Genomic DNA, 230686 nt, shown 5'->3' on the forward strand with positions numbered 1-230686 from the left:
TGGTCATATTTTGCTGGTGTTAAACGAGTACGAGATACAAAAGAGCGTCCAGCTTCACGCTGGCGCTTTTGCATACTTGCAGTGAAGCGATTCAACGAAGCGTAAATATCTAATTTAGTTTCTTCGTTAGCACCTTTGAGCTTAGCTTGAATTTCTTTTGGAACGTAACGATATGTTAATAGGCACAGCTCAGGTTCAGAGATTAACTCAAAATCTTCATCTTGTTTGATCATTTCGGCAAAAGTGCGCGCTTTAACAATACTACGGTCAATCAACATCTCGTAGCCTTTACGGCCAATAACACGTAAGCAAGCATGCACTAACATTGCCATACCTGGGCGGCTTCCCTCTAATGTATGACTACCTAAATCTTTAGAGCCTTTACGAAGAATATATTCAGCATGATGCTCAATAGCATCTGTCGCAGCGGGGTCTTTAAATAACACAAGACCCGCGCCCATTGGCACATACATTTGTTTATGCGCATCAATAGTAATTGAGTCAGCACGTTCAATACCGCTTAAAAGATGGCGATAGTTTGAAGAAAGTAAGGTTGACCCACCCCATGCGGCGTCCACATGAAAATGACAGCCAAGCTCTTCGCTTAAATCAGCCATTTCATTTAGCGGGTCTATGCTGCCAGTTTCTGTCGTCCCAGCAACACCAACGAGTGCCATTACCTTTATACCAGACGCTTCCAGTTCATGGGCTTTTTTGCGCATAGCATCGACATCAACTTTATTATTTTCGCCTGTCGCAATTGCGACAATGTTATCGCGACCAATACCTAGCAAATCAACAGTCTTGCCTAATGAATAGTGACCTCGCTCAGAAACCAGTACCGCTAAGCCTTTGTAACCATAGTGCAGCATCCCAGCGATTAATCCCTGTGCTGCAATACCTTTATAATCGCCATCGGCTTTCAATAAGCGGTTGCGAGCAATCCATAACGCAGTAATGTTAGCTACGGTTCCGCCTGAGCAAAATGCGCCTAAAGAGGTTTTTGCACTGTGCATCCACTTGCTATAAAAACTCTCAGCTTCGCCATAAGCTAGGTGATGCATCATCCCTAAGACTTGTCTTTCAAGTGGGGTGAATGCCTTTGAGGTTTCAATTTTTACTAAATTTTGGTTAAGACCTACCATTAACTTAGAAAGCGGTAATACAAAATGCGGTAACGCTGAGGTCATATGACCAATGAAGCTTGGTGCAGCTGTATGAACAGAATGAGCAACTAACTGCTCCATAATGTCTTGAGCATAATCAGAAACAAAAGTTGGCTCTTCTGGAATAGTGGCCGTTTGAAAGTCTTTTTCAATTTCGTGCAAAGGCTTTTCAATTGCAGCTATGTTCTCATTCAAGAACCCAGCTAAATTACTAGAAATTTCAGATTCGATTTTACTTAATGTCGAGTCTGGTGCTTCTGGCACCGTAAAAATACGAATCAAGCTTTCTTTAGAGGCGACGGCACAACGCTTTTGATCCATCCTAATACCCATAATTAGCAGCTAAAAATGCACCCGATGATGGAACACCTAAGAGAGCACTTTTGCGGCACTGTTTCTACGAAATTGGCTAACTTTACTGGAATATCACGAAAATGTCTCGTATAAAGCAAAAAAGCCCTAATTTCGATGACAAAAAAGTGAACCGTTAATGAAATTTACGGTTATTTTCTACTATCAGACAAATGTTTTTTTAGTATAATCAAGTGATAACTGCTAAGGGAACGTCTATGCCCAAAGGATTGCAAAAAACCAGTTGGCTACTATATGGCTTCGCCGCATTTTTTATTAGCTTATTTGGCTATATCTATTACACCTATGAAACTTCGCGTAGCGAGATCATGGCGAATATCGATAGTAAATTGTTCAATGCCGCGGTCAGTGTCAGACATATCCTCGGTGATGACTACCACAATATAGTCAATGCAGGTTTACCTATCTCCGCATCAATGTATAAAGAAAAAAGTCGTGCCCTTTCTGAATATGCAAAACAAATGCAACTTGCCTATGTTTACGCCATGGTACTTCGTGATGACAAAGTGTACTTTAGTGCATCTAGTTACACACAAAAAGATCAAAATAATGGTCGTGTTACACAATTTTTAGATGCCTATCCTGAAGCGACTGAACTTAACAAAGAGGCATTTTTTTCTACTGAGCCTGTATTCGAAATTTCAAAAGATCAATGGGGCTATTTTAAAAGCATCTTTGTGACTTTTGTCGATGATAATGGTCACACTTACATCACTGGTGCCGACATAACCATTAGTGACTTAAATCAGCAACTGCAACACAGTGTTTCACGAGCGATGATTACCGGCTGCTTTTTTTTCTTTATTGCAGCATTAATTGCAGGGCTCTATTTTTTACAGTTAAAACGCTCGCTCTCAACTGATGCGCGTACAGGTTTTGCAAATCATGTAGCACTTGAATACTACATAAAAAGAACCACCAAGCATCGCATGGAGCTGGCAGTAATTGTTATTAACGAACTAGAAGATATTAGCAGCTTTTATGGCAGTGAAGTTAGCGACAAAGTGATGGCTAACTTGCTTGGCTATTTTCAATTAAGGATACCTAGCGAAGGACTTGTCTATCGTTTAGCAACCAATAAAATTGCGTTATTGCAAACTCATAGTGATGAACGCAATATAGATGATGTAATTAATGCCTTTAACTATGCAATTCCAGCGTTAAAAGAGCCTTATATCTACGTGAGCTTGTATGCGGGAATTGCCACAGGTAATAAATCAATGCTTATAGAGAACGCCCACGTTGCATTACAGCAAGCAAAACTAAATAATCAACGTATTGTGCGTTATGAAAATATCTTTAAACAAGTTGAAGAGCAATTTAGAAATAACGTTACGCTTGCCAAAGAAGTGAAAGAAGCCTTCGATAACAATCGCATCGTGCCTTATTTTCAAGCAGTCTATGACAGCCAAAGGAAACATATTAATCATTACCAGTGCCTAGCCAGAATGGCCAGTGCTACAGGTCGTATCCATACACCTGATTACTTTATGATGGTGCTGAAACGCTCACGTATGGATGGTCTTTTAAGGCGTACTATGTTTACCCGATGCATTGAGCAGTTTAGAAAAACCAATGTGTGTTGGAGTATCAATATTACCGCACAAGATATTCTTGATCCAAGTTTAAGCGAGTTTTTAGAACTTCAGCTAAGGCGCTACCCGCAGCCCCACAATATTATTTTTCAGTTTTATGAGCGTGATGCCATTGCTTACTTTAGTGAAGTAAAAACCTTTATTAATATTCTAAAAAATAAAGGGGCTCAGGTTATTATCAATGAATTCGGCACGGGCTTTTCAAGCTTGCCACACATCAGAAAGCTCGAAATTGATGGTTTAAAACTTGATAAAGGGTTAGTGAGCCAAATTCATACTAATACAGATAACTATCTGTTTATTGAGAACTTGGTAAAATATGCTCAGCAACTAAAGTTAGATGTGATTGCTGAGCAAGTTGATAACGAGCAAATAGCACAGGCACTTGCTCGAGCAGGTGTTACTTTAATGCAAGGGAGCCACTTTGCACCGCCGACTCCTTACATTCATTAAAGATTAATCACTAAACGATGACTTTGTTGACCACTAGCCCAATATTTACGTTCAAACGGAGTAATTGCAGTATCGCTTTCATACTGCTGGACATCGCACTTATGCCCTGCAAGTTCAAGTGAGCGAGCAAACTCCTTTACGTAAATATCCCAGTTACTCCTAAGCTCTAAACGACCACCTAGTTTAATGATAAATGGGAAGATAGCAGCGCCGTGCCATCTTCTTTGCAAGTGTTTTGCTTTCGGCCATGGATTTGGATACAGCAGGTAATGATGGCTTGGTTGCCAGTTTGCAGCGACCGCTAAACGCCAAAAGTCGTTTAAGTCAGCTTGCACTAAAATATACTGCCCTGCATCAGTTTGCTTATATTCGATATCATGTTTATCTAAACGATGTGATGATTTATCAATTCCAATCACTAACGCATCAGGGTGATGTTTTGCTAAATTAGCGGTACTTTCACCAACACCACAACACGAGTCAAGAATGATAGGTCCGCTAAACGCTTGCACCTTTTCATTGACCTGATCAAAAGCCGCTTGCGTATGCCCTGCAATCGGCTTTTTAAATTCAGCACTTAAGTGCTTTAAAACTATTTCGTCTAGCTTTTCATGTAAGCCAGGTTGATTCGATACAATACTTCTCGAATTTGCATCCGTCATTAGTGTCTAAGCCCCACACCACGTTTAATAAGGGTTAATGCTAAAGTAAATAAACCCACAATAAATAAAGCAAGTACACCAAATGCTACCGATAAGTCGACATCCGACACACCTAAGAAGCCATATCTAAATGCATTTACCATGTAAATAATTGGGTTTACTTGCGATACACCTTGCCAAAATTCTGGCAACAGGCTGATAGAGTAAAACACCCCACCTAGATAGGTCAGCGGCGTTAAAATGAAGGTCGGGATAATACTAATATCATCGAAGCTATTAGCATAAATTGCGTTAATAAGTCCACCTAACGCAAACACAGCCGACGTTAAAATAACCGTAGCCATAATCACAAAAATATTATGAATTTGAATATCAACAAATAGCAAAGAGACACAGCTAACAATTAAACCAACCAGCATGCCACGCGTCATACCACCACCCATGTAGCCTAGTACGATAATGTAATTCGGCACTGGCGCAACTAATAGCTCTTCAATGCTTTTTTGGAATTTAGTAGAATAAAAACTCGAGGCAACATTTGAGTACGAATTGGTGATCACCGACATCATTATCAGACCCGGTACAATAAACTCCATATAAGTAAAGCCACCCATATCACCAATACGAGAACCGATCAGATTACCAAAAATCACAAAATACAGGCTCATCGTGATTGCAGGCGGAACTAAGGTTTGCACCCAAATACGTAAAAAGCGAATACACTCTTTGATCCAAATACTTTTTAGCGCTACTCCATATTTAAACATTATTCGCCTCGCCCTTGTTCTAATAATCCTACAAACAACTCTTCTAAACGGTTTGCTTTATTTCGCATACTAAGCACTGTGTTACCTTGCTCACTCAGTGCACTAAATACATGGTTTAAGCCCTGAGACTTCGCCACTTCAACTTCTAAAGTGTGGTCATCAGTCAGTGTATATTTGTAACCTGCAATGCTAATAGGCTGCACAGGCTGCTTTAAGTCAAGTACAAAGGTTTCTTTATCAAGCTTGGCAAGTAAGGCTTTAATGGTGGTGTTTTCAACAATCACGCCGCTGTCGATAATCGCGATGTTTCTACATAACAGCTCAGCTTCTTCTAGATAGTGGGTAGTCAAGATGATGGTGACACCTTGCTTATTAATCTCGCGAAGAAAATCCCACATAGAGCGGCGTAGCTCAATATCAACACCTGCTGTTGGTTCATCTAAAATAAGCAATTTAGGTTCATGCATCAGTGCACGAGCAATCATTAAACGGCGTTTCATACCACCTGAAAGGGTGCGCGCTTGCTTATCTTTTTTCTCAAATAAACCTAGCTGCTTTAAGTACTTTTCAGCTCGCTCATGGGCCAGCTTTCTTGGTACACCGTAATAACCTGCTTGGTTAACCAAAATTTGGTTAAGTGTTTCAAATTGACTAAAGTTAAACTCTTGCGGCACTAAGCCAAGTTCAGACTTAGCGGCTTCCAAATCTTTATCAATGTCGTGACCAAACACCTGTACACGACCGGCACTTTTGTTCACTAAAGATGAGATAACACCAATGGTGGTTGATTTACCGGCACCGTTTGGGCCAAGTAAGGCAAAGAAATCACCTTGCTGAACTTGTAAATCAATACCTTTTACAGCTTCAACACCATTTTTATAAACCTTTTTTAGGCCTTCAATATTTAATGCGATCGTTTTTTCGCTCACTGTTTGCCCTCTCCATAACCCCAACGCTTCGTCAAAGTATGTTCAATGTTTAAATGATCTAAAATTCGCGCCACCATAAAATCGACCAAATCTGAAATCTGCTCAGGTTGGTGATAAAAACCAGGTGCCGCCGGCATAATCGTTACGCCTAGTCGCGCTAGCTTCAACATATTTTCAAGATGAATTTCGCTAAATGGTGTTTCGCGCGGGACTAAAATTAGCTGACCACGCTCTTTAATAACTACATCTGCCGCACGTTCAAGTAAGTTATCTGATGCTCCCACTGCAATTGCAGAGACAGACCCTGCGCTACAAGGGCAAACCACCATTTTTTTCGGCGCTGCTGAGCCAGACGCAACAGGACTAAACCAATTATCTTTGCCAAATACTTTAAGTTGCTCAGGGGCTGCATTAAAAAGCGTGCTGAGTTGTTCTGTCGCTTTCTCTTCGTTACCCGAAAGTTTGATATTTGACTCTGTATCAAGCACTACTCGTGCTGCACTTGAGATCAGTACATATACCTGAAACTGCTGTTCAAGTAATACTTCTAACAACCTTAAGCCATAGGGAGCACCTGAAGCACCACTAAAAGCTAATGTTATTTTATCTTTAAATTGCATACAGTTAAGCTCCTGATACTGATTAGTTTTGTTCAAGTGCTGTGATTAAACGCTGATGAATACCTTCAAAACCACCATTACTCATAATTAACACATGTTGTGAAGGCGCGATACTAGCGATGACTTGAGCAATTATATCCTCAGTGCTTGAGCTACAATGCATCCCAGCTTTATCTGCGTATTCTTTTAGCGACCAGCTTAAATTTTCTGGCTCAAATAAATACACTTCATCGGCCGCTTTCAGTGAATCAATCAAGGTTTGTTGATGCACGCCCATTTTCATGGTGTTTGAGCGAGGCTCTAAAATAGCAATGATCTTCTCTGTGCCCACTTTTGCACGAAGCCCTGCTAAGGTTGTTTCAATTGCCGTTGGGTGATGGGCAAAATCGTCGTACACTTTAATCGAGTTGATGTCAGCTTTGAGCTCCATGCGGCGCTTAGGAGAAATGAACTCAGCTAGGCCTGCAATGCTGACAGATACGGCAATGCCTACATGCCTTGCAGCCGCTATCGCCATAATGGCATTTTTCACATTGTGCTCACCCATGGCTTGCCAGCTGACAACGCCTTGAACTTGTGAATTTAATAACACTTCAAATTCACTACCATCTGCTTTAAGTAAACGGTAATCCCAATCGCCAAAGAGTGTTTCACTCTCGCTCCAAAGGCCTCGTTCAATCACATCTTGTAGAGCTTCGTCTTGGCTAGGCCAAATAACTTTGCCACTACTAGGTAGTGTACGCATCAAGTGGTGAAATTGTTTTTTAATCGCGTTTAAATCTTCAAAAATATCAGCATGATCAAATTCGAGATTATTTAGAATTAATGTGCGCGGTAAGTAGTGCACAAACTTACTACGTTTATCGAAAAAAGCAGTGTCGTATTCGTCGGCTTCAATAACAAAAAATGGTGTTTCGCCAATACGAGCAGACACACCAAAGTTTTGAACGATACCACCAATCAAAAATCCCGGCTTCATTCCCGCATATTCTAATAACCATGCCAGCATACTGGCTGTGGTTGTTTTGCCATGGGTACCCGCTACGGCTAAGACCCAGGAGTTTTGCAATAAATTATGTTTTAACCATTCAGGGCCTGACGTGTAAGGCAAGCCTTTATCAAGCACGTATTCAACACAAGGGTTGCCACGGCTCATAGCATTACCAATTACTACCATATCGGGCGCGGGATCTAGTTGGCTAATGTCATAACCTTGGGTTAGGGTGATACCTAGCTCTTCTAATTGTGTACTCATCGGTGGGTACACATTTTGATCAGAGCCTGTCACGGTATGACCTAACGATTTAGCGATTGCGGCAATACCACCCATAAAGGTGCCACAAATTCCAAGAATATGAATATGCATCTACTGTCCTGAGCAAAATGAATGAGAGTTTAAATAAAGCGTTATAATGCCAAATATAAGCTTTACTTACCATTACTACACGGCAATAGACTTTTGCCAAATAGCCAACATAAAAAACACCTCAATTTGAGGTGTTTTTTAATTGAAGTGAGCGCCTATTTTACAGCATTAAGAATGCAAACAAACCAACGCCTAATAGTAAGCGGTAGATAACAAATGGCATCATGCCCATGCGCTCAATTACTTTTAAGAAAAAGAAAATACATGCATACGCTGATACAAATGATAATGCAGCGCCTAATAAAATAGCATGCCAATCAATCGCTTCACCCGCTGTTGCCAATTGATACACATAATATGAACCTGCAGCTGCAATAACCGGAATCGACATTAAAAACGAGAAACGCGCAGCACTTTGCTTGTTAAGACCCAGCATTAAACCCACTGTAATGGTAATACCAGAACGCGATGTCCCCGGAAATACCATCGCTAGCACTTGCGAAAAACCCAGTAATAACGCACTAAAAAAGTTTACTTGGTAAATATTCTTAACTTGTTTTGCTTTAGCATCGGCATACCAAAGCAGTAAACCAAATACGATAGTCGAGGTTGCAATAACCCAGGCATTACGTGAGTAGCTTTCTACAAAGTCTTTAAATAGATAACCGATTAATAATGCAGGAATAGTCGCAACAATAATCCACCAACCTAAACGGCTGTCATCAGTCGCGCCTTGTGATCCAAACGATTTAAACCAAGCGCCAAGAATATCCACTACTTCTTTACGGAAATACAGTACCACGGCACCTAAAGTACCAACGTGAACCGCCACATCAAATGCTAAGCCTTGGTCGTGCCAGCCAAAAACTTGTGAGGGTAAAATTAAATGTGCTGAGCTCGAAATAGGTAAAAACTCAGTCAATCCTTGAATTAAGGCTAGAACAATTATCTCAATAATACTCATGGGTTAGAAAACTCCACCTTCCATAGTTTTTGTTGCGGATTGTTATAATTTTTCCATAGTTCAGCTAAAGTTAGCTTAGCTACGGGATGAAAAAAGTTAGGGGCTACTTCAGCTAATGGCTGTAGTACAAACGCATTTTTGGTAATTTCGTCACGAGGTAACTGCGCAGGCGAATCGCAGATAATGTCATCATAAAACAATAAATCTAGATCTAAAGTGCGCGGGCTAAATTTTTTATCCTCGCGGGTGCGACCGTTATCAAGTTCAATCTTCTTCAGAAGTTTACACAGTTCGGTTAATGGCATATCGGTTTGAGCAGCAATCACAGAGTTATAAAAATTGTTCCCTGCAAAGCCAACTGCCTCACTCTCATAAACTGACGAGTGTTTATAGTCAGGAAAGTAAGGCTTTAGGGCAATAAGCGCCTGTCTCAGGTAGTGCTCTTTATTAACATTAGAGCCAAGACTTATAAAAATTTGCGCCATAATCAGTTAGCCTTACGACGGGTGATTTCGACTCCCACCGTTTTAGCTTGTGGTACCGCAGCCGGCTTACTCACACGAATAGTCACTTGACTGGTCGCAAACTCACTAAGGATCAATGCAGCCAATTGCTCAACTAAGGTCTCAAGTAACTCAACAGGCTTTGCCGTAGTATGCTCAATAACTCGCTCGCTCACTTTGGCATAATCAAGTGCTAAATTTATATCATCCGTCGCCGCAGCGGCTGAAATATCACATAACATTTCGATATCAAAATACAGGCTTTGTTTACTTTCTTTTTCAAAATCATACACGCCAATGATGGTGTCTACATGTAGTTGTGATATATATACCTTGTCCATTGATACTCCAAGTGACATAAATATTTTAAAACAATACTCATCCTAAACGCTTATTGATTTCAATAATGCGCTATATAAGCTGTCATACTGTTTTAATATATAAAAATTACCCCTACAATAACGGATAGATGCATTGCAATATGGTGCGTACATTCTACTCGATGAGAGCGGCAGATGGTTTTGCCGCCAATGATAGCCCAAAAGTGCAGATTAAAAAATAAGGAAGCGCGTGTTAGAAGTTTTAATGTTAGTTTTAGCTTACATACTGGGATCGGTCTCTTCCGCTATCCTTGTATCACGGCTGTTTAAACTACCAGACCCACGCAGTCATGGATCGAATAACCCTGGTGCAACAAATGTTTATCGCCTAGGCGGAAAAGTCCCCGCTGTTTTAGTTCTTGTCTTTGATATTTTAAAAGGGACGATCCCAGTTTGGGGTGCCTACTTTTTAAAAATAGATCCTCTAATGTTAGGTCTAATTGGTGTAGCAGCCTGTCTAGGGCATATGTACCCACTGTTTTTTAGTTTTAAAGGCGGTAAAGCCGTTGCAACTGCCTTTGGTACTTTATTACCTATTGGTTTATCGCTAGGTGGGATGTTAATTGCAACCTGGATCTTAATTGTTGCTATCACGCGTTATTCATCACTTGCGGCACTGGTAACAGTTTCATTAGCGCCTCTTTATACCTGGTGGATAAAGCCCTTGTATACTTTGCCTGTTACCTTTCTAACCGTACTGATAATTTTCCGCCACAGAGCAAATATTACTCGCTTGATGGCTGGGGAAGAACCTAAAATAGGGGCTAAGAAAAAAGCCCCTGAACAAGAGTAGTGCTATAAATTAAAGCGCTTCGAGTGAATCAATAGGCCAGCGTGGCTTAGTTTTCATATCGAGGCTCGCGAATTGACCTGCTTTCAAACGCTGCATACCTGCATAAGCAATCATTGCACCGTTATCTGTACAAAACTCTGTGCGCGGGTAATACACTCGCCCTTTCATACCTTGCATAACTCGTTCTAGTTGAGCACGTAATTGCACGTTAGCACTCACGCCACCAGCAATAACTAAACGTTTGATACCTGTTTGTTTTAAAGCTCGTTTACATTTAATAATTAGGGTATCAATAACAGCTGTTTGAAATGCATGGGCAATATCTGCTTTAGTTTGCTCATCGTCATCGCTATCACGAATAGCGAGCGACGCTGCTGTTTTTAAACCACTAAAACTAAAATCTAAGCCAGGTTTATCGGTCATCGGACGCGGGAACACAAAACGCTCTGGTGTGCCTTGCTCAGCAAGCTTTGCTAAACGTGGACCACCTGGATAATCAAGGCCTAACAACTTCGCTGTTTTATCGAATGCTTCACCTGCAGCGTCATCAACTGACTCACCTAATACTTCATACTCACCAATACCAGATACTTTAACCATCATGGTATGACCACCAGACACTAAGAGCGCGATAAACGGAAACTCTGGTTTGTCTTCTTCTAGCATTGGCGCAAGTAGGTGGCCTTCCATATGATGCACAGCGACTGCTGGAATATTCCAGCCATAGGCCAGTGAGCGACCAATTGAGGTTCCCACCAAGAGTGCACCAACAAGTCCGGGCCCTGCGGTGTAAGCAATACCATCTAAGTCTTCTGGACCACAGCCAGCTTGCGCAAATGCCGCATCAATTAAAGGTAAGGTTTTACGTACGTGATCGCGTGAAGCTAGTTCAGGGACCACGCCGCCGTAATCGGCATGCACTTTTACTTGGCTATACAGTTGATGTGCTAATAAGCCTTGTTCATCATCATAAATGGCAATACCCGTTTCATCACATGATGATTCAATACCTAAAATTCGCATCAATTACTCCGCCAAGAAAAAACAAATGCGCATTTTACAGTGAAAATACGCATTACTGAATATTAAATTGCAATACCAATGTTGGTTTGGCCATCAGAAACCGCTAGTTGTTTAAGCTCTTTTACGTTCTCTGAAGTAATTCGGCCCATTTGCTCTACAAAATCAATAAGCTCTGCAAGCACATCAATTTCATATTGCATTAAAGGGTGTTCACGGACAGCTTTGTTGTCTGCCACTTCACCATCTACTGTTAGTTGGTACTCAATAAAGCGAGCCACTGAAGCCTGTGAAATTTTACTAATATTCAAAAACTCTTGTTCATCTTTAGCTATTAAACCGTGCAGCATACCAAGCAGAGCTGTAGCAGTATCAATTGCCGGATAAGCCCCAAACATATCAAAGTCAGTGAGCTCTGGCACATTCGGTTCTATTTTTTCAATTTGCTTTTCAAGGCTGATTTTACTTTTTGGCAGTAATATTTTTTCCCAGCAGACACTAAGTGCGCTTCGAAAAACCGCTGCATCACCAAACCCTGTTGCTTCACTAAATAAGCTGTAATTAGGCAGCATACGCTCAAGTAAAGCTCCACCTAACACTGCTTTTTGCAAATAGTTTAATTCTCTAATACGTTGAAAATTATTCGCTTTCGTCATTCTTTACAGTCCCACAAGACCAACATATTTCAAATGTTGCTCCGTTAAGCTCAAGACACTTAGGGCATACCCAGTCAGGAGCCGATTGTTTTAATTGTCGGTAGTTTAGCAATATTTCTTGCGCCTGGCGCTCTTTTAATGCGTAAACAAGTATATCAACCCCCGTTTGTTCAAATGGGATCTCCCCAAGCGCTCCTTGTAAAAGCTCACCTTGTAATTGAGATTCTATCCCCTTACTTTGTAAAAGCCCTTTAATAATATTTGCTTCTAAGCCATTTTCAGCTTGAAATACTTTCACCCAAGAAAATGGGTCCGGCTTGTTTGGTTGATTTAAATTCTTGTTTTGCAAATCACTTCTCTTTTACTTTTTTATCTTTAAATCCTAAACTACGCTAGCAATTGACTTCGCTGCAACGCTTATTTCAAGGTAACCACATGACTTTAACAACACCGGGATTGTTATTCCCTGCAATTTCTTTACTGTTACTTGCTTATACCAACCGCTTTTTGGTGCTTGCTCAGCTTATTCGAGAACTCAATGCACGTGAAGGGGAAAGTATCCGCCCACTGGTTGTTGCACAAATTACCAACTTAAGAAAACGTATCAAACTCATTCGGGTGATGCAGGTCTATGGCGTTGCCTCTTTTCTCATGTGTACTTTATCGATGTTTGCATTATTTATAGAGTTTAATACCACTGGAATCATTTTATTTGGGAGCAGCCTCGCTTGCTTAGCCTTGTCTCTTCTAACCTCTTTGTATGAGATCCACATCTCCTGCCACGCTATCGAAATCGAATTGAAGAATATCGAAAAAAAACCAGTTTCAGATAAGGCAGAGTAAATTTCTGCCTCTATACTTATTGTATGAGATACAACAATAAGTGGTGTTTTTGTGGATGATTTCTTATTTTCTGAAGAACAGTTAGAAGAAAATAATATAGAAACTGAAGAACCTGAATACTGGCATATTCTTGTTGTTGATGATGAAGAAGATATTCACCAAGTTACGAAACTAGTATTAGCTGGGTTCAGTTTTGAAAATAAAGGTCTGCGCTTTTATGACGCCTATTCTGCGGCCGAAGCAAAAGAGTTTTTAAATAAAGATATTCCCTTTTCTGTTGCCCTAGTTGATGTGGTAATGGAAACCAACCATGCTGGTCTTGAGCTTATTCAATTCATTCGCGATGAAATAGAAAACCACGATATTCGTTTAATACTGCGCACAGGCCAGCCCGGTGAAGCTCCTGAAGAAGCCATTATCCGCGATTACGACATCAACGATTACAAAAATAAAACAGAGCTCACCGCGATTAAAATTAAAACCCTGCTCTACTCAGCCTTAAGGGCACATCGTGATATTCAAATTATTGACCGCCATAAGCATGGTCTTGAACAAATAATTAATGCTTCAGCAAATTTTTTAAAATGTGACAGTGTTCATGAGTTCGCCTCAACAATTTTAAGCCATGTCACTAACGTGATGGGAATTAATGATGCGCAAATCTATTGTGCTGCGGCTGTTAACTTACAATCGTCTCCAGCAAAAGATTTCCAGCTTCTTGCTGCCTCAGGCGTAGGTCCTACACCACAGCAAAATACCATTCCAGATGAGGTAAAAAACTTATTTATAGATGCACATGAGCGTAAGTCATCACTAAAAACAAGCAATGATTACATTGGTTACTTTCCTACCAAAGCTGGCCTAGAAACCATGCTTTATGTACATAAAGGTAGTAAGTTGCAAGCAACAGAGCATCAACTGCTAGAGTTTTATGCCAATAACATCGCGCTTGCTTACGATAATTTAAAACTCAGAGAAATGGTAAAAGAATCACAAAAAGAATTGTCGTACATTCTCGGTGAGGCTGTAGAAAAACGCTCTAAAGAAACTGGTTCCCACGTTAAACGTGTTGCTTTATATAGTGAACTGCTTGCTCAGCTTTCAGAACTAAACCCATTTCAATGCGAAATCATTAAACTTGCCTCACCTTTACATGACATAGGTAAGATCAGCATTCCCGATAACATTTTAAACAAGCCTGGCAAACTCACTGATGATGAGTGGGAAGTAATGAAAACCCATGCAGAAATCGGCTACGAAATATTAAAAAATTCAAGTAACGAGATATTGACATGTGGTGCTTTAATTTCCTACCAGCATCATGAAAAGTGGGATGGTTCAGGATATCCGCAAGGTTTAATAGCAGACGATATCAATATAGTTGGCCGTATCACCGCCCTAGCAGATGTATTTGACGCGCTTTGCAGCGACCGTTGTTATAAGAAAGCATGGCCATTGGATGAGGCTTTAACGCTTATAAAAGATCAACGCGGGAAACATTTTGATCCAATTCTTGTCGACTTATTACTTGAAAATTTACCACTTTTCTTAGAGATTAAAGATCGTTACCCTGATTAGATGTAACTTTTCTGTAAAACACTTCCCAAAAAAGGTACAATAATTTACTATGCCTTCCGTGAAGTATAATAATACCGCCTATATGTAAAAAGGCTTACTTATAACAAGGGACTATTAAAGTGAGATTTGAACAACTTGAACAATTTGTGGCACTAGGCGTGCTGAGGCATTTTCGCCAAGCTGCAGAAAAAACCCAAATCAGCACTTCAGCGTTAACTCGCAGTATTCAGACGCTTGAAGATGAAATTGGCTATGAGCTAGTTACCCGCTCTACACGCTCAGTTAAGCTAACCAAAGAAGGTGAACTTTTCCTTGAGTACGCTAAACAAACCCTCGACAACCTTGAAGAGACCAAAAAACGTTTATTCGAATCTTTAAACGGTTGCACTAACGAAAAATTAGTTATCGGTTATACCAATAAAGCTAGCACGGTTGTTCCTGTTTCTTGCGGCCAATTTTTAGCGCAGTATCCACATGTAAAAATCGAGATGCAGTTACAAGAACAAAGCGAGCTTGTACGTAAACTGCAGTTAGGTGAAATTGATATCAGCGTATGCTCGCAAGCAATGAACAGCATTGGCAGCGATATTCATTTACCCGATCAACTCATTATTTTTGTGGCTAAGAACCACCCACTTGCCAATAAAAGCGATATCAGTAAACGCGACTTTGCTGACTACCCAATGTACAGCTGCTTTTCTCAATCAAAACAGGTTCAATCTATGCTGAATGATGCAATTGAATCTTTTGATAAAACATCAAGTATAAAAGTAGGTAGCATTGAGCAAGTAATGGATGGCCTTAAAAAGTCAAACCACATCGCAATAGCCAGTATTGAACACACAAGTATTGTCTCTTCAGACCCAGATTTACTGTTATTGAAAACCAATAAAGGTATCGCACACGAGCAGCTTGTGATCCAAACTAACCAACAAATCAATGAAAATTCTCATGTTAGTCATTTACTTGACCTCATTGAAAAAACGGCGTTAGCAAGCCAAAGCTAAAAGCTATTTTATATGCTGTTAGCCTGTAATGAATCAGGCTAGCCCCCCCCCTTTTTTTTATTGCATAAAAAGCGTGCATCGCACATTTTTTCATATACACTTACTCACCTTTTTTTGATTGTGCATATGAATGACCGCACCACTAATTTCCGACTCTTATTTAGATGCCATCGAACAGGCTGGCTATGCTGTTGTTGAAAACGCCATTGATGAAAACCTAATCGCTGATTTAATTGCTGATTGCTATCGAATTAACCCACATTTTCATACTGCTGGTATTGGCCGTTTAACCGACCAACAAATAGATAAAACCGTGCGAAAAGATAAAACTTTTTGGTTCGATAGTTCAAGCCAAGCACAAATTACCTATCTGGCGACCATGGAAGCGATAAAAACACAGTTAAACCGTAACTTTTATTTAGGGTTATTCGACTATGAATGCCACTATGCAAAGTATCAGCAAGGTGACTTTTATAAAAAGCATTTTGATGCTTTCAAAGGCCGTTCGAATCGAATTTTCACAACGGTTTGTTACTTGAACACGCCAGAATCAGGTGGTGAATTGGTAATTTACAAGCCAAAAAGTAAAGACATTGAAATTGTCATAAAGCCTCAAGCTGGTTTGCTGGTTATGTTTGAAAGTGAGCGCTTTATGCATGAAGTATTACCGGCACACGATGTTCGCTATTCCATTGCTGGTTGGTTCAGGAAAAATGCCTCAATCAGCGGTATTATCGACCCACCAAGGTAATTAAAATGGCAGTGGCAAGGATGCTGCTAAACCAATAAAAACCACCAACCCGACATAGTGGTTATTCAAAAATGCTTTAAAGCAAGGGTCTCTCTCTCGATTATGAATAAGCGTTTGTTGATAGAGTAAAAAACCAATCGCTGCAATTAACCCTAGCCAATAAGGCAAAGCAAGGTTGTTACTCTTACCAATGTAAGCAAGAATCATAATAAACAAAACATTGAGTAAAAAGATGATATGTCTGTCATAGCTGGCAAACAATATTGCCGTTGATTTAACACCAATTTTTAAATCATCATCTCTATCAACCATGGCATACATGGTGTCATAAGCCACAGTCCATACAAGATTAGCTGTAAATAATAACCAAGCTTCTAATGGTACAGAGCCAATTGATGCCATATAGGCCATTGGAATAGCCCAGCTGAATGCAGCACCAAGCACAACTTGCGGTAATTGGGTGTAACGCTTCATAAATGGATAACAAAACGCCAGAGCTAAAGCACCAAACGACAGTAAAATGGTTGGCAATCCGAGTGTTAACACTAAACCAAACGCTACCACGATAAGCAATACAAACAAGCTCAAAGCTTCACCACTTGATACCAAACCTGCTGCCAGCGGTCGCTGGGCTGTGCGCTTAACTGAGCCATCTATTTTACGATCGGCAAAGTCATTAATTACACAGCCGGCACTGCGCATCACAAAGACACCCAAACTAAATACCACAAAATTTAATAAGCTCGGCGTGCCAAGCTCAGCAAGCCACAGCGCCCAATAAGTTGGCCACAACAATAGTAAAGTGCCAATTGGCTTATCGGTACGCATTAACTGTTTATAGTAAGGTATATGTGCGACCTTAAGTGCAGCTAGCTTCATAGGTAAATATACGCTCCAGGTAAGAATACTTCAGCCACGAGAAAATGAGCATTAGATAAGCTAAATACACTGCGTCTTCCCCACAATGGTTGTGAAGAGTAGCCGATTTCAGCTGTTAAAGCTTGAATAGCGTGCTGCTGTGAAAACTCAGCAACTTCGATTTCAGTTCGCGATAAGCTTGGGTCTTGAAAAATAACATCGCCAAGCGGTCTTGTTCCCATACTTAGCAACTGTTGCTTTTTTAATGTATCATCCGCTGGCAACCAGCTTTGAGCATAAACCATTGGTTTACCATCACACAGAAGTAAAACTTCACGGTTTAATGCCTGACTTAAAGAAGTATTTAATAACGCTTGTTGCTCGCAGGTTAAGTCAAAAGGTGCTTCGTTTAAAACTTCAACTGAAAAAGCCTGACAATGACTTTTAAGCTTAGCCGTTAATGACCCGGCTTCAAGCAGCCAACCTTGCTGTTGTTGCGTCAAATCTGGAAATGCTGAAGCAGGCTGCCAATTTGCAGCTAGTGAAACTGGGAATGTGATCACAACGACTCATTATTTAAAAAAAACATGCAAATGATATCATCGCTGCACGTTTCGAAAAAGTCATGATTTAATCTCAAGCAAGGTTAAAAAACACAGAACAGCCTGTATCTTAGGTGAATTTGGGTATAGACTAAAAGTCATTGAAAGGGTGGAATATTCTTAACTATGAAAAAGTCATTGTTATCAATTTACTTGATAAGCATTCTGCTTGTTAGTGCAATAACAAGTTGCTCTGTGCGGGCTGAATCAAATGTTGGCTACTTTGGTTTTGAGCCTGACATCATCACCAACTACATAGGCCAAGGTAATAAAAAGCTTGGATATGTACGTATTACGGTGGATCTGATGCTTAATGATATGTCAGATATTGCTGTGGTAGAACACCACACTCCGCTATTGCGTGATGCGATTGTTGAAATACTCTCTAAAGAGCCAGAAGAAAATATTAAATCGCTTACCGGCCGCGAAGAAATCAGAAAGCGCTGTACCGAGAAGCTAAAATCACTACTAAAACAAGAAACAGGACAAGAGATTGTCCGAGAAGTGTTATTTACTAAGTATTTATATCATTAATTGTAAAATGGCGGCATTAGCCGCCATTTTTATACCAATCCGCTTAATTAAGTAGTCTATTTTGAGGCAATAAAACCTCGTTGATAACAAGGCAAAAATTTCGTTATTTAGTTGTTCTAAATGAGAAATTTTTAACGCAGTTAGCGACAGGTTTAATCCCTCAAAATGATTAAGTATTATTGCGGGTTGGTATTATTTACGCGATAGCAGCTTGTCAGACACAGCGTAAGCCATTCCAGCTAATAACCCCGCCAAATGTGCCCAATTAGCCATACTCACGGGCAACAATTCAACAAAGCCTAAAATAAGCCAAACCAGCATAAAACCGACGATGCTATTACTTACTAATGACGGCTCTGATGGCCTCATTACGCTGTAAATCCAACAAAAACCCAGTAAGCCATAAACAACGCCACTTAAACCACCAAAGTTCGGCCCTACAACTAAAAACTGTGCCCAGTTACTAATGAATGCAGTAACTAAAAATAAACCAACTAAAGTTAACTTACCGCTACGTTTTTCTATATCGTTACCCAGTGTCATCCACCAGATCAAATTAAAAATAAGATGGATAGCGCTAAAATGCACAATGGCAGGTGTAAACCAAGTTAGAGGCTGTGCAGGATTAAACTGCAACATACTATAAATAGTTTCAAAACCACCTAATAAGAAGGCTACAAATATAACAATCGACACTAATGTAACAGTACGATTTAGCCAACTTAATGCTTTAAAGCGAGCTTTTAAGTTAAGTGACTGACCTTGATATAATAGTGGCGATTGAGTGCTTCCTACCTGCCATGAAGCTTGCTGGTATTTTTCGTCATGTGGATTAGCAGCAAAATCCTGCCAAAGTGGTTGAGCTTGATGAAAGTGCTCTGGGGCAACACAAATAATCACTGTTTGTCCATCTTGTGAGCGCAACTCGCCATGTAACCCCTTACTTTTGATGTAATCTATAAAGCCTTGTGCGGCGCGAGGATTATTTATGCTGCCCAACTCAATCATCGTTCAATATGCTCCGGAAGTTGTGTCTGCCAAGCAGTAAAACCACCATCCATACTGTAAACGTCTTCAAACCCCTGCTCTACTAAGTAGCTCGCAGCACCTTGAGAGCTCACACCATGATAACAAACGATGATAATTGGCTGATCAAACTCTTTATGCATCATAAAATCACTGATGTTGGCATTTGATAAATGCTCAGCGCCTGGAATATGCCCAGTTTGAAATGAGTTAGGATCGCGAATATCAGCAATCACAACATCTTCTTTATCTAACAGGGCAAAAGTTTCGCTCACTGAAATATGTTTATACGACATAGTACTCTCTAAACTAAAAAGGCGGCCAAAGCCGCCTTATCAAACAACTTGGTATTAATCCCAGTTAAGGATCACTTTACCTGATTGGCCTGAAATCATTGTATCAAAGCCAGCTTGGAAGTCATCCACAGAGAACTGGTGAGTGATAATTGGCTTCAGATCAAGACCTGATTGGATTAAGCTCGCCATCTTGTACCAAGTTTCAAACATTTCACGGCCGTAAATACCTTTAATGATTAGACCTTTGAAAATAACTTGGTTCCAATCAACCGCCATATCTGAAGGTGGAATACCTAGCATGGCGATTTTACCACCGTGATTCATGTTGTTTAACATGCTGTTAAATGCAACTGGCACACCCGACATTTCAAGGCCAATATCAAAGCCTTCTGTCATTCCGAGCTCTTTCATAACATCTTCAAGGTTATCAGTAGCCACGTTTACAGCACGGGTAGCACCCATTTTACGCGCTAAATCTAGGCGGTATTCATTTACATCAGTGATAACCACATGACGCGCACCAACATGTTTAGCAACAGCTGCAGCCATGATGCCAATTGGGCCTGCACCTGTGATTAATACGTCTTCACCCACTAAATCAAACGACAGCGCAGTGTGTACAGCATTACCGAATGGGTCAAAGATAGATGCTAACTCATCAGAAATGTTATCTGGAATTTTAAATGCGTTGAAAGCTGGGATCACAAGGTATTCAGCAAATGCGCCTTCGCGGTTAACACCCACACCAGTTGTGTTACGACATAAATGTACGCGTCCGGCACGACAGTTACGACAGTGACCACATGTGATATGTCCTTCACCAGAAACACGGTCACCTACTTGGAAACCACGTACCTCCTGGCCCATATCAACCACTTCACCTACATATTCGTGGCCAACAACCATTGGCGTAGGAATTGTATTTTGTGCCCACTCATCCCATTTATAAATATGGACATCAGTTCCACAAATTGCTGTTTTGCGGATTTTAATAAGCAGATCGTTATGGCCAACTTCAGGCTTTGGCGCATCAGTCATCCAGATCCCTGGTTCTGCTTTTAATTTAGATAATGCTTTCATGATTCACACTCAATTAAACAAAACCGAAGCAATAGCTTCGGTTTAAGAAATAAAATTAGATAACACCCATTTCTTTACCAATACGGGTAAAGGCAGCAATAGCGGTATCTAATTGCTCTTTTGTATGCGCCGCAGAAATTTGCGTACGGATACGTGCTTGGCCTTTAGGTACTACAGGGAATGAGAAACCTGTTACGTAAATACCTTCAGCAAGTAATTTGTCAGCCATGGCTGAGGCAACTTTAGCATCGCCTAACATAACAGGGATAATGGCATGGTCTTTACCTGCACAAGTAAATCCAGCTGCTTCCATTTGTTCGCGGAAATATTTTGCGTTATCCCATAGTTTTGCGCGTAACTCGCCACCATTGCTAAGCATTTCAAGTACTTTAATTGATGCTGTAACAATTGATGGTGCAAGTGAGTTTGAGAAAAGATAAGGACGAGAACGTTGACGTAACCACTCTACAATCTCTTTTTTACCTGATGTGTAACCCCCCGATGCGCCACCAAGTGCTTTACCGAGCGTACCTGTAATGATATCAACGCGATCTAGTACACCACAGTACTCAGGCGTACCTTTACCATTTTCACCAACAAAACCAACAGCGTGTGAGTCATCAACCATTACTAATGCATCATATTTATCTGCAAGGTCACAAACCGCTTCAAGATTACAAATAACACCGTCCATTGAGAAAACGCCATCAGTTGCGATTAGTTTTGTTTTAGCACCCGCTTCATCAGCAGCAATAAGTTGCTTTTCAAGGTCGCTCATGTCGTTATTTGCGTAGCGGAAACGTTTTGCTTTACAAAGGCGCACACCATCAATAATCGAAGCATGGTTTAGAGCGTCAGAGATAATTGCATCATCTGGGCCTAAGATTGTTTCGAATAAACCCGCGTTTGCATCAAAACATGATGAGTAAAGAATAGTATCTTCTGTTTCTAAGAACTCAGAGATCTTTTGCTCTAAGGTTTTATGAATATCTTGAGTACCACAAATAAAGCGTACAGAAGCAACACCAAAACCGTGGTCGTCAAGGCCTTGTTGAGCTGCTTTAATTAACTCTGGGCTATTTGCTAAGCCAAGGTAGTTATTAGCACAAAAGTTAATGACCTTATCACCAGAAGCAACCTCAATTTGAGCCTGTTGCTGTGACGTGATAACACGCTCGCTTTTGTATAAGCCTTCAGCTTTCACTTCATCAATTTGCTGCTGCAACTGATTAAAAAACGCAGATGCTCTCATCTGTAATCTCCACATATTCTTGTACCTAACCAGGAATGATTAGCATGACTTTAAATTTTGCGCCTATTGTAAAAGCTTAGGCGAACAATTGCACTGTTTGCAGTTCGTCGCACACCTTGAGGCGTGCGAAATAAAACTGGTCTTACCTGCTAAGATTGTAAAATCAAAGTAGGTAAATCAGCTAAAGACTCACAGACAATATCGGCATGTTGCTCTGTTGATTCTGCATAACTTTGCCCTGAACGAACTAAAACACGCGTAGCGATATTGGCTCTCTCAGCGGCAATAAGGTCGCCAAGCTTATCACCCACCATTATACTTTGTGATGGGTCGATTTGATGTTCTTTGATAGCTTGTAAAAGCATACCCGGAGCAGGCTTGCGACAGTTACATTCTTGCAAATAGGCAGGTTCCGCTTTGGTTGGGTGATGCGGGCAAAAATACACATCAAGAATAGCAACGCCATGACGTAAAAATTCACCTTTCATCCACTCAGTGAGCTTAGAAAAATCTTGTTCTGAATAATAACCGCGACCAATACCCGACTGGTTAGTAACTATCACAATTTTATAACCCGCATCCGCAAAGGCTTTGCACGCCTCAAATACACCGGGTACAAATTCAAATTCTTGTGGTTTGTATACATAACCATGATCAATATTGACCACACCATCTCGGTCTAAAAATAAAACGTTGCTCATTACAGTTGCTCTTTGTGTATCACGTAGTCAAACATCGAAATTACCTTTTCGACACTTATTTGCGCCATTAAATCAGCCCCTTTAACGCGTACTCCCCAAGGTAGCTCTTGCGCCGTTTTGCCAGTTTGTTCAAGTAAATTTTGGTGATAAACCTCAACAACATAATCTTGATACAAATAAGGTCCTGTGCGTTTTGGGTTTGAATGGGCATACAAACCTATAACAGGTGTTCCTACCGTTACAGCCATATGCGCAGGCCCAGTATCAGGAGCTAACACTAACGCCGAACGTTTCAAAACACATAGCAGTTCTTTTAGTTGGGTTTTCCCTACTAAGTTAAGCACAGGAGCAGAACTATGTGCGATAATTTGATCTGCTAGTTCGTTCTCTAAAGGCGTTGGACCGCCGGTGATAACCACCGAAAAGCCTTGTTGATAAGCATGTTCAGCAAGTGCAGCATAACGTTCGGGTAACCAGTTACGCTCTTTTTTACTTGCCGCAGGTGAGATAACAAAAATACGCCCGGTTAAACGCTCTTCACCTAATAGCGCATCGGCTGCTTGTTGGTGCTGCTCGGTAATTGGCATTTGCCATTGAGGTTTGTAATCAGGCGTACCAATAGCTTGAGCAAAGCCTTTAAAGCCTTCTAATACATGAGCCTCTGATTGCGGGGCAATACGTTTATTAATAAACAAGCTATGTAACTCTTTTGAACGAGCCCAATCAAACCCCACTTTGACTTTTGCTGGAATACAACGGGCTGCTAAATTCGCTCTTAGTGCTACCTGCATATGTAATAGCACATCAAATTTACGACCTTTGAAAGTCTCTTTTAGTTGCTGATAAGCCTGTTTACCCTGCTTTTTATCGAATACAACAAACTCAACACCAGGTAAATCGGCCAATAACATAGCCTCAACTTTACCTATCACCCAGGTAATTTTTGCCTTCGGGTGTGCCTTTTGAATTGCTTGCACTGCTGATACGGCATGACATACATCACCAATAGCCGAAAGCCTTAAAATACAAATATCTGAATAGGAGGTTGATTGAGTCACGTGCGCCCTTAGCTACAGCAAATAATATGCGATCTTAAATTAACTTGATGCTAATGCAAGCACTTATGCGAAAAGCTAAAAATACGGTAAGATAGGGCTAATTTTATTTAATCTTGAAGTTGTTATGTTCGAAACTCAGCATCTACAAAACACCACACTTTTGTGTCACCCAGCCTATAAAGATGAGCTCACGCAACAGTGGTTTGATGCCAGTTATTGGCAACAACAAGAGAAAATAGTCGGAGCTAAAAAAGGCCGCGCAACAGCGTGGTTTTTTAAGCATCAACAGCTTACAGGTGTTCTGCGCCACTATTGGCGTGGTGGTTTAGTAGGTAAGTTGCTGAGCGACCAGTATTTATATTTTGGTTTAGAGCAAACCCGTGTCTATAAAGAATTCGCGCTGATGATGCGTTTGCGTGAGCTTGGTCTAAATGTGCCAAACCCTATTGCGGCAAAAATTACCACCAGTGGCTTTATCTATCGCGGCGATATCATCACCGAGGCGGTGACAGGGGCAAAAAGTGTGTTAGATATTTTAATCAGTCGCTCTCTCAGCCAACCTGAACTCAAAGCGATTGCTGTGACTCTCAGCGAGTTTCATAATCACGGGGTATATCACGCAGACTTAAACATCAATAACATCTTATTCGATGATACAGGAAAGGTGTTTATCATCGACTTTGACCGGGGCGAAATAAAACAGCCGCACGCCAGTTGGCAAAAAGAAAACATTAAACGCCTTGCCCGTTCATTTGCAAAAGAGCAAGGCCGTAACGAAGTGATGCATTGGCATCAAAGTGATTGGCAATCACTGCTGTGTGACTACCAAGCTTTGCTTAAGACTTAATTTTGCTGATAACGTTAGATGTTGAGCACCCATTAAGAAACTCAAGTACTTCGACTTTTCCGCCATGGCGTAGAACATGATCAGCACCTGCAATTTGATCTACGGTGTAATCGCCGCCTTTGACTAGCACATCAGGGCTAATTTGCTCGATTAGCTTTGCTGGTGTGTCATTTTCTTCAATGCTGCCAAACGGAATAACCCAATCAACTGATGCTAGCGCACTTAATACCATGGCACGTTCATCCAGTGGATTAATTGGTCTTTCTGGGCCTTTTAAGCGAGAGATTGATTCGTCATTATTTAAGCCAACAACAAGCCTATCACCACGTGCTTTAGCCTGAGCAAGGTAACGCACATGACCAGCGTGAAGAATATCAAAGCAACCATTAGTGAAAACTATTTTTTCACCATTTTGTTTTGCAAACTCAATGTGCTGAAGCACATCTTCAAATGGTGTTTGATAATGCTCACCGGTTTGCTGTAAATATTGACCAAGCTTACGACTCAACTCTTCTGGCGATACTGTTGCTGCGCCAAGTTTACTTACCGCAATACCTGCAGCAAGATTGGCAATTTCAACCGCATCTTTTGCTGCCATACCCGCACCAAGCATCACTGCAAGCGTCGCGATTACGGTATCACCAGCGCCGGTTACATCACTGACTTCAAGCTGCTGGGCCGCAAAGTCGAATTTATCTGTCTGACTGATTAACGACATACCATGCTCTGAACGAGTTAATAGCATAGCGGCAATACCCGCTTCACTAATTAGCGCACGAGCACTATCAGTTAAGCTTTGCTCTGAATCAGTTTTACCACCAGCAAGCTTAAACTCATTTAAGTTAGGGGTAATGTAATCAGCACCGCAATATAAGCTTAAGTCGGATGATTTAGGGTCGATAAGTACCGTTTTACCTGCTTTCTTTGCAACCTGAACCATTTGTTGAATTAAGCTAAGAGAGCCTTTGTTATAATCAGAAAACAACACAAAATCGTAGTCATCTAACACCAGCTCTAAACGGTTTAGTAACAATTGGCTGTGTTGCTCAGTAAAGGTCTCTTCAAGATCAAGACGTACAACTTGTTGATGACGGCTAATAACACGCATTTTGGAAATAGTTGGTAAATCGCAAACACTGACTAATTGCGAATCAATTTTTTCTGAACTTAAAATTGTTTCAAGAATTTGCCCGCTTTCGTCTTCACCAACTAAGCCTAACAAGCCCACTTTACCATCTAAACGTGCAATATTTTTTGCTACGTTGGCTGCGCCACCTGCTTTGTCTTCAAACTTACTGACTTTTACAACAGGTACTGGAGCTTCAGGCGAAATACGTCCTGAGTCGCCATGCCAGTATCTATCTAGCATGACATCACCAACGACTAAAATACGTGCCTTTGAAAGGTTTTTTAGTAACGCTAAATCCATTACTTTTGCTCCGCTACAACCATATCGATGGCTTCGCATAACCAATGACCGATGAACATATGCGCTTCTTGAATACGCGCTGTTTCATCATTTTTAATGATAATTGGTAACTTAGCGATGTCTTTTACCTTACCACCATCTCGGCCTGTTAATGCGACTGTAAAAGCGCCGATTTCATTTGCAGCTGCCAGGGCGAGGTTGATGTTAGGGCTAGTACCAGAGGTAGTTAAACCAATCACTAAATCTTCTGGCTTACATAACGCCTGCACTTGACGCTCAAATACAGTATCAAAATGATAGTCATTACTGTGAGCGGTTAAAATTGAGGTGTCCGTTGTCAATGCAATAGAAGCTAATGGACCTCGTTCCAATTTATAACGCACAACAAACTCAGCAGCTAAGTGCTGAGCATCTGCCGCGCTACCACCATTACCAAACCAAATCACCTTACCACCCGCTTGCAAAGCACTGTGGCATGCTTCAAGTAATTGCATCACTTCAGGGTGGTAGGTTTCCATCGTCTCAAACAACATTTGATGACGATTTAAACTTTCGAGGTAGCTTGCCGCTACTGAATCAAGATTTGACATAGATATTCCTTAAAAAGTATTAACGGCTTTGCTTACCAAAAATATGCAACAGATAACCAAGTATAGTTATCTCCAAATACATCTTCACCATAAGTAAGAGTTGTCTCTAATGTATGCTCATTTAATTGGCGTGTGTTACTTAGTTGAAGCTCAACGGCGCGTTCATAATCGCCAGTCGTTTGACCCCACTCATTTAGATAGTTACTTTCATTTTCTATCAATGTTAGCTTACTGCGCCAGAATGAGCGGTAGCTTTCACTATAAGTTAACTCCATGCTGTGCACCTGTGTAGGAGGTGCATCAGCGTAAACTCTCGCAACGCCATTGGCATGCAAGTCAGTATATCGCTGATCAGCCGCATAATGTCCCGTTACAAAACCACTAACCGTATTACCATATACTGGGTATATCTCATTGACGTACCACAGACTATGCATATTGGTATATTCGTACCTAAGCGACATTTTATTACTCAGCTTTGGTAAGAAGAAGCCAAAATTACTAACAGTATTACCAAATTGGTAGTTCTTATGATTTTTTGTATCTTCACCACCATATTCAAAGTAAAGTTCAACGGGCATTCCCCAATTAAAATTTACAGTGCTGGTAATTGTTACGTATTGGTCACCTAACTCATTATCTTTACTACCAGTGAGGCCTGAGTTGTCATTACCTGCGGGATCAAAAAATGCGTCAACCACATCACCAGCATCTACTTTACGGGGCCCACCGCCAAACTGCATCATTCTATTAAGGCCAATCTTCCAACCATCAAGCGGCTCAATACTAAAATGCGTTCCAGCAAGCTTTGGTGTGCCACTATGAAGCTCATTTTGATAAAGAATGCCATTATCGACATGTTCAAGTTCAGAATAATAAAGCTCAAAGTCAAAATTCCACCAGTTATGAGCTGGTTTTACCATTCCCAAAGAAATCGAAGGTGCAGTTTTAGCATTGGTAGAAATAATTTGTGCAGAGTGCTTAAAAGGTGAAAACCAGTGCTCTTTATAGCCAAGGTTTAACTGTAAATCTCTCCCTGCGAAGCTGATAAAGGAATTGTAATTTACAAACTTATTTGCTTTGGCTCGATAATCAACACCAACTTGTACTAAAGTGTAATCATTGGCACGCCAAATACCTTCGAAGAAGCCTTGCCCCCATTCATCAGAACTAAGTCCGCGTTGATTAGCTATTTTCTTGGTATTATCTGTATCTACTTGTAATTTTACACCGACACGAGTGATTGCATCATCACTTTGATACGGCTTTATTTTTGAACGAATAACAGCAGCTAACCCCGGCTCGTCCTTTGCTAGTAAAAGAAGTGCTTTTTCGACTTCTGCTAAACGATATGGCTTAGCCATAGGAGTGCCAATTGTTAGTGCAAACAAAGTATCTAATTGATGATCAAGCTGTGCATCCATACCAATAGGTAAATAAGCAGTTGGCGTTGCTAATAAAGGCATTGAGCAACTTAGTAAGGCACCTATTACCGAGGCTTTTATCATTTTAAATTTCATAATTGCTTCGTTGATTTGTTAAGTAACCGAAATACTACCAAATAAGCCAATAGTAAACACTTAAAACTCTCATTGATAACCGTTTTTAACATTTTATATTTAGATCGCGTAGGTTCCACGCTATCATAACGTTTTATCCATATAGGCTAGGCAATGGCGCGCATTTTATACTCTTTACTTTTATACCTACTAAGCCCACTGGTTATTTTCTACCTGTATGTTTTACGTGGTAAAAAGAATAAGGGTTACCGTGAGCACTTTGCTGAGCGCTTTGGCTTTTCGAATTTATCGCATCACGATGTTGTTTTTCATTGTGCCTCTGTAGGTGAAGTGCTAGCGGCAACCCCGCTTATCAAGGCCGTTCAATCAGAAAATCCAGTGCTTACTATTTTAGTAACCTGTAACACCCCTACAGGCCGCGAACAAATAAAAAATAACTTTAAAGACTCTGTTAGCAGCTGTTATTTACCGATTGATTTTTTCTTTGCTACGCGTCGATTTTTAAAACGTATCAAGCCAAAGGTACTGTGTATTTTAGAAACTGAACTTTGGCCTAACCTTATGGCTCAAAGCAACAGCTACGGCACAAAAGTTCTTGTGTTAAATGCCAGACTTTCAGCCAAATCACAGCAAGGCTACCAAAAGGTAATACCTTTAACTAAAGTGATCATGCAGTCTATTAGCGACCTTGCCAGTCATAATCAAGATGATGCCAAACGTTTTATTGAGCTTGGTTTAAAGCCTGAAAAGGCACGCGTATTTGGCTCAATTAAATTTGATATTACGCCAACAAATGAGCAATTAAATAAAGTCGCAGCACTTAAAAACAAATATAACAACGAGCGATTTATCTGGGTTGCAGGCTCCACTCACCCTGTTGAACATGAGCTTATTTTAAGTGCTCATGAAAAGCTGTTAAAAGCCTTACCCAATGCTCTTTTGATTATTGCTCCGCGTCACCCAGAGCAATTTGATAAAGTCGCAGAGATATTAAAAAGCTCAACGATGAACTTTAGTCGTCGTAGTGAAGATAACTATGACAACCAACAAGTTGTGCTAGCTGATACTTTAGGCGAGTTACAATGCTTATATGGTGTGGCAAACATCAGTTATGTTGGCGGAAGCTTAATAGAGCGAGGCGGCCATAATCCATTAGAGTCAGCTGCGTTTTCTGTTGGGGTATTAGCAGGTCCTCATACCTATAACTTTGACCATATTTATCCTGAGCTGATTAGTGCTCAAGGAGCTAAAATTGTCATCGATGAAAACCAACTAGCTGACACACTTATCTCTTTGAGTGCTAATCCACAGGAGACGATTAAGCTTGGTCAACAAGCTGCGAAATGCGTTGCTAATAATCAAGGTGCTATCAGTAAAACGGTCAATTTAATTGAGCTTTACTTAGAAAAGTAATATAGAGAAATAGAATAGAGAAAGAATGTGGCTGCAAAACAAGCGATGAATCGCCCAGAAAAACAAATGCGCGAATGGGTATCAAGCGTAATCGTAAAATACAATTTCTGCCCCTTTGCCCGTAAAGAAGTTGAAAGCAATTGCATTCATTATCAAATCAGTCAGTCTATTACACTTGATGATGCAGTAATGGATATGCTTGAGCAGTGTAGCGAGTTAGATCAGCAAGCACAGCGCGAAACAACCCTTTTGATGTTTGAACAAGGCTTTAAGGACTTTGAAGAGTTCTTAGATTTAGTCGATTTAGCCAATGCGCTTTTAGCTGCGCAAGGTTATGAAGGTAAATATCAAATAGCCAACTTTCACCCTGACTATGTCTTTGCTGACAGTGATGACAGCGATGCTGCAAATTATACCAACCGTGCACCTTACCCGACACTGCATTTGATTCGTGAAGCCAGTATGAGCGAAGCGTTAGATAACTACAATGAACCAGAGTCTATTCCGGAGCACAATATTAAACTTGCAAGGCGCAAAGGCATCGACTTTTGGCAGCAATTGTTACAAAACTGCATCGATAAACGCTAATGTTTACCAATCGTGTAAATGTAAAAAAGCCAGCAGTGCTGGCTTTTTCTGTTTTGTACTGATTCGTTTAATAAAGTGAGTTATTTTTTTACCCACTGACCGTTCACTTCAATGTAGTGACCCGGCTTAGTTTTCTCGATAGTTTTAGCGGCTGCAAGTGCTTCAACTTGCGCTAAAGAGAGGTTGTTCTTTTTCGCCAGTTTTAAATATTGCTCTTTGCGCTTTGCATTTATTTCTTCAACCACCGCTTTTGCTTCACTGTTATTAACCACTAAACCCAAATAGCCTGAGCTGTTTTCACCCACTAGCCCTTGGCTCTTTGCATCATCAAGGCTGATAGCCCATACAGAGAAAGATAAACAAACAGCACTGATCATGGTGATCACATTTAGTTTTTTAAGTTGTAATTTACGCATGTTTGCTCCTTAGAATAATTCACTATCATCACTGAATAAGGTATCAAGTTCTTTATCCACTTTTACGCGGATCTCATGATCAACTTTTACATTTAAGTTGATTGTAATCGGCTCTTTTGCTGCCACCTCTACACGGTGAGTACAGGCACTCAGCATGCCTACAGCCGTCAGCATTACTAACCACTTAGCCATCATTGCTTCCTTTTTTTGCATACTCTTTCTCAACTCTTTGAGTAATTTCATCACTTAAACGCAGTGCCCGAAGTAAAGTAAATACATTCTCTTCATGATTATAATTAAAGTTCACCGCTTGCTGCTGCGCTTCATTATAACCCTCTAAATTGACACCTAAATGTAACCAACCATCTGGTTTGAGATTAACACTACTACGTAGTTTTTTAATATCTAAATTTTCAAGTAAACTCAGTGTTGTGCTCAGTTCCTGCTGCTGCGCCTTTACAGCTTCAAAACCTGCATTATTGGTGATCAGTAATTTACCGTCACCTTGATTAACCAGCTGCCCTTGCTTTACTTCTACCCCCTGTTTGCTTATTACAACAGGTAAGGTGCCCGCTAAGCGGCCACTTAAACTAATTCCAGACTCAGCATCAAGGGTGACCAGTTTGCTGGCATCAATATTTTCAAACTTAACAGTCGCGGTTTGGTTATCACTCAGTGGACAGTAGCTATTCACCACAAATTCCCCTCCCATAACCTGACCGGTTAGATTAGCTGCGCAAGGCTGGTTAGCCGTTACCTGCAACTGACCCTGTATATTTTTCACCACTGCACCTGCACGCAGTTCATTAAGTGTAAATTTAGTCGCTGCAATATTAAGCTGCCCTGAATTAAACTTCCCGTTTAGATCCACAGCAAAATCGTTCGCGAGGTAATCGTTATAAAGCGCACTGAATTTATCTATGTGCAAACTACCCTGTGCTTGTTGAAGATTTACATCACCTTTAATAATGCCCGAAACAACCCCATCAGTGACGGTAGCAAGGGGCTCAAACTGATAAATTATAGGGTTAAGCTTAGCAATTGTCTGCTCTGGTATCACGAGTTCAAATGGGTGCGCAACCTCAGACATATGGTGGCTAATTAGCACTTCAAAGCCATCTGCAAACACATGATGCGTTGCCTGTAAGGCGCGACTTTGTAGTGCCTTTGTAACGACGGACAACTTATTTAAGGTAAGCTCCGGAGTTGTTAATTTGGCGGCAGAGGTTTTGGCATCAATATCAGCAAATAACTCCCCCACACTTAGGTCTGTTCTGAGAGTTAGCTCATTACTGATTTTTGCTGCGTTAATATCATTATAATTTAATGATTTAACCTTGCTGTTAGCTTTAACAATTAAGTGCTGCTGGGCATTATGCTCAGCGTCAATAGTGCTAGTAAAGTCAGCTATCGTTGCATCCGATATAAGCGCGTTTTTAACACTTACATTTGCATTCAGTTGAGCAACTATTGGACTCGCAAATAACTCATCAATGTTTAGCTTTCCTTTAGCCTGAATCCCGTCAGCCTGTAAATCTAAAAATGCTGGTAATGAATTCAATGACAGCTGAAAACCTGATTTAACAGTTCCATCATTTAAATGAGCATCAAGCTTAAATTCACTTATATCTTCACTATTAAAATGAATGCCAACTTGGCTTTTAAGTGATGTGAGCGGGTTCTGTAAAGAAAGTGACGTATTACTTACTTTTATCTCGCTTTGCCCCTCATTTGCTTGCAGCTTAACTATAGGGACTGATAGCAACTCACCATCAACACTTAACGGTTCTGCAATTTGCAACTGCCAAGCAAGCGGCAGCTGCGCTCTAATAAATGATTGGTACTGTTGGTTTGCTATAGAGATAAAACAATCTTGGTGTGCACTAAATTGATTCCGTAAAGCTGATAAATCCGCGTTTAGATGCTGTTGATTTAGTTGGTACTTTGCACTCAGGCTCCCTTCAGTAGCAAAACTTAAGTCACATTGCTCTAAAGCGTGCTGATAATTTACATTTACCACGCTTTTAATAGCAACCGTAATACCATCAAAATTAACCTGTGACTGAGTAGTAAAATGGCTGTTTTTGGGCAGTTTGATGAATCGTTCAAGCACTTTCTCATCAAGGGTGAGATTGGCTTTCACTTCATAATTTGATATTTCAACGTCTGCACTGATATCACGTGAAATCGTAAAATGATTTAAGCGTTTTTCCCGTATCGCCAACCTAACAGGATTGTCGGTAAACGGTGAGACTACATCAAGCTGCTGAATGCTAATTAGCGGTCTTTGCTCTGGTAATACTAAAGCAAGCTTTTTGAATTCTGTTTGTGAAGAGTCAGGTTGTTTACTTACCTGATTGCTAAGAGTGAGATTAGCGCGAGAAACTGTTACCTGCTGCTTATTAGCAATAATACCAGCCAACTCAATTTGCTGTCCTTGGTAGGTTAAACATAATTTCTCGATATTTAAATCAAGCTTGCTGGTTAATGACCAATCAATACAATGAAGCGCAACGCCATTTTTACTGAGCATAGGTGTTAAGTACCACGATGTCAGTGGCAATCTGAACAGATACGCCAAAAGCACCATGCTTAGCACGATACCTAGCAACCCTACGCTTATCCGTTTAAAACTCAAAAAACTCTCCTTGCTTCTCGCTTCTCGCTTCTCGCTTCTCGCTTCTCGCTTCTCGCTTCTCAGATCATTATAAACAAAAAGGCCACACATGATAGTGCAGCCTTTTTAGTTTAAACGGTTTGTATGAACCTAGCTTGTATAGCTAGGCACATAGCTAACTTCTAGCCAACGTTTTTGCGTGCGTTGCGGAACATACGCATCCACGGGCTATCTTCACGCCATTCATCTGGGTGCCATGAGTTAGCAACCGTACGGAATACACGCTCTGGGTGCGGCATCATAACCGTTGCACGACCATCTGTAGAAGTAATACCTGTGATACCCTCTGGTGAACCGTTCGGGTTAGCTGGGTATTGCGTAGTTGGGTTACCGTAGTTATCAACAAACTTCACTGCCACAGTACCTGACTCAAGCGCTGCTTTAACTGCATCAGCGTTTGCGAACTCAGCATGGCCTTCACCGTGAGAAACAGCGATAGGCATACGTGAACCTGCCATACCATTAAAGAATACTGATGGGTTTTCTTGCACTTCTACAAGGCTAAAGCGAGCTTCAAAGCGCTCTGACTTATTCGTCACGAAACGTGGCCAGTGCTCAGTACCAGGGATCAATTCTTTCAATGTTGAAAGCATTTGACAGCCATTACACACACCTAAGCTGAATGTATCTTCGCGGTGGAAGAAGCTTTGGAACTGCTCACGAGCCATCTCATTAAATAAGATTGACTTAGCCCAGCCTTCACCTGCACCTAGTACGTCACCGTAAGAGAAGCCACCACATGCCACTAAGCCTTTAAATTGCTCAAGTGTTAAACGACCTTCAAGGATATCGCTCATGTGAACGTCAACCGCAGCAAAGCCTGCACGATTAAATGCAGCAGCCATTTCTAAGTGAGAGTTAACACCTTGCTCACGAAGTATCGCCATTTTCGGCTTCGCACCTGTAGCAATGTAAGGCGCTGCAACATCTTCGTTTAGGTCAAAGTTTAGTTTTACGTTAAGACCTGGGTCTTTTGCATCAAACTTAGCATCAAACTCTTGCTTAGCACATTCTGGGTTGTCACGACGTGCTTGCATTTGGTAAGTTGTTTCAGCCCAAATAGTACGAAGCTCAGTACGCGTGTGGTTAAGTACTACATCATCACCACGAGTGAATACCACGCGGTCATCAGCGTTTAATGTACCAATTTCATGACTGATAGCAGCTAGACCGTGGTCGGCAAGAACCGCTTTAACTGCGTCTAAATCGTCATTAGCTACTTGAATCACTGCACCTAACTCTTCATTATAAAGCGCTTCGATGTCTGAACCTGTTAAGCCTGCAAGGTCAACAGTTACACCCGTGTGGCCAGCAAATGCCATTTCAGCAACCGTAGTGAATAAGCCACCGTCTGAACGGTCATGGTAAGCAAGTAACTTATTATCCGCTACAAGTGCTTGCATTGCGTCATAGAAACCTTTTAATAATGCTGGGTTATCAACATCAGGTGTCACATCACCTAGTTGCTTATAAACCTGTGCAAGGCTTGATGCACCCATACGGTTTTGACCAGCACCTAAATCAACTAATAATAATGATGAGTCACCTTTATCAGTGCGTAGTTGTGGGGTTACTGTTTTACGAACATCTTCAACACGACCAAATGCAGTGATGATCAGCGATAATGGTGCAGTAACAGATTTTTGTTCACCGTCTTCATCCCATTGAGTTTTCATAGACATTGAGTCTTTACCCACAGGGATTGTTAAACCAAGTGCAGGACAAAGCTCTTCACCTACAGCTTTAACTGCTTCATAAAGACCCGCATCTTCGCCAGGGTGACCAGCTGCAGCCATCCAGTTTGCAGATAGCTTGATATTTTCAAGGCCACCGATGTTAGCACAAGCGATGTTAGTTAGAGACTCAGCCACAGCTAAGCGAGCAGAGGCACCGTAGTTTAAAAGTGCAGCTGGTGTACGTTCACCTAATGACATTGCTTCACCGTGGTAAGTATCAAACGCAGCAGCGGTTACCGCACAGTTTGCTACTGGCACCTGCCAAGGACCTACCATTTGGTCACGAGCAACTAAACCCGTTACCGTACGGTCACCAATAGTGATTAAGAATGTTTTCTCAGCAATCGTTGGTAAGCGTAATAAACGCTGTGCAGCATCAGCAGCATCAATGTGAGCAATGTCTAATGGTTGCGATTGTGCTTTTTTCGATTCAACTTCGCGGTGCATTTTTGGTGCTTTACCAAGTAATACATCAAGCGGAAGATCTACTGGACTGTTACCGAAGTGGCTATCTTCAACCGTTAAGTGACGCTCTTCTGTTGCTTCACCAATAACAGCGTATTCTGCACGCTCACGTTTACAGATTGCTTCAAAGCGCGCGAAGTCTTCTGCCGCAACTGCTAATACGTAACGCTCTTGAGATTCGTTACACCAAATTTCGTGTGGTGCCATACCCGGCTCATCGTTTGGAATGTCACGAAGTTGGAATTTACCACCACGACCACCGTCGTCTACAAGCTCAGGGAATGCGTTTGAAAGACCACCTGCACCCACATCGTGGATGAAAGCGATTGGGTTTGCATCACCTAGCTGCCAACATTTGTCGATAACTTCCTGACAACGACGTTCCATTTCTGGGTTTTCACGCTGTACCGATGCAAAGTCTAAATCTTCGTTTGATTGACCAGATGTCATACTAGACGCAGCACCACCACCAAGACCGATGTTCATTGCCGGACCACCTAGTGCAATTAGCTTAGCACCTACAGGGATTTCACCTTTTTGAACATGTTCAGAACGAATGTTACCTAAACCACCTGCAAGCATGATTGGCTTGTGGTAACCACGTACTTCTTCACCGTTATGGCTTGATACTTTCTCTTCGTATGTACGGAAGTAACCAAGTAAGTTAGGGCGACCAAACTCGTTATTGAATGCCGCACCACCTAATGGACCTTCTGTCATAATATCAAGTGCATTAACGATACGACCAGGCTTACCGAAGTCAGTTTCCCAAGGTTGCTCGTAGCCAGGAATACGTAGGTTAGATACCGTGAAACCAACTAAACCAGCTTTAGGCTTAGAACCACGGCCTGTAGCACCTTCATCACGAATTTCACCACCAGACCCAGTCGATGCACCTGAGAATGGCGCAATCGCAGTTGGGTGGTTATGAGTTTCAACTTTCATCAAGATTTCGATGTTTTCTTGATGGTACGCGTACTCACCCTCAAGATTAGGGAAGAAACGACCCGCTACCGAACCTTTCATTACCGCTGCGTTATCTTTATATGCCGATAACACGTTTTCAGGGTTCTGCTCGTAAGTATTTTTGATCATTTTGAACAAAGATTTTGGCTGCTCGATGCCATCAATTGTCCAATCAGCGTTAAAGATTTTGTGACGACAATGCTCAGAGTTTGCTTGTGCAAACATGAATAATTCGATGTCGTTCGGGTTACGCCCTAACTTTTGGAAGTTTTCTACTAAGTAATCGATTTCGTCATCTGCAAGCGCAAAACCTTGCTCAACGTTTGCTTTAGCAAGTGCTTCACGGCCACCACCTAAAATGTCAACTGATGACATTGGACGCGGGTCATCGTGGCGGAATAATTTAGCTGCATCAGCCATATCTGCGTGAGTTGCTTCAGTCATACGATCATGTAACAACGCTGCAACTTCAGCTGTTTGATCAGCTGATAGATTACCTTCAACGTAGTATGCAATACCACGCTCAACACGGTGAACTTGGCTTAAGCCACAGTTATGTGCGATGTCAGTTGCTTTTGATGCCCAAGGCGAGATAGTACCTGGACGCGGCGTTACAAGAATTAACGTGCCTGCTGGCGTGTGCTCAGCAATCGTTGGACCATAAGTAAGCAGTTTTTCCAGCTTTGTTTGCTCATCAGCTGAAAGTTCAGCAGTGAGATCTGCAAAATGCATGAACTCAGCATAAACGTCAGTGACTGGAAGTTGTGCCTGTTGGCAACGCGCTAAAATTTTCTGAACTCTAAAATCGGAAAGTGCTGGTGCACCACGAAGGATCAACATAGGTATTTTCATCCGGGGTTAGGGATTGAACGATATTTTAGGCGCATATTATAGTGCAAATAACGTCTAGATTTAACTCAAAATTACGCTTTTATTTAAATAATCTCGATAACCGCTATTATGGTCACAACAATTAACTATCTTAGTACTCATTATTTTTCTGCAGGTTCTTGTTCTGTATGACTTATCTATCTTCACCCTGTTACGATTATTAATTTTTAAATAGATATATAAAACTATTCGCCAAGTGACGTGGCTTTGAAGTTTTGTTATAACGGTAACGTAATGGTTTAAGGGGCATTTATAATCTATGCAAAAGTTACTCGCTATTTTTAGTTTAGTGCTCATGTTATGTGCGTGCGATATGCAACAGCAACCCTCGCAACTCGCTCATATCAAGGCACAGAACAAAATTAGAGTCGGCACTTTAGCTGGTGCGAGTAATTACTATCAAGCACCGCAAGGTGTGCAAGGCTTTGAATATGAACTCGCTCAAGAGTTTGCTGACTATGTTGGTGTTGAGCTTGAAATGGTGCCCTTTTTTAATCTATCCGATATGTTCGCACGCTTAGAAAGTGGCGATTTAGATATAATAGCTTCAGGTCTTACATATAATACGATTCGAGCTGAACATTATCGCTTCGGCCCAACCTATCGCACAATTAGCCAAAAGCTGGTCTATAAACAAGGCCGCACTCGTCCTCGTGAGTTTTCAGATTTAACCGGTAACCTAACTGTTCTAGCAAAAAGCAGCCATTCGTTGGCGCTACAGCAATTAAAACAGCTGAATCCAGAGCTTAGCTGGAACGAAACTGAAGACATGGATGAAGAAGAGCTTCTGCAAGCTGTTATCGACGGTGAAATTGATTATACCCTAGCTGATTCACACACCTTGTCGTTGTTTCGCCGCTACCACCCAAATTTAAGCATAGGTTTCTCGGTTACGCGTAATGACCCTATCGCTTGGCTACTAAGAAAAGATGGTGACGATTCTTTATATGCCTTGATGGTGCCATTTTTTGGTGACGTAAAACAAAGCAACCAGCTTTATGTTCTAGAAGAAAAATACTTCGGCCATGTTCGCCAGTTTAATTATGTGAACACCCTAGCTTATATCGAAGCAATAAAAGAGACCTTACCTAAATACCAACCTTGGTTTGAGCAATACGCTGGCAACATAGATTGGCGATTACTGGCAGCCTTGAGTTATCAAGAATCAATGTGGAACCCAAGAGCTAAGTCACCAACGGGTGTGCGTGGTATTATGATGCTCACTCAAGCAACTGCAAAACAGGTAGGCGTAACTAATCGATTAGAACCAGAGCAAAATATTAAAGGCGGTGCAGAGTACCTTGCCAAAGTGATCTCTTGGATCCCTGAACGCATCCCACAGCCTGACAGAACTTGGTTTGCCTTAGCCTCTTACAATGTTGGCTGGGGACACGTAAACGACGCTCGTATCATCACTGAGCAAGAAGGTGCAAGCCCTGACAAATGGGCTGATGTTAAAAAGCGCTTACCTCTTTTAATTAAAAAGCGTTACTATCGTAAAACCAAATATGGTTATGCGCGGGGCGATGTCGCTGTGCAATATGTTGATAATATTCGTCGTTATTACGATGCGTTAGTTTGGCTTGACGAAAATGATGCTATTGCTAATCCCGAGAGCGAGCAACAAACAGCTGAAGAAGCAAAACCTGCAACAGAGGCAAGCGAAATAAAACCAAGCGACAACACTCAACAAACTAACTCAGAGCAGCAGAAGTCAGAAAACAACTAACTTCAAGCACCGAAATCTGTTTACTTGTCATCAAATGATCATTATCTTCCTGTAGAGATCAATATAATGCTTTACTCTCACTTAAGGAGCACACATGTTAAAAAGAAGACGCAAGACACATAAGTTCAAGCGAAATGTTATTTACTCAACGGCTACACGTCGTCGTATCATGCTACGCAATACACACAAAAAAGTTATCTGGCGTCGTCGCCTATTTGCGATGCAGTTAATGGAAGCACAAGTTCCTGCAACGCCGGTTGTCTAACTAGGCGTTGCGAGCAGCCAGCTTTGCCGCCTTTTTCTCTTCTCTACGACGCTTAAAAAACTTAGAAATCACCGCTCCACACTGCTCACTCATAAAATCACTAGTTACTTCAACTTGATGATTAAGCCTAGGTTCTTGTAGAAGATTCATAATTGAGCCTGCCGATCCTGTTTTTGCATCCTTAGCGCCAAATACAAGTCGCTTAATACGGCTATGAACCAAAAGGCCTGCGCACATCGAACAAGGTTCTAAAGTTACATACAGAGTGCAATCTATTAGGCGATAGTTGTTAAGTACTTTTCCTGCTTCACGGATTGCCATCATTTCTGCATGAGCTGATGGATCGTTATCAATAATTGAGCGGTTATAGCCATAAGAGATCTGTTGATTGTCTTTTACGAGTACTGCACCAACTGGAATTTCATTAATCGCAGCCGCTTCATTGGCGTAGCTCAATGCTTTCTCCATCCAATACTCGTCGCTAAATTGTTCGCTCATATATCACACAAATCTTGTAAAACTGTGAGTAATTATACCTAGTTAGTGAAAAATGTCGGCAATAAATGCTGCTACAATTAAAAATTAACGCAAAATTTAGTGGCTTTTTCATGGCTCAATGGACCCATATTGCGCTATAATCTCGCGCTTTTTTTATTTAGCTTACAACACGGGTAGCAAATGAAATTTCCTGGACGCCGCAGGCATAAACATTATTTTCCGGTGGAAGCCAAAGATCCACTGACGAATCAACTTAACTCAACCGACCGACTACAACGTAGTTATATTACGGGTATCGACCAAATTGTGGTGGATATTGAAGCGAAAGTTGATCAAGCTTTCCTAGATGAATTTCAATTGCGCCGTGGCATGTCGCAAGTGATCGAAAACGATATTACCAATGCGTTATACGACAGACTGAAACTCGATAACATGATCGATTATGAGTTTGCCGGTGGTACGGTGGGTAATACCATGCACAACTATTCAACACTTGCTGACGACCGCTCTGTGTTGTTAGGAGTAATGAGTGAAAATATCAAAATCGGCAGCTATGCATACCGTTTTTTATGTAACACCTCTAGCCGCGTCGACCTTGACTATCTTCAGCCTGTAGATGGCCCAATTGGTCGCTGTTTTACCTTAATTGACGAGACAGGTGAACGCACCTTCGCAATTAGTGCAGGGCTTATGAATCACCTTCGCCCTGAATCAATCGATCAAGCTCTTATTGAAAATTCATCAGCATTAGTGATCAGCGCATATCTGATGCGTACTCAAGGTGATGAAACCATGACAGAAGCCACTATGCAGGCAGTAAAATATGCCAATGATGCAGGTGTTCCTGTGGTTTTAACCCTTGGTACTAAGTTCTTAATTGAACAAGATCCAGCTTGGTGGGCTGATTTTGTTAAAGAACATGTTGATATTCTTGCTATGAACGAAGAAGAAGGTCTTGCTATTACAGGTTTTGAGGATCCGCTTCTGGCTGCCGACAAAGCGCTAGACTGGACTGATTTAGTTATTTGTACTGCCGGCGAAAAAGGCTTATTTATGGCAGGTTACGTAGACGATTCATTCAAGCGTGAAACAGAATACCCATTATTACCAGGTGCAATTGCTGACTTTAACCGTTATGAATTTTCGCGCGCAATGCGTAAAGAGGACTGCCAAAACCCTATCCGTGCATACAGCCACACAGCACCGTTTATGGGCGGCCCTGATAGTATTAAAAACACTAATGGCGCAGGCGATTGCGCTCTTGCTGCGGTCCTACATGACTTGTCAGCCAATGTTTACCACAAACTAAATGTGGCAAACTCAGCGAAGCATCAACAACCTGCAATAACTTACTCATCACTTGCACAAATCAGTAAATACGCTAACCGTGCGAGTTATGAAGTACTGGTTCAGCACTCACCACGTTTATCTCGTGGCTTACCAGAACGTGAAGATTGTTTAGAGCAAGTTTACTGGGATCAGTAACCGCAACTAAAAAATAGAAATATCCAGTTTCTGGGATAAACGCTCAAGAGCCGCTATCCCAGCAACTGAATTCCCATATGAGTTAAGTCTTGGCGCCCAAACAGCCACTGTAAATTGATTCGGTAACACAGCTAAAATAGTGCCCGAAACCCCTGATTTACCCGGCATACCCACACGGTAGCCAAAATCCCCCGCAGCATCGTATAAACCACTAGTAAACAGTAACGAGTTTAACTGCTTGTTTTGTCTAGCACTAAGTACTTCTTGCCCATTGGCATCTTTACCTTGGTTCGCTAAGTAGCTGTAAGCTTTTGCTAATTCTACGCAGTTCAGCTCTATGGCACAGAAGTTAAAGTAAGCCCATAAAACATCATCAACTTCATTATTAAAGTTGCCAAAAGACTTCATTAGATGCGCCATCGCGGCATTGCGGTGACGAAACTCATATTCAGAATTAGCCACTTTCTTATCAATAACAACCTGAGCATTACCTGATAACTGGCGAAATGATTCAAGCATAGAGTGCATCGGTGCAGATAAACGACTGTATAAAGCGTCACAGGTGACAATAGCACCGGCGTTAATAAATGGGTTGCGTGGTATGCCCTGCTCAAACTCAAGCTGTGTGAGTGAGTTAAAAGCAGTGCCTGAAGGTTCTTTTCCGACTCGCTGCCATAATTCATCGCCATAACGCTGAAGCGCTAAGGTTAAGGTCATTACTTTTGAGACAGATTGAATCGTGAAACGCGTACTGCAGTCACCAGCGCAATAGGTTTGCCCATCCACGGTATGAATTGCAATTGCGAATTGGTTTGGTTCAACCTCTGCTAGCGCAGGAATATAATCAGCAACCCTCCCTTGGCTCAGTAATGGCTGAACTTCTTTTGTTATTTCATCTAATACGTGTTGATAATCAATCTGTGACATACCGCGTCCTTTAAAACAAAAAGCCCCGCATTTGCGAGGCTTTGTAGTCTACTAAAGATGGTTTGCTATAGCGATTGCTATTAGCTCATAGCTGATTGCAGTTTTTTCATCGCTGTTTTTTCTAGCTGGCGAACACGCTCTGCTGAAACATTGTATTTCTCAGCAAGTTCTTGCAGTGTTGCTTTATCGTCAGCTAACCAACGCGCACTTACGATGTCTTGTGAACGCTCATCAAGCGTTTTTAACGCACTGAATAAGCGTGCATGAGACTGTTCTTGCCATTGCTGCTCTTCGATATCATCAGCAAGATCTGCACTGCCATCAGTTAAATATTGTACTGGCGAGTATGTACTTGTCGGTGCATCGTCATTGTCATCGCCCGTTAAGTCAAAGCCCATATCTTGGCCACTCATACGTGATTCCATCTCACGTACTTCTTTTTCACTTACACCTAGCTCATTAGCAACTGTGCTAACTTCAGCTTGGTTAAACCAACCTAAACGCTTTTTATTTTTACGTAGGTTGAAGAATAATTTACGTTGCGCTTTTGTTGTAGCAACTTTCACGATACGCCAGTTTTTCAGTACGTACTCATGAATTTCGGCTTTAATCCAATGTACTGCGAATGAGACTAAGCGGACACCTACACTTGGGTCGAAACGTTTTACCGCTTTCATCAGACCTATGTTACCTTCCTGAATTAAATCAGCTTGCGGTAAGCCATAACCTGAATAGCTTTTCGCAATATGAGCAACAAAGCGCAGGTGCGACATAATGAGTTGCTTCGCAGCTTCAAGATCACCTTCTTCCTGAAGACGAGTCGCCAACTGCTTTTCTTTCTCTGCATCAAGCATAGGAATAGTGCTAACCGCTTGAAGGTAGCCGTCCATACTTGCGCTCTGTTGACCTGCAGTAAGTGCCATTGCGTATAAATCTTTACTCATTTTTCACCTCAGTGATAAACATTTGAAACCATCTTAGCACTCTTTAAGCGAGAGTGCTAACTTCAATTAAAAACTTTTTTAAAGTTCAAATCAAGTGGTTTTTGTATCTATTTTTAGTCTACGCTAACACGCTGAATAAGCGATGAATTCTAGCTTGGAGTGATATTTTTAAAAATTTACGCGAATACTATTTATCGCTAAAAACGAAGTGTAACAACGAATTGTTACACTTTATCGGGTTCAATTTCTTTTATGTAGCGGTTAACTGATAGGTAAGAACCAACAAATCCTAACCCTGTTGCAAGGGCAACCAAAATGCCAAACTCTTTCAGTGTTAAGCCAATTAAGTCAAAGTTGGTTTCATATACGCCAGCAACATCACTCACCGCAGCGCCAAGCCACCACATCATTAAAGCAACGCAAATAAAAGAGAACAAACCACCAATAATGCCGTACCAAATACCCGTCCATAAAAATGGCGCATGAATAAAGGTATTTGTCGCCCCTACTAACTTCATCACTTGAATTTCATCTTTCTTATCCATGATCGATAAACGGATCGTATTACCAATGATCAGGGTAACGGAGGTTAATAATAGTAGAGCGATGGTAATCACGCTTTCTTTTAATAAACTTAAAAGTGCGTTTAAGCGTTCAAGCCAAGCAATATCGAGCTTACCAAAGTCAACTTCTCTTTCGGCTTCCAGCTTTTGTAATAATTGCTTTGCCGTATTAGGCTGACGGTATCGTGCTGTGGGTGTGACAATAACAACATCAGGTAACGGGTTAGCATCTAAATACTCAAGTGCTTGACCAAATCCTGATACTTGTTTGAATTCAGTGAGGGCATCGCCTTTTGATATAAACTCCACTTTATCTACTTCAGGGTAGAGTGCTAAACGCTTAACTAAAGTCTGCGTTTGTTGTTCAGTCATGGTTTCTTTTACGAACAACGAAATCTCTGCAGCATCTTCAAAGCCACTGCTTACTTGAGAGACATTTTTAACTACTAAATAAAGTGTCGCAGGGAGCGTTAAGCTTAAACCTAATACCGCAATGGTCATCAATGAAGCAAGAGGCGTTCGCCACATTTCACCTAGGCTGTGCACTCCTTGACGAATAAGGTTAATAAAGAAGAAATAAGGCGCAGCTAAAAATGACTTTTTCTGACGTTCGTTTTGGCTATTACGACTTTTAAATAATAAACTCATAGCGTCCCCTCAGCTAAAGGGTCCTCAATCATGCGACCATCTTTAAGCGTTAGACTGCGATAACGCATACGCGCAATTAAGCCGATATCGTGAGTTGCAATGAGCACAGTTGTACCATGATTATTAAAGTCTTCAAATAAACGTAATATGTCCATTGAAAGCTCAGGATCTAAGTTACCTGTTGGCTCATCGGCTAGTAAAATAGGTGGTGAATTTACGATAGCTCGGGCAATACCAACCCGCTGCTGCTCACCACCCGATAACGTTGCAGGATTACACTTTGCTTTATCAAGTAACCCAACTTTATCAAGCGCACCATGAACACGCTTAGCTATTTGCTTATGGTGTGTACCTTCTATGATTAAAGGCAAAGCAACATTATCAAACACTGAGTAACGTTCTAGCAAACGATGATTCTGGAAGATGATACCTATATCGCGACGAACATAAGGGATCTGACGGGATTTAACTGCATTTAAATCAACACCATTAATAAGCACCTGCCCCGCCGATGGACGCTCCATCAAGCTAATGAGCTTCAATAAGGTACTTTTACCTGCACCACTGTGCCCTGTTAAAAAGGCCAATTCGCCAGGTTTAATATGAAAGCTGACTTTTTCAAGGGCACGATGGCCACCTGGATATGTTTTACTGACTTGCTGAAAATTTATCATTTTAGTTATCAATCATCTTGCAGCGAAAAAAGGGAGCAAGCTCCCTCTAATTAATTATGCGTCATCCTCGTCTTGGCTAAATAGCGCATCAATAAAGTCACTACTATTAAAGGTACGTAAATCATCAATACCTTCACCAACACCAATGTAACGAATTGGGATGTTAAATTTATCTGCAACGGCGAAAATCACACCGCCTTTTGCGGTACCATCTAATTTAGATAAAGTGATACCTGTTAAACCAACACATTCATTAAATAGTTTAACTTGGCTAATTGCATTTTGACCCGTACCAGCATCGATAGTTAGCATCACTTCATGCGGTGCATCTGGGTCAATTTTCTTCATTACACGAGCTATTTTCTCAAGCTCCTGCATTAAGTTGTCTTTATTTTGCAAGCGACCTGCTGTATCAGCGATTAACACATCAACATTACGCGCTTTTGCTGCCTGAAAAGCATCAAAAACTACTGAAGCACTGTCTGCACCTGTATGTTGAGCAATAACAGGTATGCTATTACGCTCTCCCCAAACTTGAAGCTGCTCAACCGCTGCAGCACGGAAAGTGTCACCTGCAGCAAGCATCACCGACTTACCTTCACTTTGGAATTGCTTAGCTAATTTACCAATTGTAGTGGTTTTACCAACACCATTTACACCCACCATTAAGATAACAAATGGTTTTTTATCACCACTTACAACCAGCGGTTGCTCCGCAGTTTTGAGCATGCTTGCCATTTCTTGCTTCATTAGCTCGTATAAAGCATCACCATCTTTTAACTGCTTACGATCCGCTGCATCTGTTAGGTTATCAATCAACTTCATAGTTGTATCAACACCTAAGTCCGCTGTCAGTAACTGTGTCTCTAGCTCTTCGAATAACTCATCGTCTATTTTCTTACCACTAAAGATAGAGGCAAATCCTGAGCCGATATTAACGCGAGTTTTTAATAAGCCCTTTTTAAGGCGCGCGAAGAAGCCTTCTTTCTTCGGTTTTTCAGCGGCTTGAGCTGCTTTTTCTTGCTCTAAACGTTCAGCTTGTGCTTTTTCTGCAGCAATGCGCTCTTGTTCTAAACGCTCCGCTTCCGCCTTTTCTGCCGCAATACGTTCTTGCTCTAAACGTTCAAGTTGTGCTTTCTCTGCCGCGATGTGTTCTTGTTCTACACGTTCAGCTTCTGCTTTTTCTGCAGCAATGCGCTCTTGCTCTAAACGCTCAGCTTCTGCTTTTTCTGCAGCAATGCGCTCTTGCTCTAAACGTTCCGCTTCCGCCTTTTCTGCCGCAATACGTTCTTGCTCTAAACGTTCAGCTTGTGCTTTCTCTGCCGCGATGCGTTCTTGTTCTACACGCTCCGCTTGTGCTTTTTCTGCAGCAATGCGTTCTTGTTCTAAACGCTCAGCTTCTGCATTTTCTGCCGCGATACGTTCTTGTTCTAAACGTTCAGCTTGTGCTTTCTCTGCCGCGATACGTTCTTGTTCTAAACGCTCAGCTTCTGCATTTTCTGCCGCGATACGTTCTTGTTCTAAACGTTCAGCTTGTGCTTTCTCTGCCGCGATGCGTTCTTGCTCTAAACGCTCAGCATCGCGTCTTTCTGCAGCAATGCGTTCTTGTTCTAAACGTTCAGCTTGTGCTTTCTCTGCAGCAATGCGTTCTTGTTCTAAACGCTCAGCATCGCGCCTTTCTGCAGCAATGCGTTCTTGCTCTAAACGCTCAGCATCGGCTTTTTCTGCAGCAATGCGTTCTTGCTCTAAGCGCTCAGCATCGGCTTTTTCTGCCGCGATACGTTCTTGTTCTAAACGCTCAGCTTCTGCTTTCTCTGCCGCGATACGTTCTTGCTCTAAGCGCTCAGCATCACGTCTTTCAGCTGCAATACGCTCTTGCTCTAAACGTTCTGCTTCCGCCTTTTTGGCTGCAATAAGCTCAGCTTCGCGTTGCGCTTGTTCAGCGGCAACACGTTCTTGCTCTAATTTCATAGCCGCTTCTTGCTCTGCAAGACGGGCTTGTTGTTCTTGGCGTTGCTGCTCTGCTGCTTGTTGCTCTTGAGCTAAGCGATCCGCTTCGGCTTTTTCTGCTGCAATGCGCTCTTGCTCTAAACGCTCCGCTTCCGCCTTTTCGGCTTCAATACGCTGCTGTTCTTCTATTTGCTTCTGGTTATCAGCCTCTTTTGCTGCTTGTTCTGCTTGTTGCTTATCTGATTTGCCAAAACCAAACCAAGACAGGAATTTACTTTTTTTTGCCATACTTGCTAATAACCACTTATAAAAATCTGATAAACTTATATGAATAATAGTTTGGTGACAGTTCAGCTTTTTAGCCAAACATAAACAGGTACCATCTATCGCTAAGATCGCAATACTATCACTTTTAGCGCTGTAGAAAAATGACACGCTAGCTATTGCATACAATATTATCTGAGCTAGGGGTCAGTTACCAATAATTAGTGAATTAAATGAGAAAAAAATCAACAGCTAACCGCCAAACAAAAGCAGCGAATAATAAATCATCAAATGGCTTTATTCGTATCATTAGTGGGCAATTTCGCGGTAGAAAATTACCAGTAAAAGATGTGCAAGGCTTGCGCCCAACCACAGATCGTATAAAAGAAACGGTATTCAACTGGCTAATGCAAGATACACGTGGCGCAGCTGTACTCGATTGCTTTGCCGGTTCTGGCGGTTTAGGTTTTGAAGCTTTATCTCGCTTTGCAGAACGTGCTGTCTTTTTCGAGCTAGATAAAGGTGCCGCTAACCAATTACAAGAAAACATTAGCACTCTTAAATTGGATAATGCCGCAATAAAACAAGGTAATAGCCTTTCATTATTGGACCAAAACACGCAAAACGAGCAATTTGATCTAATTTTTGTTGACCCACCATTTCGACAAAATTTGGCTGAAAAAAGTTGTTTTTTACTCGAAAAAAATAACTGGTTATCTGCCCAAGCCCTTATTTATGTTGAGGTTGAAAGTGAGCTCAGTGATTTAGACACCCCAGATAACTGGATGCTTTTAAAAGAAAAAACTGCTGGGCAAGTGATTTGTCGTTTGTATCAACGCGAGACAAATTAACACTATTTTGCAAACCTAGTTTCTGTTAATATTATTCTTTACATGTGGTGTTGCTTCGGATTACAATACCGCACCATTTTTGAACCACTTGATCGTTATTCGATCAACTTGAGCAACGCTCATTATTTAGGTAGGTGAATTTTTAATGCCAGTAATTAAAGTAAGAGAGAACGAACCGTTTGACGTAGCACTTCGTCGCTTCAAGCGTTCATGTGAAAAAGCAGGTATCCTTTCAGAAGTTCGTCGTCGCGAGCACTATGAAAAACCAACAGCTGAGCGCAAGCGTAAAAAAGCTGCAGCAGTAAAGCGTCACATGAAGAAGCTTTCTCGCGATAACGCACGTCGCGTTAAATTATACTAATCAGTATTTGGTCTTGTATAAATGAGCCTTTTATTAACGCTAAAAGATGCGCAAAAAGATGCGATGAAGGCAAAAGACAAAGAACGTCTTAAGCCTATCCGCATGGTACTTGCTGCAATCAAGCAACGTGAAATTGACGAGCAAATTACGCTTGACGACGACGGTATTACCGCTGTTTTAGTAAAGCTTGTTAAGCAACGTCGCGATTCTTACACCCAGTACATTGATGCGGGTCGTGAAGATTTAGCTGAAATTGAAGCCAGTGAGATTAAAGCACTTGAAGAATTCTTACCTCAACAATTGAGTGAAGAAGAAATCATTGCTCTTATTGACTCGGCTATAGCTGATACAAACGCAGCGGGTATGCAAGACATGGGTAAGGTAATGGGAGTTATCAAAAGCAAAGCTGAAGGTCGTGCCGATTTAGGTAAGATTTCTGGCTTAATCAAGCAACGATTAACTGCCTAACCCCCACATACAGATGTATGATTCAAGCAAACCGAGCCTAGTGCTCGGTTTCTTGCTTTTAGCCTTTCATAAACACAGTAATTGTGTTCAAATCTTATTTTAGAACGCATAGATAGTGCAGGAAAAACAACAGCTATGGCCGGAAAGATCCCTCGACAATTTATAGATGATTTACTCGCTCGCACCGATATTGTTGAGTTAATTGATTCGAGAGTTGGCCTCAAAAAAGCGGGTAAAGACTACCAAGCCTGTTGCCCTTTCCATAACGAAAAGTCACCTTCTTTTACCGTTTCTCAAGATAAACAGTTTTACCACTGCTTTGGTTGTGGTGCGAATGGCAATGCAATTTCGTTTGTTATGGAATACGACAAATTAGAGTTTGTTGATGCTATTGAAGAATTAGCGAGTATGCTCAATTTAGACGTACCTCGCGAACAAGGCACAAGCTCAGGCCCGCAACGCACCGCAGAACAAAAGCGCTCTGATTACGATTTAATGTTGCATGCTGCTCGCTTTTATCAACATCAATTAAAGCATCATGCCAACTCAAAAATGGTTATCGACTATATTAAAGGTCGTGGTTTAAGCGGTGAAACAGCGAAAAAGTTTATGATTGGTTATGCGCCTAGTGAATGGGAAGCACTCTGCCAACAACTTGGCCGCAACAAAGAACAAAAAGAACAACTTGTTGAGTTAAAGCTTGCCTCTGAAAAGTCGCCTGGTCGCCAATTTGACTTCTTCCGTGACCGACTCATGTTCCCTATTCGCGATAAACGCGGTCGGGTGATTGCGTTTGGTGGCCGTGTTATGCAAGCGGATCAAGGTCCAAAATACCTCAACTCACCAGAAACGCGTATTTTCCATAAAGGCTTTGAACTTTATGGTTTATACGAAGCAAAGCAAGCACATAAAAAACTTGAACATATTTTAATTGTTGAAGGTTATATGGATGTTGTTGCTTTAGCTGAGCAAGGCATCGAGTATGCCGTTGCAGCCCTTGGCACTGCAACTACCGCAGAGCATATGCACACTTTATTTAGAACTACAGATAAAGTAGTTTGCTGCTACGATGGTGACCGTGCTGGCCGCGATGCTGCTTGGCGTGCTCTGGAGAATGCGCTTCCTTATCTTGCAGATGGCAAATCATTAAAGTTTGTGTTTTTACCAGACGGTGAAGACCCCGATTCGCTGGTACAAAAAGAAGGTAAAGACGCTTTTGAAGCAAGGTTAAAGGAAGCCGATGATTTTACCAAGGTGCTGTTTAATAAGCTCAGCCAAGAGATTGACCTTACACAAGATGCAGGTAAAGCAAAGCTACTTAGTGATGCCCTACCGTTGATTGAAAAAATTCCCAGTGATTTTTACCAAGAAAATATATTGGAACATCTTGGCCGCTTAATAGGTCGAACAAGAGAGCAATTAAATAATCGCGTTAAATCACCAAAGCAACAGCACGCTATTGAACGTAAATTTAAAATAACGCCGATGCGCCAAGCGATTGGTATTTTATTGCAACACCCAAACTTGGCGACCAGCATAGCTTATATGCCGGAATTGGCAGAAATGAAAATAGCTGGTATTGAGCTGTTTTTGCGGATACAGCACTTAGCGCTAGAGCGTGAAGGCATAACGACAGCACAAATTTTAGAGTCATTTCGCGATACCGCCGAATATGACGCGCTGGTTAAATTAGCAACTTGGCAGCACCAAATAAATGACGATCGTTTAGAGACTGTTTTTAAAAATACTTTTAAATTTATTGAAGACCAGTGTTTAAATTATCGACTAGAGACCCTATTAATAAAAGACAAGACCCAAGGCTTAAGCAGTGAAGAAAGGCTAGAATGCCACTTACTGACGCAAGCGTTAAAAGGCAGCAACAGCTAGTCAGAATTGAATAATGCTGTTATACTGTGCTATTCACTGCGTCTAGTTAGTTTTCGTGTCGCTTAATTAATAAGCGAGCTGGCGCCTGTTGTATCAACTTTCAGAGTGGAAGAATAAATCTCTATGGATCCAACTCCTCAGTCACAATTAAAGCTTCTGATTCAAAAAGGTAAAGAGCAAGGTTATTTAACTTTTGCAGAAGTTAATGATCACCTTCCACAAGACATTATCGACTCAGATCAGGTAGAAGATATCATTAGCATGATTAATGATATGGGTATCAAGGTAAGTGAAAACGCGCCTGATGCCGATGAATTAATGATGCAAGAAACAACGACAGACGAAGACGCAGCAGAAGCCGCGGCAGCTGCACTTGCGACTGTAGAAAAAGAGATCGGTCGAACAACTGACCCTGTACGTATGTATATGCGTGAAATGGGTACTGTTGAACTTCTTACGCGTGAGGGCGAAATCGTAATCGCTAAGCGTATTGAGGAAGGTATTAACCAAGTACAGATTTCAGTTGCTGAATACCCAGAAGCAATTACCTATCTACTAGAGCAATGGGACAAGTTTGAAGCAGAAGAAATGCGCTTAAGCGACATTATTTCTGGTTTCTTTGACCCTAACAATGAAGATGAATCACAAATCTCTGCAACACACATCGGTTCTGAGTTAAACGAAGAGCAACTCGACGACGAAGACGACGAAGAGGATGATGATGAAGACAGTGATGACGATGACGATAGTGATGGCGATACAGGCCCTGATCCTGAAGAAGCGCGTATTCACTTCGAAAATTTACGTGAGCTTTATAACAAAGCACGCGATACGTTCGAAGAAAAAGGTCGCTCACATCCTGATTCACAGGAAGCTATTACAGAAATCGGCGAACTATTTAAAACATTTAAATTAGTGCCAAAACAGTTTGACCGCATGGTTAATAACATGCGTGAAATGATGGACCGCGTTCGTGTACAAGAGCGTATTATCATGAAGCAAGCTGTACAAATTGCTAAGTTACCGAAAAAGAACTTCATCAAGCACTTTGCAAACAACGAAACAGATGCTAGCTGGATTGACCTTGAGATTGCTGCAAATGAGAAATACTCTGTAGCTCTTGAAGAAGTTAAACCAGAAATCATTCGTTGCATCAGCAAACTAAGTGCAATTGAAGAAAGCACGGGTCTTAGCATCGAACGAATTAAAGACATCAACCGTCGTATGAGTATTGGTGAGGCGAAAGCTCGCCGTGCGAAGAAAGAAATGGTTGAAGCGAACTTACGTCTTGTAATTTCAATTGCGAAAAAATACACCAACCGTGGTTTACAGTTCTTAGACCTTATCCAAGAAGGTAATATTGGTCTAATGAAAGCGGTTGATAAGTTCGAATACCGCCGTGGTTATAAGTTCTCAACTTATGCAACATGGTGGATCCGTCAAGCAATTACGCGTTCGATTGCTGACCAAGCACGTACCATCCGTATTCCTGTACACATGATTGAGACGATCAACAAGTTAAACCGTATCTCTCGTCAAATGCTACAAGAGATGGGGCGTGAGCCGAGCCCAGAAGAATTAGCTGAGCGTATGTTAATGCCTGAAGACAAGATCCGTAAGGTACTTAAAATCGCTAAAGAGCCAATTTCAATGGAAACGCCAATCGGTGATGATGAAGATTCGCACTTAGGTGACTTCATTGAAGATACCACTATAGATTCACCTATTGATTCTGCAACAATGGAATCATTACGTGGCGCTACAAACGACGTATTAGCAGGCTTAACAGCACGTGAAGCTAAAGTACTGCGTATGCGCTTTGGTATCGACATGAACACTGATCATACATTAGAGGAAGTTGGTAAGCAGTTTGACGTAACACGTGAGCGTATTCGTCAAATCGAAGCGAAAGCGTTACGTAAATTACGTCACCCTTCTCGCTCTGACTTACTGAAAAGCTTCTTAGATGCTAAGTAATTTAGTATCGCATTTTTAACTAAAAGGCCGCTGTTGCGGCCTTTTTTCTATTCGAGAGATATTCATGGCTTGGATCCAAATTCGTATCAATGCAAACGCTGACAACGCAGAATTAATCAGCGACTTATTAATGGACACTGGCAGTGCCTCAGTGACCTATGTTGACGCCAAAGATACCCCTATTTATGAGCCAAAGCTTGGCACAGTTCAACTATGGGCTGATACCACTGTCATTGGCCTTTATGACGCAAACCACGATATGGACAGCGTTGTAGAGACTCTAAAAGCTGAAGCAACACTCGCCGATAAACTTGTTTATAAGATTGAACAGCTTGAAGATAAGGATTGGGAACGAGAGTGGATGGATAACTTCCACCCAATTCAATTTGGTGAACGCTTATGGATCTGTCCAAGCTGGCGTGATATTCCAGATCCTAATGCTGTTAATGTATTACTCGATCCTGGTCTTGCTTTTGGTACGGGTACCCATGCAACCACGGCGCTTTGTTTAAAATGGCTAGAAAGCCAAGATTTAACAGGTAAAACCGTTGTCGATTTTGGTTGTGGCTCGGGTATTTTAGGAATAGCGGCAATCAAATTAGGTGCTGAGCGCATGATTGGTATCGATATTGATCCACAAGCCCTTGAGGCAAGCCGCGATAATGCAAAACGTAATGGTGTTGCAGATAAACTTGAAGTGTATTTACCTGAAGATCAGCCAGAGTTCACAGCCGATATTGTGGTTGCAAACATTCTAGCTCAACCACTTCGCGAACTACATGAAGTGATCTTAGGCCTTTTAAAACCTAATGGTAAAATTGCTATGTCAGGTATTTTAGAAGAGCAAGCTCAGTCTGTTGCCGACGTTTATGCCCCATTTTTAGTCCTTGATGAAGTGGCTGCTGAGGGGGAATGGACCCGAGTAAGCGGCATAAAGAAAGCCTAAACAGCCCTAGAGCATTTACTCAAACATAATAGGTAAAGCCAGTATTTAACAGGCTTTACCTTATTTTTACAGTTAGTAGTTTCTCACTTTTTAGTGAGTAAAAATTTTTCTGTTCAAATAACAAACAAATCAACCTACCCGTCAAACTGTTATCAAAAGTCAATACGAAAAGGGCAAAAAAAAGTCACTTTTGTTCAATTTATAGCCTTTGATTTTTGCTAAAAAAGCCGTAAACTTAGCGCCCCTTGAAAAGAGGCCAATTGAATAACAGTGCGTATCGGTTCATACCAACTTGAGAACAACGTAATTGTCGCGCCAATGGCAGGCATTACAGACAGACCATTTAGACAACTTTGCCGTCGCTTAGGTGCTGGCCTTGCTGTTTCTGAAATGCTCTCGTCAAACCCGAAAGTATGGAAAACCGAAAAATCGATGAACCGTATGGATCACAGCGGTGAGTCGGGAATTCGCTCGGTGCAAATCGCCGGTGCCGATCCTGAGCTTATGGCGCAGGCAGCACAATTCAATGTCAGCAATGGTGCACAGATCATAGATATCAATATGGGGTGCCCGGCTAAAAAAGTGAATAAGAAACTCGCAGGCTCTGCCTTATTACAGTTTCCTGAATTAGTACAAGAGATACTCGATGCCGTTGTTAATGCTGTCGATGTCCCTGTCACTTTAAAAATCCGTACCGGATGGGATCAGGATAACCGTAATGGTGTCGAGATTGCGAGAATAGCTGAACGTTATGGCATTGCCTCACTTGCAGTACATGGACGAACACGTGCATGTATGTATAAAGGTGAAGCAGAGTACGCCACAATTAGGGATATTAAACGTTCAGTGTCTATCCCTGTCGTTGCCAATGGTGATATTACTTCACCAGAAAAAGCAAAGCAGGTTTTGGATTATACGGGTGCAGATGCCATTATGATTGGTCGAGCCGCCCAAGGTCGCCCTTGGATTTTTAGGGAGATAGACCACTATTTGCGAACTGGAGAACATTTGCCAGCACCTGAAATTTCAGAAGTGCGTAGCATTTTGATGGAGCATTTAGACAATCTTCATCAGTTTTACGGGGAGCCAATGGGAGCGCGTATCGCTCGAAAGCATGTATCTTGGTATTTGCAAACCCATGACAGTGACGGTCAGTTTAGGCGAGTATTTAATGCGTTAGATAACCCACAGGCACAAGTCGACGCATTAGAAGAATACTTTAAAACACTAGCAGCTAACTAAGAAAGAAAGAGACATATAACGATGTTCGAACAAAACGTGACTTCTCCATTTATCACAAACCCTCATGTACAGTCACACGAGAAACCACAGCCGTTGCGTGATGCAGTGAAAAAAGCTGTTCATCACTACTTAAAGCAACTTAATGGTCAAGACGTACAAGACGTATACGACCTTGTTCTTTCTGAGCTAGAAGCACCATTACTTGAAGAAGTAATGACGTACACGCGTGGTAACCAAACTCGTGCTGCAATCTTACTAGGTATCAACCGTGGTACTTTACGTAAGAAGCTTAAAAAATACGGCATGAACTAATACTGGTTATTGAAACCGTAATCATTCTAACGAGCTATCGTTATAATTGCTTACAGCTTCATAGTAACTGGTAATAAGTTATTTGAAAAAAGCACCTTAGGGTGCTTTTTTTATAGCTGTTAAAAACTATGCAAAATCCTCACGCTTTAAACGTCGTTTTTTAAAGCAGATTCAGTTAAAATACCGCCTTTCTAAGCTAGCTCAAACATTGAGGTAATCAAAACTACAATGGATACACATCGTCCAATTCGTCGCGCACTATTAAGTGTGTCAGATAAAACCGGTATCGTTGAATTTGCTCGCGCTCTTGAAGCACAAGGCGTGGATATTTTATCAACTGGCGGTACTTGCAAATTACTTGCTGATAACGGCATCAAAGTCACTGAAGTATCTGACCATACTGGTCACCCTGAGATCATGGATGGTCGCGTAAAAACACTTCATCCAAAAATTCACGGCGGCATCCTAGCGCGTCGCGGTCAAGATGAAGACGTAATGAACGAGAATAACATCTCTGCTATCGATATCGTTGTAGTTAACTTATACCCCTTCGCAAACACTGTTGCGAAAGAAGACTGCAGCCTAGAAGATGCAATTGAAAACATTGATATCGGTGGTCCAACTATGGTTCGCGCTGCGGCGAAAAACCATAAAGACGTGACTATTGTTGTAAATGCAAAAGATTACGACCGTGTAATCAGCGAAATGCAAAACAACAATGGTTCAACAACCTATAAAACGCGTTTTGATCTAGCTATTGCCGCTTATGAGCACACAGCTCAGTACGATGGCATGATTGCAAACTACTTCGGCAAAATGGTTCCTGACTACACTGAGGAAGCTGCTGAAGAGACTAAGTTCCCACGCACTATCAACATGCAGTTCACTAAGAAGCAAGATATGCGCTACGGTGAAAACTCACACCAAGACGCTGCTTTTTATGTTGAAAACGACTTAACTGAAGCATCTGTTGCAACTGCGGTTCAACTGCAAGGTAAAGCACTTTCTTATAACAATATTGCTGATACTGACGCAGCATTAGAGTGTGTAAAAGAATTCGACGTACCAGCGTGTGTTATCGTAAAACATGCGAACCCTTGTGGTGTGTCAATTGGTGACAACATTCTTGAAGCCTATGATCGCGCATTCAAAACTGACCCTACATCAGCATTTGGTGGCATCATCGCGTTCAACAAAGAACTTGATGCAGACACTGCTGAAGCGATTGTTTCTCGTCAATTCGTTGAAGTTATCATTGCACCTAAAGTATCTGAAGCAGCTGCACAAATCGTATCTGCTAAGCAAAACGTACGCTTATTAGAATGTGGTGAATGGTCTGGTAATGCAACGGGTCACGATATCAAGCGCGTTAATGGCGGTATTTTAGTTCAAGACCGTGATCTAGGCATGGTAACGCAAGGCGACCTTAAAGTTGTATCTAAGCGTCAACCAACTGAGCAAGAATTAAAAGATCTATTATTCTGCTGGAAAGTAGCTAAATTCGTTAAGTCTAACGCGATTGTTTATGCTCGTGACGGTATGACTATCGGTGTAGGCGCAGGCCAAATGAGCCGTGTTTACTCAGCGAAAATTGCAGGCATCAAAGCAGCTGACGAAAACCTTGAAGTTAAAGGTTCTGTTATGGCATCTGATGCATTCTTCCCATTCCGTGACGGTATTGATGCAGCTGCAGAGGCTGGCATCACTGCTGTTATCCAACCAGGTGGTTCAATGCGCGATGAAGAAGTTATCGCTGCAGCTGACGAAGCTGGTATGGCAATGGTATTTACAGGTATGCGCCATTTCCGCCACTAATCACATAAAGGGTTAAGCAAATAGCTTAACCCTTTTTGTTTGCCACAAATTCACGTATTCTGATTAATAATAATAATTACCCATATAATGAAGGAACAGATGATGAAATTTGCCGTAAAATCGTTACTCGTTGCCAGCCTTGCGCTAACATCAGCACAGGCACTAAGCCACGCCCATGAATCAGCGCTTACAAATGCTGTGCAATCAAGCGAACGTGATGCTAAAAATAGCGCACGTGATAAATATCGCCATCCAGTTGAAACACTTGAGTTCTTTGGCTTTAAGCCAAACATGACAGTTGTTGAAATTGCTCCAGGCGGTGGATGGTATAGCGAAATCCTTGCACCAGCCGTAAAAGGTCATGGTGTTTACTACGCGGCACATTTCCCAGCAGATTCTGAAGTGGGTTATTACCAACGTTCATTAGCTGGTTTCAAGAAAAAGATGAGCGATGACGCGCGCTTCAGTGAAGTTAAACTGACTGAATTTGCGCCAGTGACACATCTTGATATTGCACCAGCGGGTAGCGCTGATCTTGTCTTAACATTCAGAAATGTCCACAACTGGTACATGGGTAAAGACCAAGAAGGCGCGTTAAGTGCATTTAAAGCATTTTATAAAGCACTTAAACCAGGCGGCACTTTAGGTGTAGTTGAGCACCGCCTTCCTGAATCGCGCAGCGATGAAGATCAGAAATCATCAGGTTATATGAAACAAAGCTATGTAATTGAAATTGCAAAACAAGCTGGCTTTGAACTGGTGGCAAGCAGTGACATTAATGCAAACCCTCTTGATACAGCTGATCACCCTAAAGGGGTATGGACACTACCACCACGTTTAGCACTTGACGAAAAAGACGCTGCTAAATATAAAGCGATTGGTGAAAGTGACCGTATGACGCTGAAGTTTAAAAAACCGCTATAAATAGGATTATACGCCATGAATGTACTTGTCATCGGCAGTGGCGGCCGCGAACACGCTCTTGCGTTTAAGGCTGCACAAAATACTAAAGTAAACACCGTTTTCGTCGCTCCAGGTAACGCAGGTACTGCACTTGAGCCAAAACTTGAAAACGTTGCTATTAATGTTGAAGACTTAGCAGGTTTAGTTACTTTTGCTAAAGAAAACAACGTTGAGTTAACCATTGTTGGCCCTGAAGTACCTCTTGTTTTAGGTGTGGTTGATACATTCCGTGAAAACGGTTTGGCTATCTTCGGCCCAACAGCAGGTGCTGCACAATTAGAAGGCTCTAAGTCGTTCACTAAAGACTTCTTAGCACGTCACGACATTCCAACAGCGGATTATCAAACATTTGAACAAATCGAACCTGCGCTTGCATACCTAAAAGAAAAAGGTGCGCCAATTGTTGTTAAAGCTGATGGCTTAGCAGCGGGTAAAGGCGTTATCGTTGCGATGACTGAACTTGAAGCTGAAGAAGCTATTCGCGATATGCTTGCAGGCAACAGCTTTGGTGAAGCTGGTAGCCGTGTGGTTATCGAAGAGTTCTTAGAAGGCGAAGAAGCATCTTTCATCGTGATGGTTGATGGCAAAAACGTGTTGCCATTTGCAACTAGCCAAGACCACAAACGTGCTTACAATGGTGACCAAGGTCCAAACACTGGCGGCATGGGTGCATACTCACCTGCACCAGTGGTTACAGATGAAATTCACCAGCGCATTATGAACGAAGTGATCAACCCGACAGTTGAAGGCATGGCAAAAGAAGGCCACCCTTACACTGGCTTCTTATACGCTGGTTTAATGATCACCGCTGATGGCACACCAAAAGTGATTGAATACAACTGTCGTTTTGGCGATCCAGAAACACAACCTATGATGCTTCGTCTTAAGTCTGACCTTGTTGAGCTTATCGAAGCGGCTAACCGTGAAGAACTTGATAAAACCGATATCGAGTTCGATCCGCGCGCAGCTGTAGGTATTGTACTAGCAGCAAAAGGCTACCCAGATAGCTACCCGAAAGGTGACACTATCAACGGCTTACAAGTTACTTATCCTGAAGGTGAGAAAGTATTCCACGCAGGCACTAAGCAAGACGGCGAAAATGTTGTTACGGCTGGCGGTCGTGTGCTTTGTGCTACAGCGCTTGGCAACACAGTTACTGAAGCGCAACAACGAGCTTATAAACTAGTTGATGAAATCAGCTGGGAAGGCATGGAATATCGTACAGATATCGCTTACCGTGCAATTGCTCGCGAACAGAATTAAGGTCAAACCAGTCTAATTCTAATAAAGCGCAGTTTATCTGCGCTTTTTTAATGCTACACTAATAAGAATATTTACCTAGATAAAGAACTAATTTTGAATAATAAAGCACTGAAATATAACTTTGTTTCATTTCTTATTTTAACAATTTTGTTTTTTATCATTGCCACCCTAGCGGCTCATTTAGCCAGCCCTACCCGCTACACCATTGACAAAACGGCGCCTATTTACAGTAAAACGGCGTATCGAATCGACTATAGCAAATCACTAACTCTGGAGCAGTTTTTAGCAGAACCAGAAAAGCTCAAGCAACGCCCTTTTAAAGATATTGAGTGGGATTTAGCCGAGCAAGATTATTGGCTAAAGCTTGATTTAGAAAACCGTCAAACAAAGCCAGTAGAGCTGTCTATTCACTTTGACAACCCAATGGTTGATTACCTCACTGTCTATCATGTTGATGATAAGGGGCTGCTTATAGATACAACCGAGCTAGGAGATAAAGTAGCTGGGCTCAGTTTGTTCCAATACAGCACACCGCACAGCATTTTAACAATGCAGGGCAACGAGCAAACAACCCTCATTATTAAGATAGATACTGTTGGTATTAGTAAGACACCTATCAATATTTATGGTGAAAAAGAGTTCCAAGATTTACTTCGTTCACAGTCGGGTATTTGGGGGATCTTTATTGGCGTGCTGATAATGGCAGCCCTCTATAACTTGGTATTATTTTTAGGGATTCGTGACCGTGTCTACCTTATTTACATAGGTTATATAATCTCAGCATTGCTACTTATGGGCTCAGTGCTTGGTTTTGGTTTTTATCTATGGCCTTTGTCATGGCAAATGTTTTTTAATGAGCAAGTGGTCTTCAGTAACTATGCAATAGCCTTTTTCACTGTAGCATTTTGCACTATGTTCTTACGCTACCATAAAGACAATTGCCGCCTTTATAAACTCAGTATTAGCTTTTTAGCCCTGCTCTTCAGTCTCAGCCTGATCAGTTTTTTCATGCTGGAATATCATTCTTCAAAAATCTTTTTTGCCATCATGGTACCGCTTTATATTTTATGTATTTGCATGATATACAAAAAGTTAGTGAGTGGCTTTAGATGGGCAAAGTTTTATGTAATGTCTTGGGTGCCACTGATAGTAGGCGCTGCAATTCAACCTTTAGAGCTTACTGGATTTATTCAGTATAGCTTTGCAGTTAGACATATTTTTTTAGTCGCTATTCTGTGTGAAATTGTGCTCATGGCAATGGCGCTGGCTGATCGAGTCCGGTATCAACGTGAAAAAGCGCTGTATCATGCAACTCATACTCAACAAACAGAGTTACTCAATCAAGCTATGCTCAAACAAGCCTATATGGCGATCACTTCAGAGCACAGGCTCGCTAATCTTTGTTTAGTGAAAATAGAGCAATTTAATGCCCTAATGAGCATCCTTAAGCCAAGTCAGAGTAGCCAAATAATTATCACAGTTGCTCAATCCCTAGAGCATCAAATCAATAAAAAGAGACAATTTATTAATTTAGAGTCGGCTTTAGATAATAGCCCAAAAGTAGCTGATTTAGGGAATGGTATACTCGCCTTTATTTCTACCAAAATTCAATCTCAAGTAGAGCTTTATCAAGAGCTTAACAACCTTTGTAAACAGCTCCCTAAACAATATAAAGTGGCAGGCTTAGACCTACAGCTTTACTATCGCTTTAGCATTACCGAGCCGGTTAGTGATGATGGCTTTGATATTTGGCTGCAGCGTGGCTACTTGGGTTTATCACAAAAACAACAAAATATTGACTTTAACGCACCACATATTGATATGGATGTCAGCCTTGCTGCAGAATTACAGCAAGCAATACGAAGCAATACATTAGCCATTTACTTACAGCCAATTATCAATTTACACAGCGGCACTATCTGTGGTGCTGAGGCGCTATTACGCTGGCCTACAGCTGGTAAGTATCTCGATATTGAGCAACTGATTTTATTGGCTGAACGAACAGGTTTAATCAATGAACTAAGCTTATGGGTAATTGATCAGGCTTGCCTTGCTGCTGCACAGCTTAATCGACAAGGTTACCGCGAGCATACTATTAGCGTTAATTTAAGTGCGAAAAATCTCGCTATCCCTAAACTCGTCGAAAAAGTCGAAAACACTATCTTAAAACATGGTATTACCGCGGATCAGTTAAAGTTTGAATTAACCGAGTTTGCGCTTATTAAAAACCATGATGAAATGGTCAGCTTTATCAGCGAGCTCAATAAACTCGGGAGTAAGGTAGTACTCGATGACTTTGGTACTGGCTACTCTTCGTTGAACTACTTGGTGAATTATTCATTTAGCACTATAAAAGTAGATAAGTGCTTTATTCTGGATTTAGTGGATAACACAACTAATCAAGTGGTTGTAAAAACCGCCATTGATATGGCCCATAACCTTGATATGAATATCACCATCGAAGGTGTTGAAAACCAAGCTACAGAGAAAATGCTGATCAAAATGGGGGCTGATCAAGGCCAAGGCTATTATTACAGCAAAGCACTGCCGATTAATGAGTATCTAAGCTTTATTGCCTCACAATTTAAATAGGGCGTGTTACACTGCTCTTTTTAACATCTTTAGGGGCCATGTAAAGATGCAAGGTACGATCAGAAAATTAAAGTCGACACTTACCTCTCCTGTCGAATATCAATTACCTATTGGTGATGAGCTAGTTTCGTTAAATGACTATATTGGTAAACCGCTAACACTCACTTTTACTGGCAATATTTTTTGCTGTAACTGCGGTAAAAAAACCAAGAAAAGCTACTCTCAAGGCCACTGTTTCGTGTGTATGCGCAAACTGGCTAGCTGTGACATGTGTATCATGAAGCCTGAAACGTGCCACTTTGATAAAGGTACCTGTCGTGAGCCGCAGTGGGGTGAAGAAAACTGCATGATCCCGCATTACGTGTATTTAGCAAACACCTCAGGCCTAAAAGTAGGTATTACCCGCCATACTCAAATTCCTACACGCTGGATTGACCAAGGTGCGACGCAAGCTTTACCTATCTTCAAAGTACAAACCCGCCTTCAATCTGGTTTAGTTGAGGTTGCCTTAGCCAAGTTTATTGCTGATAAAACCAATTGGCGAAACATGCTAAAAGGCCAATCTGAAGCAATTGATTTAAAAGCCGCTGCCAGTGAGCTGATCCCACAAATTGATGCTAAGCTGAGTGAACTTGCTGAACTGTTTGGCTCAACGGCAATTGAAAAGCTCGATGAAGATGTGGTTGAGCTAGACTACCCTGTGAGTGAATACCCAAGCAAAATCAGCTCTTTCAATTTTGATAAAGCACCAGAAGTATCGGGGATTTTAAAAGGCATTAAAGGCCAGTACCTAATTTTTGATACTGGCGTAATTAATATTCGTAAGTTTACTTCTTATGAGATAAGCCTTAATTAATCGCTTTTTTCTGTATTAAGGTAAAAGTCATACCATTGCTGTTTCGCTACGGGACGGCAAAAATAATAGCCTTGAATGATATCGCAGTTAAGTGAACGTAAGTAATTTAACTGCTCTACCTTCTCAACCCCTTCGGCGACAACATGAATACTTAAACTTTTCGCAAGACTAATAATCGCCGTTACTATTTCACTATTACCATATTCATCAGGTACTTTTGCTATAAAGCTGGCATCTATTTTTAACGTATCAATAGGCAGTTTTGTTAAATAACTTAAAGCCGAATACCCCGTACCAAAGTCATCCAAAGTAATATGCACACCTAGTTTTTTCAGCGCCAACAACTCTTGCTTGGCCTCACTAAAGTGGCTTATAAAACAGCTTTCCGTCAGCTCAACTTCAAGCTTGTGTGGGTCAACATCATAACGCTCAAGTAAACGCTCAACATTCGATGCTAATTGCCCCTGACGTAAGTGATTCGCCGATATATTAATTGCTAAGCGCCCTGCTTCAATCCCTTGTTGCTGCCACTTTTCTAACTCTTTACAAGCCTGCTCGATTACCCATAAATCGAGTTTTACAATTAGACCAAGCTCTTCAGCAAGGGGGATAAATTTAGCCGGTGAGATCACGCCAAGATTCGGCTCATGCCAACGCAAAAGCGCTTCAACACCTAAAATTTTACCCGAGTTTAACTCTTGCTTCGGTTGGAAATAAAGCTCAAATTCGTCACATTCAATGGCATTTTGCAAACGGCTCATCATTGCCAGACGTTCTAAAGAGCGCGCATTCATAGCTGGTTTAAATAATTGAAATGAATTACGACCGACTTCTTTGGCGCGGTACATAGCAATATCAGCATGCTTAAGTAATGTGGCGCTATCTACGCCATCATCTGGATAAACTGCTGCGCCAATAGAGGCTGTAATTGCAACTACATGCTCGTTAATAGCAAGCGGCATACTCACTTGCTGTAATACTTGTTCTGCAAAGTTTAATAACGTTTCAACACGATTTACTTCGCATAGTAAAACAAATTCATCACCACCTAAGCGTGCTAGGGTATCCCCTTCAGGTAAGATTGATAAAATTCGTTCAGCAACTTGTTCAAGCAAATTATCACCTGCGTCATGTCCTAAGCTGTCGTTGACCTCTTTAAAGCGATCTAAGTCGATAAACATTACAGCTAAAAGATCATGGTTACGCTTGGCGGTGCTTAGTGCAATGGAGAGCCTGTCATGAAATAAGCGCCGATTTGGCAGGCCGGTCAATTCATCGTAATAGGCAAGCTGGGCAATTTTTTCTTCAGCACGTTTACGCTCAGTAATATCGCTAAAAATAGCTGCATACAGCACCTCATCAAAGTTAGGGTCTTTAATTTGAATGATGGTTAGCCACTCAACAAACTCTTCGCCGCCTTTCTTACAATTACAGATCTCCCCTTGCCACACTCCTTCATATTCAATGGCATGCCACATTTTTTGATAAAAAGAACGACTATGTTTTGTTGAGCTTAGAATATTTGGCCGCTTACCTATTACTTCATGTTCAGCAAAACCTGTCAGCTCAGTAAAAGCTGGGTTAACTTGAATAATGGTGCCGTCTTTGCGAGTTAACATGATGCCATCAAGTGAGGCATCAATAATTTTATTTGCAAGAAATAGGTTACGTTGTGACTTTTGCAAAGCAAGATCACGCTGCTCAATAGCACGCTCAAGCTCGCAACAATAAGCCGATTCAATCTCTGTGATCAAATCAGCAAATGAAATCACCCCACAGATCTCATCATCTTTGACCACCAAATGGCGAACATTATGCTCTGTCATAGTGCGATAAGCATCAAATAAACTACTTTCACAATCAATTTCAATTAACGGATAACTGGCATACTGCCAACAGGGATTTAGCCACTCAGTTTGGATTATCAATTCAACAATGTCGCGCTGAGTAATAATACCGTGTACTTCAAGCTCTCGGTTATAAACCAGCACACTATCAAGCCTGCCAGTTCGCATCAGCTGCACAACCTCTTCAATCGGTGTCTGCGCATCAACGACCTCAAGGTCGGTGCGGTATTGCTCATGAATAGGCCTAAACTGTAGGTAGTGGTCCAGACCTTGGTTATGAACGATATCAGAAAGGTTCAGCATACCAGCAGGTTGGTTCTCACTATCCATTACTAATAAATGGCGAATACCATGTTGTTGAAAACGCAGCGTTGCATCACTGACTGAACATTGGTTAGGCACCGTAATAACAGGTGCTGACATCACCTCATGAATGGCAAGATTCTTGTAGGCTGGGCTGCTGATATCAATTTTCAAACAATCGGCTTCAGTCCAAATCCCAACCACGCACTGTTCATGTTGGATAAAAATAGCCGTTACATTGTGAACATGCATCAACCTTACCGCATCGACCAAAGGCGTATGCGCAGGACATGATACCAATTTATGCGAAAAGACATCACTGACCTTTTGATGTCGTCTTGGTTGATTCATAAGTCGACTTTCCTAGTTCTTGCATGAATTGACAATTATAATCATTTCAATATTGGCAACTTTGACACAGGACAATAAATGCACTCATCATTTCCTAAGATTATTTTTTCAGCTAATGAATTAGCATTAGTAGAAGGTGAAGCCGATATTGAAAGCTTTGTTTATGGTTTGAGTGAGGAGCAGCAACTCGCAGTTATTATGCTTTTAGCTACAGGGCAGTATGTTAATTTGCAGGGTGAGAGCGTTAAAGCCTTAACTGACGCTGAGCTTGCGACTAAAGTGACTGAGCATCTAGCACAAGAAGGAGTGTGCTGTTTAAGTAAGGTTTCTCGGCTTACACCATCGCAAGCCTTTGCTATGCTGGCAGATTAAGGTGCATCCACCAGCGCTTTAATATGCGCCACAGCACTTCGACCAAGGGCTGATAAGGCATAACCTCCTTCGAGGTAAGAGACAATCCCTTTACAATCTTGCTGTTGGCAAAACTCAGCTAGTTGTGTAGTGAGCCATGCGTAATCATCTTCAACAAACTTCAGGCTTGCCATGTCATCTTCAAGGTGAGCATCAAACCCAGCACTAATAAACAATAGTTCAGGCTTAAATTCATTGAGTTTTGGCAGCCATTGCTCAAGGTACACAGCTTTCAAGTCATTACCATCACTGGCAATTGGCAGCGGTGAGTTCACTAAAGTCGCGTTATTTTCAACCGCAGTATTAGGATAAAATGGGTGTTGAAACAAAGAGCAAAACAACACATTATCATCTTCTAAAAAGATATCTTGAGTGCCGTTTCCATGGTGAACATCGAAGTCTAGAATAGCGATGCGTTTTACACCTTTGCTTTGCGCATATTTCACGGCAATGGCTAGATTATTAAAAACGCAAAACCCTGCAGAGGAGCTGCGGTTTGCATGATGACCCGGCGGTCTAACCGAGCAAAAAGCTGCATCTAGCTTATCAGCAAGGATCTCATCAACAGCTAATAACCCGGCGCCAACGGCGCGCTCAATCGCTTTCATTGAGTCCGGACACAGCCAGGTGTCGCCGTCTAATTCAGCAAGCCCGTCATTAGGAATTGTTTGTTCTACATGGCTGACCAAAGACTCATCATGAGCACGTAAAAAATCGTCGCGGCTAGCTTTTGGAGCTTGTAAATGAGTAATTGCAATATCAACACCGCTTGCTAGCAAACGGTCGGTGATCACATCTAAACGCGCGGGACATTCTGGGTGATCCTCAATCATTTTATGTTTACGACAAAATGGATGTGAGATAACTGCCGTTCTCATAATACGCTCCTTGGATTATTTTCCCCCAGTATAACAAAGCCACCGAATGGTGGCTTTGCGACTTTGGTTTACTTTTTAGCGCGTAAATCTAAATTTCTAAAGTCAAAACTAAAGTCAGTGACCGCCGTTGATACAGCGCGCATTTTCGCACCACTCACTCTGTTTTCTGGGCTCATTTGAAACTCTATGTAAGCATCCGCTTCAAGTAACTTTTCATCCCACTTAACAATAAAGGTATTGCCAGTGTAATGCTCTAGTTGACCTTTTAAGCGCTTTGTATGAGTAAAATCAATACGTAGCTGACCATTTAACTCTTCGATGACCACATCACCATACCAGTTATCATGCAGTGTACCTGTGTAGTTGATGTTTGGTAGTTTCGGTTGATAATCGGCCGGTGTTTCTGGTTTTGCATTTGCGTAAGCTTCTTTTTTACCTTCAAAATGCTTTTTCGCAAGATCTTCAACCCAGTCTTTATCTTCAAGATCTAATGCATCTTCTAACACTTCATAAGTTACTGCAGATAACGCACTAAATGCTTGCTGGTTACTAAGAATCACAATACCGAGGTTTTTCTCTGGTAATAATGTCACTTGAGACACCATACCTAAGATACCACCACCATGGCCTAACTTTTTAATGCCGTGGAAGTCTTCAATACTCCAGCCTAAACCATAGCCTCTAAATTGCTGATGGTAAGCTTCATAAGCTCTTTTTGAGGCCATTGACGTAATATGTGGATGCCACATTTGTTGCTGCTGCTTTTCAGTGAATAACTGATCGCCATTTGGCATTTTGCCATGTGCAAGCTGCGTGCGTAGCCATTGGCTCATATCACTCACGCTTGATGCAATCGCACCTGCACCACGGAAGTCTTCAAGGTAGTTAACAAAAAATGGATGTAGTTGCCCATCCATTGGGATATGACCCGTAGCCCAGTTTTTATTACTACTAGGGATACGTGAAAAACCAGCTCGCGAGTTTTTCATATCGAGAGGCTCAAGAATATTTTTCTCAATATAATCATTCCAGCTCATGCCAGAGACACGCGCAACCACCTCACCTGCTGTCACAAACATTAGGTTGTTATACGCGTATTTACTGCGAAAACTACTTGCCGGTTTCAAATATTTTAGGCCTGCGATGATCTCATCAATCGATTTGTCGGTATCTGGCCAAATCATTAAATCACCTTGCCCTAAACCCAAACCGCTACGGTGGCTTAATAAATCGCGAATGGTCATTTCGCGCGTGACATAAGGGTCATACAAGCGAAACTCAGGTAGATGTTCAATGACTTTGTCATCCCAGCTTAGCTTGCCTTCATCAATCAATTTAGCTAACGCTGCTGCGGTAAATGCTTTGGTGTTTGAGGCTATACCGAATAATGTGTCTTTATTTACTTTTTTACCGGTATCAAGGTGAGATACACCAAAACCTTTTGCTAACACGACTTTATCATTTTCAACAATCGCCACAGCCATACCCGGTACATCAAAACGTGCCATCGACGTTTCGATCACTTTTTCGATTTTCTTAGTATCAATATCAGCATAGCTGTAAAACGAACAGCTTGATAACAATGCCGCTGCAACGGCTAATTTACGGAGTTTCATAATATCCCTTGGTGATTTTTATTGTTGTGAATAGCGAACTCTTTCGCTGCTCGGGTTTTATCTGGATCATCGCAACTTTGTCTTGCGAGTATTGCTTCACTGTAATGATTTGGTACACCTGCTTCAAGCGCTCCGCGATGAACATGCTGAAGATACCAGTCGAATGGAAGTAAAGACTCATCAAGGGTGTTAGCAATATAACAATGCGCAGCGAGTTGCTCGCCATCAATTAGCTCAACGGTGATATCTACACAGTCATAACGTGGCCCTTCGATATCATCAAGAATCGACTTTTCCGCTTCGTTAAGCTGATAAACAACGCCATATACCAAGGTATCTGCTTGCGCTGTTTTACGCACGCTGCATTTTGCAGAACCATCGGTACTCACCATATCAAAAGTCAGCTCATAACCCTTTAAAATGGCTGTGCCCACCCGTTTTGCTCCAGGTAGCCTTGCCAGCAATCGACTCGATGACATATTTGAACCAAATGAAAAGTTATACAGCGCCATACTCACCTCACACAACAACGCGAATAGCTAAGGCAATTAAGATCACCCCAATGCCTCTATCAAACCAATATCCGCTTTTTAAGAAAAATGCTCTCACCGATGTTTTTGATAACACCAATGATAAAAATGAAAACCACAACCAAGTTGCCATTGCCATATATACACCATATCCAGCTTGCACTAAAACGGGTGTTTCAGGACTAATCACAAGAGTAAACAGCGACATAAAAAACAGCGTTGCTTTGGGATTAAGGGCATTAGTAAAAAAGCCGCGTCGAAATGCTTTATACACAGATTCAGGCTCAGCAGGTGCAAGAGTTTGCTGCTTACTATCGTTGGGTTTTGCACTGCGTAAGGCTTGTACACCTAAGTAAGCCAGATAGGCCCCCGCAACGTATTTTAAAGCCATAAATAAGCTTGGTGACTGCGATAATATTAACGCCACACCTAATACACAATAAGCAATATGTAACAGAATTGCCGCCCCCACACCGGCACTTGTCCAGAGCGCATTTTTACGACCTTGTTGAATACTTTGTTTTAGTACGATCGCAAAGTCAGGGCCTGGGCTTGCCACTGCAAAAAAATGAGCAATAGCAATCAATAAAAACTCATCTAAATACTGCACGAAAAATTACCCTACGGCTTGTTCATCTAGAGCCAACAGCAAAGGATTTGCACTATTACTAATCAAAGCGTTAATTTGCTTTTGCGCTTTTTTATATTGGCTGCGTAAATGGGGCTTTAAAAACTTTTTCGACTGACTGTCCCCTTTAAAGTGCGTAACCAGCGCATGCATAAACAGGGTCTGTGGTTCAGTCAGCGCCGCTTGGCGATTGGCATAGGGGTTATAACCGCAGCCACAGCCACCTTTAAATTGATATACCGTATTGCTCATCATTACCCCAAAACCTAAATAGCATGCTAACGCATCACTTGCTTGTGGTAAGTACTCTTTACCGCCAGGAGGTAATACACCCACATGGTGAATCAAAATAGTCGCTAAGGTTCCTGCAAAACTTGCGACTAAATCTTGTGGTTGATTTATTTGGTTTGGGTTAAACGAGATATTCACCGGGTGATTTGCCGGTACGATTAAACTTGCCTCGCTACCGCGTAAATTGTCTTGAAATTCAAAGTGCGGAAACACCTGTGGAGTCAGCCCTGATGGCGCAACTAAGTTAATTGGCCACGCCTTCATACCCGCATAATCAACAACTCGACTAAATACCTTTTCAGCCATTTCACTGACGCTCGACACCCTATCTGGAAAAAATTGTCCGTTGGGTAAAATAACTTGGGTATGCTTTAAAAAATAATCACTATCAAAATGCTCAACCGCCCATAAAAAGGTATCAATTAACCATTGCTGCTCTTGCTCATCAATTAACGGGGCTGATTTAAATAACGCTAACATAAATTACTCTTGTGTTTGTGCCCATTGCCATGCACCCGTGTTGTAAAGGGGCACGGTAGATAAAGCGTGATGATGGCTGCCACTTGACTCTTTGGTTGAATAAGACAAATACAAAAGAGTGCGTGTAGGTGCATCATAAATTCGACGCACTTTTAACGATTTAAACAAAATACTTTTCGATGACTTAAATACCACTTCACCCGATTTACTGCGGTCAATTTGCTTTAATTGTTCAGCCGTAATCGGCCCTGTTTGACGACAGGCAATAGACATATCTGAAGGATCAGCAAAATCAAGATTCGCTTCAATATGACTAATGTGGCAAGTAACACCGCTGATCAGCGGATCTTGTTGTGATACCACTTTAATATCTTTGGTAGTGAATAACCCTAAACTTACCGAAGCAGCATCATCCGAGCAACCGCTCAACAAAACTAGTGGCGCAGTCAAAGCAGCTAATTTTAGTAACTTCATCCTAGTGTTCCTTATTAAAAAGCGATAGTTGTCCGTTTACAACGATTTGCTTGCTATGTTTCAATACTATCTCAAAATATCTTCAACAACGAGCATCTAAACAATGAAAAAATCGTTTGGTTTACTGTGTTTCATGTTCTTAAGTAGTACAGCTCATGCTGGCTACTCTATTAGCGCTGGTTTTGGCAAAAACTTTACTAACTCGGTGCAAACCGAAGAAGACCTTAAAATTGAGCTTGAGGATGACAGCCATTTTACTGTCAGTCTCGATAGAACCATTGATAATGCTCGTTACGGGTTCTTTTATTCAGCAACCGAACTTGATATGAAAGACCAAACCAACAAGCAAGTCGAGATGCAATATCTGCTATTTCAAAGTGCCGTAGAAGTGCCATTGGCTGACCGTGTGGTTGGTTTTGTTGGCGCCCAAATTGGCGCAAACTACGTCAGCACTGACTTTGCCGATTCTGATACATTTTTTACCTCGGGCCTTTATGCTGGCGCTGATTATTTATTTACTGAACAAGCTCGGGTTTATGTTGAAACTCGCTGGCTGGCAACTATTGTAAATAATGCAAGCAATGTATCGTGCACATTGCCAACATCAGAAGACAATCAATGTCTATGGCACTTTGATGGTGATGTGTTAAACCAATTTCAGACAAACATCGGTTTTAGTTACCGCTTTTAAGGAAAACCCTATGCCGCACATTGTTATAGAACACTCAGAAGACTTGCCAATTCTGCCACAAGTGTTAGTTGAAAAAGTTCACCAAGCCGTTTTTGACTCTGGCTTATTTGAGCTTTCGACCATAAAGACTCGTGCTATTGCTTATCAGCATTACGAATTAGGTGAAGGCAAAGATGGCTTTATTCACATCGGCGCATCAATCATGGCAGGCAGAACCATAGAGCAAAAGCAAATGCTCAGTGAGCAATTGCTAAGTTGCTTAAAAACATACTGCCGCCGCTCGTATAGTTTAAGCGTTAATATTTACGATATGGATGCTGATATCTATCGTAAGTGTTAACTCACTTAGGTAAATAGGCTGCAGGTAAGCGCTTGATTTCTGTCTCTGGCGATAGGTATGCGGTGTAAACCAACCAACGCTCATTGGGTATGTAGGTCAGACCCGATGAGCGGCTATAAGCTCGCTCAGGTAAAGCAATTAAATCATGGTGCTGCTTACTCGCTAAGTCATAGTAGCTTATGCGGTAATCACCTAAGCGTTCTTTATAATAATAAATACGCCCATCATGGTAAGCATTTTTTGCCACCAGCAACCATGCATAATTGCGCGCCAATTTAATATCATTCACAAGCATTTCTTCAACACCCGTCTCATGGTGTTTAATCCAAATAGCATGGCGTGAATTAGTAAATAAAATATCACCCGCTTGTGTTTCAACGCCGAACTGCGCTGGTACATCAACGGCTTTGCCTAGGCTTTTTGCTGTTAAGTCATAACGGTATAGGTAGTCACCATCAGAGACTAAAATATGCTGGCTATCAGCGCTAAACTTGGGTTTAACTGCATGACTAAATGGCAGCTTGATTTGTTGGCTTTGCTCTACTTTGAAATCATAAAAGTATAAGCGGGTACTGCCATTGTCGTACCAAGAAAACAAAATATAGCGCCCATCAGCTGACCAAGTTGGGTCACGAATTTCCCCCGTGTTATGTGCAAAATGGGTAAGTTGCTTTCGCGAGCTGCTATCGGGGTTTACAATCCAAAGCTGCGAACTGCCCGATTCATTCGACACATACAGCAGTTTATCTTGCTGCTGATTATATTCAGGAAATAGCGAACTAAAGTTGGTCGACAGCATAGAAAACGGTGAGCTGGCTACTTGCTCGTCTATTTTCAAACGCGTGATCACTTTATCTAAATCCCATTGATGATAATAAACACTGCCATCGCTACTGTAATTAGGCGAGCTCATACCAGCGATTTGCGTGTTAATTAGGGTTTGATCATTAATATCGTAAAAATAGCCATAACGTTTGCCGCCTTCAACTGCGCTAAACGCCAATTGCTCTTTAGATGGATGCCAATCCACACCATGAATATCAACAAAGTCATGAGTTAAGCGTTGGCTTTGCCCTGTCTTTACATCAATTAAAAACAGCGCTTTTTGGTTGTTTTTAACAGTACGAGTAACCACAACTCGCTGAGCACTTGGCGAAAACGATACCGACTCATACACAGTTTCGCAGTCATTATTGCAAGGAATAACCGTTTCACTTGTTTGTTTTGCCTGTAAATCGAGCAGCTTAATACGAGTTACATAATCACCTGACTTACTGGTGTGATCAGCAATGTAAGCCAAGGTTTTACCATCACTACTGATATCAAGATCTGGGGCATATTTATTACTGCACTCCCCTAATACAACACTGGTAGCATTAACCAAAGACAGCTTTACAATTTCACAGACATCTGACGCCATTCGGTAATAGTACAACGTGTTTGCATCTGGGCTAAACACAGAGCGGCCTTCAGTATAGGGTGAGTCTGTTAATTGCTTAGCAGGATGCTCAGGAAAATGTAAATCGCGTAAATATAGGTTATTTGGTTTACCAAGCTGACGCCACGAATACACTAAATAATGCTGATCATCTGAAATTGAAGGGTAAATCTCACGACCAGGGCTTGCCGTAACACTTTCGATGCTATTGAGCGGTAGCACAAAGCTTGAATTTGTTTGTTCTGAAGGCGAAGAAAACAGCCAATACATCACTGCTAGGCTAATTACACATAAAGCTACGAACAGCTGGCGAATCTGCGCAGCAGTGATACTTAAGGGACCAGGTTTATCTTTATCAGCTGTATCTATTGGCTGAGGCTTTAACAAAACGCGATAGCCAGTTTTTCGTAATGTCTCTATGTAAGTTTGTTCTGGGTCGAGCTCTTTAAATGCTTTTCGTAAATGCCAAATAGCATTCGTTAAGGCTTTTTCACCGACATAAAAATTGCCTTCCCATACATGATTGATGAGCTCTTCACGCGTGATTGGTTCGGGGTAACGCGCCACTAAGCAGGCTAACAACTCAATAAACTTAGGCTGCAAAAGTTGTTCACTACCATTGCAGATCAGTTTATTTTCGAGTGGGTTAACAATACATGAGCCCAGCTGATAAACGCGATTAGATGTTTCCATTTACTCTAAATAAAACCCCATTTTAGAAGTACAGCAGTATAAAGCCCTATCAATTTATCGTAAAAGTGGTTCTTTCACCAGCTTTAACGTTGCAAAACAGTTAACAATGACCACTTCTTAAGCCACTGATTTTAAATAAATAGATATTCAATAGATGTAAAATAGAGACATAAACGAGCCACCTAAGATTGTAGTTAAGTTCACATTCCTATAAAAATTTTTACGTCAATACCGACCAACCAGAGTGTTGCTCACTGTAAATTTTAACTGCCCTTAAAAAGAGCATCACTCTGGTTCTAAAAACTAAAAATAAAACAACTAGGAACGCCTGTGAGAAATCTACTAACCAAACCTTGTGCTATTGCACTTGCTGTTGCCAGTGGTTTTAGCCAGCATGCATTTGCCAATGAGGCTGAGATTGCCCGCCCTGCCAACACCACTCCAGCAGCTAATGAACAAACTGAAGAACCTGAAAAAATTGTTGTAACAGGTTCACGTATTAAACGCGATAGTTTTTCAATTCCAACACCACTGGTCACAATGGACCGTGAAGCCATTGCCGATACAGGTTTAACCAACTTATCAGATATTCTTGTTGATAATATGCCTGCTCTTAGTGAGAGCATAGGTAACACCACCAGCCAATCAAGTGTATCAGCAACAGGGTTATCTACAGTACAACTACGAGATTTAGGTGCTAATCGTACACTAACACTGATTGATGGTCGCCGTGTTGTTTCAAATAGCTACAGCGGCAACTATGTAAGCTTAAATACCATTCCGAGCGGCATGGTTGAGCGTGTTGAAATAATCAGTGGCGGTGCATCTGCAACCTATGGTGCCGATGCTGTAGCGGGTGTGGTGAATATTATCACCCAATCAAAAAAAGAAGGCTTTGATTTTAAAGCGAACACAGGTGAAACCACCGATGGCGGCGGTAAAGAATTTACCCTTGATTTAAACTACGGTACCTCATTTGCTGAAGATCGCGGTTACGCCTATTTCAGTGCCAACTGGGACCGTGATTTCGGTATGACTTTTTACGATCGTAAACGCGCACAAATTGAAGATAGTTACGATTACGATCCAGATCGCATGTGTAATGTAATGCAAACAGCAGATGGCGATCAATGTATGCGCGACATCACGCAAGCTGACTGGGTAAGCAAGAGCGACGGCATTCCGGGCGGTGTGTTCTTAGAACACAGTCGCAACGACACACAGTTTTGGTATGACGGTCAAACATTACGTGATGACTGGAAAGGCAACGAAGAAATTTACGGTGTGAATTCAAATCAATACGTGATGCTTGATGTACCAAGCGATAACGTATCTGCAGCAGTTAAAATTGATTATGACTTAACTGACGATGTGATGTTTTACGCGCAAGTTCAATACAGTGAAAGTGGCTCATTTAACAATAAGTCGCCTGAAGATGAATACGAAGGTGCGTATGTACCACGTTACGACCCTACCACTGGCGAGCCACTTGCAGATGTGGCACCGGGTTATATTCCAATCGACAACCCATATGTGCCGCAAGAAATTCTCGATGCCAACCCATATAAAGATCGCATTTATTGGGATCGCCGCTTTAGCGAAGTCGGTAATATCAGCACAGATAATACCCGTAAAACTATTCGTAGTTGGGCAGGTCTTCAAGGCACGTTATTTAACGACGAGTGGGACTGGGATCTATCAGCAAGTTATGGTCGTTTTACCCAGCACCAAATCCGCAGTAATGAATTAAATACCGTAAAACTTAATCAAGCCTTGCAAGCTGAACAGTTAGCAGATGGCACCATTCAATGTATTGATGAAGCAGCTCGCGCTGAAGGCTGTGTGCCAATTAACTTATTTGGTGAAGGCTCTATCACCGAAGAGATGGCTGCTTGGATCCGTACCAACCCAATTATTGATACCGAAATAAAGCAATACGGTGTGGTTGGCTACGTAGCGGGTGATTTATTTGAATTACCAGCAGGCTCCGTATCTGCTGTATTTGGTGGTGAATACCGTAAAGATAGCCAAGACCTATCAACCAGTGACGACATGAAAGCTGGCGGTATTACCTTTAACTATGTACCAAATTTTTATGGTGAAGTTGAGGTCTATGAAGCCTTTGCAGAACTTGCAATCCCGCTGTTAAAAGATGCTCCTTTAGCAAAAAATTTAAGCGCAGAAACTTCATTACGTTTAGCTAACTACAGCATGGAAAACGTCAACACCGTTGCCAGCTACAAACTAGGTGTATTTTGGGAACCAATCGAAGGCTATGCATTTAGAGCAAATTACGCTCGCGCTCAACGTGCACCAACAATCACAGAGCTTATGTCACCACCGCGTGGCGATTACGACAGCTATGATGATATTTGTGACGGTTTAACGGCAACATCAACTAAACCAGGTCACGATAACTGCCGCAAAGAGCCTACGTTAGCTGCCCAACTTGCCGCTGATCCTGACTTTAAATTTAGCGATGAGAACAACAGATACTCACCGGGGACTGGTAACGAAAATCTAAAAGAAGAAACCGCTGATACTTACACCTTTGGGGTTACAGTGGCTCCAGCATTTTTAGAAAACTTTAACCTTGCCGTTGATTACTACGATATTGCCATTGTTGATGCGATTTCGCAGATCAGTAATGAAAACATCATGCGTGAGTGCTACAACTCAGAAGCTGCATGGGGTGAAGACAACGTATTTTGTAATGACATTACCCGCAATAGCGAAGGTAATATTATCAAAATTCTACAGCGTCAATATAACCTCGATGAGCTAACTGCTCGTGGTTACGATGTGGTTGCACAGTACAAACTAGACTTAGATAACCTAGGTCAGTTGTCGTTTAAACTAGATTACAACCATGTAATTGAAAACTCGCAAACTTATCAAGGCCTTGATGGCAGCTTAGTGACTAGCCATTACGCAGGTTACGGCAGCAGCAAAGATAAAGCATCAATGTCACTTACATGGCGTAACGATAACTTGCGTATTCGTTGGCGTACAAATTACCTAGGCTCGTTTAAAGCAAGCCAGAGTCTTGAAGAAGATTACAATGAGTATCTTACTGAAAACGATGCCCGCTGTGAGGCTGGTGAAGATACCTGTATCAGTAACCCAGAAAAACTTGCCTACCAAGATTATGGTTCGTTCTTAAAACACAGCCTTTCAGCGTCTTACACTCTATCACTTGGTAAACAGAGCCAACTGCGCGTATTCGGTGGTGTGAATAACGTGTTCGATAATAAAGGTGATTTTTATCCATATGGCCGTGGTAACTACTATAGCGCATACGGCGGTGGTGCAGGTCGCTACGTGTATGTAGGTGCTCAATATAGCTTTTAACCGTTTCATATGAAGATCCCCAGCTAGGCTGAAATCAAAGGCGCATTTTTATTGCGCCTTTTATCTTTTCCAGCTTTGCATCTCAACTAATCGAGATTCAGTTCGCGCATATTCAAATGCCAGTTTTTGCCCTTGATATAAATCGCTAATACCCGCCTGTGCTGAGATCACCAGTAATCGACTACGATCATAAAACTCATCAACTAAAGCAATAAAGCGCCGTGCTTCATCATCTAAGAAGTGTTCTTGTAAGTCTTGCTTTTCTCGCTGATAGCTATCTTCAATGCCATGCACAATTTGTTTGCCCGTTGCCCCGCGCCCCATTACTGGCACATTGACTAAATAAACTCGCTGAAACTGCTCTGCCAAATAAATATAATCCGCCGTGCTTCTGGGTCCTGAGCAAAGCGTCATAAAATCAAACATAATGGCGTCTTGAGCTTGCATTACACAGCTAAGATGGCGATGGCAAATCTCTATCATTGATTGCCTTTGTATTACTTGCTCTTGTTTTAAAAAGCGCTCTGTTAGGGCATCTTTGTTATTAATAAAATAATGTTCGGTTTGTTTACCAAAGCGAAAGCGATGATCTGTGTCGCCTTCAACACTGAAAATATGGCAATGCTCATTTAATAAATCGATAGTGGGTAAAAATCGTGCTCGCTGTAAACCGTTGCGATATAACTGCTCAGGTTGGCAGTTTGAGGTCGCGACTAACACGACTTGCTGCTCAAACAGGGCTTTGAATAAACCACCCAAGATCATAGCATCACCAATATCAGAGACAAAAAACTCATCGAAACAAATCAAGCGAATGTGCTCTGCCCACTCTTTAGCAATCACCTTTAGAGGATTTTTTTGCCCTTGCAGCTGGGTTAGTCGCTCATGCACTTGCTTCATAAAATGATGAAAGTGCAAACGCTGCTTAGCTTCAATATTGACCAACTTGAAAAACACGTCCATCAACATGGATTTACCACGTCCTACAGGGCCATATAAATAGACCCCTTTTATTGGCTTTGCGCTTTGCCACCAATGTCTTGGCGCAGCCAGTTCTGTGGCTAGATTATCAAGAGCATTAATCGCTGTGCGCTGGGCACGGTCTTCTTGCAAATCACCTTTGGCTATTTGCGCTTGGTAATACTGTAATATTTGTCCTTGCTGTACTGTCATAGGTAACTAGTATCCGCTATACTCGCCGCCATTGTAGCCGACTAAAAATGTGATCCCAATGAAATTTCCATGCCGTTTAGATAAATTTATCAGCCATATTGCCGAGTTACCTCGCAGCAAGACCAGAGCAGGTATTAAACGCAAATACGCCACTGTTAATGGTGAGGTGATCACCTCATTCGATTTGTCTGTAACACAAGATGATGATATTCGCTGGCAAGGCGAGCCGCTGGTCTTTTTAGGCAAGCGCTACTACATGCTTAATAAGCCAGCGGGCTATGTGTGTGCTAATAAAGATGACCTTCACCCGACTGTATTCAATTTACTTGATGAACCAAACATGAGCGACTTTCATGTTGCAGGTCGGTTAGATATCGATACTACAGGTTTAGTGATCATTACTAATGACGGCGACTGGTCACACAAAATTACAGCTCCAAAGCATAACAAGTTCAAAACTTATTTAGTTGAAACTCAAGAGCCTATTGATGAAGAAGCAATTACAGCGTTAGAGCAAGGGGTGCAATTGCACAACGAAAAAGAGCTAACCCGCCCTGCTATTGTTGAAAAACTTGCAAGCTATAGTTTACGCCTTTCAATTTGCGAAGGTAAATACCATCAAGTTAAACGAATGCTTGCCGCTGTAGGCAATAAAGTTGTTGAATTACATCGTGAAAAAATAGCGAATATCACCCTCGATGAAAGCCTTGCAAGCGGTGAATATCGTGCTCTTACAGAAGCCGAACTCAAGCTCTAAATAGGTACTTGAGCAAAAGTCATGATAACGCTGTCATTTTTCCTTAATAAAACCAGACAAACGTGGTAAAAGTTAACAGGGGAAATAATAAAGGAGGCTGACTGTGTTATCAGGACTAGCTTTAAAAACAAAAATCACCTTATTTGCTATCGCTATATTTATTGCGTTATCTGCGATAGCTTTACTTGGCTTACAGTCTTTACGCCATGCTAGCGAAAGCGACAACATCGCGCGTATCAACCAGCTCATGAAAAGCACTACCAATATTGTTGAGCAATTTGAGTTGATGGTTAAAAACAACCAACTCAAAGAAGCACAAGCAAAGAAACTTGCTATTCAGGTGCTGCGCGAAAATAAATACCACGACTCAGAATACGTGTACGTCGTCGACAACAACTTAAATTTTGTCGCTACCCCACACGACCCTGAGCTGCATGGCACCAGCTTTAATGATTTTAAAGACGCCAGTGGCAACAGCATCGGCCGTATGGTCGAAAATTTAGTGGGTAACACAACCAATAAAATTATCACCTATCATTGGGATTCAGTGCGTGATGGTGAAACGGTAGATTTAACCTCTGTAGTACAAAAAACACCGCTGTTTGGCTGGTATGTTGGTACTGGCATTAGCGCTAAAGAAGTTGATGAACGTTATTGGAATACCGCTAAGTGGTTGCTGGGCCTTTCCATGCTTATTGCCATTGCGCTGACTTTTGCTATTGCTCGCTTTGGTTCATCGCTGACTAATGCCTTAGGCGGCGAAATTGATGAAGTAATTGGTATTGTTAAAAACGTCTCTCGCGGCAACTTAAACTCACATATTCGCCAAGATGCTCCTCCAGAGAGCATTATTGCTGCCATGCATTACATGCAGCAAGGTTTACGTGGCGTTGTTGGCGGCATTAAAGGCGTTACAGATAGCTTAAAGAATCAAAGTGTCGATAACGAATCTCGCTCTGTTGAACTCGATAAACTGACTCGTAGCCTTAATGAAGAAACTCAAATGGTTGCTTCAGCAATTACCGAGTTAACAGCCTCAGCGCAAACGGTTGTTGAACATGCCGAACAAGCAGCCTACTCAGTGCAAGAAGCTGAGCAGCAAGGTCAAAGTGCAAGTCACTTAACCAGCGAGGCTGCTGACACCATCGCGCTTTTAGAGCAGCAAATTGACAGCGCTGGTAATAATATTCAAGTACTCGATGATGAGGTAAATAACATCGCAAATGTACTCAGTGTTATTCAAGGTATTGCCGAGCAAACCAACTTGCTTGCGCTTAATGCTGCGATAGAAGCCGCCCGTGCTGGTGAGCAAGGGCGAGGCTTTGCTGTAGTTGCTGATGAAGTGCGCGGACTTGCCCAGCGCACGCAAACCAGCACAGAAGAAATTCGTAATATGATTGGCAAACTGCAAGCAGCAACCCAAGATGCCAAATCATCAGTGTCCCTAAGTATGACAACCAGCGAACAAACCGTTGAAAAGTCGAAAAAAGCGAATGACGAGCTAAAACGGGTAGCAAGCTCACTCAGCGCCATAGCACAAATGAGCCATCAGATAGCTATTGCTGCAAAAGAGCAACTAGATGCCGGTGAAGACACAGCCAAACGCATCGTAACTATCTCAGACACGGCTTCACAAACGGCTGATGTATCTAATCAGGCTCATACAGCAACCGATTTGATCAAAGGCCTTACTAACGATTTAGAAACTGAAACCGCTAAATTCAGCTAACCTTCGCTAACTTAAAACGAGAAAGCCCAGCAACTGCTGGGCTTTCTTGTTATAAAATTTGCACTAAGACTTTATTTGTACCAAATCAAAATCGGCCATACCAGGCACCATTTGTTGTAAGCGTGATTCAGTGACATCTAACGAGTTCAAACAATCACAGTACTCAGATGCCTTCATCTCTAACTGCTCTGCTTTCTTTTGCAGTGACTTATCAATTTCTTTTGAGATGATATCCATACGCTGCCCCATATCATTGATACGGTCTTCGATGTTACCTTCGCGCGACTTAAAAGCATCCCCTAGCGAGACTAAAATAGCGCCAAGTGAACCGTGAACTGCAGAGTGAATTTTTTGGCTGATTTCTTTGGTAAAAAAATCATCGATTTTCGACAGCGACTGCGGGGCAATAAAGAAAAAGTCATCACCACGCTTAAATTTATCCATTAATGCACGTTCAACATATTGCAGCTGAGTTTTTAGCACTTCAGGCTCTTTGTCTGACATGCCCTCAACAACTTGCTCGATGGCACTTAAGCCAAGGTTTACACCATCTGTTGCCAGGTCAACAAGTTCAGGGACGGTTTGTCTGATCCCTCGGCTGAACTGCTCAACGACTTTGCTTTCTTCGGGACTTAAATCAACCCAATAACCTCGTATAAACAATTGGTTATCGTTGTTAATTTGCACGCGAGTTTGACCCTTATCAACAATACGAATGACATCATCGGTAATGATTAAGCCATGGCTTAGCTCTACATCACATTGTTTTTTTTCTAAGGTTGCGTAGCTGGAAAAGCTAGAGAATGTAATGGCCGCTGCTAACAACGAGCGAGAAAAGAACGCCATATACACCTCAAAAAGACAAAAAAGGAAGGCCGCTAGATTAGCAAATATCCAATTTTATGCAAGTAAAACGCCTAGCTATGCTAGGCGCTTTGAAGTAAAAATGGATTAAATTGGTGAGCCCGGTGGCATTGGCAACACCTTAAAGTTTGCAGGCCATTCACCGCTTTCTAAAAAGAGACTGATTTGCTCACTTAAATATTGCTTAAATGCACTGTTCCCAACGGATGCACTACCTAGCATTGATTCTTGCTGGTAACTCTTTGCGAGTTTAGCTAAGTAATAACGCAATTGAGCTTGTACTTCGGGTGCCACTTCATTGCTTGCAACTAAATCAGCAAATTGTTTCGCTGTTAAAAGCTGCACACGTTGGCTAATTTTACCAGCCATCCCTGAAGCAACCTGTTGTTCGAAAATTTGCTGATAAGTTTGTGCTAATAGTGCATCTAAACCATAAAATGCATCACTTCGTGCTTGTTGCTGCGCTAAACGGTTAATGCGTTGGCTATTAAAAAGTAGGCTCAAACTATGTGCAGCTGCAACCTCTGGCAGTGCCATCGCATCAAGCGTTAGTCCTGTACGGCCAACAATGCTCTCCCGTGATTTTGATTCACCATAGGCTTTTGGTGGAATAAGCGCTAATACCGACTCAGGTAAAACAAGGTTCTCAGCTTTTAATGTCGCAAGCATAGCATCCACTGCAGCTTGTTGTGTTTGCTTTGCAACAACCTGTGCCCCTTTAGGTTGTGAGCCATCACGCACTTCGTATTCGTAATTCACGCCAGCAATTAGCTTAACAGCAGCTTCAACTTGATAGCGATGGAATAGATAAAGCGGCACCAGCATTTCTTCTAATTGCGACAAAGTAGTGCCTGTTTTGATGTTTTCTATACCAAAGTTAGTCAGCGCTTGCTTACGAACATCAAGTACTCGCATTAGCTCATCACTTGGTGAACGACCATTATCCCATAAATGCCCTGTTGGATGAGCACCACCTTGAGCGCGGGCATCACTGTCTGAGATAAACTCCAGCCCTTTGTTTTTATTCTCAGCTAAAATTGCGGCCAATTGCTGTGCTTCATCTTGATTTGTGAAATCGCTATAACCGTATTTAACAACTTGGGTATCCCAAACGCCCATACCAGAAGCATAGCCTCGGCTAACATCTAACTTACCTTGTTCATTAAAGCTAAGTAGCGGGTGTGGATAATCCATCACAGAGGCTCTATCTGCCACTGAGGCTGCAAAGTTATGAGAAATACCTAAAGTATGCCCCACTTCATGAGCACTTAACTGACGAATACGATCAAGTGCCATTGCTTGTAAGCGCTTAGCCACTTCATTCCCTTCAAAATAAGGTGCAGCTAATGCTTCTGCAATTAAGATGTCTTGACGAACACGTAATGAACCCAGAGTCACATGGCCTTTTATAATTTCGCCTGTCCGCGGGTCAATCACAGAGCTACCATAAGACCAACCACGCGTTGCACGGTGCACCCATTGGATCACGTTGTAGCGTACATCCATAGGGTCGGCATCATCTGGTAGCACTTTAACTATAAAAGCATTCTTGTAGCCTGCTGCGTTAAATGCATCATTCCACCATTTAGCACCATCAAGTAATGCTGATTTAACTGGCTCAGGTACGCCCGGATCTAAATAATAAACTATCGGCTCAACGGGTTCGCTGATTGGTAGGCTTGGATCTTTTTTCGCTAGACGATGGCGAGGGATGTAACGCACATACATAGACTCACCCAGCGCTGCCGCATAATCTTTGTGCTCAATGCTCCAGAAACCTGCTTGAGGGTGGAACTTACGCGGGGTGTAGTTATCATCAGGCAGTTCAATTAATGAATGATGCATATGCACCGTTAGCGCGTAAGGGTCTGCACTCACTTGGCGAACATACTTACCAGGCTTATTACCTTGAAAAGTAAGTACTGCTTCTAATTCAGTATTTTTTTCAAATGCTTTTGAGCGTGCTAAATAAACCGCACTGCGGTTGCTATCTAAGTTAAAACTTCCCTGCCCAGTTGCCGATAAACGACGGCTCACACCATGAACATCGCTTAATAAATAAGGTGTGTAATCCACTAATACGGCGGTTTCTGACTGAGCAACAACACTAAACCCTGCTAAGATACTTGATGCAAATGCCTCTTTAATACTTTGTTGTTCCGCAAGGTTATTAGTGTTAGCACGGTAATAAGTATTTATGGCTCTTAACATCACCTTATCGCCAAAACGTTCAAACTGAACTAAGTGAGTATCACCTAGCTGACCGCGATCTAAGCCAATATCGTTTGAACCGACACCATAAGGTAAGCTTTGTTGTAATAAAAATTGCTGCTCGAGTTTATCCACCTCAAGATACAATTTGCCGCTTTCTGTATCGTAGTAAAATGAAAAATAGCCTGAAAAATGAGTCATTTTTTCAGTAAAATCATTTATAGACTTAATTGCTGCGTGTGCTTGAGTTATCATAGTAAGTAGCACAGCTAAGAGCAGATATCGTAGTAATGGTATTTTTTGCATAATCTTATCTTTGTTATTCGCGTTTTAAATACTGTATAGGTATTAAGCAGTATAAAGTACCGCCAAGAAAAATCAGCTATTTAAGACGAAATTCAGCGCTTGCTAAGACATTCTCTCTCACACTAAAAATGTCTGGCTACAACGTTATCAGGAAAATAGAATGCGTAGACTCCCACCGGTATTGTTAGAAGATGGTTGCCCTCGTGAACTGATCTCATTGATCAGAACGGTACTTGCGGCATGTAAAGAGATTTCATTTCGTGTTGGTCAAGGCGCCCTATCTGGCGTATTAGGCTCAACCCTAGACGAAAACATTCAGGGTGAAACACAGAAAAAACTCGACGTGCTAACTAACCAACTTTTAAAAGATATTTTATTAGAATCGGGCTACGTAAAAGCCATTGCCTCTGAAGAAGAAGACTTCACCGTTGCGGGTAACCCTAATGCCAACTACATTGTTGCATTCGACCCACTTGATGGTTCATCAAATACAGATATCAACTCACTCGTTGGTACGATTTTCTCAATTATGGCGGCGCCTGAAGGTGCAGATCCGGCCGACCCAAGTATCTTTATGCAACCGGGTAAAAACCAAGTAGCGGCAGGTTACGTGTTATATGGCCCATCAACGGTGCTAGCATTAACAACAGGCAAAGGTACACGCTTTTTCACCTTAGATAAAACTCACGGTACCTTCTTATTAACAGAAGACTTTGCAAAAGTACCTGAAGATACTAGCGAATTTGCTATCAATGCTTCAAACCAACGTCATTGGCAGCCAGCGATGCAAAATTACATCAATGACTTAATTGCTGGTGACACAGGCCCGCGTGGTCGTAACTTCAACATGCGCTGGATTGCTGCAATGGTGGGTGATGTGCACCGTGTATTATGTCGTGGTGGTATTTTTACTTACCCAACCGACACGAAAGATCCAAATAAACCTAACAAATTACGTTTATTATACGAAGCAAACCCAATGGCAATGTTAATCGAACAAGCTGGCGGTATAGCCTCTACTGGTACTGAGCGCATCATGGATATTCAACCTGATGCAATCCACCAACGTGTGGCGGTGATCTTAGGTTCGAAAAACGAAGTTGAAACCTGTTTAAACTACCATAAATAGCAACAAGCAAATGCCTTAAGCTAAATAAGCTTAGGGCTAAAAGAAGCTATTTCATCACTTCTAATAGCTTCTTTAGCGTACTTTTACTCAATTCACCCATTTGCTCGTTATTGCTTAAAGCGTAAATAGCCCCTTCTACGGCACTTTCGTCTATGTCTTGTCGTGACTCTAGTACGTTCGCCCAAAGTTCTAATTCATCAATATCTATTTCGCCGTTAATAGCACGCTGTAGAACCTGACAGAACACTTCTTGCGTTAGAATATACACATCATCTTGGATGTCAGGAGTGCTTGTAATAACTGAAATTGCCTCAAATCGATTATCACCAAAACGAGCAAACTCTCCTAATGCGTCTAATTTATCCATTTGCTATGCTTACCTTTTCAATCTCAAAGCACCTTTTAATTAATGACAACCCTTACATGCTCACGATGCAAAGCAACCCTTAACTGCCAAGCCGACAATATTAATGCCTGTTGGTGTAATGAGCTACCCAACATTTTACCACTCGATGAGACCGCAACAGAATGTTTATGCCGAGACTGTACTATAAATAAAATAAATTCATTTTTATCAGAACTTTACCAAAAGCCTCTTGAACAGCAGCTTGCCTTTGCTAAGCCTTATTTTACTCAGGGTAACTTAATAGAAAACCTCGATTACACTATGCAAAACAATTACATGGTATTTAGCCGCTGGTTCTTTTTAAAGCGCGGCCATTGCTGTAGTAATGGTTGTACGAACTGCCCTTATTCCGATAGCTAACACCTAAACAGATTATTTATTCAATTATTTTGCATTTAATTGCAAATAACGCATGGACGATGAGAATAAAAATACATTATAATTGGATATAAATTCACTAAATCATCAATTTTTAAGCTTAAATTACTAGTAACGTCTATTTTTTGAGCATAAATTTACTGTAACTAACTCGGAATCTATCATGAACACCTTTAAGCCTGCTCTACTTGCAAGTGCAATTTCTGCGGTTTTAATTAATAGCAATATGGCGTTTGCTGCTGAAGATGCTATCGAAGTTGATAAATCAATTGAAACTATCCAAATCACTGCAACACGACGTGCAGGTTCTGTGCAAGATGCACCGCTTAATATCACAGCCCTAAATGGCGATGTAATTAGCGACCAAAACATTGGTGATCTTGAAGATGTCGCTCGTTGGGTACCCGGTTTAACAATTTCTGATCAAGGTGGTCGTGAAGGTTCTCCTATTATCGTTCGTGGCCTGAACACAAATACCTCTGACCGTATTTCTGACAGTGGCACAGTGGCAACTTATGTTGGTGAAATTCCACTTAGCATTGATTTACGTTTGACTGATGTTGACCGTGTTGAAGTATTAATTGGCCCACAAGGTACACTATACGGAGCAGGTACTTTAGGTGGTGCAATCCGTTATTTATTAAAACAACCTGAGCTTGATATCACCGAAGGTAAAGTAACAGGCGATGTATTTAGCATTAACGAAAGTGACGGTACAGGCGGTGAGTTTGGCGTGGTATTCAATACTCCGCTAATTGAAGAAAAACTAGCCCTTCGTGCTAGCTTAAATTATTACGATAACCCAGGTTACATTGACTACACTCACGTGGTTCTAGAACCTGGCGTATCAAACCCGAACCCTGATTTTTCAGACAGCAGCGATGTAAATGCCAACTTAAAAAGCGTAAGCGATGTTAACGATGAGCAAATCACCACAGCACGTTTATCACTACGCTGGCTTGCCACCGAAGATGTTGATGCAACGCTAAACTACTTCTATCAAAAGCAAGAAAATGGCGGTAATTCGACGTCTCAATACGGCTCACTTGCAGATAGCAGTGCACTACAAGGTATCCCAGGAAAATACGAAAATGTAGCTAGAGTGCTTGAACCCGGTGAAGAAGAAAACGATTTATTAAGCTTAGAAGTAAAAGCAGATCTTGGTTTTGCTGAGCTGGTATCTGCATCTGGTTGGTCTAGCTATGAGCAATCTGGTCAGCGCGATCAAACTGATCTTCTTTACGATATTTGGTCAGGGTATGCCGACTTTCCTTCTTTTGTTGGCTACACGCACGACACCTCAGATCGCGATACCTTTACACAAGAGCTTCGTTTAGTTTCAAATAGCAGTAGCGCTTTTAACTGGATTGTAGGCGGCTTCTATAACAAAGTAGAAAGTCACTCAGATGATCGTGAGTACACGCCGGGTCTGACTGAGTACTGGGGTGGCGGTATTCCAAATGTTGAACAAGACCTTGAGTACATTCTAATTTCTGATAGCGAAACCACTGAAAAAGCACTTTTTGGTGAAATTGGCTACAGCATCACAGATCAACTTGATGTCACTGTTGGCGCTCGTTTTTATGAATACGATGTATCAACAACATCAGGCTCTGCAACCCCGCTTTATTCTGGTGACTTTGATTCACTAGATAATCTTGTTATGGAAAATGTAAGCGCAAGCGATAGCGGTAACTTATTTAAGTTTAATGCTAATTACACATTCGATAATGGTGTGCTTGCTTACTTTACTGTGAGTGAAGGTTTCCGTATTGGTGGTGGTAACGGTATTGCTCCTTGCCCTGATGTATTACCTGAGCAACAAATTGTTTGTGCCCTGCCAAACGAAGAAGATTACAAACCAGATACAACGGTCAACTACGAGCTAGGCTTTAAGTCATCATGGTTACGTAACCGCCTACATTTCAATGCAGCGCTATTTAATGTTGATTGGAAAGATGCGCAAGTTGGTAGCAGTACAGTAAATGGCCAAGAGTTAATTACTTCGAATGCAGGCTCTGCTAATTCTAAAGGTGTCGAACTTTCTACTCGCGCAATGATTGGTGATAACTGGGCAGCTTATGCAACATACGCATATGCAAAAGCCGAATTAACCGAAGATGCACCTTACTTATTTGGCGTATTAGGTGACGACTTAGCGCAGTACCAAAGCTACTATGATGGCGCTAAAGGCGACCGTTTACCGGGTGCTCCTGAGCATCAATTCTCTTTTGGTCTTCGTTACGAGCAAGATATCCTAGGTGATAAACTATTAAGCGTAAACTACGGTATCACAGCACAAAGCGATGTGATCACCAAAGTAGGCTTAAAAGCAGATGGCGAAGTATTACCAGGTTATGCACTAAGTAACTTATCTGCCAAAATTACTGGCGATATGTGGTCTGCAACCCTTTACGTAGACAACTTATTCGATAAGTACGCGTTCACTTCTGTACGTCGTGATAAGTCTTGGGCTGGTATGTCGCAATATGCTGAGCTTAACAAAGAGCTACCTGAGCTACAGCGTGTTTATGGTCACTACACCACCGCACCTCGTACAATCGGTATGAAGTTTAGCTACAACTTTGAGCTGTAATTAAATACTCGAATAAAAGCCTTGCCGCTTTTAGGCAAGGCTTTTAAGATAATCTCATGCTAAATACCCAACAAGCGCTTCGCGCTAATATCCAACAGTTGTTAGCCAACAAGCAACTACATGATGCACATCATCTACTTGTGCAGCGCCTAAAGCAAAATCCTGAAGACCACGTTTGTTACTTTTTACTGAGCGAAGTCAACACTGCAGCGGGCGATATCAACAAAGCCATTAAGCTGCTTGAAAAAGCGCTTAATTTAGCGCCTTTGCCGATATATCATTTAGCACTTGCCAAGCTGTATGTACTGTTAGGTAAAGTAAGTAATGCGGCTGTGCATTATCAAGACGCTTTGCAAACAGCTGACTTTAGTGCCGCTGATTTTGATACACTAGCCAATATTGCTAACCGTTTAGGGCATTATGAAGACGCCTTTAGCTTTCAAAAGTCGGCTTACCAACGCAATAAATATAACCCACAAATTAGCTATAATTTGGCGGTATCATATAAAATTCACGGACTGTTTGATGAAGCAAAAAGTTTGCTACAGCAACTTACTACCCAGCAACCTAGCTTTTATCAAGCTCATTACTCACAGGCTGAACTAAATACTGATGTAGAGTCGAAGCTACATATCCAGAAACTACAAACCTTGGCGAATAAAGAAAAAAGCATTATTGATCAACAAGTGTATTTTCATAGTCTTGCTCTTAATTATGAGCACCTTAATGACTACAAAAATGCATTTAAATACTTTGTACTAAGTAAGCAAGCCATAGCCTATAAACTTAATTATCAAGCCACGCAACATCGCTATTTTTGTCAAAAGCTCATTACTCAAAGTACACAGCAAGTGCTTGAAAGTAGTGACTCTGAGTTCTCACCCGTTTTTGTTGTTGGCATGCCCCGCTCTGGCACAACTTTAGTTGAAAAAATCCTTAATCAAAGTTCACAGCTGCAAGGGATTGGAGAATTAAACGATATAGCGCAATTGATACAACACGCCACGCAATCGGCTCGAGTGATTGATAGCGAAATGCTTGATAAGGCATATGAATCTGAAGCGATAAAGACAGTACTTGCTAACTATCAACAAAGAGCCCAGCTGCTCAGTGATGGCCTTAGAAGCTGTGATAAACAGCCATTTAACTTTTACTATATTGATTTTATATTAGCGGCATTTCCTAATGCTACAATTGTTTGTATGCAGCGAGACTGGCACGATTGCAGTATCGCCAATTTTAGGCAGATGTATAGTCCGCAAAGTGTGTTTCATCACTACAGTTTTACTCTTGAAGATATTGCCTCATTCCATCAAGATTACTCGGCATTAGTCAGTCACTTTGCCAACAAGTATCCTGAAAACGTTTTTTTACAAAGCTATGAGCAATTAGTGGCAGAGCCGGTTAAGCAAACACAGAAGCTCTATACTTTTTGTGATTTAAGCTGGCAGGAAAACTGCCTAACTTTTTATAAAAACAATGCGGCTTCAGCTACGGCGAGCAAAAAGCAAATTCGCCAGCCACTGAATAAAAACAGTATCGGCAGCTGGCAAAATTACGCTGAATTTATTGATGCGGACCTGTTTCAATAGGTAACTCGTGACGAGCGCCCCACTCACTCCATGAGCCATCGTAAACACGTAAGTTAGAGTAACCGCATTCATCGGCGCACAATGCAATTGCACAAGCTGTTACACCTGAACCACAGCTAAATTGCAACTGAGTATGATGCGCTGCAATATGTTGATCAAATAATATCTGCAACTCGCTAAGCGGTTTTAGCTCACCGTTATTTAGTACACTTGCAAGTGATAGACTGCGACTATTTGGAATATGACCACTACGCATGCCTTCACGCGGCTCGGCCTGTTCACCTGTAAATCGCTCATAAGGGCGAGCATCGAGTGTTAGTGTGCTTTGCTCATCAAGTGAGTTAAGTACTTGCTCAGCACTGATAAAGTAATTAATACGAGGGCTTGCAACAAAGTTGCCTTGACCAGAAGCAGCTGAATAGCTGGCTTGTGTTGCAAAGCCAAGTGCCTGCCACTTAGCTAAACCACCACTTAAAACCTTTACGTTATCAAAGCCCATTGCTTTAAACATCCACCACGCACGCGCTGAACTGAATAAACCTTGGTCTTCATAAATCACAATCAGTGAGTCTTGATTAACCCCAGCACGCTGCATATGTTCTGTGAACTGCTCGCTACTGCACATCATACTTGGTACAGGATTGCTGTTATCTGCCAGCGTCTTTTTGAAATCAAAACGCTGTGCATTAGGCAGCATAGCTTTAGGTGCGTATTCTCCCGGTAAACCAGGGCGTACCATTCCAGCATCAAAAATGATCAAATTATCATGGCTTAAATGCTCGTTAAGCCATTCTGGCGAGACTATGTTCTTCATTAGCTTTCCTTTTGCGATAGCTGAGCGAATGTATCTTGTTGAGTTAAGCGCTTTTCAACCGCTTCAACATGCTCAGTTGTACATTCTTTCCAAACACCGGGCAAGCAATACACATGCTTTAAGTAGGTAAAAAATTTATCTCTCAGAATACTGTTGGACTGCCAGCCATTTTGTAGTTTTTCTAAGCACTTAATCAAAGTAGCTTGATCACTTGCGTGTAGTACAAGCTCATCAATGTTGTAACAAGCAAGCCCTAAGGTAAGCACTTTTTTATCAAGTAATAAAGATTCTAAGCCAACGGTCGAGTTAATAGTGATCACGGCTTCAGCGTTATTGATAAGTTCTCGAGTACAATTTCCGTTGGCAAAAACGGCAACATCATCTTTATCGTACAAGTGTTCATAGTGCTTATGCCATGAAGGATGTTCTTTAATAACAACTTTAAGTTCTGGATCATTTAACTTTTTTACGGCTGAAACAACAGCATCGTAATACTCTTCCATTGACTTAAGCCAAGGTGAGTAACAAGCTATTTGTGTATCGTGTGGAACTTGAAATGGCACAAATAAGTATTTTTTTGGTAACTCAACTGCGTCAAATTTGCAGCGCTTTTTGTGATTCGCTCTAGGGATTAAATCAGGCGCAGAAAATGGCAACTTCCCTTGTGGATCAAAATTTAAATAGAATTGACTATCTCGCGGTACTGAAGCCGCAAAGTTAATACCTTGAGGGTCTAAACTTGTTGTTCCGGGCAATAACCCATTTTCATAAAAATAGGTAGTCACTCCTAGTGATTTCGCAGCTATACAAACAGTAACATTCGGTAGTTTATTACCATTCCAAATAACTAAAGCTTGAGGGGATTCTGACTTTAATAAATCATAATACTTAGCGTACCGACATTGCTCTACAAACTGCATCACTTTAGAGTAAGCTTTGATAAGTAATGGGTTACACCAAAGATCATTTCGGGCTTGCTTACGTAGTAGTTGTTCCGAAATTATTTTACTAAAATCAATTTGAATCGCTTTGCTAAAGTATTTTAAAGCAGTTAACCTGGGGAAGCCCATACAGTGCACTTTACAATTTAAGGGTAGTTTCCTAATTAATTTTTTGTAATAGCGGGCGTGCACATTATTGCGAGAGATAAATAAAAAAGCCATATACTGATCTTAGTTTAGATTGAACTTAAGCGCATACAGCTATTTTATTAATTATAAATGACAGTTTGAAGGCTGCCTTACAACTTCTATTATTTCTGTTGTAGAGATAGAGGGAGTACGCTCTAAATAAATCACATCACAAATTTGCTTAAATTGATCAAACCGACCAGCCCAATCATCCCCCATAACGAGCAAATGGGCTTGATGGTCTTTTATGTACTCACCTTTCAATTCTAGAGAGTGCTCTACAAATACTTCGTCAACACACTTTAAAGAACTAATAATTTTCAGCCTATCAGCTTCACTGTATACAGGCTTTCGACCTTTCTTTGAGAAGTTTAGTTCATCAGAAGATACACCAACTATCAAATAATCTCCCAGTGCTTTAGCTCGCTCTAAAATATTGATATGTCCCACATGAAAAATATCAAACGTGCCAAAAGTAATTACCCGTTTCATTGATGTTCCTCTAAATAAGAAACAATTCTCTTAGCAGAGTGACCATCCGTAAGACCTGCCAGTTTATAAACTATTTCTTTTCTTTTTTCTTTAAATTCGGCAGATTCATTAAAACTTGAACTTAATAACTGCTTTAACTCTTTATAACTTTCAGCACGCGCACATAACTCATTGAAGTATTTGATATCTTCATCCAATCGAGCTTTCAATCTATAAGAAAAAATACCTCTGTATGACCAACGCAGCTTGTAAAAATCACACCAGATAACAGGTTTTTCTAATGCTGCAAATTCAAAAATGGCTGACGATGCATCAGAAACCATAATATCAGCAAGTTCTAAAAAAGGAGTAAGATCAAAATCGAATTCATTCGCAAGGTAAACATTCTTAGCACTAGCCCACTTCTCAAGTTTTAGGCGTTGCTTTTTGTACTTCTGCTTAAATAAGCTAAAGAAATGAGGCTTAACGATAATATTAAATTCATTAAAGTGCTCAGGGAAATCATCGCTAAAGCACTCTAAAGAGCTTGGATAAAAAGTAGGCGCATAGAGCAAAGTTTTCTTTGTAGGATCTAAGCCGAGATTTTTGAGGTTAATGCTTTCAAGAGTCTGATTAAAAATAGGGTCTAACTTGGCGTAGCCACTATCAATAAAGTTGCCTTCAGGATAAAGCGTTTTTAAACGTTGAAGCCGGTGCTCTCCCTCAACAAACCGTACTGTCATCTTATTATTCGATACATCGTAATAGCATTGTTTTGGACCTATTCCATGTTGCATCAGTACAGTCTTTTTATTTAGATCCTCAGCGCCAGCAAATGTATTTCCAAACACAACCCAATCTGCATCTGAACTCTGATAAAATTCAAAGGTTTCCCTTGCACTTGTTAACCATTTTGCAACTATTGCATTTTCATAGATAAAGTCACGACATACACCAAGACTACGCTCATCTTGGTCTTCATAGAAAACCATCGAAACTTTGTGGCCTTTTTCCTTCAACTCCTTTAAAACAGGCAAATACTGTGGAATGTAATATAGATGTTGAACATCAAAATATAACTGCATTATTTACAACTTAATAACTTCAACCAATAGCTATTGTACATAAATTACATTTCTGTTTCAGCCCACAATTAAAGTTTGTTCTAGCTAGATATTAATTATCTCAGGGCGAAGTGGCGCAAGTCTGCTAAGGATTTTATTTTGTACCGTTTGCGAAATGTGCTGTTCATCCATCGCATTGATTAAAAGCTCTACCACACGGTTAAAGTCTTTTTTAGAAATATTCATTCCGGTGTGAATATCAACCATATTATCGCCTTTGTATTCACAAGGGCCATCGGTGACACTGCACAAATGAGTGATAAAGCCTTGGCGGAAATGAGCAACATTGGTTTGTTTAAAATAAGCTAAAATTTGTTCGTCACGGCCTATTTGATTGATAAAACTATCAACTAGTTTTTCGATCCCTTGTTCGCCATTTAGTTGCTGGTATAAGGTGCCGTTGTTGCTACTTGCACAGCCGACTAACATCACGGCAAATACAAACGTAAAAAATGTTTTCATCATTACCAATACCCTGTAACAGAAAGATACCAACCTGTTTGATCCTTAGCCCCAGCAATACTTCCTAAGTCTAACCAAGCAGCGGTGACACTAACATACTTATTGGGAAACCAAGCAACAAACACATCCTGCCAATCTTGCTCCCCTAAGCCAAGATTATTAGACTTTTCCCGATACTCAACACCAACGGCTATTTGATGGGTTAAAAACACCGCGGTAGACGCTTCAAATAACAACTCTTTATCGCTATCAGGGCCGCCAAAACCTAACAAACCTAGTTGATTAGCATCGCTATAACGAAAAGTGGTATTCCAAAACCAGTTATACCCAACAAGCGCTCCTAAATGTAATTTACTAGCAGCAAGATAAATATCAGTACCACTGGTGTCTTCTGCGCCTAATAGGTTAGCGATACTGCCGTCATCCAGTGATTTATGTTGTACACCCAAGCTCAACTGCGGCCATTTACTGTAAACGATATCGCCGTATAAGCGTACTTTTGCCCCTGTAATTGATTGTTCAATATCGGTATTTAATGCGGGAACTTCGAAGCGTTGCTCTGCGTAACTAAATTCAACGCGATCATAAATATTTAGTTGCGCGCCACAAACATCTAAGCTGTAATCACTCACATCAGCGCGACTACAAAAGCCATTTATAGCTATTTCATCATCACTTGCATAGCCTGCAAGCTGCGCCCAAGGAACAATACCACCACCCGCACTACCTTCAACCTGGGAGACACCAGGCGTTGCTAATAATTTACCCGATGCTGCGAGCCCTGAACTTGCAAAAGCAAGGCAAATTAACCCAAACAACCAATTAAGACGCTTCATTGTACACCTCTAACCACTGCAAAAACTGCTCTGATTTTAGTGGTCTACTTAAGTAATAGCCTTGTGCATAATCGCATTTATTTTGCACTAAAATATCCAGTGACTCTTTGTTCTCAACGCCTTCCGCTACAACCGAAAAACCCAGCTGGTGACCTAGAGTAACTGTAGATTGCACTATGTATTGATCTTGTCGTGACTGATCTAATTGCAAAATAAAACACTTATCAAGCTTTAGCTCATCAATCGGTAATGACTTTAAGCGCCCGAGAGATGTTTGCCCTACACCATAGTCATCCAACGAGATTTTAACACCCAAGGTTTTGAGATTTTCGAGTGCCTTAATGCCTTGATCTTCGTTCTCAATCATATCTCGCTCTGTGAGCTCAATCGTAATTAAACGCCCATTAACATCATGTTTCTCAAGTTGTTTAGCAAGGTGAGAGTAAAAGCTAGGGTATGCTATATCTTGTGCAGAGACATTAATTGCAGCCTGCATGGTAACACCTTGCTGTTGCCATGCAGCAACTTGAGACACCACTGTTTTTACAACCCAAGAAGTTAGCTCCACAATCACCCCTGATTGTTCTGCTAAATCAATAAACAGCTCAGGCGAAACCCACTGACCATCTTTACGCTGCCAACGAATTAATGACTCAACTTTATCAATGCAATTGGTTTTAATATTTAGTTTTGGTTGATAGGTCATGAAAAGCTGGCCATCATCATCAACGAGGGCTTGTTTAAGTTCATCGATTATTGCAAGGCGCTCAAGGTGCTCTTCGTCTTCACCTTCTTGATAATAATGAATAGTTTTATGCTCGCAAGATGCGGTATCAACAGCAATTAACGAGCGACGCATTAAGTCCTCAGGGCTGACATTCTGTGAAAGGCAATGCACCACCCCAACACTAAAGCGTAAAGTAATATTTAAGCCTTGAATTAAGTAGCCAGCCTGTAACTGAGCAACAAGCTTCATTACTGCATCTTTAAACTGCTTAGTTTCATCTGCAGGAAGTAAGGTTAAAAATTCATCGCCGCCAATCCGAGCATTCTCACCATTATGATGTGCCGAGTATTCACCAATACGCTCAGCAACTGCTTTTAAACAATCATCACCAATACGCGGGCCTAATTTATCATTGATATGACGAAGACCTCTTATATCTATGGCAACGAGTGTGTATTCAGCGCCTTCAGCAAACAAGTTCTCCATGTTTTCTAACATCGCAGAACGGGTATAAAAGCCAGTTAATGAATCATGGCTAGCTTGAAAACTTATTTGCTGTTCACGCTCTTTGATGTCGTTACCCATGTTGTTAAAGGCATCGACTAACGTGGTGATTTCGCTGCTTTGCTTTTTACCTACAAATTCAGCTTTATAATTGCCACGAGCAAATTGCTGAGCAAGTAAGGTTAGCTTTGAAAGCGGTGTCGTGAGGTTTTTAGCCAAAATCCCACTGGTCAATACGCCTATCACAACCGTAATCGCAGCAAGCACAATAATGGTGAAAAATAGCTGTTCAAACTCACGATAACTCTGGGTTAAATCAGCACTTAACAGCACTGAGACTATGTGCCCGGGCAAGGATGGCAGTTCAACCAGTCGATTTCTATAAACCGGCTTTTCACCAAAAATACGTTGCGTTGTCTCATTATTAAAATGCGCTAATACTGAATTAGTTTGAGGTTGCTTGGTTAGTGAGGTCTCTACAACACCATCATCTTCACCAATAAAACTCACATCCATTGTGGTAAGGTTTTTTAGCTCTGCAGCAACAAGGTCATTAATTTCAAAGCCCACTAAACTGTAGGCAACAGTACGAGGCGCACGTACCGGCAATAAGATAACTTGGTATAGGGTTTGATCAAGAACAATAAAATTAGATTGCTCTGCATTAATGAGCAATTCATTCATCAGTGCAGAAAACTCATCAGGTGTATGGTTAAATTCAGTATTTGCAGAGACCAATTGCCCAGATAAATCAATGAGCAACATCAAATCAGCATTTATTCGACGACTGTGGTTATTCAATACACTGCTAATGGTATCAGCATCTTGGGTAGCAATAGCTTGTTTAAAACCAAAGTCTGCTGTGAGTACCTTTGCAGCCGTTAATAGCAGGCTTTCTTTAGCACTTAAATATTGCTTAAAAACATTTTCAGCGACATTAATATCTTCACGTAACTTTTGGTCATTAAACCGATTAGTCGACCACCAAGAGCTCGCTAAACTGACTAAACTAGTTAATAAAACGAGGCTTACGCATAAGGCTATGATCCGCCCTCTTAAACTATGTATCATTATCTGCCTTAAACATCTCACCAAACGTATTACGCGGTGCAGGTGCATTTGTTTCAATTGTAATATCAGCTGCTTGTTCAGTTACAGTGACTGATAATTTTTTATTAATTTCACTTGCTTGGTTTGGGTGCCAAATCGTTATATTCGTTGGAACTGAAATATCTTTTAATTGTACTTTGCCATCTTGTGCTGTTTTTAGTGTATTAGCGCCATTTGCTACATAGATATAACCCACCATAGAATCGTGAATATTACAGCCTAGGACTACCACCCCGGCGTTATCAAATAACTCTGGTTTTTCTGGACGGTCAGCATATAGCTTAATATTGAAAGGTTTAGCGCTTGAAAAAGAATAAACATGATGGCGAATATTATCACTATTAGGAAAATCAACAGACTGACCTTGCTGTATTACCAATACATTAGGTGAAAACTGCTTATTAACCTGATCCATCACTGCGACAGGCAACTGCGTGTGCGCTAAATTTTTATTACCTTGTAATTCAATTACAGCATCGGCTAAAGGCTCACCAAATTGATCTCGAACGGTAAATGAAATATCCGCTGCAAATACATTCGCAGCGCAGCACATAAATACAAAAGAACATACCGTGCGAGCACAGTGCGCAAAAAACGTCATAATTGAACCTTGCTTAGCTTAGTTTGCTAATAAGTATAGATTAATCTTAGCTTAAGTTAATGAGAGAAGGTATGAAAAGCAAGAAAAAAGCCAAGCAGTTTTACTAGAAAACCAACTTGGCTTTAATAATATTAACTTAGAGCATAACTAAGTTAAAAACAGCAATTAATCGTGCTTAATTAAGCCGTAATCGTTATCTAATATAGCGATGACTTCACTTCGTGGATCGCTTGGAATAGTGATTTTTTGCCCAATAATTTTACTCGCAATACCAACGTAGGTATCAGACACTTCAAGCATCACTGATTCTGGCAAGGTGTAGTCTTTAGCAAGCTGCTCACGCTCGCCCATACGATCTTTATTTAATAACACATCGCTGTCTGGCACGTTATTAATTAATAACTGGCGGAAACCCTCTTTTGAGTTTTCAATGATTTTACCGTCACGGTAAGCTGGGCCATCCCAAATACGTGATGAATCAGGCGTGCCCACTTCATCAATGTAGATAAGCTTATCTGAACCATCAATATCTTCAACATAACCAAATTCAAATTTAGTATCGACAAAGATTTGGTCTAGCTGTGCAAGTTCATCACTAATCAGCTTGAAGCCTTCAACAAGTAATTGCTCATATTTAGCAACATCATCTTCAGACTTAAAGTTAAAAACAGCTAAGTTATTCGTGATGTTTTCACGGGTAATGTTCACATCATCTACTTCAGGAATGTCAGCAACACCTGTGATAATGCCTTTCGTTGATGGCGTGATTAACACTTCATCTAGCTTTTGATTCGCAGCTAAGCCCTCTGGTAAATCAATACCGCAGAAATTACGGGTGCCTTTTGCATAATCACGCCACATGCTGCCAGTAATATATTGGCGCGCAATAGCTTCTACTTTTACAGTGCTTGCTTTACGTACAATCCATACATAAGGATGAGGAATATCAACGATATGATTACCAGCAAGACCTGCTTTATCAAATAACTTAAACCAATGAGATGCCACTGAGTTTAATGCAATGCCTTTACCTGGCACACCATTTAAACCGTTTTCACCTTGCCAAATACAATCAAACGCAGAAATACGGTCAGAAATAACCATAATAGCTAGCTCAGTTCCTTTTGGAACTTGATAACCTTTTTCATTAATTAAACGAGCGCTGTCTTCATCAGTTAACCAATAAACTGAACGCACTTTACCGCTGTGTACTGCACCTTTAGTACGGATCGGTAAATCATCGTTTACGTCTAAAACTTTATAGCTAGTCATGCTATCTCCGAAAGTATTTGGCATGCTCTTGTGAGCACATGTATGGGATTGGGGTTATGGCCGCCTATAATAATCTAGACGCCTTGAAAGCTCAATCACTGCCCGATTATCTACTTACAATTGACCGCACCAAATACAATAAAAACTTAATTATTCTGCAATTTTGCTGTCATAAACAATATTTCGTTATAATATTGCCTCGCAATAGGAGGTTTTCTTGGATTACTTAGCAGCTACAAAAGAAAAAAAATACTTAATGTATATTTCGCAAAACTATTCGTACGCGATTTTGCGCCCATTACAACGGGAGATTTTAGCGCGTGGCGGTGAGGTTAAGTGGTTTTTACATGGCAAGAGTGTAAATCGTGACTTTCTTGATAAAAGTGAGCAAACCTTAGATAGCGTTAAGGCTATACACGATTGGCAACCCGATGTGCTTTTTGCACCTTCTAACATTATCCCCACTTTTATACCTGGCGTTAAAGTTGGCGTATTTCATGGATTTGATGCAGGAAAGTTAAACAGTAAAGGCCAAAATGACCATTTTAAAATCAGAGGTTGCTTTGATTTGTATTGTACTCAAGGCCCAAACACTACAGCTCCTTTCCAAGCTTTAGCTAAAAAATATGGCTTTTTCCAAGTAAAAGAAACTGGTTGGCCAACACTCGATCCTTATTTTAATGAAATTGAAAACAATCCTTACAGAAATCCAGATGACGACAGAAAAACGTTATTGATTTGTTCAACTTTCTCAAAGCGCCTCTCTCTAGCACCTAGATTATACGAACAAATTAAAGCATACAGTGAGCAAGGTAAGTGGCGAATTTTAATGCAATTCCACCCAAAAATGCCAAGCGAGCTTGTTGATAAATACAAGGCTCTACAAAACGAAAATCTAACCTTTGTAGAGACAGATAATGTATTACCGCTGTTGCAAGCGGCGGATGTCATGCTGTGTGATACTTCCTCTATATTGCTTATGTTTATCTTACAAAGAAAACCTGTCGTGACTTTTTGTAACCAAGCACCTGGAGAACACCTTATAGATATCACTGATGCCGATAAGCTAACTGAGGCAATTGATTATGCTTTCACACGACCACCTGAATTAATGGCTAAAATTGAACACTTTTGCCAACAGTTACACCCGTATCAGGACGGCTTATCGAGTCAACGTGTACTTGCTGCAAGCAATGAATTACTATTGAGCAATCCAGCACTTAAGCCAAAACCACGTAATTTTATTCGTAACTTTAAAATGCGTAGAAATTTAAATTACTGGCGATGGTAACAATTGATAGGTCGTTATGATCACGCTTGCAAACGTGCTATTCAAGTGGCACACAAAACAACCTGAGCCAACGATCAATATTACTGAATTACATATTGATCAAGGCGAACATGTTTTTCTTCACGGCCCGAGTGGCTGTGGTAAATCAACTTTATTATCACTGCTCGCTGGTGTTACAGTGCCAACACAAGGGAGTATCGAACTCCTCGGTAAAGCGATAAACCAATTTAATAATAGTAAACGAGACCGTTTTCGTGCCGATCATATAGGCTACATTTTTCAAAACTTTAATTTACTCCCTTATTTATCGCCTATTGAAAATGTGACCTTGGGGTGCCAGTTTTCAAAGCAAAGGCAAAAAAAAGCATTAGAAAATAGTACAACAATAACAGCAGAGGCAAGCCGCTTACTCAGCGCTCTAGGACTAAACGATACCCTGCAACATCAAGCCGTGGCTGAGCTTAGTATTGGTCAGCAGCAAAGAGTTGCCGCAGCACGAGCCTTTATTGGCAGCCCTGAAATTATCATTGCAGATGAACCAACTTCAGCACTCGACACGCAAAATCGCCAAGCTTTTGTAAAGTTGTTATTTGAGCAAGCAAGGGCGGCTAACAGCACGCTGGTGTTTGTTAGCCATGATGAAACTCTACAAACACTATTTAGCCGTAGTATCAGCCTTGTCGATTTACAAGGAGGTACACATGCTACTCGTTAAACTCGCCGTAAAAAGTTTATTAAACCGTAAGGCCAGCGCTCTACTCACATTATTTACAATAGCCATTAGCGTAATGTTACTAATGTCGATTGAGCGCGTTCGAGTTGATGCTAAAAGTAGCTTCAGTAATACAATTTCGGGCACTGATTTAATTGTCGGTGCTCGTACCGGTGACATTCAACTGTTGCTATCTTCGGTGTTTCGTATTGGTCATGCTAACAATGGCGTGAGCTGGAAAAGTTACCAATACATCACTGAACAACGTGGTGTTAAATGGGCTATTCCTATGTCGCTAGGCGACAGCCATAAAGGTCTTGCTGTACTTGGAACAAATAAAGACTATTTTGAGCACTATCGCTTTGCTAAAAAGCAGCAGCTAAGCTTTTCACAAGGTCATGCATTTAATCATTTGTTTGAAGTGGTATTAGGTGCAGAGGTTGCCAATACCTTAGGTTATCAGCTAGGCGATGAAGTGGTGATTGCTCATGGTATGGGCAATACCAGCTTTCATAATCATGACGATAATCCATTTAAAGTGGTCGGTATTTTAAAGCCAACAGGTACACCTGTTGATAAAACATTGCATATTCCGCTAGCTGCAATTGACGTAATTCATGGCAGCCATTCGCATCAGCATGAACCAGCCCTAACTGCTACAGACGACCACGACCACGACCACGACCACGACCACGACCACGACCACGACCACGACCATCATGATGATGTTGATCTCGTTGGTACACCAAAACAAATAACCGCTTTTTTACTTGGCTTTGATTCACCGCTTTATACCTTACAAGTGCGTCGTAATATCAACCAATACAAAGATGAAGCACTGCTTGCCATCATGCCAGGTGTTACCCTGCGTGAACTATGGGAAATGCTTTCTATCGTGGAAAAAATCTTGCTGTTATTTTCTATTGTGGTGGTACTGATCAGTTTACTTGGCATGTTAACGAGTCTCCTTTCTAGCCTTAATCAACGCCGCAGGGAGCTTGCTATTTTGCGCTCTGTAGGGGCCAGACCATGGCATATTTTCACTTTGATCAGTGTCGAGTCTTTACTCATAACAGGGCTCGGCTGTGTTGTTGGCACCGCTTTGTTCTATGCTTTAATGTTGCTCGGCGCAGATTACTTGCAAAGTCATGCCGGAATAAGCCTAAATATAGCTTTATTGTCATCCTATGAACTCATGTTATTAGCTGCGATAATGGTCGCAGGCTTTATTGTTGGGTTAATTCCTGCAACCCGCGCGTATTTCTACTCTCTTGCTGATGGCATGAGTATTAAAATTTAAGGAATGTTATGCCGTTTTTTCGAAAATTCGTCGCTTTAGTCGCATTATTCGTGTGTGTAGCTGCTAATGCTGGCGCTCCAAAAGAAATCTTCTGGGAAGATTTAATTCCAAAAGGTCATGTACAAATCGACACTCAAGCACAAGCAAACCATGAAGGTAGCGAGCAAAACTGGGTTCAACCTGACCTTGATGCGCCAGTAGTTAAAGAACTTGATGGTAAATCAGTGAGTTTACCAGGCTTTGTTGTGCCACTTGAAGGTGACAGCGAAGTGATCACTGAATTTTTACTCGTACCTTATTTCGGTGCATGTATTCATGTACCGCCGCCACCGCCAAATCAAATTGTGCATGTCACCATCAAAGGCGGTGTACCAATCGAGAGCCTATACGATGCGATTGTAGTGACAGGTGTTATCAGCACAGAAACTTGGTCTGGTGACATTGCTCAAGTTGGCTACAAGATGAAAGCGGTGGGTGTAGCACCATTTGAGTTATAAACTTTAAAGAGCATGCTTTAGCATGCTCTTTAAATTAATCAACCACCTTTTCTTTTTCTAATTCCTGATCGCTCAATTCATACCATCCGCCACCAAGAGCTTTATAGAGGGTTGCTAAGCTTTGTAAGCGATCATTTTTCGCTTGTGATAAGGCGATTTCTGCCGAAAATAACTGACGCTGCGCATCCATTAAATCAAGGGAACTGGCAACACCATTGCTATACCTAAGACGTGCTAATCGATAGTAATCTTGACTACTGAGCACCAAACTCCGTTGCGCATCATAGCTTTGCTCTGCCGACTGATAATTAGATAGCTGATTGCTCACTTCTTGCAGTGCCACCAGCACTGTTTTTTGATATTTAATACTGGCCTGGTATGCCCGCTGTTCCGCTACCGTTAAATTTGCCTGATTGCGTCCCATATTGAATATTGGCATTAACAACTCTGAACCTAACAGCCAAACCTGCGAATTACTGGCGAGCAAATCACTAAAATCAGTACTTTCACTGCCAAGTTCAGCATACAAATTAAGTTTTGGAAATAACGCTGCTTTTGCGACACCAATCTCAGCCATTGCCGCTTGCCATTGATACATTGCTTGCTGCACATCTGGCCTGCGTTTTAGAAGCTCGCTAGGTAACCCTGTTGGTAGTTGCTTAGGAAGGGTTTGCACAGATAACTCATTGCCACCTTGCACATCGGCATTGGCATCACCAATTAGGAACTTCAACTGATTAGTAATGCGCCTTTCATTATGCTGCAAAGGTGGGATTTTAACCTTCGCTGATTCAAGTTCAACTTCAGCTTGGCGCTGCTCTAGCCCAGAAATAATGCCGCCCTTTTTGCGAATACGCGCAATTTCAAGCTCTTTCTCGCGAAGTTTAATTGTACTCAGGCTGATCTTTAATTGCTCTTCAACTTCTTTGAGGGCAAAAAACTGCTGCGCTACATCAGCAATCAAGGCTAACTGCAATGCAGTTCTAGCTTGTTCTTGGCTATAATAATTTGCCAGTGCGGCTTCGCTTGCGCGTCGGTTGCTGCCAAATAAATCTAGCTCCCAGCTTAAGTAACCTTTTAAATCAAACGTGTTTTCTGGACTGCTATTAAGCTCTTCTTCCCGCTCCGAGGTGAGACCTACATTCACATCAGGCCATAAGGCTGCATCAGCAATCCGATACCGAGCACGCGCTTCAATAATTTTCGATTGTGCAATTAACATATCTTGATTATTGATCAGCGCTTGGCTAATCAGCTTTTGCAAATGAGGGTCGCTATAAATTTGCTTCCAGCCTGCTAAAGCCTCCGACTGAGGCGTAGCTGTTATCCCCATAAAATTAACAACTTCACTATGTTCAGGTACTTCAAAATCAGGCCCTACAGCACAACCTTGAATGCAAGCGAAACAAAGCAATGGCAACAGTTTATGCATCAACTTGCTCCTTTACTAATGCTTTATAGGCCGCTGGTGTTTGCTGTTTTTTTACAAAGCGTGCTGCGGTAATAAAAAACAGTGGCACTAAAACGATGCCGATAGAGCTTGCTAATAACATACCTCCTAAAATAGGCATAGATACCGACTGCCGACCAACTGCTCCGGGGCCAGATGCTAGTACTAAAGGCAAAACACCAAGTACAAAAGAGGCTGCGGTCATTAAAATAGGTCGAAACCGTGAACGGGCCGCTTCTATCGCGGCATCAGTGGCATTCATGCCTTCTTGATAAAGCTGGTTTGCTACTTCAACAATCAATATAGAGTTCTTAGCAGCAAGGCCTATCAAAGCAATAAAGGCAACTTGAAAAAATAAGTTATTTTCGTGCCCCGTCATTAAGGTCAATACAGAGGCCCCTAACATGGCAATGGGGCTTATTAGTAGTACAGCAAACGGCAAGCTCCAACTTTCATAGAGCGCTGCTAAAAATAAAAATACAAACACGATAGCAAGAGTTATCGCGATACCAAGCTGACCCGATGAGCGAATTTCTTGATAGGTTAAACCGGTCCATTCATAACCAAGGTTAGGTGGTAGCTTTGCCATTTCTTCTTTGATCACGTTAATTACATCACCCGATGCATAACCCTCAGCAGGCGATACATTCACCATCGCACTAGTAAACATATTAAAACGGTTTATCGCAGAAGGACCGGTTGTTAAATTAAGTTTAGCAAGCACATTTGATGGCACCATAGCGCCATTCTTTGAACGCACATAAAATTCATTGAGGTTTTCAGGGCGTGCTCTGAATTCATCTTCGGCTTGGACTTTAACCCGATAAACCCGGCCAAATAAGTTAAAATCGTTGATGGTTGAAGAACCTGTGAGTACTTTCATGGTACTGTAGACATCCGCAATCGGCACTTCTAATGCCATGGCTTTTTCTCTATCTAGCTCTAAAAACAGCTGAGGTACTGAGCCGCGCAATGAGCTACTTGCTTTAGCAACTTCAGGACGGTTATTTAAGTTAGCGAGCAGTACCTCTAGCGATTCAACCAAACTAGTTAAGTTGCCACCCGTTTTTTCTTGTAATGCGAACTCTACACCAGATCCGGAACCAAGCCCTGCAACTGCTGAGGGTTGAAACACATTAAACTCCGCATCAGGGATAGCATACAGTTGTTTGCGAATATCATTCATCACACTTGTAACACTAAAACCTTGTTCTGCACGCACTTGCCATGGCTGTAAAATAACTTCCATTTGACCATGTGATTGCGCACTCCCAGCACGGCGGTTTTCCCCTGCTAACGTGAATGAATAAGCAACCCCAGCATGGTTCATAACAAATTGGTTTGCTTTACTTATTACCTCATTAGTACGTGAAACCGTTGCCGCATCTGGCAAAGTAATATCAACAAAAAAGCGCCCTTGATCTTCTTGCGGCATAAAGCTGCTAGGTAGTTGGCTAAACACAAAATAGCAGCCTCCTACCATAATAAAAAAACCAATATAACTACGTTTTGCTTTTTTTGAGCATACCTTAACAAGCCATGTATATTTTTTACCCACACTTTCAAGCCAGGTATTAAACTTAACAAATATCTTATTGTTTGAGGGGGAGCTAGGTTTTAAGAAAACCGCACATAAAGCGGGGCTCAAGGTTAAAGCAACTAAGGTTGAAATAAGCACCGCAACCGTAATTGAAATCGCAAACTCTCGATACATGATGCCTGTAATACCTGCTAAAAACGACACAGGTACAAACACCGCGGCAAGTACTAAGGAAGTTGCAACAATTGCCCCAGAAAGCTCTGTCATCGCTTGCTTAGTCGCAGCAACAACATCCATATTTTGCTCATTGATCAACCGCTCAACACTTTCGACCACCACAATAGCATCATCAACGACTATGCCTATCGCCAAGACCATGGCCAATAAACTGACATTATTAATAGTAAAACCAAATGCAGCAAGGGCGATAAAAGTACCAATTATAGACACCGGCACAGCTAAAGCTGGTATCAAGGTAGTTCGCCAGTTTTGCAAAAATAAATAAACCACCAAGATCACTAAGATCAAAGCTTGAATAAGAGTATTGATCACCTCATTAATCGACAGTTTGATAAACTCAGAGGCATCATAAAATAATTGCCACTTCACGCCCTTAGGAAAAGCCGCGCTCAAGCGATCCATTTCGGCTTTAACACGCTCTGTTACAGCTAATGCATTGGAGCCGGGCAACATATAAACCTGCAAAATAGTTGCTGGCTGTTCATTTAGTTTTGAATTTAAAGTATAAGCCGATGAAGCAAGCTCAACCCGTGCAACATCACGCAAGCGGATCATCGAGCCGTCGCTGTTAACTCGCAGCATAATATTATTAAATTCATCAACCTTATTAAGCCTTCCTTGCGCTCGTACCGGAAAGTTAAGCTTAATTGCATCGCTCATTGGCTGAGCGCCAATCTCCCCTGCAGCGGCCTCTTTATTTTGTGCTTTGATTGCTGCGGTCACATCATTCACGGTTAACTCGTAGCCCGCTAAAATATCAGGCTTTAACCAGACCCGCATAGCATACGAACGCGAGCCGGTGTTACGCACTTTACCAACCCCCGGCACACGCTTTAAAGCCGCCTCAACATTGATGCTAGCGTAGTTACTCAAATAGATTTCGTCATAGCGAGGGTCATCAGAGGTCAGTGCCAGTTTCAATAGCTCAACCGAACTTTCATTTGAGACATTCACCCCTTCAGTTTGCACATCAACCGGTAAATTACTGCCAGCTTGGCTTGCCGTGTTTTGCACATCAACAAGAGCGAGATCAGGATCGGTGCCAACATCAAAGGTGAGTGTAATTCCAACGCTGCCAGAGTTAGTGGCCTTTGACTCCATATACAACATATTCGGTGTGCCATTTAATTCTTGCTCAAGAGGAATGGCTACTGACTCAGATGCTGTCTCTGCCGTTGCGCCAGGGAATGAAGCAGACACTTTAACCGACGGCGGAGCAATATCTGGGTATTGATCAATCGGTAGGGTAAAAAGCGAGACCAAACCTGTAAGTAAAATAACTAACGAAATAACGATAGCAAACACTGGGCGCTTGATAAAAAAGTGCGAAAACATAGTTAAGCTCCCTGCTGATTTTTTTCATCATCTTGTTTGTTTGGTTTATCTGGCGCCAGTGGAATATTGTCAGTGTTAGGCGTTATTTGGCGTTTTTCAAACTCTTCTAAAGAAATAGCTTTAACTTGCTGGCCATGGCGAATGCGATGCAAACCTTTAACCACTACTTGCTCACCAGCACTCAAGCCACCGCTGGCAACAATTCCCTGTTCACCGTAATGTTCAACGACAATAAAGCGCCGCTCTATCTCACCTGAATCAAGCACGACCATCACATAAATACCGCCCTGTTCTACTTGTGTAGCTTCCTCAGGAACGACTATAGCATCAGTTAGCTCTGATAATTTAATGCGTGCTTTTGTATATTGCCCAGGTAGCAATTCACTGTTTGGGTTAGGCAGTTTTGCCCGAACTTTGAAAGTACCAGTTTTAGGGCTGATTTTAGGATCAGTAAAGCTCACATCGCCCCAATATCGATACTCGCTGCCATCAGGCAAAGAAATACGTACAAAGCCTTCTAGCGCCTTGCCCTTTTGCTCGGCTTGTAGCTGCTCCATCATGCTGGTCATGCGCCGCTTGGCATTCAAGTAATCAAGTGCCGACATATTAAAATTAACGAAAATAGGGTCTATTTGCTGAATGGTGGTAAGGAGTGAAATACCATTACTGCCGACCAAAGCACCAAGATCGGCTTCAGAGCTGCCAACCATGCCGCTAATTGGTGCCGTAATACGGGTATATTCTAAATCTAGCTTAGTTTCTTCAAGTTCAGCTTGGGTTGCTGATAATGACGCTTGCGCTTGCTCTTGAATAGAAATTGCATTGTCATAGTCGAGTTGGCTTGCTGCGTCTTGCTCGTAAAGGGGTTTTAGACGGGTAACATCTCGCTTTGCTTTAGCAAGCGCCGCTTGGTCTTTTTGTAGTGCAGCTTTAACGCGATTAAGCTTAGCCCGGTAAGGCCTATCATCTATGGTATAGAGTAAATCACCTTCGTTTACCCAGCTACCTTCAACAAACTCAACGCTTTGCACAAAACCAGTAATCCTCGCTCGCACTTCAACATCAAGCGAAGCATCTGTGCGTGCCACGTAATTCCCATACAGAGGCACATCAAACTGCTTAACCTCAGCAGTGACCACTTCTTCAACGATAACTTGAGGTTGTTCTTTAGAGCAACCTACCAGTGCCGCCAAGTACACACATCCTATGACGTATTTGTTTAATAGCATACAACCTTCTCATTCCTTAAGCCTGTCTCTATCTTGCTACCTGTTGCAATACTACATAGATGAAGGGTTCATTGTTATTTTTGACAATTAGAACAATACACTGTGCTTCTTTGTCCTAATCTAATTTCTTTTAATGGTTCTTTACAATTTACACATGGCTCACCCTTACGACCATAAACCAGCAATTGCTGGGCAAAATAACCAGGCTTACCATCACTTTGGGCAAAATCTTTTAACGTTGTGCCGCCTTGCGTTATAGCTGCAGCAAGTGTTTCTTTAATATTAGGCACTAATTGCTGATAACGCTTTAAAGACACCTTGCCAGCTTCTCGTTTAGGATGAATTCCAGCCTTAAATAACGACTCATTGGCATAGATATTACCCACGCCAACCACCACAGCGTTATCCATAACAAACTGTTTAATAGGTACTTTTTTATTTCTAGACTGCTCGTAAACACGCTTTGCAGTAAACTCATCTGTTAGCGGCTCTGGTCCGAGCTTGGTCAGCAAAGTATGGCATTCACCTGGCGCTTGCCATAAGCAAGCGCCAAATCGACGCGCGTCGTTCAGCCTTAATGCTTTACCGGAGGCTAAAATAAATTCAATATGATCGTGTTTTTTTAATGGTTCATCAGCACCCACAACACGTAAATTACCCGACATACCTAGGTGCAAAATTACACTACCTAGCTCACAACCAAGTAATAAATATTTTGCTCTGCGCTCCACTGAAGTAACTTTAAGTCCTTGTAATTGATATACATCATCAGGCACTGGCCAACGCATACTGGCGTTATGAATATTTACTTTGGTCACTGTTTGGTTAAGCACATGCGGCGTTATTCCCAAACGGCTAACTTCAACTTCTGGTAATTCAGGCATCTGTGACTCTCTTAAAACGGATATAACGGAAATAACTTAGCTGCATCAGCTTGTTCAAGCTCAAATACCCGTTGTAATCGCTTATCTAATAAATAGTATTGCTGATCTATATTGTACAATTGGTACACTGCAGGCAACTGCTCCCCGGCTAACCACACTGAAGCAACATAATCAGCCGACGTCTGTGAAATTTTACTAACAGGAAGACTGGCAATAGTTAGTTGCTGATGCTGCCACAGCTCAACAAGTTGCTCGAGCTGCTGCTCATCGCCTTGCCATGTGTTTTCTTGCAGTGATTGGCTACGCCAAGAGGTGCCGATACGCTCAATTTTAAATTCAGGAAAGGCCATTGCCAAAATGAAGCTTTGCTGTGGGAGTAATGCTTGTACTCCTTCTTCAACGGGCTGTGTATTGAGCTTTTTATGGAGGCCATTGAAGAAAAAAATCATCAATAGCATCGAAATAATCACCACATTATTCCATGCTTTTCGGCTCAAGCGCATCAGTATCTTCCTCAGTTTTCAATATCTTAAAGTGTAACCAAAAAGGGCATTAATTGGCAGTTGTAATTGATCAACAAAATTTCATGTCTGTTATGTATCAATCTGTCGATACTTTGCTAAAATATCCGCCAAATTTAAAGGAGTTCCGTCAATGTCAATGTATGTAGTGGGTCATAAGATCCCTGATTCAGATTCAATTTGCGGTGCAATTGCGCTTGCTTACTTAAAAAACCAGATCAATGAACCTGCGATCCCGACGCGTTTAGGTGAAGTATCGCCTGAAACACAATTTATTCTAGATAAATTCGGTTTCGAAGCACCTGAGCTAAAACTTAGCTATGCAGGCGAAGACGTTTATATTGTTGACCACACAGAAAAAACACAAGCACCTGATGACATCGATGAAGCACGTGTTGTGGGTGTTGTTGATCACCACAAACTAGGCGACTTAACATCGTCAACACCACTTGAGTGTTGGATCCGCCCAGTTGGTTGTTCAAACACTATCATCAAAATGATGTATGACTTCTACAACGTAGAAATTCCAAAAGATATCGCTGGCATCATGTTATGCGCTATCTTAAGCGACACTGTGATCTTTAAATCACCAACATGTACAACGGCAGACATCAAGTGTGTTGAAGCACTTGCTGAAATCGCTGGCATCGAAGATTTCAAAGAGCTTGGCATGGAAATGTTCAAGGTTAAATCAGCTGTTGAAGGCACTCCAGCACGTGATTTAGTTATGCGTGACTTTAAAGACTTCAACATGAACGGTAAGCTAGTAGGTATTGGCCAGCTAGAAGTTATCGACCTTGCTGTATTTGATGAAATCAAAGCAGACCTTGAAGCTGACATCGCAAAGCTTAAAGAAGAAGGCGGTCGACACTCAGTATTACTACTGTTAACTGATATCATGAAAGAAGGCTCAGAAATGCTAATTTCGTCTGATGACGTATCAGTAATCGAAGCTGCCTATGATGCTAAATCAGAAGATGGTCGCGTTTGGTTAGATGGCGTATTAAGCCGTAAGAAGCAAGTAGTACCACCACTACAAGGCGCTTTCGCAAAAATCTAATCTAAACTATTAGATACAAAAAAGCCGATGTATCATCGGCTTTTTTTGTGTCTAAAATTTTCGCGGTAGTTAGATTTGCGTTGCATTACGCTGACGTAACACTTCAAATAAACAAATACCGGTCGCAACTGACACATTTAAACTAGATACCGAACCAGCCATTGGGATTTTAACTAATAGATCACAATGCTCACGAGTAAGGCGGCGCATACCATCACCTTCTGCCCCCATAACAACAGCCATTGGCCCAGTTAGATTTGCATCGAATAACTCAGTATCAGTTTCACCAGCAGTGCCAACAACCCAGACACCTGCGTCTTTAATTTCACGTAACGTACGCGCAAGATTAGTGACTTGTACCAATGGCACTGTTTCGGCTGCACCGCACGCTACTTTACGCGCTGTGCCGTTGAGTTTTGCAGATTTATCTTTAGGAACGATGATCGCGTGTACGCCAGCAGCATCAGCACTACGTAAACATGCACCTAAATTATGCGGATCAGTTATGCCATCAAGCACCAATAAGAAAGGCGTTTCTTCACGGGCTATGATCTCATCAAGATCTTTTTCGTTATACATACGCGCCGCTTTTACATTAGCGATAATGCCTTGGTGCTGCTCACCATTTGCTTTGTTATCAAGCGCTTTACGCTGCATAAATTGTACAGAAATACCGAATTTACGTGCTTGGTCAATAACCGGGTTTAAACGTTTATCTTCACGCCCTTTTAAAGCGTATATTTCTAAAAAGCGCTCAGGCTCTTTTGCTAATATTGCTTCAACTGAGTGAAAACCAAAAATTAATTCATTACTCACGTATTATTTGCTCCTCGGCTACTTTGTTTGCGGGCATTCTTACCCGGTCTTTTTGCCTTTTTGGTGGCTTTTTTCTTACTCTTCTTCTTGCCAGCTTTTACAGCATCAGCTTGTTTACTATTGGGCTTTTTTCGCCCTTTAGAAGAAGGAGAAGACTTGCCACGTTTTTCGTTCTCTTTGTCGCCTGATTTTGCCTCAGGGCGGCTAGATTGTGCTTTTTTACCAGGAATTTTACCTGCTTTAAGCTGTGCACGAACACTTGGTTTTGACGATGCACTACGACGACGCGCATAACGGTCTTGTTGCGCTTCACCGGCTAACACTAAATTTATGCGTCGCTCATCAAGACTTACAGATGAAACCTGAACCGTTACTTTATCGCCTAATCGAAAAACGCTGTGTGTTTGTTCACCAATTAAGCAATGCTTAGCACCATCGTAGTGGAAGTATTCATTACCTAAATTGGTTACATGGATCATACCGTCAATTTGTAAGTCGTCTAAGCGCACAAATAAACCAAAGTTAGTCACCGATGAGATCACCCCACCAAATTCGTCACCAACATGGTCTTGCATATATTCACATTTGAGCCAATCAGCTACTTCGCGAGTTGCATCATCTGCACGGCGTTCAGTGGTTGAACACTGCTCACCTAAAATATCAACTTCGTCATCAGTGTATGCATATTCACCGGATGTTTGCTGACCTTGTGCTTTAAGCACTGCTTTGATTGCACGGTGTACTACCAAATCAGGGTAACGACGAATAGGTGATGTAAAGTGCGCATAGGCCGGTAAAGCTAAACCAAAGTGGCCAATATTATCAGGCTGATAAACCGCTTGCTTCATCGAGCGTAGCAACATGGTTTGAATAAGCTCAGCTTCTGGGCGGTCGCCTAGTTTTGCCAACACTTGGGTGATTTCTTTTGGTGTTGGTTCATCAGAAATCGCACTTTCGATGCCAAGCTCTGATAAAAAGTTTCTGAAAAAGCCAAGCTTTTCAGCATCTGGTTCATCATGTACACGGTAAAGCGCACTCGCCTCGTGCTTTTCTAATAAACGTGCTGCCGATACGTTCGCTAAAATCATGCACTCTTCGATAAGTTTGTGTGCATCATTACGAACCACAGGCACAATTGATTCGATCTTACGATGTGCATTAAACACAAAGCGCGTTTCTAAGGTTTCAAACTCAATCGCACCACGGTCTTGGCGAGCAGCTTTAAGTGCCATGTACATTTGCTGTAAGTCAGTTAAATGTGGCACCATTTGGGCGTACTCTTCACGCAGCTTTTCATCGCCTTGTAAAATCGCATTCACTTTAGTGTAGGTAAAACGAGCGTGTGAATTCATCACCGCTTCGTAAAATTTATACCCAGACAACTTACCCGCTTCTGACACCGTCATCTCAGCAACCATACATAAACGGTCAACTTCTGGGTTCAATGAGCACAAGCCATTCGATAGCACTTTTGGCAGCATCGGAATAACTTGCTCAGGGAAATAAACTGAGTTACCACGTTCAATCGCTTCTTTATTCAGAGGCGTATTCATACCTACGTAGTGCGACACATCGGCAATAGCTACCCATAAACGCCAACCACCTGATGGTTTACGCTCACAATAAACGGCATCATCAAAGTCTCGAGCATCTTCACCATCGATAGTAACCAGCGGTAAGTCACGTAAATCAACACGCCCTTGCTTAGCTTGTTCATCAACAAACTCACCTAAATGAGCAACTTGCTTTTCAACCGCTTCTGGCCAAACGTGGGGAATATCGTGATTGCGTAGTGCAACTTCAATTTCCATACCCGGTGCTAAGTGTTCACCCAGTACCTCAGTGACTTTGCCTACCGCATTCATATGTCGGCTTGGGTTTTGGGTAATTTGCACCTGCACCATTTGGTTGTGGCGCGCGCCATTTTCACTACCCGGTAGTATCATAATATCTTGCGTTATACGTGGGTCTTCTGCCACGACAACAGCAATACCATGCTCAACAAAATAGCGACCAACAATCGGGGCCCGTTCATTGGTCAGTACCTTAATGATACGTGCATCGCATTTACCACTTGAGCCTTTACGATTGCCTTTAGCAAGCACAATGTCACCGTGCAACACCATATTCATTTGGTGCTTTGCGATAAACCAATCTTTACTCTCACCTTCAACTTCTAAAAAGCCGAATCCGTCACGATGACCAATGACCTTGCCTTTAACTAGGCCTGATTCATCTATCAATGCGTAGCATTTAAACTTATTGAAATACAGTTGACCATCGCGCTCCATAGCACGTAAACGACGTTTGAACGCTATTTGACGCTCTGTATCATTCACATGTAATTCGTCACAAAGTTGTGTGAAGTTTGCTGGTTTGGCGCGAGATTCTAAGTGAGTAAGTATAAACTCACGGCTAGGGACGGGGTTTTCGTACTTTTCTTGTTCTCGACTGAGATTTGGATCCTGTTTTGACATTCACTATCTTGTTAGTTGGTTATGTTGTTATTTTAACCCATAACCTAACAATGAGACAGGCAAAAGCTATGAAACTTTTAAGAAATTGATTAATTCTGCCAAAAATGACGCTTTGATATTCTTTGCAACAAACACTCTGTGTTAATATTTTCGGAAAATAACAACAAGCTAACATAATTATATGGATATTAACTTAACCCACTACCTATCAACTATGGCCTATAACAGCGCCTACATTGGTCTGTTCATTGCAATCATCGCCCTTGCAAAGCTATCGTATAATTTAGCGACCCCTTATAACACCACCAGCCAGTTAACCGATAATGCCAACAGTGCTTTAGGTTTATCTATTGGCGGCTACTTAGGGGCAATTACCATTATTTATGGCTTTGTTTTAGCTGGACCTAGCCAAGGTTTGCTAAGTGATTTAATGAATGTATCACTGTACAGCGTATTAGGTATGGTGCTGCTGACTTGCTCACGTATTTTAAATGACAAATTACTGCTGCGTTTGTTCTGTAACCAAGAGCAATTAATTAACCAACAAAACGAGGCTGTAGGCCTAGTACAAGCGGCAAACTATATGGCCGCGGCACTGATTATTGGTGGCGCATTAACCGGAGAAGGCAGCTGGTTATCGGCCATTGTGTTTTACTTTTTAGGGCAACTAATGCTGATCATTTTTGCCAAAGGCTATGATCACCTCACTGCTTTTAATCTTCACGAACAGCTCGAAAAAGGCAACAAAGCCGTTGCACTTAGCTTTTCTGGCACCATGTTGGCGTTAGCTATTATCTTGTGTCATGCGCTCATTGGTGGCTTTCATACTTGGCAACAGAGCTTAAGCTTATTCTTTATTGACGCATTATTTGGCTTTTTAATTTTACCAATTGTGCGTTACCTCGTTGATAAAATTATCTTTAGCAAAATTTCGCTCGACCAAGCAATGCACGACAAAAACACCGCTGTTGCGGTTATTGAAAGCAGCATTGCAATCTGTGTAGCTGTTATCATCACTATCGCTATTTAAGCTTATTTATGGAGTAATGGATGAACATCTATAAGCTTTTTATAATTGCCACTATCACATTTGTTGTTTGCTTAGTGATACGTGCAGATCTACAAGCGCCACTTATTAGTGGCCAATATGGCAACTTTAAAGACTACGACGGACAAGACAAAGCCTACCTATTTACAGTGCCAGAAGATGGCCAAATGATGCGCTTAGAAATAAAAGGCAGACTGCCTTTAAACTCATGGAAAGCCATTGATATCGAAATTTTTGACCCTGATGGTCACTATTTATTTAGTTACTCTGATGAACTTTGGGCTGAAACCGGACACGATTCAGATGGTAAATGGACTGAGTACCGTGACTATACTCACCACGATGTTCACTTCCCTAAAAAGGGACAATATAGCGCCTACGTCAGCAGTACTTTCGGCCCAAATAAACGTGCCGAACATTTCAGCTATACATTTCGTATTATTCCAATCAAAGGTAACAGTAATTTCATGCTTCCGCTGTTATGGATTTCTGGTTTCATTGGCGGTGTAGCGCTGTTTGTAATGCTGCATCGTTTAGAGGCAAAGCGTGAAGGAACTGATATCACTTATAAGCCAATCAATAAGTTAAACCCTGAAGCTATAAAAGCAATGGAATCACGTATCTCAGTTTGGCCTATTGTCTTACTGTTTTTAGCACCCGTGCTCTTCTTTTCTTTCTTGGCATATGGCAAAGGTGACAAAGAGCAAGATTGGCAAGTTTACTCCTATCACCACCTCACGATAAGCGTTGATAAACAATTACGTGAACAAAGTATTGGTAGTGCAGGTTTCCGTTCACGAGGCGGCCCAGGTGGTAAATAAATCAATTCGCGAAAGCCACATTTTACTGTTTAGTATTTTTGTTGCTGGCCTTTGCTCTATTATCTATGAGCTACTGATTGCAACTACCGGTGCCTACTTTTTGGGTGATAGCATCACTCAATTTTCCCTGACAATTGGCGTATATATGGCGGCAATGGGAGTTGGCTCTTATTTTTCGCGTTTTGTGCCTGATAAGCCATTGCTGGTGTATTTTATTGGTTTTGAGCTACTGCTTGCACTACTTGGCGGCTTGAGTGTGCCATTACTGTATTTCTGTTATGCGTTTGGCTTACCACTGCAAGCAATTAGTATTTTACTCACCACGTTAATAGGGGTTTTGATTGGCTTAGAAATTCCGCTTTTAAGTCGCCTAATGGAAAAACATTATGCGCTAAAAGCAAACCTCGCCAACGTGTTATCTATTGACTACTTTGGTGCACTGCTCGCGACGTTACTGTTTCCTTTTTTATTTTTACCTTGGCTTGGGGTTTTTAAAACATCCCTAAGCTTTGGCTTAATGAATCTGAGTATTGCGCTATTATTGCTGTGGTACTTTATCGACCATATCAGCCCAAACCGTCGAAAAGTACTGAGGCTCACTCTTGTTTTAGTTAGCTCAATATTGGTGCTTTGTTTATTTGCCAGTAAACAGCTCACCCATATTTGGCAAAGCCAAATCTACGATGACCGTGTTGTACACTCAGAACAAACGCCCTACCAACAAATTGTACTGACTCGTCATAAAGATGATATTCGGCTTTATTTAAACGGTGGCTTACAGTTTTCATCGATTGATGAGTATCGCTATCACGAAGCGCTTATTCATCCAGCTATGGTGCGTCATGGCAATGCAAAGCGTATTCTCATTTTAGGCGGTGGCGATGGCTTAGCAGCGAGAGAACTTTTGAAATACCCGCAAGTAGAGTCTATTACCCTCGTCGATTTAGACCCAGCAGTCGCTAGGCTTGCGCAAACTAATCACAACCTCACAACACTTAACAAGCACTCACTCAGTGACCCTAAAGTGACTGTTATTCATCAAGATGCCTATGTCTTTATTGAGCAAAGCGAACAGCTGTTCGATATTATTTTTATTGATTTACCGGATCCAAAAGCAATCAATTTAGCACGGCTTTATAGCCAGCAGTTTTATCAACTGGTAAAAACACGAATGCTAAATAACGGTATTGTGGTAACCCAAGCTACCAGTCCATTTTTTGCGAAACAGGCATTTTGGTCTATCAACAACACGCTCAGTGCTGCAGGCTTTGCTCATACCTTGCCTTATCACTTGAATGTGCCTTCTTTTGGTGAATGGGGCTTTGTTATGGCTTGCAACTTAATGTGTAGCAACCACCAAGTATTGCCTGTTAACACCCGCTATTACCGCCCTGAAAATGACGCACAACTGTTTATTTTTACTCCAGACATTAGCGCTAGCAATGAAAAAGTATCGACACTTGATGAGCCAAATGTGCTGCACTATTACTTACAAGGTTGGAAATATTGGAACTAAACGAATGGATTAGCCCATTTGGGGAGTTTACAAAGTAAAGGATTACCGTTAAAAAGAGAGTTAATAACAACAATAATAAGGTTTGTAATGCAGGCGCACAAACAAAGCCTAATGTACTTACACATTGCAGTACTCCTATTTGGTGGTACTGCATTATTCGCCAAGCTGGTTAGCCTGAGTGCATTAGATATTACCGTTTACCGAACAGCAATTGCAGGCTGTGCGCTACTGGTCTTACTCGCATTGCAAAAGAAAGCCATCAAGCTTCACTCTCGTCGTGATTATCTTATAGCCTTATTACTTGGTGTAACTGTCGGAATTCATTGGCTCACCTACTTTGCAGGCATGCAATTGGCAGGTATTGCTGTCGGTATGATTGCCTTTTTTACTTACCCTGTTATCACGGTGTTTTTAGAGCCTTTTTTTCATGGCAGCAAACCGCAGCTCAAGGATATTTTTAGCGCCTTGGTGGTGATGCTGGGTATTTATTTACTTATTCCTGATGCCAGCTTAGGCAATGATGTAACCTTAGGAATTGCAATTGGTATATTATCAGCGTTCTTTTTTGCTTTTAGGAATATCGTTCACAAGCGTTATTTTAGTCAATATGGTGGCCCACAAACCATGCTTTATCAAACGTGGATCGCCTGCATTATGTTATGCGCCTTTGTAGAAGTGCCGCCATTACAAGTTGATACAATTAATTGGCTGTTATTAATTACTGTAGGGGTTATTTTTACAGCAGCACCGCATTCACTGTTTGCAGCAAGTTTAAAAAACTTATCAGCTTCAACCGCTGGTTTGATATCGTGTTTGCAACCTCTATACGGTACGTTTTTCGCTTTTTTGATTTTGCATGAGCAACCTTCAATTAGCACCCTTATTGGCGGCGCACTGGTGATTAGTGCCGCTTTTTATGAAACATGGTCAGTGACTCGCAGGTATAAGCAATGATGAAAGTTTTCGCTCACAGAGGTGCCAGTGGTACCTACCCAGAAAATACCCAGAGCGCCATTATCGCCGCTGTAGACTTGGCAGTAGATGGTATCGAAATTGATGTGCAAAGCTGCCTTGATGATTACATGATTATTCATGACACTTGGCTTGATCGCACAACCTCAGGTCGCGGTAAAGTAAACGCCTGCTCAAAAGAGCAAATTCAGCAATACGATGCAGGAAATGGCGAATGTGTGCCGACTTTACAGCAAGCAATCGATTGGGTTGGTGATAAAACCCTACTTAATCTAGAGCTCAAACATACTTTTTCGTTAGACAAGTTTGTTGAGCTTATTGAGTCAAATGTCAGTACCGGGAAAATTTCTAGGGATAACCTGTTAGTCTCTTCTTTCGATCATCACCAACTGATGTGGCTAAAGCAAAAACTGCCTTGGGTAAAGATTGGCGCACTCACCGCTTCTATTCCTATTAATTACAGCGAGTTTGCGCAAAAACTCCATGCCTATAGCATTCATGTAGATAAAAACTTTATAAACCATGAATTTGTTGCTGATGCAAAACAACGCGGCCTTCAAGTTTATGCTTACACGGTCGATAAAGTAGAAGATATCGAATTAATGCTAGAGTATGGCGTAGATGGTATTTTTACTAATTTTCCATGTCATACACAAATGACACTACAGTCACTGTAACTCAACAAAACTAAGCTATACTGTTGAATTATGTGACATTGAATAATAAAAAATTACGCCAAAATGAATCAACACACCACCTTAATGAGTAGCTATATGCGCATTTACAATTTTATCGAACAAACATTCTTTTACACCCTTACACGTAAGATTGTCGGTAATTTAGGTTTTGTGTTTGCGTTTCAAGCGATTACTTTGATCTGGTTATACAGCAGTCTTTCAGAACAACAAGCGGGTATGGGGCTGTTTTGGTTGATGGCGCTCATTATCGTCGCGAGTTTTATTTTTACTATTTTCTACATGCGTTTTTTGATTGTACGACCGGTGCAGGCCATGCGCGATACGCTAGAGCAAATCAATCGCCATGATGCTGATTTATCTGCCAAGCTACCGCATTTTACCTACGATGAATTTCGTGATTTAAGTGAGCAGTACAATACATTTACGACTCATTTAGCAAAACTATTAGCCACCACTTATCAAAGTGCACAAGCCAGTGCCGATAGTAGCTCTAAGATGACTCACTCGATGCAGCAAACCGCCCAGATGAGCCACAAGCAAATAGAATTCAGCCAAACAATTACCGACTCAAGTAATCAAATAACATCGAGCCTTGAGAATATCTCTGCCAATACTGACAGCGTTCATCACGTTAATAATGAACACTTAAACTTTGTTAAGCACTCGGCCACTGAGCTATCGGCGCTGGTTAAAAAAGTAGCGATGATAAGCCAAATTTTGGGGAACTTCTCAGCGACAGTATCTGGCCTCAAAGAAAACAGTGAAAATATTCGCACTATTTTAAAAATGGTCGAAGAGTTTTCGGATCAAACCAATTTGCTTGCTCTCAATGCTGCAATTGAAGCAGCACGAGCTGGTGAAGCCGGCCGTGGTTTTGCTGTGGTTGCCGATGAAGTCAGATCGCTATCTGTCAAAGTGAACGACGCAACCCGCCAGATCAGTGACTTTATTAATCAAATGAATAGTCTGGTAAGCGAAACAAATAAAGAATCTGAGCAATTAATTAGCCATTCGAGTGAAGCTGAAACCGCTATTAGTAATACCTCTACAGGTTTTACTAATATGCTTGGTGAATTTGAGCAAAATCAACAACAACTGCAGCAAATTGTTAGCGCAGTGCACTTATTAGAGCAAACCCAAACCCACACTCATCAAACGGTTGAGCAAATAGTTGCTTTAGGCGAGCAAGCGAAACAACAAATTGATGAATCACTCGCGGATTGCCAGCAGTCGCACAAACTAAGCCAACAAACCCAAGAGCAATTAAAACGCTTTGTGTAATCGGCTTTTAACTGCTGCTCAGAGTAAAACTATGTTAAAGTAGCCGCTTCTTGGCTACTTTTTTATTGACCGTGACAACACCCGCTATTGATTATGAACAACTCGCACTGCAAATAAAGCAATGGGGTAAAGACCTTGGCTTTGCAGAAGTCGGGATCACTGATATTGACCTAACTAAGCACGAAGCTCAGCTACAACGCTGGTTAGATTTAGGCTATCACGGTGAGATGGAATACATGGCAGCCCATGGTATGAAGCGAGCGCGCCCTGCAGAGCTGGTCCCTGGCACGCAGCGAGTCATCTCAGTAAAAATGAACTACCTGCCGCCTGATGCGAGTTTTGCTAAAAACCTTAAACAAACCGACAAAGCGTACATCAGTCGCTATGCATTAGGTCGTGATTATCACAAGTTAATTCGTAACCGTTTGAAAAAGTTAGGCCAGCAAATAGAGCAGCAAGTTGGCCAGCTCGGTTTTCGTCCTTTTGTTGACTCTGCCCCTGTACTTGAAAGGCAACTGGCCGAAAAAGCAGGCTTAGGTTGGCGTGGAAAACATAGTTTATTAATCAATAAAGAAGCGGGCTCTTGGTTTTTTTTAGGTGAGCTGTTTGTTGATATACCGCTGCCTATTGATGAAGAAAATAGTTTTGAAGGTTGCGGTAAATGTGTTGCCTGTATGACACTGTGCCCAACTGGTGCAATTGTCGAGCCTTATGTAGTTGATGCCCGTAAATGTATCTCTTATCTTACTATTGAGTTGCAAGGCGCTATTCCAGAAGAGTATCGCCCACTATTAGGTAATCGCGTCTATGGCTGTGATGACTGCCAGTTAGTGTGCCCATGGAATCGCTATGGTCAGCTCACCGATGAAGCTGACTTTCACCCAAGAAAGCAGCTTAAAGATCAAGACTTACTGACTTTATTTGCATGGGATGAAGCAACCTTTCTTAAAAATACCGAAGGCAGCCCTATTCGCCGTATTGGCCACGAGCGTTGGTTAAGAAACCTGGCAGTAGGACTGGGTAACGCTGATTACCACGAGCAAATAATCGAGGCTTTAGAGCAAAGATTAACAACAGCCACGCCTTTAGTCGCAGAGCATATCGAGTGGGCACTTGCTCAACAAAAAAATAAGCGCCAGTTAAAGCTTCGTAAAACTGCGCGCTTAATTCGTATTGTTGAAAAAGGTCTGCCAAGAGATGCTTGATAGCTAGCTTTACTCTATCGTTTTAATAATTGCGATAGGTCATTCTCAATCTCTTTAAAAGCCGCTTTTACGCCTTTAACCGACTCTTCACGGGCCACTGAGTTTTGAATGGTTTCGTCGACCTTTTGGTAGATAAACACCTCCTGATCTTCATCTAAGCCCATAGTCGGTATACGTTGCTCTAAATCTTCTTGAAGCTGCTTAAAAATCGCTTCGTTATTGATACGGTTTTCGTTTAAAAGCTCAATCAAGCCAGTAAATTTACTATGCACCTTACTCACGGCATCATTCAATTGTTGTTGCTGCTCAAGGAGCTCTTTTTTTGTAATAATCGCTTTAAGCTGCTGCTCAGTAACACTCACTAAAAAGCAAATATGATCTCGAATTCGACCGTGTTTATCTGGATCTTGCTCCGGCATGTTCAAGATAAGCAAACTAATCATTTCATAGTTAACTAAAATCCGATTTGAGAACTCATGCAAACGCCCCTTACTTTTCAGCATTTCAAACAGCTCGATCACAATTGGCGAACACACACCCGACACCGAAAAATGTAATATTTCATTATGTAACCGAAACTCAACGTTACTTTGCAACTCAAATGCGCTTAGGCAATTTAAAAAGGCTCTACCGAGTTCTTGTTCATTATCAATCGAGCCTATATGCTCTATATAGTTAACAATTTGACCCATTTCGCTGCTATTTGCCATAGCATTAAATGCAGTTGAAGTCGCATCTTCAACTTGCTGTTCTAGCGATTCTTTTTCAATCAGCACTTGATTTAAATGCTGTAGCTTAAGCTTGAGCTCATTATGGCTAAATGGCTTCACAATGTAGTCTTCTGCTCCGACGGAGTAGCCTTCCATGCGCTCCTCAACAGTGCCTCTGGCTGAGACAAACATCACAATAATTTTTTGCGTATTGGGGTTTTCTTTCAGCTTACGGCATACGTCATAACCACTCATTTGTGGCATACTCACATCAAGTAAAATCACTTGTGGGTCGAACTTCTCTACGACTTCTAAACATTCAGGGCCGCTATTAACCATTTTCAACTCAAATTCAAGATCCTCTAAGATCTCTTCAATTATCTCTAAATTAAATGGTTCATCATCTACCGCTAAAATACGTTTCAAGGCCATAATTATCTCTTCCCTTTTATTAATTTATCGATATAGATTGCTGCTCGTTTGCCAAGTGTTGCGGCAAGTCTATTTCTAAGGGTAACCGCACCAAAATAGTGGCACCCCCGTACTCATTGTTACTTGCCGAAATAGTGCCTTGATGTAAGGCTACAAATTCACGACAAATAGCTAATCCAAGCCCGGTGCCTCCCGCACCACTGTTGGTTTTACTACTTTGCTCAAACTTAGCAAAAATCTTTTCGAGCTCTTGTTCAGGAATACCTATTCCTCGGTCAATAACAGCGATTTCGGCCATCTGCTCATTGACCGCTAAACTAATATCAATTTCACTATTCGGTTCACTAAATTTCAGTGCATTACCTATCAAGTTACGCATAATTTGGTTCACTTGTTCTTCGTCGCAATCAAGCACAATACCTTGTTCAAAACCTATCGGCCGAATTGCTATATTTCTTTCAAGGGCTGTGCCTGACACATCATCAATACTAGTTTTTATAATATTGCTTAAGTTATGCTTTTGCGGACTGAACGGGAATTTCCCGACATCAAGTTTCGATAGATCGAGCAAGTTATTTAGAAGCGACAATAATCGTTCACCACTTTGCTCAATTCTCGATAGGTATTTGTTTAACTTGTCTTTACTTAAATCGTCGTTGGCAACCTTATCAAGCCCAAACCGAGCAAAGCTTAAAATAGAATGCATCGGTGTTCTGAGCTCATGAGACATATTAGCCAAAAACTCAGATTTACTATGGCTTGCTGCTTCAGCAACATTTTTAGCATGCTCTAGCTGTGCGGTACGTGCTTTAACCTCTTCTTCAAGTAAGTCTTTAGCTTCAACGAGTAAATCTTCTTTCTCTTTAAGGTGCGTTACATTTTTAAAGATCACCGCTAATGCTATTTCACCATGATGATCAATTTCGTTAAACGAGCCAACTAAAGGTACCTCGCTGCCGTTTTTCTTGAGTAGTCGCAAGTCACAACTAAACTGACGGTTCTTATTTAAAGTCGCGATCTTATCTTTAATACGCTCAGTTGAAGCAACATCAAAAAACTCAAATACCGAGCAATTCTCAAACTCTTTTAACGGTTTTTCAAAAAGCTGCTCACAGGCGTCGTTAGTTTCTATAACCTTACCACCGCGTTCAAATAAAATAATGGCATCTGGGGTATGTTTAAAAATGACCCGAAGTAAACTGTCTTTTTCAATGAGTGCATCAACGGTATTTTGCAAACGCTCAACTAATTCAGTGTTGTGGCGTCTTAATAATTCGGTTTGCCAAAGTTTATGTACTGATTGCAATAAACTATTATCATCAACCGGCTTAATAAGAACATCTTCCACCCCTTGGCGAATAGCCGCTACCATTGAGACTTGGTCAGGCTTTGAGGTATAAAGCAAGCAACGACTATTTGGCTGATGTGTTTTGAGCTTATTAAAGAGCTCAAGGCCTGTACCATTAGGAAAAGTAAAATCGCTGATGAGTAAATCAATATTGTGCTCTTTAAAAACATCCAGAGCTGATGCTGTGTTATCTGCGGTGTAAGTTTTAATATGTGCCCCTTTGAGATTTAGGGCAACTTGAGCCAAACGTTCTGCGCTATGGTCAACAAGAAGTACTGTAGGAAGTTGAAGAATATTGTTACTTTCTAACTCAAGCACCCCCTCTAATAAAGAGCTAATTTCTTTATTTGCAAAAAAGGGGTAAATCACCACAGCATTAGGTAACAAGCGATTTACTTCACTAAAATGTTCAAGTAAATCACTACGCTGCGCTTTAGGCGCTAACAGCAAGAAGTGCTCTTGTGAGAATACCCCCATTAGCGTTTTAATAACTGTGGTTGGCACACCATGAGACGCAGCCACAAGATCAAAGTCTTGCTCTAAAACAGCATCATCGACCATTGCAAAATGTAATAGCTCAACCCTACAACCAATGAGCTCAAGTAGAACCTTGACCCGCATTGCTAAAACACTATTGCTATCAACAATTAAAATTCTTCGCACAGTAGACTAGACTCGCTTAATAATAAATACCTATTTTAGCGTAGCCTAAAATCGCAATGGGTCACAATTTGTACCGCATTTTTTATTAGCTTTTAACGAATTAACTGTCTAAACGCTTACCTAAAATTGTCAGACTGTATGCTTTATTATCCATAATCGCAATCTCAGGAAGTTCTCCCCAGACCTTGTAATTAAAACGATTAAACAGATTTATGCTTGGTAGATTATGACTAAAAATAAAGGCCAACAAAACCTTAATGCCGAGCGTTTTTGCATGGTGTTCTGAAAATGTAAGCAATTGTTTTCCAAGCCCCTGCCCTTGAGCTTGTTGTGTGATATAAATGCTAATTTCAACAGTACCATCATAGGCTGGGCGGCCATAAAAAGACTTATAGCTTAACCAAGCGAGCACTTTACCTTGTTGCTCAAAAACAAAGATCGGTCTTTTTTCTGTGTGACTTTCAAACCAAGCTTGTTTGTCTGCAACCGATACCTCTTCTGTATCTGCGGTTACCATACGCCCAGGAATGGTCTCGTTATAAATAGCGACTATGTCAGTTAAATCGTTTTGTGTTGCTTTTCGAATCGTCATAAATAGCTGAAATTAAATGATCACTTTGCCGCATATTAGCGTATATTCAACACAAATAACTAGCGGGAAATAACTATGTATAAATATGCCTTGTTACTTGCAGCAGGCCTAATAACAACAAACCTTGCAGCACAAACCACTGAAGCCGCAGAAGCGCCTAAAGCAAGCAGCCAATGTGACGATTTCACCAATGTTACGATGAGGAAATTGCGTTCGAAAGAGTCTATTAATTTTTGCGAATTCAAAAACAAACCACTTTTAATCGTCAATACCGCAAGTAATTGTGGCTTTACAGGTCAATTTGAAGGCTTAGAAGCTCTCCATAAGGAATACAAAGACCAGGGCTTAGTTGTATTGGGTTTTCCATCTGATGACTTTTTCCAAGAAGAAGACGACGAAAAAGACACTGCAAAAGTATGTTTCATCAATTATGGGGTGACTTTTAATATGTTGGCTACCAGTGCCGTTCGCGGAAGTGATGCAAACCCCATATTCAAACATTTAAACGAAGTTACAAGCTCACCTAACTGGAACTTTTACAAATACTTAGTGTCTGCAGATCGTAAGACAGTGCAGCGCTTTAACAGTAAAACCAAGCCACAATCGCAGACTTTACGCGATGCAATTGAAGCTGAGCTGACTGCAAAATAAATTTAATTTTTCGTTCGGTAAATATTGAACTAAACTAGTAATTTAATACTAAAACACACATTAGGAGATGTTATGGCAGTAGCCAGTGCAAGACACATTCTCGTAGACAGTGAAGCTCACTGTTTAGATTTAAAACAGCAAATTGAGCAAGGAGCTGACTTTGCAGAACTTGCTCGTGCTCATTCTAATTGCCCATCAGGTCAAGATGGCGGTGCATTAGGTGAGTTTGGCCCTGGCATGATGGTTCCTGAATTCGACAAAGTCGTATTCTCTGCACCAATTAACCAAGTACAAGGTCCAGTGCAAACCCAGTTTGGTTATCACCTTCTAGAAGTAACAAGCCGTACTGACTAATTTACAAATTGATTTCAAAAAGCCGCTTCACAGCGGCTTTTTTTTGCAAAGGATACCATCATGCAATTACTAGGCTCGACCACATCACCTTTTGTGCGCCGTATTCGAATTTGGGCGGCACTTAATAACCTACCTATTGATTTTATTAATTTGGATATTTTCTCTGAGCAAGACAGACAAACCATGATTGCCCACAACCCTGCCAGAAAAATTCCTGTATTAATCGACCATGATTTTACCTTATGTGATTCCAACTCAATTATTCGCTACTTGCTCGAGAAAGCTGATCAGCCGTTACTTAGCTGGCAGCAAGAGAACTATTTAACCATTATCAATGCCTGCAATGATTCACTGGTAGAAATTTTACTTTGTCAGCGTTCAGGGTTTGATACCAACAGCGACAAACTATTTTTTAATTTACAGAATGAACGAATTGTTGAAACATTAGCCTATTTAAATAGTCATTTATCAGAGCCAGTATTTAAAAGCTGTGAATACCTCAACATCAGTTTATACTGCTTGCTAGATTGGATCCGCTTCCGTGAATTAACTGATTTTAGCCAACTAAAAAACTTAGTTGATTTTTATCATAAATTCGCCGACAAAGCGGCGGTACAACAAACAGATCCACGAATATAAAGATAAGGGTTACGCAAATGAGCGATATCGAAATTGAATCAGAATTAGTTAGCTTTGTAGAAAAAGTTCGTTTGAACGAATCTATGTGGGCACTGGGTGCCGAAGATGGTGGTTTTGTTGTCTGTGAATCAAACCAATTTAGCGACACTGACGTGCTACTACTTTGGGGCACTGAAGATGCTGCAAAAGCACAATGTAAAGATGAATGGCAAGACTACACACCTGTTGAAATAGGCTTAGATGAGTTTCTTGATGAATGGGTTGAAGACCTAAACGAAGATGATGCACTTGTGGGTTTAAACTGGAACGATGATCAAGTTTGCGTTGAAATCGAACCGGTTGGTCTAGCTAAAGCGCTTTGTGATTAATAGCAATCCTTAGGCTTACAACGACTGCTACTTTTATAGCAGTGTCGTTAAGCTGGAAACTTGATACTTATACCCAAACCTCCTCAAGATGCAGAATTCAGCGTTTCACAGGTGCTTAATATCAAGGCGTTACTTTGCAACAATGGCAGTCCCTTTTAAAAAGTAACAACGATGAGAGTAAGTGCCTGTGAAGCGCCCGAAGGGTTGGTTTAAAAGCGATTTATACTGCGTTATTGATTTTAACAATAGAACCACTATTACTTGCAATCAATGCCTTGCCTAAATCGCTTTTAATTCCAACTGAAACTCGCATCTTGAGGAGGTTTGGGTATATCAGGTATACTCTTCGACACATCTTTATTATCAAGGTATTAGGTTGAAGTCCCATCTTGGTCGTAGGCCCTTTTCGGCCATGGAATTACATACCCTGTATAATGGTTACATTTACGGTGATCAGCGTTTGGTGCGTGAACAAGCTAAGCACTGGCACTTTTGGCTTCCTTTATTTGCCTACTACACCGGTGCCTACAGTGATGAAATTGGCCATTTAACCCTTGATAATATTGTCACCCTAGATGGTGTCCGCTGCTTTGATTTTCATACTCATGGCAAGATAAAGCCCCGCTATGTGCCTATCCACAATGCATTACTCGATGCAGGACTTAACCAATACTTAAGCTATTTAAGCGAACAAAACCAGCAACGGCTGATGTTTGATTTACCTGCTAAATCAGGTCGCTATAGCGAAAAAGTGCGTATTTGGTTTTCTGGTGAAGGTGAACGCGCTGGTTATTTACAAAAATGCGCTATTCCCAGTGTTGATCAACAAGGTATGAAAACTGCGATTAGTAGCTTACGACTTAACTTTGAACAACAAGTTCGCATTCACGCACTGCAAGCCAACTGTAAAGACGCCTTTAACTACTTACTTGGTTTTAAAGATTACAATGAGCAACGCTTTACTGATATGCAGTTATTAAATACCGTGCTACAAAATGTGCGACAAATAAACCCACAACTGCATTGGCAACGTTTCATCGACCGCCATAATTAGCTGACAAACTTTGTTACTAACTATTTATTACTGTTCAAATTAAAACCTGATAGCATGGTGATTCGCCCCTCATAGCAGGTGCCTTTCTAACAACAAAAAATCAGGGATACTTATGTTCTTAAAAAGCCTATTAACGGTGAGTGTTGCACTTGCTGTTAGCTCTGCCCATGCCAATGAATATGTTATCGAAAAGCTTGCCAAGCCTAGTTCACAACAAGTAGCACTTACGCTTGATCCTGCAAAGGACAATTTTTCTGGTCATACCGAAATTGCCCTAGAAGTTCTAAAAGCGACAAATTATATCGAATTAAACGGTATTGATTATGCCGTTAGCATGGCAAAAATTTTAGGTGCAGAAAACTGTGACCTAAGCGCTGAAATGCTAAAAACAGGTAAAGTTAAATTTTCTTGTGATGAAAAAATTCAACCTGGGAAATACACATTAAAAGTTGATTTTACAGCACCTTACAACCGTCAAAGTGTTGGTTTATATAAAACTCTAGATCAAGGTACGCCTTATCTTTTCACACAATTTGAAATGAGTGATGCTCGTCGCGCATTCCCTGTTTTTGATGAGCCAAGTTATAAAATTCCATTTCAACTAACAATCACTGCGCCAACATCACAAAAAGTGTATGCCAATACACCGGTATTAAAAACCAAAGTTGATGGCGATATGACAACGCACTTTTTCGACAAAACACCACCGATTCCTTCTTACTTAGTAGCAATGGCTGTCGGCCCATTTGAAGAGCTCGAAATTAAAGGCATGCCAATTCCTGGCCGCGTTCTGACTCCACAAGGTAAAATTCATCTTGCTGACTACGCAAAAGAAAATATGCCTCGAGTGTTAAAAGCACTGGAAGATTATTTTGGCATTCCTTACGTTTACAAAAAACTAGACTCAGTGGCAGTGCCAGAATTCCCATTTGGTGCGATGGAAAATGCTGGTCTAGTTACTTACCGTGAAGACATTTTACTGGTAGATCTAGCAACAGCAACGCGCAGTAAAAAAGAGCGTAATGTATCAATCATTGCCCATGAATTAGCGCACCAATGGTACGGTAACCTAGTTACCATGAAATGGTGGAATGACTTATGGTTAAACGAAGCGTTCGCAAGCTGGATGGCAGCGAAGATCACTGCGCAAATCAACCCAGAATTTGAATCACACTTAGACTTACCACAAAATTATGTAATGGCATTAGATGCGCGTTTAAGTACTAAGCCTATTCGTAAGCCAATCAAAACCGAAGCAGATATCATGGATGGCTTAGGCCTTGCTTACAGTAAAGGCAGCGCGGTGTTATCTATGGTTGAAAACTGGATAGGCGAAGAGGCATTCCAACAGGGTATTCGTGCTTATTTGAAGAAATTCTCTTATAAAAATGCAGAAGCAGCCGATCTTTGGCAAGCATTAGGCGAAGCGTCTAATAAAGATGTAGCAAGTGTTCTGAAATCGTTTATCGAACAATCATCTTTCCCTCTTATTAAAGTAACGCAAGATGGTAAGAAAATTAATATCAGCCAAAGCCGCTTTGTAAATGCTGGCGTTGATGCACCTGCACAGCTTTGGAATGTTCCGGTTTCTATTAAGTATGGTGCGGGCGACAAAGTTAAAACCGCAAGTGTACTGCTGAACAGAGAAACACAGCAACTAACTCTCGACTTTGAACCTGAGTGGATCTACCCAGATCAAGGGGCTATGGGTTATTACCGTTGGGTGTTAAATGATGCACAGTTTAATGCTCTATTAGAGAATGCTGCTGACAAGCTAACGGTGCGTGAGCGCTTAGCGCTACTTTCTGCAGTTGATTCATTACTTGATGCAGGTGTTATCTCTGCGGCTCACTTAATGCAAACTTTAGAAGCTTTTGTGAGTGATGCTCACCCATTAGTGGCAAACACAGCATTAGGTTACCTTGCTGCTCAAAAACGCGTATTCGAAGACGACAGCAACCGTGACCTATGGCCTAAGTTTATCCGTAACAGCATTGCACCTGCGGCGAAGCAGTATGGCTTAACAGCAAAAGTAGGTGAAGACGCTGCGGTATCGCAATTACGTGCGCAAGTTATTGCCCGTTTAGGTTTTGATGGCCAAGATCAAAAAGTCATTGATACCGCAAAAGCACAAGCGGCGTTGTACTTAAGCAACCCTGAAAATGTTGACCCATATTTAGCATCAACTTACTTAAACCTTGCGGCTTACCATGGTGATGCCAAGTTACTTGAAAAGTACAAGCAAACCTTTAAAACCACCAAAGATCCTCAAGTTCGTACTAAAATGCTGGCAGCGATGGGTTACTTTGGTAAACCTGAGTTACAAAAAGCGGTTCTAGAGTACAGCTTAACAGATAACGTAACAGCCTCTGATATGCGTACGTTATTAGGTGGTTTGGGTTATGGTACAGAGCGTGAAGCACTGTTTATTGAATGGATTTACAACAATTACGATGCTATCACTAAGAACTTACCTCCGTTCTTTGTTCCAAACTTACCATTCTTCACAACCGCAAGCTGTGATGCGCAAAGCCTAGAGAAAACTAAAACCTTCTTCAACGATAAAATCACTGAAGTACCAGGTTATGCTCGCTCTCTTAGTAAGCTTGAAGAAAGTGTTAATGATTGTATCGCACTGAAAAAACGTGAGTTAAATTCAGTGAATAGTTTCCTAAAACGCTAATTAAAGCAAATACGAAAAGGGCCACAATGTGGCCCTTTTTTATTGCGCTAAAATAGCAGTTAACTTAGTTATAAATTGCTCAGCCGCTTCAGGTGAGGTGACTTTAAATGCAATACCATAATGAATGGGCTGTGCACTTTTATAAATGCGCGTTGGAAAACGGGTCATTTCACTACTGTGAAAGTAGTCTTTGATACGCGTAATGCCCTCTATTGACTCGAAATCAGCACTGAATACTTCAAAAATAGGTCTAATAACGATTTTTGCTTGGCCACTTTGCTCATGAACATAAAATGCCTCTTTTGAGCTAGCTGGCATAAATTCGTTAATATTCTTAATTTTAAAATTACTGCGGCAGCCCGCTTTTACCAGCTGTACACTCACTTGCTCGGCAGAAAAAGACAAAGGCGTTCCTTACATATAACGTGGATAGTTTAGCCACAGTACAGCAATCAGGCTGAAACCGTTACTCATTTATTACATACAAATGCCAGCTTGCTCTGTTTGTAATTTAAACGCGAGATTGAACCTTCACAAAAGCGTCTTAAATCGAGCCACTGTGATACTACTTCAGGCTCTGTCAAACTGCGCTTATGAACTCGGTTATTAACCGCATAGGCTACAGTGTCTTTGTCAATTAAAGCAAAGTCTTGCACCGACTCCGGTAATCTAAATAAATCATTAACTTCCTCAGTTTGCGGCGCAAAGCGTGCAACCCAATGCTGGTTGTTTTTGTTATAACTAAACAAATAACTGTTTGTGTGTTCATCAAAAATTAAAGTACGGCCAATATCACCGGCAATGACACGCGGTTTAGCAGCTGCAACACGAGTGTATTGCAACGTATGCGGCTCACCTAAGATGAACATGATCAGGTCTTCATCAGCGCCCCAAGCGTGGTAGCCAACCGGCTCAATCCATTCAAAAACTCGGCTAGCAACAGATTCTTCTGCTAATGGATACTGCCATAACTTTTGCTTGCCATCTGCTTCGACCACGATTGCCGACAAGGCTTGCTGATTTGGCATCAGCGTAGGCGAGTATTCACTGACAGGCGTGTTGGTGATATTCACGCTGCTCTTAGATGTAAAGTTATAAAACGCAATATCGGTTTGTGACTGGCCATTTTCGTCAACAACCTCATGGGTATAGTAAAGCCCTGTATCAACTAAAAATGGTTGATTATTATAAGCTTTATCATCTGTTACTCGCGACACCTGCATACCATATGGGGTGTCTAACTCGGCAAGTAATATTTCGCTTTTAGGCATCGCTGCATGTAAGTGACTGGTAAAAAATGTCCCTGCTGCGACGAAAAGTAAAGACGAAATCAATTTCATGTTGTTCTCTCGTTTTAATTTTTATCAGCCCATGATAGCGTTAATTAATCCGCCAGTCACTTGACCTTACCATGCTCGACCTTTATAACTAGGACGTGTTCGTTTTTTATCAGTTTCTACTGATTGATTTTATGCACGATAATACCAATCGAGCTAAGTAACTGACCATTTAACACGCTAGAATGGTTAACAATTTAAGCCGACTGGTATCAACAATAACGAGAATAATTATGTCAGCTAAACACCCAATCATCGCTATTACCGGTTCATCTGGGGCGGGGACTACCACAACCACCAATGCTATTAAGCACATTTTTAGAAGCTTAAGCATTGATGCAGCCTTCATCGAAGGCGATAGCTTTCATCGTTATACACGTCCAGAAATGGATAAAAAAGTCCGTGAAGCACAGCAAGAAGGCAAGCATATTAGCTACTTTGGCCGAGAAGCTAACGATTTTGGCGCCCTTGAGGAGCTTTTTTACCAATATGGCGAAACCGGGCAAGGTAAAATCAGACGCTACTTACATACCTTTGACGAAGCGGTTCCTTATAACCAACTACCGGGCACCTTTACCCCTTGGCAAGATTTAGAATCAAATACAGATATCTTATTCTATGAAGGTTTACATGGTGGTGCTGTCGATGAGAATCATGATGTTGCTAAGCATGTTGATTTATTGATTGGCATGGTGCCTATTATTAACCTTGAGTGGATCCAAAAGCTCATTCGCGACACCTCTGAACGAGGCCACTCTCGTGAAGCGGTAATGGGCTCTATTGTGCGTTCAATGGACGACTACATAAACCATATTACTCCGCAGTTTTCGCGTACTCATATTAACTTCCAGCGAGTGCCTACCGTTGATACCTCAAACCCATTCAGCGCAAAAGATATTCCTTCTTTAGATGAAAGCTTTGTTGTTATCCGCTTTCGCGGCATAGATGACGTGGATTTTCCCTACTACTTGAGCATGATTGAAGGCAGTTTTATGTCTCGTATTAATACGCTTGTGGTGCCTGGAGGCAAAATGGGCTTAGCAATGGAGCTCGTTTTAACGCCGTTAATTAAAGATATTATTTTGAAAAAGCGCGCACTTGAAAATTTAGCCCCGGTTGACTTGCCGATTTAACTCACTCGGGTACACTGCTGACTCTGTCGAAAATAATGGAGTCGTCGGCTTGAAACAAACATTACGTGTTATTGTCGGTTCAAAGAACCCTGTTAAAATTAACGCAGCTAAACATGTCTTTAGTCTTTACTTTCCAAACCATACGATTGAATGCCTAGGCGAACATGCGCCTTCTGGTGTTCCAGATCAGCCGCTAGGCGAAGACGAAACCCGTATTGGCGCTGAAAACCGTGTTAAATATTGCCAAAACCACTTTGATGCCGACTTTTATGCAGCAATGGAAGGTGGCGCAGAACAATTTAGTTATGGCGCAGCAACCTTTGCCTTTGTGGTGATTGCAAACACGCAACAATTTAGCGTTGGTCGCAGTAGTAACCTGCCGTTACCGCAACCTTTTTACGATGCCTTGCTAGCTGGTAAAGAACTAGGTGATGTCATGGATGATGCATTCAATACCGTTAATATTAAACAACAAGGTGGCGCTATTGGCTTACTAACCAATCACCTTGCTACGCGTGAAAGCACTTATGTACAAGCGCTGACACTGGCAATGGCGCCATTTTTACACCCTACTCTATTCAATCAGTAATTAGGATAACCATGAAGTATAGCCACGTATTATTCGATGCCGATGAAACGCTATTTAGCTTTAATGCATTTGAAGGTTTAAAAGTGATGTTCGCTAATTACGGCGTAGAATTTACTGATTCAGATTATCATCATTACCAAGCAACCAATAAGCTGCTTTGGGTTGCTTATCAAAAGCACGAAATTACTGCTAGTGAGCTGCAGATAACTCGCTTTACAGAATGGGCGAATAAACTCGATGTGCCAGCAAAAGCACTGAACGATGGCTTCTTAGACGCTATGGCTTCTATTTGTGTGCCACTACCCGGTGCCGTTGAATTACTAACAAAATTAAAACCACACGCCAAGCTAGGCATCATTACCAATGGGTTTGCTAAGTTACAACAAAAACGCCTAGAGCACACTGGTCTACAGGATATGTTCGATTGGCTTGTTATTTCAGAATTAGTCGGTAAAGCAAAGCCTGCCCCAGAAATTTTTCAACATACATTTCAACTCATGGGTAATCCGCCAAAAGAGCAGATTTTAATGGTTGGTGATACCGCCGCCAGCGATATTTTAGGCGGACACAATGTCGGTATCGACACTTGCTGGTTGCAACATCCTGGGGTTGAGTTACCAGAAGATATTAAACCAACCTATCAAATCAATCAGTTGGTCGAGCTTGAAGCGATTCTTGGCTTATAGTTCTAGATAAATGATTGGCAAAAAAAAATGACGCTTAAAGCGTCATTTTTTATAACTGTAATATGCTTGCGATTAAGCTGTCGCTACTTCTAGGCCTGGTGCTGGCATCGTTACTGGGGTATCGAATGTTGCCCATTCCCATGCTGACTCAGTCGCCATAATTTTACGAAGTAGTTTATTGTTTAAATCATGGCCTGATTTATAAGCCGTGATTTTACCTAAAATGTTGTGGCCAGTCATAAACATATCGCCCACACAGTCTAAGATCTTGTGTTTCACAAACTCATCGCTATAACGTAAGCCGTTTGGATTTAGTACTTTAAACTCATCCAATACAACTGCGTTATCCATGCTACCACCTAATGCTAGGTTGTTAGCGTGCATATACTCGATATCTTTCATAAAGCCGAAAGTACGTGCGCGGCTGATTTCTTCAGTGAAGCTTTGTGCCGTGATATCTAAACCGATACGTTGGCGGCTTTCATTGATTGCTGGGTGATCAAACGCAATTTCAAAATCGATGTGGAAACCATCGTATGGTTCGATCTCAGCCCATTTATCGCCTTCTTCAATACGTACTTTTTCTTTAATACGAATAAAGCGCTTAGCTGCATTTACTTCTTTAATGCCGCCTTTTTGTAACAAATAGATGAATGGTAATGCACTACCATCCATGATTGGTACTTCTGAGCTGTCTAATTCAACAATTAGATTATCAATACCCATTGCCGCTACCGCCGCAATAAGGTGCTCAGTCGTAGATAAACGAACGCCATCTTTGTTTGTTAAACAGGTACACAGTTGCGTATCACCAACGGCTTCTGGTGTTGTTTCAAAATCAACAACCGGATCAAGGTCTACGCGACGAAATACTATCCCAGTATTTGCGCTCGCAGGTCGGAGAGTAATAGTGACCTTCTCACCTTTATGAAGTCCAATTCCTATGGCTTTGACTACTTCTGCAATCGTACGCTGTTTAATCATAGGTTCGCTCACTTATAGTTACAGTTAGACGGCGAATTGTATCATAAATACATCCAGCTGCCAATTTGTTTATTTATCGAACAAAATAACCAGTAAAAGTCTATTTAGTCAGCTTGCTTTCTAAGAAAAGCAGGGATATCGAAATAATCTCCCCCTTCTGACTTATCAGATTTTTTGCTGCTCTCAGTGCTGCTAGATACTGAGCTGCTCGTTGTACTTTGTTGTACTGGCTCTTGCTTTTCAGACGCAGATGACATGCTTACATCATCGCTGCTACCTTGACTTGCAAAGCTTGGTACATACATGCTGCTCGTTGTTTGGTTCATTGAGCTTTGTACATCAGAACCTGATGCTTTCTTAAAGCCATTATCAACAATACCAAACTGTGGACGACGGTCGCCGCCTAAACCTGTTGCAACAACCGTTACACGTAACTCGTCGCTCATTTCAGGGTCAATTACCGCACCTACAACCACTGTTGCGTTTTCTGACGCAAGTGCTTTAACGTGGTTACCAACAATTTCAAATTCTTCAATCGCAATATCCATACCTGCAGTGATATTAACTAGAATACCTTTAGCACCTGTTAAATCGACATCTTCAAGTAGTGGGCTTGAGATAGCTGCTTCTGCCGCTTCTTGTGCTCGGTCAGGACCAGACGCAGATGCTGTACCCATCATCGCAGTCCCCATCGCTGACATAACAGTACGTACGTCGGCGAAATCCACGTTGATTAGACCAGAACGGGTGATTAGCTCTGCAATACCTTGTACCGCACCAAATAAAACGTCATTCGCTTTTGCGAAGGCATCTAATAGTGTAGTGCCTTTGCCTAAAACTTTAAGCAATTTGTTGTTAGGAATTGTAATAAGTGAATCTACAGTTTCTGACAATTCATTAATGCCTTGTTCAGCAGCTGCAGCACGCTTTTTACCTTCAAAGTCAAACGGGCGCGTTACAACTGCAACCGTTAAAATGCCTAACTCTTTAGCAATTTTAGCAACCACTGGCGCAGCACCTGTACCGGTACCACCACCCATACCAGCTGCGATGAACACCATGTCAGCGCCTTCAAGGCTTGCACGGATAGTTTCAGCGTCTTCTTCAGCTGAATTACGGCCCACTTCTGGGTTAGCGCCCGCACCTAGACCAGAGGTGATTTGTGTACCTAGCTGTACAGTTACATCAGCTGATGAATTACGTAATGCTTGTGCATCCGTATTCGCGGCAATGAAACGTACGCCTTCAATTTGTTGTTTTACCATGTGCTCAACAGCGTTACCGCCGCCACCGCCCACGCCAATTACTTTAATGACAGCTTCTTCGCTGTGCTGTTCCATCATATCAAACATGTTTACTCTCCGACTTGAGTTTTAAAACTCACCTTGGAACCATTTAGTAATACGGTTCCACCAATTATTATCACCTTCAGCTTTCGATTTTTGTGCATTCATCGATTGCATAGTACGGCCGTATTGTAACAAACCAACCGCGGTCGCGTACGAAGGATCATCTACATAATCTGTCAAACCAACCATCCCGATCGGCTTGCCAATTCTGACTGGCATTTGGAAAATGTCTTCTGCCACTTCCATTGCCCCAGCCATTTTTGCTGTTCCGCCAGTAATGACGAGACCTGCAGCAATTTGGTCTTCAAAACCTGAGCGACGTATTTCTTCCATAGCCAGCTCAAATAACTCTCTAAAACGTGGCTCAACAACCTCAGATAAGGTATGGCGCGACATAATACGCGCAGGTCTGCCACCTACACTCGGTACTTCAATCGTATCTTCGTTGCTTGCCATTTGGCTACTTGCACACGCATATTGTACTTTGAGTGACTCAGCATGTGATATAGGAGTTCTAAATATTTTTGCAATATCACCAGTCACTTGGTTACCAGCTACCGGAATAACGGCTGAGTGGCGAAGCGCACCATTAATATAAATAGTGATATCCATCGTACCACCACCAATATCTAGAACAGCTACACCGAGCTCTTTTTCATCGTCGGTTAATACTGAATAACATGATGCCAATGCCGTGAAGATCAACTGATCAACTTCAAGCCCACAACGCTCAACACATTTTTCGATATTCTTAGCCATATCGTTTGAGCAAGTAATGATATGCGCCCGAGCTTCCATACGTACACCGCTCATACCTAATGGGTTTTTAATCCCTTCTTGCATATCGATGCTGTACTCTTGTGGCAGTGCATGCAGCATTTTTCGTTCTGCCGAAATAGGGACCGAACGAGCAATGTGGATCACATTTTCAATATCTTCGTCAGTCACTTCAGTGTTGTTAATCGCAACGACACCGCTTTCGTTTTGGCACTGGATATGTTTTCCAGAAATACCCAAATAAACAGAGCTGATACGACAATCAGCCATCAACTCAGCTTCGTCTATAGCGCGACGAATCGACTCAGAAACAAGGTTAAGGTCGTTAACGCCACCTTTATCCATACCATGCGATACTTGGCTGCCAACACCCACAATGCTTAGTTTATTATCTGCGGTGATTTCACCAACGGTGGCCACAACTTTCGATGTGCCAACGTCTAATCCAATCACTAGGTTTCTTTCTGCTGACTTGGTCATGCCTTACTCTTATTTTCTAATTGTTCTTCTTGCAATGGCTTCCAGCTCACTGCAAGGCCGGTATCATACCGTAAATCAACAACATCGATTTGTGCATCTGCACGTTGTTCCATGCGCGGATACACGTCAATAAAACGCTGTACACGCTTTGCTTTTTCTTTGCGGCCTAAGTTCAGGCGAATGCCGTTATCAAGCCATAACTGCCACGAAAAGCGCTCAGAAAGCGCTAAACTGGTCAGCTCTAAGTTATTCAATTTTAGCATTTCTTGAAATTGACGAAATGCTGTCCACGCTTCGATTTCACTGCCTTCTGGGCCATATAGTTGAGGCAAGCTAGTGGGTAATTTGTCACTACTTGCTTGAAACACTTCACCAGCTTGATTTAACAGTAAATCACTATTCCAGTGCGCTACAGCTTGGTGCTCTACTACATATACCTGCAAGGTATCAGGCCATTGTTTTCTGACCGATGCCGTAGCAACCCAAGGCAAGCTTTGTACTAAGCGTTGCACATGTTTTACGTCTAATTCAAAAAAACTCGATAAGTCAGCTTTTCTTATTGCACCAATAATTGCTTTTTCATCAGTGTATTGGGGCTGCCCTAAAACTGATAAATGCTTTATTTGCGCGTCTTTGTTCTCTACCAACCAATCTGAGACGCCTGTGGTGATTTTTACTAATGCAAAAATCACCAATAGAAAAAAGCTCACACCAAAAATCAGCGACCAGTTTAACTGCTGTTTTAATTGTTGCACTTTTTCTAAAAAAGAATGCATATTAAAGTGTTTGCTCCAAAATGCGAACAACTAATTGCTCAAAGCTTGAACCATTCGCTTTTGCCGCCATTGGTACTAAAGACTTTTCTGTCATGCCAGGTACCGTATTTACTTCTAATAAGTAAAAGTTACCTTGCTGATCACGCATTGCATCAACACGGCCCCAACCACTTGCACCGACTAAATCAAACGCTTTTAATGCCATATCTTGCAATAATTCAGTTTCTTGCACAGATAAATCTGCAGGGCAATGGTACTGAGTTGTATTTGATTGATACTTAGCTTGATAGTCATAAAAGCCATTTGGCGTCGTCATCTCAATGACAGGTTGAACATCCTGTCCAAGCACAGCAACAGTAAATTCACGGCCTGAGATCCACTGTTCCACCAGTACTTGGCTATCAAACTTAAATGCGGCATTAAGTGCAGTATCTAGTTGCTCTGCGTTATTTGCTTCTGCCATACCAATACTTGAACCTTCATGTGACGGTTTTACCATCACTTTGCCAAATTCATTGATAATCGCTTGGCTATCAAATTCATGGCGGCTATCAACTACAGCATAGGGTGCTGTGCTCAACCCCATTGCTTTAAATAAATGCTTACAACGCACCTTATCCATCGCAAGCGCTGAGCCAAGAACATCACTGCCTGTATAGGGAATCCCCATAAATTCTAGAGCGCCCTGAATAGTGCCATCTTCACCACCGCGGCCATGAAGAGCAATAAATACACGTTCAATATTTAACTCTTTTAATTGCCATAACGGCTGATCTTTAGGATCAAAAGCAATGGCATTAACACCCACACTTTGCAAAGCGCTCAATACGGCTTGGCCTGATTTTAGAGAAACTTCTCGTTCGGCAGATGTGCCACCAAAAAGTACCGCTACTTTGCCAAATTTGTCGCTTAACTGGCTCATACATTTACCTGCTTTAGTTGTTCAATAGACAACTTAGTTGCTGCTAACTTTTTCACTAACTGGCCTATGTTACCAGCGCCCTGTGTTAAAACTAAATCATTATCTTGCAGTGTATTCGCAAGTACACCGGCAAGCTCAGAGCTACTAGCAACATGTAATGGCTCTTTACCTCGCTGTCGTAAGCTACGGCATAAACTCTTGCTGTCAGCACCGACAATTGGCTCTTCACCTGCTGAATACACATCAAGCAATAACAACTGATCAACGTCAGCCAGTACTTTTACAAAATCCTCGTACAAGTCACGAGTACGACTATAACGGTGCGGCTGGTAAACCATCACTAAACGTTTATCCGGCCATCCCTCACGAACCGCCGCAATTGTCGCTGCCACTTCTGATGGGTGGTGACCATAATCATCAACTAACATGACATTGCCACGTTCATTTTCAAACGTTCCGTAATGCTGAAAACGACGGCCTACCCCTTCAAATTTTGTTAGCGCTTCTAAAATTGCATGGTTAGCAATGTTTTGATCTTTAGCAACTGCAATTGCAGCCGTTGCATTAAGCGCGTTGTGCTTGCCCGGCATATTAAGCGTTACTGCTAGGCTTTCACCTTGTTTATTCACCACATTGAATGAGCAAGTATTCGCTGTTTGGCTAAAATCAGCCATTCGATAATCAGCTTCTGCTGATTCACCATAGGTGATAACAGGGCGTCCAAAACGAGGAATAAGTTCTGCCGCAACTTCAGAATCAATACACACTACAGCTAAACCATAAAACGGTAAGTTATGAATGAAATCGACGTAAGTATCTTTCATTTTTTCTAAGCTACCGCCATAGGTGTCCATGTGATCTTCTTCTACATTGGTGATCACCGATACCATAGGTTGTAAATGTAAGAATGACGCATCACTCTCATCAGCTTCAGCTATTAAAAAATCGCTTTTACCTACCTTGGCATTACTCCCTGCACTATTTAACAAGCCACCAATAATAAAGGTTGGATCAAGGCCTGCTTGTGCATAAATGCTGGCAATTAAACTGGTTGTTGTGGTTTTACCATGGGTGCCTGCCACTGCGATACCGTGGCGAAAACGCATTAATTCAGCCAGCATTTCTGCACGGCGAACAATTGGAATACGCGCCGCTTTGGCTGCTTTAATCTCAGGGTTTTGCTCATTAATCGCACTTGATACCACCACAACACTGGCATCTTTTACATTATTTTCGTCATGACCAATAAATACTTCTGCACCCAGTTGAATTAAGCGCTCAGTCATCGCACTGTGCGCAATGTCTGAACCTGTGATGCGGTAGCCTTCAAAAGCAAGTACTTCGGCAATACCACCCATACCTGCGCCACCAATACCAACAAAGTGGATGGTGTCGATACGACGCATCGCAGGGCGAGTGTTGTTTTCTTTCATCGTGCTTTCTTTCACTACTAATCTCTTCTATCTGCTAGTTGCTCACAGCGCTTTGCAACATTGGCTGTGGCATCTAAAATAGCAAGCTGTTTTGCTTTGCTTGCCATTGTTGAAATTTTTTCTGGTGCGCTGACATACGGTGTTAATAACTCCACAACCGCCGCTTGATTAAACTCACTTTGCTGCATAATCAATGCAGCTTGCTCAGCGACTAAATACTTTGCATTAGCAGTTTGATGGTCATCTACAGCATGTGGGAAGGGCACAAATAACGCCATTCGACCTGCAGCAGCAATCTCACTAACCGTTAACGCACCAGCGCGGCAAATTACCAAATCGGCCCATTGATATGCACTATCCATATCATCAATGAATTCAGCAACTTTGCTATTTTCAGCTAACCCTAACTGTTGATAGCTAGCAGTCACATTAGGTTCATTATTTTTACCCGTTTGATGCCATATATTAAGCGCTGTTAGCGCTGAAAGTTCACTGAATACAGCAGGTAAAGTTTCATTGAGTACCTGAGCGCCCAGTGACCCACCTACGACAAGCACATTGATTGGCGAAGTCGTTTTTTTAGCAGTGACATTAGCAACACTTGCTCGCACCGGATTGCCAACCACTTCACATTGTTCTTTTGCAAAAGCCGACGGGAAAGCTGCCAGCACTTTATTAGCAAACTTTGCTAACCAACGGTTACTCATACCTGCAACAGCATTTTGCTCATGAATAACCAAAGGAATACCTAAGCTTTTCGCTGCAAGTCCAGTGGGTCCAGTTACATAACCACCCATAGCTAAAACAACATCAGGCTTTTGCTTTTTTAAAATTTTACGTGCTTGAAAAATGGCATTCATCACCATAAATGGTGCTTTAATCAAGCGCTTAACCCCGTTGCCGCGCACACCTTTCACATTGATAAATTCAATCTCAATGTTGTGCTTAGGAACGACAGTTGCCTCCATTCTGTCAGGGGTACCAATCCAGCTAACCTGCCAGCCTTGTTGCTTTAAAAAGTCAGCAACCGCAATACCTGGGAAAATATGCCCACCGGTACCGCCAGCAACAACAAGTAACTTTTTACTCATCGCTTACCTCCACGTGAGGTTGCCTGCTTAGTCGCCATTTTGGTTTCAAAATCTATTCGCAAAAGTACACCTGTTGCTATGGTCATAATTAATAAACTAGAACCACCGTATGAAATAAACGGTAATGTTAAGCCTTTCGTTGGCAAAATACCCGCGCTAGCGCCAACATTGACCATGGTTTGAAACGCAAACCAGATACCAATAGCAAAGGCAAAATAGCCTTCGTATTCTTTGCCACATTTCAGCGCTTTTTGGCCAATTAACAGGGCTCTAAATACAAACACACCGAGCACTATCAAAATACTTAATACGCCAAAGAAGCCAAGCTCTTCACCAATCACAGCAAAGATAAAGTCATTATGTGCTTCAGGTAGGTATTGCAGTTTTTGCACGCTATTACCTAACCCTTGACCAAACCAGCCACCTTGGCTGTATGCCATTAGCGATTGTACTAACTGATATCCTTTACCGAATGGATCTTCCCATGGCTCCAAAAAGCCTGTTACTCGAGCCATACGATATGGTTCAGCGATGATCAACACCACAACTGCTGCAATACCAGTTAAGATAAGACCAAAAAATTGCCATAGCTTAGCACCTGCTAAAAACAACAAACCAACAGTCGTCACAAACAATACAACAACTGTTCCTAAGTCTGGTTGCATCAAAATCAAAAATGCATAAACACCAAATACAGCTAATGGCTTAAAGAAGCCTTTTAAGTTCTCTTGTACTTCTTCACGTTTACGCACTAAGTAACCAGCAATGTAGCTAAAGAAATACAGCTTGGCGGCTTCAGCGACCTGAAAGCCCACTGGGCCAATAGGTATCCAACGCTTTGCACCATTTACTTCACGGCCAACAATCAGCACCAAAACCAGCAAACCTAAACCCAGCAACAATAAATAGGCGTTACTGCGCTTCCACCAATCCATAGGCACGTTAGTGGCAATCCAAAATAAGAAAAAGCCCATAATTAAGAACATGCCATGGCGAATGATAATGTGATACGGATTATCAAATAATCGCTCTGCTGTTGGCATAGAGGCACTGGTTACCATCACAAAGCCAACGCCAATCAACATCAACATGCAATACAATAACGGCACATCATAAAGTTGCGGCGATTGTTTTGGTGTTAATGCTTCACGGATGTCAGCAAATGCAATCATACTGCCTCCGCCAATACGCACTGCGCAAAGTCATCACCACGTTGCATATAATTGTTATACATATCAATGCTGGCGCATGCAGGTGCTAATAATACTATATCGCCGCTCGTGCTTAACTTTTTTGCTAGTTGCACAGCTTCATGCATGTTGGTGGTTAGGTGACCTTTTTCAGTCAGAGCCACTAACGCTTTAGCATCTTTACCAAAACAAACAAGCGCTTTTACTTTGTCGTTTAAGTATGGCTTTAAGGCATCTAAATCAGCCCCTTTTGCATCACCACCAGCAATCACAACTAATTGCTTGGCTTGATAAGCTAAGCTTTCAATCGCAGCGATTGTTGCACCTACATTAGTCGCCTTTGAATCGTTAAAGTATTTTACTTCATTAATTTCAGCAACAAACTGACAACGGTGTGCCAGCCCTGTAAAAGCACTAAACGCTTGCTGGTAATGCTCTTTAGCAATATCAAACGGGCTCAGTAATGCCATCACCGCTAAGGCGTTTTGTTGATTGTGTGAGCCAACAACATTTAAGCAGCTTGCTGGTAATACTGGCTTACCGTGTGCTGCAAAGTATTGCTCACCTTGATGTTCAACCAAGGCAAAATCTGCATTAGCGAGCGCAAAGCTCACTTGTGGTTGCTTTGCAGTGTGCGTAGCCACATCAATCGCATTAACTACAGCAAGCTCTGAGCCGTTATAAATACTTTGCTTAGAGTCAATGTATGCTTGGTAGCTTGGATAACGATCGAGGTGATCTTCGCTAACATTCAATACACAGGCACTTTTTGCTTTTAAGCTGTGTGTGGTATCAAGCTGAAAGCTCGACAGTTCAAGTACATACACATCATAGTCTTGCGATAGTAAATCAAGCACTGCCGTGCCAATATTGCCACCAAGGCCAACTTTATAACCGGCCGCTTTAAGTACTTCAAACGCCAATGTAACTACAGTCGACTTACCATTTGAACCAGTCACCGCAACAATTGGTTTATCGGTTAAGCGGGCAAAAAGCTCAACGTCACCAATCACTTCAACACCAGCAGCAATCGCTTTTGCTACAGCAGGTGTAGCTAGGCTTAGACCTGGACTGATGATAATAATGTCATTGCTGGCTAAATCAGCCTGTTCTAAATCACCAAAGTGAGTTGTTAACTCACTGGCATGCTCGTTTAACCAATCAGCTCCAGGAGGAGCCGAGCGGCTATCAACAACGATTGGCTTAATATTCTGAGATAATAAAAAACGCACAATGCCCAGACCGGTTACACCGAGTCCAAGCACTGAAATTTGTTTGTTTTTAATCTCGTTAATGACTGTCATTTACCTGATCTTTAATGTCGCAAGGCCAGCAAGTACTAGCACGATTGAAATAATCCAAAAGCGCACAATAACGCGCGGTTCAGGCCAACCTTTTAATTCATAATGGTGGTGAATAGGCGCCATTCTAAAAATACGTTGGCCACGTAATTTGTAAGAGCCTACTTGTAAAATCACCGACAATGCTTCCATTACAAACACACCACCCATGATGACAAGTATCAGTTCTTGACGAACAAGCACTGCAATAATACCCAGTGCTCCACCAAGTGCTAATGAGCCTACATCACCCATAAATACTTGTGCTGGGTAAGTGTTAAACCATAAGAAGCCTAGTCCTGCACCTACAATCGCAGTACACACAACCACAAGCTCACTAGCTAATGGTAAGTGTGGAATATGTAGATAGCTTGAGAAATTAACGTTACCGGTTAAGTAAGCAATAATGGCAAGTGCCGCCGCCACTAAAATCGTAGGTACAATCGCTAGACCATCAAGGCCATCTGTCAGGTTTACCGCGTTCGACGTACCTACAATTACAAAGTAAGTCATAACGATATAAAACAGCCCAAGCTGAGGTAACACATCTTTGAAAAACGGTACTACTAACGAGGTTTCGCTGGCTTGCTGCGACGTAAAATAAAGTGCACTTGCAACCACTAACGCAATCACTGATTGCCAAAAGTATTTCCACTTCGCAATTAAGCCTTTAGGATCTTTACGGATCACTTTACGGTAGTCATCAATAAAGCCAACCACACCTAACGAGCCCACTACAAATAGGGTTGCCCATACATATTTATTTGAAAGGTCAGCCCACAGTAATGTGCTGGTAAAAATTGCCCCTAGAATCAAAATGCCGCCCATGGTTGGCGTGCCTTTTTTAGATAAATGAGACTCAGGACCATCGTGACGAACAACCTGACCAATTTGCATTTTTTGCAATGCACGAATCAGCTTAGGGCCAAAATAAAGAGAGATAAGCAGCGCCGTTAAAATACCTAAAATCGCACGTAGCGTAAGGTAAGAAAAAACATTAAAACCACTGTAATACTGTGTTAAATACTCTGCCAGCCAAACTAACATGACGATACTCCATTGTTGCCATTTTGCTGGCCATTTACTAAATCTGTGACCACAAGTTCCATACGAGAACTACGCGAACCTTTTACAACGATCGTGGTTTTTTGCATCGATTGAGCAAGCTCACTTTGTAATTGTTGTAATAATTGTTCACGGCTTGAGAAGTGGCGGTTTGGCTTTTCAAATACATCACTGGCTGATTTGCTTAATACCCCTAGGCTGTAAAGCTCATCAATGCCTTTTTGCTGCGCGTATTCACCGACTTGTTGATGATAAAAACGAGCTTCTTCGCCAAGCTCCCCCATATCTCCTAACGCAAAAATACGACGGCCCGGCATATCACTTAATAAATCAATTGCCGCTTTAACCGATTGCACATTTGCGTTGTAGGTATCATCAATAACAGTCAAAGTGTCTGATACTTTGAGGACGTTAACACGGCCTTTCACTTCACCCATGGTTGCTAATGCTGATGCAACATTTTCAAGGCTTACACCCAACTCAGTAGTTAAGGCTGTGGCAATTAAAGCATTGGCAATATTATGTTTTCCAGGTAATGCGAGGGTGACAGGCACTTTTTTATCTTTATTACAAAGCACAAAAGAAGCACGGGCTTGTTCATCAAGCACCACATCTTCTGCCCAATAATCTAGTTGTTGGCTAGTAGAAAAGCGTTTTACGTTGCGATCATTTAATTTTTCGAGCCAAAAATCGGCAAAATCACTGTCGCAGTTAACCACAGCGACACCATCAGGCTTTAAGCCGTCATAGATTTCACCCTTTGCCGTTGCTACACCTTGTAATGACCCAAACCCCTCTAAGTGAGAAGCTGCAACATTACATACCACAGCAACATCAGGTTTCGTCATTGCAACAGTGTAAGCTATTTCACCAATATGATTGGCACCTAATTCAATTACCGCATATTGATGCTGTGGCTCAAGGCGTAATAACGTCAGTGGTACACCAATGTCATTATTAAAGTTGCCTTTTGTTGCTAGGACTTCACCGTGATCAGATAAAATCGCCGCACACATTTCTTTAACGGTCGTTTTACCTACGCTACCTGTGATAGCAATCGTTTTTGGTGCGACCTGAGCCATGACAGCAGTACCAATTTGGCCTAACGCAATGCGCGTGTCGCTAACCACAAACTGTACAATATCGACATTAACGGGACGCGCAACAATAGCAGCTATCGCCCCTTTTTCTTTTGCTTGCGCAACAAATTTGTGGCCGTCAAAGTTGGGGCCTTGTAGCGCTAAAAACACTTCACCATCGCACAAAGTACGAGTGTCTGTGTTGATGTTTTTTACCTTTTGATTACCACCTTGGTAATCTCTTGCTAGAACATTTGCTAGCCAATCAAAATCCATAGGGATCATAACTGCGCCCCTTGCGATTTTTCTTTTAGTTGTTGTTGTACATATTGACGATCGCAGAAGTCGATTCGTTGATCGCCAATAATTTGATAATCTTCGTGGCCTTTACCTGCAATCAAAATCACATCATCAGCACCGGCTTGTGATATAGCATAACTAATTGCTAGCGCTCGGTCTGCTTCACAATGTGCAAGTTCTGGCTGTTCAAGCCCTGCAACCACATCTGCGATAATAGCGTTTGGATCTTCACTACGCGGGTTATCACTAGTAACAATAATACGGTCTGCATTGCCTTCTGCGGCTTTGGCCATCATCGGGCGTTTACCTTTATCACGATCACCACCGCAACCAAACACGCAGCTCACTCCACCCGGTACATGTTTTTGTAGTGCTTGTAATGCAAGAGCAAGTGCATCTGGAGTATGAGCATAATCAACAATGCAGGTTGGTTGACCTGGCTCACTAAATGCTTGCATGCGCCCAGCGACTGGTTGCAGTGTTTTACAGGCTTCAACTAATAAAGTGAGTGGGTAGCCCATACCTAATAAAGTGGCCATTGCAGCAGCTAAATTATATAAGTTAAATTCACCGAATAGTGTGCAATTAACCTCAGCCTGCCCCCAGCTGGTATCAAACTTCGCCGAAATACCTACATTATCGTAAGTCACATCACTGAAATACACAAAACGTGCATTTTCAGGCGATAAATTTTTATGACCATAACAAATCAGGTTATTAAAGTCGTACTTTTCCAACCATGCCTCAACTTGAGCATCATCTTGGTTAAGTACCACAAGCTCTGGCATATGGTTACGCATTAACATCAACTTAGCATCACCATAGGCATCCATAGTGCCATGATAATCTAAGTGATCACGTGAAAGGTTAGTAAACACCGCAGCTTTAAACTGACAATGATCAACACGGTGCTGTACTAAGCCATGTGACGAAACTTCCATAGCCACAACATCACTCTGTTGCTCTACGAGTTCAGATAAAATACGCTGCAAATCAACACTTGATGGTGTGGTGTTAGCAAGCTCAGTGAGATTATCAGGGTGCCCATAGCCAAGTGTACCAATCACCGCTGTGCGTTTTTGACAGTACGCAGCTAAATGCGCGATCATCGCTGTTGTCGTTGACTTGCCATTGGTGCCTGTTACACCCACTAAATCAAGTTGCTTTGATGGCTGTTGATAAAAAGCAGCCGCGAGTGCTGGCAATTTTTTTGCTAAATCTGTTACTAAATAAAGTGGTTCAAATTCACAATCGAACTCACATAAACGGTCAGCAATTATTGCCACCGCACCATTTTCAATGGCTTTTTCAATAAACTGTCCGCCATCAAGTTGATGACCTTTAATAGCAACAAACACATCGCCAGCTTTCACATCTCGACTATCAAGACGTAGTTGATTGACCAATAAACTATTGGCCTCAATATCAATATGATTAAGAATCGGTTTTAAATCACGCATCGTTATCTTTGCCTTCTACGTACGCAACCGCATCTTTGTCCGGTGCGACGTTTAGAATTCTTAAGGCATTGGAGACAATCTCTGCAAATGCAGGGCCTGCCGTCGCACCGCCGTAATAAACATCTCCACCCGGTTCGTTAATCAATACTACTACTGCTAAACGCGGGTTACTCGCAGGTGCAATACCAGCAAAGTAACCAACGTATTCGTCACCATAACCACCGACAGCCGCTTTCTTAGAAGTACCTGTCTTACCTGCGGCACGATAACCATCAACATGAACTTTTTGTGCAGTACCGCCTTTTTCAAATACGCTTTCCATCATGTGGACAACAGCTTCAACGTCTTTTTGTTGAAAAATACGTTCGCCTTCAGGTACCGAATCTTGTTTAAGTACAGTCAATGGGCGCATGACACCACCTGAACCTAACATGGCATAAAAACGCGCCATTTGTGCGGTGCTTACTGCTAGATTATAACCAAATGATAGTGCAGCAATTTCATGATCAGACCAACGGCGATTTGGGTAAAATAAACCACTACTCTCACCAACCATGCCAGTACCACTATCGCTACCAAAGCCAACTTTTTGATATAGGCCAACAAAGTAATCTTTTGGAAGTTCTTGGCTAACCTTAGTCACCCCCATGTTGCTTGAATATTTTAAGATTTCTCTTAAAGTCATCTCACCATGATTACGAGTATCCTGTACTAGACTACCGCCTACTCGCATCCAGCCGGGGTATGTATCAACGATTGAATCCGGTTGAATTGTGCCGTAGTCTAAACCAGCTAAAATGGCTAGTGGCTTAACAGTGGAGCCAGGTTCAAATAAATCGGTAATCGCTCTATTACGGCGCTTATGCGGTGCGGCGTCATTAAGGTTGTTTGGGTTAAACGATGGGCTATTTACCATCGCTAACACTTCACCTGTTTTAACATCCACAACCATGGCTGAACCTGAGGTCGCTTTGTAAGATAACACCGCTGATTTTACTGCTTTATAAGCAATTGCTTGAATACGTTGGTCGATACTTAAGTGAATGCTCTCTGGCTCTACGCGCTCACGTTCATCAAGCACCTCTACTTCACGACCTTGGGCATCTTTACGAATAGTGCGCTGACCTTCAACGCCCGTTAACGCCTTTTCATAAAGCTTTTCAATCCCTTCAATACCATGGCCATCAATGTTAGTGAAACCAATAACATGAGCCGTCACTTCACCGGCTGGATAATAACGTTTTGATTCATCCAGCAAATGGATACCCGGTAAACGAAGATCGCCAATATAGTTAGCAACCGCAGGAGTGACTTGACGTTTTAAATAGACAAAGCGTCGCTTTGGATTATCACGAAGACGAGAGTTAATTTTGCTAGGTTCAATACGTAGTACATCCGCAAGCTCACGCCAACGAATATCATTATTGTAATAAGCAGCAATACGTTTGTTTAATTCTGCCGTGTTTTCAGCAAGCGCTTGTTGGTCTTCACCGTTTTTGCGTGCTTGACGCAGTACCTTACTGATCAATGACTTGTTTAACGCTTTAGGGTCGGCATAAACACTCACTACAGGCACACTTACAGCTAGTTCTTTACCATTGCGATCGAAGATCATGCCACGTTGCACATGTTGTTTTTCAACACGTACCGTGCGTTTATCACTTTCTGAGCGCGCTTTATCAGGCTCAATTACTTGTAAAAATGCGGCACGTGCGACCAGCGACATGAATACTAAAAATACGACTGAACACACCAGCGAAAAACGCCATGTGATCAAAGTATTTGTTGGCTTTTTCCCTCTGCTTCTCATTGCAGTATTACCACCTGTTCATCTTTGCTTGTTGGCCGCTTCATTTCTAATTGCATGGTTGCCACTTCTTCAATGCGCGCATGCTGCGAATAAAACTCTTCTTCTACTAGCAAGTAACGCCACTCAAGATCGAGTTCATCGCGCTCTTGCAATAATTTATCTTGCTCTATCAATTGTTGACGCGCTAAGTGCGTCACCTGAACCACACTCAAACTAGAAGCAAGAATCACAACCAATAAGGCCAAGGTCAGCTTATTAGCTCCTAGGCCTTTAAAAATTTCCACAAATAAGTTGGGTTGTCGATTCACCGCTTTAGCTTTCATTACAGCCTCTGTGCAATCCTTAATACCGAACTACGTGAACGCGGATTAGCATCAATTTCCGCCTTACTTGGCTTAATGGCTTTACCCACTGCCTTTAACGTCAGGTTTTTATTTATTTGTGCGTCAGTCAAAGGCAGACCTCTGGGTATCGCCTCTCCCTTACTCTGTTTTTTTATAAACTGCTTAACAATGCGATCTTCTAACGAGTGAAACGAAATAACGACTAAACGTCCACCTGGCTTTAAAACGTCAACAGCGGCTTGCAGTGCAGTTTGAATTTCTTCAAGTTCACTGTTGATATAAATACGGATCGCTTGGAATGTACGTGTTGCAGGATGCTTATACTTGTCTTTAACCGGCACAGCTTCATCGACTAAATCAGCAAGCTGCTTAGTGCTAGTAATAGGTGTGTGCTCACGAGTCTCAATGATTTTATGGGCAATACGACGACCAAACTTTTCCTCACCGTAGGTTTTAATCACATGGGTAATATCTTCAAGTTCAGCTTCAGCTAACCATTGTGCAGCACTGCGACCACTGGTTGGGTCCATGCGCATATCGAGCGGGCCATCTTTCATAAAGCTAAAACCGCGTTCAGCATCATCAAGCTGTGGTGAAGAAACACCGATATCTAACAAAATGCCGTCAACTTTACCGATTAAATCGTTATCTTCAGCAACGGCTTTAAGATTTGAAAAACGCGTGTGGGCAATCGAAAAACGTGCATCATCAGCAAATTTTTCAGCAGCTTTAATAGCTTGTGGATCTTGATCAATCGCTTGCAAGCGACCTTGTTCACTTAAACGCGCAAGAATTTGCCCTGAGTGTCCGCCGCGACCAAATGTGCCATCCATATAAATGCCTTCGGGTTTAATATCCAAAGCATCTATGGTTTCGTCCATCAGTACAGAGACATGTTCAAATTGCGCTGTCATTAGCTAGTTTTTGCCTTTTTATTATTGTGGTTAGAGTGAGAAGTTATCGAACTCAGGATTCGCCTCAAAATCGCCTTGGCGTTCAATTTCAGTATCTTGGCGCATTTGTTCATGCCAACGATCTTCATCCCAAATTTCAAACTTGTTCATCAAGCCAACCAACATGATTTTTTTTCCAAGTTCTGCGTGTGCTCGTAAAGACGGCGCCAGCAGAATTCGGCCATTTTTATCTAGTTGATACTCTGTAGCGTTACCAAGCAACATACGTTGCATGCGGCGAGCACGTGGATTCATGTTCGAAATCTTTAATAATCGTTCTTCGATTTCGAGCCATTCTGCTAACGGGTATAACCACAAACAAGGTTCGTTTAAGGCCACAGTGCAAATAACCGTTCCCTGATCTTCAGACAAGATCGCATCTCGGTACTTAGTTGGTACCGCAAAGCGTCCTTTATCATCCAAACTCAGAGAGCTCGCACCCCGAAACATAACTTGCCTTAAAAATAGGTTATTAATCGTTAATGATTATTTCCGATCCAGTTTGATCCACTAAAAACCACTTTTTACCACAGTGCTCCAGTTTAGGGCTTGACAAGCCATTTTGTCAAGTAAGCAGATCATCATAAGCGCCTTGTGAAGCCAGAAAAAATAAGGGCTCAGGCAAAGCCTATGAATTACGTGGGAAAAAGTGGAAAACATCGAAAAAAAATTTTTTTTCAATTTTCTTGGTAATGGATTAGGGAAAAATGGTTAATGAATAACCAATGAATAATTACAAAATTATCTTATGCTGTAATTTTTACTTAATCACCCTGCAAGAGTTACGGGAAATATCCATCCTAGAACTCAACTACAATATTAACACATTGAAAAATATACCTTTTACAATTTGGTATAAAGGTTGCGACAGACTAGCTACCAATTCAATGGCAATTTTTTAAGGAATGATTATGACTACCGCAACTTCAAAATCGAACACAAGTACAGCAACGGACAGCAGTGCAAACTCGAAAGCGGCTCAAGTAGAGGCGCCATTTACAGAAAAAGCAACTGAAGCAGCACATCACGCTGTAGATGCATTATCAACGCGTGCTGCAAGTGCCGAACAAAGTGTACGTCAAGGTGCGTCTAGCTCTGCCCAAACGCTTTCTGAAAAACAAGCTGTAGCACGTGCTAAAATTAACGAATACAGTGGTAAAACTCGTCAGCTTGCATCAGAAAACCCACTTGCAACAGCGGGGATTGCCTTTGCTGCAGGCATGTTAGTATCTGCGCTTATTCGTCGTAAGTAATTGTTATGCAGCCTTCTCAATCTACAGATGAGAAAACGCAAGGTGCCACTGATCAGCCGCCAAACGCTGATCAGTGGCAAGATCATCTTGCTAAATTATCTGATTACGCCAAACAGCTATACATTGACTACCGTAAACAGACAGGTACTTGCAAAAAGATTGCAGCTGCTGAGTGGCGCCTATCAACACGCTCTCTCGCCTTAACTATTATCTTACTTGTTTGTTTTGCTGGAGGGTTAGTACTGCTTTGGGCTGGTTTACTTGCTACCGTGGGTATCGCCATATTCAGTTTTAGCCAATCATTGTGGCTATCAGCTATCTCACTGATTGCATTACAACTACTTTGCCTTGCTTGGCTTTGGAAAAACATTGGTTATGTAAGTAGTAAGATTGGTTTTGATCACACTCTTAAAAGTGTTCGTCAATTATTGAATATTAAATAAGGATGAGTGATGTTAATTGATTATTTTATCAATAAGCCACAGCATAAAGTAACTGAGCTGAGTCAACAAATGGATCTGCAAGATGAGATTAAACGTCAGCATCATCAGGCATTTAAGTACAGATTAAAGCGATTTGCTGTAAGTAAAGTCGGTATTGCCAGTGCTTTCACTGCAGGTATGGGCTACGAAGCTCTCAATAACTCAGATAACAAAGACGGTAAACTTAAACAAGTCAGTCGCTTTAGCTGGTTATTACGCTTGTTGTGATCTTTATCATGTAAAGTTTGTTTTTTACTTCTCTTTGCAAGCTATTTTCATTACCTTAAACACAAACTAGCTATGTGTGGAAACTTAAGGTGAAAAAAAGGATTGTATTAACAGGTGGTCCAGGTGGTGGAAAAACAACAGCCATCGACTTGCTAAGACGAGAATTTTCTAAACAAATTGTCGTAGTACCAGAGTCTGCAACCATGCTTTTTGGTGGCGGAATAGAACGTAGTGACTCACCTCATCTTATCAAAGCACACCAGCAAGCCATTTTCAGCTTACAAAAACACCTAGAACATATTCAGCGAACCATGCATCCAAATCGTTTGATGCTTTGCGATCGTGGCAGTTTAGATGGGCTTGCCTATTGGCCTGGTGAACAAGATGAGTTTTTTCAATGCTTAAATACCAGCCTACAAATAGAACTCAACCAATACGATGCGGTGATCTTTTTTGAAACTGCTGCTAAATCTGGGCAAAGCATTCACTCTAACAATCCAGTAAGAAACGAATCTGATCAGCAAGCTATCTTGCTTGATGACAAACTACAAGCAATTTGGTCACAGCACCCTAATTTTAATTTAGTGAAAAGTTCAGAGTCATTTATTCAAAAAGTGATGTTTGGCATCGACACAATTAGCAAGGTCATGGATAGTTATAACTAACAGCTTAATTGCTAAATTAAACTGTTAGTTTTAGTCACTTTTTATCCTCGATTGTGTGGGCGCGAGTAGTCTATTGCCGGCCCTTTAGGCACGATCTGCGTTGGGTTAATCATCGTGTGGCTGAAGTAGTAATGGCGTTTAATATGGTAAAAATCAACCGTCTTACTCACTCCTTCAGTTTGATATAACTCACGCAAATAATTGCTGATCGCAGGGTAACTTTCGATGGTACGCAAATTACATTTAAAGTGACCCACGTAAACACTGTCGAAGCGAATTAAAGTGGTAAACAGTCGCCAGTCGGCTTCAGTCAATGTATCACCCACTAAATAACGATTATCTGTCAAACGCAGCTCAATTTTATCAAGGGCAGCAAATAAGTCGTCATATGCATCTTCATATGCTTCTTGCGTTGTCGCAAAGCCAGCACGATAAACACCGTTATTGATATTGTTATAAACAAGATCATTAATTTCATCAATTTCAGTACGCAACGACGCAGGGTAAAAGTCGCGCTCATTGCCTGTTAGATCATTAAATGCACTGTTAAACATGCGAATAATCTCTGCAGACTCATTACTCACGATACGCTGAGACTTTTTATCCCAAAGCACAGGAACTGTTACGCGACCAGAGTAGTCAGGTTTATTACGAGTATAAATTTGGTGCAAATAATCAGTATTGAATAATGCATCCCCCGTACTGTGATTATCTTTGTCAAATGTCCAACCATGTTCAAGCATGTCAGGGCTTACTACAGATACACTAATATAGTCTTCAAGGCCTTTTAAATGACGAAATATCAAGGTGCGGTGTGCCCAAGGACAGGCCAAAGATACATAAAGATGATAGCGATCTTTTTCTGCTTTAAAGCCTGCATCACCGCTTTCTCCCGCACTACCATCTGCGGTGACCCAATTACGTAACTGGGCCGCCTCACGCTTGAATTCACCTTGATTGTTATCGGTGTCGTACCATTTATCTTGCCATTGGCCATTTACGAGTAATCCCACAATAACCTCCTATAGAGTGCCAAATTTACCTAACTGATAGTCACGTACTGCTTGCTGTAACTCAGCTTGTGTTGTCATTACAAACGGACCCATATGCGCGATTGGTTGCTTAAGCGGCTCACCAGCAAGCAACAACACGCCCGCACCAGTTTGAGAGTTAAATTCAATATCACTACCAGGCTCTAAAATAAGTAAGCTGCCTGCTTTAACTGGCCCACCCTGCTCAGTATGAATTTCACCTGTGTGGATATAAAGCATCACCTTAGTTTGTGTAAGCGGTGCATGGTAAAACTGTGTACCAGCCGGTAAAGTCACATCGGCAAGCATGCCGTTAGCGGCGAGATCTTGTAGGCTAGAAACCTGATTTTCATCAGCAAACTCCCAGCTTCCAGCTAACGCTTTTAGCTCAACGCCCTGCTCATTTCGAGTCGTTGGCGCCGGCGCTTCAGTGGTATCTTGGTAACGCGGTTTTCTAAGCTTCTCAGCACTTGGCATATTTAACCAAATCTGAAAGCCATGCATACCCTCTTTGGCATCTGCCAAAGGCATTTCACTGTGGATTACACCAAAACCAGTACTCATCCACTGCACATCGCCAGCACGGATGGCTTTTTTGTTGCCCATTTGGTCTTGGTGCTCGAAGCCGCCTTTAATAATATACGTAAAAGTTTCAATACCACGGTGAGGATGCGCAGGAAAACCACCCATAAAATCACTGTGATCATCTGACTTAAGCTCATCGATCATTAAAAAGGGATCTAAATACTTGCCATCAAAGCCCGGAATACGGCTAATGTTTACACCATCACCATCTTGTGTGGCATGGCTATTTAACTGTTGAATCACATTCATAACTTTACTCCCGTAAATTGTATGAAATAATTGTAGGAGCTAATTTAGTTAACAACCATGAGTAAAATTCGCGCTAACCATTCTATTTAAGAGAATGTTTATTTTGCTGCTTGGTTAATTCATCCGCCACAGTCGCTCCGCGTTGACCCACCTCTTTCTCAGGCCCTATAGTGCTATCAACCACAGTTTGCTGCTCGGCACTGGCATTGATTGCTGCACCAAAAATAATGATGTATGCGCTGATATAGAGCCACATCAACATAATCACTACTCCACCTAATGAGCCATAAGTTTCGTTATAGCTTGCAAATTGGGAAACATAATATGAAAAACCAATTGATGCGATGATCCACAGCAAAGTAGCCAGTATTGAGCCTGGTGTGATCCAGCGCCATTTTGCAGGCGTTCGGTGAGGTGCATAGCGATATAAAAATGCCAAAGCGCAATTAAAAGTGATGGCTAACAATGGCCACGTAATGAGCTTGATCAACAAATCAATAAGCTCTGTTAAACCAACTAGGTTAAGCACAATCGGTAAAATACCGATGATCAATAAGGCCACCAGCGCAACAACAATGGCACCTAGCGAAAATAAAAAGCGTACCAGTAACGCCATAAAAAATTGTCGTTTGTTATGCTGATGATAAGTGATATTACAGGCTGTTATTAGCGCCTGACAGCCCTTACTGCTACTCCAAATCGTTAACAATAAAGTCCCTATGGCACTAACACTTAACACCTTTTGCGATTGCTGAGTCACCTCTGCAACCTGTAGCAAAATAATGTCTCGACTACTTGTTGGTAAAATAGCTGTGACTTTATCAAGCTGCTCATGGATATCGGTCGGGGACGCAAAATAAGCGTAAACAGAGACTGTAGCGGCTAATGCAGGAAAGATCGCAAGCAGAGCATAAAATGCCACACCCGCCGCCACGAAAGATAAGTTGTCTTGTGATAGGTTGTGATAAACCCGCTTGCTAATGTCCCACCAGCCTCGAATTGGGATCTCCATGGGTGAACGAGCTTTGAAACCACGATTATTCTTAGTCATAAGTGACCTAAAAATTTGCCTTAATGGATATAAAGTAGCAAACAACTTGCCAGTAATAATGGCGTCTGATTTGCATTAAGCTAAGCTTATAAAAACTGCAAATAAACCCATGGAGTGGTGCGATGAATTATTATTTAATATTAAAAAATCAAATACATAACTTAGTTACACCAACACTTTCCGTAGCATCGCAACCAGTCTTAGAAAGCTTATCTTGGCAAGACTTAAATTCTCAGGTTACGCATTTTTTACATACTACATGGCAAATGTTACCCGCCCTGACATTAGGTATTGTAGCCATCATTATCTGCTATTTATTGGCCCGTCCGTTATCCTATCTATTGATAAAACCACTTGGTTTTGTAAGTGAAAGCAAACTCTTACATGTCGTCACGAGGCGCTTTTTTAGTATCATTATCATTTTGTTTGGTGTGTACTTATTTTTGCGTCTAGCTGGGCTCACCAGTTTTGCTGTGGCGATTATGAGTGGTACTGGATTAGTCGGGCTTATTTTAGGTTTTGCGTTTCGCGATATCGCCGAAAACTTTATCTCAAGCATGCTGCTCAGTGTGCAACGCCCCTTTCGTATTGATGATGTTATTGAAGTCGATGGTCGTTTAGGGGTAGTTAAAAAGGTTACAGCCCGCGCTACCACCTTAGTTGACTTTGATGGTAATCATATTCAAATTCCCAATGCGACGGTATATAAAAACGTTATTAAAAATCTAACTGCTAACCCTAAAATGCGCGGCCACTTTGCAGTAGGTATTGGTTATGATAATGACATTCGCTATGCCCAGCAATTAGCAATGAAAGTGGTTAATCAAAACCCTGCTGTTATTAGTGATCCACCAAGCCAAGTATTAATTGATTCATTAGGCTCCGCTACTCTTAATCTAACCATTTATTTTTGGGTAAATAGTGCAGAACATAGTCATATCAAGGTAGCCTCACAGTTGATGCGAGAGCTAGTAAATACCTATTTAGAAGAGCAAATTAGTATGCCAGATGACGCCCGTGAACGTATTATCTTAAATAGCGAGAACGATACAGAGCAACCAAGTATCAATGCAACCGCTGAGCAACAAACACCAAAATCACTCGACGATCATAGCCTTGATGACGTTAGCAGTGACGCCGATGATATTCGCGAACAAGCGGATCAATCTCGCGATCCAGAACAAGGTAGCAATATAATTTAAAATACTTATGGGCTAAGCTTCATCATTGGGTTTATCTTGCATAGCGCGTTTAAACCCTTTGACTGACGTCCCTAAATCTCCACCTATTCGGGATAACTTTTTTGTGCCAAATAACAGCACCACAATTGCAGCAATAATGGCTAATTGCCAAACACTAATTCCTGCCATAACAACCTCATTTTAAAATAAAAGCGCCTTTGCAGGCGCTTGAACAACACTAACAACTGGGAATTCAAAGATTAGAAACTAGCTCGAACACCCAAGGCGACTTGAGTACCAAAGCGCTCAAGATAACTCACTTGGTCAGTGCGTTTGGTGTAACCCCAATAACGCTCATTCGTTAAGTTAGTAGCTTCAGCAAACACAGTGAATTGATCACTGATGTTATAGCTCATGCTGGCATCTAACTGACCATAATCAGAGATCCAATAAGGGCCACCCCACGCATCTGGATCCGACAAGAATTTACTACGCCAGTTATAAGCTAAACGCGCTTGGAAACCATATTGTTCATAGTAAACCACAGCATTATAAGAGTTTTTCGACATACCTCTAAATGGTAAGCCTGACTCTTTCAGTTCTGGCTCATCGTAGCTGCTATCAACATAGGTGTAGTTAAGTTGAAACCCTAAACCATTGAAAGGTTCAGGCAGTAAGTTTTCTAGTGATTGCTGATAAGCAAACTCAGCACCTTTGATAGTCGCACCATATTTACTCTTACCCGGGTAAGATGCAAAGTAGCGCACACCTTCGATTTCAACAGGACTTTCAACGTAATCGATAAATGATTTTAGGTCTTTTACAAACACCCCACCACTTAACGAGCTACTGTCTTCAAAGTACCACTCTAGTGTCATATCGGCTTGATTGGCTTCTTCAGGCGTTAACGATGAATCGCCCATAGAAAGTTGAGGTAAACCTTCACGGTAAGTATCAAAGTTTGGCGCAAGCCATGGGCGTAAATAACCTAACGATGGACGGCTAATAACTTGTGCCGCAGAGAAACGGTAAATCAAATCATCAGTAATACTAAGCTTAAAGTTCATGCTGGGTAAAATGTTGCTGTAATCCCCTTTAAATGATTGCTCAACGGTTTCACGCCAACCATTTTCAAGTGGTTTACCATCATCTTGTAAGTCAATTAATGATAAATCGTAAACAGACCCTTTTGAGCTTACTTCAGTTTGCGAGCCGCGAATACCAACATTTAACATGTACGGCATTTTTGCAAGGGTACTTTCGAGCGTCACTTGCGCATATGCAGTCAAGACTTCTTCGGTTACCTCATAAGTACCCGATGAATTAAGCGATGCAACGATACTTTTATCAGTTGCTTCAGCATTAATTGAACGATAGTAAGCAAGTAACTTATCGTAATCAAAACTTGGCCAAGGCTCAGGTGTAATACTACTTTCGCCTTCTAAGAAGTTATCGAAATTGGCCTCAACAAACACATCGCTTGGAATTTCAAATAGGTTAAAGTCACCTACATTCACAACAGTGCTGTCATCAAATTCATAACCATCGCGTTCTAAATATTGACCACCATTACTAAATTGGCTGGCATTTTTTGATGCATATTCAAGTTGGCTCTTAGTTTGCTCAAGATAAGTTAAACCAAAGTCGATACGGGTCACCAAATCACTTTCAGGCACAAACGTACCTGTGAACTTAAAGTCATTAACCGTGTCTTCAACACCTGTACCTGTGTTACGGCTATAGTGAGCTCCGTAAGATTGATCCGCAGTCAAGCCTGGCGATAAGGTAACATCTGGCAGCATGTTGCCAGTGTTGTAATCAATACCTATAGAGTCAATAAAACCACGCGCTACAATAAAGCGGTTATCACCACCGTTTTCGTTTTTCGCTTTTGAATGAGCAACATCCATAGCCAGTGTTAGGCCATCCATTGGATACCATTTTGCATTAAGGGCAAACTGATAAGTATCAGTTTTACGTGGATTCGTTAAGTTGAGTAACTCCACCATAGTGTTACCGGTTTGCGTCATGGAAACAACTCGACCTGTGTCATCAAATTCTGCATCGGTAAAGACTGGCGTGCCTGGCGTCCAGCTTTCATCGTAGTTAACAAAACCGATTTGATAGCGATGACCATCGGTGTTGTAACGTGAATAAAGGGCATCGAAGTTAATATCGAGGGTATCAGTTGGGCGCCACTGCATTGCTAACGTCGCACCGACGCGTTCACGCACATCCTGCGCGTTGGCAAAATACATGTAACTCGGGATTTTTGAGGCAAATATTTCACTTTGCCCATCAATTTCTCCGTTGCCATTCATGTCGACTGGCACACCCGCGCTGTCTGCCCCCCAACCTTCTTCTTCATCAAAAAAGCCGCTTGCTGAGTAAGTATCTGCACGTAAGGTTTTCTTTGAATAAGCACCAGAGAAAAGCACACCAAAGGTATCGTCATTAAAATTGTCACCTATGATGAATGAAGCATGTGGGTGAACATCGCCTGTTCGCGATTCATAAATCCCTTTTGCAGAAGCACTCAAAGTAAAGCCATCTTGATCTAATGGTTTACGAGTTTCGATATCAACAACCGCACCAATGCCCCCTTCAATTAAACGTGCTTCTGGCGACTTATAAACCTGAAGCGCTCCCACTAACTCTGAGGCAATTGTGTCAAAGTTAAAGTCACGTCCTGAGTTTTCAGAAGCCAGTTTACGACCATTTAAAGTGGTAATGTTGTAGCCGCCACCTAAGCCACGCACGAGGATATTTTGCCCTTCCCCCCCATTACGAGTAATCGTAATTCCTGGAATACGCTGTAATGCCTCGGCTAAATTTTCATCAGGGAACTTACCGATGTCATCTGCAACAACAACATCTACTACTGTCGTTGCTTCCTTCTTTCGAAAGTTTGATTCTTTAATACTGCTACGGATCCCTGTGACCTCAATAACCTCAACATCTTCTTCGGCCTTACTATCGTTTTCTTGTTGTTGAGCAGTTGTGGCGAAACTGACTGATGAAGCCAGAATTGAGCTTATCAGCACACTCAAATATTTTTTTCTAGTTGTTGTTGCCATGATGATTTCCTGTTTTTAAATGTTCAGATTTCTTCACCATAAAAATGGTAATGAGTAAGGCCTTACATTTAATTTATAACAAAACGAAACAATCTATCAACAATTAATTACCTAGCGAAACTTTCGATAGTTACGAAATGGTATTTCAAAATAATAAAAAAGGCGCTGAACGCCTTTAAAGATAAGGTTTTAATTTCGAAAGTTTCGATAATATTTTTTTTCGAAGATTTTCTGTGAGGTGGGCTAGTTTGGTCTTTTTAGATAATAAAAAAGGCAGCTAAAGCCACCTTTTTGCAATTATTTTTAACTGGAAAGTTAAACTGTAATCACCTCGATACCTAAGCTCGTTAATGATTCAATGAACTCCGCTGGCATATTTTTGTCTGTAACCAGCACATCGATTGATTTTAGAGGTAGTACATTATACAAGGCACGCTTACCAAATTTACTTGAGTCGGTCACAGCAATAACTTTATCTGCACGGGTACACATAGTTCGATTCAACATTGCCTCAGGCTCATAATGGGTGGTGATCCCCGCTTCCGAGTCGATACCATCAACCCCTAAAATAACCTTTTTAAAGTTATACTTACTGAGTGCTTGTTCGACTTCATTTGAATAGAAAGACATTGATTTCTTTCGTAATTGTCCACCCAGCATAAACACATTTGCATCATCAATATCAGCCAGCACATGGGCTATATTAAGGCCGTTTGTCATCACCGTAAGGCCCTGCTTATTGGTTAATGCTTTGGCAACTTCTTCTGTGGTGGTACCAGAATCAATAATTAATGAGTCGCCATCATCAACTAAGTTTGCTACAGCTTTAGCTAGTAGCACTTTCACAGCGTAGTTTTCATTATGCTTATCTTTCACCGAAAGCTCTTTAGCGAGTTTATCGCAAGCAATTGCTCCGCCACGCGAACGAACAACTAAGCCACGCTTACCTAGCTCGTTAAGATCGTGGCGAATGCTAACCTCCGAAATATCAAAGGTTTTAGCAAGTTCTTTAACGTTTACTTTGCCATATTCCTCGGTCATCAGGACGATTTTTTGTCTTCTTTCTATTGTGGTTAGCATAGCTGGCCTGTTGTTTTAATAGCTGCTTTCAAATTTGTAGTTCAATATTACACAATTTACAGTTTTAAAGCCAAACTTAGTTTCGAAATAAAATAAAACTTTCAAAACTTACGAAATTTGTTTTATGATTGTTTCACAATAAACTTATTTGGTGACAAAAATGACAACACAAAGCTCACTGTTAGAGCAAACAGAACACACCAACCGCACGCAGTTACTGCCGATGTTGATCATTGGTGGCTTGTTTTTCTTATTTGGCTTTATAACTTGGCTTAATGGCTCCTTGATCCCATTTTTACAAATGGTCTGCGATCTCAACCATATAGAAGCCTACATGGTGACTCTGGTGTTTTATATTGCCTATACCGTGATGGCACTGCCAAGCGCTAAGATATTACAAATCTTCAGTTATAAGCATGGTATGTCGTTTGGTTTAGGCACCATGGCATTAGGCGCACTGCTGTTTATTCCTGCGGCACAAACTCAAGCGTATTGGTTATTTTTAGTTGCTTTATTTACCCTAGGTAGTGGCCTCACCTTACTACAAACCGCTGCGAATCCTTACATCGTGCTAATTGGATCTAAAGACACTGCAGCCGTGCGCATTAGTATTATGGGTATTCTTAATAAAAGCGCAGGTGTGGTGGCTCCACTGCTCTTCTCTGCGATTGTGTTTAGCGATATTGCTAGCTTTAGTCCAGAAGCCCTTGCTCAATTGAACAGCATTCAAAAGCAATTACAGTTACAAGAACTGGCAAATCGTTTAATCACACCTTATTTTGTAATGGCAATTGCGTTAGCCATTTTAGCAGCTTTAATCATGCTAGCCCCCTTACCTGATATCGAGCAACCACAATCAAGTAACAACAGCGAGAGTAAATCAGTTCTGCAATTTCCACACTTAGTTTTAGGCGTGATAGCCCTCTTCTTTTACATAGGTGCCGAAGTCATTGCTGGCGACACCATTGGCCTTTACGGCAAAGAGCAAGGGGTATTGCAGTTCGCTGAGCTCACCTCTTACACCATGGGCTTTATGGTGCTAGGTTATGTTTTAGGTATTGTGTTAATTCCTCGCTTTTTTAGTCAGCAACAGGCGCTGATATTTTCTGCGTTAAGTGGTTGTGTGTTTTCACTTGGTATCATTTTGATTGAACCGCAACAAACAGCGATTGCAAACGTAGTGCTCTTTTGGCTTGCTGATAACAGTTTTCCAGATACCGTGTTATTTGTTGCATTACTTGGCTTATCGAATGCGCTCGTTTGGCCAACCATTTGGCCTATGGCCCTTGCAAACCTTGGCGATAAAACCCAAACTGGCGCGGCATTACTCATTATGGGTATTTCTGGTGGTGCTTTGTTACCTTTGGTATACGGTGTATTTGCACAGTACACAGGCAATGCACAACAAGCTTACTATTTGTTGATCCCCTGCTATGCGTTTATTCTTTATTACGCGCTGATTGGTCACAAGCTTACAAGTTGGCGTTAGTAACGTCTTCGCAGGCTCAGTTATTTAGATATTTAACTAGCCTGCAATTTTTCTGATGTGAAATATCCCAATAACAAAAATTCACGCACGGTAAAAATACACTTATAAATTAAATACTCGTCACGCTTGTCAGGGCTTACTTCTGAAATAGATAGGGCTTGCTGCGCCATTATTTGCTGTTGCTGTTGCAAAGAGATAGTAAATAAACCAGTGAGTTTATCTGCTAATTGCGACGATGAAAGAGCACCTGCAGCAATCAGCTCAGCGCCTTTTAAGCATGCCGTACGTTCAGTCACTGTTAGTGTATTTGCTAGCATTAAATCTGTAAATGCGACTAAATCAAAGTACAGCTGCTCATTTGGCTCTAGCTCTAAAATAACCGCCTGCATTTGCGTGACCACATCCCGATGCGCCGCAGCTTTAAGTACCTCAAAATGGCTATCATCCGTTTTATCAAATAATTGAGTCGCAGCCACTGGCGTAATAGCGACACCTAATAATGCTGCTAAACATTTAATCGCATTTCGCCTTTGTAGATCAGCCATTAAACACTCCATTTTGATAATGCCGTACAGCATGATCAGCGGCTCTTGCAGTAAATGCCATATAGGTTAACGAAGGATTCTGATAAGCCGACGAGCACATAAACGAGCCATCAGTGACATAGACGTTACGCACACTATGAATTTGGTTATAACGGTTAAGCACTGAGCTTTTAGCATCATGCCCCATTCGCGCGGTTCCCATCTCGTGAATAGCTTGCCCCGGTGCTGAGCCTTTATCGTAAGCTTGCACATTTTGGTAACCTGCTTTGGTTAGCATCTCGACAGCTTGCGCTTTCATATCCTCGCGCATTCGCTGTTCGTTTTCACCAAACTGGCAATCGAAATTAACTAAAGGTAATCCCCATTGATCTTTTAATACCGGATCTAAGCTCATTTTATTGTGATGATAAGGCAGGCATTCACCAAAACCTATCAATGCAACTTGCCAAGGCCCTGGTTTGGCAAGCTCTTCTCGAAAAGCTTTACCAAAGCTAAGCTCTTTAAAACCGCGTCGCCAATCTTTACGTGTTGCGTATCCTTGATAGCCATAGCCACGAATAAAGCTATGTTGCTCTTTATCATCAAGGTTTCGAAAACGCGGGATATGAAAACCAACGGGTCTGTCGCCATCATTAAAGTCATCAGCAAAACCTTTTGGTTCACCAGTTGCGCCAACCCTAAAATGGTGATCCATAAGGTTATGACCAAGCTCTCCACTATCGTTCCCTAAGCCATTAGGAAAACGTGCAGAGGTTGAATTTAATAACAAGGCTGTTGTGGCTACCGTTGATGCACAGCAAAAAATGATGTTCGCTCGCTCGATACGCTCTTTTTTAGATTCAGCATCTATCACTGTCACACCCGTGGCTTGCCTAGTTTCTGGGTTGTAAATAATCTCTTTAGCAATGGAGTGAGTCTGAATGGTAAGTCGCCCAGTGCGCATTGCTGCAGGCAAGGTCGAGGCTAAACTACTAAAGTAACTACCGGTTGGGCAACCACGCATACAGCGGTTGCGCTTGCTGCATGGGGCACGACCTTGTTCAGGCTTTGCCTTGGTTAAATGCGCCACTCGCCCGATTGTTAGGTGCCGATTAGTGTAGTGGGTTAATAAACTTTGTTTAAGTTGCTGTTCTACTGCATTAAGTGCGAAGGGAGGCAAGTAAGGTCCGTCAGGTAGCTGAGGTAAGTTCAGCGCTTCGCCAATAACCCCAATGTAGGCTTCGACTTTATCGTACCAAGGCGCAATATCTTGATAACGCACAGGCCAATCAACACCGTGACCATCTTGTTTGTTGGCTGCAAAATCTATATCACTGAGGCGTAAGCATTGCCGTCCCCAAGTTAATGAACGCCCGCCAAGGTGGTAACCTCTGATCCAATCAAAACGCTGTGATTCTTGATAAGGGTGCTGTAAGTCATTTACAAACCAGTGCTTTATTGACTGCTTGGTGGCATAGCCAGTGCGTGCTTGTTTAGCTTGATTCTGTTTTTCTAGTAAGCTGGGCCTGTCGCGAAATGGCAGTTGCCAATCATCTTTAAAGGCAGTGATATAGTCAGTACCGTGCACAACCTGCCTACCACGTTCCAGTAGCAGTACATTGAGCCCTTTTTCGGTCAGTTCTTTAGCAGCCCAGCCGCCAGTAATGCCACTGCCAATAACAATGGCATCGAATACTTTTGCCTGCATTCTCACTTAACTTTTAAAAGATTTGCTTGCCCGCACATATCGTTGCTTGAACAGAAAAGTCTTTATCGAGCAGCGCAAAATTAGCTTGTTTACCTACCGCAATACTCCCTATTTGCTCCGCTTTATTTAAAAACTCAGCGGGTACTAAACTCGCCATTTTAGTTGCTTCAACTAGGCTCGCGTCGGTTAGGCTATAGAATCGTTCAACGCCCACTTCCATGGTTAATGTGCTGCCAGCTAAAGAGCCGCTTTCAGTTCGCGCAACACCTTGCTCAACCACAATAGGAAGCTCACCTAAACGGTAGCGACCATCTTGTAAACCTCCAGCGCTCACACAGTCTGTAATTAGAGCAATTTTATCTGCTCCTTTTAAACGATATACCATGTTCATTATGCTCGGGTGCAAATGAATACCATCAGGAATAAGCTCAACCATGGCATCGTTGTCCATTAATAGTGCGCCGGTACAACCGGGGTCACGATGATGAATACCGCGCATACCATTAAAAATATGCACACCACCACAAGCACCATGAGCAAGTGCTTGTGATGCTTGCTCAAAATTAGCATCTGTATGACCCAGCATGACACGCACACCTTTATCAGTGATATAGCGGATCATGTCGGGTGATTTAAGTAGTTCTGGCGCTAACGCAAATGAGCTTAAACAACCTTCACATGCTGCATAAATTTCATCAAACCGCTGTTTAGTGAGCTCTAAAAAAAATGACTCGTTATGCGCCCCTTTATGCGCTTCTGCAAAGAATAGACCTTCGTTATAAGCTCCCAGTAACTGTGCACCAGCCAAGCCTTTTTTATAAGCAGTCGCCATATTTTTATAAGCTTGAATTGATACGTCCCAGTCTGCGGTCACCGTTGTGCCAACAAAACCCGTAACGCCGTGCTTTGCTAAAGAACGAGAAATAGTCTCAAGCGATTCAGGGGTACCGTCCATAATATCGCAGCCTTCACGGCCATGAATATGCAAATCGATAAAGCCCGGAAATAAGCTATGTTCGCCTAACTCTATTACCTCGATCTCGGGCTCTATTTGCGTGGTAATAGCACTAATTTTGCCTTGCTCGACCAATACTGCATGATCGAGTAAAACGGCATCATCAGTAACAACTTTTGCGGCTTTTAAGTAATAGCGATTAAGATGCTTTGGAATTAGCATGAACACTTCCTATTATTGCAGCGCCCCGCACGCCGCTAGAATCACCAAATTTTGCACGCTTCACTTCGGGCACGGCAAAACCTGAAAATAAATGAGTTTGAATAGCGTCAGGTAGTTTTTCTACTATTGCATCAATGAGCGACAACCCACCCCCAAGCACGATAACTTCTGGGTGCAAACTTTTACTAATGGCAGCAAAGGTTTCACCAAGAATGTCTAAGTAACAAGCGAGCACCTTTAAAGCTTGCTCATCAGAGCGCTTGATATCGTTCGCCCATTCAATCGCTGATTTAGGGGATTGAGTAATATGCTGATACAAGGTTTGTACACCTGGCCCTGCAATATAACTTTCGACACAGCCATTTAAACCACAGCCACACTTCAAAACTGGCAATTGATATTTTTGTTGCAGATACGCAGACAGTGGTAAATGACCATACTCCCCCGACATACCTAAGCCTTGGTTAAACAAAGTACCATCAATGCACATACCACCTGCCGCACCAGTGCCAACAATTGCACCGAATACCCGACTATAACCTTCACCGGCTCCGCCATTTGCTTCCGATAAAGCAAAACAACGGGTGTCATTTAATATCGCAACAGGGCGTTTTAATATTGCTTGAAGATCTGTAGCAATCACTTTACCTGTGGCACATGGCACATTAGCCGACAACACTTTACCTGCATCATTAACAATACCAGGCATCCCTATGCCCACAGCACCTTGGCAACCTGTCAGCTTATCGGCTTTGAGCACTTGCTGATAAATTGCTTGCAAAAATTGCTGATAGTCATCGGTTGGCGTGGTAATACGCCAACTTTGCTGTTGCTCTAAATTATCATTAAAAATGGCGGTTTCGATTTTTGTACCGCCAATATCAAGTCCGTAAACAGCCATGCTTTACCCAATACTACTTAGCGAGAAGTTAATGGGTAAATAGTTACCCCTTTTACAACACGGTTAACTTCGCCCGTAGGGCAAGGATTATCAGGTGTTAAACCGAGTGACATTGATTTATAAAATGCAAAAATCTGACAATAGACAATATAATACAGCCCTTGCCAAACATCATCTAGCTCGACCAGTTCACTATTTAAAGCCAGCTTTTTGACCGCAGAACATTGTTGGTCATTTAATAGTTCATTATATAAATCAGCATCATACAAACTACTATAAAAATCACTCGAGGCCATCAACAACACTGCTGTTTTATCGTTAATAATAGTTTTAGGGCCATGGCGAAAACCGAGTGGCGTTTCAAAATAACTAATTAAGTCACCATTCGTTAATTCTAAACACTTTAAGGCCGCTTCTTTTGCGTAACCAATTAAGGAACCAGCCCCTAAAAACACCAAGCGTTCAATATCAGTTTGCGCAAAGTTCCTAACCTCATCGAGTTGAGTTTCGAGCAGCTGCTCTGTTTGCCTTGTCACTTGTGTAAGCTGATTAACATCAGGGGTAAAAATACATAACGTTGAAAGCAACATCGAAGTAAAACTACTGGTCATTGCAAAGCTTTCATCAAGGGTTTCTTTCGGCATAAGTACACTAAAGCTATTGCTTTTAATCGCAGCTCTTTTAGCTAACTCACCGCTTTCATTACAGGTAATCACTAAGTGATAGCATTTTTCAACAACTTGCTCAGCGATATCGACCGCAGCGACACTTTCAGGGCTATTACCTGAACGTGCATAAGAAATAAGTAAGGTTGGCGTACCCTTTTGTAAAAAACCATGTGGGTTAGACACAATATCTGTAGTGCTGACTGCGCGCACATTTAAATCTGTTTTGGCAGTTAAGTGTGGTGCTAATACTTCGCCAACATAAGCTGATGTGCCAGCGCCAGTTAATACTATTTGTAATTCCTTTAATGGCAGAAGCGGGGCTAAAAATGCGTTTATTTCTGCTCGATGTGTTTCGATAATAGCGGCGGTATTACACCATGATTCTGGCTGCTGAGAGATTTCTCTTGCTGTCCAATAAGCGTTCTTTTGCTTAAGTTCTGTTTCGTTTAATAATAAATACTGCGTCATAATAAATTCTCTCAACACCACCTATTGATTACAAGCAAGCGAATAGGTATTCGTTACTTCCATTATTTTATTAAGTACTAACTCACGCGGTGATGAGTTAATTTGGCCATTGATTAATGCTTTGTATTGCATTGGCATAAACTGACTAAGCAAGGTTTGTGGAATGATTTGCTCTTCTAAATTATCAAACAAGGTTTCTACCGTTTGCTTTATTTCATCTTCAGGCCAGTAGTAACGAATACGGTCGCTATAACTGTAAGCTCTAAATAACTTCGCTTGAGCGCCTTGTGTTGGGTAAAATTTATTCCAGTAATGCGGTTTTTCAAGCATGATCCGCTCACATACATCACGTAAATTAGAACGCTTGGCAGGATCAACTAACTGGTCTTCAATATAAGATAAAGCAAATAGGCCTTCACGAAGTGCATAAGTAAGCTGTGGGCCTACCTTCAATATTGCAAAGTGATCTTGCACTAGCTCATGGTAGCAGTGATCAGGCTGATAATCCGTTGAGTGAGCCTCATAAACTAGGTTGTCGACATGGGTTATAAATTCTTTCAGTTTTTGCGCCTCATTACGTTGATAGTTAAATACTTGATGATTATCAAACTCAACCCCTGGCTGCACAACAACAGCAATAACACGCGACCACACATCACTAATATTAAATTTAGCAAACGCAGCCTGATGTAATTCTATTGTTTGCTGTACACCTTCAACATGCGACACTTCAATCGTATCATGCTCCTCAGTAGCGCCACCCGGAGGAGGAACCTCAGTACCCACTACATAGACAATATCGTTATCTTCTGAGACCGACTCGGCAGCTTGACACATCAATGCTGCACGCTCGGCAATCACAGCATCAGCCAAACGTTCTCCATCGTCATCACATGGCATACTGGCATCTAAATGAATTTTCTTAAAACCAGCGCTTACATAGGCTTTTACTAGTTCAACAGCTTTTTCCATCGCAACCTCTGCAGGCTCATTCACCCAACACACTGGGCCTAAATGATCCCCACCTAAAATAATGCGCTGGGTACCTAACCCTACCTTTTCGGCTATTGCATGGACAAATTCAACAAAGTCATGGGGCTTCATACCTGTGTAACCGCCAAACTGATTAACTTGATTCGCCGTAGCTTCAATTAAAACTTCAGTGCCATCATTGAGAGCTTGCAACATCGCTGCTTCGATAACGAGCGGGTGTGCACAGCACACAGAGTAAATTCCCTGCGCTTGCCCTACTCGATTGTTATTTATAATCGTTTTTAATGCATTCATGGTTTTCTCCAAGCAGCTTACGCTATTGGTTAGATACGTGATTTGAAATTACAGTAGCACAGCGCGAAACACTTCGCAATAAAACGAAAGACAACGAAAGAGCAAGAGTAAGTTAATAGCACGCTTAACATAGGGTTTAATAAGACTTCAAATGATAAAACCTGCAATTACGAAAGATTTTGAAAGCATTTAATTGTAATTAACTTTGAGTTGCGATATAACAGAAATAACTGAAACCCACTATTAAAATAATCTCAGTGATTTAGGTATCGTTATGACAATAGATAGACGTAGTTTTTTAAAATCTGCCGCAGCCATTACCGCCGCGACAGTCGTGACTGGCTGTGCGAAAAGCCAACAAGGTGATAATCAAAGCACCCCACTTGCTGCACAAGGTAAAAGCGTAATGGGCTTAGCTGTGCCAGCAATGGATGTGGTACGTGTTGGTTTTATCGGAGTTGGTCAACGTGGTAGCGGCCATGTAAAACACCTTTGCCATATTGAAGGTGTTGAAATTAAAGCTATTTGCGATACAGATCAGCTAATGCTTGATAAATCTGTTAACTATGTTGTTGAAAAAGGCTTACCTAAACCAACTGCTTATACGGGTTCTGATAAAGCCTATTTAGACATGCTTGCTCGCGATGACATCGACATTGTGATCATTTCAACACCTTGGAAATGGCACACACCAATGAGTGTTGAGACCATGGAAAGTGGTAAACATGCCTTTGTTGAAGTACCAGCAGCCACCACAATGGAAGAATGCTGGCAACTAGTGAACACTGCTGAACGCACACAAAAGAACTGTATGATGATGGAAAACGTTAACTACGGTCGCGACGAGTTAATGGTATTAAACATGGTTCGAAAGGGCGTATTTGGCGAGTTACTACATGGTGAAGCCGCTTATATTCATGACCTGCGTTGGCAGATGAAAGAAATCGACCGTAGCACCGGCTCTTGGCGCACTTACTGGCATACGAAAGTAAACGGTAACTTATACCCAACTCATGGTTTAGGCCCGGTTTCTCAGTATATGAACATCAACCGTGGTGATCGCTTTGACTTTGTTACATCAGTCAGCTCTCCTGCTCTTGGCCGCGCAGCCTACGCAGAACGTGAATTCCCTGCAGGCCACGAACGTCGTTCACTTAAATTTACTGCTGGCGACATGAACACCAGCATTATTAAAACAGTGAAAGGTCGTAGCATTATGGTTCAGCACGATACCACTAGCCCTCGTCCGTATAGCCGCCATAACCTAATTCAAGGTACTAATGGTACATTTGCAGGTTTCCCTAATCGTATTGCCCTTGAAGATGTGCCACCAGCTATCGCGAAAATTTATCAACAGCAATATGAAGCAGAGCTCGCTGCGTGGGAAAAAGCCGGCTCGCAAGGTCGTAAGCCACATATGCAAAATTTCCATAGCTGGGATCAAGATATGGAAAAATGGCGTGCCGAGTTTGATCATCCACTTTGGAAACGCATGGGTGAAGAAGCGGTTCGTAACGGTGGTCACGGCGGTATGGACTTCATTATGCTTTGGCGCATGATCTACTGCTTGCGCAATAATGAGCCACTTGATCAAGATGTATACGATGCTGCAGCATGGTCATCAATCTTCCCGCAAAGTATGGCATCGGTTGCTGATAGAAGTAACAGCAAAACAATTCCAGACTTTACCCGTGGCGCTTGGCAAACAGGCAAGCCGCTGGGGATTGTGTCTTAACACTTTCTCTCCTTGGAATACTAAAAAGCCCGCCCTTTGCCCTGCGGGCTTTTTTATTTTCTTTATCATTACCTTTATAGCTGTTTTAGCAAAATTTTACCTACAAAAAAGCCCGCAACATCAGCGGGCTTTTTGATTAGACTATGACCTTACTGAGCATGTGCTGCAGCACGGAAAATCGTGTTAGTTAAAAGTACATTCATGCCTTCAAGGTAGGCACGATAGGTTGGTGATTGTGTAAAGCCAATCACCATGCCTTTGCCTTGAGGTTGATGCACAAGCAATGGTTTATATGCAAGCTGCGCTTTATTTTGCTGCCAAAGGTAACCACTTGCCAGCACATCGTCTTTACCTGTAAACCACGCTAAGTTTTTACCTGAGTTAAGTTTTATTGGCGTGTAAATATCATTACCATAAGCCACCGCAACGAGGTCTTTATCAACCCCAGCCGTTAACCAATGCTCTTGATCTACTTCAACATTAGCAAGTACACCGGCTACATAGTCTGGCGATGTGTGTGGCTCGATGCTTGCCGCTTTTAAATCATCACGAGAAGTGAATAACTGTCCTGCCACTTTGCTGCTTTTATTATCGCTGCTATCGGCTTTATCTTCTCGGTAAGCTTGCTCTCGCTTCACATCTAATAAGCCGTAATCAACATTGGTGGTAAAACGGTTTGCATTACCTAGGGCAATCAACACGCCGCCCGCTTCAACCCAGCTTTTTAAATTAGCTGCGCCAGATTTACCTAATGCTTGCTCGTAATTACCTTCTGGTAAAATAAGCACCTGGTAATCACTTAAATCAGCCCATGCAAGCATTGGCGTACGAATCGCGGTTACTGGGTAGCCAAGCTGTCTTTCGATAACAAAACGAGTGTTACCGGCGCTTAGCTCACGAGTAGCGGCATCCCATGCAATCGCCACTTTTGGTGCCACCATAGGCACTGTTTTGTTACTACCAAAGCTTGGGCCTTCAATCACCCAGCTTGAATCCACACCATCAACAATTGCACCAGTTTGCTCAGCAATTTGGCTAATTTTAGTTAGTAGGTCTTTATCGTTTAGGCGCTTTTCGATTACTAAGCTGCCCGCTGGGTAGTTAGTTTTATCACCTAATACAAATGCTTGGTCAGCACTTTTCAGTTTAATGCCAGCTTGTAGTGCCGCTGTTAAAAAGCGTGCTGCGGCCGTATCGCCCCAGGCAACAATATAAGCCACTGAGGCATCTGGGTTATTCACTTTGCCAAGCAATGTGTCATCGGCCTTAACTGCTTTACTGTCTGCGCTAACAGCTCGATTACAGCTATCGCTATCAACATTAAACATCATCGGCAGTGACCAACCTGTGACATCGTAAATTTCATCACCTAGGTTACGAGCACGGCGTCTTTCTTGTTCTTTTACAAATGCCTCAGCCATATCTACTTGGTCTGTAAATGTGGTGCGTACAAATACCCCACGTGGCTGGGCGGTATCAATAAAGTAGCTACCCGCTTTATACTTAACGCCACAGGCTTTGAAATCTTCGGTTGCTTGTTTAACTTCAACACCATGTTCAGCCATTAAGGTTGCTAACCTATGAGCTCCTTCACGGTTACTTTGTTTAGGTAAAATATAAACACGCTCTTTGCTATCTTTACCGGAATCAATTGCATCAACTTGATATTGATAAAAGTCACCCAGTAATTTTTCGCGTTGATTGGCTGCACCTTCGGCGGTCGAGATTGAGGCCACAAATTGACGTTTTACAGTATTAAAATAAGTGAGCAGCTCACCAGTGTTTTTCTCAAATACATGACCTCTGGCTGAGCCGACTTCGTAGGTTGATGCAGACGCACCATAAAAAACTGGCCAGCTATCGCCGTAGCCAGGATAAAAGGCGTCAAAAATTTCTCGGGTAAAATAATCAAAGCCAAACTCATCAAAATACTTCGCATGATTTTGACCAATTGCATCCATGTTGGCGATTTGAGTTTTCGTCATATGCGGGTTAAATGGTTGAGCAGCTGGTGCAAAGTAGTAAGATTGATCGCCGCCCATTTCATGAATATCCACCACCACTTGTGGTTTATATTTATTGATTGCTGCGACTCTTCCCTTACTTTCAGGCTGAGTAAGCGCTAACCAATCACGATTCATATCAAACAAATAATGATTTGTTCGGCCTCTTGGCCACGGCTCATTATGTTCTGCACTTAACCTATCAGCACTGTGCTCAAGACCGACGCTTGCATAGTAACGTGTAACAAAGCGCTCACGACCATCTGGGTTTTGTAATGGGTCGATAAAGACCACGGTGTTGTCTAAAATTTTGCTGTTAACGGCATCATTCGGAGCTGCTAATAAGTGATACGCAGTAAATAATGCAGCATCGGTTGAGCTAATTTCATTACCGTGCACTGCATATTGAAGCCAAACTGAAGTCGGTAAATTTTTTATTAGCGACTTCGCTTCTTTTTCAGAGGTAATACGCGGATCAGCCAAAGCTTGTGTGTCATTCGCAAGGGTTTCTAATGAACGAATATGCTCAGCGGTTCCAACCACCGCATAAACCAGCTCGCGACCTTCCCAGCTGTTTGCGTACTTAAACACTTTAATACGATCAGGCGCAGCCTGTTCAAGGGCGCTAAGATAACGGCGCATATCGCTGTAATTAGTGATGCGCTCACCTACGTCGTACCCTAGTACTTGTTTAAATGTCGGTATTTGCTTTTCGTAAGCTGTGCCCGGCCACATTGCTTCAGTATTCGTTGCACTGGCATTAAAGCTTGCCGTTATTGCCACAACACTCACTGAAATGGCTTTTATTATTTGTTTGGCGCTCATTATGTTTCCCAAATAAAAGTATCTATTTTGTACATTACAAAAGTATTGAAAATAAACAAATTAAAAACGTTAGATTGGCATAAATTAAAGACATAAAAAAACCGCAGCGATTGCTGCGGTTATTTTCAAAATAGCGGGGCTATTTAACTAGGGTCATTTCATCAAGTAGGTAACCTGCGTTATCAACTTCTTCCATTAACCAAAGCATGTATCGAATATCAACGTGGATCGCACGGGTGATCTTCGCATTAAAGTACCAATCTTTGGTGATTGATTCATAAGTAGAGTCAAAATTAAGACCCACTAATTCACCTTTACCATTCATCACTGGCGAACCTGAGTTACCACCGGTGGTATCAGCGCTACTTAAAAAGTTTACCGGCACTGAGTTTACTTCAAGAGGTTTAGCCGCCTCTGGCTCACAACCAAAGCTGAATAAGCTACAACTTACACCAGGTAGACCTAAGTCTCCACGGTAGTACGCGCCAAACGCTTGCTTTTTATATGCTTCAAGCACTTTGTCTGTAACAACAAACGGTTTTTCGCCAGTGTGTTTAGCCACTAAGCCACGCAGTGATGTAAATGGCGTTTTATACACTGCATCTGCTGCTGGATAACCATCAACTTGTGCGTAACTTACACGTAATGTGCCATTTGCATCTGGGTAAACTGGCTTACCTTTAGCATTATTAAAGGCGATGACTGCTTGCATATACTGCGGACGAATTTCAGCTAAACGACCAGCCATTTCTTTTTCGTCAGCCTCTTGTGCCATATTGGTATCGTATAGCGCAACAGCTAACTTAATGAATGGGTCATTTGATGCTTCAAATTCGGCTACTGATTTACCTATCCAGCTAACACGCGTTGCGGCATCTGCAAGCTCTGTTTTAGCATAGAAGTCAGCAATAATCGCTTCAAGTTCGGCTTGTGTTGTAGTGTCTGTGATACCTAAGCCATTGTTTAATGCCGCTACTTGCGCAGCTTTGTCTTGTGCTAAATAGTTACCTAAGTAGCTTAACCATAAGGCTTTATCGACCTCAGGCGTAAACTGCTTTTGTAAACGCTCTAAACGGGCTTTAAGCATAGGAAGGTCGCGCTCTTGGTAACCCATTTCACGCTCTGCATTAGGTTTTTTGCTCTCTTTTGCTAAGCGGTATAAACGAATTGCAGTGCTTAGTAAGTCTGCTCGTTTTGCATAATCAAAGTAAAAGTGACTTTGTTGCTGAGCATGTGCTTCAACTAATAATGACTTTAATGCGTGATATGATTCTGCATAGGCTTTACGTTCAGCACTTTGTGCAAACCAAGCTAGGTATTCTTGCTCTTGCGCAGCTTTAATTCCCGGAATATCCGTTACTTTAAAACCGTCTTGTAAACCTTCAAGTTTCTTTAAACGGTTGTTGGTGCTTTTTACACGAGAGGCATATTTTACCTGTGCTTGCTCATCGCCTTCACTCTGCTTGGCAATCACATCAAGGGTCATGTTGTAAGTATTAAGCAGTGTCGGGTAATACCAACTCGCTGAATAATTTACTTCGTCTGCTAGTTTATAGCGGCTTGTACGACCCGGATAACCTGCCACCAGCACGCCATCCCCTAAGCTTACGCCACTAGCATTCACTTTTAAGAACGATTTTGGCTCATATGGTACGTTATCTTCGCTGTAATCTGCAGGTTTACCATCTTTACCGACATAGCCACGTACAAACGTAAAATCAGCTGTATGACGTGGGTATTCAAAGTTATCGATGTCACCACCAAAATTACCCAATGCTTCTGCTGGGGCATAAACTAAGCGCACATCTTTGATCATTAGTTGCTTGATCATGAAGTACTCTAAGCCATGGTGAAAATCTCGAACCGTACAACGGTAGTTAGGATCTGATTCACACTCGCTGATCAACGCCTTGCGGTTCGCTTGAATCGCCTCAAAACGTGCTTTGCCGTGTAACTCAGCTGGTAAGTTACCCAGTACGCGCTCGGTTACATCATCAACTTGTTCTGTTACGTATAAGCGCTCTTGCGGGCCAGCTGGTAGTTCTTTAGATAAGCCTGCCGCTAAAAAGCCTTTTTCAATTAAGTTATTTTCTGGCGTACTGTTATTTTGAATCGCACCATAGGCACAGTGATGATTGGTTACCGCTAATCCTTTTGGTGAAACAAATGACGCAGAGCAATAGCCTAAACCAACAACAGCATTCAGCGGGTACTGGTTAAGATCTGCAACTTGTGAGGCAGGTAACTCGATACCAACACGGTCAAATTCGCTTTGTAATTGTTTTAATTGATGCGGTTGCCACTGCCCTTCATCAGCGTATGCGCTACCTACAGCGACAACACCCATTATTGCTAATGAAGTAGTAATAATATTTTTTTTAATCATGTTAATCCTAGTCAGTGCAAAGCACTATTCTATTGTTGCCTGAAAAAATCGCGCTAAGACTACCATAACCTTGATTGAGTAAAGGGATATTGCGATTAACTACGATTGAGTAGTAAAAACAGAAAATAAAAAGCCCCTACTATGAGTATGCAATTGGTAGGGGCATTAGCTTTTTAAATTGTTAAGTGTTGGCTTTTAAAAAGTCATAAAGTTCATCTTTTAGCGCGGCGCGTTGGTGTTTCTTTTCATGCATATCCGCATCTTCAATTGGCGAATTTTGCAATTCAAGCTCACGAATTTCTTTATCCATCTCATCATAACGCTGCATGGTTTTCTTGAAGTGAGCATCATTTTTAGCAAGATTATGGATTAATTCATTAAACTCAGGGAATTCGTTCAATAACGAGTGTTTTTCGCCTAGCATGGGCAACTCCTTTGGCTAGAATTTAAGTTCAATTTCACTGTATCACTGTAACAAACAGAGTCAACGCAGCAACCTTGTCCGAGATCAATAATCACAACGATTCAGAAAATATAGCGTTCAAACTAGAAATTTCCGTTTTTGATAACTTAAGCAATTGATAAACAGCATACAAAACGGGGATGGATTTACCCTATGTCATCAATAAGAATCACCCCTTTTTCAAGAGCCAGTTTAGTAATTTGAATTTGCGAAGTTAAGTTCAGTTTGCTCATAATGCTGGCACGATGAACATGAGCTGTTTTAGGCATTATATCAATCACTTGCGAAACTTGTTTCGCATTAAAACCCTGTGCAAGTAGCTTAAAAACCTCTAATTCTCTTGGCGTCAGTTTGTTTAATACACTGTCAGTTTTTTGAGGTTTTAAAAAATGCGTGTTGATTGATGGGCTTAAAAATAGTTGGTTTTTAAAGATAGAATGTATTGCTGTTATTAACTCTTCAGCTGCATCTCGTTTCGATAGATAAGCATCAACACCTATGTCTAACGCTCTTTGAATGTAAGATTTTTCCTCGTACATACTTAAAATTATACGCCTAGCACTTGGTAGCTTTTCGCCAATTAGTTGAGAAACTTCTAACCCATTTCTATCTGGCAGCGAAATATCGATGACGAAGCAATCTATATCAATATCACCTAAGTTTTGTAGACACTCACTGCAGCTACTTGCTTCAAAGCTAACTTGCCAATCAGGCTCTTCTTCTTCGATGAGAGCCTTAAAACCTTCCCTTACCATTTGATGATCGTCAATAAGCGCAAATTTCATAACAACTCCATGTACTGATTAATCCGATTATAACGCGGGAGTAGCGCACTAAGGTAAGAAAAATTCTTATAAGACTAAGAAAAGTGGAAATAATTTTTTTGATGCCCTCCTAGTAAACTAACCCTAAATGATAAGGAAATAGCCATGAATAAATTCGCAGGGGAAACAAGCCACTTTCAAAACATCACCGTATTACTACATTACATTGGTGAGTCAAATTATCGTATTGAGTGGACAAGTAAAATGACAAAAGGGTCTACTAACCTAGTCAAAACAGGTAAAAATAAATACGTAGTAATGCGAAAATGGCCAGAAGCGAAAGCCTTAACGGATGTTGCAGCTAACTTTACTTCACGTAATGCCGCTTTTGTTCATTTCATCAAAAATGTGGACATAATTAAAAGTAACGATGAAACCATCAATAAAGCCAAACAGCGATGTTTAGATTATTTTACTCAGTGCGAGCATATCAAGCCAGTAACCAAAACAGCTTTCCCTAAACCACGCTTGCAAGGGGCTCTAGGCCGTGAAGTGATTGTGAAGCATAAGCGTAATATGTCTGATATTGCTAAAGGGCATTTATTACAACTTATTGGTAATAAAGCTGAAATCCAAGTTACACAACGTTATACTTTGTGCAACCCTAGCGCCAAACAACAGTTTGATACGACGCAAGTTTACATATTATAAAAAGGTTATGCTTACTCATGGATAGAGTCTTCAACAAAAGTTCTTTTGGTACTCTTGCTTCTCACTTTAAAAGCATCAAGCGCACTGAAATTGTAAAGTTTGTACTGTTATCGTGCTTAATCGTTTTAATTGCACCCATTATCGAAAATAGTCTTTATTTATTTTCCTTTAACTATGTTGTGTATGAGGACTTTGTTAGCTGGTACTTTCCGGTTGGCTTTAGAGTAGTTTGTTATCTGTTTTTTCCTTTGCGTTATTGGCCAGCATTAGCAGTCGGTTTTACATTAGGACAAATCAGTTATGTTTGGTATTTTTATGATGTTCCTCTTGATGATGCCCTCTATAGGCTTGTTAGCTTTGCATGCCGAGAGTTTTTGATTCTTACTCCTCTTCTGCTGGCAAAGCTTTTCAAAGTTCGATTAGATATTCAAACTGTTAAAAGTGCTGTTACAGTATTATTTATTGCAATTTCATATCGCTTTATACGATCAATGCTCATTATCTTACCGAGTGATAGCCAAAACAAGTACCGGCTTATTGCTGATGAAGATCGTTTTGAAATGATGTTAGCTCATCAGCTTGGCGGTATCATAACGACACTTATCATGTTGCTTTTCGCGTTTCATGCTAAAACAATTTACCAGCAATTAAATAAACTCATAACTAAAGAGGTTAGTACTCTCTTAGTGCAGCTGTGTTTTTGCCTCACTGTTTTTATTGGGGTTTATTTGTTTGAACCTAAATCACTTTATCTCTTGCGAATGCTCGCTATATTTCCATTGATATGGTTTAGCTATCGATACGGGGCCTTAGGGGCTCTGAGCTATGCAAGTGTAACTGTTATATCCTTACTCATTAACGTCTATGGTGTGAATGAAACCGAGTTACTCCTGACTACGCAACTTTACATAATAAGTTACAGCGTTCTGGCTCTTTTGCTCAGTGCATTTGTTACTGAATTAAATAAGTCTAAATCCGCATTATTAGAGCAAAATAAAGAATTAATTGAACTTAGCACGCTAACTCAAAACTTAGCCTCTAAAGTTGTCAATGTTCAAGAATCTGAGCGAAGCCAGCTTTCACAAGAATTACATGATGATATAGGTCAAAACCTAACAGCTTTAAAAACAAATATTGCAATATTAGAAAAGAAAACAGCCAACCATAACGAGCTAGCATCGACAATTACACGACTCCAAAACGTTTCAAGCCATATGTATGACTCGGTATATAGGTTAATGCACTGGCTGAGACCTCGTCTATTAGACGAATTGGGTTTAGAAGCAGCATTAAAAAGCGAGTTATTCTCTGAGCACCTAAATGAAGCTGGAATAGCTTATCAATGCAAAATAAGTGGACCGATAGATAACTTAAATGATGATTTTAAAATAGCTATATTCCGTATATGCCAAGAGGCATCAACCAATGCTGTTAAGCATTCTCTGGCCACAGAGTTTTCAATCGATATAACTTATCTACAAAATAAGCTTGAAGTAATCATTAATGACAATGGTATTGGCTTATCTGCACAGCCAAATTCTAATTCAAAAGGAGGGTTTGGAGTGTTAGGAATTGTTGAACGTGTTTCAGTTCTTAATGGTAAAACACAGTTTAAAAATGGTGAATTTGGTGGTTTAACAATAATGATAAATTTCACTACTACACATAATGGTTACTCCGCAGTAGCCATAAACTAAACAGTGAAAACTCGTCACACTCTCCCTTTAATACTCTTATTCAAAGCCAGTAAACCACTTTTTGTATGAGCGGAGTGGTTTTTCTTAATTACGTAAAGATATAGAAAGAAAAAGCCCCGCATTGCTGCGAGGCTTTTATAATATTTGGTGAGTCAGCCAATAAGCCGCTGTTTTATATGCGCGGAGTGGATTTTCTCCACCCTAAAAACAAAAAGCCTCGGTAAATACCGAGGCTCTTGTATAATTTGGTGAGTCAGCCAATAAGCCGGGTTCTGTCGTGGATAATCATTCGTCTAGGCCATAAATTGCTCTATGGCTCAAGCAACCTACCCGGTTCCAACGTGGGCCACGCCATAAGGAACCCTATTTGGTCTTGCTCCGGGTGGAGTTTACCTTGCAACCAACTGTTACCAGTGGCCCGGTGCGCTCTTACCGCACCCTTTCACCCTTACCAACCGAAGTTGGCGGTCTCCTCTCTGCTGCACTTGTCGTAGGCTCGCGCCCCCCAGCCGTTAGCTGGCACCCTGCCCTGTGGAGCCCGGACTTTCCTCCCCCTGCGCATTTTCGTTGCAGGCAGCGATTATCTCGGCTGACTCGGCGCGCAGTATACCTGAGCGCGCACTTCTATGCAGTAAAGAATTAGTCTTTTTCGTCAATAATTGCTTTATAAAGTGCGTTTTTCTTCAAACCAAAATACTCAGCCACCACACCGCAAGCTTTTTTCAGTGGCATTTCAGCTTCAAGCAAACCTAGCATACGACGCGCATCTTCTGGAATATCGTCACTTTGCTTCGCTTTACCCGGTAACATCAGTACGATTTCACCGCGTTGCTTAGTTGGATCATCCGTTAAAAACTGTTTTAGCTCGGCAACCGTGCCATTGAAAAAAGTTTCGAAAGTTTTAGTCAGTTCTTTCGCAAACACCACTGGCTGCTCTGCACCGAGAGCTGCTTCTAAATCATCAAGGCTCGCCATTATACGGTGGGTACTTTCATACATGATGCTAGTGATACCTGAGTTTACCGCTTCGATAAAAAAGCTCTGCCTTGCTTTACTCTTTGCAGGTGTAAAACCAATAAACTGAAAACGATCTGTCGGTAAACCAGAACAACACACAGCGGTAATTGCTGCACATGCTCCCGGCACTGGCGTGACATGCGCGCCCTGTTCACGGCATAAATTGACTACCGCATAACCTGGGTCGCTAATCAGTGGCGTGCCGGCGTCAGATACCAGCGCAATGTTCATTCCTTGCTCTAACCAATCAACAATTTGTTGCGCTTTTTGTTTCTCGTTATGGTCATGTAAAGCAAAGGTTTTTGCTTTGATATTAAAATGGCTTAACAACTTTCCTGTGTGACGAGTATCTTCAGCGGCTATTAAGTCAACCTCAGATAGGGTTTGGATGGCACGCTGGCTGATGTCATCAAAGTTACCAATAGGCGTGGCAACAATGTAAAGAGTGCCGATTTTATCTGAATTGTCCTCATTTAACATTGAGGTCTCCTGCGTCAGTCAGTAATATAAGCAAATCGCGTTAACGTATCGGGAAATCATTGTGCGACTTAAACTTGTTAGTCTATTAATTGTATTGTCAGGGTTATCGGCTTGTAGCACAACCGAAAAACCTCGAAATAGTGCAGAAAATCAATCGGGCCAATCGAGTACGGCTCTATCACAGCTAACCGACGCACAATCTATGTACCAAGTGGCACTAAACCGTCAAGGCGCCGATAAAATCCAGCTTTTATACACCGCTCGTGATGCGGCTATCAGCGAAGAACGTTGGTCGCTACTAGAAAAAATCTGTTTCGAACTAGAAGCGATCCCAAGTGTAGACCAAATTCAAAACAAACTTTACATTGCCCTTGCACAAGAGCATCAAGGCAAAAGCGACTTAGCTTTAGCTCAGTTAAAACAGCTCGAGCCACAGCTAAGTCAACCTGAGCATCTGGCATGGCACCAATACTTAACAGGTCGCGTTTATGCATCGCAAGGTATGCCAAAACAAGCGATGACATACTTCTTTAAGGCATCAACACTTAGCAGCAAAAACAACTTTACCGTTGCGAATCTCAATAAAGATTTATGGCAAAGCCTAACCCAGCTTTCTTCGTACGCACTCGAACGCTTTAATCGTGGTTCTGTGGTACAACAAGGTTGGGTTAATCTAGCGCTTTACCACCAAGTGTATTTGGGTGCGCCGGTCGAATTACACCAAGCAATGAATAACTGGTTGCGCCGCTACCCTGGCCACCCGGCAGCAGAAGTGCTTCCAAAAAAAGTGACTGAGCTGGTACAAATTGAGCCTTTAAATGTAAAACGCCTAGCTGTATTACTTCCACAATCAGGTGCCAATGAGCGATTAGGTGATGCTTTAAAAGCGGGTGTTCTCGCGGCCCTTGATGGACAATCATTAGAACAAACATTATTTATTGATGAGTCACTATCTGCTGCAGAAATTGCACTTAAACTCAGCGAGTTTAAAGCCGACTTTGTTATTGGCCCATTATTAAAAAGTAACATTGAAAAGTTGACTAGCGCGCAAACGCTTGTTGATTACCCGGTAATGCATTTAAACACCTTTGATGGTGAGCGTATTTCTCAGCAGCATTTTTTCTTTGCATTAAACCCTGAGCATGAAGTTCAACAAGCCTTAGAGCGTTTTTTAACTGCAGGCTATCAAAAACCTATGCTTTTGGCACCGAATAACAGTAACGGTCAACGCTTAGTTGAATACTTCAATACGCAATGGCAACGCTACAGCGAAGTTAAACCACAAATCGGATTTTATTCTGGCAAAGACGATATGCCTAAGACTATTACAGGCCTCTTAGAAGTAGACCAAAGTAAAGAGCGCATAAAAGTCGTAAAATCATTATTTAAACAAGAAGTTGAAAGCGAAACCCGCTCACGCAGTGATATCGATGTAGTTTATATTTTAGGTGATGCCACCGAAACACGCCTAATTAAACCATATTTAGACGTTAACGTGAGTACTTTTGCTGATCGAATTCCGCTTTATGCCAGCTCAAAAAGCCACAGTAAACAAATCGATAGAACCGATAAAGGCGATTTAGATGGCCTTTATTTTACGGAACTACCTTGGATGCTTGACGGTCAAATTGCACAACATAATTTACGCCAGCAATACGATAGTTTATGGCCAGAAAATGCTGATATAAGTCAGCGCTTATTCGCAATGGCATTCGATGCAGCCAGTATGTTGGGTGATGTAAAGCAGTTAAGCATGGTACAAGGCAAACGCTTTAGTGGTATTAGTGGTCAATTAAGCATTGCCAGTAATGGTTATGTAACACGCTCTTTAGATTGGGCACAGTACAAGAACAAAAAAATTATTGCTGTTGATTTAGCAACAGAGCAACCAATTCCACTATTCATGCAATCTGCTGTTGGGATTAACGCTGCTAAATAAACGGTTATTTCAAAATACTACTAGCTCAAGGATGAAGCTATGTCGTGGTTTAAGCAATTGTGGCAAAATAGCCGCGAAAAAGGCCTGTATTACGAAAAACAGGCTGAACAGTATTTAATACAACAAGGCTTAAAGACCATTGAGCGTAATTATTTTTGTAAATACGGTGAGCTCGACCTGATAATGCGCGACGGGCAAACACTGGTATTTGTAGAAGTAAAATTTAGGAAAAATGCCCTTCGTGGCGGCGCAAACTACGCGCTCAGCAAGCTAAAACAGCAACGATTAAGGCGAACGATTAGCCATTATCTTGCCGAAAAAAAGATCTCAAATCAGTTAATGCGGATAGATTATGTCGCTATAACGGGTGAGCTTAATAGCAGCCTTAACTGGTTTAAAAATGTTTACTAACGCCTTCTGGCGTCGGCTTAATTTGGTAGGTTATGCAAGAAACGATTAAAAAAATCTTTACCGAAAATATTCAAGTTCAAATAGCTGCAGGTGAAGTACTTCCGAGCGCACTTGAATCAGCAGCGTTCACCATCGCGCAAAGCCTAATTAACGGCAATAAATTACTATGCTGTGGCACCCCTAGCTGTCATATGTTGGCACAGCACATGGCAGGGTTATTAATTAACTTTTATGAGACCGAGCGCCCTTGTCTTCCAGCAGTTGCGCTTGCACAAGATCAAGTTAACTTAGGCTCAACGGCAAATAACGATGAGCACGAAACTTTTGCCAGACAAATTCGAGCATTTGCACAACAAGGTGACCTTTTACTAGCAATTGCGGTGAATGGTAATGAAAAGCAGATTATCTCAGCAGTCGAAGCTGCACTGACTCGTGATATGAAAGTCATTGTACTTGTTGGCGATGATGGCGGTGAATTAGTCGGTTTACTTGGGCCAAATGATGTTGAAATTCGTGTGCCTTCAAAACGCCCAAGCCGCATTGTTGAGTCGCACTTAGTCAACTTACACTGTCTAAGTGAGCTTATCGATTTAACCCTATTCCCACAGGAAGAAAATTAATGTTTAAACAGTCTTTACTTGTATTTGGTACCGTTTTATTGCTGCAGGGCTGTGCAGCTGCTGTCGTGGCTGGTACAGCGGGTGCTGTAACAGCCGCGAATGATCGCCGCACAATTGGTTCACAAATCGACGATAACAATATCGAAATTAAAAGCTCAATTGCTATCAGTGAAAATGAGCGCTTACATAAATATGCTAACGTTAACGTCATTAGCGTTAATGGTATTGTGCTTATGATTGGTCAAGTTGCCAATCAAGAAATGAAAGACGAAGCACAACGTGCTATCGAAGGCGTTGATGGCATTCGTAAGATACACAACCAAATTCGCATTGGTTCAAATATTGGTATAAGCACACAAACTCATGACTCATGGCTTACCTCTAAAGTTAAAACCCAATTACTCACCACAGAGAGCATCAGCAGTAATAACATCAAAGTAGTTACAGAGAATGGCGAAGTCTTTTTAATGGGCTTAGTGAGCGACTCTGAAGCAAATTTAGCAGTTGATGTAGCACGTAACGTATCAGGCGTTGAACGTGTTATTAAAGTGTTTGAATATTTATAATCTCAAACCGTAAATTGATAATAAAAAACCCGCTAATAAGCGGGTTTCTTGTATTTGAATAAGGTTACTTAATCACTCGTAAGTGAGCACCTTTTTTCTTCTCTGGTTTTGTCGGTGGTTCATCATCTGGCGTAATATCGTCAGGTGTTTCAACACTTTCTAATACCGGAGTAAAATCGTCTTCGTCCTCGATGAATTCTTCTGCAGTAAATACAGTCCCTTCACCATTCTCACGTGCATAAATTGCGAGCACAGCACCCATTGGTACGTAAACTTGCATTGGTTGACCACCAAAACGCGCATTAAAGCTAAGTTGTTGGTTGTCCATTGCAAATTGTGTTACCGCTGATGGGCTTATGTTCAAAACGATCTGGCCGTCTTGTACAAACTGTGTTGGTACTTGTACAGCAGGAAAATCAGCGTTAACCACTAAGTGTGGTGTGCACTGATTATCAACAATCCAATCAAAGAAGGCGCGTAGTAAATAAGGACGATTAGGCGTCATTATAAACGGATCTCACGCTCAGCTTCAGTTAGTGAAGCTTGGAATGATTCACGCTCAAATAAACGTAACATGTATTCTTTAAGCTCTTTAGCGCCAGCACCATTAAGCTCAATGCCAAGCTCAGGTAAACGCCAAAGTAGCGGTGCTAAGTAACAATCAACTAAGCTGAACTCTTCGCTCATGAAGTAAGGAGCTTCAGAGAAGATCGGTGCAATTGCAAGTAACGCTTCTGTAAGCTCTTTACGTGCTTGCGCAGCTTCGCTGCTACCGCTAGTGATTTTGTTAGCTAGGCTATACCAATCAGTATCGATACGATGCATCATTAGACGACTACGGCCACGCATAACCGGATAAACTGGCATTAGTGGAGGATGAGGGAAACGTTCATCAAGGTATTCCATGATGATGTTTGCCTGATATAAACCAAGCTCACGATCGATCAGTGTTGGTACTGTACCGTAAGGGTTAATCTCATGAAGTGCTTCTGGCAGGTTATCCTTTTCAGCCAGGTGAATGTCAACACTTACACCTTTTTCAGCAAGTACGATACGTACTTGATGGCTATACATACAGTTAGCACCAGAAAACAGGGTCATTACAGGGCGCTTATTGGCAGCTACGGCCATGCCTACCTCCATTATATTACAAAAACAGCAATAGGGGCTTAAGCCCCTATCACAAAATTACCTTTCAAAATGCCCAGGATTAGTGAACATCTCTCCAGTATTCTTTCTTCAGCATGAATGCCAAGATAAATAGAATCACTAAGAAACCAATTACCTTAAGACCTAACGCTTCTGACTCTAAACGTGACGGTTCGCCAACGTAAGCTAAGAAGTTAGTTAAGTCACGAGCAGCGCGATCGTACTCGTCGTCACTCATTTCACCAGAACCATCTGTTTCAGTGCCAACAACTTTAGTCACAGTGTGACCGTGTTCTTCCACTTCTTCAGTGATTGGTGTTGGTAAACCTTGTAGTTCTTGAAGAACGTGCGGCATACCTACCGATGGGAAAACAATATTGTTTACGCCAAACGGACGAGATTCATCTTTGTAGAATGACTTCAGATAAGTGTAGATCCAGTCAGTACCACGAACTCGCGCTACAAGCGTAAGGTCCGGTGGCGCTGCGCCAAACCATTTAGCTGCGTCATCTTTACCAATCGCATTTTTGATGTGGCTACCAACTTTTGAGCCATCAAAAATTAGTTGCTCTTGACCAATCTCAGTAGGAATACCGATATCGCGGAACGTACGCTCATAACGTTGATACTGCATTTGGTGACAACCAAGACAGTAGTTCATGAACAATTTAGCACCGCGTTGTAAAGACGCGTTATCTTTAAGGTCAATGTTCGCATCCATTAAAGGAACCGAAGGACCTGCTGCCATTGTCAACGATGGCAATAATGCGAATAAACCGATAATTAGCTTTTTCATCATTTCGTCAACCTCGTTGGTAATGGCTTAGTTTTCTCATTCTTGCTGTAAACAAATAACAATACGAAGAACATGAAGTATGTCACAGTCGTGATTTGTGATAACAGCGTTTTGAAATCAGTTTGTGGAGTAGCACCAACCCAACCTAAGATAACGAAAGTTACCACAAATTGTGCGATGTTTAACTTGTGTAAACCACAACGATAACGAATAGAACGAACCGAGCCACGGTCAATCCAAGGTAGTAACGCAAGCACTACGATAGATGCACCCATCGCCGCAACACCCATTAACTTGTTAGGGATTGCACGAAGGATTGCATAGAATGGCGTAAAGTACCAAACAGGGAAAATGTGCTCTGGTGTTTTCAGTGGGTTAGCTGCTTCGAAGTTTGGCGCTTCTAAGAAGAAACCATTCATCGCAGGCATAAAGAATACAACCCAGCAGAATAAGATTAAGAAACCAACCACACCCACAATATCTTTCACTGTGTAGTAAGGGTGGAACGGGATTGCATCAACAATGTCTTTCTTGTTGGTGTAATACTCGTGGAATTTGAATTTAGGCTTATCTTCTTCAGCTACAGAACCTTTCTTACGCTTGATTTCAACACCGTCAGGGTTGTTTGAACCCACTTCGTGTAGTGCAACAATGTGCAAGAATACTAAGATAACAATAACTAAAGGTAATGCAATTACGTGTAGTGCAAAGAAGCGGTTAAGCGTAGCACCTGAAATTACGTAGTCACCACGGATCCAAAGCGTTAAATCATCACCAATAACCGGAATCGCACCGAATAGTGAAATGATTACCTGTGCACCCCAGAAAGACATTTGTCCCCAAGGAAGTAAGTAACCCATGAAAGCTTCAGCCATAAGCGCTAAGAAAATGAACATACCGAATAGCCACAGTAATTCACGTGGTTTTTGGTAAGAACCGTAGATCATGCCACGGAACATGTGCAGATATACAACGATAAAGAACGCTGAAGCACCTGTTGAGTGAAGGTAACGAAGTAACCAACCGTATTCAACATCACGCATGATGTATTCTACAGATGCGAAAGCACCTTCAGCAGACGGTACGAAGTTCATTGTTAACCAGATACCAGTTACGATTTGGTTAACAAGTACTAACATGGCTAGTGAGCCAAAGAAGTACCAGAAGTTAAAGTTTTTTGGTGCTGGATACTGTGCAATATGCATGTTCCAAACACGTGTCATTGGAATACGATCGTCGATCCAACCAATAATTTTACCAAACATTACGCCACTCCTTTTTCTTCACCGACCAAAATAGTCGTGTCATCAAGGAAGGTATATGGAGGGATTTCTAGATTTAATGGAGCAGGTACAGATTGGAATACACGACCAGCCATATCAAATTTAGAACCGTGACACGGACAGAAGAAACCGTCGTCTGTGCCCTCTACTTTTTCACCAAAGCCACCTTGTAGGAAGCTAGGAGAACAACCTAAGTGCGTACAAATACCAACAGCAACGAAGATCTCAGGACGTTGCGAACGGTATTCATTGGTTGATGATTCAGGTTGTTGAGGCTCTTCAGACGCAGGATCACGAAGTTGACCTTCGTGTTCTTTCATCTGTTCAAGCATTTTAGGTGTACGATTAATAACCCAAACAGGTTTTCCTCGCCACTCAACACGTATTAATTGTCCAGGCTCAAGCTTGCTGATATCTACTTCTACAGGCGCACCCGCAGATTTAGCTCGCTCACTTGGATTCCAAGACGCAATAAAAGGAACAGCAGCCCCAGCCGCACCAACACCACCAACAACAGAGGTAGCTATGGTTAAAAAGCGACGTCGGCCATTGTCTACAGGCGCATTGCTCATCCACTTATCTCCACTATGATTCCCAACACTTGCCATATTGAGAACATCAGTTACAGCAGGTTAATTTTTAGAAATTTCAAAATAGACGCGATCATAATTAAAAGCCTTGATTAAAACAAGGTTATTCACAGTCTCATGCTCGAATAAACCCTATTTAATGAATTATTAATTTAGGTTAGCTCGAGTATGAAGCCGCTGGTTATGATAACGCATATAAAAAAACAATATACTGACCAAGATCAACCTCACTAAGAGGAAACAGAATTCTGCATTAGCTGTTGTTGAACTCACTCACATTACTTGCCCCCCAATTGTAGCAAAAAAATTCATCAATTAACTGATGGATTTAAGCTAATTTTGCTAAATCTTGAAGTTTTTTTAATGTAATACGCAGTAATTATTACTGATGGTTAAATATCGAACGAAAAAAAGCTAGGTTTTTGCTAGTAGATATAAGCAGGCATTACAAACACTATTCTGGATTACGCATTAAATAACAACATAGCGCGAAATAAATTTCACGCCTATATCAAACGTAGGAGTACGCCGTCTGACAAAATTAACAAAGGGTATTCGTGCAATAGGAAGAGTTCATATAAACGGCTATAGCCATGCAAAGCAATCTCTTTTTTAGCACTGAAGAACCTCCTACGACGTATTTAACTTAAAGCTTCAAAGCTCATTATTCCTTTCGCTTGGGATATCGCTGAAATACTCGACAAATTCCACCTCGAAACCTGCAGGGTCAATGAAATATACATTTTTACGATAAGGGTTGTCTGGGCCGTGCTTATCAATCTCATAACCGGCTGAAACTAGACGTTCAATGACAGCATTAATATCGTTTGTCACGTAAGCAAAATGGGCAAGGCCAACTTGATGTCCTGCTAAATCACGGTTTTCAGCTTCACCGTTATCGCTTAATGCTAGATACTGGTAATCATCACCAAAGTGCAACCATTTACGCGGTTTGCCAGACCACTTGCTATCGCCTTGGCTACGCACACGCCAGTGCGGGAATGCCGCTTTATAAAAGTGCAGCATGGCATCAACATTACTAACAACAAGGTTTACGTGTTCTAAATACATGGTAGTTTTCCTTTTTATTTTTAAACTACCACTAAGATAAAACCTCAAGTTAAGTTTAGGTAAAGCACTTTTTTAAATAAAAAAGCCCCACTAAAGTGAGGCTTTTAAAAATGATTTGTTATTTATGAATTAACTACCAGCAACTTGCATTTGTTCAATCAATACAGAGCCTGTTTGAATACCGCCACGACGCTCGATGTCACCACCTAAGCCAACTACCGCTTTAAACATATCTTTTAAGTTACCAGCAATCGTGATCTCACTCACTGGATATTGGATTTCGCCATTCTCGACCCAGAAACCAGCCGCGCCACGCGAGTAATCACCAGTTACGGTATTTACACCTTGACCCATAAGTTCAGTTACTAATAAACCTGTCCCCATGGTTTTTAATAATGCTTTTAAGTCAGCATGAGTTTGCTCAACTAGCCAGTTATGAATACCACCAGCATGACCCGTTGGTGCCATAGACAGTTTGCGTGCTGCGTAGCTTGCTAAAAGGTAAGTTTGCAGCTCACCACCTTGAATAATTTCACGGTCTACAGTTTTTAAACCCTCAGCATCAAACGGTGAAGACGCTAAGCCTTTTAATAAATGTGGGCGCTCAGAGATATTCACACAGTCACTGAATACTTTTGTGCCTAAGCTATCAAGTAAAAAGCTTGATTTACGATAAAGCGCTCCACCACCAATCGCCGACACTAAGTGGCCAAATAATGAATTAGCAATATCTGCTCTGAAGATCACAGGCACTTTCATGGTTCCAAGCTTTTGGCTATTAAGCTTAGCCAGAGTTTCTGTTGCCGCTTCTAGGCCTACCTTTGCAGCGTCATTCAAATCATCTTTATGACGCGCTACGGTATAAGCCGAGTCGCGCTGCATTTGCTCGCCTTCTTTACCAATCACCATAGTGCTAATGCTATGACGAGTGCGTGGGTAACCTGCAATCATACCATGGCTGTTACCATAAACACGTAAACCTTGGTGAGAAGAAAAACTCGCACCATCCGAATTTACAATGCGCTCATCGGCATTCAGCGCAGCTTGCTCTGCTTGATGGCAAAGCTCAATACCTTGCTCTGGGCTTACCTCCCACGGGTGGTATAAATCTAAATCTTGCGGTGCAAACTCAAGCAACTCTTTATCAGCGATGCCATTAAATGGGTCGTCAGAAGTGAACTTAGCAATATCAATGGCTTTTTCTACCACCGTACGTAATGTTTTAGGGTTTAAATCGGCTGTAGATGCAGAGCCTTTGTTATTACCGACATAAACACTGATACCTAAGCCACCATCTTGGTTAAACTCTATTGTTTCAACTTCACCCATGCGCGTGCTGACAGACAAACCTGAAGTACTCGACATTGCCGCTTCAGCCGCAGTAGCACCTAACTTTTTTGCATGCTCCAGTACTTCGCTTACCGCGTCTTTCACTTCAGAAATGTGTTGATAAATAGGATCTTTCATCTTGTGTGTCCTAGGTTCTGATATTTTTTATAGTGTAGCGAATGCTAACACACTGAGAGACGTGCATCAGCTAATATTAATCATTAACTAAATGACGTATAATAGTGAATAGTTAAGTTTACTGAATGAGCATCCTTATGGCGAAGAAGAAAAAGCCACTAATTGAAGAAGAAATTATTTACGTATCAAAAAGCGAATTAAAACGTGAAGCCATGCAATATCATGGTTTGGGTGCTGAAATCGCAAAAATGCCGAAAAAGCAACGCGATCGTTTGCCACTCAATCATGAATTAAAAGAAGCGTTAGTTGTTTCGGATAAAGTCAGTGATAAAAGTGATGCTTATCGTCGTAACTTAAACTACATCGCAAAAGTATTACGTACAACAGAAAACGTTGATGAAATCCAAGCAATGATCGACATCATGCTTAACAAAAACAATCAAGCCGATGTTTTGATGAACAAAATCGAAACTCTGCGCGACAATCTGATCAAACAAGGTGATGAGTTGATCAATTCAACAATTGATCAATACCCTGCTCTTGAGCGCCAAAAAATGCGCCAATTAGTGCGTAGCGCCGCAAAAGAAGTAAAAGCAGAAAAGCCTGCCAAAGGTTACAAAGAGTTATTCCAGTATCTAAAAGATGCGATTATGGTTTAATTTGTATGCAGAAAGCCGCTTAATGAAAGTTATGCGGCTTTTTAAAATAACTCCGACAACCCCGTAGGAACGGCTTTAGCCGTGAATATCGCGTACAACAATCACCTAACATTTCGGTGTTAAAACACCTCCTACAACACCATCAACAAACAACAACTCCAAACAATTTCTCGCATCTCGTAGGAACGGCTTTAGCCGTGAAGAGTTTACCTATAAATAGATACAATCCCAAAAAGGATAATCACGCACACTTTTAACAATTCCAGCCCTCAATGGGTTTGCGATGATGTACCTCGATACTCCAAGTAAATGTTTTTCACTCCTTATTAAAGAATCATAATATCCTGGCTGCCAAATTTTTCGTTTAGAACATAATGACTTGTTTATGAGATATGAACTCTTCCCTTTAACCTCTTGAATCAATCGAGCTAAAGGTACTTTATCTTGTAATTGAAATAACCAATGTAGGTGATCAGGCATTACCACAAAACAAATAGTTTTAGCTTTAATATCTTCTATAGACCTTAGAGTGTTAATTAAAACTCGTGCATTATTAAAGTCAGAGAAATAACAGTTTCTATCAAGCGTTGAAGTGGTGACAGAGTAATAATGAAATGGGATTGATACCCTATGCTTTCTTAGATTTTGATAATGTGCGGTCATCCATAACCCTCCATTTATTATCTTAAATCTAGACAAATACGAATCAGAATCAAGTTAAATCCTAGTAGGAACGGCTTTAGCCGTGAAATGATAAACATGTTCAGTGTTAAAACACCTCCTACAACACCATCAACAAACAACAACTCCAAACAATTTCTCGCATCTCGTAGGAACGGCTTTAGCCGTGAAATGATAAGCAGGTTCAGCGTTGAAACACCTCCTACAACATCATCAACAAACAACTTTCAAACAATTTCTCATATCTCGTAGGAACGGCTTTAGCCGTGAAATGATAAGCATGTTCGGTGTTAAAACACCTCCTCCTACAACACCATCAACAAACAACAACTCCAAACAATTTCTAGCACCCGTAGTAACGGCTTTAGCCGTGAAAAAGATAAACATGTTCAGTGTTAAAACGACCCTACGTCAAAAGCTGACAGCTACTAAAACAAAAAAGGCTCTGAGCGTTCACTCAGAGCCTTTTTTAAATCGATAATCAATTACCAAATTTTTACGCGATCTTCTGGTTTGATATACATCTTGTCGCCTTCTTTCACATCAAATGCCTGATAGAACTCTGGCATGTTTGAAAGAATACCGATTACACGGTAGTGGCTTGGCGAATGAGGGTCTGTCATTAGGCGGTTACGTAACTCTTCGTCACGGTATTTACGACGCCAAATTTGCGACCAACCCATGAAGAAACGCTGATCACCTGTGTAGCCATCAATGATAGGCGCTTTTTCATCACCAAGTGATAACTGGTATGCCGTATAAGCAACTGTTAAGCCACCTAAGTCACCAATGTTTTCACCTAATGTAAGCTGACCATTTACGCTTGCATCTTCAAATGGTTTGTACTCATTGTATTGAGCAACTAACTGACCTGTGCGCTCTTCAAACTGTTTAAGGTCTGATTCGCTCCACCAGTTACGTAAGTTACCGTCACCATCGTACTTCGCGCCTTGGTCATCAAAGCCGTGACCTAATTCGTGGCCGATTACCGCACCGATTGCACCGTAGTTAACAGCGTCATCAGCTTCTAGGTTAAAGAATGGCGGTTGTAAGATAGCCGCTGGGAATACGATTTCGTTATTCACTGGGTTGTAGTAAGCGTTTACTGTTTGTGGTGTCATGTGCCACTCAGAACGGTCAACTGGCTTACCTAGTTTTGCAGTCATGTCTGCATATTCCCACTCGCTGTGGCGAATGTAGTTACCAACTAAGTCGTCACCTTTAACTTCAAGTGCTGAGTAGTCTTTCCATTTATCTGGGTAACCAATTTTTGGCGTGAACTTATCAAGTTTTTCTTTAGCCGCAATTTTTGTTTCTGGGCTCATCCACTCAAGGTTTTCAATCGCAACTGCGTAACCTTTGATTACGTTATCAACTAACTCTTCCATGCGTGCTTTCGCTTCAGGTGGGAAGTTGTCTTTCACGTATACTTTACCAAGTATTTCACCTAACACACCGTTTGATGCATCAACTGCTTTTTTCCAAAGTGGTGATTGCTCTGTTACACCGCGCAGTGTTGTGCTGTAGAAATCAAAGTTAAGGTCTACTAACTCTTTATCTAAAAGGCCTGCATAGTTACTAACAAAGTGGAACTTAAGGTAGTTCTGCCAAGTAGCTAAGTCTGTATCGCTGTAAATACCCGCGAACTTTTCTAGGTAGCTAGGCTGGCGAATAATTACGTCTTCTGTTTTTATACCAGACGCATCAAGATAAGCAGCAAAGTCGAAGTCACCTGTCAGTTTGTTCGCATCAGCAACGCTCATCTTGTTGTAAGACTTAGTTGCATCACGGCTTTCAACACGGCTCCACTGCGCCTCGGCAATACTTGTTTCAAGATCAATAATAGCTTTAGCAGCAGATTCTGCATCAGCTACACCCGCTTTGCTTAAGATAGCTGTTACATATTCTTGATAAGCTTCACGAATTTTTGTGAATTTCTCGTCATCTTTTAAGTAGTAATCACGATCTGGTAAACCTAAACCTGATTGATAAACATACATCGCGTTTTCGCTAGAGTTTTTCGCATCGTTGTTTACGTACCAACCAAAAGGTAAGCTACCGCCTTTAATGCGAAGCTCAGCCATTAAAGCAACAAGATCAGATTTGTTTTTTACTGCATCAACGCTTTCAAGAACTGGCGATAATGGTTTGATGCCTGCCGCTTCACGACCCGCTTCATCCATATAGCTGTTATAAAATGCAGCTAATTTAGCTTCATCAGAGCCCGGCTTAACATTTTTGTTTGCCGCTGCTTTTTCTAGCACTTCTTTCATCGCTTTTTGCGAATCATCGTAAAGCTGAGTAAATGAACCGTAGTTTGATTTATCACCTGGAATTTCTGTTTTCTCTAACCATTCGCCGTTTACGTGATAGTAAAAGTCATCTTGTGCGCGAACAGACTTGTCCATGTTCGCAAGTTCAATACCTGAATTTAAAGGTGCTTTTGCTTCAGTTACGGCCGCAGTTGCTGGTGCTTTAGTTTCTTGTTCTTTTTCACCACAACCAACAAGACCGAGCGCAAGTGCGATACTTGCCGCGGTAAGTGTTACTTTTTTCATGGGAGTCCCGTACTAATTATTTTTGAAGTATTTATCGAAAAACTAGTAAACATAATTAATCATTAGTTTTTCGCTTTCCCCATAATAAACCTCTCGCGCTAAACAATAAAACCTAATATGTAACAATTCTTATCAAAACAAGGTGAGCCGCATTTTTGAGCGGTGGGAGGGGAAAATAAACAGTAAGTGAGCATTGTAGGCGCGATTTTATATCGCAAAGTGCTCTTAATACTCACAAAGAGGATAAGAGACGCTCCGCTTAAGAGAATTTGTCTTTTGGCTTGCTCATTACCTTCTCATTCACTTCTCTTTGTGCAATTATTTTCACGCGAAATAAATTTCACGCCTACATCAAACCGTAAGAACGGCTTTAGCCGTGAAGTATTTTTCGGCACTAAAGTACCTCCTACGAGGAGGGCCTACAAACAACATCGTTCGGCTCAAAACTGAAAGCTGACGGCTTACTAAATTTCACGCCTGCACCAAAACGTAGGAATGGCTTTAGCCGTGAAGTATTTTTCGGCACTAAACTACCTCCTACGAGGAGGGCCTACAAACAACATCGCTCGGCTCAAAACTGAAAGCTGACGGCTTACTAAATTTCGCGCCTGCACCAAAACGTAGGAACGGCTTTAGCCGTGAATTGTTTTTCGGCACTAAAGTACCTCCTATGAGGTTGGCCTACAAACAACACCGTTCGGCTCAAAACTGAAAGCTGACGGCTTACTAAATTTCACGCCAACACCAAAACGTAGGAACGGCTTTAGCCGTGAATTGTTTTTCGGCACTAAAGTACCTCCTACGAGGAGGGCCTACAAACAACATCGTTCGGCTCAAAACTGACAGCTGAAGGCTGGCGGCTATTACTGCTCAAACCTCTGCTTTATCTTTTCGATAATCTCAACATTGGCAGCTGGGAAGCTGTAATCATCAAGCTCGTTTAGTGCAACCCATTTGCCTTGTTGGCCTTCTGCGCCATGAGCAATGCCTGAGAAATCATCTACAATGTGCACATCTAAGCGCACACATTTATCGCCATAGTCGTGCTCAATAACCATCAGCTCTTCACTGCCATTAACCGTTAGGTTTACTTCTTCTAACAGCTCACGCTTTAGCGCTGCAAATACGCTCTCGCCCTGCTCTACTTTACCGCCGGGGAATTCCCATAAGCCGCCTTGGTGTTTGTCATCTGGACGCTTACAAATAAATAACTGCTGATCTTTATAAATAACGCCAACAGCAACATGCACTACTTTTTTAGTCATTTGTTGTTTCCTTAATCATAAAAAAAGCGACGCAAGCGTCGCTTTTTATCACCATGTTTTGGTTATTTTAATTTACCGCAACACTGCTTATATTTATTACCTGAACCACATGGGCACGGCTCGTTACGGCCAACTTTAGGCTCTGCACGTTGAGTAACTACTGCGCCTTCTGGTGTTTCGCCACCGATGTGCTCAGCTTCTTCGTGTTGATATTCACGAGGTGCATTTTCGCTACGACGATGTTGCTCTTCAACTTTCTCAACATCTTCTTCAGCGCGAACTTGTACTTTACTTAAAATACCCACAACGTCGATTTTTAAGTTCTCAAGCATTTCAGAGAATAGCTCGAACGATTCACGCTTGTACTCTTGCTTAGGATTCTTCTGTGCGTAACCACGTAAGTGGATACCTTGACGAAGGTGGTCCATCGCTGCCAAGTGATCTTTCCAATGTTGGTCTAGGCTTTGTAGCATAATCGCTTTTTCGAATTGACGTAGTACTGACTCGCCTACCATCTCTTCTTTTTGCTTGTATGCTTGCTCAACCGCTTGTTCGATACGCTCACGAAGTTTCTCTTCGTATAGTTTGCTATCGTCAGCTAGCCATTGTGAAATTGGCAGCTCAATTAAGAAATCTTGTTTTAAGCGCTCTTCAAGACCTGGGATATCCCACATTTCCGCTAAGCTTTGCGGTGCAATGTATTGGTCAATCGTGCCGTTTAGAACATCGCTGCGAATTGCAGTGATAGTTTCTGAAATATCGCCTTCTTCAAGTAGTTCGTTACGCTGTGAGTAAACAACACGACGTTGGTCATTTGCTACATCATCGTACTCAAGTAATTGCTTACGAACGTCGAAGTTACGTGCTTCAACTTTACGTTGTGCGTTTTCGATTGCGCGGTTAACCCAAGGGTGCTCAATTGCTTCACCGCGTTGCATACCTAGTTTACGCATCATGTTAGTCATGCGCTCACCAGCGAAGATACGCATTAGCGCGTCGTCCATTGATAAGTAGAAACGGCTTGAACCTGCATCACCTTGACGACCTGAACGACCACGTAACTGGTTATCGATACGACGAGACTCGTGACGCTCAGTACCAATGATGTGTAGACCACCCGCTTCGATTACCGCATCGTGGCGTTTTTGCCACTCATCTTTAATCGCTTTGATTTGTTCATCCGTTGGGTTTTCTAGCTTTTCAACTTCGCTGTTCCAGTTACCACCTAACACGATATCGGTACCACGACCGGCCATGTTAGTTGCAATGGTTACTGTGCCAGGTAAACCAGCATCGGCGACAATGTCTGCTTCTTGCGCGTGGAACTTAGCATTAAGTACGTTGTGCTTAATTTTTTCTTTGCGTAAGAACTGCGATAAGTACTCAGAACTTTCGATAGAAATAGTACCAACAAGTACCGGTTGACCTCGTTCTTGACAATCTTTGATATCAGCAAGGATTGCTTCGTACTTTTCTTCTTGTGTTAAGTACACAAGGTCAGCACGATCGTCACGGATCATCGGTTTGTTAGTTGGCATTACTACTGTGTCTAGACCATAGATAGACTGGAATTCAAACGCTTCAGTGTCTGCAGTACCTGTCATACCCGCTAGAGTGTCGTATAAACGGAAGTAGTTTTGGAATGTGATCGATGCCAGAGTTTGGTTTTCATTTTGAATGCGTACACCTTCTTTCGCTTCAACAGCTTGGTGTAAACCTTCTGACCAACGACGACCTTCCATTGTACGGCCTGTATGCTCATCAACAATGATAACTTCGTTTTCTTTAACAACGTAATCAACGTCTTTTTGATAAAGCTTGTGAGCACGAAGTGCTGCATACACATGGCTTAATAATGTGATGCTTGATGCAGAGTAAAGTGAATCACCTTCTTGGATTAAGCCACGCTCAATCAGTAGCTCTTCAACTTTAATTTGGCCACGTTCAGTTAAGTGAACTTGTTTCGACTTTTCATCGATAGTGAAGTCGCCGTCGCCTTCAACGCCTTCTTCATCTTCTTTTTCTTGTAGCTCAAGTTCTGGCACAATTTTATTAATTTCGATGTAAAGCTCAGAGCTGTCTTCAGCTGGACCTGAGATAATCAGCGGCGTACGCGCTTCATCGATTAGAATTGAATCCACCTCATCCACTACTGCGTAGTAAAGTGGGCGTTGCACACGCTCATCAATGCTAAATGCCATGTTATCGCGAAGATAATCAAAACCAAATTCGTTATTAGTACCGTAAGTGATGTCAGCAGCGTAAGCTACTTTCTTTTGCTGTGGCATCATGCCAGGTACGTTACAACCTACTGTTAGGCCTAAAAATTCAAATAGTGGGCGGTTAGTTTCGGCGTCACGTTTTGCAAGGTAATCGTTCACGGTAATAACGTGAACACCTTTACCTGTTAAACCACGAAGGTATGCAGGTAATGTTGCTGTTAGTGTTTTACCTTCACCGGTACGCATTTCTGCGATGCGGCCTTGATGTAAAACCATACCACCTAGTAGCTGTACGTCGAAGTGACGCATGCCATTTACACGCTTAGATGCTTCACGTACCACAGCGAATGCTTCTGGTAAAATATCATCTAGGCTTTGTCCGTTATCGTAACGCTCTCTAAATTCAGCTGTTTTTGCTTTTAAATCTTCATCAGAAAGCGCTTCTAATTGCTTTTCAAGCGCATTAATTAGAGCGACCGTCTTTCTTAGGTTTTTAATAGTGCGGTCATTGCGACTACCAAAAATCTTGGTAAATAAATTAGATATCATGATAAAACCGTTACAATATGTTCTTTGTTAGCTAGTCATTAGCCAACCCATTTTCTTCAATTGATAATTAATATGCGCTTATGCTCATGATGTAGGGCATATTAATTAACAATTTGTCAGTACGCTGTTTAAAACACCGCTTATTTCGTGCGCTATCATACCAGAGTCTGCGCAACATCAAACCTTCTGTGTGTGAAGATATGGAATTTCGGCAAGAAAATTTAAAAATCAGCCATAATCTTTGATCTAACCCCATAAAAAAGGTGAAAACAAGACCACTGAGTAGATATGGCGACAATCGAAATAAAATCAAGATCAGCGAAGAAAAAAGGCGATTAGAGTGACGAAATTCGATTTTGTAAATGTAGGTAGTCATTTATGGCGACAATATATTATATCCTTCACCGATGACGTGCTAAAGCACGACCTACTTGCTCAGTCTGCGAAAAAAATATTTGAACCATAGAGAACACAGAGGCGCTTCGCTGAAGAGGAAGTAAAAATAATCTCGTGGTCTTCTCATTCACTTCTCTTTGTGCAAAAACATATTGAACCACAGAGCACACCGAGGCGCTGCGCGCTACATAGAGAAAACAATATTTAAAAGAGGTTTGGCCTCTCCTTCTCTTCCTCTGTGCTCTCTATGCCCTCTGTGGTTCAATCAAGCTCTCCGCGCGAAATAAATTTCACGCCTACATCAAACGTAGGCGTCACGCTTGCTTGGCGCATCTTAATTAAGCACCAAGCCTACAAATTAATACAGAACACGCAAACCACACCGTTCGGCTCAAAATTGACAACTGAAAGCTGACGGCTTTATTTACTTCTTCCGCCCATGCAGGGCTAAGCGCTCTAACTTTGCTTTTAAAGATGGCGGGGCGTCTGCGGCGATGGCGCTGAGGTAATCAGCAGTTTGCTCGCTCATTTGACGTTTAGAAACAGGCTTTTGCTCTGGCTTATTTGTTGCCGATAAACGCTGTGTTGCTTGTGGATTCGCGGTAATTTTAATTTGCCCAAGCTCAACCATGCCAGCGGCACGAAAATGCGAAAGCATATCCATTTTTAAGTAATTTAAACGCAGTGCAATCGGTGCAGAAACCGCTTCGATCATCAAAGTACCATCACGGTAATTACTTACTCGGCATTTTTTTGAAAGTGTTTCACCTAAAAAGTCATCAAGAATAGTTTGTTGAGAAGACAAGCCTTGGGTTTTACCAGCATAAGATGCTAAGCGACCACTCAAGCCCGCCATAATATCGCCAACAGCCTTTGGCGCGTATCTATCTTTTGCCATTAATCTTCTACCTAAAAGGGTTAATCACCACACAGTGAATATACCACCTACGTAAATATGAAGCTATTAGGTTTACGGAACGAGATGCGAGATGCGAGTTATAGTAGGCACGGTTTTACACCGCGCAGTATAAAAAGATAACGTGCGAAATAAATTTCACGCCTAAATTAAAACGTAGGAACGGCTTTAGCCGTGAATAGAATAAAGATGTTCGGCGTTAAAACGCCTCCTACAGAGTTTTATTGCTTGGGAAAACTCTACACCAAAAATTCCCACAATTCGGCTTCAAACTGACAGCTGACAGCTGAAAGCTGATGGCTCACTAAACTTCACGGCTACATCAAAGACATTTAATCGCACAAAGAGGCTATGAGACGCTGCGCTTCAGAGGAAGTAAAAATAATCTCGTGGTTTCCTCATTCACTTCTCTTTGTGCAAAAACATATTGAACCACAGAGAACATAGAGGCGCTTCGCGCTACACAGAGAAAACAATATTTAAAAGAGGTTTGGCCTCTCCTTCTCTTCCTCTGTGCTCTCTATGCCCTCTGTGGTTCAATCAAGCTCTCCGCGCGAAATAAATTTCGCGCCTACATCAAACCGTAGGCGTCACGCTTGCTTGGCAAGTCTTGCATTTATTACCAAGCCTGCAAATCAACACAGAACCAACAAACAACACCGCTCAACTCAAAACTTATGAATTAAAGCTTAAAGCTCCCTTCCTCTTCCTCCTGCGTGATTGTTTCTGGTACACTTTTCCTTTGTTTTTTATTTAACATGCGCGATGACTCAACACTCTCTTACTTTAATCGTATTGGCCGGCGGGCTGGGTAGCCGCTTTGGCGGAAACAAACAAATTGCCGAAATTCCGGGGCTGGGCTGTACCATCATGGAACTTAGTATTCATGATGCGGTTAAAGCAGGTGTGAGCCAAGCGGTGATCATCATTAATAAAAAAATTCGTGCTGAATTTGAAGCGACGATTTTACCGCGCCTACCTGAGTCGCTCGAAGTAATCCTAGTTGAGCAAGCAATTAGTGCAGTGCCAAATGGCTATGAGCATCTAGCTGCTGAACGCCAAAAGCCGTGGGGCACAGGTCATGCATTACTATGTGCAAAACCCTATGTGAACAACCCTGCTATTGTCATTACCGCCGATGATTATTATGGCGAGTCTTCTTTTGCTGTTCTTAGCGAACACTTCAAACAGCATAGTAACTGGGCCATGGTAGGTTACCCGATAAAAGACACTCTTTCGGCACAGGGTGGTGTAAACCGTGGTGTATGCTCTGTTAATAGCCAGCAGCATTTGACTGATGTGGTTGAGTACCTAGATATTAAACTCGAAAATAATGTTTTAAAGGGTAACAACCCAGATGGTGAAAGGTTAGCAATAGCTGACGATTCACTTGGCTCAATGAGCTTTTGGGGAATAACACCTAGTTTATTTAAAGACTTAGAAAAAGGCTTTATTGAGTTTTTAGAAAATACTGACAACGGTGTCATTAAAGAGTACTATTTACCCAATGAGATACAACTCGCGATTAAAGATAACCGCCAAGCTGTAACCGTTTATACTGCAAAAGAGCCATGGTATGGCGTGACCTACAAAGCTGAATTGGATGCAATAGCACACACTTTATGTCAGTTACGTCAAAAACAAAACGATTAGCCCTCGCCTCTTCTTGCAAAAAATAAGTAATGGAAAATTAATGAAGTCGAATCCTGTTGCAACTTATCTTTCTGAGCACTTTGGCTTAGGTACAGATAACGTAACGCTAAAGCCAATTGGCAATGGCCACATCAACACAACCATGTTGCTTAAAGCTGAAGAAAACGCTTTAGTTGTGCAAAAATTAAATACCGATGTGTTCCCTAATCCTGAGCACCTAGTTGAAAATGCACGGCTAATTGAGCAACACCTAAGCGAAAAGCTTAGCAATGGTGAATATAACCTCGAAATTATTCGACATATTCCAACTCTCGAAAATGACTTTTTAGTTGAATGCGATCAAGGTGTTTGGCGTGCACTCGAATTTATTGGCGGCAGTTATAGTGAAGATGTTGTAGCAACTATCTCGCAAGCACAAACTGCAGCCAATGCATTTGGCCAATTCGCACTGGCTTTACAAGATTTTCAGGCTGAACAGCTACATCATGTGATCCCTGATTTCCATAACTTAGCGATGCGCTTTGATGCCTTTAAAAAGGTGCTCGAAAAAGATCCTGTAAATCGTGTAGCGCTTTGCCAAGACGACATCGACTTTTGTTTAGATCAGCAATCTCTTGTTGAAGAGCTAAAACAGCTTGAAGGTAACATTCCTTTAAGACCATGCCATAACGATACAAAAATCAATAACATGCTGTTTTGCACACAGTCAGATGATGCAAAAGCAGTTATCGACCTAGATACCTGTATGCCTGGTTATTGGTTATTTGATTTTGGCGATATGGTGCGTACCTTCTGCTCACCTGAGCAAGAAGATTCAACCAATCTAAGTAATGTACGTGTTCGTGAAGAGATCTTTGCCGCCATCGTTAAAGGTTATGTCGAGCCACTACAAGATGTGATCACCGACGCCGAAAAAGAAAGCTTTTGGTTAGGCACCAAGGTCATGACCTTTATGATTGGCCTGCGCTTTTTAACAGACTTTATTGATGGCGATAATTACTTTGCCACCAAACATGCAAACCACAACCTTGAGCGCGCCCGCAACCAGTTTGCTCTATATCGCGATATTCTTGAAAAAGAGCACACGTTAAAAGCGATTTTAGATATAAACAAGGGCTAGGTTGTATATTCACAAAGAGGATAAGAGGCGCAGCGCTTTAGAGAAAAACAATTTGTTATGTTATTGTCTTCTCGTTCTTTCCTCATTCACTTCTCTTTGTGCAATTATTTTCGCGAGAAATAAATTTCACGCCTACATCCACCGTAGGCTTCACGCTTGCTTGGCGCGTCTTAATTCAGCACCAAGCCTGCAAATTAATAACGAACCCACAAACAATGTCACTCGGCTAAAAACTGACAGCTGATGGCTCTTTAAACATATTTGAACCACAGAGGTCACAAAGGCGCTTCGCACTACACAGAGAAAACCAAATTGTCACAAAGAGGACAAGAGACGCTTCGCTGAAGAGGAATAAATTAAGATGTTTTTGGTTTACTCATTCACTTCTCTTTGTGTAAAAGTTTTTAAATTCGTAGGAACGGCTTTAGCCGTGAATTGCTCTAAACACTTCGGCACTAAAGTACCTCCTACGAGGTAGGCCTATAAACAATACCGTTCGACTCCAAACTGACTGCTGAAAGCTGATGGCTCGTGATTCACTTCTCTTTGTGTAAAAGTTTTTAAATTCGTAGGAACGGCTTTAGCCGTGAATTGCTCTAAACACTTCGGCACTAAAGTACCTCCTACGTGGTAGGTCTACAAACAACACCGTTCGGCTTCAAACTGACAGCTGAAAGCTGACGGCTCGTGATTCGCTTCTCTTTGTGCAAATATCAATTTGTTCGCCCCCCTAGCAGCAAACAAACACAGTACTAACAAACAGCGCAATTCAGCCTGATGGCTATTAAAAAATAGACATAAAAAAAGCCGCATAAAGCGGCTTTGTATTAGGTTTCTACCTAAATATTACTAACAAATTTTAACCACCAGTTACTGGTACTTGATTACATGTAATTGGAACTTCACCTGTTAGAGTATCTGACTCTTGAACATTCGTGAAGTCAAACGATCGTGATTGACCACCATCAGAAACTTTTACACCCCGAACAGTTACACGAACTTTATAATCAGCACCTACTTGTAAGCCGGTAAGGTCAAATGTTGAGGCTTGAGTTCCGCGGCTGGCAAGCGATGCTGCTTTACCTTGTTTAGCGTAAGTTACAATAGCGCCAGAAAGGTCCACTTGTTTTGTATTGTCAGATGAACAAACACCCTCTAAAGTTAGAATGTTATCAAACGTCTCAATAGGATTATCTAAGTCTAAGTTTACATTACCACAAATAGATACATTACTTTGTTTAAACCATTCTGAACCTGTGTGGTCATATACTCGAACAGTTGCAGTTGCATCTTTCGAAATACCATATCTTGTAGATATAGATGAAGGTATTAACAATCTTGATGTTTGGCCTTGCCTAATATAACTACTAGCGGATCCATCAGTTGAAGAAATTGAAACTGCTAGGCCTCTTCTTGGTACTGTACCACTCGTTATAACAACATTTACACCAGCCTCACAAACCGGCGCAGACTTATTAACGGAGAAAAATGTTAAGTGATCTGTTGAAAATGATGCATTGTAAGAGCCATCAGCATTCATCGAAGTAATCGTTGCTTTGTTAGGCTCTTGTTGCCAAATGCCTGTGTCTTCATTATAAGAAGCAAGATCAAGCGTATCATTTACAGCAACGCCGCTATCAGCAGGAACTACCACTGATACATCAATTGCCGGGTCGAATTGTTTGATTTTAGTATCACCAGCAGTCATTGTAATCTGAGTTACACCTACTGACGTAGCAACTGCTGCCGCATCTGCAGCATTTAAACCTTCAGGAATAATTACACCAGTAGTCTCTTTGCTTGAATCAGCAGCCAATACATTCAACGACACTGTACCACCAGAAATAGCATCGCCATTAGCATCTTTCAACGTTGTACCAGCTGGTACAGTTACGTTTGAGTTAGCGCCATCTTTGCTTGCGTTAGCTGTGATTGCGTCAACAGTTGTTGCGTCTGTTAATTCAGCTTCTGTAGATGCTTGTGCAAGGCCTTCTGTGTCATCTGAAATTAAACCAAACTGAAGAGGAATATTGTTTGAACCTTCATCAACTTCAACGTCTAAATCAACGATAAAACTTTTGGTAACATAACCATCATATGTAACTTTAGCTGTTACTTCACCAGATGCACCTTCTTTTGAAAGGAAAGTAAAGTTACCAGTATCATCAACCGTTACCATGTTTAGATCTTCACCATTAACATCTGTAAGGCTTGTTGCAGCTTCACCATCAACTAAAAAAGTAACCATTGCACCTTCAAGTGCATCTGAATTTGTAAGGTCGATTACGTTAGCTGAATAAATTTTAGATGGCTGCTCAGTAATAAGTGTATCTGGCGGAACAGCCACTGTTACCGGTGGTGGCTCAACTGGATCCGGCTCATTTTTGTCGTCATCACTAGAACAACCCGAAAGCGCAAATGCTGCAGCCACAGACATAGCAAGTAGCGTTTTTTGGTTAGTATACTTATACATTCCTTTTTCCTTTTGAAATCATAATCTAAAGTAGAGTTTTATTAATCTGTTACAACTAATTTTTCGCTAAAAAAGTCGAAATAATTAAAAAGTATTCTTTTGCGCTCAGTAAAGCATAGGAATTAATAAATATATATTAGAACCACACCACGAACTTTACAAATAAATAATTAAATAAACTTAAAATTAACAATTCATTGTTAATTTTTAAAGAGCAAAAGAACCAGAAGTTTCGCTTTAGAAGAATAAATTTAGAAAAAATAGTTAGGTATAGACGATATAAATTTCACACCTAATCACGGGAGCGGCTTTGTAGGAATGGATTGGAACATATCGAACACAGAGCACAGAGGCGCTAGGCTTTAGAGGGTAACAAACCAAAATTCATCCTAGTTTTTAACTTTGTGCAATAGCTCTTTCATTTGTAGGAAGAGCTTTAGCCGTGAAGCTTTTTGTTTTGAACCATAGAGCACACAGAGCCGCTGCGCGCTACATAGAAAAGCCAGTATTTAAAAGAGGTTTGGTCTCTATTCCTTTATGCTCTCTGTGTCCTCTGTGGTTGGAAAAAAGACCTTTAATTCACAAAGAGGATAAGAGGCGCGTAGCTTTAGAGAAAATAATTATTACTTTCTCATTTTCTTCTTATTCTTTTCTCTCTGTGAATATCATTTCGTTCCCCTAGCATTCGCAGCAATAGCATCAAACGAACACAGTACTAATAAACAACACAATTCCGGCTGGCGGCTATTATATTCCAAACAAAAAAAAGCCGCTTAAAGCGGCTTTTTATTTAAGGGTTAAACCCTCAATTTTACTAACAAACTTTAATTAGCCGCCAGTTACACCAGTAGATACATCACATGTTAACTGTTCAGTTTGTGACTTAGCTGTACCATCAGCAGTAATAGTATACGTTTTATCACCAATAGATTTTAACGTATCTTTGTACTTAACTGTAACTGTATACTCTTCGCCAGAAACAAGGCTCGCTAAAGAGTATTGACCAGCTTCACCTGTAGGACGTGCAACTTTCTTAGCTTTACCAGAAAGGCTGTACTTAACTAACGCACCAGAAGCAGGGATCGAAACATCTTCATCATTGCTACATTGAGCAGTTAAAGAAAGTGTCTCATCAACATAGTCAACAGGTGAAGTAAGCGTCACATTAACGTCACCACAAACTGGAACTTCACCTTCACTTGCAAACCAAAGATTTCCAGAAGCATCACGAACAGTAACTTTTGCAGTCGCGTCAGAAGAAATGCCGTAAAAACTTGCAGTTGAAGCCCTGATTAATGTGACCTCTGAGCTATTAGCTCGGATGTATCCACCAACACCAGCATCTGCAGATGCCATTGTTACATACAAACCTGCTGCTGGTGCTGGCTCACTAAGAAGCAAGCGCATATCTGAAGAACATGAAGGTTGGCTATCTACTACAGAGAAGAAAGTTAAGTGGTCAGTTTCAAAACTTGCATTATAGAAGCTGCCATCTGCAATTAAGTCTTTAACTTCAGCTTGTTGCGTTTCAGTAGTCCAAACACCCGTGTCTTCGTTTTGAGAAACAAGCGTTAGCATGTCACCAGTTGAAACACCTTTGTCAGCAGGGATAGCCATTGAAACAGTAATTGGTTGAGAAAACTTCTTAACTTTAACGCCATTGCTGTCAACCATTTCAACGCTTGCAACACCTACAGGAGTTAAAACTGAAGTAGCACCAGCAGAATTTAAGCCTTCAGGAGTAATAGCAGCACCTGCAGTAGTACTAGTATCAGCCGCTGTCACAGACAGAGACACAGATTCGCCAGTGATTAGGTCACCGCTAGCATCTAGTAATTGAGTACCGCCAGGAACTGTTACAGCAGCTGTAGCTTTACCATCTGCCACACCACCAGTAATAGCATCTGCAGAGCTACCACCAGATACTGATGCGTCAATACTTTGCTGAGCTACACCTTCTGAGTCTACCGAAGTTAGAGATAAAGCAACTTCTACATCACCTTCGCTAAGCTGCGTAAGATCGATTGTAAATGATTTTTGAATGTAACCTTCAGCCATAACAACAGCAGTTACTGACTCTGCATCAGAATCATCTGCAAGTTGAAAAGTAAAGCTACCATCTTCTGAAACAACAGTTGCTAGTGCATTACCGTCTAAATCGACAAGGCTAGTGCTTGCAACACCATTTTCATAGAACATAACAGTCGAAGCAACCGCATCAAATGAAGCACTATCGACAATGTTAGCGTTCACTACAGCACCAAGCTCAGCAGGCGCTTCAGGTGGAACAACAACTTCTACAGGTGGATCTACCGGATCTGGTACGACATCATTTTTGTCATCATCACTCGAACAGCCTGAAAGAGCAAAAACTGATGCAACAGACATTGCAAGTAGCGTTTTTTTGTTAGTAAACATAGGGAGTCCTTTTATTCCTTTTTAAATTAACATTTCTAAAAATAAAGTCGTTAGTTAACCTGTTGCACCCGATTGTTGCAATTAAGTTCAATAACTGTACAAAAATTAACTTAAGGTTAAATAACAAACATTCAGTTTGCAACCGATATTTTAACATCATTAAGGCTTACTTAATAATTAAATTAGCCCCAAGTAATAACTATAGTTAAAATTTACATATTCATATAATAATTACAATGGCAAAATTGTTACCGATATTTACTATACACTTCTTTTAACCTTGTGAGATTACTGTAAACATACTGGGTCGACATACGACCTTGATTAAATAGCGTACTGTCTAAATTAACAGCTTTACTAGGCACATAAGCTTGATTAAATACTAAAGTATTTTTCGATTCACCCACTTGAGTGCTCACACCATAACGCCATGCAGACGAGCCTTTGATTTGCCCGTACTTAGATACTGCCATATCTTTTCTTGGTGAAAGCGGAATACTAAATGCAATGCCCACTTTTTTTACGCGGGTATCTTCTGCATATATTGCTAAATAACTATCGCCGAACCAAAAACGGCTTTCGACTCGAGCACCAGTGTCTTCATACCAAAAGTTACCAGCCGTAGCATGAAGAGTAATATCTTGCTCTACCCAGTTATATTGGTAAGAGATTGTTTGATACTCTTTACTCGTGTCGTAATCCTCATATTCAAAATAACCAAAATCAGCAGTAACTTTATGGCGGCCTTCTGGGCTTAACCAGCCTGTTTCGTTACGAATACCCATAAAATCATAACGATCTTTTAAATAACCTAATTGTGTTTGGTTATAAAAGCCCCAAGGCAGTGCGAATGTTTGGTAAAACATAGCACGGTCGAAATCGCTTTCTTCACGATAATTTCTAAATGGAGCGTCTTCTTCGTAGTCATCACTGTCGGTAACATGTACTTGACCTCCCAAGCTTATGCCAGCCCCTTTCCATAAAGGTATGTCAACATCGGCTCTGAGTGCTAAAGAGTAATCCCACACACCTAACTCTGTTGCATGGCTACTTGTTAAAGCAGGAGAAAGAGTTAAACGCGGTTTAAAGTATGGGTTGTTAGCTTTAGTGAGGCCTATCCAGGCAATACCTGCTGGCATTGCCATTGCACCTATATTCACATTTAAATCTGGGTTTGCATTATCTGCTAAAAAGGCATTGTAGTTACCAATTGTGCCACTAACATGAAATTGCGCTATTTCGTATTTTTCGAGCTGCACATAAAACTGTGTACTTTCATTATCAATATACTCAGCAATGCGACCAAGCACCAAACCAAGGGCATCAATATCATTTTGGTTAAATATAGCGTTTTCAAACTTAACAATTAACTGATTTTGCTTGTTATAGCCTACTAGCACATTTTCAAAGCCATCATTAGCCAAGGCACGCTTTAAAGCATGAGCTTGGGTATTCATTTGCTTTTTATTTACTGGTAGCGGCGATGTTTTTTCTGCGGTATAAGCAGGCTTACTAACTTTGCTTGGCGAGTTATAAACTACTTGGTTAGTTGTATTAATAGTTGGTTTAGATGTTGTATTAACAGCAACTGGCGCTGGCTCTAATTGTTTAATTTTAGCAGCGCGCGGGCTTAACGGCAGGCTAAAGTTAATACCCCAGTAGGTATCGTCTTCTGCAAAGTCAGAGTTACTATAAAAACGGCTAGTAAGTGTTAGCGAGCCTAAATCATACAGCCATTCTTTAGGAACGGTAACGCGGGCTGCAGCATTAAACGCATCAGCATCATGCTCTGCAAGTAAAGCAAACCACTCAAACGGTTGCCACTCTACCCCTGCAAATGGGCCATCCATTTGGCTTGAGAGGCGGTCACTTACTGAGTAACCTGCCGAAAATCTAAAATCCCATAACTCTTTTGAGGCAACAGCATAGTAAGTTTCGTAGTTGTTGGCTGCACCACCAATATCTTTTGCACCTACAGCAACACTAAACCAGTTTTTTGGAATGTAAGGTAGTTGGTATTTTGCATTAAAAGAAAGGTCACGAAGTTGGCCGCGCCCTTCGCTGTAAAACATGTTGTCATGCATTGAGTTAGCAGCTATCTGGCCACTTACTTCAAGGCCATCGAACAAGCCAGCAGAAAATATGTAGTTGTGGCCATCCATATACTGAACACCACGCAAATCAAGCTGGTTATTGTAACCAATATCGATCATGCCTTTATCGAGAACACTTGCGTTTGGCGTATTTATAAGCCCAGAATAACCAGAAAACGATTGATAAACAGTAACTTTGTCTGCTGCAAAAGTTGGGGCGCATAGAGTAGCTAACCCACCTAAAATCAAAGTGTTCGCCTTAAGCATAACTCGAATCCATGAAGAACTATTTAGAATTTTAATTAACGCCAATATAGCATTAATTAACTAAATTAGTTAGCTATTCATATCTAAAAAGTTAATACAAAGGGTAAAGTTTTTACTTTGGCTTTTATATTTATAAAATGATTAAACTAGTTTAGGAAAAGCCATTCAGTACTGCACTCTTGAGAAAAAGATCTTTAATTCACAAAGAGGCTAAGAGGCACTGCGCTTTAGAAAAAATAGAATTAAGTAAGTTATTGGTTTACCCATTCTCTTCTCATTCACTTCTCTTTGTGTAAAAACAATATTTGAACCACAGAGAACACAGAGGCGCTTCGCGCTACACAGAGAAACCAATATTTAAAAGAGGTTTGGTCTCTCCTTCTCTTCCTCTATGCTCTCTATGTCCTCTGTGGTTAGAAAAAAGATCTTTAACTCACAAAGGCGCTGCGCTTTAGAGAAGAACAAATTAAGTAAGTTCTTGGTTTACCTCATTCTCTTCTCATTCACTTCTCTTTGTGCAAATATTCTCGGCACTGAAGTACCTCCTACGAGGCAGGCCTTTGATAAAGACTCACGTACAACACAATTCGGCTTCAAACTGACAGCTGAAAGCTGATGGCTCACTAAATTTCACGCCTACATCAAACGTAGGCGTCACGCTTGCTTGGCGCGTCTTAATTAAGCACCAAGCCTACAAATTAATACAGAACACGCAAACCACACCGTTCGGCTCAAAACTGACAGCTGAAAACTGATGGCCCGTGATTTATGAAAATTCCATCACTCCATGTTGAACTTTGCTCGTTGCCGTTATAATCAATAACCTCTATGCTGAACATATGCTTCAAAAATAAGGATATAATTATGCATATCAAACACCACGGAGCAGTTAACGGTGTTACAGGCTCGTGCCACCAGCTTATTATTGACGAATACAACTCAATACTCATTGATTGTGGGCTGTTTCAGGGCGAAGACAGTCACGAAGATCTCAACATCGACTTTGATATATCTACAGTAAAAGCGCTTATAGTTACCCACTGCCATATTGATCATGTAGGTCGCATACCTTACCTATTTTTAGCTGGCTTTAAAGGGCCAATTTATACGTCTATCGCTACCGCAAAACTACTACCACTCGTTATTGAAGACGCCTTAAAACTAGGCGTAACACGTGATGAAGCCATAATAAATACTTGTATAAGAAGACTAAAACAGCAACTTGTTCCCCTCGATTTCAACAAGTGGTACCCCATCCCAGTAGGAGTGGGCTTTAGTCCCGAACAAACAGCCTCAAGCAACCAAAACAACGAAACTTTGTTTAAACTCCGCTTACAACGTGCTGGCCATATTCTTGGCTCTGTCTATGTAGAAATTGAGCTTGGCAAAAAGCCAAATAACCACAGAGTGGTATTTTCTGGTGATTTGGGGGCGCCTTACACACCGTTATTGCCTTCGCCTAAACCGCCCTACCGCGCAGATACGCTTGTGATTGAATCTACCTATGGTGATAAAAACCATGATGGCCGTAAGGCACGGGGGAAGGTTTTAAAAAATATTATAGAGCGAGCCGTTGCAGATAATGGCGTTGTGCTTATTCCTGCGTTTAGTATTGGCCGTACGCAAGAGCTACTTTATGAGCTAGAGCAAATTATTCACTCTGCTCGCAAAAATTCAATGTGGCATAAGCTGCAAGTAATTGTAGACTCGCCCATGGCTGCTAATTTCACTGCAGAGTACCAACACTTTAAAACGCTTTGGGATAACGAGGCAAAAAGGCGCATAAAACAAGGTCGCCATCCGTTAGACTTTAGCCAACTTCATACGATTGATACCCATCAAGAGCACATGGCACTCATTAACTTTTTAAGTTCAAGGCAACAGCCAGCAATTATAATCGCAGCCAGTGGCATGTGCACCGGTGGTAGAATCGTTAATTATTTAGAGCGGTTTTTACCTGACAAAACAACCGATATTATTTTTGTGGGTTATCAAGGTAAGGGGACGTTAGGGCGCGATATTCAAACTTATGGGCCTAGAGGTGGCTACGTTTATATTAATAACGAAAAGGTTTATATAAATGCAGCAATACATACCATCAGTGGCTACAGCGCCCACGCAGATCAAAGCGGTTTAATAAGGTTTGTAGCGGGCATGAAAAAGAAACCAAAGTTAATCAAAATTGTTCACGGAGATGACGAAGCCAAAGCAACTCTGGCTACAAAATACCAAGTCCTATTGGGCGATAAAACCAAGATTGAAATAGCTACTTAGATTTATCTATTTATATTGCTTTGAACCACAGATTACACAGAGAAAAAATTGTAATAAGAGGTTTTACCTTAGATAGCGGTCTGTGCCACCTGTGGTGTAATTTGATTTGAATAATTTGAACCACAGAGTACACCGAGGCACTTCGCGCTACACAGAGATAACCAAATTAATTCTAAAACTCATAAAACACCAAACTGAAGAGAAAGTACCTTATACCTCTTTCTCTCACTCTATGCTCTCTATGTCCTCTGTGGTTATAAAAAGATCTTTGATTCACAAATAGATTATTAGACGCTTCGCTTTAGAGAAAAAAGCTTAAATACCTCCTTTTCTTCCTCTGTGGTTCAATCAAGCTCTCCGCGCGAAATAAATTTCACGCCTACGTATTAAATTTCACTTCAGTAACAAGTCCACACATTCACCTTAAATCTCTTATCTAACTATGTGATCCTAGTATCATTCCTGTCTAAGATTATATTTAATAAACAAAAACGCCTGCACAAAGTGCAGGCGTTTGAATATTTCAGAAGCTCAAAAACAGATTAAACAGCTTTCAAGTGACTCACTTTAGGCTCAACCATTTCACTTAAAAACTCAGAAAACTCATCACCTAGTTTTTCATCTCGCATACTGTACTCTACAATCGCTTTTAAATAACCAAGCTTGTCACCGCAGTCGTGAGCTCGGCCACTCATGTGGAAAGCCTCAACAACTTCTGTTTTCATTAGCTCATCTATGGCATCTGTTAATTGAATTTCGCCACCAGCACCTGCAGGTGTTTTAGCAAGTAAAGGCCAAATAGCTTTTGATAACACATAACGGCCAACTACAGCTAAGTTAGACGGAGCTTCTTCAGCCTTTGGTTTTTCAACCATAGTTTTAATTGGTGCGCTTTCGCCCGCTTTAATTTTAACGCCACCGATATCAGCAATACCGTACTTGTGCACACTTTCTTGCGGTACAGGTTCAAGCATAATTTGACTTGCTTTAACATCTTTAAAACGCTTAACCATCGCGGCAATGTTTTCGGTTTTTTGATCAGCAGTGTAACCATCTAAGATCACATCTGGCAGAACTACAACAAAGTCGTCATCGCCGACGATTGGTTTTGCACACATCACTGCGTGACCTAAGCCCATAGCTTCGCCTTGGCGAACATGCATAATGGTTACATCTGGTGGGCAAATAGAACGAACTTCTTCTAGCAGTGTACGCTTTACACGCTTTTCAAGCGTTGCTTCTAGCTCAAAGCTAGTATCAAAGTGATTTTCAATAGCGTTTTTTGAACTATGGGTCACTAATACAATTTCTTTAATACCTGCAGCAACACACTCGTTTACGATGTATTGAATTAGTGGTTTATCAACTAACGGCAGCATTTCTTTAGGAATTGCTTTAGTCATTGGAAGCATACGAGTACCAAGGCCCGCAACTGGGATCACTGCTTTCATATTAAGTCCCTTATCTAATAATTTAATCTACAATAATACCAAACTAACAGTACCAATGTAGATACAAGCTGAATGGTTTTTAATTTTATTTTTCGTTAATACTAATGTTCACTAAGAGGTTATGAGACAGAAATACTAGTTGAATCCATCCTTTTCTTCCTCAGTGCTCTCTGTGACCTCTATGGTTCGAATTAGATTAAAGATAGAAAAACTCTATGAACCACAGAGTACACCGAGGCGCTTCGCGCTACATAGAGAAACCAAATTTTCACAAAGAGATTATGAGACGCTGGGCTTTAGGTAAAAAGCTCAAAATAATCATCCTCTGTGCTCTCTGTGACCTCTATGGTTCAATCAAGATCTTTACAACACCAAAAGAGTTTATTGTTTGTTATAAAACTCTTTATACCAACTAATAAGCTCAGCTACACCTTGCTTAACACCTACTGCAGGTTTATAACCTGTAGCTTTGTATAAATCTTGTGTATCAGCATAGGTTTTATAAACATCACCAGCCTGCATTTCGCGGAAGTTCTTTTGAGCTTCAATACCCAGCTCGCTTTCAATAGCACTAATAAAGTCCATTAAGTTAATTGGGCTACCATGACCAATGTTATACACCTTAAACGGTGCTGAACTTGTTGCCGGCGAACCAGTTTCAACTTTCCAGTTATCATCACGTTCAGGTACTACATCAGCAGAACGTACAACACCTTCAACGATATCGTCGATATAAGTAAAGTCACGCCACATATCGCCATTATTGTTTATGTCGATGGTATCGCCATCGAGAATCTTTTTAGTAAAGATATAAGGCGCCATATCTGGACGCCCCCATGGGCCATAAACCGTGAAGAAGCGCAATCCTGTTGTAGGCAAGTTATACAAGTGCGAATAACTATGAGCCATTAGCTCATTGGCTTTTTTAGTCGCAGCATAAAACGACACCGGATGGTCAACACTGTCGGTTGTTTCGAATGGTGTTTTTTCGTTTAAGCCATAAACAGAGCTAGAAGACGCATAAACCAGGTGCGCAACATTATTGTGACGGCAGCCTTCAAGTACATTTAAATGACCAACAAGGTTTGAATCTGCATAAGCATCAGGATTCTCAATTGAGTAACGCACGCCTGCTTGTGCTGCTAAATGAATAACACGATCAAACTGCTCATTTTTGAAAAGTTCAGCCATTGCAGTACGCTCTGCAATATCAAGTTTAACAAAGTTAAAGTTACTGTTATCTTTAATTAACTCTAAGCGGGCTAGTTTTAAATTTACATCGTAATAGTCGTTTAGGTTATCAATACCAACAACGGTATGCCTTTGTGCTAATAGTTTTTGGCAAGTAGCTGCGCCAATAAAACCCGCAGCTCCGGTTACTAAATATTTCATTTTATTCTACTTTTTAGAGCCCAAGGGCCGCCAATTCTTTTGACTTAATTAAAGCTTTAATGCTCTTACTTTGAACCACAGAGTACACCGAGGCGCTACGCGCTTCACAGAGAAACTAAAGATAAAGAGACGCTGCGCTGAAGAAGTAAAAATTAAGTAAGCTCTTGGTTTACCTCGTTCTCTTCTCATTCACTTCTCTTTGTGAAAATATTTTTGGCACTAAAGTGCCTTCTACGATGTAGGCCTTTGGTTAAGGCCTACAAACAACACCGCTCGGCTCAAAACTGACAGCTTTTTCGCATTAATCACTACCAAACAAATCGCGGGTATACACTTTATCTGCAACATCTTGCAACTCTTCAGCCATGCGGTTCGATACAATTACATCAGAGATACTTTTAAGCTCATCAAGGTTTTTAATTACACGCGAATTAAAAAACGCTTCGCCCTCAAAGGTTGGTTCGTAAACCACAACCTCAATACCTTTAGCCTTAATACGTTTCATAATGCCTTGAATAGCCGACGCTCTAAAATTATCTGAGCCAGACTTCATCACTAAACGATAAATACCCACCACTTTTGGCTTGCGGTTAATAATAGAGTTAGCAATAAAATCTTTACGAGTCGTATTGGCATCAACAATTGCACGAATCATGTTGTTCGGCACGTCTTGGTAGTTAGCTAAAAGCTGCTTTGTGTCTTTTGGTAAACAGTAACCACCATAACCAAACGATGGGTTGTTATAGTGTTTACCAATACGCGGGTCTAGGCCTACACCTTCAATAATTTGTTTTGCATCTAAACCATGGCTTTCGGCGTAGCTGTCTAGCTCATTAAAATAAGCTACACGCATTGCTAGGTAAGTGTTCGAAAATAACTTAATTGCCTCTGCTTCGGTTGAGTCAGTGAATAAAATATCAATGTCAGTTTTTACAGCACCTTCTGCCAATAAATTTGCAAATACTTTCGCACGCTCACTTTGTTCGCCCACAATAATACGTGATGGGTGTAAGTTATCGTAAAGTGCTTTGCCTTCACGTAAAAACTCAGGCGAAAAAATAATATTATCGGTATCAAACTGCTCTTTAACATCCTTGGTATAACCAACAGGGACTGTTGACTTAATAATCATGGTAGCGGTTGGGTTTATTGCTAATACATCGGTAATTACTGACTCTACAGATCGAGTATTAAAATAATTTGTTACAGGGTCGTAATCGGTAGGGGTAGCAATTACAACAAACTCTGCACCTACAAGTGCTAACTCTTTGTTAGTTGTAGCAGTAAAATTAAGTGATTTGTTGTTTAAAAAATCACTAATTTCCTTATCTACGATTGGCGACTGTTTGTGTTGTAATTGAGCAACCTTCTGCTCATCAATATCTAAAGCAACAACCTTGTTATGCTGCGCTAAAAGCATTGCGTTAGACAAACCTACATAACCCGTACCAACTACCGCTATTTTCATTTAATAATATCCTTTCGTATAAGCCGCACCTTCACTAGAAGATACTTATTTTACTAATATTATAAGCAACATCAGCTTTAGTTAGAACCTATAAAAAAGCTAATTGAGCTGTATGTAATACTCTTAAATAAATTTCATGACTTTAAAAACAATTAAAGCGCGAATAATCGCGCTCAAAAAGAATAAAAACACTAAAAATTCTAACCTTTAAAGTTAACAACCTTATTTGACTGTTCGTCATTTGCGATGGGGTTGGCTTGTTTAGCATTCCAAACTAGGTCACAAATACCATCAGTCGGGTTAAAGCCTGTAGGTGCATCGAGTAATAACTGGCGAATTGTTTGGTGATCAAAATTATGACAAGCAATATCCAACGCTTCTAAAAACACATTAAGCTCAGGGAGTGGCAACATAACTTCGTTTGCAGTCATTATACGCTCGTGCGATGTTTCGCCAACGTTATCGCCAATAAGTAGCTCTTCAAATAACTTTTCGCCTGGGCGAAGGCCAGTACATTCTATAGCTATATCACCATGCGGATTTGCGTCGTCTTTAACCTCAAAGCCAGATAAGCGAATCATTTTTGTAGCTAGGTCTTTAATTTTTACAGACTCACCCATGTCGAGTACAAATACATCACCGCCTTTACCCATAGAGCCCGCTTGTATTACAAGCTGCGCAGCCTCAGGTATAGTCATAAAAAAGCGAGTAATGTCTGGGTGAGTTAATGTTATTGGCCCACCCTCTTTAATCTGCCTACGGAATAACGGTACAACTGAGCCACTCGAGCCAAGTACATTACCAAAACGTACCATGCAAAAACGGGTAGTATGTTGTTTACCTTTATTTTGTGCTAACCCTTGCAAGCAAAGCTCAGCCATACGTTTAGTGGCACCCATAACATTGGTTGGGCGTACTGCTTTGTCGGTAGAGATAAGTACAAAAGTTTCGACCTTCGCATTTACCGCGGCTTTTGCAGCATAGTAAGTACCAAATACATTATTACGTACCCCTTCTACAACATTGTGTTCAACTAAAGGTACATGTTTGTATGCAGCTGCGTGATAAACCGTTTGTACACCAAAGGCCATCATTACGGTTTCTATACGGTTAATACGCTGTACAGAGCCCATAATTGGCACTAATTTTACGTTTAAGTTGTTATGAGTAATGTATTCACTAAGCTCTTTTTCGATTGAATATAAACCAAACTCGTTTACTTCAAAAAGTACTAATTTTTTTGGTTTTTGTTTAACTATTTGCCTACATAGCTCAGAACCGATAGAACCACCAGCGCCAGTCACCATTACCACTTTATCGGTGATATTAGCTGCCATTAGCTCTGGTTTAGGGTCTACAGGGTCACGGCCTAATAAATCTTCTATTTCAACGTCTCTAAATTCAGAGAGTTTCGCTTTACCTTCAACCACATCGGCCATACCAGGTATAGATAACACGGTCACTTTTAAAGGCTCTAATTGCGCTAAAATTTGTTTACGGCGGGCACGGCTTTCACTTGGTAAAGCAAGTAACACCTTACTAACAGGGCCTTTATTTACAAGGTCGTAAATACCTTTAAAACATAAAACGGGTATACCCTGAATAATTGAGCCTTGCTTTGTTGTGTCGTCATCTATAAAAGCACGTACGTAATACTCAGGCCCAGTGTTTAATGCTGTTGCAAGCTGCCTACCTGCCGAGCCTGCACCATAAATAATGACCGACTCTTTATTAGCAGTAGTCAAACGGCCAATCATAGAGCGGGCCACAATGCGCGAGCCACCTACAGTAAGTAAACAAAGCCATGCAAAAATAAACGGCATAGTGCGCGGTATGGTTGTACCAATAAAAAACGAAATTAACACTAAAGCAACCGTGCTTATAAGTGTACCAAATACAACAGCCCACACGGCATGGGTATTCATGTAACGAAGTACTGCGCGGTATAAACCTAAGTTAATAAAAGCGAATAAAGAGGTAGGGAGTAACAAGGCCAAAAGCACCCAGTTATCAATATTGTAAATAGGTGCAATACTATCTAGCCTAACGATTAAGGCTAACCAAAAAGCCGATATAATAAAAAGTGAATCAAAGAATAAGGTTATTAACCTTTTTTTGGCGCGGGAGGCACTCAGTACAGCACGAATATATTTATCCACAACAAGCTCCCTTTCTTGTAACGACAGCAAACTTAAAGTATCGCATCCATAACTTACTCTAAGCTTAATAATTGTTAAATTTTCATAAATTATAACGTTTAAATAGCTAAAAAACCACAATCTAATACAATTTCATTAATTATTGAATTTTAAAGAAAATAAAAGGTCAAAGATCAAAAGTATCATACTAACCCTAATCTGTACTAGCTCAGACTTGAGCTGACAATAGTTACCGTTTCAAGTGGTAACTGTCAGTTTAAATTTGAGCTAAATTCTTTTCTGCTAGTGCAATTTAAAAAGTAATTTTTACTCAAAATCATACTTTAAAAAGCCTTAAAAAACTGAGCATCTATCTAAGACCTTATTTACAAGATAAAGCGCCCTTTCAGCACTGTAAGATTCTACATAGCATCTTAATTCAGGCGCATTGCCCGATGCTCTCAGATGAATTATCTCACTTTGATTAGTTGTTAATCTTAATCCGTCAATTTGACAAATAACCTCAGCCTTACCTAAGCCTAAACTATTCAGTAATTTAGCTGGATTTTCGCTTAACTCATTAATTAGAGCTTTACTTTTATCTGTTGCAAAGTCTTTCAACCTATCGCTCGCTGTAAACCTTTGTGGTAATGCAGTCAAAAGGTTTGAAATACTATCACCCATCGTCGCTACAATTAATGCAGGTAGTATTGCATCCCTTGTAGGTAGAGCTCTTAGCTCTTTTCCATTGAATTCAAAATCACTTGCTAATAGGTAACCACCATTCGCCTCAAAGCCCGCTACTCGAGTGTATTTTTGATTAAGCTCAGCAAATGCCTCTATTACGTATGGTGATCCAATCTTAGTTCTAGTAACTGTTTTGAAAAAACCTGACAATTCTATAGCTGTGTTACAGCTAACCGGTGTTGCTAGCGCTTCTATTGATAACGCTTGGCTACAAAGTAACCCCAATATATCACCTCTTAACCACTCGCCGTTTTCATCAGCAACAAGAGGCCTATCACCATCACCATCTGTTGAGAACAACATATCTAAATGATATTCTCTCACCCACTCTTTTGCTCTTTGTTTATCTTCATTAGATACCGCTTCTGTATCAATTGGAATAAACTCATTACTACGACCTAAACAAATTACTTCAGCTCCCAGTTTTTCAAAGAGCAATTTGTAAATATCTCTACCTGCACTAGAGTGCTCGTAGATACCAACTCTCTTACCTAGAAGCTTTTCGCTATCAACAAATAGATCTATATAGCGAGTTAGATATGCGTTTTTTGCTTTATCACTTAAGGGAAGAGTTATACTTGTTAAGTTCAACTCTGTAAAATTAAAATCAGAAGACAAAATAGTTTGTTCATCTTGTTTTGTGATTTCGCCATTAAGGCCATAAAACTTTAGGCCATTTCTGTCGAATGGAATATGACTACCAGTAACCATAATACTAGGCATATTATCTTGCATCGCAGTATATGCAAGTGCAGGAGTAGGTACAACCCCATAGAAAATCACATCGATATTGAGCTGGCTCAATCCCGCTGCACATGAATGAGCAATTTCAAAACTACTTGGACGATTGTCAATGGCAATGGCAATTGTGTTGAATTCATAATCACTTGCAATACTCTGAGCAAATGCAATTGAAAAAGCCGCACATACTTCTGGTGTAAAATCGGTAACTAACCCCCTTGCACCACTCGTACCAAAAGTAACACCGCTCTTTGCAATGACTTCGGAGCAAACTAACTGGCTATCCATAAAAGACCTATTTAATTTATACTGTTAAAAGCTCGAAGTTATTACAATCTATTATTGTAATAACTGATATTTAATCTTACTCCACTCGACCATAACGGTCTTCAAAACGCACTATATCGTCTTCACCTAAATACGAACCTGATTGTACTTCGATCAACTCCAGGTCAACTTTACCCGGGTTTTCTAATGCATGAACTGCTGTAATAGGGATATAAACAGACTCATTCTCTGTCACATATTGCTCGGTATCATCAATTTGTACTTTAGCTGTTCCAGACACCACGATCCAATGCTCTGCACGATGATGATGCATTTGAACTGATAACTTCGCACCCGGTTTTACTGTAATACGCTTCACTTGGAAGCGCTCACCACTATCAACTGAGTCATACTTACCCCACGGGCGGTAAACCTCTCGGTGGAAGATAACTTCTGTTCTCTTGTCTACCTTCAGTTGGCTAACGATTTGCTTTACTTTTTGCGATTCATCTTTATGTGCAACAAGTACAGCATCTTTTGTATTCACAATGACTAAGTTTTCAACACCGACCGTTGCAACAAGTTTATCATCACCAAACACTAAAGTGTTTTTTGTATCAACAGACTTAACATCACCGATAAAGGAATTACCATTTTCATCTTGCTTTGATACTTCCCATAATGCAGCAAAGCCACCTACATCATTCCAGTTAGCATCCATAGGAACTACTACAGCATCTTTAGTCTGCTCCATTACAGCATAGTCAACTGACTCATCGGGGCACCTTTCAAAAGCTTCTTTATCAACTCGAACAAAGTCCATGTCACTACTTTGTACTTGAACTGCTTTTTTACAGGCCTCGTAAATGTCTGGTCGGAAAGCTTTCAGCTCTTCAAGGTAGCGACTTGCTTTGAACAAGAACATACCACTATTCCAATAATAGTCTCCGCTTGCAATATACCCTTGAGCCGTCACTAAATCTGGCTTTTCAACAAAACTATCAACCACAAAGCCATTCCCAAATTCAGCTCCACGCTTAATATAACCATAACCAGTTTCTGGCGTAGACCCCACAACACCAAAAGTCACAAGCTTGCCCTGTTCAGCTAACAGCTTTGCTTTGTTAACACTTTCTCGGAACGCAGTTTGATCAGCAATAACATGGTCTGCTGCCAATACCAATAATAATGAGTCATTATCATCCTCAACAGCTTTAAATGCTGCTAATGCAATTGCGGGTGCAGTATTACGACCTACCGGCTCCAGAAAAATACCGCTATGCTTCACATTCAACTGACGAACTTGTTCAGCTGCAATAAAACGATGTTCTTCGTTGCAAATCAGCATTACAGGTGAATGCTCTAACCCTTTTAGTCTTAATATAGTTTCTTGAAGCATAGTGTTCTCACCATGCAATTTTAAAAACTGTTTTGGGTAATTGCCGCGAGATAAAGGCCATAAACGTGTGCCAGAGCCGCCAGCAATTATAATAGGAGATATCATAAGTAAACCTAAAATTTAACTTCTACATACGTAAAAGCGACAATGCTTCTACTTAACAATGAACCTAAAGATATAATTCAACGCAATATTTTAACAATAGTTTTTATTATTATTTTAATATCACCAATAAATGTTTTATTTCTAACGTAATCTAAATAGAGTTTTTGCTTAATAGGTAAAATCTCATCAATATAAGTCTTCCTAGGATCAAGAGATTGAAATAACATTTCACTCTCATTCCTAAACTCAATAGAAGCATTATCAGTTATACCAGGCTTTACTGATAGAACTTCCTTTTTCACAGCTTTAGGATACTCATCAATATATTCTTGGACCTCAGGTCTTGGGCCAACAAAACTCATACTACCAAAAAGAACATTAAAAATTTGTGGCAACTCGTCAAGTTTATACTTTCTCAAAAAGTGCCCAAATTTAGTAATCCTAGGATCGCGCCCTACGGTTATTTTCATTCCCATTTTTTCAGCATCTACAACCATAGTTCTGAACTTGTAAACGTGAAACTGTCGTTCATTTTTTCCAACTCGTTTTTGCTTAAAGATAATGCTTCCAGAAGAATCCATCTTAATCAGAATCGCAATCAACAAATATACTGGTAACAAAACAAAAATGCCTAATACTGAAAAAAGTATATCGAATAGTCGCTTAAGCACTCTTTATATTCTCCATCAATATAGTCTTGACTGCCTCTATTACTCTTTCGACCTGCCCATCACTCATTTTAGGATAATTAGGTAAGCTTACTATTCGGCTGTAAGCATGCTCCGATTTAGGAAAAAGTCTCGCGTCCAAGTCATAATTTTCTTTCCAATATGGTTGTCGGTGCAATGGTATATAATGGACCGAAGTCCCGATCCCGGCTTCTGACATGAGCTCAATAAAGCGCTCCCTTGAAATAGTGAGAGACTCTAAATCCAGTTGCACGACATATAAGTGCCAAGAATGGACATCCTCAGGGTTAACAACATGAGGGGTTTTAATCGGTAAATCTTTAAAGCCATTATTGTATGCTTTTGCGATTACTTCTCTTCTATCTTTTAATGCATCCGCTTTTTTTAACTGATGTATACCAATCGAAGAAGCAATATCTGTTAAGTTATATTTGTAACCAGGCGCGACTACACTGTAGTGCCATGAAGGTTTTTTTGATGTAAAACGGTCGAAAACATCACGACTTATACCATGTAAGCGCATACAAGACATCCTATCCTTGTATTCCGGATTATTAGTTACAATCATGCCACCTTCACCGGTCGTAATAGTTTTGTTTGCATAAAAACTAAAGACAGTAATATCGCCCATAGTACCAACCATTTTTCCGTTGTGGGTCGTTGGTAAAGCATGCGCAGCATCCTCAAGTATTTTAATGCCATACTGTTTAGCGATATCCATTAACTTATCAATATTAGCCGCTTGACCAGCATAATGGACTGGTATTATAACTTTAACGTTATCATACTCTTCAATAGCCCTCTTTACCTCGTCCACATCAATATTGAAGCTATCTCCTTCAATATCTACAAAAACTGGATCTGCTCCTAAATACCTAATAACTTCAGCTGTAGCAGTAAATGTATGAACAGTTGTTATTACCTTATCTCCTGGACCAACTCCAAGAGCTTCCAGCGCTAAATGAAGGCCTGCAGTAGCAGAATTAACAGCTAGAGCAAAATCAGCACCTACATAACTTGCAAACTGAGTCTCAAAATCTTTAGTCTTTTGACCAGTTGTTAACCAACCAGACTCTAAAGTATCTACTACTTCAGATATTTCTTCCTTTCCGAGCATTGGAAGAGCATATGGAATAAATTCCATAGTATTACCTCTCATTTCATTGTCCTTTTTCTTACACTATTAAAGGAGTAAAAAATAAAATTACACAATCTAAGTATTGGACTTAGCGTTTTAACAGACCAAAAAACCTTTAAAGTTCTAAAAGCAATAACAAACTTGTTTCCGCTTATTTGCCCTTTTCTAATTCGATATTTTACAAGTGGTAAATCTAATCCATGAGCTGTAAACCCACGACTTAAAAGGGTTAACCAAAGTTTGGTGTCCTGCCTTGTTCGGATAGTATCAAGATAGAATTCACCAACTATTGTTTTATCAATAATAGCTGTAGACATACCAATTTCTGTATTCCTCATATAGCTATTCAGATTCACGACCTCACTTACATTTACTCTGCCACTAATTGCGCGATCGTCTTCATCAATAAAACTATAGCTAGTATGTACTATCGGGAAGCTACCATCTTTCATATACTTAATTTGTTTTTCAAGCTTATCTGGCTCCCATAGGTCATCTGCATCAAGAAAAGCAATGACTTCTCCCTTTGCTTCTACAAGCCCAGCGTTTCTTGCTACGCCTGCGCCACCATTTTTTTCAAGCTGTATTACTCTGACTCGTTTATCTTCTTTATATTGCTCTTTTATAAACTCAAAGCTGTTATCAGTCGAGCAGTCATCAACTAAAACGTACTCCCAGTCAGAAAAAGTTTGACTAACAACTGAATCAATTGTTTTTTTGATAAATTTTTTAGCATTATACACCGGAGTGATAATCGACACCAAAGGCATATAACCCCCTGTAAGTTATGTTATTTTTCCTTGCAAAGCGCATTATGAAAAATGTAGGTAAAGTAAATTAACGTAAGCTGGACAAATGGAGTTTCACCTCTAAAGTAAATCATTGATATAATCGCTAGATAAAATGCTATAAACGCCCCAACTCCATCTCGGCTAGATAAGAAGGAATAATATAATTTTGTAAATAAAAATAGATAGAAGAAAACTTCAATAATCACACCAAAATAGTGAAACTGACTATAACCAGTTCCGATTATTGTATATGTCCTAACAGGGTTTTTTAACGAGATGTCTCTTTGTGTTATAGAAACTGTTAGTCTATTAGAAAAAGAAGTGATAGGTTTATCTTCCCAAATAAATCGTGGTACAAAATTTCCAAATGAAGCCCAAAACCAACCAGCTCCATACTCTAAACTATCTACCTCTCTCACCATGTACTCATCCAGCTCGTTAATATACTTATTGTAGTTGAGCTGGTCCTTAACAATTTTTTCATTATTTGTAGAGGCCGAATCAATGCTCGAATCATCAATTCCATGTCGTAGGTTATTAGCAACAACTAAATATGCTGGTAGTATTATAACAAAAACCATAACAAACACTGTTATACTCTTAACGCCTTTTCTATTCTTATAAAGATAATAAGCAGAAAAAGAAATAATAGGAATAACCAAAGATAATCGAGTATTAGCATATATAGCAATCATAAATATGTAGATTACCAGAACTAAGAATGCCATTTTTTTTGTATTTTCATTAGCAAGCAAATAGCCCAGCACATAATAGAACACAAATTGAGTTAATAGACTTAATGTCGATAAACCGCCGCCGGCCAGAGTATTTCCAACCAAATAATCATCTAATCTATTTCTAAAGAAGGCCCCAACAATACCAAATTCTATTATGATGCTTACTCCTGAACTAAGAGCAATTAGAAAATGAACGATAAATAAGAAAAAGAAGAAGTATTTAACAAACTTATTATCACTATTTTTGACGACTCTAAATGGCTTCTTAAACGATTTAGGTACATAAGCACAAATGATCATTATTACTGTTAACCCGATATAGACCTGGGTAGATACATAAATCTGAGGGTCTACTAATGGCGGTAACAGAAGAATCAAAAATGCTACAAAGGCTACAGCAGAAACTGGTGATACAAGATTAGAGTTTCCCCAATCAAGCCATACTCGAACGAGAAATGTCGCTACAAATATAACTGTAAAAAGTTCATGCATTTTTATTTACCATGAATAGTTTACCTTTGCTAAACCCTTCTAAAATATATCCATTCTTAATATAAAAATTTACAGCTTTAATATTTGAAGCTCTTACAGACAAACCAACATCTAGCTTGTACTGAGCCTGCAGTTCCTCTAATTTCGCGACAATTGTAGTTCCGATTCTAAGCTTGCTATACTTCCTATCACTCGTTATTGATATCAGCCGAATATTTGAAGCTGAATCTAAATGATATACTCCTGAAAAAGCCTTATTCAAAAAAAACTTAAAAACAATAGCGGGCTTTTGAAGTGCAAAATTAAATATTTTATTCTTATTATTTTTTACTAATCGTGGTAGCACGCTTTCAAAGGTTCGCCCTAAAAACGCAAAGCCCACAATCTCATTACCATAATAAGCCACAATAGAATAATCACTTAATTCCGCAATATTACTGTAATAATCGCACAGTAAAGGCAACGTAAAATGACTAGTTAAGTGATCATCCGGGTAATTTAGCTTATGTATCTCAGCAATTCTCAAAATCGAAATTTCATCAAGGTTTTGGACTAATTTAACTTCCATAAATAATTTTCTCTAACTGATTCGATATTGATCTTGACTCATACTGCTTCCCAAAAGATGCAACTTCTAAAGATGCGGTATCAGATTCAAGCATTATTTCAATAACTTCTTTGATACTGTTTTTATTGTTCTTCGCAATAAATAATGAAGGATAATCATTAAGTATTTTTAATGCCTCATCTTGTTCTTCATCACATTGAGAAATGTACAATATCGGTTGCTTGCAACCAATTGCAATAAATACCTTGCCTGGTACTTGTCGCCCATCTTTGTTCCCGACAATCACATTAACATTGCTCTTACATTGTAAATACAAAGAAGAACTATAATCGACTTTATCAAGGTCAATAAAGTTCTTAATGTTAAGTTGATTTGCGTGATTAGAAAATGCGCTTGAGCGTCTACCAGCAAGGATTAAGCCGACTTCACTATTTATATTACTTACAGCATCGATAAGCGGAAACAGACTCCTATCGTTAACAAAAGCAGTACCTATATGAGATATGTATTTGATATTTTTTGTACTCTCTAATATTAAAGATACTTTTCTCTCGCATGTTGCATTTTCAATTTCATCTGGGTTAAAACCATAACGTATTACATGACTTTTAGAGCCTATATCAAATAACTTAGCATACTGTGATAAGGTTGAGTCTGTTGTGAACAATACCGAAGTCGCATTTTCTAAAATCTTACGCTCAATATCTTCTATCGATTTACGCTTGTCTGAATTAGCGATTAAAGGTGATATAGGGTCACCGTAATCACATATTAGAGGCACATTGTACTTTTTAGACAATAAATAACCAGCTCGATGCGACTCGATACTACCAGAGGCGGTAATAATAATATCAAATTCAAAAGAGGTACTTCCCTCAAAGTTCTGCTCTACTAACTTATCAAATCCACTATACATGTCTGGGTTAGAAATTCTTTTTAAAACATTCAAATACGCAAGAAACAATTTTTCGTGAATCACTCGTAACATTTCTAGTATTTTGAACTTAAATGACAAACCAACAGGTAGAGGAGTTAACCTTGGTATCGATGAAACTAAATCTTTACCTGGATAACAAATTGAAATCTGATGTTG

General features: G+C 41.3%; 200 protein-coding genes and 1 other RNA gene (2 of these 201 only partly in view). 74 read left to right on the forward strand and 127 right to left on the reverse strand.

Annotation, left to right across the window (positions count from 1 at the left end):
• A protein-coding gene (gene panP / locus QUE86_RS04655) for a pyridoxal-dependent aspartate 1-decarboxylase PanP (protein WP_130050653.1) crosses the window boundary here: on the reverse strand, nucleotides 1-1487 show its 5' portion. Its footprint begins 142 nt before the window's first position; the window shows 1487 of its 1629 coding nt (coding positions 1-1487); its start codon is at nucleotides 1485-1487; the stop codon falls past the left edge of the window.
• A 248-nt stretch (nucleotides 1488-1735) separates the two neighbouring features.
• On the opposite strand from panP, the gene QUE86_RS04660 reads away from it, so the two are divergent.
• Complete coding sequence (locus QUE86_RS04660; RefSeq protein WP_286259505.1) at nucleotides 1736-3586, forward strand: bifunctional diguanylate cyclase/phosphodiesterase; 1851 nt, start codon at nucleotides 1736-1738, stop codon at nucleotides 3584-3586.
• Here QUE86_RS04660 and trmB read toward each other — a convergent pair.
• The 8 genes from trmB to folB all read right to left on the reverse strand — a co-directional run bounded on the left by trmB (nucleotide 3583) and on the right by folB (nucleotide 9738).
• Nucleotides 3583-4248, reverse strand: coding sequence for a tRNA (guanine(46)-N(7))-methyltransferase TrmB (gene trmB / locus QUE86_RS04665; RefSeq protein ID WP_178927379.1), 666 nt, complete (start codon nucleotides 4246-4248; stop codon nucleotides 3583-3585). The two genes, QUE86_RS04660 and trmB, sit on opposite strands and share 4 nt — an antisense overlap.
• A complete protein-coding gene (locus QUE86_RS04670) occupies nucleotides 4248-5015 on the reverse strand; it encodes an ABC transporter permease (protein ID WP_130050650.1) in 768 nt (255 codons plus the stop codon). Before QUE86_RS04670 ends, trmB begins: the two co-directional genes overlap by 1 nt.
• Nucleotides 5015-5944, reverse strand: coding sequence for an ABC transporter ATP-binding protein (locus QUE86_RS04675; protein ID WP_286259508.1), 930 nt, complete (start codon nucleotides 5942-5944; stop codon nucleotides 5015-5017). Before QUE86_RS04675 ends, QUE86_RS04670 begins: the two co-directional genes overlap by 1 nt.
• Complete coding sequence (locus QUE86_RS04680) at nucleotides 5941-6564, reverse strand: flavin prenyltransferase UbiX (protein WP_167658531.1); 624 nt, start codon at nucleotides 6562-6564, stop codon at nucleotides 5941-5943. The genes QUE86_RS04675 and QUE86_RS04680 overlap by 4 nt, the downstream gene beginning before the upstream one ends.
• Nucleotides 6565-6586: 22 nt before the next feature.
• A complete protein-coding gene (gene mpl, locus QUE86_RS04685; RefSeq protein ID WP_250661193.1) occupies nucleotides 6587-7930 on the reverse strand; it encodes a UDP-N-acetylmuramate:L-alanyl-gamma-D-glutamyl-meso-diaminopimelate ligase in 1344 nt (447 codons plus the stop codon).
• A gap of 160 nt (nucleotides 7931-8090) precedes the next feature.
• The gene (locus tag QUE86_RS04690; protein ID WP_239977583.1) at nucleotides 8091-8894 is read right to left on the reverse strand and encodes an undecaprenyl-diphosphate phosphatase; all 804 of its coding nucleotides are present in this window, start codon (nucleotides 8892-8894) and stop codon (nucleotides 8091-8093) included.
• A complete protein-coding gene (gene folK / locus QUE86_RS04695; protein ID WP_130050645.1) occupies nucleotides 8891-9379 on the reverse strand; it encodes a 2-amino-4-hydroxy-6-hydroxymethyldihydropteridine diphosphokinase in 489 nt (162 codons plus the stop codon). Before folK ends, QUE86_RS04690 begins: the two co-directional genes overlap by 4 nt.
• Before the next feature lie 2 nt (nucleotides 9380-9381).
• Nucleotides 9382-9738, reverse strand: coding sequence for a dihydroneopterin aldolase (gene folB, locus QUE86_RS04700; RefSeq protein WP_178927383.1), 357 nt, complete (start codon nucleotides 9736-9738; stop codon nucleotides 9382-9384).
• Nucleotides 9739-9967: 229 nt separating this feature from the next.
• Between folB and plsY the strand changes: the two genes are divergently transcribed.
• Entirely contained in the window at nucleotides 9968-10570 is a 603-nt protein-coding gene (gene plsY / locus QUE86_RS04705) for a glycerol-3-phosphate 1-O-acyltransferase PlsY (protein WP_130050643.1), read from the forward strand.
• A gap of 9 nt (nucleotides 10571-10579) precedes the next feature.
• Here the strand turns inward: plsY and tsaD are convergent, their stop codons facing one another.
• The 3 genes from tsaD to QUE86_RS04720 all read right to left on the reverse strand — a co-directional run bounded on the left by tsaD (nucleotide 10580) and on the right by QUE86_RS04720 (nucleotide 12595).
• Nucleotides 10580-11593: a tRNA (adenosine(37)-N6)-threonylcarbamoyltransferase complex transferase subunit TsaD gene (tsaD, locus tag QUE86_RS04710; RefSeq protein WP_054560954.1), complete on the reverse strand. Its 1014-nt coding sequence runs from the start codon at nucleotides 11591-11593 to the stop codon at nucleotides 10580-10582.
• A gap of 62 nt (nucleotides 11594-11655) precedes the next feature.
• Complete coding sequence (locus QUE86_RS04715) at nucleotides 11656-12246, reverse strand: YjaG family protein (protein WP_130050642.1); 591 nt, start codon at nucleotides 12244-12246, stop codon at nucleotides 11656-11658.
• On the reverse strand, nucleotides 12230-12595 hold the full coding sequence (locus QUE86_RS04720) for a putative signal transducing protein (protein WP_130050641.1): 366 nt from the start codon (nucleotides 12593-12595) through the stop codon (nucleotides 12230-12232). Before QUE86_RS04720 ends, QUE86_RS04715 begins: the two co-directional genes overlap by 17 nt.
• Nucleotides 12596-12681: 86 nt before the next feature.
• Between QUE86_RS04720 and QUE86_RS04725 the strand changes: the two genes are divergently transcribed.
• The 4 genes from QUE86_RS04725 (at nucleotide 12682) to QUE86_RS04740 (ending at nucleotide 16425) form a co-directional block, all read left to right on the forward strand.
• Nucleotides 12682-13089 carry a DUF2721 domain-containing protein gene (locus QUE86_RS04725; RefSeq protein ID WP_130050640.1) on the forward strand — a complete coding sequence of 136 codons (408 nt, stop codon included), beginning with the start codon at nucleotides 12682-12684 and terminating at the stop codon, nucleotides 13087-13089.
• Nucleotides 13090-13140: 51 nt separating this feature from the next.
• Nucleotides 13141-14667, forward strand: coding sequence for a response regulator (locus tag QUE86_RS04730; protein ID WP_130050639.1), 1527 nt, complete (start codon nucleotides 13141-13143; stop codon nucleotides 14665-14667).
• 119 nt (nucleotides 14668-14786) lie between these two features.
• On the forward strand, nucleotides 14787-15674 hold the full coding sequence (locus QUE86_RS04735) for a LysR family transcriptional regulator (protein WP_130050638.1): 888 nt from the start codon (nucleotides 14787-14789) through the stop codon (nucleotides 15672-15674).
• 130 nt (nucleotides 15675-15804) lie between these two features.
• Complete coding sequence (locus tag QUE86_RS04740) at nucleotides 15805-16425, forward strand: 2OG-Fe(II) oxygenase (protein WP_286259520.1); 621 nt, start codon at nucleotides 15805-15807, stop codon at nucleotides 16423-16425.
• Here the strand turns inward: QUE86_RS04740 and ubiA are convergent, their stop codons facing one another.
• Together ubiA and QUE86_RS04750 are read right to left on the reverse strand one after the other, a co-directional pair.
• On the reverse strand, nucleotides 16426-17304 hold the full coding sequence (ubiA, locus tag QUE86_RS04745) for a 4-hydroxybenzoate octaprenyltransferase (RefSeq protein WP_130050636.1): 879 nt from the start codon (nucleotides 17302-17304) through the stop codon (nucleotides 16426-16428). It lies immediately after the preceding gene.
• On the reverse strand, nucleotides 17301-17846 hold the full coding sequence (locus tag QUE86_RS04750; protein WP_130050635.1) for a chorismate--pyruvate lyase family protein: 546 nt from the start codon (nucleotides 17844-17846) through the stop codon (nucleotides 17301-17303). Before QUE86_RS04750 ends, ubiA begins: the two co-directional genes overlap by 4 nt.
• Nucleotides 17847-18011: 165 nt before the next feature.
• On the opposite strand from QUE86_RS04750, the gene QUE86_RS04755 reads away from it, so the two are divergent.
• On the forward strand, nucleotides 18012-18419 hold the full coding sequence (locus tag QUE86_RS04755; RefSeq protein ID WP_286259524.1) for a flagellar basal body-associated protein FliL: 408 nt from the start codon (nucleotides 18012-18014) through the stop codon (nucleotides 18417-18419).
• A gap of 192 nt (nucleotides 18420-18611) precedes the next feature.
• On the opposite strand, the gene glpG is transcribed toward QUE86_RS04755, so the two are convergent.
• The 6 genes from glpG to QUE86_RS04785 form a co-directional block, all read right to left on the reverse strand.
• Nucleotides 18612-19427 (reverse strand): rhomboid family intramembrane serine protease GlpG, encoded by an 816-nt coding sequence (gene glpG / locus QUE86_RS04760; RefSeq protein WP_286259526.1) that lies wholly within the window; start codon nucleotides 19425-19427, stop codon nucleotides 18612-18614.
• A complete protein-coding gene (gene glpE / locus QUE86_RS04765) occupies nucleotides 19424-19741 on the reverse strand; it encodes a thiosulfate sulfurtransferase GlpE (protein WP_130050632.1) in 318 nt (105 codons plus the stop codon). The genes glpG and glpE overlap by 4 nt, the downstream gene beginning before the upstream one ends.
• Nucleotides 19742-19795: 54 nt before the next feature.
• Nucleotides 19796-20821: an L-threonine 3-dehydrogenase gene (gene tdh, locus QUE86_RS04770; RefSeq protein WP_130050631.1), complete on the reverse strand. Its 1026-nt coding sequence runs from the start codon at nucleotides 20819-20821 to the stop codon at nucleotides 19796-19798.
• A 55-nt stretch (nucleotides 20822-20876) separates the two neighbouring features.
• Nucleotides 20877-22073 carry a glycine C-acetyltransferase gene (locus QUE86_RS04775; RefSeq protein ID WP_054560964.1) on the reverse strand — a complete coding sequence of 399 codons (1197 nt, stop codon included), beginning with the start codon at nucleotides 22071-22073 and terminating at the stop codon, nucleotides 20877-20879.
• 149 nt (nucleotides 22074-22222) lie between these two features.
• The gene (gmhB, locus tag QUE86_RS04780; RefSeq protein ID WP_130050630.1) at nucleotides 22223-22774 is read right to left on the reverse strand and encodes a D-glycero-beta-D-manno-heptose 1,7-bisphosphate 7-phosphatase; all 552 of its coding nucleotides are present in this window, start codon (nucleotides 22772-22774) and stop codon (nucleotides 22223-22225) included.
• A complete protein-coding gene (locus tag QUE86_RS04785) occupies nucleotides 22774-23832 on the reverse strand; it encodes a glycosyltransferase family 9 protein (protein WP_250661195.1) in 1059 nt (352 codons plus the stop codon). The genes gmhB and QUE86_RS04785 overlap by 1 nt, the downstream gene beginning before the upstream one ends.
• A gap of 124 nt (nucleotides 23833-23956) precedes the next feature.
• Between QUE86_RS04785 and QUE86_RS04790 the strand changes: the two genes are divergently transcribed.
• On the forward strand, nucleotides 23957-24679 hold the full coding sequence (locus QUE86_RS04790; RefSeq protein ID WP_178927387.1) for a 3-deoxy-D-manno-octulosonic acid kinase: 723 nt from the start codon (nucleotides 23957-23959) through the stop codon (nucleotides 24677-24679).
• Here the strand turns inward: QUE86_RS04790 and hldE are convergent.
• Genes hldE through QUE86_RS04805 form a run of 3 tightly spaced genes read right to left on the reverse strand, consistent with a single transcriptional unit; the run spans nucleotide 24669 to nucleotide 28218 of the window.
• Nucleotides 24669-26108, reverse strand: a complete 1440-nt coding sequence (gene hldE, locus QUE86_RS04795) for a bifunctional D-glycero-beta-D-manno-heptose-7-phosphate kinase/D-glycero-beta-D-manno-heptose 1-phosphate adenylyltransferase HldE (RefSeq protein WP_286259534.1) — start codon at nucleotides 26106-26108, stop codon at nucleotides 24669-24671. The genes QUE86_RS04790 and hldE overlap by 11 nt on opposite strands.
• Nucleotides 26108-26698, reverse strand: coding sequence for a D-sedoheptulose-7-phosphate isomerase (locus tag QUE86_RS04800; protein WP_054560969.1), 591 nt, complete (start codon nucleotides 26696-26698; stop codon nucleotides 26108-26110). Before QUE86_RS04800 ends, hldE begins: the two co-directional genes overlap by 1 nt.
• A gap of 32 nt (nucleotides 26699-26730) precedes the next feature.
• Nucleotides 26731-28218, reverse strand: a complete 1488-nt coding sequence (locus QUE86_RS04805; protein ID WP_130050626.1) for a capsule assembly Wzi family protein — start codon at nucleotides 28216-28218, stop codon at nucleotides 26731-26733.
• A gap of 153 nt (nucleotides 28219-28371) precedes the next feature.
• Here QUE86_RS04805 and waaA point away from each other — a divergent pair, with 153 nt between their 5' ends.
• Nucleotides 28372-29631: a lipid IV(A) 3-deoxy-D-manno-octulosonic acid transferase gene (gene waaA / locus QUE86_RS04810; RefSeq protein ID WP_130050625.1), complete on the forward strand. Its 1260-nt coding sequence runs from the start codon at nucleotides 28372-28374 to the stop codon at nucleotides 29629-29631.
• Nucleotides 29632-29676: 45 nt separating this feature from the next.
• Complete coding sequence (locus tag QUE86_RS04815) at nucleotides 29677-30219, forward strand: DUF1415 domain-containing protein (RefSeq protein WP_130052249.1); 543 nt, start codon at nucleotides 29677-29679, stop codon at nucleotides 30217-30219.
• 80 nt (nucleotides 30220-30299) lie between these two features.
• On the opposite strand, the gene QUE86_RS04820 is transcribed toward QUE86_RS04815, so the two are convergent.
• The 4 genes from QUE86_RS04820 to purL form a co-directional block, all read right to left on the reverse strand.
• Nucleotides 30300-30635 carry a YdbL family probable chaperone protein gene (locus QUE86_RS04820; RefSeq protein ID WP_130050624.1) on the reverse strand — a complete coding sequence of 112 codons (336 nt, stop codon included), beginning with the start codon at nucleotides 30633-30635 and terminating at the stop codon, nucleotides 30300-30302.
• Nucleotides 30636-30644: 9 nt separating this feature from the next.
• A complete protein-coding gene (locus tag QUE86_RS04825; protein WP_054551055.1) occupies nucleotides 30645-30827 on the reverse strand; it encodes a YnbE family lipoprotein in 183 nt (60 codons plus the stop codon).
• A complete protein-coding gene (locus tag QUE86_RS04830) occupies nucleotides 30820-33273 on the reverse strand; it encodes an intermembrane phospholipid transport YdbH family protein (protein ID WP_286259539.1) in 2454 nt (817 codons plus the stop codon). Before QUE86_RS04830 ends, QUE86_RS04825 begins: the two co-directional genes overlap by 8 nt.
• Before the next feature lie 161 nt (nucleotides 33274-33434).
• Nucleotides 33435-37319: a phosphoribosylformylglycinamidine synthase gene (purL, locus tag QUE86_RS04835; protein WP_130050622.1), complete on the reverse strand. Its 3885-nt coding sequence runs from the start codon at nucleotides 37317-37319 to the stop codon at nucleotides 33435-33437.
• A 310-nt stretch (nucleotides 37320-37629) separates the two neighbouring features.
• On the opposite strand from purL, the gene mltF reads away from it, so the two are divergent.
• Both mltF and QUE86_RS04845 read left to right on the forward strand, forming a co-directional pair.
• A complete protein-coding gene (gene mltF, locus QUE86_RS04840) occupies nucleotides 37630-39099 on the forward strand; it encodes a membrane-bound lytic murein transglycosylase MltF (protein WP_130050621.1) in 1470 nt (489 codons plus the stop codon).
• A gap of 94 nt (nucleotides 39100-39193) precedes the next feature.
• Nucleotides 39194-39364, forward strand: coding sequence for a hypothetical protein (locus QUE86_RS04845; protein WP_167658517.1), 171 nt, complete (start codon nucleotides 39194-39196; stop codon nucleotides 39362-39364).
• On the opposite strand, the gene tadA is transcribed toward QUE86_RS04845, so the two are convergent.
• Entirely contained in the window at nucleotides 39365-39862 is a 498-nt protein-coding gene (tadA, locus tag QUE86_RS04850; protein WP_286259543.1) for a tRNA adenosine(34) deaminase TadA, read from the reverse strand. It abuts the gene before it with no gap.
• A gap of 180 nt (nucleotides 39863-40042) precedes the next feature.
• Here tadA and QUE86_RS04855 point away from each other — a divergent pair, with 180 nt between their 5' ends.
• Entirely contained in the window at nucleotides 40043-41347 is a 1305-nt protein-coding gene (locus tag QUE86_RS04855) for an inosine/guanosine kinase (protein WP_130050619.1), read from the forward strand.
• A gap of 6 nt (nucleotides 41348-41353) precedes the next feature.
• Here the strand turns inward: QUE86_RS04855 and glsB are convergent, their stop codons facing one another.
• The 5 genes from glsB to ftsY all read right to left on the reverse strand — a co-directional run bounded on the left by glsB (nucleotide 41354) and on the right by ftsY (nucleotide 47074).
• On the reverse strand, nucleotides 41354-42274 hold the full coding sequence (gene glsB / locus QUE86_RS04860; protein ID WP_286259545.1) for a glutaminase B: 921 nt from the start codon (nucleotides 42272-42274) through the stop codon (nucleotides 41354-41356).
• Nucleotides 42275-42354: 80 nt separating this feature from the next.
• The gene (gene rpoH / locus QUE86_RS04865; protein WP_054551048.1) at nucleotides 42355-43218 is read right to left on the reverse strand and encodes an RNA polymerase sigma factor RpoH; all 864 of its coding nucleotides are present in this window, start codon (nucleotides 43216-43218) and stop codon (nucleotides 42355-42357) included.
• Nucleotides 43219-43442: 224 nt separating this feature from the next.
• Nucleotides 43443-44429: a permease-like cell division protein FtsX gene (gene ftsX, locus QUE86_RS04870; protein ID WP_130050617.1), complete on the reverse strand. Its 987-nt coding sequence runs from the start codon at nucleotides 44427-44429 to the stop codon at nucleotides 43443-43445.
• Nucleotides 44426-45103, reverse strand: coding sequence for a cell division ATP-binding protein FtsE (ftsE, locus tag QUE86_RS04875; RefSeq protein WP_130050616.1), 678 nt, complete (start codon nucleotides 45101-45103; stop codon nucleotides 44426-44428). Before ftsE ends, ftsX begins: the two co-directional genes overlap by 4 nt.
• A 54-nt stretch (nucleotides 45104-45157) precedes the next feature.
• A complete protein-coding gene (gene ftsY, locus QUE86_RS04880) occupies nucleotides 45158-47074 on the reverse strand; it encodes a signal recognition particle-docking protein FtsY (RefSeq protein WP_434784474.1) in 1917 nt (638 codons plus the stop codon).
• Between the two features lie 476 nt (nucleotides 47075-47550).
• Here ftsY and rsmD point away from each other — a divergent pair, with 476 nt between their 5' ends.
• From rsmD to QUE86_RS04945, 13 genes are all read left to right on the forward strand, one after another.
• Nucleotides 47551-48168 (forward strand): 16S rRNA (guanine(966)-N(2))-methyltransferase RsmD, encoded by a 618-nt coding sequence (gene rsmD, locus QUE86_RS04885; protein ID WP_286259551.1) that lies wholly within the window; start codon nucleotides 47551-47553, stop codon nucleotides 48166-48168.
• A gap of 145 nt (nucleotides 48169-48313) precedes the next feature.
• Nucleotides 48314-48529 (forward strand): 30S ribosomal protein S21, encoded by a 216-nt coding sequence (gene rpsU / locus QUE86_RS04890; RefSeq protein ID WP_002957797.1) that lies wholly within the window; start codon nucleotides 48314-48316, stop codon nucleotides 48527-48529.
• 21 nt (nucleotides 48530-48550) lie between these two features.
• Nucleotides 48551-48997: a GatB/YqeY domain-containing protein gene (locus QUE86_RS04895; protein ID WP_054551044.1), complete on the forward strand. Its 447-nt coding sequence runs from the start codon at nucleotides 48551-48553 to the stop codon at nucleotides 48995-48997.
• Between the two features lie 135 nt (nucleotides 48998-49132).
• Nucleotides 49133-50884 carry a DNA primase gene (gene dnaG / locus QUE86_RS04900; protein WP_130050614.1) on the forward strand — a complete coding sequence of 584 codons (1752 nt, stop codon included), beginning with the start codon at nucleotides 49133-49135 and terminating at the stop codon, nucleotides 50882-50884.
• A gap of 123 nt (nucleotides 50885-51007) precedes the next feature.
• Complete coding sequence (gene rpoD / locus QUE86_RS04905) at nucleotides 51008-52861, forward strand: RNA polymerase sigma factor RpoD (RefSeq protein WP_130050613.1); 1854 nt, start codon at nucleotides 51008-51010, stop codon at nucleotides 52859-52861.
• 64 nt (nucleotides 52862-52925) lie between these two features.
• Entirely contained in the window at nucleotides 52926-53807 is an 882-nt protein-coding gene (gene prmA / locus QUE86_RS04910; RefSeq protein ID WP_130050612.1) for a 50S ribosomal protein L11 methyltransferase, read from the forward strand.
• Between the two features lie 270 nt (nucleotides 53808-54077).
• On the forward strand, nucleotides 54078-55049 hold the full coding sequence (gene dusB, locus QUE86_RS04915) for a tRNA dihydrouridine synthase DusB (protein WP_054560983.1): 972 nt from the start codon (nucleotides 54078-54080) through the stop codon (nucleotides 55047-55049).
• Between the two features lie 21 nt (nucleotides 55050-55070).
• Nucleotides 55071-55361 carry a DNA-binding transcriptional regulator Fis gene (fis, locus tag QUE86_RS04920; protein WP_002957804.1) on the forward strand — a complete coding sequence of 97 codons (291 nt, stop codon included), beginning with the start codon at nucleotides 55071-55073 and terminating at the stop codon, nucleotides 55359-55361.
• Between the two features lie 228 nt (nucleotides 55362-55589).
• Nucleotides 55590-57176 (forward strand): bifunctional phosphoribosylaminoimidazolecarboxamide formyltransferase/IMP cyclohydrolase, encoded by a 1587-nt coding sequence (gene purH / locus QUE86_RS04925; RefSeq protein ID WP_130050611.1) that lies wholly within the window; start codon nucleotides 55590-55592, stop codon nucleotides 57174-57176.
• Nucleotides 57177-57278: 102 nt separating this feature from the next.
• Entirely contained in the window at nucleotides 57279-58100 is an 822-nt protein-coding gene (locus QUE86_RS04930) for a class I SAM-dependent methyltransferase (protein WP_286260335.1), read from the forward strand.
• Nucleotides 58101-58115: 15 nt separating this feature from the next.
• Nucleotides 58116-59402: a phosphoribosylamine--glycine ligase gene (gene purD, locus QUE86_RS04935; protein WP_130050610.1), complete on the forward strand. Its 1287-nt coding sequence runs from the start codon at nucleotides 58116-58118 to the stop codon at nucleotides 59400-59402.
• Nucleotides 59403-59495: 93 nt separating this feature from the next.
• A complete protein-coding gene (locus QUE86_RS04940; protein WP_286259560.1) occupies nucleotides 59496-61994 on the forward strand; it encodes an EAL domain-containing protein in 2499 nt (832 codons plus the stop codon).
• Between the two features lie 46 nt (nucleotides 61995-62040).
• Nucleotides 62041-62850 (forward strand): DUF2797 domain-containing protein, encoded by an 810-nt coding sequence (locus QUE86_RS04945; RefSeq protein WP_130050608.1) that lies wholly within the window; start codon nucleotides 62041-62043, stop codon nucleotides 62848-62850.
• On the opposite strand, the gene QUE86_RS04950 is transcribed toward QUE86_RS04945, so the two are convergent.
• Nucleotides 62847-65351 carry an EAL domain-containing protein gene (locus tag QUE86_RS04950; protein WP_286259561.1) on the reverse strand — a complete coding sequence of 835 codons (2505 nt, stop codon included), beginning with the start codon at nucleotides 65349-65351 and terminating at the stop codon, nucleotides 62847-62849. The genes QUE86_RS04945 and QUE86_RS04950 overlap by 4 nt on opposite strands.
• A 78-nt stretch (nucleotides 65352-65429) precedes the next feature.
• Between QUE86_RS04950 and QUE86_RS04955 the strand changes: the two genes are divergently transcribed.
• Nucleotides 65430-65723 carry a hypothetical protein gene (locus tag QUE86_RS04955; RefSeq protein WP_286259563.1) on the forward strand — a complete coding sequence of 98 codons (294 nt, stop codon included), beginning with the start codon at nucleotides 65430-65432 and terminating at the stop codon, nucleotides 65721-65723.
• Here QUE86_RS04955 and QUE86_RS04960 read toward each other — a convergent pair.
• The 6 genes from QUE86_RS04960 to QUE86_RS04985 all read right to left on the reverse strand — a co-directional run bounded on the left by QUE86_RS04960 (nucleotide 65720) and on the right by QUE86_RS04985 (nucleotide 70659).
• The gene (locus tag QUE86_RS04960) at nucleotides 65720-66640 is read right to left on the reverse strand and encodes a histone deacetylase family protein (protein ID WP_167659186.1); all 921 of its coding nucleotides are present in this window, start codon (nucleotides 66638-66640) and stop codon (nucleotides 65720-65722) included. The genes QUE86_RS04955 and QUE86_RS04960 overlap by 4 nt on opposite strands.
• Nucleotides 66641-66708: 68 nt before the next feature.
• The gene (locus QUE86_RS04965) at nucleotides 66709-68256 is read right to left on the reverse strand and encodes a serine hydrolase (protein WP_286259565.1); all 1548 of its coding nucleotides are present in this window, start codon (nucleotides 68254-68256) and stop codon (nucleotides 66709-66711) included.
• Nucleotides 68253-68768: a gamma-glutamylcyclotransferase family protein gene (locus tag QUE86_RS04970; RefSeq protein WP_167659184.1), complete on the reverse strand. Its 516-nt coding sequence runs from the start codon at nucleotides 68766-68768 to the stop codon at nucleotides 68253-68255. The genes QUE86_RS04965 and QUE86_RS04970 overlap by 4 nt, the downstream gene beginning before the upstream one ends.
• A gap of 7 nt (nucleotides 68769-68775) precedes the next feature.
• A complete protein-coding gene (locus tag QUE86_RS04975) occupies nucleotides 68776-69396 on the reverse strand; it encodes a LysE family translocator (protein ID WP_130050602.1) in 621 nt (206 codons plus the stop codon).
• Nucleotides 69397-69402: 6 nt separating this feature from the next.
• Nucleotides 69403-70185 carry a hypothetical protein gene (locus QUE86_RS04980; RefSeq protein ID WP_239976835.1) on the reverse strand — a complete coding sequence of 261 codons (783 nt, stop codon included), beginning with the start codon at nucleotides 70183-70185 and terminating at the stop codon, nucleotides 69403-69405.
• Nucleotides 70186-70188: 3 nt separating this feature from the next.
• The gene (locus QUE86_RS04985; RefSeq protein WP_286259568.1) at nucleotides 70189-70659 is read right to left on the reverse strand and encodes a CreA family protein; all 471 of its coding nucleotides are present in this window, start codon (nucleotides 70657-70659) and stop codon (nucleotides 70189-70191) included.
• A gap of 103 nt (nucleotides 70660-70762) precedes the next feature.
• On the opposite strand from QUE86_RS04985, the gene QUE86_RS04990 reads away from it, so the two are divergent.
• Both QUE86_RS04990 and QUE86_RS04995 read left to right on the forward strand, forming a co-directional pair.
• On the forward strand, nucleotides 70763-71350 hold the full coding sequence (locus QUE86_RS04990; RefSeq protein ID WP_130050599.1) for an outer membrane beta-barrel protein: 588 nt from the start codon (nucleotides 70763-70765) through the stop codon (nucleotides 71348-71350).
• A gap of 10 nt (nucleotides 71351-71360) precedes the next feature.
• Nucleotides 71361-71690 (forward strand): 5-carboxymethyl-2-hydroxymuconate Delta-isomerase, encoded by a 330-nt coding sequence (locus QUE86_RS04995; RefSeq protein ID WP_130050598.1) that lies wholly within the window; start codon nucleotides 71361-71363, stop codon nucleotides 71688-71690.
• Between the two features lies 1 nt (nucleotide 71691).
• On the opposite strand, the gene QUE86_RS05000 is transcribed toward QUE86_RS04995, so the two are convergent.
• The gene (locus QUE86_RS05000; RefSeq protein WP_286259574.1) at nucleotides 71692-73821 is read right to left on the reverse strand and encodes a winged helix-turn-helix domain-containing protein; all 2130 of its coding nucleotides are present in this window, start codon (nucleotides 73819-73821) and stop codon (nucleotides 71692-71694) included.
• Nucleotides 73822-74151: 330 nt separating this feature from the next.
• Here QUE86_RS05000 and QUE86_RS05005 point away from each other — a divergent pair, with 330 nt between their 5' ends.
• Nucleotides 74152-77172: a TonB-dependent receptor domain-containing protein gene (locus tag QUE86_RS05005; protein WP_286259576.1), complete on the forward strand. Its 3021-nt coding sequence runs from the start codon at nucleotides 74152-74154 to the stop codon at nucleotides 77170-77172.
• Between the two features lie 60 nt (nucleotides 77173-77232).
• Here the strand turns inward: QUE86_RS05005 and zapE are convergent, their stop codons facing one another.
• On the reverse strand, nucleotides 77233-78345 hold the full coding sequence (gene zapE, locus QUE86_RS05010; protein ID WP_167659178.1) for a cell division protein ZapE: 1113 nt from the start codon (nucleotides 78343-78345) through the stop codon (nucleotides 77233-77235).
• A 58-nt stretch (nucleotides 78346-78403) separates the two neighbouring features.
• Here zapE and rsuA point away from each other — a divergent pair, with 58 nt between their 5' ends.
• Together rsuA and QUE86_RS05020 are read left to right on the forward strand one after the other, a co-directional pair.
• Nucleotides 78404-79102, forward strand: a complete 699-nt coding sequence (gene rsuA, locus QUE86_RS05015) for a 16S rRNA pseudouridine(516) synthase RsuA (protein WP_286259579.1) — start codon at nucleotides 78404-78406, stop codon at nucleotides 79100-79102.
• 103 nt (nucleotides 79103-79205) lie between these two features.
• The gene (locus QUE86_RS05020; RefSeq protein ID WP_286259581.1) at nucleotides 79206-80831 is read left to right on the forward strand and encodes a methyl-accepting chemotaxis protein; all 1626 of its coding nucleotides are present in this window, start codon (nucleotides 79206-79208) and stop codon (nucleotides 80829-80831) included.
• 63 nt (nucleotides 80832-80894) lie between these two features.
• On the opposite strand, the gene QUE86_RS05025 is transcribed toward QUE86_RS05020, so the two are convergent.
• Entirely contained in the window at nucleotides 80895-81677 is a 783-nt protein-coding gene (locus tag QUE86_RS05025; protein WP_286259583.1) for a YggN family protein, read from the reverse strand.
• 105 nt (nucleotides 81678-81782) lie between these two features.
• Nucleotides 81783-84212, reverse strand: coding sequence for a zinc-dependent metalloprotease (locus QUE86_RS05030; protein WP_286259585.1), 2430 nt, complete (start codon nucleotides 84210-84212; stop codon nucleotides 81783-81785).
• Between the two features lie 160 nt (nucleotides 84213-84372).
• Here QUE86_RS05030 and QUE86_RS05035 point away from each other — a divergent pair, with 160 nt between their 5' ends.
• The gene (locus QUE86_RS05035; RefSeq protein WP_130050591.1) at nucleotides 84373-85341 is read left to right on the forward strand and encodes a class 1 fructose-bisphosphatase; all 969 of its coding nucleotides are present in this window, start codon (nucleotides 84373-84375) and stop codon (nucleotides 85339-85341) included.
• 46 nt (nucleotides 85342-85387) lie between these two features.
• Here the strand turns inward: QUE86_RS05035 and QUE86_RS05040 are convergent, their stop codons facing one another.
• Nucleotides 85388-85708: a hypothetical protein gene (locus tag QUE86_RS05040; protein WP_130050590.1), complete on the reverse strand. Its 321-nt coding sequence runs from the start codon at nucleotides 85706-85708 to the stop codon at nucleotides 85388-85390.
• Between the two features lie 42 nt (nucleotides 85709-85750).
• On the opposite strand from QUE86_RS05040, the gene QUE86_RS05045 reads away from it, so the two are divergent.
• The 3 genes from QUE86_RS05045 to QUE86_RS05055 all read left to right on the forward strand — a co-directional run bounded on the left by QUE86_RS05045 (nucleotide 85751) and on the right by QUE86_RS05055 (nucleotide 90313).
• The gene (locus QUE86_RS05045) at nucleotides 85751-86107 is read left to right on the forward strand and encodes a DUF5522 domain-containing protein (protein ID WP_130050589.1); all 357 of its coding nucleotides are present in this window, start codon (nucleotides 85751-85753) and stop codon (nucleotides 86105-86107) included.
• Nucleotides 86108-86288: 181 nt separating this feature from the next.
• Nucleotides 86289-88721, forward strand: a complete 2433-nt coding sequence (locus tag QUE86_RS05050) for a TonB-dependent receptor (RefSeq protein ID WP_130050588.1) — start codon at nucleotides 86289-86291, stop codon at nucleotides 88719-88721.
• A gap of 56 nt (nucleotides 88722-88777) precedes the next feature.
• Nucleotides 88778-90313: a tetratricopeptide repeat-containing sulfotransferase family protein gene (locus QUE86_RS05055; protein WP_286259589.1), complete on the forward strand. Its 1536-nt coding sequence runs from the start codon at nucleotides 88778-88780 to the stop codon at nucleotides 90311-90313.
• On the opposite strand, the gene QUE86_RS05060 is transcribed toward QUE86_RS05055, so the two are convergent.
• The 9 genes from QUE86_RS05060 to QUE86_RS05100 form a co-directional block, all read right to left on the reverse strand.
• A complete protein-coding gene (locus QUE86_RS05060) occupies nucleotides 90288-91127 on the reverse strand; it encodes a sulfurtransferase (protein WP_286259591.1) in 840 nt (279 codons plus the stop codon). The two genes, QUE86_RS05055 and QUE86_RS05060, sit on opposite strands and share 26 nt — an antisense overlap.
• On the reverse strand, nucleotides 91127-92197 hold the full coding sequence (locus QUE86_RS05065) for a capsular polysaccharide export protein, LipB/KpsS family (RefSeq protein ID WP_286259592.1): 1071 nt from the start codon (nucleotides 92195-92197) through the stop codon (nucleotides 91127-91129). Before QUE86_RS05065 ends, QUE86_RS05060 begins: the two co-directional genes overlap by 1 nt.
• Before the next feature lie 144 nt (nucleotides 92198-92341).
• Nucleotides 92342-92749: an FAD synthase family protein gene (locus QUE86_RS05070; RefSeq protein ID WP_130050584.1), complete on the reverse strand. Its 408-nt coding sequence runs from the start codon at nucleotides 92747-92749 to the stop codon at nucleotides 92342-92344.
• On the reverse strand, nucleotides 92746-93813 hold the full coding sequence (locus QUE86_RS05075) for a CDP-glycerol glycerophosphotransferase family protein (protein WP_167658680.1): 1068 nt from the start codon (nucleotides 93811-93813) through the stop codon (nucleotides 92746-92748). The genes QUE86_RS05070 and QUE86_RS05075 overlap by 4 nt, the downstream gene beginning before the upstream one ends.
• An 84-nt stretch (nucleotides 93814-93897) precedes the next feature.
• Nucleotides 93898-94314 carry a group I truncated hemoglobin gene (locus QUE86_RS05080; RefSeq protein WP_286260337.1) on the reverse strand — a complete coding sequence of 139 codons (417 nt, stop codon included), beginning with the start codon at nucleotides 94312-94314 and terminating at the stop codon, nucleotides 93898-93900.
• A gap of 2 nt (nucleotides 94315-94316) precedes the next feature.
• The gene (locus tag QUE86_RS05085) at nucleotides 94317-95150 is read right to left on the reverse strand and encodes a DUF3034 family protein (RefSeq protein ID WP_130050582.1); all 834 of its coding nucleotides are present in this window, start codon (nucleotides 95148-95150) and stop codon (nucleotides 94317-94319) included.
• Complete coding sequence (locus tag QUE86_RS05090; RefSeq protein ID WP_130050581.1) at nucleotides 95137-97452, reverse strand: bifunctional diguanylate cyclase/phosphodiesterase; 2316 nt, start codon at nucleotides 97450-97452, stop codon at nucleotides 95137-95139. Before QUE86_RS05090 ends, QUE86_RS05085 begins: the two co-directional genes overlap by 14 nt.
• Nucleotides 97442-98092 (reverse strand): methylamine utilization protein, encoded by a 651-nt coding sequence (locus QUE86_RS05095; protein WP_240701301.1) that lies wholly within the window; start codon nucleotides 98090-98092, stop codon nucleotides 97442-97444. Before QUE86_RS05095 ends, QUE86_RS05090 begins: the two co-directional genes overlap by 11 nt.
• A 165-nt stretch (nucleotides 98093-98257) precedes the next feature.
• Nucleotides 98258-99364 carry a phosphoribosylaminoimidazolesuccinocarboxamide synthase gene (locus tag QUE86_RS05100; RefSeq protein WP_130050580.1) on the reverse strand — a complete coding sequence of 369 codons (1107 nt, stop codon included), beginning with the start codon at nucleotides 99362-99364 and terminating at the stop codon, nucleotides 98258-98260.
• Nucleotides 99365-99581: 217 nt separating this feature from the next.
• Between QUE86_RS05100 and QUE86_RS05105 the strand changes: the two genes are divergently transcribed.
• Genes QUE86_RS05105 through QUE86_RS05120 form a run of 4 tightly spaced genes read left to right on the forward strand, consistent with a single transcriptional unit; the run spans nucleotide 99582 to nucleotide 103164 of the window.
• Nucleotides 99582-100655 carry a CDP-glycerol glycerophosphotransferase family protein gene (locus tag QUE86_RS05105; RefSeq protein ID WP_250661213.1) on the forward strand — a complete coding sequence of 358 codons (1074 nt, stop codon included), beginning with the start codon at nucleotides 99582-99584 and terminating at the stop codon, nucleotides 100653-100655.
• 16 nt (nucleotides 100656-100671) lie between these two features.
• Nucleotides 100672-101370 (forward strand): ABC transporter ATP-binding protein, encoded by a 699-nt coding sequence (locus QUE86_RS05110; RefSeq protein WP_250661214.1) that lies wholly within the window; start codon nucleotides 100672-100674, stop codon nucleotides 101368-101370.
• Nucleotides 101357-102667, forward strand: a complete 1311-nt coding sequence (locus QUE86_RS05115) for an ABC transporter permease (protein ID WP_286259600.1) — start codon at nucleotides 101357-101359, stop codon at nucleotides 102665-102667. The genes QUE86_RS05110 and QUE86_RS05115 overlap by 14 nt, the downstream gene beginning before the upstream one ends.
• Nucleotides 102668-102675: 8 nt before the next feature.
• Complete coding sequence (locus QUE86_RS05120) at nucleotides 102676-103164, forward strand: DUF3299 domain-containing protein (RefSeq protein ID WP_130050577.1); 489 nt, start codon at nucleotides 102676-102678, stop codon at nucleotides 103162-103164.
• A 34-nt stretch (nucleotides 103165-103198) separates the two neighbouring features.
• Here the strand turns inward: QUE86_RS05120 and QUE86_RS05125 are convergent, their stop codons facing one another.
• The 5 genes from QUE86_RS05125 to QUE86_RS05145 all read right to left on the reverse strand — a co-directional run bounded on the left by QUE86_RS05125 (nucleotide 103199) and on the right by QUE86_RS05145 (nucleotide 110345).
• Nucleotides 103199-104596 (reverse strand): efflux transporter outer membrane subunit, encoded by a 1398-nt coding sequence (locus tag QUE86_RS05125; RefSeq protein WP_130050576.1) that lies wholly within the window; start codon nucleotides 104594-104596, stop codon nucleotides 103199-103201.
• Complete coding sequence (locus QUE86_RS05130) at nucleotides 104589-107729, reverse strand: efflux RND transporter permease subunit (RefSeq protein ID WP_286259605.1); 3141 nt, start codon at nucleotides 107727-107729, stop codon at nucleotides 104589-104591. The genes QUE86_RS05125 and QUE86_RS05130 overlap by 8 nt, the downstream gene beginning before the upstream one ends.
• A 2-nt stretch (nucleotides 107730-107731) precedes the next feature.
• Nucleotides 107732-108958 carry an efflux RND transporter periplasmic adaptor subunit gene (locus QUE86_RS05135; protein ID WP_239976911.1) on the reverse strand — a complete coding sequence of 409 codons (1227 nt, stop codon included), beginning with the start codon at nucleotides 108956-108958 and terminating at the stop codon, nucleotides 107732-107734.
• A 74-nt stretch (nucleotides 108959-109032) separates the two neighbouring features.
• Nucleotides 109033-109842, reverse strand: coding sequence for a bifunctional DNA-formamidopyrimidine glycosylase/DNA-(apurinic or apyrimidinic site) lyase (gene mutM / locus QUE86_RS05140; RefSeq protein WP_286259607.1), 810 nt, complete (start codon nucleotides 109840-109842; stop codon nucleotides 109033-109035).
• Nucleotides 109843-109853: 11 nt separating this feature from the next.
• Nucleotides 109854-110345: a hypothetical protein gene (locus tag QUE86_RS05145; protein ID WP_286259609.1), complete on the reverse strand. Its 492-nt coding sequence runs from the start codon at nucleotides 110343-110345 to the stop codon at nucleotides 109854-109856.
• 151 nt (nucleotides 110346-110496) lie between these two features.
• Between QUE86_RS05145 and QUE86_RS05150 the strand changes: the two genes are divergently transcribed.
• Entirely contained in the window at nucleotides 110497-111423 is a 927-nt protein-coding gene (locus QUE86_RS05150; RefSeq protein ID WP_130050571.1) for a manganese-dependent inorganic pyrophosphatase, read from the forward strand.
• Nucleotides 111424-111492: 69 nt separating this feature from the next.
• Here the strand turns inward: QUE86_RS05150 and rlmB are convergent, their stop codons facing one another.
• On the reverse strand, nucleotides 111493-112239 hold the full coding sequence (gene rlmB, locus QUE86_RS05155) for a 23S rRNA (guanosine(2251)-2'-O)-methyltransferase RlmB (protein WP_054561023.1): 747 nt from the start codon (nucleotides 112237-112239) through the stop codon (nucleotides 111493-111495).
• Nucleotides 112236-114716 (reverse strand): ribonuclease R, encoded by a 2481-nt coding sequence (gene rnr, locus QUE86_RS05160; RefSeq protein WP_178927415.1) that lies wholly within the window; start codon nucleotides 114714-114716, stop codon nucleotides 112236-112238. Before rnr ends, rlmB begins: the two co-directional genes overlap by 4 nt.
• Nucleotides 114717-114897: 181 nt before the next feature.
• Here rnr and QUE86_RS05165 point away from each other — a divergent pair, with 181 nt between their 5' ends.
• The 7 genes from QUE86_RS05165 to queG all read left to right on the forward strand — a co-directional run bounded on the left by QUE86_RS05165 (nucleotide 114898) and on the right by queG (nucleotide 122257).
• The gene (locus QUE86_RS05165) at nucleotides 114898-115746 is read left to right on the forward strand and encodes a DUF350 domain-containing protein (protein ID WP_167658674.1); all 849 of its coding nucleotides are present in this window, start codon (nucleotides 114898-114900) and stop codon (nucleotides 115744-115746) included.
• Between the two features lie 20 nt (nucleotides 115747-115766).
• Nucleotides 115767-116585, forward strand: a complete 819-nt coding sequence (locus QUE86_RS05170; RefSeq protein WP_167658673.1) for a hypothetical protein — start codon at nucleotides 115767-115769, stop codon at nucleotides 116583-116585.
• Nucleotides 116575-118101, forward strand: coding sequence for a polyamine aminopropyltransferase (locus QUE86_RS05175; protein WP_286259618.1), 1527 nt, complete (start codon nucleotides 116575-116577; stop codon nucleotides 118099-118101). The genes QUE86_RS05170 and QUE86_RS05175 overlap by 11 nt, the downstream gene beginning before the upstream one ends.
• A gap of 87 nt (nucleotides 118102-118188) precedes the next feature.
• Nucleotides 118189-119055, forward strand: coding sequence for a DMT family transporter (locus QUE86_RS05180; RefSeq protein WP_130050567.1), 867 nt, complete (start codon nucleotides 118189-118191; stop codon nucleotides 119053-119055).
• Nucleotides 119052-119750: a glycerophosphodiester phosphodiesterase gene (locus tag QUE86_RS05185; RefSeq protein WP_130050566.1), complete on the forward strand. Its 699-nt coding sequence runs from the start codon at nucleotides 119052-119054 to the stop codon at nucleotides 119748-119750. The genes QUE86_RS05180 and QUE86_RS05185 overlap by 4 nt, the downstream gene beginning before the upstream one ends.
• Before the next feature lie 84 nt (nucleotides 119751-119834).
• A complete protein-coding gene (locus QUE86_RS05190; RefSeq protein ID WP_286260339.1) occupies nucleotides 119835-121052 on the forward strand; it encodes a methyl-accepting chemotaxis protein in 1218 nt (405 codons plus the stop codon).
• A gap of 71 nt (nucleotides 121053-121123) precedes the next feature.
• Nucleotides 121124-122257 carry a tRNA epoxyqueuosine(34) reductase QueG gene (gene queG / locus QUE86_RS05195; RefSeq protein ID WP_167658689.1) on the forward strand — a complete coding sequence of 378 codons (1134 nt, stop codon included), beginning with the start codon at nucleotides 121124-121126 and terminating at the stop codon, nucleotides 122255-122257.
• A gap of 14 nt (nucleotides 122258-122271) precedes the next feature.
• Here queG and QUE86_RS05200 read toward each other — a convergent pair whose 3' ends face one another.
• The 3 genes from QUE86_RS05200 to QUE86_RS05210 form a co-directional block, all read right to left on the reverse strand.
• On the reverse strand, nucleotides 122272-123399 hold the full coding sequence (locus QUE86_RS05200; RefSeq protein WP_178927420.1) for a response regulator: 1128 nt from the start codon (nucleotides 123397-123399) through the stop codon (nucleotides 122272-122274).
• Nucleotides 123400-123418: 19 nt separating this feature from the next.
• Nucleotides 123419-125368: a hybrid sensor histidine kinase/response regulator gene (locus QUE86_RS05205; protein WP_286260341.1), complete on the reverse strand. Its 1950-nt coding sequence runs from the start codon at nucleotides 125366-125368 to the stop codon at nucleotides 123419-123421.
• Between the two features lie 142 nt (nucleotides 125369-125510).
• A complete protein-coding gene (locus QUE86_RS05210; protein ID WP_167658671.1) occupies nucleotides 125511-126002 on the reverse strand; it encodes a GNAT family N-acetyltransferase in 492 nt (163 codons plus the stop codon).
• Between the two features lie 75 nt (nucleotides 126003-126077).
• On the opposite strand from QUE86_RS05210, the gene QUE86_RS05215 reads away from it, so the two are divergent.
• The 6 genes from QUE86_RS05215 (at nucleotide 126078) to QUE86_RS05240 (ending at nucleotide 131751) form a co-directional block, all read left to right on the forward strand.
• Entirely contained in the window at nucleotides 126078-126653 is a 576-nt protein-coding gene (locus QUE86_RS05215; RefSeq protein ID WP_130050563.1) for a glutathione peroxidase, read from the forward strand.
• A gap of 72 nt (nucleotides 126654-126725) precedes the next feature.
• Nucleotides 126726-127007 (forward strand): peptidylprolyl isomerase, encoded by a 282-nt coding sequence (locus tag QUE86_RS05220; protein WP_054552716.1) that lies wholly within the window; start codon nucleotides 126726-126728, stop codon nucleotides 127005-127007.
• A gap of 60 nt (nucleotides 127008-127067) precedes the next feature.
• Entirely contained in the window at nucleotides 127068-127646 is a 579-nt protein-coding gene (locus QUE86_RS05225; protein WP_130050562.1) for a glutathione S-transferase family protein, read from the forward strand.
• A 17-nt stretch (nucleotides 127647-127663) separates the two neighbouring features.
• A complete protein-coding gene (locus tag QUE86_RS05230; protein ID WP_054552718.1) occupies nucleotides 127664-128014 on the forward strand; it encodes a DUF2750 domain-containing protein in 351 nt (116 codons plus the stop codon).
• Between the two features lie 376 nt (nucleotides 128015-128390).
• Entirely contained in the window at nucleotides 128391-129068 is a 678-nt protein-coding gene (locus tag QUE86_RS05235; protein WP_167658670.1) for a site-specific integrase, read from the forward strand.
• A 112-nt stretch (nucleotides 129069-129180) separates the two neighbouring features.
• Nucleotides 129181-131751, forward strand: a complete 2571-nt coding sequence (locus tag QUE86_RS05240) for a M1 family metallopeptidase (RefSeq protein ID WP_286259629.1) — start codon at nucleotides 129181-129183, stop codon at nucleotides 131749-131751.
• A gap of 39 nt (nucleotides 131752-131790) precedes the next feature.
• On the opposite strand, the gene QUE86_RS05245 is transcribed toward QUE86_RS05240, so the two are convergent.
• Both QUE86_RS05245 and QUE86_RS05250 read right to left on the reverse strand, forming a co-directional pair.
• Nucleotides 131791-132156, reverse strand: a complete 366-nt coding sequence (locus QUE86_RS05245) for a hypothetical protein (RefSeq protein WP_130050559.1) — start codon at nucleotides 132154-132156, stop codon at nucleotides 131791-131793.
• A 65-nt stretch (nucleotides 132157-132221) separates the two neighbouring features.
• On the reverse strand, nucleotides 132222-133091 hold the full coding sequence (locus tag QUE86_RS05250) for a hypothetical protein (RefSeq protein WP_167658668.1): 870 nt from the start codon (nucleotides 133089-133091) through the stop codon (nucleotides 132222-132224).
• 230 nt (nucleotides 133092-133321) lie between these two features.
• Between QUE86_RS05250 and QUE86_RS05255 the strand changes: the two genes are divergently transcribed.
• From QUE86_RS05255 to yjjG, 3 genes are read left to right on the forward strand one after another with little or no spacing between them, the layout of a single operon-like run.
• Nucleotides 133322-134221: a phosphoribulokinase gene (locus tag QUE86_RS05255; RefSeq protein ID WP_054561042.1), complete on the forward strand. Its 900-nt coding sequence runs from the start codon at nucleotides 133322-133324 to the stop codon at nucleotides 134219-134221.
• 49 nt (nucleotides 134222-134270) lie between these two features.
• Nucleotides 134271-134810 (forward strand): inosine/xanthosine triphosphatase, encoded by a 540-nt coding sequence (yjjX, locus tag QUE86_RS05260; RefSeq protein WP_130050557.1) that lies wholly within the window; start codon nucleotides 134271-134273, stop codon nucleotides 134808-134810.
• An 11-nt stretch (nucleotides 134811-134821) separates the two neighbouring features.
• On the forward strand, nucleotides 134822-135496 hold the full coding sequence (gene yjjG / locus QUE86_RS05265) for a pyrimidine 5'-nucleotidase (protein ID WP_286259632.1): 675 nt from the start codon (nucleotides 134822-134824) through the stop codon (nucleotides 135494-135496).
• Between the two features lie 72 nt (nucleotides 135497-135568).
• Here the strand turns inward: yjjG and lpxC are convergent, their stop codons facing one another.
• The 16 genes from lpxC to mraZ all read right to left on the reverse strand — a co-directional run bounded on the left by lpxC (nucleotide 135569) and on the right by mraZ (nucleotide 153299).
• Complete coding sequence (gene lpxC, locus QUE86_RS05270; protein WP_036971181.1) at nucleotides 135569-136480, reverse strand: UDP-3-O-acyl-N-acetylglucosamine deacetylase; 912 nt, start codon at nucleotides 136478-136480, stop codon at nucleotides 135569-135571.
• A 104-nt stretch (nucleotides 136481-136584) separates the two neighbouring features.
• The gene (gene ftsZ / locus QUE86_RS05275; RefSeq protein ID WP_054561045.1) at nucleotides 136585-137832 is read right to left on the reverse strand and encodes a cell division protein FtsZ; all 1248 of its coding nucleotides are present in this window, start codon (nucleotides 137830-137832) and stop codon (nucleotides 136585-136587) included.
• Nucleotides 137833-137853: 21 nt separating this feature from the next.
• Entirely contained in the window at nucleotides 137854-139086 is a 1233-nt protein-coding gene (gene ftsA, locus QUE86_RS05280; protein WP_130050554.1) for a cell division protein FtsA, read from the reverse strand.
• Complete coding sequence (locus tag QUE86_RS05285; protein WP_130050553.1) at nucleotides 139083-139862, reverse strand: cell division protein FtsQ/DivIB; 780 nt, start codon at nucleotides 139860-139862, stop codon at nucleotides 139083-139085. The genes ftsA and QUE86_RS05285 overlap by 4 nt, the downstream gene beginning before the upstream one ends.
• Nucleotide 139863: 1 nt before the next feature.
• A complete protein-coding gene (locus tag QUE86_RS05290) occupies nucleotides 139864-140784 on the reverse strand; it encodes a D-alanine--D-alanine ligase (RefSeq protein ID WP_178927423.1) in 921 nt (306 codons plus the stop codon).
• On the reverse strand, nucleotides 140781-142217 hold the full coding sequence (murC, locus tag QUE86_RS05295; RefSeq protein WP_175580465.1) for a UDP-N-acetylmuramate--L-alanine ligase: 1437 nt from the start codon (nucleotides 142215-142217) through the stop codon (nucleotides 140781-140783). The genes QUE86_RS05290 and murC overlap by 4 nt, the downstream gene beginning before the upstream one ends.
• Nucleotides 142218-142234: 17 nt before the next feature.
• On the reverse strand, nucleotides 142235-143308 hold the full coding sequence (gene murG, locus QUE86_RS05300) for an undecaprenyldiphospho-muramoylpentapeptide beta-N-acetylglucosaminyltransferase (RefSeq protein WP_167658662.1): 1074 nt from the start codon (nucleotides 143306-143308) through the stop codon (nucleotides 142235-142237).
• Nucleotides 143305-144480 carry a cell division protein FtsW gene (gene ftsW, locus QUE86_RS05305; RefSeq protein WP_130050549.1) on the reverse strand — a complete coding sequence of 392 codons (1176 nt, stop codon included), beginning with the start codon at nucleotides 144478-144480 and terminating at the stop codon, nucleotides 143305-143307. Before ftsW ends, murG begins: the two co-directional genes overlap by 4 nt.
• Nucleotides 144477-145802 (reverse strand): UDP-N-acetylmuramoyl-L-alanine--D-glutamate ligase, encoded by a 1326-nt coding sequence (gene murD, locus QUE86_RS05310; protein WP_286259643.1) that lies wholly within the window; start codon nucleotides 145800-145802, stop codon nucleotides 144477-144479. Before murD ends, ftsW begins: the two co-directional genes overlap by 4 nt.
• Nucleotides 145803-146885 (reverse strand): phospho-N-acetylmuramoyl-pentapeptide-transferase, encoded by a 1083-nt coding sequence (gene mraY, locus QUE86_RS05315; RefSeq protein ID WP_239976893.1) that lies wholly within the window; start codon nucleotides 146883-146885, stop codon nucleotides 145803-145805.
• Nucleotides 146879-148267: a UDP-N-acetylmuramoyl-tripeptide--D-alanyl-D-alanine ligase gene (locus QUE86_RS05320; protein ID WP_286259646.1), complete on the reverse strand. Its 1389-nt coding sequence runs from the start codon at nucleotides 148265-148267 to the stop codon at nucleotides 146879-146881. Before QUE86_RS05320 ends, mraY begins: the two co-directional genes overlap by 7 nt.
• Nucleotides 148264-149742, reverse strand: coding sequence for a UDP-N-acetylmuramoyl-L-alanyl-D-glutamate--2,6-diaminopimelate ligase (gene murE, locus QUE86_RS05325; protein ID WP_286259650.1), 1479 nt, complete (start codon nucleotides 149740-149742; stop codon nucleotides 148264-148266). The genes QUE86_RS05320 and murE overlap by 4 nt, the downstream gene beginning before the upstream one ends.
• A complete protein-coding gene (locus QUE86_RS05330) occupies nucleotides 149735-151552 on the reverse strand; it encodes a penicillin-binding transpeptidase domain-containing protein (protein WP_130050544.1) in 1818 nt (605 codons plus the stop codon). The genes murE and QUE86_RS05330 overlap by 8 nt, the downstream gene beginning before the upstream one ends.
• Nucleotides 151549-151875 carry a cell division protein FtsL gene (ftsL, locus tag QUE86_RS05335; RefSeq protein ID WP_130050543.1) on the reverse strand — a complete coding sequence of 109 codons (327 nt, stop codon included), beginning with the start codon at nucleotides 151873-151875 and terminating at the stop codon, nucleotides 151549-151551. Before ftsL ends, QUE86_RS05330 begins: the two co-directional genes overlap by 4 nt.
• The gene (rsmH, locus tag QUE86_RS05340; protein ID WP_286259662.1) at nucleotides 151875-152810 is read right to left on the reverse strand and encodes a 16S rRNA (cytosine(1402)-N(4))-methyltransferase RsmH; all 936 of its coding nucleotides are present in this window, start codon (nucleotides 152808-152810) and stop codon (nucleotides 151875-151877) included. Before rsmH ends, ftsL begins: the two co-directional genes overlap by 1 nt.
• 30 nt (nucleotides 152811-152840) lie before the next feature.
• A complete protein-coding gene (gene mraZ, locus QUE86_RS05345) occupies nucleotides 152841-153299 on the reverse strand; it encodes a division/cell wall cluster transcriptional repressor MraZ (RefSeq protein WP_130050541.1) in 459 nt (152 codons plus the stop codon).
• Nucleotides 153300-153760: 461 nt separating this feature from the next.
• On the opposite strand from mraZ, the gene QUE86_RS05350 reads away from it, so the two are divergent.
• The 4 genes from QUE86_RS05350 (at nucleotide 153761) to QUE86_RS05365 (ending at nucleotide 155477) form a co-directional block, all read left to right on the forward strand.
• Entirely contained in the window at nucleotides 153761-154102 is a 342-nt protein-coding gene (locus QUE86_RS05350; protein WP_130050540.1) for a DUF883 domain-containing protein, read from the forward strand.
• A 5-nt stretch (nucleotides 154103-154107) separates the two neighbouring features.
• Nucleotides 154108-154545 (forward strand): hypothetical protein, encoded by a 438-nt coding sequence (locus QUE86_RS05355; protein ID WP_130050539.1) that lies wholly within the window; start codon nucleotides 154108-154110, stop codon nucleotides 154543-154545.
• Nucleotides 154546-154554: 9 nt separating this feature from the next.
• A complete protein-coding gene (locus QUE86_RS05360) occupies nucleotides 154555-154812 on the forward strand; it encodes a hypothetical protein (protein WP_178927429.1) in 258 nt (85 codons plus the stop codon).
• Nucleotides 154813-154901: 89 nt separating this feature from the next.
• Nucleotides 154902-155477 carry an AAA family ATPase gene (locus QUE86_RS05365; protein WP_233786762.1) on the forward strand — a complete coding sequence of 192 codons (576 nt, stop codon included), beginning with the start codon at nucleotides 154902-154904 and terminating at the stop codon, nucleotides 155475-155477.
• Nucleotides 155478-155518: 41 nt separating this feature from the next.
• Here QUE86_RS05365 and QUE86_RS05370 read toward each other — a convergent pair whose 3' ends face one another.
• The 3 genes from QUE86_RS05370 to QUE86_RS05380 form a co-directional block, all read right to left on the reverse strand.
• Nucleotides 155519-156490, reverse strand: a complete 972-nt coding sequence (locus QUE86_RS05370; RefSeq protein WP_130050536.1) for a glutathione S-transferase family protein — start codon at nucleotides 156488-156490, stop codon at nucleotides 155519-155521.
• Nucleotides 156491-156499: 9 nt separating this feature from the next.
• Nucleotides 156500-157342, reverse strand: a complete 843-nt coding sequence (locus tag QUE86_RS05375) for a pirin family protein (protein WP_130050535.1) — start codon at nucleotides 157340-157342, stop codon at nucleotides 156500-156502.
• An 82-nt stretch (nucleotides 157343-157424) separates the two neighbouring features.
• Nucleotides 157425-158393: a YihY/virulence factor BrkB family protein gene (locus QUE86_RS05380; RefSeq protein WP_130050534.1), complete on the reverse strand. Its 969-nt coding sequence runs from the start codon at nucleotides 158391-158393 to the stop codon at nucleotides 157425-157427.
• Nucleotides 158394-158515: 122 nt separating this feature from the next.
• Here QUE86_RS05380 and QUE86_RS05385 point away from each other — a divergent pair, with 122 nt between their 5' ends.
• Nucleotides 158516-159595: a mechanosensitive ion channel family protein gene (locus tag QUE86_RS05385; RefSeq protein ID WP_286259674.1), complete on the forward strand. Its 1080-nt coding sequence runs from the start codon at nucleotides 158516-158518 to the stop codon at nucleotides 159593-159595.
• A 12-nt stretch (nucleotides 159596-159607) separates the two neighbouring features.
• Here QUE86_RS05385 and tatA read toward each other — a convergent pair whose 3' ends face one another.
• The 3 genes from tatA to agaR all read right to left on the reverse strand — a co-directional run bounded on the left by tatA (nucleotide 159608) and on the right by agaR (nucleotide 163731).
• The gene (tatA, locus tag QUE86_RS05390) at nucleotides 159608-159763 is read right to left on the reverse strand and encodes a twin-arginine translocase TatA/TatE family subunit (protein ID WP_082401550.1); all 156 of its coding nucleotides are present in this window, start codon (nucleotides 159761-159763) and stop codon (nucleotides 159608-159610) included.
• 71 nt (nucleotides 159764-159834) lie between these two features.
• A complete protein-coding gene (locus QUE86_RS05395; protein WP_178927432.1) occupies nucleotides 159835-162651 on the reverse strand; it encodes a TonB-dependent receptor in 2817 nt (938 codons plus the stop codon).
• A 315-nt stretch (nucleotides 162652-162966) separates the two neighbouring features.
• Nucleotides 162967-163731: a transcriptional repressor AgaR gene (agaR, locus tag QUE86_RS05400; RefSeq protein ID WP_286259677.1), complete on the reverse strand. Its 765-nt coding sequence runs from the start codon at nucleotides 163729-163731 to the stop codon at nucleotides 162967-162969.
• A 160-nt stretch (nucleotides 163732-163891) separates the two neighbouring features.
• Between agaR and QUE86_RS05405 the strand changes: the two genes are divergently transcribed.
• The gene (locus QUE86_RS05405) at nucleotides 163892-165220 is read left to right on the forward strand and encodes a sugar MFS transporter (protein ID WP_205987922.1); all 1329 of its coding nucleotides are present in this window, start codon (nucleotides 163892-163894) and stop codon (nucleotides 165218-165220) included.
• Between the two features lie 32 nt (nucleotides 165221-165252).
• Here QUE86_RS05405 and QUE86_RS05410 read toward each other — a convergent pair whose 3' ends face one another.
• The 6 genes from QUE86_RS05410 to QUE86_RS05435 are packed head-to-tail and all read right to left on the reverse strand — an operon-like array spanning nucleotide 165253 to nucleotide 171953.
• On the reverse strand, nucleotides 165253-165765 hold the full coding sequence (locus QUE86_RS05410; protein WP_286259681.1) for a hypothetical protein: 513 nt from the start codon (nucleotides 165763-165765) through the stop codon (nucleotides 165253-165255).
• The gene (locus QUE86_RS05415; protein ID WP_286259683.1) at nucleotides 165758-167452 is read right to left on the reverse strand and encodes a GMC oxidoreductase; all 1695 of its coding nucleotides are present in this window, start codon (nucleotides 167450-167452) and stop codon (nucleotides 165758-165760) included. Before QUE86_RS05415 ends, QUE86_RS05410 begins: the two co-directional genes overlap by 8 nt.
• Nucleotides 167453-167465: 13 nt before the next feature.
• Complete coding sequence (gene nagA / locus QUE86_RS05420; RefSeq protein WP_130050527.1) at nucleotides 167466-168629, reverse strand: N-acetylglucosamine-6-phosphate deacetylase; 1164 nt, start codon at nucleotides 168627-168629, stop codon at nucleotides 167466-167468.
• Nucleotides 168607-169530, reverse strand: a complete 924-nt coding sequence (locus tag QUE86_RS05425) for an ROK family protein (RefSeq protein WP_130050526.1) — start codon at nucleotides 169528-169530, stop codon at nucleotides 168607-168609. The genes nagA and QUE86_RS05425 overlap by 23 nt, the downstream gene beginning before the upstream one ends.
• A 17-nt stretch (nucleotides 169531-169547) precedes the next feature.
• Entirely contained in the window at nucleotides 169548-170666 is a 1119-nt protein-coding gene (locus QUE86_RS05430; protein WP_167658650.1) for an SIS domain-containing protein, read from the reverse strand.
• Nucleotides 170667-170687: 21 nt separating this feature from the next.
• Nucleotides 170688-171953, reverse strand: a complete 1266-nt coding sequence (locus tag QUE86_RS05435; RefSeq protein WP_286259689.1) for a D-tagatose-bisphosphate aldolase, class II, non-catalytic subunit — start codon at nucleotides 171951-171953, stop codon at nucleotides 170688-170690.
• A 274-nt stretch (nucleotides 171954-172227) separates the two neighbouring features.
• Here QUE86_RS05435 and QUE86_RS05440 point away from each other — a divergent pair, with 274 nt between their 5' ends.
• Complete coding sequence (locus QUE86_RS05440; protein ID WP_055199196.1) at nucleotides 172228-173688, forward strand: Gfo/Idh/MocA family protein; 1461 nt, start codon at nucleotides 172228-172230, stop codon at nucleotides 173686-173688.
• 149 nt (nucleotides 173689-173837) lie between these two features.
• Here QUE86_RS05440 and QUE86_RS05445 read toward each other — a convergent pair whose 3' ends face one another.
• From QUE86_RS05445 to QUE86_RS05460, 4 genes are all read right to left on the reverse strand, one after another.
• A complete protein-coding gene (locus tag QUE86_RS05445) occupies nucleotides 173838-176516 on the reverse strand; it encodes a M14 family metallopeptidase (protein WP_130050523.1) in 2679 nt (892 codons plus the stop codon).
• A gap of 139 nt (nucleotides 176517-176655) precedes the next feature.
• Nucleotides 176656-178902, reverse strand: coding sequence for a S46 family peptidase (locus QUE86_RS05450; protein ID WP_286259698.1), 2247 nt, complete (start codon nucleotides 178900-178902; stop codon nucleotides 176656-176658).
• 181 nt (nucleotides 178903-179083) lie between these two features.
• The gene (locus QUE86_RS05455) at nucleotides 179084-179326 is read right to left on the reverse strand and encodes an HP1242/YdcH family protein (protein ID WP_130050521.1); all 243 of its coding nucleotides are present in this window, start codon (nucleotides 179324-179326) and stop codon (nucleotides 179084-179086) included.
• Nucleotides 179327-179511: 185 nt separating this feature from the next.
• Entirely contained in the window at nucleotides 179512-180150 is a 639-nt protein-coding gene (locus QUE86_RS05460) for a response regulator transcription factor (protein ID WP_286259700.1), read from the reverse strand.
• Between the two features lie 144 nt (nucleotides 180151-180294).
• On the opposite strand from QUE86_RS05460, the gene QUE86_RS05465 reads away from it, so the two are divergent.
• On the forward strand, nucleotides 180295-180840 hold the full coding sequence (locus tag QUE86_RS05465; protein ID WP_130050519.1) for a hypothetical protein: 546 nt from the start codon (nucleotides 180295-180297) through the stop codon (nucleotides 180838-180840).
• Nucleotides 180841-180857: 17 nt separating this feature from the next.
• Nucleotides 180858-182537, forward strand: coding sequence for an MASE1 domain-containing protein (locus tag QUE86_RS05470; protein ID WP_130050518.1), 1680 nt, complete (start codon nucleotides 180858-180860; stop codon nucleotides 182535-182537).
• Nucleotides 182538-182782: 245 nt separating this feature from the next.
• Here QUE86_RS05470 and rnpB read toward each other — a convergent pair.
• Together rnpB and rsmI are read right to left on the reverse strand one after the other, a co-directional pair.
• Nucleotides 182783-183134, reverse strand: an RNA gene (rnpB, locus tag QUE86_RS05475) — RNase P RNA component class A.
• A 42-nt stretch (nucleotides 183135-183176) separates the two neighbouring features.
• Nucleotides 183177-184034: a 16S rRNA (cytidine(1402)-2'-O)-methyltransferase gene (gene rsmI / locus QUE86_RS05480; protein WP_058585920.1), complete on the reverse strand. Its 858-nt coding sequence runs from the start codon at nucleotides 184032-184034 to the stop codon at nucleotides 183177-183179.
• A gap of 61 nt (nucleotides 184035-184095) precedes the next feature.
• On the opposite strand from rsmI, the gene QUE86_RS05485 reads away from it, so the two are divergent.
• From QUE86_RS05485 to dolP, 4 genes are read left to right on the forward strand one after another with little or no spacing between them, the layout of a single operon-like run.
• Nucleotides 184096-185973 (forward strand): penicillin-binding protein activator, encoded by a 1878-nt coding sequence (locus QUE86_RS05485; RefSeq protein ID WP_286259706.1) that lies wholly within the window; start codon nucleotides 184096-184098, stop codon nucleotides 185971-185973.
• Between the two features lie 39 nt (nucleotides 185974-186012).
• Entirely contained in the window at nucleotides 186013-186384 is a 372-nt protein-coding gene (locus QUE86_RS05490) for a YraN family protein (protein ID WP_286259708.1), read from the forward strand.
• 32 nt (nucleotides 186385-186416) lie between these two features.
• On the forward strand, nucleotides 186417-187004 hold the full coding sequence (locus QUE86_RS05495; protein WP_130050515.1) for an SIS domain-containing protein: 588 nt from the start codon (nucleotides 186417-186419) through the stop codon (nucleotides 187002-187004).
• Nucleotides 187004-187570 carry a division/outer membrane stress-associated lipid-binding lipoprotein gene (gene dolP / locus QUE86_RS05500; RefSeq protein ID WP_286259711.1) on the forward strand — a complete coding sequence of 189 codons (567 nt, stop codon included), beginning with the start codon at nucleotides 187004-187006 and terminating at the stop codon, nucleotides 187568-187570. Before QUE86_RS05495 ends, dolP begins: the two co-directional genes overlap by 1 nt.
• A 64-nt stretch (nucleotides 187571-187634) precedes the next feature.
• On the opposite strand, the gene QUE86_RS05505 is transcribed toward dolP, so the two are convergent.
• The 7 genes from QUE86_RS05505 to pmbA all read right to left on the reverse strand — a co-directional run bounded on the left by QUE86_RS05505 (nucleotide 187635) and on the right by pmbA (nucleotide 193926).
• On the reverse strand, nucleotides 187635-188075 hold the full coding sequence (locus QUE86_RS05505) for a ClpXP protease specificity-enhancing factor (protein ID WP_130050513.1): 441 nt from the start codon (nucleotides 188073-188075) through the stop codon (nucleotides 187635-187637).
• The gene (gene sspA / locus QUE86_RS05510) at nucleotides 188075-188701 is read right to left on the reverse strand and encodes a stringent starvation protein SspA (protein ID WP_054554181.1); all 627 of its coding nucleotides are present in this window, start codon (nucleotides 188699-188701) and stop codon (nucleotides 188075-188077) included. Before sspA ends, QUE86_RS05505 begins: the two co-directional genes overlap by 1 nt.
• Nucleotides 188702-188780: 79 nt before the next feature.
• Nucleotides 188781-189518, reverse strand: a complete 738-nt coding sequence (locus QUE86_RS05515; RefSeq protein ID WP_130050512.1) for a cytochrome c1 — start codon at nucleotides 189516-189518, stop codon at nucleotides 188781-188783.
• Nucleotides 189515-190780 (reverse strand): cytochrome b, encoded by a 1266-nt coding sequence (locus QUE86_RS05520; RefSeq protein WP_130050511.1) that lies wholly within the window; start codon nucleotides 190778-190780, stop codon nucleotides 189515-189517. Before QUE86_RS05520 ends, QUE86_RS05515 begins: the two co-directional genes overlap by 4 nt.
• Nucleotides 190780-191370 (reverse strand): ubiquinol-cytochrome c reductase iron-sulfur subunit, encoded by a 591-nt coding sequence (gene petA / locus QUE86_RS05525; protein ID WP_063702692.1) that lies wholly within the window; start codon nucleotides 191368-191370, stop codon nucleotides 190780-190782. The genes QUE86_RS05520 and petA overlap by 1 nt, the downstream gene beginning before the upstream one ends.
• 672 nt (nucleotides 191371-192042) lie before the next feature.
• Nucleotides 192043-192459 (reverse strand): VOC family protein, encoded by a 417-nt coding sequence (locus QUE86_RS05530; protein WP_130050510.1) that lies wholly within the window; start codon nucleotides 192457-192459, stop codon nucleotides 192043-192045.
• Between the two features lie 129 nt (nucleotides 192460-192588).
• Entirely contained in the window at nucleotides 192589-193926 is a 1338-nt protein-coding gene (gene pmbA / locus QUE86_RS05535; protein ID WP_130050509.1) for a metalloprotease PmbA, read from the reverse strand.
• Nucleotides 193927-194063: 137 nt separating this feature from the next.
• Between pmbA and yjgA the strand changes: the two genes are divergently transcribed.
• Nucleotides 194064-194585 (forward strand): ribosome biogenesis factor YjgA, encoded by a 522-nt coding sequence (gene yjgA / locus QUE86_RS05540; RefSeq protein ID WP_130050508.1) that lies wholly within the window; start codon nucleotides 194064-194066, stop codon nucleotides 194583-194585.
• Nucleotides 194586-194795: 210 nt separating this feature from the next.
• Here yjgA and QUE86_RS05545 read toward each other — a convergent pair whose 3' ends face one another.
• The 5 genes from QUE86_RS05545 to QUE86_RS05565 all read right to left on the reverse strand — a co-directional run bounded on the left by QUE86_RS05545 (nucleotide 194796) and on the right by QUE86_RS05565 (nucleotide 203154).
• Nucleotides 194796-195248 carry an REP-associated tyrosine transposase gene (locus QUE86_RS05545; RefSeq protein WP_286259728.1) on the reverse strand — a complete coding sequence of 151 codons (453 nt, stop codon included), beginning with the start codon at nucleotides 195246-195248 and terminating at the stop codon, nucleotides 194796-194798.
• 503 nt (nucleotides 195249-195751) lie between these two features.
• Nucleotides 195752-197824, reverse strand: a complete 2073-nt coding sequence (locus QUE86_RS05550; RefSeq protein ID WP_167658639.1) for a M13 family metallopeptidase — start codon at nucleotides 197822-197824, stop codon at nucleotides 195752-195754.
• Between the two features lie 863 nt (nucleotides 197825-198687).
• Nucleotides 198688-199089, reverse strand: coding sequence for an 8-oxo-dGTP diphosphatase MutT (gene mutT / locus QUE86_RS05555; RefSeq protein ID WP_250661257.1), 402 nt, complete (start codon nucleotides 199087-199089; stop codon nucleotides 198688-198690).
• 62 nt (nucleotides 199090-199151) lie between these two features.
• The gene (gene secA, locus QUE86_RS05560; RefSeq protein ID WP_130050504.1) at nucleotides 199152-201860 is read right to left on the reverse strand and encodes a preprotein translocase subunit SecA; all 2709 of its coding nucleotides are present in this window, start codon (nucleotides 201858-201860) and stop codon (nucleotides 199152-199154) included.
• Nucleotides 201861-202680: 820 nt separating this feature from the next.
• On the reverse strand, nucleotides 202681-203154 hold the full coding sequence (locus tag QUE86_RS05565; protein WP_256854278.1) for a DciA family protein: 474 nt from the start codon (nucleotides 203152-203154) through the stop codon (nucleotides 202681-202683).
• 783 nt (nucleotides 203155-203937) lie between these two features.
• Here QUE86_RS05565 and QUE86_RS05570 point away from each other — a divergent pair.
• Both QUE86_RS05570 and QUE86_RS05575 read left to right on the forward strand, forming a co-directional pair.
• Complete coding sequence (locus QUE86_RS05570) at nucleotides 203938-204825, forward strand: NTP transferase domain-containing protein (protein WP_286259738.1); 888 nt, start codon at nucleotides 203938-203940, stop codon at nucleotides 204823-204825.
• Between the two features lie 40 nt (nucleotides 204826-204865).
• Entirely contained in the window at nucleotides 204866-205945 is a 1080-nt protein-coding gene (locus QUE86_RS05575) for a phosphotransferase enzyme family protein (RefSeq protein ID WP_286259739.1), read from the forward strand.
• Nucleotides 205946-206804: 859 nt separating this feature from the next.
• Here the strand turns inward: QUE86_RS05575 and QUE86_RS05580 are convergent.
• The 3 genes from QUE86_RS05580 to QUE86_RS05590 all read right to left on the reverse strand — a co-directional run bounded on the left by QUE86_RS05580 (nucleotide 206805) and on the right by QUE86_RS05590 (nucleotide 213196).
• Nucleotides 206805-208418: a hypothetical protein gene (locus QUE86_RS05580; RefSeq protein WP_286259741.1), complete on the reverse strand. Its 1614-nt coding sequence runs from the start codon at nucleotides 208416-208418 to the stop codon at nucleotides 206805-206807.
• Nucleotides 208419-209246: 828 nt separating this feature from the next.
• On the reverse strand, nucleotides 209247-210836 hold the full coding sequence (locus tag QUE86_RS05585; RefSeq protein WP_286259743.1) for a hypothetical protein: 1590 nt from the start codon (nucleotides 210834-210836) through the stop codon (nucleotides 209247-209249).
• A 248-nt stretch (nucleotides 210837-211084) separates the two neighbouring features.
• Entirely contained in the window at nucleotides 211085-213196 is a 2112-nt protein-coding gene (locus tag QUE86_RS05590) for a YjbH domain-containing protein (RefSeq protein WP_286259745.1), read from the reverse strand.
• A gap of 864 nt (nucleotides 213197-214060) precedes the next feature.
• Between QUE86_RS05590 and QUE86_RS05595 the strand changes: the two genes are divergently transcribed.
• Nucleotides 214061-215470, forward strand: coding sequence for an MBL fold metallo-hydrolase RNA specificity domain-containing protein (locus tag QUE86_RS05595; RefSeq protein ID WP_286259748.1), 1410 nt, complete (start codon nucleotides 214061-214063; stop codon nucleotides 215468-215470).
• Between the two features lie 542 nt (nucleotides 215471-216012).
• Here QUE86_RS05595 and galU read toward each other — a convergent pair.
• The 12 genes from galU to QUE86_RS05655 form a co-directional block, all read right to left on the reverse strand.
• Nucleotides 216013-216921 (reverse strand): UTP--glucose-1-phosphate uridylyltransferase GalU, encoded by a 909-nt coding sequence (gene galU, locus QUE86_RS05600; RefSeq protein ID WP_286259749.1) that lies wholly within the window; start codon nucleotides 216919-216921, stop codon nucleotides 216013-216015.
• Nucleotides 216922-217302: 381 nt separating this feature from the next.
• Nucleotides 217303-218313 carry an NAD-dependent epimerase gene (locus tag QUE86_RS05605; protein WP_286259751.1) on the reverse strand — a complete coding sequence of 337 codons (1011 nt, stop codon included), beginning with the start codon at nucleotides 218311-218313 and terminating at the stop codon, nucleotides 217303-217305.
• Nucleotides 218314-218614: 301 nt separating this feature from the next.
• A complete protein-coding gene (locus QUE86_RS05610; RefSeq protein ID WP_286259754.1) occupies nucleotides 218615-219781 on the reverse strand; it encodes a nucleotide sugar dehydrogenase in 1167 nt (388 codons plus the stop codon).
• A gap of 200 nt (nucleotides 219782-219981) precedes the next feature.
• Nucleotides 219982-221940 carry a polysaccharide biosynthesis protein gene (locus QUE86_RS05615; RefSeq protein ID WP_286259756.1) on the reverse strand — a complete coding sequence of 653 codons (1959 nt, stop codon included), beginning with the start codon at nucleotides 221938-221940 and terminating at the stop codon, nucleotides 219982-219984.
• Nucleotides 221941-222273: 333 nt separating this feature from the next.
• On the reverse strand, nucleotides 222274-223695 hold the full coding sequence (locus tag QUE86_RS05620) for a phosphomannomutase (RefSeq protein WP_286259758.1): 1422 nt from the start codon (nucleotides 223693-223695) through the stop codon (nucleotides 222274-222276).
• Nucleotides 223696-223771: 76 nt separating this feature from the next.
• A complete protein-coding gene (locus QUE86_RS05625; RefSeq protein ID WP_286259760.1) occupies nucleotides 223772-225178 on the reverse strand; it encodes a mannose-1-phosphate guanylyltransferase/mannose-6-phosphate isomerase in 1407 nt (468 codons plus the stop codon).
• A gap of 77 nt (nucleotides 225179-225255) precedes the next feature.
• A complete protein-coding gene (locus QUE86_RS05630) occupies nucleotides 225256-225849 on the reverse strand; it encodes a sugar transferase (protein WP_286259762.1) in 594 nt (197 codons plus the stop codon).
• Nucleotides 225842-227011 (reverse strand): DegT/DnrJ/EryC1/StrS family aminotransferase, encoded by a 1170-nt coding sequence (locus tag QUE86_RS05635; RefSeq protein ID WP_286259765.1) that lies wholly within the window; start codon nucleotides 227009-227011, stop codon nucleotides 225842-225844. The genes QUE86_RS05630 and QUE86_RS05635 overlap by 8 nt, the downstream gene beginning before the upstream one ends.
• Before the next feature lie 11 nt (nucleotides 227012-227022).
• Nucleotides 227023-227775, reverse strand: coding sequence for a glycosyltransferase family 2 protein (locus QUE86_RS05640; protein WP_286259766.1), 753 nt, complete (start codon nucleotides 227773-227775; stop codon nucleotides 227023-227025).
• Between the two features lie 20 nt (nucleotides 227776-227795).
• Nucleotides 227796-229025 carry an O-antigen polymerase gene (locus QUE86_RS05645; RefSeq protein WP_286259768.1) on the reverse strand — a complete coding sequence of 410 codons (1230 nt, stop codon included), beginning with the start codon at nucleotides 229023-229025 and terminating at the stop codon, nucleotides 227796-227798.
• Complete coding sequence (locus QUE86_RS05650; protein WP_286259770.1) at nucleotides 229018-229593, reverse strand: GNAT family N-acetyltransferase; 576 nt, start codon at nucleotides 229591-229593, stop codon at nucleotides 229018-229020. The genes QUE86_RS05645 and QUE86_RS05650 overlap by 8 nt, the downstream gene beginning before the upstream one ends.
• On the reverse strand, nucleotides 229583-230686 hold the 3' portion of the coding sequence (locus tag QUE86_RS05655) for a glycosyltransferase family protein (protein WP_286259771.1). 90 nt of this gene lie beyond the right edge of the window; 1104 of the gene's 1194 nt are visible here — the last part of the coding sequence; the start codon falls outside the window, past its right edge; it ends in the stop codon at nucleotides 229583-229585. The genes QUE86_RS05650 and QUE86_RS05655 overlap by 11 nt, the downstream gene beginning before the upstream one ends.

The sequence above is a fragment of the Pseudoalteromonas apostichopi genome (assembly GCF_030297135.1).
GTDB classification, from domain to species: Bacteria; Pseudomonadota; Gammaproteobacteria; order Enterobacterales; family Alteromonadaceae; genus Pseudoalteromonas; species Pseudoalteromonas apostichopi.

Bases quoted from the DNA above. Each gene is read 5' to 3' on its own strand.
- QUE86_RS04660 (WP_286259505.1), top strand. From the start codon at position 1,736: ATGCCCAAAGGATTGCAAAAAACCAGTTGGCTACTATATGGCTTCGCC.
- trmB (WP_178927379.1), bottom strand. From the start codon at position 4,248: ATGACGGATGCAAATTCGAGAAGTATTGTATCGAATCAACCTGGCTTA.
- QUE86_RS04670 (WP_130050650.1), bottom strand. From the start codon at position 5,015: ATGTTTAAATATGGAGTAGCGCTAAAAAGTATTTGGATCAAAGAGTGT.
- QUE86_RS04680 (WP_167658531.1), bottom strand. From the start codon at position 6,564: ATGCAATTTAAAGATAAAATAACATTAGCTTTTAGTGGTGCTTCAGGT.
- mpl (WP_250661193.1), bottom strand. From the start codon at position 7,930: ATGCATATTCATATTCTTGGAATTTGTGGCACCTTTATGGGTGGTATT.
- QUE86_RS04690 (WP_239977583.1), bottom strand. From the start codon at position 8,894: ATGAGTATTATTGAGATAATTGTTCTAGCCTTAATTCAAGGATTGACT.
- folK (WP_130050645.1), bottom strand. From the start codon at position 9,379: ATGGCGCAAATTTTTATAAGTCTTGGCTCTAATGTTAATAAAGAGCAC.
- folB (WP_178927383.1), bottom strand. From the start codon at position 9,738: ATGGACAAGGTATATATATCACAACTACATGTAGACACCATCATTGGC.
- tsaD (WP_054560954.1), bottom strand. From the start codon at position 11,593: ATGCGAATTTTAGGTATTGAATCATCATGTGATGAAACGGGTATTGCC.
- QUE86_RS04715 (WP_130050642.1), bottom strand. From the start codon at position 12,246: ATGACGAAAGCGAATAATTTTCAACGTATTAGAGAATTAAACTATTTG.
- QUE86_RS04725 (WP_130050640.1), top strand. From the start codon at position 12,682: ATGACTTTAACAACACCGGGATTGTTATTCCCTGCAATTTCTTTACTG.
- QUE86_RS04740 (WP_286259520.1), top strand. From the start codon at position 15,805: ATGACCGCACCACTAATTTCCGACTCTTATTTAGATGCCATCGAACAG.
- ubiA (WP_130050636.1), bottom strand. From the start codon at position 17,304: ATGAAGCTAGCTGCACTTAAGGTCGCACATATACCTTACTATAAACAG.
- QUE86_RS04755 (WP_286259524.1), top strand. From the start codon at position 18,012: ATGAAAAAGTCATTGTTATCAATTTACTTGATAAGCATTCTGCTTGTT.
- glpG (WP_286259526.1), bottom strand. From the start codon at position 19,427: ATGATTGAGTTGGGCAGCATAAATAATCCTCGCGCCGCACAAGGCTTT.
- glpE (WP_130050632.1), bottom strand. From the start codon at position 19,741: ATGTCGTATAAACATATTTCAGTGAGCGAAACTTTTGCCCTGTTAGAT.
- tdh (WP_130050631.1), bottom strand. From the start codon at position 20,821: ATGAAAGCATTATCTAAATTAAAAGCAGAACCAGGGATCTGGATGACT.
- QUE86_RS04775 (WP_054560964.1), bottom strand. From the start codon at position 22,073: ATGAGAGCATCTGCGTTTTTTAATCAGTTGCAGCAGCAAATTGATGAA.
- gmhB (WP_130050630.1), bottom strand. From the start codon at position 22,774: ATGAGCAACGTTTTATTTTTAGACCGAGATGGTGTGGTCAATATTGAT.
- QUE86_RS04790 (WP_178927387.1), top strand. From the start codon at position 23,957: ATGTTCGAAACTCAGCATCTACAAAACACCACACTTTTGTGTCACCCA.
- hldE (WP_286259534.1), bottom strand. From the start codon at position 26,108: ATGGATTTAGCGTTACTAAAAAACCTTTCAAAGGCACGTATTTTAGTC.
- QUE86_RS04800 (WP_054560969.1), bottom strand. From the start codon at position 26,698: ATGTCAAATCTTGATTCAGTAGCGGCAAGCTACCTCGAAAGTTTAAAT.
- QUE86_RS04805 (WP_130050626.1), bottom strand. From the start codon at position 28,218: ATGAAATTTAAAATGATAAAAGCCTCGGTAATAGGTGCCTTACTAAGT.
- waaA (WP_130050625.1), top strand. From the start codon at position 28,372: ATGGCGCGCATTTTATACTCTTTACTTTTATACCTACTAAGCCCACTG.
- QUE86_RS04815 (WP_130052249.1), top strand. From the start codon at position 29,677: ATGAATCGCCCAGAAAAACAAATGCGCGAATGGGTATCAAGCGTAATC.
- QUE86_RS04820 (WP_130050624.1), bottom strand. From the start codon at position 30,635: ATGCGTAAATTACAACTTAAAAAACTAAATGTGATCACCATGATCAGT.
- QUE86_RS04825 (WP_054551055.1), bottom strand. From the start codon at position 30,827: ATGGCTAAGTGGTTAGTAATGCTGACGGCTGTAGGCATGCTGAGTGCC.
- purL (WP_130050622.1), bottom strand. From the start codon at position 37,319: ATGTTGATCCTTCGTGGTGCACCAGCACTTTCCGATTTTAGAGTTCAG.
- mltF (WP_130050621.1), top strand. From the start codon at position 37,630: ATGCAAAAGTTACTCGCTATTTTTAGTTTAGTGCTCATGTTATGTGCG.
- QUE86_RS04845 (WP_167658517.1), top strand. From the start codon at position 39,194: ATGTTAAAAAGAAGACGCAAGACACATAAGTTCAAGCGAAATGTTATT.
- tadA (WP_286259543.1), bottom strand. From the start codon at position 39,862: ATGAGCGAACAATTTAGCGACGAGTATTGGATGGAGAAAGCATTGAGC.
- QUE86_RS04855 (WP_130050619.1), top strand. From the start codon at position 40,043: ATGAAATTTCCTGGACGCCGCAGGCATAAACATTATTTTCCGGTGGAA.
- glsB (WP_286259545.1), bottom strand. From the start codon at position 42,274: ATGTCACAGATTGATTATCAACACGTATTAGATGAAATAACAAAAGAA.
- rpoH (WP_054551048.1), bottom strand. From the start codon at position 43,218: ATGAGTAAAGATTTATACGCAATGGCACTTACTGCAGGTCAACAGAGC.
- ftsX (WP_130050617.1), bottom strand. From the start codon at position 44,429: ATGAGTTTATTATTTAAAAGTCGTAATAGCCAAAACGAACGTCAGAAA.
- ftsE (WP_130050616.1), bottom strand. From the start codon at position 45,103: ATGATAAATTTTCAGCAAGTCAGTAAAACATATCCAGGTGGCCATCGT.
- ftsY (WP_434784474.1), bottom strand. From the start codon at position 47,074: ATGAAATTAGAGCAAGAACGTGTTGCCGCTGAACAAGCGCAACGCGAA.
- rsmD (WP_286259551.1), top strand. From the start codon at position 47,551: ATGAGAAAAAAATCAACAGCTAACCGCCAAACAAAAGCAGCGAATAAT.
- rpsU (WP_002957797.1), top strand. From the start codon at position 48,314: ATGCCAGTAATTAAAGTAAGAGAGAACGAACCGTTTGACGTAGCACTT.
- QUE86_RS04895 (WP_054551044.1), top strand. From the start codon at position 48,551: ATGAGCCTTTTATTAACGCTAAAAGATGCGCAAAAAGATGCGATGAAG.
- dnaG (WP_130050614.1), top strand. From the start codon at position 49,133: ATGGCCGGAAAGATCCCTCGACAATTTATAGATGATTTACTCGCTCGC.
- rpoD (WP_130050613.1), top strand. From the start codon at position 51,008: ATGGATCCAACTCCTCAGTCACAATTAAAGCTTCTGATTCAAAAAGGT.
- prmA (WP_130050612.1), top strand. From the start codon at position 52,926: ATGGCTTGGATCCAAATTCGTATCAATGCAAACGCTGACAACGCAGAA.
- fis (WP_002957804.1), top strand. From the start codon at position 55,071: ATGTTCGAACAAAACGTGACTTCTCCATTTATCACAAACCCTCATGTA.
- purH (WP_130050611.1), top strand. From the start codon at position 55,590: ATGGATACACATCGTCCAATTCGTCGCGCACTATTAAGTGTGTCAGAT.
- QUE86_RS04930 (WP_286260335.1), top strand. From the start codon at position 57,279: ATGAAATTTGCCGTAAAATCGTTACTCGTTGCCAGCCTTGCGCTAACA.
- purD (WP_130050610.1), top strand. From the start codon at position 58,116: ATGAATGTACTTGTCATCGGCAGTGGCGGCCGCGAACACGCTCTTGCG.
- QUE86_RS04945 (WP_130050608.1), top strand. From the start codon at position 62,041: ATGCAAGGTACGATCAGAAAATTAAAGTCGACACTTACCTCTCCTGTC.
- QUE86_RS04950 (WP_286259561.1), bottom strand. From the start codon at position 65,351: ATGAATCAACCAAGACGACATCAAAAGGTCAGTGATGTCTTTTCGCAT.
- QUE86_RS04955 (WP_286259563.1), top strand. From the start codon at position 65,430: ATGCACTCATCATTTCCTAAGATTATTTTTTCAGCTAATGAATTAGCA.
- QUE86_RS04960 (WP_167659186.1), bottom strand. From the start codon at position 66,640: ATGAGAACGGCAGTTATCTCACATCCATTTTGTCGTAAACATAAAATG.
- QUE86_RS04965 (WP_286259565.1), bottom strand. From the start codon at position 68,256: ATGAAACTCCGTAAATTAGCCGTTGCAGCGGCATTGTTATCAAGCTGT.
- QUE86_RS04970 (WP_167659184.1), bottom strand. From the start codon at position 68,768: ATGGCGCTGTATAACTTTTCATTTGGTTCAAATATGTCATCGAGTCGA.
- QUE86_RS04980 (WP_239976835.1), bottom strand. From the start codon at position 70,185: ATGTTAGCGTTATTTAAATCAGCCCCGTTAATTGATGAGCAAGAGCAG.
- QUE86_RS04985 (WP_286259568.1), bottom strand. From the start codon at position 70,659: ATGAAGTTACTAAAATTAGCTGCTTTGACTGCGCCACTAGTTTTGTTG.
- QUE86_RS04990 (WP_130050599.1), top strand. From the start codon at position 70,763: ATGAAAAAATCGTTTGGTTTACTGTGTTTCATGTTCTTAAGTAGTACA.
- QUE86_RS04995 (WP_130050598.1), top strand. From the start codon at position 71,361: ATGCCGCACATTGTTATAGAACACTCAGAAGACTTGCCAATTCTGCCA.
- QUE86_RS05000 (WP_286259574.1), bottom strand. From the start codon at position 73,821: ATGGAAACATCTAATCGCGTTTATCAGCTGGGCTCATGTATTGTTAAC.
- zapE (WP_167659178.1), bottom strand. From the start codon at position 78,345: ATGACAGTACAGCAAGGACAAATATTACAGTATTACCAAGCGCAAATA.
- rsuA (WP_286259579.1), top strand. From the start codon at position 78,404: ATGAAATTTCCATGCCGTTTAGATAAATTTATCAGCCATATTGCCGAG.
- QUE86_RS05025 (WP_286259583.1), bottom strand. From the start codon at position 81,677: ATGGCGTTCTTTTCTCGCTCGTTGTTAGCAGCGGCCATTACATTCTCT.
- QUE86_RS05030 (WP_286259585.1), bottom strand. From the start codon at position 84,212: ATGCAAAAAATACCATTACTACGATATCTGCTCTTAGCTGTGCTACTT.
- QUE86_RS05035 (WP_130050591.1), top strand. From the start codon at position 84,373: ATGCGTAGACTCCCACCGGTATTGTTAGAAGATGGTTGCCCTCGTGAA.
- QUE86_RS05040 (WP_130050590.1), bottom strand. From the start codon at position 85,708: ATGGATAAATTAGACGCATTAGGAGAGTTTGCTCGTTTTGGTGATAAT.
- QUE86_RS05045 (WP_130050589.1), top strand. From the start codon at position 85,751: ATGACAACCCTTACATGCTCACGATGCAAAGCAACCCTTAACTGCCAA.
- QUE86_RS05050 (WP_130050588.1), top strand. From the start codon at position 86,289: ATGAACACCTTTAAGCCTGCTCTACTTGCAAGTGCAATTTCTGCGGTT.
- QUE86_RS05055 (WP_286259589.1), top strand. From the start codon at position 88,778: ATGCTAAATACCCAACAAGCGCTTCGCGCTAATATCCAACAGTTGTTA.
- QUE86_RS05060 (WP_286259591.1), bottom strand. From the start codon at position 91,127: ATGAAGAACATAGTCTCGCCAGAATGGCTTAACGAGCATTTAAGCCAT.
- QUE86_RS05065 (WP_286259592.1), bottom strand. From the start codon at position 92,197: ATGGGCTTCCCCAGGTTAACTGCTTTAAAATACTTTAGCAAAGCGATT.
- QUE86_RS05070 (WP_130050584.1), bottom strand. From the start codon at position 92,749: ATGAAACGGGTAATTACTTTTGGCACGTTTGATATTTTTCATGTGGGA.
- QUE86_RS05075 (WP_167658680.1), bottom strand. From the start codon at position 93,813: ATGCAGTTATATTTTGATGTTCAACATCTATATTACATTCCACAGTAT.
- QUE86_RS05080 (WP_286260337.1), bottom strand. From the start codon at position 94,314: ATGAAAACATTTTTTACGTTTGTATTTGCCGTGATGTTAGTCGGCTGT.
- QUE86_RS05085 (WP_130050582.1), bottom strand. From the start codon at position 95,150: ATGAAGCGTCTTAATTGGTTGTTTGGGTTAATTTGCCTTGCTTTTGCA.
- QUE86_RS05090 (WP_130050581.1), bottom strand. From the start codon at position 97,452: ATGATACATAGTTTAAGAGGGCGGATCATAGCCTTATGCGTAAGCCTC.
- QUE86_RS05095 (WP_240701301.1), bottom strand. From the start codon at position 98,092: ATGACGTTTTTTGCGCACTGTGCTCGCACGGTATGTTCTTTTGTATTT.
- QUE86_RS05100 (WP_130050580.1), bottom strand. From the start codon at position 99,364: ATGACTAGCTATAAAGTTTTAGACGTAAACGATGATTTACCGATCCGT.
- QUE86_RS05110 (WP_250661214.1), top strand. From the start codon at position 100,672: ATGATCACGCTTGCAAACGTGCTATTCAAGTGGCACACAAAACAACCT.
- QUE86_RS05115 (WP_286259600.1), top strand. From the start codon at position 101,357: ATGCTACTCGTTAAACTCGCCGTAAAAAGTTTATTAAACCGTAAGGCC.
- QUE86_RS05120 (WP_130050577.1), top strand. From the start codon at position 102,676: ATGCCGTTTTTTCGAAAATTCGTCGCTTTAGTCGCATTATTCGTGTGT.
- QUE86_RS05125 (WP_130050576.1), bottom strand. From the start codon at position 104,596: ATGCATAAACTGTTGCCATTGCTTTGTTTCGCTTGCATTCAAGGTTGT.
- QUE86_RS05130 (WP_286259605.1), bottom strand. From the start codon at position 107,729: ATGTTTTCGCACTTTTTTATCAAGCGCCCAGTGTTTGCTATCGTTATT.
- QUE86_RS05135 (WP_239976911.1), bottom strand. From the start codon at position 108,958: ATGCTATTAAACAAATACGTCATAGGATGTGTGTACTTGGCGGCACTG.
- mutM (WP_286259607.1), bottom strand. From the start codon at position 109,842: ATGCCTGAATTACCAGAAGTTGAAGTTAGCCGTTTGGGAATAACGCCG.
- QUE86_RS05145 (WP_286259609.1), bottom strand. From the start codon at position 110,345: ATGCGCTTGAGCCGAAAAGCATGGAATAATGTGGTGATTATTTCGATG.
- QUE86_RS05150 (WP_130050571.1), top strand. From the start codon at position 110,497: ATGTCAATGTATGTAGTGGGTCATAAGATCCCTGATTCAGATTCAATT.
- rnr (WP_178927415.1), bottom strand. From the start codon at position 114,716: ATGTCAAAACAGGATCCAAATCTCAGTCGAGAACAAGAAAAGTACGAA.
- QUE86_RS05165 (WP_167658674.1), top strand. From the start codon at position 114,898: ATGGATATTAACTTAACCCACTACCTATCAACTATGGCCTATAACAGC.
- QUE86_RS05170 (WP_167658673.1), top strand. From the start codon at position 115,767: ATGAACATCTATAAGCTTTTTATAATTGCCACTATCACATTTGTTGTT.
- QUE86_RS05180 (WP_130050567.1), top strand. From the start codon at position 118,189: ATGCAGGCGCACAAACAAAGCCTAATGTACTTACACATTGCAGTACTC.
- QUE86_RS05185 (WP_130050566.1), top strand. From the start codon at position 119,052: ATGATGAAAGTTTTCGCTCACAGAGGTGCCAGTGGTACCTACCCAGAA.
- QUE86_RS05190 (WP_286260339.1), top strand. From the start codon at position 119,835: ATGAGTAGCTATATGCGCATTTACAATTTTATCGAACAAACATTCTTT.
- QUE86_RS05200 (WP_178927420.1), bottom strand. From the start codon at position 123,399: ATGGCCTTGAAACGTATTTTAGCGGTAGATGATGAACCATTTAATTTA.
- QUE86_RS05205 (WP_286260341.1), bottom strand. From the start codon at position 125,368: ATGCGGGTCAAGGTTCTACTTGAGCTCATTGGTTGTAGGGTTGAGCTA.
- QUE86_RS05210 (WP_167658671.1), bottom strand. From the start codon at position 126,002: ATGACGATTCGAAAAGCAACACAAAACGATTTAACTGACATAGTCGCT.
- QUE86_RS05215 (WP_130050563.1), top strand. From the start codon at position 126,078: ATGTATAAATATGCCTTGTTACTTGCAGCAGGCCTAATAACAACAAAC.
- QUE86_RS05220 (WP_054552716.1), top strand. From the start codon at position 126,726: ATGGCAGTAGCCAGTGCAAGACACATTCTCGTAGACAGTGAAGCTCAC.
- QUE86_RS05225 (WP_130050562.1), top strand. From the start codon at position 127,068: ATGCAATTACTAGGCTCGACCACATCACCTTTTGTGCGCCGTATTCGA.
- QUE86_RS05230 (WP_054552718.1), top strand. From the start codon at position 127,664: ATGAGCGATATCGAAATTGAATCAGAATTAGTTAGCTTTGTAGAAAAA.
- QUE86_RS05240 (WP_286259629.1), top strand. From the start codon at position 129,181: ATGTTCTTAAAAAGCCTATTAACGGTGAGTGTTGCACTTGCTGTTAGC.
- QUE86_RS05250 (WP_167658668.1), bottom strand. From the start codon at position 133,091: ATGAAATTGATTTCGTCTTTACTTTTCGTCGCAGCAGGGACATTTTTT.
- QUE86_RS05255 (WP_054561042.1), top strand. From the start codon at position 133,322: ATGTCAGCTAAACACCCAATCATCGCTATTACCGGTTCATCTGGGGCG.
- yjjG (WP_286259632.1), top strand. From the start codon at position 134,822: ATGAAGTATAGCCACGTATTATTCGATGCCGATGAAACGCTATTTAGC.
- lpxC (WP_036971181.1), bottom strand. From the start codon at position 136,480: ATGATTAAACAGCGTACGATTGCAGAAGTAGTCAAAGCCATAGGAATT.
- ftsZ (WP_054561045.1), bottom strand. From the start codon at position 137,832: ATGTTTGATATGATGGAACAGCACAGCGAAGAAGCTGTCATTAAAGTA.
- ftsA (WP_130050554.1), bottom strand. From the start codon at position 139,086: ATGACCAAGTCAGCAGAAAGAAACCTAGTGATTGGATTAGACGTTGGC.
- QUE86_RS05285 (WP_130050553.1), bottom strand. From the start codon at position 139,862: ATGCATTCTTTTTTAGAAAAAGTGCAACAATTAAAACAGCAGTTAAAC.
- QUE86_RS05290 (WP_178927423.1), bottom strand. From the start codon at position 140,784: ATGAGCCAGTTAAGCGACAAATTTGGCAAAGTAGCGGTACTTTTTGGT.
- murC (WP_175580465.1), bottom strand. From the start codon at position 142,217: ATGAAAGAAAACAACACTCGCCCTGCGATGCGTCGTATCGACACCATC.
- murG (WP_167658662.1), bottom strand. From the start codon at position 143,308: ATGAGTAAAAAGTTACTTGTTGTTGCTGGCGGTACCGGTGGGCATATT.
- ftsW (WP_130050549.1), bottom strand. From the start codon at position 144,480: ATGATTGCATTTGCTGACATCCGTGAAGCATTAACACCAAAACAATCG.
- murD (WP_286259643.1), bottom strand. From the start codon at position 145,802: ATGACAGTCATTAACGAGATTAAAAACAAACAAATTTCAGTGCTTGGA.
- mraY (WP_239976893.1), bottom strand. From the start codon at position 146,885: ATGTTAGTTTGGCTGGCAGAGTATTTAACACAGTATTACAGTGGTTTT.
- QUE86_RS05320 (WP_286259646.1), bottom strand. From the start codon at position 148,267: ATGATCCCTATGGATTTTGATTGGCTAGCAAATGTTCTAGCAAGAGAT.
- murE (WP_286259650.1), bottom strand. From the start codon at position 149,742: ATGCGTGATTTAAAACCGATTCTTAATCATATTGATATTGAGGCCAAT.
- QUE86_RS05330 (WP_130050544.1), bottom strand. From the start codon at position 151,552: ATGAGAAGCAGAGGGAAAAAGCCAACAAATACTTTGATCACATGGCGT.
- ftsL (WP_130050543.1), bottom strand. From the start codon at position 151,875: ATGAAAGCTAAAGCGGTGAATCGACAACCCAACTTATTTGTGGAAATT.
- rsmH (WP_286259662.1), bottom strand. From the start codon at position 152,810: ATGACAGCGCAATTTGAACATGTCTCTGTACTGATGGACGAAACCATA.
- mraZ (WP_130050541.1), bottom strand. From the start codon at position 153,299: ATGTTTCGGGGTGCGAGCTCTCTGAGTTTGGATGATAAAGGACGCTTT.
- QUE86_RS05350 (WP_130050540.1), top strand. From the start codon at position 153,761: ATGACTACCGCAACTTCAAAATCGAACACAAGTACAGCAACGGACAGC.
- QUE86_RS05355 (WP_130050539.1), top strand. From the start codon at position 154,108: ATGCAGCCTTCTCAATCTACAGATGAGAAAACGCAAGGTGCCACTGAT.
- QUE86_RS05360 (WP_178927429.1), top strand. From the start codon at position 154,555: ATGTTAATTGATTATTTTATCAATAAGCCACAGCATAAAGTAACTGAG.
- QUE86_RS05375 (WP_130050535.1), bottom strand. From the start codon at position 157,342: ATGAATGTGATTCAACAGTTAAATAGCCATGCCACACAAGATGGTGAT.
- QUE86_RS05380 (WP_130050534.1), bottom strand. From the start codon at position 158,393: ATGACTAAGAATAATCGTGGTTTCAAAGCTCGTTCACCCATGGAGATC.
- QUE86_RS05385 (WP_286259674.1), top strand. From the start codon at position 158,516: ATGAATTATTATTTAATATTAAAAAATCAAATACATAACTTAGTTACA.
- tatA (WP_082401550.1), bottom strand. From the start codon at position 159,763: ATGGCAGGAATTAGTGTTTGGCAATTAGCCATTATTGCTGCAATTGTG.
- QUE86_RS05395 (WP_178927432.1), bottom strand. From the start codon at position 162,651: ATGGCAACAACAACTAGAAAAAAATATTTGAGTGTGCTGATAAGCTCA.
- agaR (WP_286259677.1), bottom strand. From the start codon at position 163,731: ATGCTAACCACAATAGAAAGAAGACAAAAAATCGTCCTGATGACCGAG.
- QUE86_RS05405 (WP_205987922.1), top strand. From the start codon at position 163,892: ATGACAACACAAAGCTCACTGTTAGAGCAAACAGAACACACCAACCGC.
- QUE86_RS05410 (WP_286259681.1), bottom strand. From the start codon at position 165,765: ATGGCTGATCTACAAAGGCGAAATGCGATTAAATGTTTAGCAGCATTA.
- QUE86_RS05415 (WP_286259683.1), bottom strand. From the start codon at position 167,452: ATGCAGGCAAAAGTATTCGATGCCATTGTTATTGGCAGTGGCATTACT.
- nagA (WP_130050527.1), bottom strand. From the start codon at position 168,629: ATGCTAATTCCAAAGCATCTTAATCGCTATTACTTAAAAGCCGCAAAA.
- QUE86_RS05425 (WP_130050526.1), bottom strand. From the start codon at position 169,530: ATGGCTGTTTACGGACTTGATATTGGCGGTACAAAAATCGAAACCGCC.
- QUE86_RS05430 (WP_167658650.1), bottom strand. From the start codon at position 170,666: ATGACGCAGTATTTATTATTAAACGAAACAGAACTTAAGCAAAAGAAC.
- QUE86_RS05435 (WP_286259689.1), bottom strand. From the start codon at position 171,953: ATGAATGCATTAAAAACGATTATAAATAACAATCGAGTAGGGCAAGCG.
- QUE86_RS05440 (WP_055199196.1), top strand. From the start codon at position 172,228: ATGACAATAGATAGACGTAGTTTTTTAAAATCTGCCGCAGCCATTACC.
- QUE86_RS05445 (WP_130050523.1), bottom strand. From the start codon at position 176,516: ATGAGCGCCAAACAAATAATAAAAGCCATTTCAGTGAGTGTTGTGGCA.
- QUE86_RS05450 (WP_286259698.1), bottom strand. From the start codon at position 178,902: ATGATTAAAAAAAATATTATTACTACTTCATTAGCAATAATGGGTGTT.
- QUE86_RS05455 (WP_130050521.1), bottom strand. From the start codon at position 179,326: ATGCTAGGCGAAAAACACTCGTTATTGAACGAATTCCCTGAGTTTAAT.
- QUE86_RS05460 (WP_286259700.1), bottom strand. From the start codon at position 180,150: ATGAAATTTGCGCTTATTGACGATCATCAAATGGTAAGGGAAGGTTTT.
- QUE86_RS05465 (WP_130050519.1), top strand. From the start codon at position 180,295: ATGAATAAATTCGCAGGGGAAACAAGCCACTTTCAAAACATCACCGTA.
- QUE86_RS05470 (WP_130050518.1), top strand. From the start codon at position 180,858: ATGGATAGAGTCTTCAACAAAAGTTCTTTTGGTACTCTTGCTTCTCAC.
- rsmI (WP_058585920.1), bottom strand. From the start codon at position 184,034: ATGTTAAATGAGGACAATTCAGATAAAATCGGCACTCTTTACATTGTT.
- QUE86_RS05490 (WP_286259708.1), top strand. From the start codon at position 186,013: ATGTCGTGGTTTAAGCAATTGTGGCAAAATAGCCGCGAAAAAGGCCTG.
- QUE86_RS05495 (WP_130050515.1), top strand. From the start codon at position 186,417: ATGCAAGAAACGATTAAAAAAATCTTTACCGAAAATATTCAAGTTCAA.
- dolP (WP_286259711.1), top strand. From the start codon at position 187,004: ATGTTTAAACAGTCTTTACTTGTATTTGGTACCGTTTTATTGCTGCAG.
- QUE86_RS05505 (WP_130050513.1), bottom strand. From the start codon at position 188,075: ATGACGCCTAATCGTCCTTATTTACTACGCGCCTTCTTTGATTGGATT.
- sspA (WP_054554181.1), bottom strand. From the start codon at position 188,701: ATGGCCGTAGCTGCCAATAAGCGCCCTGTAATGACCCTGTTTTCTGGT.
- QUE86_RS05515 (WP_130050512.1), bottom strand. From the start codon at position 189,518: ATGATGAAAAAGCTAATTATCGGTTTATTCGCATTATTGCCATCGTTG.
- QUE86_RS05520 (WP_130050511.1), bottom strand. From the start codon at position 190,780: ATGTTTGGTAAAATTATTGGTTGGATCGACGATCGTATTCCAATGACA.
- petA (WP_063702692.1), bottom strand. From the start codon at position 191,370: ATGAGCAATGCGCCTGTAGACAATGGCCGACGTCGCTTTTTAACCATA.
- QUE86_RS05530 (WP_130050510.1), bottom strand. From the start codon at position 192,459: ATGTATTTAGAACACGTAAACCTTGTTGTTAGTAATGTTGATGCCATG.
- pmbA (WP_130050509.1), bottom strand. From the start codon at position 193,926: ATGAAAGATCCTATTTATCAACACATTTCTGAAGTGAAAGACGCGGTA.
- yjgA (WP_130050508.1), top strand. From the start codon at position 194,064: ATGGCGAAGAAGAAAAAGCCACTAATTGAAGAAGAAATTATTTACGTA.
- QUE86_RS05545 (WP_286259728.1), bottom strand. From the start codon at position 195,248: ATGACCGCACATTATCAAAATCTAAGAAAGCATAGGGTATCAATCCCA.
- QUE86_RS05550 (WP_167658639.1), bottom strand. From the start codon at position 197,824: ATGAAAAAAGTAACACTTACCGCGGCAAGTATCGCACTTGCGCTCGGT.
- mutT (WP_250661257.1), bottom strand. From the start codon at position 199,089: ATGACTAAAAAAGTAGTGCATGTTGCTGTTGGCGTTATTTATAAAGAT.
- secA (WP_130050504.1), bottom strand. From the start codon at position 201,860: ATGATATCTAATTTATTTACCAAGATTTTTGGTAGTCGCAATGACCGC.
- QUE86_RS05565 (WP_256854278.1), bottom strand. From the start codon at position 203,154: ATGGCAAAAGATAGATACGCGCCAAAGGCTGTTGGCGATATTATGGCG.
- QUE86_RS05570 (WP_286259738.1), top strand. From the start codon at position 203,938: ATGACTCAACACTCTCTTACTTTAATCGTATTGGCCGGCGGGCTGGGT.
- QUE86_RS05575 (WP_286259739.1), top strand. From the start codon at position 204,866: ATGAAGTCGAATCCTGTTGCAACTTATCTTTCTGAGCACTTTGGCTTA.
- QUE86_RS05580 (WP_286259741.1), bottom strand. From the start codon at position 208,418: ATGTATAAGTATACTAACCAAAAAACGCTACTTGCTATGTCTGTGGCT.
- QUE86_RS05585 (WP_286259743.1), bottom strand. From the start codon at position 210,836: ATGTTTACTAACAAAAAAACGCTACTTGCAATGTCTGTTGCATCAGTT.
- QUE86_RS05590 (WP_286259745.1), bottom strand. From the start codon at position 213,196: ATGCTTAAGGCGAACACTTTGATTTTAGGTGGGTTAGCTACTCTATGC.
- QUE86_RS05595 (WP_286259748.1), top strand. From the start codon at position 214,061: ATGCATATCAAACACCACGGAGCAGTTAACGGTGTTACAGGCTCGTGC.
- galU (WP_286259749.1), bottom strand. From the start codon at position 216,921: ATGAAAGCAGTGATCCCAGTTGCGGGCCTTGGTACTCGTATGCTTCCA.
- QUE86_RS05605 (WP_286259751.1), bottom strand. From the start codon at position 218,313: ATGAAATATTTAGTAACCGGAGCTGCGGGTTTTATTGGCGCAGCTACT.
- QUE86_RS05610 (WP_286259754.1), bottom strand. From the start codon at position 219,781: ATGAAAATAGCGGTAGTTGGTACGGGTTATGTAGGTTTGTCTAACGCA.
- QUE86_RS05620 (WP_286259758.1), bottom strand. From the start codon at position 223,695: ATGGATAGCCAGTTAGTTTGCTCCGAAGTCATTGCAAAGAGCGGTGTT.
- QUE86_RS05625 (WP_286259760.1), bottom strand. From the start codon at position 225,178: ATGATATCTCCTATTATAATTGCTGGCGGCTCTGGCACACGTTTATGG.
- QUE86_RS05635 (WP_286259765.1), bottom strand. From the start codon at position 227,011: ATGGAATTTATTCCATATGCTCTTCCAATGCTCGGAAAGGAAGAAATA.
- QUE86_RS05640 (WP_286259766.1), bottom strand. From the start codon at position 227,775: ATGCCTTTGGTGTCGATTATCACTCCGGTGTATAATGCTAAAAAATTT.
- QUE86_RS05645 (WP_286259768.1), bottom strand. From the start codon at position 229,025: ATGCATGAACTTTTTACAGTTATATTTGTAGCGACATTTCTCGTTCGA.
- QUE86_RS05650 (WP_286259770.1), bottom strand. From the start codon at position 229,593: ATGGAAGTTAAATTAGTCCAAAACCTTGATGAAATTTCGATTTTGAGA.